233 protein-coding genes, 9 tRNA genes, 1 rRNA gene and 1 pseudogene (1 of these 244 only partly in view) are annotated in these 215,934 nt (G+C 67.7%); 126 read left to right on the forward strand and 118 right to left on the reverse strand.

Annotated elements, in window-relative coordinates; genetic code table 11:
- Window positions 1-175 precede the first annotated feature (175 nt).
- Together rrf and FY251_RS07995 are read left to right on the forward strand one after the other, a co-directional pair.
- A 5S ribosomal RNA gene (gene rrf / locus FY251_RS07990) occupies window positions 176-297 on the forward strand.
- A 345-nt stretch (window positions 298-642) separates the two neighbouring features.
- The gene (locus FY251_RS07995) at window positions 643-2,226 is read left to right on the forward strand and encodes a hypothetical protein (RefSeq protein WP_148414255.1); all 1,584 of its coding nucleotides are present in this window, start codon (window positions 643-645) and stop codon (window positions 2,224-2,226) included.
- A gap of 139 nt (window positions 2,227-2,365) precedes the next feature.
- Here the strand turns inward: FY251_RS07995 and FY251_RS08000 are convergent, their stop codons facing one another.
- Together FY251_RS08000 and FY251_RS08005 are read right to left on the reverse strand one after the other, a co-directional pair.
- Window positions 2,366-2,776, reverse strand: coding sequence for a hypothetical protein (locus FY251_RS08000; RefSeq protein WP_004969223.1), 411 nt, complete (start codon window positions 2,774-2,776; stop codon window positions 2,366-2,368).
- A gap of 16 nt (window positions 2,777-2,792) precedes the next feature.
- Entirely contained in the window at window positions 2,793-3,170 is a 378-nt protein-coding gene (locus FY251_RS08005; protein WP_148414256.1) for a hypothetical protein, read from the reverse strand.
- A gap of 267 nt (window positions 3,171-3,437) precedes the next feature.
- Between FY251_RS08005 and FY251_RS08010 the strand changes: the two genes are divergently transcribed.
- Window positions 3,438-4,628, forward strand: a complete 1,191-nt coding sequence (locus FY251_RS08010; protein ID WP_148414257.1) for a redox-regulated ATPase YchF — start codon at window positions 3,438-3,440, stop codon at window positions 4,626-4,628.
- A gap of 54 nt (window positions 4,629-4,682) precedes the next feature.
- A complete protein-coding gene (locus FY251_RS08015; RefSeq protein ID WP_148414258.1) occupies window positions 4,683-5,093 on the forward strand; it encodes a hypothetical protein in 411 nt (136 codons plus the stop codon).
- Window positions 5,094-5,145: 52 nt separating this feature from the next.
- Here FY251_RS08015 and FY251_RS08020 read toward each other — a convergent pair whose 3' ends face one another.
- Together FY251_RS08020 and FY251_RS08025 are read right to left on the reverse strand one after the other, a co-directional pair.
- On the reverse strand, window positions 5,146-5,751 hold the full coding sequence (locus FY251_RS08020; protein WP_148414259.1) for a GNAT family N-acetyltransferase: 606 nt from the start codon (window positions 5,749-5,751) through the stop codon (window positions 5,146-5,148).
- A gap of 102 nt (window positions 5,752-5,853) precedes the next feature.
- A complete protein-coding gene (locus FY251_RS08025; protein ID WP_148414260.1) occupies window positions 5,854-7,167 on the reverse strand; it encodes a 5'-deoxyadenosine deaminase in 1,314 nt (437 codons plus the stop codon).
- A 365-nt stretch (window positions 7,168-7,532) separates the two neighbouring features.
- Between FY251_RS08025 and FY251_RS08030 the strand changes: the two genes are divergently transcribed.
- Window positions 7,533-8,252, forward strand: coding sequence for a helix-turn-helix domain-containing protein (locus FY251_RS08030; protein ID WP_148414261.1), 720 nt, complete (start codon window positions 7,533-7,535; stop codon window positions 8,250-8,252).
- A 168-nt stretch (window positions 8,253-8,420) separates the two neighbouring features.
- On the opposite strand, the gene FY251_RS08035 is transcribed toward FY251_RS08030, so the two are convergent.
- The 9 genes from FY251_RS08035 to thyA form a co-directional block, all read right to left on the reverse strand.
- Window positions 8,421-8,495, reverse strand: a tRNA-Glu gene (locus FY251_RS08035).
- A gap of 84 nt (window positions 8,496-8,579) precedes the next feature.
- Window positions 8,580-9,737, reverse strand: coding sequence for an amidohydrolase family protein (locus FY251_RS08040; RefSeq protein WP_148414262.1), 1,158 nt, complete (start codon window positions 9,735-9,737; stop codon window positions 8,580-8,582).
- Between the two features lie 99 nt (window positions 9,738-9,836).
- Window positions 9,837-10,694 (reverse strand): MOSC domain-containing protein, encoded by an 858-nt coding sequence (locus FY251_RS08045; protein WP_148414263.1) that lies wholly within the window; start codon window positions 10,692-10,694, stop codon window positions 9,837-9,839.
- On the reverse strand, window positions 10,695-11,453 hold the full coding sequence (gene psmA2, locus FY251_RS08050; RefSeq protein ID WP_148414264.1) for a proteasome subunit alpha: 759 nt from the start codon (window positions 11,451-11,453) through the stop codon (window positions 10,695-10,697).
- A gap of 160 nt (window positions 11,454-11,613) precedes the next feature.
- Entirely contained in the window at window positions 11,614-11,796 is a 183-nt protein-coding gene (locus tag FY251_RS08055; RefSeq protein ID WP_089777603.1) for an HVO_2922 family protein, read from the reverse strand.
- A 71-nt stretch (window positions 11,797-11,867) separates the two neighbouring features.
- Window positions 11,868-12,779 carry a hypothetical protein gene (locus FY251_RS08060; RefSeq protein ID WP_148414265.1) on the reverse strand — a complete coding sequence of 304 codons (912 nt, stop codon included), beginning with the start codon at window positions 12,777-12,779 and terminating at the stop codon, window positions 11,868-11,870.
- Window positions 12,780-12,901: 122 nt separating this feature from the next.
- Window positions 12,902-13,117, reverse strand: coding sequence for a DUF4177 domain-containing protein (locus FY251_RS08065; RefSeq protein ID WP_089777601.1), 216 nt, complete (start codon window positions 13,115-13,117; stop codon window positions 12,902-12,904).
- Window positions 13,110-13,742, reverse strand: coding sequence for a dihydrofolate reductase (locus FY251_RS08070; protein ID WP_148414266.1), 633 nt, complete (start codon window positions 13,740-13,742; stop codon window positions 13,110-13,112). The genes FY251_RS08065 and FY251_RS08070 overlap by 8 nt, the downstream gene beginning before the upstream one ends.
- On the reverse strand, window positions 13,739-14,737 hold the full coding sequence (gene thyA / locus FY251_RS08075) for a thymidylate synthase (RefSeq protein ID WP_148414267.1): 999 nt from the start codon (window positions 14,735-14,737) through the stop codon (window positions 13,739-13,741). Before thyA ends, FY251_RS08070 begins: the two co-directional genes overlap by 4 nt.
- A gap of 116 nt (window positions 14,738-14,853) precedes the next feature.
- Here thyA and FY251_RS08080 point away from each other — a divergent pair, with 116 nt between their 5' ends.
- Entirely contained in the window at window positions 14,854-15,432 is a 579-nt protein-coding gene (locus FY251_RS08080) for an MBL fold metallo-hydrolase (protein WP_148414268.1), read from the forward strand.
- A gap of 39 nt (window positions 15,433-15,471) precedes the next feature.
- Here the strand turns inward: FY251_RS08080 and FY251_RS08085 are convergent, their stop codons facing one another.
- Together FY251_RS08085 and FY251_RS08090 are read right to left on the reverse strand one after the other, a co-directional pair.
- On the reverse strand, window positions 15,472-16,230 hold the full coding sequence (locus FY251_RS08085; protein WP_148414269.1) for an SDR family oxidoreductase: 759 nt from the start codon (window positions 16,228-16,230) through the stop codon (window positions 15,472-15,474).
- 102 nt (window positions 16,231-16,332) lie between these two features.
- Entirely contained in the window at window positions 16,333-16,623 is a 291-nt protein-coding gene (locus tag FY251_RS08090) for a DUF5827 family protein (protein ID WP_058826157.1), read from the reverse strand.
- A gap of 157 nt (window positions 16,624-16,780) precedes the next feature.
- Here FY251_RS08090 and FY251_RS08095 point away from each other — a divergent pair, with 157 nt between their 5' ends.
- On the forward strand, window positions 16,781-17,206 hold the full coding sequence (locus FY251_RS08095) for a hypothetical protein (RefSeq protein ID WP_148414270.1): 426 nt from the start codon (window positions 16,781-16,783) through the stop codon (window positions 17,204-17,206).
- Window positions 17,207-17,322: 116 nt separating this feature from the next.
- On the opposite strand, the gene sod is transcribed toward FY251_RS08095, so the two are convergent.
- The 3 genes from sod to FY251_RS08110 form a co-directional block, all read right to left on the reverse strand.
- The gene (gene sod / locus FY251_RS08100) at window positions 17,323-17,922 is read right to left on the reverse strand and encodes a superoxide dismutase (RefSeq protein ID WP_148414271.1); all 600 of its coding nucleotides are present in this window, start codon (window positions 17,920-17,922) and stop codon (window positions 17,323-17,325) included.
- A gap of 136 nt (window positions 17,923-18,058) precedes the next feature.
- Window positions 18,059-18,664 (reverse strand): DJ-1/PfpI family protein, encoded by a 606-nt coding sequence (locus tag FY251_RS08105; protein ID WP_148414272.1) that lies wholly within the window; start codon window positions 18,662-18,664, stop codon window positions 18,059-18,061.
- Window positions 18,665-18,748: 84 nt separating this feature from the next.
- Entirely contained in the window at window positions 18,749-20,203 is a 1,455-nt protein-coding gene (locus FY251_RS08110) for a deoxyribodipyrimidine photo-lyase (protein WP_148414273.1), read from the reverse strand.
- 387 nt (window positions 20,204-20,590) lie between these two features.
- On the opposite strand from FY251_RS08110, the gene FY251_RS08115 reads away from it, so the two are divergent.
- Window positions 20,591-21,358 (forward strand): hypothetical protein, encoded by a 768-nt coding sequence (locus FY251_RS08115; protein WP_148414515.1) that lies wholly within the window; start codon window positions 20,591-20,593, stop codon window positions 21,356-21,358.
- A gap of 48 nt (window positions 21,359-21,406) precedes the next feature.
- Here FY251_RS08115 and FY251_RS08120 read toward each other — a convergent pair whose 3' ends face one another.
- Both FY251_RS08120 and FY251_RS08125 read right to left on the reverse strand, forming a co-directional pair.
- Window positions 21,407-22,090 (reverse strand): 6-hydroxymethylpterin diphosphokinase MptE-like protein, encoded by a 684-nt coding sequence (locus tag FY251_RS08120; protein ID WP_148414274.1) that lies wholly within the window; start codon window positions 22,088-22,090, stop codon window positions 21,407-21,409.
- Window positions 22,091-22,278: 188 nt separating this feature from the next.
- Window positions 22,279-23,418: a dihydropteroate synthase gene (locus FY251_RS08125; protein ID WP_148414275.1), complete on the reverse strand. Its 1,140-nt coding sequence runs from the start codon at window positions 23,416-23,418 to the stop codon at window positions 22,279-22,281.
- 142 nt (window positions 23,419-23,560) lie between these two features.
- Here FY251_RS08125 and FY251_RS08130 point away from each other — a divergent pair, with 142 nt between their 5' ends.
- Window positions 23,561-24,154 carry a hypothetical protein gene (locus tag FY251_RS08130; RefSeq protein WP_148414276.1) on the forward strand — a complete coding sequence of 198 codons (594 nt, stop codon included), beginning with the start codon at window positions 23,561-23,563 and terminating at the stop codon, window positions 24,152-24,154.
- Window positions 24,151-24,963, forward strand: coding sequence for an RNA methyltransferase (locus FY251_RS08135; protein WP_148414277.1), 813 nt, complete (start codon window positions 24,151-24,153; stop codon window positions 24,961-24,963). Before FY251_RS08130 ends, FY251_RS08135 begins: the two co-directional genes overlap by 4 nt.
- Here FY251_RS08135 and FY251_RS08140 read toward each other — a convergent pair whose 3' ends face one another.
- A complete protein-coding gene (locus FY251_RS08140; protein ID WP_148414278.1) occupies window positions 24,964-25,446 on the reverse strand; it encodes a MaoC/PaaZ C-terminal domain-containing protein in 483 nt (160 codons plus the stop codon). It lies immediately after the preceding gene.
- A gap of 171 nt (window positions 25,447-25,617) precedes the next feature.
- Here FY251_RS08140 and FY251_RS08145 point away from each other — a divergent pair, with 171 nt between their 5' ends.
- Complete coding sequence (locus FY251_RS08145) at window positions 25,618-26,544, forward strand: M48 family metallopeptidase (RefSeq protein ID WP_148414516.1); 927 nt, start codon at window positions 25,618-25,620, stop codon at window positions 26,542-26,544.
- 1 nt (window position 26,545) lies between these two features.
- A complete protein-coding gene (locus tag FY251_RS08150; protein WP_148414279.1) occupies window positions 26,546-27,073 on the forward strand; it encodes a hypothetical protein in 528 nt (175 codons plus the stop codon).
- A gap of 43 nt (window positions 27,074-27,116) precedes the next feature.
- On the opposite strand, the gene gatE is transcribed toward FY251_RS08150, so the two are convergent.
- The 6 genes from gatE to FY251_RS08175 all read right to left on the reverse strand — a co-directional run bounded on the left by gatE (window position 27,117) and on the right by FY251_RS08175 (window position 33,417).
- Window positions 27,117-28,991, reverse strand: a complete 1,875-nt coding sequence (gene gatE, locus FY251_RS08155) for a Glu-tRNA(Gln) amidotransferase subunit GatE (RefSeq protein ID WP_148414280.1) — start codon at window positions 28,989-28,991, stop codon at window positions 27,117-27,119.
- A gap of 47 nt (window positions 28,992-29,038) precedes the next feature.
- Window positions 29,039-29,203, reverse strand: coding sequence for an HVO_2901 family zinc finger protein (locus FY251_RS23300; RefSeq protein ID WP_305037580.1), 165 nt, complete (start codon window positions 29,201-29,203; stop codon window positions 29,039-29,041).
- A gap of 235 nt (window positions 29,204-29,438) precedes the next feature.
- Window positions 29,439-30,848 carry a class II fumarate hydratase gene (locus FY251_RS08160; protein ID WP_148414281.1) on the reverse strand — a complete coding sequence of 470 codons (1,410 nt, stop codon included), beginning with the start codon at window positions 30,846-30,848 and terminating at the stop codon, window positions 29,439-29,441.
- A gap of 134 nt (window positions 30,849-30,982) precedes the next feature.
- A complete protein-coding gene (locus tag FY251_RS08165; protein WP_089777582.1) occupies window positions 30,983-31,246 on the reverse strand; it encodes a BolA family protein in 264 nt (87 codons plus the stop codon).
- Between the two features lie 78 nt (window positions 31,247-31,324).
- Entirely contained in the window at window positions 31,325-32,380 is a 1,056-nt protein-coding gene (locus tag FY251_RS08170) for a dipeptide epimerase (protein WP_148414282.1), read from the reverse strand.
- On the reverse strand, window positions 32,377-33,417 hold the full coding sequence (locus FY251_RS08175; protein WP_148414283.1) for a DUF1611 domain-containing protein: 1,041 nt from the start codon (window positions 33,415-33,417) through the stop codon (window positions 32,377-32,379). The genes FY251_RS08170 and FY251_RS08175 overlap by 4 nt, the downstream gene beginning before the upstream one ends.
- Before the next feature lie 106 nt (window positions 33,418-33,523).
- Here FY251_RS08175 and FY251_RS22520 point away from each other — a divergent pair, with 106 nt between their 5' ends.
- The 4 genes from FY251_RS22520 (at window position 33,524) to FY251_RS08190 (ending at window position 36,626) form a co-directional block, all read left to right on the forward strand.
- The gene (locus tag FY251_RS22520; protein WP_187367371.1) at window positions 33,524-33,688 is read left to right on the forward strand and encodes a hypothetical protein; all 165 of its coding nucleotides are present in this window, start codon (window positions 33,524-33,526) and stop codon (window positions 33,686-33,688) included.
- Window positions 33,685-34,488, forward strand: a complete 804-nt coding sequence (locus FY251_RS08180; RefSeq protein WP_148414284.1) for an IclR family transcriptional regulator — start codon at window positions 33,685-33,687, stop codon at window positions 34,486-34,488. The genes FY251_RS22520 and FY251_RS08180 overlap by 4 nt, the downstream gene beginning before the upstream one ends.
- Before the next feature lie 274 nt (window positions 34,489-34,762).
- Entirely contained in the window at window positions 34,763-36,082 is a 1,320-nt protein-coding gene (locus FY251_RS08185; RefSeq protein WP_148414285.1) for an aspartate aminotransferase family protein, read from the forward strand.
- A gap of 76 nt (window positions 36,083-36,158) precedes the next feature.
- A complete protein-coding gene (locus FY251_RS08190) occupies window positions 36,159-36,626 on the forward strand; it encodes a hypothetical protein (RefSeq protein ID WP_148414286.1) in 468 nt (155 codons plus the stop codon).
- A 22-nt stretch (window positions 36,627-36,648) separates the two neighbouring features.
- Here the strand turns inward: FY251_RS08190 and FY251_RS08195 are convergent, their stop codons facing one another.
- Window positions 36,649-36,972, reverse strand: a complete 324-nt coding sequence (locus FY251_RS08195; RefSeq protein WP_148414287.1) for a hypothetical protein — start codon at window positions 36,970-36,972, stop codon at window positions 36,649-36,651.
- A 104-nt stretch (window positions 36,973-37,076) separates the two neighbouring features.
- On the opposite strand from FY251_RS08195, the gene FY251_RS08200 reads away from it, so the two are divergent.
- Window positions 37,077-38,000 (forward strand): A/G-specific adenine glycosylase, encoded by a 924-nt coding sequence (locus FY251_RS08200; protein WP_148414288.1) that lies wholly within the window; start codon window positions 37,077-37,079, stop codon window positions 37,998-38,000.
- Window positions 38,001-38,360: 360 nt separating this feature from the next.
- Complete coding sequence (locus FY251_RS08205; protein ID WP_148414289.1) at window positions 38,361-39,419, forward strand: restriction endonuclease; 1,059 nt, start codon at window positions 38,361-38,363, stop codon at window positions 39,417-39,419.
- Between the two features lie 75 nt (window positions 39,420-39,494).
- On the opposite strand, the gene FY251_RS08210 is transcribed toward FY251_RS08205, so the two are convergent.
- Complete coding sequence (locus FY251_RS08210) at window positions 39,495-39,836, reverse strand: DsrE family protein (RefSeq protein WP_148414290.1); 342 nt, start codon at window positions 39,834-39,836, stop codon at window positions 39,495-39,497.
- Between the two features lie 98 nt (window positions 39,837-39,934).
- On the opposite strand from FY251_RS08210, the gene FY251_RS08215 reads away from it, so the two are divergent.
- From FY251_RS08215 to FY251_RS08240, 6 genes are all read left to right on the forward strand, one after another.
- Window positions 39,935-40,513, forward strand: coding sequence for an NADPH-dependent FMN reductase (locus FY251_RS08215; RefSeq protein WP_148414291.1), 579 nt, complete (start codon window positions 39,935-39,937; stop codon window positions 40,511-40,513).
- 129 nt (window positions 40,514-40,642) lie between these two features.
- A complete protein-coding gene (locus FY251_RS08220) occupies window positions 40,643-41,230 on the forward strand; it encodes a thymidine kinase (RefSeq protein ID WP_148414292.1) in 588 nt (195 codons plus the stop codon).
- A gap of 83 nt (window positions 41,231-41,313) precedes the next feature.
- A complete protein-coding gene (locus FY251_RS08225; protein ID WP_148414517.1) occupies window positions 41,314-41,841 on the forward strand; it encodes a YIP1 family protein in 528 nt (175 codons plus the stop codon).
- Between the two features lie 126 nt (window positions 41,842-41,967).
- Window positions 41,968-44,175, forward strand: a complete 2,208-nt coding sequence (locus FY251_RS08230; protein ID WP_148414293.1) for a DHH family phosphoesterase — start codon at window positions 41,968-41,970, stop codon at window positions 44,173-44,175.
- 129 nt (window positions 44,176-44,304) lie between these two features.
- Window positions 44,305-45,963 (forward strand): tRNA uridine(34) 5-carboxymethylaminomethyl modification radical SAM/GNAT enzyme Elp3, encoded by a 1,659-nt coding sequence (locus FY251_RS08235; protein WP_148414294.1) that lies wholly within the window; start codon window positions 44,305-44,307, stop codon window positions 45,961-45,963.
- A 313-nt stretch (window positions 45,964-46,276) separates the two neighbouring features.
- A complete protein-coding gene (locus FY251_RS08240) occupies window positions 46,277-47,500 on the forward strand; it encodes a mechanosensitive ion channel family protein (RefSeq protein WP_148414295.1) in 1,224 nt (407 codons plus the stop codon).
- Between the two features lie 13 nt (window positions 47,501-47,513).
- Here FY251_RS08240 and FY251_RS08245 read toward each other — a convergent pair whose 3' ends face one another.
- Entirely contained in the window at window positions 47,514-47,957 is a 444-nt protein-coding gene (locus FY251_RS08245) for a GNAT family N-acetyltransferase (RefSeq protein WP_148414296.1), read from the reverse strand.
- Between the two features lie 96 nt (window positions 47,958-48,053).
- Complete coding sequence (locus FY251_RS08250) at window positions 48,054-49,403, reverse strand: hypothetical protein (protein ID WP_148414297.1); 1,350 nt, start codon at window positions 49,401-49,403, stop codon at window positions 48,054-48,056.
- Window positions 49,404-49,511: 108 nt separating this feature from the next.
- Here FY251_RS08250 and rqcH point away from each other — a divergent pair, with 108 nt between their 5' ends.
- From rqcH to FY251_RS08280, 6 genes are all read left to right on the forward strand, one after another.
- A complete protein-coding gene (rqcH, locus tag FY251_RS08255; RefSeq protein WP_148414298.1) occupies window positions 49,512-51,620 on the forward strand; it encodes a ribosome rescue protein RqcH in 2,109 nt (702 codons plus the stop codon).
- A gap of 180 nt (window positions 51,621-51,800) precedes the next feature.
- A complete protein-coding gene (locus FY251_RS08260; RefSeq protein ID WP_148414299.1) occupies window positions 51,801-52,508 on the forward strand; it encodes a DUF4013 domain-containing protein in 708 nt (235 codons plus the stop codon).
- 63 nt (window positions 52,509-52,571) lie between these two features.
- Window positions 52,572-53,267, forward strand: a complete 696-nt coding sequence (locus FY251_RS08265) for a DUF4013 domain-containing protein (protein ID WP_148414300.1) — start codon at window positions 52,572-52,574, stop codon at window positions 53,265-53,267.
- Between the two features lie 66 nt (window positions 53,268-53,333).
- Window positions 53,334-54,404, forward strand: coding sequence for an mRNA surveillance protein pelota (locus FY251_RS08270; protein ID WP_148414301.1), 1,071 nt, complete (start codon window positions 53,334-53,336; stop codon window positions 54,402-54,404).
- Between the two features lie 89 nt (window positions 54,405-54,493).
- Entirely contained in the window at window positions 54,494-54,928 is a 435-nt protein-coding gene (locus FY251_RS08275) for a hypothetical protein (RefSeq protein ID WP_148414302.1), read from the forward strand.
- 181 nt (window positions 54,929-55,109) lie between these two features.
- Window positions 55,110-55,661, forward strand: a complete 552-nt coding sequence (locus FY251_RS08280; protein WP_148414303.1) for a hypothetical protein — start codon at window positions 55,110-55,112, stop codon at window positions 55,659-55,661.
- A 102-nt stretch (window positions 55,662-55,763) separates the two neighbouring features.
- Here FY251_RS08280 and FY251_RS08285 read toward each other — a convergent pair whose 3' ends face one another.
- Both FY251_RS08285 and FY251_RS08290 read right to left on the reverse strand, forming a co-directional pair.
- Complete coding sequence (locus FY251_RS08285; RefSeq protein WP_148414304.1) at window positions 55,764-56,762, reverse strand: ornithine cyclodeaminase family protein; 999 nt, start codon at window positions 56,760-56,762, stop codon at window positions 55,764-55,766.
- Between the two features lie 72 nt (window positions 56,763-56,834).
- Window positions 56,835-57,083 (reverse strand): hypothetical protein, encoded by a 249-nt coding sequence (locus tag FY251_RS08290; protein ID WP_007273297.1) that lies wholly within the window; start codon window positions 57,081-57,083, stop codon window positions 56,835-56,837.
- A gap of 225 nt (window positions 57,084-57,308) precedes the next feature.
- Here FY251_RS08290 and FY251_RS08295 point away from each other — a divergent pair, with 225 nt between their 5' ends.
- Window positions 57,309-58,688, forward strand: a complete 1,380-nt coding sequence (locus FY251_RS08295; RefSeq protein ID WP_148414305.1) for an MFS transporter — start codon at window positions 57,309-57,311, stop codon at window positions 58,686-58,688.
- 89 nt (window positions 58,689-58,777) lie between these two features.
- Here the strand turns inward: FY251_RS08295 and FY251_RS08300 are convergent, their stop codons facing one another.
- A complete protein-coding gene (locus FY251_RS08300; RefSeq protein WP_089777557.1) occupies window positions 58,778-59,194 on the reverse strand; it encodes a DUF3054 domain-containing protein in 417 nt (138 codons plus the stop codon).
- Between the two features lie 21 nt (window positions 59,195-59,215).
- Window positions 59,216-59,797 carry a class I SAM-dependent methyltransferase gene (locus FY251_RS08305; protein ID WP_148414306.1) on the reverse strand — a complete coding sequence of 194 codons (582 nt, stop codon included), beginning with the start codon at window positions 59,795-59,797 and terminating at the stop codon, window positions 59,216-59,218.
- A 60-nt stretch (window positions 59,798-59,857) separates the two neighbouring features.
- Between FY251_RS08305 and FY251_RS08310 the strand changes: the two genes are divergently transcribed.
- The 3 genes from FY251_RS08310 (at window position 59,858) to FY251_RS08320 (ending at window position 62,980) form a co-directional block, all read left to right on the forward strand.
- Window positions 59,858-60,481 (forward strand): GNAT family N-acetyltransferase, encoded by a 624-nt coding sequence (locus tag FY251_RS08310; RefSeq protein WP_148414307.1) that lies wholly within the window; start codon window positions 59,858-59,860, stop codon window positions 60,479-60,481.
- Between the two features lie 27 nt (window positions 60,482-60,508).
- Window positions 60,509-61,489, forward strand: a complete 981-nt coding sequence (gene fen / locus FY251_RS08315) for a flap endonuclease-1 (RefSeq protein WP_148414308.1) — start codon at window positions 60,509-60,511, stop codon at window positions 61,487-61,489.
- A 66-nt stretch (window positions 61,490-61,555) separates the two neighbouring features.
- Entirely contained in the window at window positions 61,556-62,980 is a 1,425-nt protein-coding gene (locus FY251_RS08320; RefSeq protein ID WP_148414309.1) for a transcriptional initiation protein Tat, read from the forward strand.
- Between the two features lie 9 nt (window positions 62,981-62,989).
- Here FY251_RS08320 and FY251_RS08325 read toward each other — a convergent pair whose 3' ends face one another.
- Window positions 62,990-64,342 (reverse strand): aspartate aminotransferase family protein, encoded by a 1,353-nt coding sequence (locus FY251_RS08325; RefSeq protein WP_148414310.1) that lies wholly within the window; start codon window positions 64,340-64,342, stop codon window positions 62,990-62,992.
- A 219-nt stretch (window positions 64,343-64,561) separates the two neighbouring features.
- On the opposite strand from FY251_RS08325, the gene FY251_RS08330 reads away from it, so the two are divergent.
- Window positions 64,562-65,830, forward strand: a complete 1,269-nt coding sequence (locus tag FY251_RS08330; RefSeq protein ID WP_148414518.1) for an AI-2E family transporter — start codon at window positions 64,562-64,564, stop codon at window positions 65,828-65,830.
- Window positions 65,831-65,845: 15 nt separating this feature from the next.
- Here FY251_RS08330 and FY251_RS08335 read toward each other — a convergent pair whose 3' ends face one another.
- Window positions 65,846-66,133 carry a PadR family transcriptional regulator gene (locus tag FY251_RS08335; protein WP_004044685.1) on the reverse strand — a complete coding sequence of 96 codons (288 nt, stop codon included), beginning with the start codon at window positions 66,131-66,133 and terminating at the stop codon, window positions 65,846-65,848.
- 630 nt (window positions 66,134-66,763) lie between these two features.
- Entirely contained in the window at window positions 66,764-66,910 is a 147-nt protein-coding gene (locus FY251_RS22525) for a hypothetical protein (RefSeq protein WP_004061251.1), read from the reverse strand.
- 123 nt (window positions 66,911-67,033) lie between these two features.
- Between FY251_RS22525 and FY251_RS08340 the strand changes: the two genes are divergently transcribed.
- A complete protein-coding gene (locus FY251_RS08340; protein WP_148414311.1) occupies window positions 67,034-67,744 on the forward strand; it encodes a hypothetical protein in 711 nt (236 codons plus the stop codon).
- Between the two features lie 59 nt (window positions 67,745-67,803).
- On the forward strand, window positions 67,804-68,037 hold the full coding sequence (locus FY251_RS08345) for a flagella cluster protein (protein WP_148414312.1): 234 nt from the start codon (window positions 67,804-67,806) through the stop codon (window positions 68,035-68,037).
- 38 nt (window positions 68,038-68,075) lie between these two features.
- On the opposite strand, the gene FY251_RS08350 is transcribed toward FY251_RS08345, so the two are convergent.
- The 5 genes from FY251_RS08350 to glyA all read right to left on the reverse strand — a co-directional run bounded on the left by FY251_RS08350 (window position 68,076) and on the right by glyA (window position 71,800).
- Window positions 68,076-68,582, reverse strand: a complete 507-nt coding sequence (locus FY251_RS08350) for an NUDIX domain-containing protein (RefSeq protein WP_148414313.1) — start codon at window positions 68,580-68,582, stop codon at window positions 68,076-68,078.
- Window positions 68,583-68,591: 9 nt separating this feature from the next.
- Entirely contained in the window at window positions 68,592-69,485 is an 894-nt protein-coding gene (gene folD, locus FY251_RS08355; protein ID WP_148414314.1) for a bifunctional methylenetetrahydrofolate dehydrogenase/methenyltetrahydrofolate cyclohydrolase FolD, read from the reverse strand.
- Between the two features lie 99 nt (window positions 69,486-69,584).
- Window positions 69,585-70,154 carry a VIT1/CCC1 transporter family protein gene (locus FY251_RS08360; protein ID WP_148414315.1) on the reverse strand — a complete coding sequence of 190 codons (570 nt, stop codon included), beginning with the start codon at window positions 70,152-70,154 and terminating at the stop codon, window positions 69,585-69,587.
- Window positions 70,154-70,453 (reverse strand): DUF211 domain-containing protein, encoded by a 300-nt coding sequence (locus tag FY251_RS08365; RefSeq protein WP_148414316.1) that lies wholly within the window; start codon window positions 70,451-70,453, stop codon window positions 70,154-70,156. Before FY251_RS08365 ends, FY251_RS08360 begins: the two co-directional genes overlap by 1 nt.
- Window positions 70,454-70,552: 99 nt before the next feature.
- Window positions 70,553-71,800 carry a serine hydroxymethyltransferase gene (gene glyA / locus FY251_RS08370; protein ID WP_148414317.1) on the reverse strand — a complete coding sequence of 416 codons (1,248 nt, stop codon included), beginning with the start codon at window positions 71,798-71,800 and terminating at the stop codon, window positions 70,553-70,555.
- 367 nt (window positions 71,801-72,167) lie between these two features.
- Here glyA and tbsP point away from each other — a divergent pair, with 367 nt between their 5' ends.
- Both tbsP and FY251_RS08380 read left to right on the forward strand, forming a co-directional pair.
- Window positions 72,168-72,995 (forward strand): transcriptional regulator TbsP, encoded by an 828-nt coding sequence (gene tbsP, locus FY251_RS08375; RefSeq protein ID WP_148414318.1) that lies wholly within the window; start codon window positions 72,168-72,170, stop codon window positions 72,993-72,995.
- A 49-nt stretch (window positions 72,996-73,044) separates the two neighbouring features.
- The gene (locus tag FY251_RS08380) at window positions 73,045-74,733 is read left to right on the forward strand and encodes a YcaO-like family protein (protein WP_148414319.1); all 1,689 of its coding nucleotides are present in this window, start codon (window positions 73,045-73,047) and stop codon (window positions 74,731-74,733) included.
- A 207-nt stretch (window positions 74,734-74,940) separates the two neighbouring features.
- Here FY251_RS08380 and FY251_RS08385 read toward each other — a convergent pair whose 3' ends face one another.
- From FY251_RS08385 to FY251_RS08395, 3 genes are all read right to left on the reverse strand, one after another.
- Window positions 74,941-76,059 (reverse strand): DUF63 family protein, encoded by a 1,119-nt coding sequence (locus FY251_RS08385; RefSeq protein ID WP_187367375.1) that lies wholly within the window; start codon window positions 76,057-76,059, stop codon window positions 74,941-74,943.
- A 118-nt stretch (window positions 76,060-76,177) separates the two neighbouring features.
- A complete protein-coding gene (locus tag FY251_RS08390; RefSeq protein WP_148414321.1) occupies window positions 76,178-76,648 on the reverse strand; it encodes an Lrp/AsnC family transcriptional regulator in 471 nt (156 codons plus the stop codon).
- Between the two features lie 87 nt (window positions 76,649-76,735).
- Window positions 76,736-77,533 (reverse strand): inositol monophosphatase, encoded by a 798-nt coding sequence (locus tag FY251_RS08395; protein ID WP_148414322.1) that lies wholly within the window; start codon window positions 77,531-77,533, stop codon window positions 76,736-76,738.
- Between the two features lie 91 nt (window positions 77,534-77,624).
- Here FY251_RS08395 and FY251_RS08400 point away from each other — a divergent pair, with 91 nt between their 5' ends.
- Window positions 77,625-77,894: a hypothetical protein gene (locus FY251_RS08400; protein WP_148414323.1), complete on the forward strand. Its 270-nt coding sequence runs from the start codon at window positions 77,625-77,627 to the stop codon at window positions 77,892-77,894.
- Between the two features lie 807 nt (window positions 77,895-78,701).
- Here the strand turns inward: FY251_RS08400 and FY251_RS08405 are convergent.
- The 3 genes from FY251_RS08405 to FY251_RS08415 form a co-directional block, all read right to left on the reverse strand.
- Window positions 78,702-78,785 (reverse strand) — tRNA-Leu (locus FY251_RS08405).
- Between the two features lie 45 nt (window positions 78,786-78,830).
- Window positions 78,831-79,490, reverse strand: coding sequence for a high-affinity nickel-transporter protein (locus tag FY251_RS08410; protein ID WP_148414324.1), 660 nt, complete (start codon window positions 79,488-79,490; stop codon window positions 78,831-78,833).
- A 94-nt stretch (window positions 79,491-79,584) separates the two neighbouring features.
- Window positions 79,585-79,773, reverse strand: coding sequence for a hypothetical protein (locus FY251_RS08415; RefSeq protein WP_148414325.1), 189 nt, complete (start codon window positions 79,771-79,773; stop codon window positions 79,585-79,587).
- Window positions 79,774-79,861: 88 nt separating this feature from the next.
- Here FY251_RS08415 and FY251_RS08420 point away from each other — a divergent pair, with 88 nt between their 5' ends.
- Window positions 79,862-80,347, forward strand: a complete 486-nt coding sequence (locus FY251_RS08420; RefSeq protein ID WP_148414326.1) for a DUF309 domain-containing protein — start codon at window positions 79,862-79,864, stop codon at window positions 80,345-80,347.
- Window positions 80,348-80,466: 119 nt separating this feature from the next.
- A complete protein-coding gene (locus FY251_RS08425) occupies window positions 80,467-81,336 on the forward strand; it encodes a succinylglutamate desuccinylase/aspartoacylase family protein (RefSeq protein WP_148414327.1) in 870 nt (289 codons plus the stop codon).
- A 23-nt stretch (window positions 81,337-81,359) separates the two neighbouring features.
- Here the strand turns inward: FY251_RS08425 and FY251_RS08430 are convergent, their stop codons facing one another.
- From FY251_RS08430 to FY251_RS08440, 3 genes are read right to left on the reverse strand one after another with little or no spacing between them, the layout of a single operon-like run.
- On the reverse strand, window positions 81,360-82,007 hold the full coding sequence (locus FY251_RS08430) for an HAD family hydrolase (protein WP_148414328.1): 648 nt from the start codon (window positions 82,005-82,007) through the stop codon (window positions 81,360-81,362).
- Window positions 82,008-82,040: 33 nt separating this feature from the next.
- Window positions 82,041-82,490, reverse strand: a complete 450-nt coding sequence (locus tag FY251_RS08435; RefSeq protein WP_089777537.1) for a UPF0179 family protein — start codon at window positions 82,488-82,490, stop codon at window positions 82,041-82,043.
- A 24-nt stretch (window positions 82,491-82,514) separates the two neighbouring features.
- Window positions 82,515-82,895 carry a DUF5820 family protein gene (locus tag FY251_RS08440; RefSeq protein WP_148414329.1) on the reverse strand — a complete coding sequence of 127 codons (381 nt, stop codon included), beginning with the start codon at window positions 82,893-82,895 and terminating at the stop codon, window positions 82,515-82,517.
- 539 nt (window positions 82,896-83,434) lie between these two features.
- On the opposite strand from FY251_RS08440, the gene FY251_RS08445 reads away from it, so the two are divergent.
- The 6 genes and pseudogenes from FY251_RS08445 to FY251_RS24225 all read left to right on the forward strand — a co-directional run.
- Window positions 83,435-85,507 carry a PrkA family serine protein kinase gene (locus tag FY251_RS08445; protein ID WP_148414330.1) on the forward strand — a complete coding sequence of 691 codons (2,073 nt, stop codon included), beginning with the start codon at window positions 83,435-83,437 and terminating at the stop codon, window positions 85,505-85,507.
- A gap of 2 nt (window positions 85,508-85,509) precedes the next feature.
- Window positions 85,510-87,783, forward strand: a complete 2,274-nt coding sequence (locus tag FY251_RS08450; RefSeq protein ID WP_148414331.1) for a PrkA family serine protein kinase — start codon at window positions 85,510-85,512, stop codon at window positions 87,781-87,783.
- Entirely contained in the window at window positions 87,774-89,093 is a 1,320-nt protein-coding gene (locus FY251_RS08455; RefSeq protein WP_148414332.1) for a YeaH/YhbH family protein, read from the forward strand. The genes FY251_RS08450 and FY251_RS08455 overlap by 10 nt, the downstream gene beginning before the upstream one ends.
- Entirely contained in the window at window positions 89,090-91,099 is a 2,010-nt protein-coding gene (locus FY251_RS08460; RefSeq protein ID WP_148414333.1) for a SpoVR family protein, read from the forward strand. Before FY251_RS08455 ends, FY251_RS08460 begins: the two co-directional genes overlap by 4 nt.
- Window positions 91,100-91,107: 8 nt before the next feature.
- Window positions 91,108-91,647: a hypothetical protein gene (locus FY251_RS08465; RefSeq protein WP_148414334.1), complete on the forward strand. Its 540-nt coding sequence runs from the start codon at window positions 91,108-91,110 to the stop codon at window positions 91,645-91,647.
- Window positions 91,648-91,752: 105 nt separating this feature from the next.
- Window positions 91,753-91,908: pseudogene (locus tag FY251_RS24225) on the forward strand (deoxyribodipyrimidine photo-lyase); the annotation flags it as partial.
- Here the strand turns inward: FY251_RS24225 and FY251_RS08475 are convergent.
- From FY251_RS08475 to FY251_RS08500, 6 genes are all read right to left on the reverse strand, one after another.
- Complete coding sequence (locus FY251_RS08475) at window positions 91,850-92,278, reverse strand: disulfide bond formation protein B (protein ID WP_148414335.1); 429 nt, start codon at window positions 92,276-92,278, stop codon at window positions 91,850-91,852. The pseudogene FY251_RS24225 and the gene FY251_RS08475 sit on opposite strands and share 59 nt — an antisense overlap.
- Window positions 92,279-92,538: 260 nt before the next feature.
- The gene (locus tag FY251_RS08480; protein WP_148414336.1) at window positions 92,539-93,915 is read right to left on the reverse strand and encodes an MgtC/SapB family protein; all 1,377 of its coding nucleotides are present in this window, start codon (window positions 93,913-93,915) and stop codon (window positions 92,539-92,541) included.
- A gap of 129 nt (window positions 93,916-94,044) precedes the next feature.
- Window positions 94,045-94,119: transfer RNA gene (locus FY251_RS08485), tRNA-Glu, on the reverse strand.
- A gap of 86 nt (window positions 94,120-94,205) precedes the next feature.
- Complete coding sequence (locus tag FY251_RS08490) at window positions 94,206-96,182, reverse strand: 3-hydroxyacyl-CoA dehydrogenase/enoyl-CoA hydratase family protein (RefSeq protein WP_148414337.1); 1,977 nt, start codon at window positions 96,180-96,182, stop codon at window positions 94,206-94,208.
- 141 nt (window positions 96,183-96,323) lie between these two features.
- Window positions 96,324-96,905 (reverse strand): DNA-3-methyladenine glycosylase, encoded by a 582-nt coding sequence (locus FY251_RS08495; protein ID WP_148414338.1) that lies wholly within the window; start codon window positions 96,903-96,905, stop codon window positions 96,324-96,326.
- Window positions 96,906-97,021: 116 nt separating this feature from the next.
- Window positions 97,022-98,383: a RimK/LysX family protein gene (locus tag FY251_RS08500; RefSeq protein WP_148414339.1), complete on the reverse strand. Its 1,362-nt coding sequence runs from the start codon at window positions 98,381-98,383 to the stop codon at window positions 97,022-97,024.
- Between the two features lie 131 nt (window positions 98,384-98,514).
- On the opposite strand from FY251_RS08500, the gene FY251_RS08505 reads away from it, so the two are divergent.
- The 8 genes from FY251_RS08505 (at window position 98,515) to FY251_RS08540 (ending at window position 104,766) form a co-directional block, all read left to right on the forward strand.
- Window positions 98,515-99,540, forward strand: a complete 1,026-nt coding sequence (locus FY251_RS08505; protein ID WP_148414340.1) for a succinylglutamate desuccinylase/aspartoacylase family protein — start codon at window positions 98,515-98,517, stop codon at window positions 99,538-99,540.
- A gap of 110 nt (window positions 99,541-99,650) precedes the next feature.
- Window positions 99,651-100,046: a succinate dehydrogenase, cytochrome b556 subunit gene (gene sdhC / locus FY251_RS08510; RefSeq protein ID WP_089777489.1), complete on the forward strand. Its 396-nt coding sequence runs from the start codon at window positions 99,651-99,653 to the stop codon at window positions 100,044-100,046.
- A complete protein-coding gene (locus FY251_RS08515) occupies window positions 100,046-100,417 on the forward strand; it encodes a succinate dehydrogenase hydrophobic membrane anchor subunit (protein ID WP_004969334.1) in 372 nt (123 codons plus the stop codon). Before sdhC ends, FY251_RS08515 begins: the two co-directional genes overlap by 1 nt.
- A complete protein-coding gene (locus FY251_RS08520; protein ID WP_148414341.1) occupies window positions 100,417-101,298 on the forward strand; it encodes a succinate dehydrogenase/fumarate reductase iron-sulfur subunit in 882 nt (293 codons plus the stop codon). Before FY251_RS08515 ends, FY251_RS08520 begins: the two co-directional genes overlap by 1 nt.
- Window positions 101,299-101,353: 55 nt before the next feature.
- Window positions 101,354-103,201, forward strand: coding sequence for an FAD-binding protein (locus tag FY251_RS08525; protein ID WP_148414342.1), 1,848 nt, complete (start codon window positions 101,354-101,356; stop codon window positions 103,199-103,201).
- 149 nt (window positions 103,202-103,350) lie between these two features.
- A tRNA-OTHER gene (locus tag FY251_RS08530) sits at window positions 103,351-103,448 on the forward strand.
- Between the two features lie 233 nt (window positions 103,449-103,681).
- On the forward strand, window positions 103,682-103,900 hold the full coding sequence (locus FY251_RS08535) for a helix-turn-helix domain-containing protein (protein ID WP_008094913.1): 219 nt from the start codon (window positions 103,682-103,684) through the stop codon (window positions 103,898-103,900).
- A 446-nt stretch (window positions 103,901-104,346) separates the two neighbouring features.
- Window positions 104,347-104,766: a hypothetical protein gene (locus FY251_RS08540; protein ID WP_089777485.1), complete on the forward strand. Its 420-nt coding sequence runs from the start codon at window positions 104,347-104,349 to the stop codon at window positions 104,764-104,766.
- 83 nt (window positions 104,767-104,849) lie between these two features.
- Here FY251_RS08540 and FY251_RS08545 read toward each other — a convergent pair.
- Window positions 104,850-104,923, reverse strand: a tRNA-Thr gene (locus FY251_RS08545).
- 11 nt (window positions 104,924-104,934) lie between these two features.
- Window positions 104,935-105,462 carry a GNAT family N-acetyltransferase gene (locus tag FY251_RS08550; protein WP_148414343.1) on the reverse strand — a complete coding sequence of 176 codons (528 nt, stop codon included), beginning with the start codon at window positions 105,460-105,462 and terminating at the stop codon, window positions 104,935-104,937.
- 328 nt (window positions 105,463-105,790) lie between these two features.
- Between FY251_RS08550 and FY251_RS08555 the strand changes: the two genes are divergently transcribed.
- Genes FY251_RS08555 through FY251_RS08570 form a run of 4 tightly spaced genes read left to right on the forward strand, consistent with a single transcriptional unit; the run spans window position 105,791 to window position 109,737 of the window.
- Complete coding sequence (locus tag FY251_RS08555) at window positions 105,791-106,729, forward strand: branched-chain amino acid ABC transporter permease (RefSeq protein ID WP_187367376.1); 939 nt, start codon at window positions 105,791-105,793, stop codon at window positions 106,727-106,729.
- Window positions 106,726-108,123, forward strand: a complete 1,398-nt coding sequence (locus tag FY251_RS08560) for a branched-chain amino acid ABC transporter permease (protein WP_148414345.1) — start codon at window positions 106,726-106,728, stop codon at window positions 108,121-108,123. The genes FY251_RS08555 and FY251_RS08560 overlap by 4 nt, the downstream gene beginning before the upstream one ends.
- Window positions 108,116-108,979 (forward strand): ABC transporter ATP-binding protein, encoded by an 864-nt coding sequence (locus FY251_RS08565; RefSeq protein ID WP_148414346.1) that lies wholly within the window; start codon window positions 108,116-108,118, stop codon window positions 108,977-108,979. Before FY251_RS08560 ends, FY251_RS08565 begins: the two co-directional genes overlap by 8 nt.
- Window positions 108,976-109,737 (forward strand): ABC transporter ATP-binding protein, encoded by a 762-nt coding sequence (locus tag FY251_RS08570; protein WP_148414347.1) that lies wholly within the window; start codon window positions 108,976-108,978, stop codon window positions 109,735-109,737. Before FY251_RS08565 ends, FY251_RS08570 begins: the two co-directional genes overlap by 4 nt.
- A 41-nt stretch (window positions 109,738-109,778) precedes the next feature.
- Here the strand turns inward: FY251_RS08570 and FY251_RS08575 are convergent, their stop codons facing one another.
- Together FY251_RS08575 and FY251_RS08580 are read right to left on the reverse strand one after the other, a co-directional pair.
- A complete protein-coding gene (locus tag FY251_RS08575; RefSeq protein WP_148414348.1) occupies window positions 109,779-110,957 on the reverse strand; it encodes a hypothetical protein in 1,179 nt (392 codons plus the stop codon).
- Window positions 110,958-111,125: 168 nt separating this feature from the next.
- The gene (locus FY251_RS08580; protein ID WP_148414349.1) at window positions 111,126-112,439 is read right to left on the reverse strand and encodes an ABC transporter substrate-binding protein; all 1,314 of its coding nucleotides are present in this window, start codon (window positions 112,437-112,439) and stop codon (window positions 111,126-111,128) included.
- Between the two features lie 186 nt (window positions 112,440-112,625).
- Between FY251_RS08580 and udk the strand changes: the two genes are divergently transcribed.
- The gene (gene udk, locus FY251_RS08585) at window positions 112,626-113,321 is read left to right on the forward strand and encodes a uridine kinase (protein WP_089777477.1); all 696 of its coding nucleotides are present in this window, start codon (window positions 112,626-112,628) and stop codon (window positions 113,319-113,321) included.
- A 36-nt stretch (window positions 113,322-113,357) separates the two neighbouring features.
- Here udk and FY251_RS08590 read toward each other — a convergent pair whose 3' ends face one another.
- On the reverse strand, window positions 113,358-113,678 hold the full coding sequence (locus tag FY251_RS08590) for a DUF5785 family protein (RefSeq protein WP_089777476.1): 321 nt from the start codon (window positions 113,676-113,678) through the stop codon (window positions 113,358-113,360).
- A gap of 147 nt (window positions 113,679-113,825) precedes the next feature.
- On the opposite strand from FY251_RS08590, the gene FY251_RS08595 reads away from it, so the two are divergent.
- Entirely contained in the window at window positions 113,826-114,557 is a 732-nt protein-coding gene (locus FY251_RS08595) for a GNAT family N-acetyltransferase (protein WP_148414350.1), read from the forward strand.
- Between the two features lie 348 nt (window positions 114,558-114,905).
- On the opposite strand, the gene FY251_RS08600 is transcribed toward FY251_RS08595, so the two are convergent.
- From FY251_RS08600 to FY251_RS08620, 5 genes are all read right to left on the reverse strand, one after another.
- Window positions 114,906-114,989 (reverse strand) — tRNA-Ser (locus FY251_RS08600).
- Window positions 114,990-115,035: 46 nt separating this feature from the next.
- A complete protein-coding gene (locus FY251_RS08605) occupies window positions 115,036-115,791 on the reverse strand; it encodes a hypothetical protein (protein WP_148414351.1) in 756 nt (251 codons plus the stop codon).
- A gap of 81 nt (window positions 115,792-115,872) precedes the next feature.
- Window positions 115,873-116,508 (reverse strand): uracil-DNA glycosylase family protein, encoded by a 636-nt coding sequence (locus FY251_RS08610; RefSeq protein WP_148414352.1) that lies wholly within the window; start codon window positions 116,506-116,508, stop codon window positions 115,873-115,875.
- 217 nt (window positions 116,509-116,725) lie between these two features.
- Window positions 116,726-117,007 (reverse strand): hypothetical protein, encoded by a 282-nt coding sequence (locus FY251_RS08615; RefSeq protein WP_148414353.1) that lies wholly within the window; start codon window positions 117,005-117,007, stop codon window positions 116,726-116,728.
- On the reverse strand, window positions 117,004-118,044 hold the full coding sequence (locus tag FY251_RS08620; RefSeq protein WP_148414354.1) for an Mrp/NBP35 family ATP-binding protein: 1,041 nt from the start codon (window positions 118,042-118,044) through the stop codon (window positions 117,004-117,006). The genes FY251_RS08615 and FY251_RS08620 overlap by 4 nt, the downstream gene beginning before the upstream one ends.
- A gap of 234 nt (window positions 118,045-118,278) precedes the next feature.
- Between FY251_RS08620 and moaA the strand changes: the two genes are divergently transcribed.
- The 3 genes from moaA to FY251_RS08635 all read left to right on the forward strand — a co-directional run bounded on the left by moaA (window position 118,279) and on the right by FY251_RS08635 (window position 120,866).
- Window positions 118,279-119,241, forward strand: coding sequence for a GTP 3',8-cyclase MoaA (moaA, locus tag FY251_RS08625; RefSeq protein WP_148414355.1), 963 nt, complete (start codon window positions 118,279-118,281; stop codon window positions 119,239-119,241).
- A 54-nt stretch (window positions 119,242-119,295) separates the two neighbouring features.
- Window positions 119,296-120,207, forward strand: a complete 912-nt coding sequence (locus tag FY251_RS08630; protein ID WP_148414356.1) for a universal stress protein — start codon at window positions 119,296-119,298, stop codon at window positions 120,205-120,207.
- 185 nt (window positions 120,208-120,392) lie between these two features.
- Window positions 120,393-120,866 carry a zinc ribbon domain-containing protein gene (locus tag FY251_RS08635; protein ID WP_148414357.1) on the forward strand — a complete coding sequence of 158 codons (474 nt, stop codon included), beginning with the start codon at window positions 120,393-120,395 and terminating at the stop codon, window positions 120,864-120,866.
- A gap of 65 nt (window positions 120,867-120,931) precedes the next feature.
- Here FY251_RS08635 and FY251_RS08640 read toward each other — a convergent pair whose 3' ends face one another.
- Complete coding sequence (locus tag FY251_RS08640; RefSeq protein ID WP_148414358.1) at window positions 120,932-121,279, reverse strand: co-chaperone YbbN; 348 nt, start codon at window positions 121,277-121,279, stop codon at window positions 120,932-120,934.
- Between the two features lie 206 nt (window positions 121,280-121,485).
- On the opposite strand from FY251_RS08640, the gene FY251_RS08645 reads away from it, so the two are divergent.
- The 14 genes from FY251_RS08645 (at window position 121,486) to FY251_RS08710 (ending at window position 128,932) form a co-directional block, all read left to right on the forward strand.
- Window positions 121,486-121,570, forward strand: a tRNA-Ser gene (locus tag FY251_RS08645).
- A gap of 23 nt (window positions 121,571-121,593) precedes the next feature.
- Window positions 121,594-122,097 (forward strand): 30S ribosomal protein S13, encoded by a 504-nt coding sequence (locus FY251_RS08650; RefSeq protein WP_148414359.1) that lies wholly within the window; start codon window positions 121,594-121,596, stop codon window positions 122,095-122,097.
- Entirely contained in the window at window positions 122,094-122,621 is a 528-nt protein-coding gene (locus FY251_RS08655; protein WP_004043028.1) for a 30S ribosomal protein S4, read from the forward strand. Before FY251_RS08650 ends, FY251_RS08655 begins: the two co-directional genes overlap by 4 nt.
- The gene (locus FY251_RS08660) at window positions 122,618-123,010 is read left to right on the forward strand and encodes a 30S ribosomal protein S11 (RefSeq protein WP_004043027.1); all 393 of its coding nucleotides are present in this window, start codon (window positions 122,618-122,620) and stop codon (window positions 123,008-123,010) included. Before FY251_RS08655 ends, FY251_RS08660 begins: the two co-directional genes overlap by 4 nt.
- A 6-nt stretch (window positions 123,011-123,016) precedes the next feature.
- Entirely contained in the window at window positions 123,017-123,796 is a 780-nt protein-coding gene (locus tag FY251_RS08665; RefSeq protein WP_089777465.1) for a DNA-directed RNA polymerase subunit D, read from the forward strand.
- Between the two features lie 144 nt (window positions 123,797-123,940).
- A tRNA-Leu gene (locus FY251_RS08670) sits at window positions 123,941-124,025 on the forward strand.
- Window positions 124,026-124,051: 26 nt separating this feature from the next.
- Window positions 124,052-124,402 carry a 50S ribosomal protein L18e gene (locus tag FY251_RS08675; protein WP_004043025.1) on the forward strand — a complete coding sequence of 117 codons (351 nt, stop codon included), beginning with the start codon at window positions 124,052-124,054 and terminating at the stop codon, window positions 124,400-124,402.
- Complete coding sequence (locus tag FY251_RS08680; RefSeq protein ID WP_004974520.1) at window positions 124,399-124,836, forward strand: 50S ribosomal protein L13; 438 nt, start codon at window positions 124,399-124,401, stop codon at window positions 124,834-124,836. The genes FY251_RS08675 and FY251_RS08680 overlap by 4 nt, the downstream gene beginning before the upstream one ends.
- Window positions 124,830-125,228: a 30S ribosomal protein S9 gene (locus FY251_RS08685; RefSeq protein WP_004969360.1), complete on the forward strand. Its 399-nt coding sequence runs from the start codon at window positions 124,830-124,832 to the stop codon at window positions 125,226-125,228. Before FY251_RS08680 ends, FY251_RS08685 begins: the two co-directional genes overlap by 7 nt.
- Before the next feature lie 12 nt (window positions 125,229-125,240).
- Window positions 125,241-125,435 carry a DNA-directed RNA polymerase subunit N gene (locus FY251_RS08690; RefSeq protein ID WP_004061330.1) on the forward strand — a complete coding sequence of 65 codons (195 nt, stop codon included), beginning with the start codon at window positions 125,241-125,243 and terminating at the stop codon, window positions 125,433-125,435.
- Window positions 125,432-125,608: a DNA-directed RNA polymerase subunit K gene (locus FY251_RS08695; RefSeq protein WP_004043021.1), complete on the forward strand. Its 177-nt coding sequence runs from the start codon at window positions 125,432-125,434 to the stop codon at window positions 125,606-125,608. Before FY251_RS08690 ends, FY251_RS08695 begins: the two co-directional genes overlap by 4 nt.
- 4 nt (window positions 125,609-125,612) lie before the next feature.
- Window positions 125,613-126,812 (forward strand): phosphopyruvate hydratase, encoded by a 1,200-nt coding sequence (gene eno / locus FY251_RS08700; protein WP_148414360.1) that lies wholly within the window; start codon window positions 125,613-125,615, stop codon window positions 126,810-126,812.
- The gene (rpsB, locus tag FY251_RS08705; protein ID WP_089777462.1) at window positions 126,809-127,594 is read left to right on the forward strand and encodes a 30S ribosomal protein S2; all 786 of its coding nucleotides are present in this window, start codon (window positions 126,809-126,811) and stop codon (window positions 127,592-127,594) included. The genes eno and rpsB overlap by 4 nt, the downstream gene beginning before the upstream one ends.
- A 177-nt stretch (window positions 127,595-127,771) precedes the next feature.
- Complete coding sequence (locus tag FY251_RS08710; RefSeq protein WP_148414361.1) at window positions 127,772-128,932, forward strand: rhodanese-like domain-containing protein; 1,161 nt, start codon at window positions 127,772-127,774, stop codon at window positions 128,930-128,932.
- A gap of 27 nt (window positions 128,933-128,959) precedes the next feature.
- Here FY251_RS08710 and FY251_RS08715 read toward each other — a convergent pair whose 3' ends face one another.
- A complete protein-coding gene (locus FY251_RS08715) occupies window positions 128,960-129,778 on the reverse strand; it encodes a VOC family protein (RefSeq protein ID WP_148414362.1) in 819 nt (272 codons plus the stop codon).
- 110 nt (window positions 129,779-129,888) lie between these two features.
- On the opposite strand from FY251_RS08715, the gene FY251_RS08720 reads away from it, so the two are divergent.
- Window positions 129,889-130,851 (forward strand): zinc-dependent metalloprotease, encoded by a 963-nt coding sequence (locus FY251_RS08720; protein ID WP_148414363.1) that lies wholly within the window; start codon window positions 129,889-129,891, stop codon window positions 130,849-130,851.
- A 10-nt stretch (window positions 130,852-130,861) separates the two neighbouring features.
- Here FY251_RS08720 and FY251_RS08725 read toward each other — a convergent pair whose 3' ends face one another.
- The gene (locus tag FY251_RS08725; protein ID WP_148414364.1) at window positions 130,862-131,089 is read right to left on the reverse strand and encodes a hypothetical protein; all 228 of its coding nucleotides are present in this window, start codon (window positions 131,087-131,089) and stop codon (window positions 130,862-130,864) included.
- 118 nt (window positions 131,090-131,207) lie between these two features.
- Window positions 131,208-131,780, reverse strand: coding sequence for a hypothetical protein (locus FY251_RS08730; RefSeq protein WP_148414365.1), 573 nt, complete (start codon window positions 131,778-131,780; stop codon window positions 131,208-131,210).
- Between the two features lie 121 nt (window positions 131,781-131,901).
- On the opposite strand from FY251_RS08730, the gene FY251_RS08735 reads away from it, so the two are divergent.
- The gene (locus tag FY251_RS08735) at window positions 131,902-134,556 is read left to right on the forward strand and encodes an AAA domain-containing protein (protein ID WP_148414366.1); all 2,655 of its coding nucleotides are present in this window, start codon (window positions 131,902-131,904) and stop codon (window positions 134,554-134,556) included.
- A gap of 40 nt (window positions 134,557-134,596) precedes the next feature.
- Here FY251_RS08735 and FY251_RS08740 read toward each other — a convergent pair whose 3' ends face one another.
- On the reverse strand, window positions 134,597-137,353 hold the full coding sequence (locus tag FY251_RS08740; RefSeq protein ID WP_148414367.1) for an ATP-dependent helicase: 2,757 nt from the start codon (window positions 137,351-137,353) through the stop codon (window positions 134,597-134,599).
- Between the two features lie 104 nt (window positions 137,354-137,457).
- Here FY251_RS08740 and FY251_RS08745 point away from each other — a divergent pair, with 104 nt between their 5' ends.
- Complete coding sequence (locus FY251_RS08745; protein WP_148414368.1) at window positions 137,458-138,204, forward strand: MBL fold metallo-hydrolase; 747 nt, start codon at window positions 137,458-137,460, stop codon at window positions 138,202-138,204.
- Window positions 138,205-138,319: 115 nt separating this feature from the next.
- Here FY251_RS08745 and FY251_RS08750 read toward each other — a convergent pair whose 3' ends face one another.
- From FY251_RS08750 to FY251_RS08760, 3 genes are all read right to left on the reverse strand, one after another.
- Window positions 138,320-139,066: an isopentenyl phosphate kinase gene (locus tag FY251_RS08750; protein ID WP_148414369.1), complete on the reverse strand. Its 747-nt coding sequence runs from the start codon at window positions 139,064-139,066 to the stop codon at window positions 138,320-138,322.
- On the reverse strand, window positions 139,063-140,160 hold the full coding sequence (gene mvk, locus FY251_RS08755; protein WP_148414370.1) for a mevalonate kinase: 1,098 nt from the start codon (window positions 140,158-140,160) through the stop codon (window positions 139,063-139,065). Before mvk ends, FY251_RS08750 begins: the two co-directional genes overlap by 4 nt.
- A 118-nt stretch (window positions 140,161-140,278) precedes the next feature.
- Window positions 140,279-140,623 (reverse strand): hypothetical protein, encoded by a 345-nt coding sequence (locus FY251_RS08760; protein WP_148414371.1) that lies wholly within the window; start codon window positions 140,621-140,623, stop codon window positions 140,279-140,281.
- 150 nt (window positions 140,624-140,773) lie between these two features.
- On the opposite strand from FY251_RS08760, the gene FY251_RS08765 reads away from it, so the two are divergent.
- The 8 genes from FY251_RS08765 (at window position 140,774) to FY251_RS08800 (ending at window position 146,779) form a co-directional block, all read left to right on the forward strand.
- Complete coding sequence (locus FY251_RS08765; RefSeq protein ID WP_148414372.1) at window positions 140,774-141,838, forward strand: M42 family metallopeptidase; 1,065 nt, start codon at window positions 140,774-140,776, stop codon at window positions 141,836-141,838.
- A 99-nt stretch (window positions 141,839-141,937) separates the two neighbouring features.
- Entirely contained in the window at window positions 141,938-142,417 is a 480-nt protein-coding gene (locus tag FY251_RS08770; RefSeq protein ID WP_089777449.1) for a 50S ribosomal protein L11, read from the forward strand.
- 305 nt (window positions 142,418-142,722) lie between these two features.
- On the forward strand, window positions 142,723-143,361 hold the full coding sequence (locus tag FY251_RS08775) for a 50S ribosomal protein L1 (protein ID WP_089777448.1): 639 nt from the start codon (window positions 142,723-142,725) through the stop codon (window positions 143,359-143,361).
- Complete coding sequence (locus FY251_RS08780; RefSeq protein WP_148414373.1) at window positions 143,358-144,407, forward strand: 50S ribosomal protein L10; 1,050 nt, start codon at window positions 143,358-143,360, stop codon at window positions 144,405-144,407. The genes FY251_RS08775 and FY251_RS08780 overlap by 4 nt, the downstream gene beginning before the upstream one ends.
- A gap of 21 nt (window positions 144,408-144,428) precedes the next feature.
- Window positions 144,429-144,767 (forward strand): 50S ribosomal protein P1, encoded by a 339-nt coding sequence (gene rpl12p, locus FY251_RS08785; protein WP_004974573.1) that lies wholly within the window; start codon window positions 144,429-144,431, stop codon window positions 144,765-144,767.
- Window positions 144,768-144,963: 196 nt separating this feature from the next.
- Window positions 144,964-146,247, forward strand: a complete 1,284-nt coding sequence (locus FY251_RS08790) for a tripartite tricarboxylate transporter permease (protein ID WP_148414374.1) — start codon at window positions 144,964-144,966, stop codon at window positions 146,245-146,247.
- A gap of 83 nt (window positions 146,248-146,330) precedes the next feature.
- The gene (locus FY251_RS08795; RefSeq protein WP_004042997.1) at window positions 146,331-146,510 is read left to right on the forward strand and encodes an HVO_2753 family zinc finger protein; all 180 of its coding nucleotides are present in this window, start codon (window positions 146,331-146,333) and stop codon (window positions 146,508-146,510) included.
- Window positions 146,511-146,512: 2 nt separating this feature from the next.
- On the forward strand, window positions 146,513-146,779 hold the full coding sequence (locus FY251_RS08800; protein WP_089777446.1) for an elongation factor 1-beta: 267 nt from the start codon (window positions 146,513-146,515) through the stop codon (window positions 146,777-146,779).
- A gap of 60 nt (window positions 146,780-146,839) precedes the next feature.
- Here FY251_RS08800 and FY251_RS08805 read toward each other — a convergent pair whose 3' ends face one another.
- Together FY251_RS08805 and FY251_RS08810 are read right to left on the reverse strand one after the other, a co-directional pair.
- Entirely contained in the window at window positions 146,840-147,097 is a 258-nt protein-coding gene (locus tag FY251_RS08805; protein ID WP_148414375.1) for a DUF4337 domain-containing protein, read from the reverse strand.
- A gap of 115 nt (window positions 147,098-147,212) precedes the next feature.
- Window positions 147,213-148,373 (reverse strand): cystathionine gamma-synthase, encoded by a 1,161-nt coding sequence (locus FY251_RS08810; protein WP_148414376.1) that lies wholly within the window; start codon window positions 148,371-148,373, stop codon window positions 147,213-147,215.
- Window positions 148,374-148,496: 123 nt separating this feature from the next.
- On the opposite strand from FY251_RS08810, the gene FY251_RS08815 reads away from it, so the two are divergent.
- From FY251_RS08815 to FY251_RS08850, 8 genes are read left to right on the forward strand one after another with little or no spacing between them, the layout of a single operon-like run.
- The gene (locus FY251_RS08815) at window positions 148,497-148,787 is read left to right on the forward strand and encodes a 50S ribosomal protein L21e (protein ID WP_004061361.1); all 291 of its coding nucleotides are present in this window, start codon (window positions 148,497-148,499) and stop codon (window positions 148,785-148,787) included.
- A gap of 3 nt (window positions 148,788-148,790) precedes the next feature.
- The gene (locus tag FY251_RS08820) at window positions 148,791-149,147 is read left to right on the forward strand and encodes an RNA polymerase Rpb4 family protein (RefSeq protein WP_004042989.1); all 357 of its coding nucleotides are present in this window, start codon (window positions 148,791-148,793) and stop codon (window positions 149,145-149,147) included.
- A 53-nt stretch (window positions 149,148-149,200) separates the two neighbouring features.
- Entirely contained in the window at window positions 149,201-149,794 is a 594-nt protein-coding gene (locus FY251_RS08825) for a DUF655 domain-containing protein (RefSeq protein ID WP_148414377.1), read from the forward strand.
- 42 nt (window positions 149,795-149,836) lie between these two features.
- Entirely contained in the window at window positions 149,837-150,700 is an 864-nt protein-coding gene (locus tag FY251_RS08830; protein WP_148414378.1) for a 16S ribosomal RNA methyltransferase A, read from the forward strand.
- 3 nt (window positions 150,701-150,703) lie between these two features.
- Window positions 150,704-151,930 (forward strand): mechanosensitive ion channel family protein, encoded by a 1,227-nt coding sequence (locus tag FY251_RS08835; protein WP_148414379.1) that lies wholly within the window; start codon window positions 150,704-150,706, stop codon window positions 151,928-151,930.
- Complete coding sequence (locus tag FY251_RS08840; RefSeq protein WP_148414380.1) at window positions 151,927-152,523, forward strand: HemK2/MTQ2 family protein methyltransferase; 597 nt, start codon at window positions 151,927-151,929, stop codon at window positions 152,521-152,523. Before FY251_RS08835 ends, FY251_RS08840 begins: the two co-directional genes overlap by 4 nt.
- Before the next feature lie 59 nt (window positions 152,524-152,582).
- Window positions 152,583-153,590: a 5-methyltetrahydropteroyltriglutamate--homocysteine methyltransferase gene (locus FY251_RS08845; RefSeq protein ID WP_148414381.1), complete on the forward strand. Its 1,008-nt coding sequence runs from the start codon at window positions 152,583-152,585 to the stop codon at window positions 153,588-153,590.
- Window positions 153,587-154,660 (forward strand): methionine synthase, encoded by a 1,074-nt coding sequence (locus tag FY251_RS08850; RefSeq protein ID WP_148414382.1) that lies wholly within the window; start codon window positions 153,587-153,589, stop codon window positions 154,658-154,660. The genes FY251_RS08845 and FY251_RS08850 overlap by 4 nt, the downstream gene beginning before the upstream one ends.
- A 70-nt stretch (window positions 154,661-154,730) precedes the next feature.
- Here FY251_RS08850 and FY251_RS08855 read toward each other — a convergent pair whose 3' ends face one another.
- The 5 genes from FY251_RS08855 to rpl7ae form a co-directional block, all read right to left on the reverse strand.
- A complete protein-coding gene (locus tag FY251_RS08855; RefSeq protein WP_255516644.1) occupies window positions 154,731-155,303 on the reverse strand; it encodes a hypothetical protein in 573 nt (190 codons plus the stop codon).
- A 215-nt stretch (window positions 155,304-155,518) separates the two neighbouring features.
- Window positions 155,519-155,983, reverse strand: a complete 465-nt coding sequence (gene ndk / locus FY251_RS08860) for a nucleoside-diphosphate kinase (RefSeq protein ID WP_148414383.1) — start codon at window positions 155,981-155,983, stop codon at window positions 155,519-155,521.
- On the reverse strand, window positions 155,983-156,183 hold the full coding sequence (locus tag FY251_RS08865) for a 50S ribosomal protein L24e (protein WP_004974594.1): 201 nt from the start codon (window positions 156,181-156,183) through the stop codon (window positions 155,983-155,985). The genes ndk and FY251_RS08865 overlap by 1 nt, the downstream gene beginning before the upstream one ends.
- A gap of 2 nt (window positions 156,184-156,185) precedes the next feature.
- Window positions 156,186-156,410 carry a 30S ribosomal protein S28e gene (locus FY251_RS08870; RefSeq protein WP_004042966.1) on the reverse strand — a complete coding sequence of 75 codons (225 nt, stop codon included), beginning with the start codon at window positions 156,408-156,410 and terminating at the stop codon, window positions 156,186-156,188.
- 6 nt (window positions 156,411-156,416) lie between these two features.
- The gene (gene rpl7ae, locus FY251_RS08875) at window positions 156,417-156,779 is read right to left on the reverse strand and encodes a 50S ribosomal protein L7Ae (RefSeq protein ID WP_004042964.1); all 363 of its coding nucleotides are present in this window, start codon (window positions 156,777-156,779) and stop codon (window positions 156,417-156,419) included.
- 368 nt (window positions 156,780-157,147) lie between these two features.
- On the opposite strand from rpl7ae, the gene tmcA reads away from it, so the two are divergent.
- Both tmcA and FY251_RS22530 read left to right on the forward strand, forming a co-directional pair.
- Entirely contained in the window at window positions 157,148-159,448 is a 2,301-nt protein-coding gene (tmcA, locus tag FY251_RS08880; RefSeq protein WP_148414384.1) for a tRNA(Met) cytidine acetyltransferase TmcA, read from the forward strand.
- Window positions 159,449-159,525: 77 nt separating this feature from the next.
- Window positions 159,526-159,690: a hypothetical protein gene (locus tag FY251_RS22530; protein WP_187367372.1), complete on the forward strand. Its 165-nt coding sequence runs from the start codon at window positions 159,526-159,528 to the stop codon at window positions 159,688-159,690.
- A gap of 103 nt (window positions 159,691-159,793) precedes the next feature.
- Here FY251_RS22530 and FY251_RS08885 read toward each other — a convergent pair whose 3' ends face one another.
- The 6 genes from FY251_RS08885 to FY251_RS08910 all read right to left on the reverse strand — a co-directional run bounded on the left by FY251_RS08885 (window position 159,794) and on the right by FY251_RS08910 (window position 165,807).
- Window positions 159,794-160,528, reverse strand: a complete 735-nt coding sequence (locus FY251_RS08885; protein ID WP_148414385.1) for a GNAT family N-acetyltransferase — start codon at window positions 160,526-160,528, stop codon at window positions 159,794-159,796.
- A gap of 95 nt (window positions 160,529-160,623) precedes the next feature.
- Window positions 160,624-161,064, reverse strand: coding sequence for a hypothetical protein (locus FY251_RS08890; RefSeq protein ID WP_148414386.1), 441 nt, complete (start codon window positions 161,062-161,064; stop codon window positions 160,624-160,626).
- Window positions 161,065-161,077: 13 nt separating this feature from the next.
- Window positions 161,078-162,742 (reverse strand): FAD-dependent monooxygenase, encoded by a 1,665-nt coding sequence (locus tag FY251_RS08895; RefSeq protein WP_148414387.1) that lies wholly within the window; start codon window positions 162,740-162,742, stop codon window positions 161,078-161,080.
- Entirely contained in the window at window positions 162,739-164,466 is a 1,728-nt protein-coding gene (locus FY251_RS08900) for an electron transfer flavoprotein subunit alpha/FixB family protein (RefSeq protein ID WP_148414388.1), read from the reverse strand. The genes FY251_RS08895 and FY251_RS08900 overlap by 4 nt, the downstream gene beginning before the upstream one ends.
- 2 nt (window positions 164,467-164,468) lie before the next feature.
- The gene (locus FY251_RS08905; RefSeq protein ID WP_148414389.1) at window positions 164,469-165,347 is read right to left on the reverse strand and encodes an electron transfer flavoprotein subunit beta/FixA family protein; all 879 of its coding nucleotides are present in this window, start codon (window positions 165,345-165,347) and stop codon (window positions 164,469-164,471) included.
- A gap of 130 nt (window positions 165,348-165,477) precedes the next feature.
- Window positions 165,478-165,807, reverse strand: a complete 330-nt coding sequence (locus tag FY251_RS08910; protein WP_004974610.1) for a ferredoxin family protein — start codon at window positions 165,805-165,807, stop codon at window positions 165,478-165,480.
- Between the two features lie 161 nt (window positions 165,808-165,968).
- Here FY251_RS08910 and FY251_RS08915 point away from each other — a divergent pair, with 161 nt between their 5' ends.
- Window positions 165,969-166,448 carry a DUF456 domain-containing protein gene (locus tag FY251_RS08915; RefSeq protein WP_148414390.1) on the forward strand — a complete coding sequence of 160 codons (480 nt, stop codon included), beginning with the start codon at window positions 165,969-165,971 and terminating at the stop codon, window positions 166,446-166,448.
- Window positions 166,449-166,477: 29 nt separating this feature from the next.
- Here the strand turns inward: FY251_RS08915 and FY251_RS08920 are convergent, their stop codons facing one another.
- The 4 genes from FY251_RS08920 to FY251_RS08935 form a co-directional block, all read right to left on the reverse strand.
- Window positions 166,478-167,137, reverse strand: coding sequence for a cyclase family protein (locus FY251_RS08920; protein WP_148414391.1), 660 nt, complete (start codon window positions 167,135-167,137; stop codon window positions 166,478-166,480).
- An 84-nt stretch (window positions 167,138-167,221) separates the two neighbouring features.
- Window positions 167,222-168,934 (reverse strand): glutamate--tRNA ligase, encoded by a 1,713-nt coding sequence (locus tag FY251_RS08925; RefSeq protein WP_148414392.1) that lies wholly within the window; start codon window positions 168,932-168,934, stop codon window positions 167,222-167,224.
- A 190-nt stretch (window positions 168,935-169,124) separates the two neighbouring features.
- A complete protein-coding gene (gene idsA3, locus FY251_RS08930; protein ID WP_148414393.1) occupies window positions 169,125-170,171 on the reverse strand; it encodes a geranylfarnesyl diphosphate synthase in 1,047 nt (348 codons plus the stop codon).
- On the reverse strand, window positions 170,171-171,523 hold the full coding sequence (locus tag FY251_RS08935; protein WP_148414394.1) for a ribonuclease J: 1,353 nt from the start codon (window positions 171,521-171,523) through the stop codon (window positions 170,171-170,173). The genes idsA3 and FY251_RS08935 overlap by 1 nt, the downstream gene beginning before the upstream one ends.
- Window positions 171,524-171,903: 380 nt before the next feature.
- Here FY251_RS08935 and FY251_RS08940 point away from each other — a divergent pair, with 380 nt between their 5' ends.
- The 3 genes from FY251_RS08940 to purF all read left to right on the forward strand — a co-directional run bounded on the left by FY251_RS08940 (window position 171,904) and on the right by purF (window position 174,185).
- On the forward strand, window positions 171,904-172,134 hold the full coding sequence (locus FY251_RS08940) for an LSM domain-containing protein (protein ID WP_004042938.1): 231 nt from the start codon (window positions 171,904-171,906) through the stop codon (window positions 172,132-172,134).
- Window positions 172,131-172,307, forward strand: a complete 177-nt coding sequence (locus FY251_RS08945) for a 50S ribosomal protein L37e (protein WP_004042936.1) — start codon at window positions 172,131-172,133, stop codon at window positions 172,305-172,307. Before FY251_RS08940 ends, FY251_RS08945 begins: the two co-directional genes overlap by 4 nt.
- 396 nt (window positions 172,308-172,703) lie before the next feature.
- On the forward strand, window positions 172,704-174,185 hold the full coding sequence (gene purF, locus FY251_RS08950; RefSeq protein ID WP_148414395.1) for an amidophosphoribosyltransferase: 1,482 nt from the start codon (window positions 172,704-172,706) through the stop codon (window positions 174,183-174,185).
- 335 nt (window positions 174,186-174,520) lie between these two features.
- On the opposite strand, the gene FY251_RS08955 is transcribed toward purF, so the two are convergent.
- Window positions 174,521-175,081 carry a DUF420 domain-containing protein gene (locus FY251_RS08955; protein ID WP_089777430.1) on the reverse strand — a complete coding sequence of 187 codons (561 nt, stop codon included), beginning with the start codon at window positions 175,079-175,081 and terminating at the stop codon, window positions 174,521-174,523.
- 142 nt (window positions 175,082-175,223) lie between these two features.
- On the opposite strand from FY251_RS08955, the gene FY251_RS08960 reads away from it, so the two are divergent.
- The 4 genes from FY251_RS08960 (at window position 175,224) to FY251_RS08975 (ending at window position 178,763) form a co-directional block, all read left to right on the forward strand.
- Window positions 175,224-175,308: transfer RNA gene (locus FY251_RS08960), tRNA-Leu, on the forward strand.
- A 459-nt stretch (window positions 175,309-175,767) separates the two neighbouring features.
- Window positions 175,768-176,289, forward strand: coding sequence for a multiprotein-bridging factor 1 family protein (locus tag FY251_RS08965; protein WP_089777429.1), 522 nt, complete (start codon window positions 175,768-175,770; stop codon window positions 176,287-176,289).
- A 35-nt stretch (window positions 176,290-176,324) separates the two neighbouring features.
- Window positions 176,325-177,521, forward strand: coding sequence for a DHHA1 domain-containing protein (locus FY251_RS08970; protein ID WP_148414396.1), 1,197 nt, complete (start codon window positions 176,325-176,327; stop codon window positions 177,519-177,521).
- A 96-nt stretch (window positions 177,522-177,617) separates the two neighbouring features.
- A complete protein-coding gene (locus tag FY251_RS08975) occupies window positions 177,618-178,763 on the forward strand; it encodes an acyl-CoA dehydrogenase family protein (protein WP_148414397.1) in 1,146 nt (381 codons plus the stop codon).
- A gap of 45 nt (window positions 178,764-178,808) precedes the next feature.
- On the opposite strand, the gene FY251_RS08980 is transcribed toward FY251_RS08975, so the two are convergent.
- Window positions 178,809-179,222: a hypothetical protein gene (locus FY251_RS08980; RefSeq protein WP_148414398.1), complete on the reverse strand. Its 414-nt coding sequence runs from the start codon at window positions 179,220-179,222 to the stop codon at window positions 178,809-178,811.
- Window positions 179,223-179,297: 75 nt separating this feature from the next.
- Here FY251_RS08980 and FY251_RS08985 point away from each other — a divergent pair, with 75 nt between their 5' ends.
- The 3 genes from FY251_RS08985 to FY251_RS08995 all read left to right on the forward strand — a co-directional run bounded on the left by FY251_RS08985 (window position 179,298) and on the right by FY251_RS08995 (window position 180,934).
- Window positions 179,298-179,852: an HAD family hydrolase gene (locus FY251_RS08985; RefSeq protein WP_148414399.1), complete on the forward strand. Its 555-nt coding sequence runs from the start codon at window positions 179,298-179,300 to the stop codon at window positions 179,850-179,852.
- A 194-nt stretch (window positions 179,853-180,046) separates the two neighbouring features.
- The gene (locus tag FY251_RS08990; RefSeq protein ID WP_148414400.1) at window positions 180,047-180,460 is read left to right on the forward strand and encodes a hypothetical protein; all 414 of its coding nucleotides are present in this window, start codon (window positions 180,047-180,049) and stop codon (window positions 180,458-180,460) included.
- 126 nt (window positions 180,461-180,586) lie between these two features.
- Window positions 180,587-180,934: a hypothetical protein gene (locus FY251_RS08995; RefSeq protein ID WP_148414401.1), complete on the forward strand. Its 348-nt coding sequence runs from the start codon at window positions 180,587-180,589 to the stop codon at window positions 180,932-180,934.
- 38 nt (window positions 180,935-180,972) lie between these two features.
- Here FY251_RS08995 and FY251_RS09000 read toward each other — a convergent pair whose 3' ends face one another.
- On the reverse strand, window positions 180,973-182,433 hold the full coding sequence (locus FY251_RS09000; RefSeq protein ID WP_148414402.1) for an RtcB family protein: 1,461 nt from the start codon (window positions 182,431-182,433) through the stop codon (window positions 180,973-180,975).
- Window positions 182,434-182,535: 102 nt separating this feature from the next.
- Window positions 182,536-182,946 (reverse strand): archease, encoded by a 411-nt coding sequence (locus FY251_RS09005; RefSeq protein WP_148414403.1) that lies wholly within the window; start codon window positions 182,944-182,946, stop codon window positions 182,536-182,538.
- A 173-nt stretch (window positions 182,947-183,119) separates the two neighbouring features.
- Here FY251_RS09005 and FY251_RS09010 point away from each other — a divergent pair, with 173 nt between their 5' ends.
- The 3 genes from FY251_RS09010 (at window position 183,120) to FY251_RS09020 (ending at window position 185,965) form a co-directional block, all read left to right on the forward strand.
- Window positions 183,120-183,596: an N-acetyltransferase gene (locus FY251_RS09010; RefSeq protein WP_148414404.1), complete on the forward strand. Its 477-nt coding sequence runs from the start codon at window positions 183,120-183,122 to the stop codon at window positions 183,594-183,596.
- A gap of 108 nt (window positions 183,597-183,704) precedes the next feature.
- A complete protein-coding gene (locus FY251_RS09015; RefSeq protein ID WP_148414405.1) occupies window positions 183,705-184,673 on the forward strand; it encodes a sugar phosphate isomerase/epimerase in 969 nt (322 codons plus the stop codon).
- 173 nt (window positions 184,674-184,846) lie between these two features.
- Window positions 184,847-185,965, forward strand: a complete 1,119-nt coding sequence (locus FY251_RS09020) for a Gfo/Idh/MocA family protein (RefSeq protein WP_148414406.1) — start codon at window positions 184,847-184,849, stop codon at window positions 185,963-185,965.
- Window positions 185,966-186,016: 51 nt separating this feature from the next.
- Here FY251_RS09020 and FY251_RS09025 read toward each other — a convergent pair whose 3' ends face one another.
- The 3 genes from FY251_RS09025 to FY251_RS09035 form a co-directional block, all read right to left on the reverse strand.
- Window positions 186,017-186,865 (reverse strand): translation initiation factor eIF-2B, encoded by an 849-nt coding sequence (locus FY251_RS09025; protein ID WP_148414407.1) that lies wholly within the window; start codon window positions 186,863-186,865, stop codon window positions 186,017-186,019.
- 104 nt (window positions 186,866-186,969) lie between these two features.
- Window positions 186,970-187,206, reverse strand: a complete 237-nt coding sequence (locus FY251_RS09030; protein WP_148414519.1) for a DUF5822 domain-containing protein — start codon at window positions 187,204-187,206, stop codon at window positions 186,970-186,972.
- 132 nt (window positions 187,207-187,338) lie between these two features.
- On the reverse strand, window positions 187,339-187,962 hold the full coding sequence (locus tag FY251_RS09035) for a type IV pilin (RefSeq protein ID WP_305037583.1): 624 nt from the start codon (window positions 187,960-187,962) through the stop codon (window positions 187,339-187,341).
- On the opposite strand from FY251_RS09035, the gene panB reads away from it, so the two are divergent.
- Window positions 187,961-188,770 carry a 3-methyl-2-oxobutanoate hydroxymethyltransferase gene (gene panB / locus FY251_RS09040; protein ID WP_148414408.1) on the forward strand — a complete coding sequence of 270 codons (810 nt, stop codon included), beginning with the start codon at window positions 187,961-187,963 and terminating at the stop codon, window positions 188,768-188,770. The two genes, FY251_RS09035 and panB, sit on opposite strands and share 2 nt — an antisense overlap.
- A 45-nt stretch (window positions 188,771-188,815) precedes the next feature.
- Here panB and FY251_RS09045 read toward each other — a convergent pair whose 3' ends face one another.
- Entirely contained in the window at window positions 188,816-189,598 is a 783-nt protein-coding gene (locus FY251_RS09045) for an alpha/beta fold hydrolase (protein ID WP_148414409.1), read from the reverse strand.
- 251 nt (window positions 189,599-189,849) lie between these two features.
- Here FY251_RS09045 and FY251_RS09050 point away from each other — a divergent pair, with 251 nt between their 5' ends.
- Entirely contained in the window at window positions 189,850-190,101 is a 252-nt protein-coding gene (locus FY251_RS09050) for an Hsp20/alpha crystallin family protein (protein WP_042662709.1), read from the forward strand.
- Complete coding sequence (locus FY251_RS09055) at window positions 190,102-192,366, forward strand: CDC48 family AAA ATPase (RefSeq protein ID WP_148414410.1); 2,265 nt, start codon at window positions 190,102-190,104, stop codon at window positions 192,364-192,366.
- Between the two features lie 315 nt (window positions 192,367-192,681).
- Here FY251_RS09055 and bcp read toward each other — a convergent pair whose 3' ends face one another.
- Genes bcp through priS form a run of 3 tightly spaced genes read right to left on the reverse strand, consistent with a single transcriptional unit; the run spans window position 192,682 to window position 195,296 of the window.
- Complete coding sequence (gene bcp, locus FY251_RS09060) at window positions 192,682-193,149, reverse strand: thioredoxin-dependent thiol peroxidase (protein ID WP_148414411.1); 468 nt, start codon at window positions 193,147-193,149, stop codon at window positions 192,682-192,684.
- Between the two features lie 36 nt (window positions 193,150-193,185).
- Window positions 193,186-194,142: a DNA replication protein gene (locus FY251_RS09065; RefSeq protein WP_148414412.1), complete on the reverse strand. Its 957-nt coding sequence runs from the start codon at window positions 194,140-194,142 to the stop codon at window positions 193,186-193,188.
- Complete coding sequence (priS, locus tag FY251_RS09070; protein ID WP_148414413.1) at window positions 194,139-195,296, reverse strand: DNA primase small subunit PriS; 1,158 nt, start codon at window positions 195,294-195,296, stop codon at window positions 194,139-194,141. Before priS ends, FY251_RS09065 begins: the two co-directional genes overlap by 4 nt.
- 125 nt (window positions 195,297-195,421) lie before the next feature.
- Here priS and FY251_RS09075 point away from each other — a divergent pair, with 125 nt between their 5' ends.
- From FY251_RS09075 to FY251_RS09110, 8 genes are all read left to right on the forward strand, one after another.
- The gene (locus FY251_RS09075; protein WP_148414520.1) at window positions 195,422-196,399 is read left to right on the forward strand and encodes an aldo/keto reductase; all 978 of its coding nucleotides are present in this window, start codon (window positions 195,422-195,424) and stop codon (window positions 196,397-196,399) included.
- A gap of 154 nt (window positions 196,400-196,553) precedes the next feature.
- A complete protein-coding gene (locus FY251_RS09080; RefSeq protein ID WP_148414414.1) occupies window positions 196,554-198,104 on the forward strand; it encodes a substrate-binding domain-containing protein in 1,551 nt (516 codons plus the stop codon).
- Window positions 198,105-198,230: 126 nt separating this feature from the next.
- Entirely contained in the window at window positions 198,231-199,178 is a 948-nt protein-coding gene (locus FY251_RS09085; RefSeq protein ID WP_148414521.1) for a carbohydrate ABC transporter permease, read from the forward strand.
- Between the two features lies 1 nt (window position 199,179).
- Entirely contained in the window at window positions 199,180-200,136 is a 957-nt protein-coding gene (locus FY251_RS09090) for a carbohydrate ABC transporter permease (RefSeq protein ID WP_148414415.1), read from the forward strand.
- A gap of 2 nt (window positions 200,137-200,138) precedes the next feature.
- Window positions 200,139-201,326, forward strand: coding sequence for an ABC transporter ATP-binding protein (locus tag FY251_RS09095; RefSeq protein ID WP_148414416.1), 1,188 nt, complete (start codon window positions 200,139-200,141; stop codon window positions 201,324-201,326).
- Window positions 201,327-201,395: 69 nt separating this feature from the next.
- A complete protein-coding gene (locus FY251_RS09100) occupies window positions 201,396-201,599 on the forward strand; it encodes a hypothetical protein (RefSeq protein ID WP_148414417.1) in 204 nt (67 codons plus the stop codon).
- Between the two features lie 170 nt (window positions 201,600-201,769).
- Window positions 201,770-202,870, forward strand: coding sequence for a Gfo/Idh/MocA family protein (locus FY251_RS09105; RefSeq protein WP_148414418.1), 1,101 nt, complete (start codon window positions 201,770-201,772; stop codon window positions 202,868-202,870).
- A gap of 42 nt (window positions 202,871-202,912) precedes the next feature.
- The gene (locus FY251_RS09110; RefSeq protein WP_148414419.1) at window positions 202,913-203,713 is read left to right on the forward strand and encodes a hypothetical protein; all 801 of its coding nucleotides are present in this window, start codon (window positions 202,913-202,915) and stop codon (window positions 203,711-203,713) included.
- A gap of 62 nt (window positions 203,714-203,775) precedes the next feature.
- Here FY251_RS09110 and trmB read toward each other — a convergent pair whose 3' ends face one another.
- Window positions 203,776-204,837, reverse strand: coding sequence for an HTH-type sugar sensing transcriptional regulator TrmB (gene trmB, locus FY251_RS09115; protein ID WP_042662698.1), 1,062 nt, complete (start codon window positions 204,835-204,837; stop codon window positions 203,776-203,778).
- A gap of 154 nt (window positions 204,838-204,991) precedes the next feature.
- Window positions 204,992-205,732 (reverse strand): proteasome assembly chaperone family protein, encoded by a 741-nt coding sequence (locus FY251_RS09120; RefSeq protein WP_148414420.1) that lies wholly within the window; start codon window positions 205,730-205,732, stop codon window positions 204,992-204,994.
- 93 nt (window positions 205,733-205,825) lie between these two features.
- On the opposite strand from FY251_RS09120, the gene FY251_RS09125 reads away from it, so the two are divergent.
- A complete protein-coding gene (locus tag FY251_RS09125) occupies window positions 205,826-206,980 on the forward strand; it encodes a mechanosensitive ion channel family protein (protein ID WP_148414421.1) in 1,155 nt (384 codons plus the stop codon).
- Window positions 206,981-207,062: 82 nt separating this feature from the next.
- Here FY251_RS09125 and FY251_RS09130 read toward each other — a convergent pair whose 3' ends face one another.
- From FY251_RS09130 to FY251_RS09185, 12 genes are all read right to left on the reverse strand, one after another.
- Entirely contained in the window at window positions 207,063-207,470 is a 408-nt protein-coding gene (locus FY251_RS09130; RefSeq protein ID WP_004974696.1) for a universal stress protein, read from the reverse strand.
- A 90-nt stretch (window positions 207,471-207,560) separates the two neighbouring features.
- Entirely contained in the window at window positions 207,561-208,940 is a 1,380-nt protein-coding gene (locus FY251_RS09135) for a bifunctional UDP-sugar hydrolase/5'-nucleotidase (protein WP_148414422.1), read from the reverse strand.
- 106 nt (window positions 208,941-209,046) lie between these two features.
- Window positions 209,047-209,259 carry a dodecin gene (locus FY251_RS09140; RefSeq protein WP_004042852.1) on the reverse strand — a complete coding sequence of 71 codons (213 nt, stop codon included), beginning with the start codon at window positions 209,257-209,259 and terminating at the stop codon, window positions 209,047-209,049.
- Window positions 209,260-209,359: 100 nt separating this feature from the next.
- Complete coding sequence (locus FY251_RS09145; RefSeq protein WP_148414423.1) at window positions 209,360-210,169, reverse strand: winged helix-turn-helix domain-containing protein; 810 nt, start codon at window positions 210,167-210,169, stop codon at window positions 209,360-209,362.
- A gap of 100 nt (window positions 210,170-210,269) precedes the next feature.
- The gene (locus FY251_RS09150; protein WP_148414424.1) at window positions 210,270-210,929 is read right to left on the reverse strand and encodes a hypothetical protein; all 660 of its coding nucleotides are present in this window, start codon (window positions 210,927-210,929) and stop codon (window positions 210,270-210,272) included.
- Entirely contained in the window at window positions 210,926-211,648 is a 723-nt protein-coding gene (locus FY251_RS09155) for a hypothetical protein (protein WP_148414425.1), read from the reverse strand. Before FY251_RS09155 ends, FY251_RS09150 begins: the two co-directional genes overlap by 4 nt.
- A 56-nt stretch (window positions 211,649-211,704) precedes the next feature.
- Entirely contained in the window at window positions 211,705-212,049 is a 345-nt protein-coding gene (locus FY251_RS09160) for a hypothetical protein (protein WP_148414426.1), read from the reverse strand.
- 87 nt (window positions 212,050-212,136) lie between these two features.
- Window positions 212,137-212,385, reverse strand: a complete 249-nt coding sequence (locus FY251_RS09165; protein WP_004042840.1) for a DUF5816 domain-containing protein — start codon at window positions 212,383-212,385, stop codon at window positions 212,137-212,139.
- Window positions 212,386-212,424: 39 nt separating this feature from the next.
- Window positions 212,425-212,790, reverse strand: a complete 366-nt coding sequence (locus tag FY251_RS09170) for an iron-sulfur cluster assembly accessory protein (RefSeq protein WP_008095106.1) — start codon at window positions 212,788-212,790, stop codon at window positions 212,425-212,427.
- A gap of 126 nt (window positions 212,791-212,916) precedes the next feature.
- Window positions 212,917-214,197 (reverse strand): histidinol dehydrogenase, encoded by a 1,281-nt coding sequence (gene hisD / locus FY251_RS09175; RefSeq protein WP_187367377.1) that lies wholly within the window; start codon window positions 214,195-214,197, stop codon window positions 212,917-212,919.
- 137 nt (window positions 214,198-214,334) lie between these two features.
- Entirely contained in the window at window positions 214,335-215,567 is a 1,233-nt protein-coding gene (locus FY251_RS09180; protein ID WP_148414428.1) for an Nramp family divalent metal transporter, read from the reverse strand.
- Window positions 215,568-215,755: 188 nt separating this feature from the next.
- Window positions 215,756-215,934: the 3' end of a hypothetical protein gene (locus tag FY251_RS09185; protein WP_148414429.1), read on the reverse strand. Its footprint extends 409 nt past the window's final position; the window shows 179 of its 588 coding nt (coding positions 410-588); its start codon lies off the right edge, out of view; its stop codon occupies window positions 215,756-215,758.

Below are 215,934 nucleotides of genomic sequence, written 5' to 3' on the forward strand. Positions count from 1 at the left end.
GTGTACGCAACGAGGCAACGAGTTGTTAAGCCCGCGAGCACTAACAGTCCAAGCCACATTCATACGCACTGAGACCCGAGAACGGGTCCAGGCGCAAACTGGATTGCACGTATACATTGGTACGACGGCCCGACCGATATTGGTATGGCAACGGTTCGATTCCGTTGATCGGTATTAAGGCGGCCAGAGCGGTGAGGTTCCACCCGTACCCATCCCGAACACGGAAGTTAAGCTCACCTGCGTTCTGGTCAGTACTGGAGTGAGCGATCCTCTGGGAAATCCAGTTCGCCGCCCCCACTCATAGAGCCCACTGGACTTCGGTCCAGTGGGCTTTTTTCATTTATAGCGAGCGGAGCGCCGCTCGCACGCACACACTCAGAGCGACCGCATTCCGGTCGCGTCTCCCTCGTCGTTCGAGAGTGACAACGCTCTACGCTCTCGCAGCGCGGGGTGCCTCCGCTGGCACCCCGAATACGACGTGAGGGGGGTTCCGATGCGGCCCGGTCAGTCGTTCGGTGTGAAACTCGGCGAAATCGACAGACGAAGGCCCGATTTCGAACGCGTTGATTGGGGTGAAATTCAGCGAAAACCGGGGTTACGATTGTCCCCTTTTACCGTATCGGGGCCAGAAGGGAGGCTTGCATGCGCGGCAGCAAACACCTTACCGTAGTCATGGTCGTTGCGATGCTCGCCGTCGCGATGGTCCCCGGGACCGTCGGTGCAGCGAGTACCGATGCCCTCCATGTCGGCGTCACGCAGGACGCCGACACGGGCGACGCGACAGTGACCGTGACACGGAACGAGACGGCCGTCGAGAACGCGACGGTCGTCGTCGAATCGAGCGGTAACTACGCCGGGAACGGAACGTACGCGACGGGCGCGAACGGCACCGTCGACCTCCCCAACCCGCAGGAACGCGTGAACGCGACGTTCACCGTCACCGAGGGGAACAACACGACTAGCACGTCCGTCGTCCTCGTCCCGCTCGACGACTCGCTCGACGTGTCCGTCGAGACCGACGACGCCAACGACACGCTCACTGCAACTGTCACCCAGTACGGTGACGCCGTCGAAGGTGCGTCCGTCATGGTCAACGGGACCGACTACGCCGACAACGGGACGTACGAGACGGATGCGGACGGCACCGTCGAGGTCACCGAGCCGACGACCACGACGAACCTGACGTTCGTCGCGATGGAGGGTGACCTCACCGCCGAGACGACGGTCGCAGTCGAGGGCGACGACCTCTCGGTCTCCGCCGAGGTTGACGACGCCAACGACACGGTCGTCGCGACCGTCACGCAGGACGGCGAACCCGTCGAGAACGCGTCGGTTCAGGTCAACGGGACCGACTACGCCGATAACGGAACGTACGAGACGGACGCGAACGGCACCGTCGAAGTCGCAGAGCCGACGACCACGACGAACCTGACGTTCGTCGCGACCGCCGACGGCCTCACCGCCGAGACGACGGTCGCCGTCGAGGCTGACGACCTCAACGTCTCCGTCTCGCAGGACGGAAACGAGTCGGTCACCATCACCGTGACCGAGGACGGCGAACCCGTCGAGAACGCGTCGGTCGCGGTCGACGGGAACTACACGGACGCGGGCGAGTACGAGACGGACGCGAACGGTACCGTCGACCTCATCTCGCCGCTGCAGACCGTCACGGTCGACGTGACCGCCGAGTACGACGGTCTCTCCGCCGAGACGACCGCCACCCTGCAGGGTGAGGTCGCCGCGGAAGACCCGTTCGGACAGCTCGTCAGCAGTTTCGTCGAGCGTCTCAAGGACACGGGTAGTGACGGTCCGCTCGGACAGGCCGTCTCTGACTTCGTGACCGAGAACAACCCGGGTAACGCGGACGACAAGCGCCCGGATCACGCCGGTCCGAAGAACAGCGACGACGCTGACGACGACGAGGACGCCCCCGGGAACTCCGCCAACGCCAAGAACGGAAACGGTGGCGGCCCGCCGGACCACGCCAACAACGACAAGGTGAGCGACGAGGAAGACCAGGAGAGCGACGACGATGAGACCGAGACCGCGGACGACTCCTCGGACGACTCTTCGGACGACGACGAATCGAACGACGACGAATCGAACGACGACGAATCGAACGACGACGAATCGAACGACGACGAATCGAACGACGACGAATCGAACGACGACGAATCGAACGGCAACGGCAACGGCGGTGGCCCGCCGGACCACGCCAACAACTAACTAATCGGACACGGATTCCCCACGCATCGAGCGTGGGCTTGGGTTTCAGCCGTCCGCGTCCGGGCGGGTACTGTGGGTCAGAGGCACCCCATCCCACTACGCCCCCGACCGTTCTGTCAGAGCCTGACGGTCGGGTTACTCACTCGCCCGACGCGATTTTTTCTATCGAAACGTCACCGAGCGCGCCGACGAGCGCCGGGTCGACGTCGAACCGTCGAACCGCGAGCCGTGCGCCCGCGACCACGAGGTCGTCGTCGACGCGGGCGGGCGCGCCGCTCGGATACCACGCCGAATCGTCGGACGCGCGGACGCTCGACCGGAGCGACTCGCGGAGGCGACGGTGTGCGAACAGCGTGGAGACGAACGCGAGCGACGCCGCGAGCGTCACGCCGCCGTCGTCGAACGCCGCGTCGGTCGCTTCCGTTCTGGCCGTTTCGAGCGCGCCGGCGACGGCCAGCGACTGCCGCGCGTGGTCGTCGTCGGTGAGCGCGCGGCTGAGTGCGGCGTCCTGAATCTCTCGAATCGCGGTCTCAGTCGTGGGTTCGGTCATCTGACGCTGAGTCGGGTCACGCCCCGTCGAGCGGCGGCACGCGGAGGGAGTGGTCGACGACGGTCTCGTCTGGGCGGAGCGTCACCGTGCCGAGGAATACCGTCTCGCCCTCGTCGGCGTTGGTCGCGACGGTCTGGAGCGTCGCCCGCTGGTCGAGTTGTTCCCACGTGACGCGTTCGACGAGGCGCTGGAACGCGTCGGGGTCGGTCCATCCGGAGTCGATGTCGGACGGGACGTTGACCACGAATCGGAGTTCGGTCTCGGTGACGTGGATGCCGACGCGGAACGTGTCCGCGTCGGTCGTGTCGCCCGGCGAGGGGTCGGTGGCCGCCGCGTCGGAGTCCGTGTTCGACGCGGGCGCGGGTTCGCTCGCCGTCTCGTCGGGGTCGGTCATGCCCGGCAGTCGGGGACCTGAAGACAAAGATGCACCGGACGTGAGCCGAAGGGACCGAACCCGGACGCGGAACGGCCGTCGGTTCGCGGGTGCAACTCTGCTCTCACCCGCCGCGAACTCGCCGACGGAGTCGCGTCCCCGGCGCTCGAACCCGGGAGTCGAGTGTGGGGAACCGCCCAGCTCGGCCCCGCTAGCGTGTGAATTTCACGCACAGCGAGACGAACGTCGAACGGTTATTAGCGTTCGAGACACCAGTCCGACCAACGAATGAGTTACAAGATCGGTCTCGTCGGGAAACCGTCCGTCGGGAAGTCGAGTTTCTTCAACGCGGCGACGATGAACGACGTGCCCGAGGGCGCGTATCCGTTCACGACCATCGACCCCTCAATCGGCGAGGCGTACGTCCGCGTCGAGTGTGCGGCCCCGGAGTTCGACGAGTCGTGTACGCCCTCGGTCGGCTACTGCGACCACGGGATGCGGTTCGTTCCGGTCAAACTCGTCGACGTGGCGGGGCTCATCCCCGGCGCGCACGAGGGGAAGGGCCTCGGAAACCAGTTCCTCACCGACCTCAACGAGGCGGACGTGCTCGTCCACGTCGTCGACTTCTCCGGCGAGACGGACATCGAGGGCGAGGCGACGGAGGGCCACGACCCACGCGAGGACATCGACTTCCTCGAAAACGAACTCGACATGTGGTACCTCGGCGTCTTAGAGAAGGGTATCGACCGCTACCGCTCGGGCTACCACGGCGAGGACAAGGACATCGAGGTCGACCTCGCGGAGCAGATGTCGGCGTTCAAGACGAACAAAGACGAGATCAAGCAGATCATCCTCTCGCTCGGCCTAGAGCTCGACCCCGACGAGTGGGACGACGCGGACAAGGAGTCGCTCGCCCGCGAGATTCGGAAGCGGACGAAGCCCATCATCATCGCGGCGAACAAGATGGACAAGCCCGTCTCCCAGGAGAACTACGAGGAAATCACGGCGGACCCCGACTACGAGCACCTGACGTTCGTTCCGACCTCGGCGCACGCGGAGAAGGCGCTGAAGAAGGCCGCCGAGGGCGGCGTCGTCGACTACCGCCCCGGCGACGACGATTTCGATATCGTCGGCGACGTGAGCGACGAGCAGGAGGTGGGTCTCGAACAGATTCGCGGGTTCGTCACCGAGTTCGGCGGCACGGGCGTCCAGCAGTCGCTCGAAAACGCGCTGTTCGACGTGATGGGTGCCATCGCCATCTTCCCCGGGAGCGCGAACGGAAAGAGCGACTCGCAGGGCGTCTTTCGGGATTGCTTTATCCTCCCCGAGGGCTCGACGACCGAGGACTTCGCGTACCACCTCCACTCGGACATCGGCGACGGCCTCCTCCACGGCATCGACTGCCACTCGAAGCGGCAAATCGGGTCGGACCACGAACTCACACACCGCGACGTGGTCGAAATCGTCTCGACGAACTGACTCTCTCGGACGCCAACCGCAACACCGTTATATCCGTGGCTGTAGCACCCGGGTATGGGTGAGGCCGAAACGACGGCCGCGACACTCGACGTCGAGATTGGTGGACTCGGCGGCGAGGTGACGCTGGCCGACTTGTTCCCGTCGTCGTGGGTCGAGTCGCATTGTCAGGCTGCATCGATCAGTGAATTTCTCGAAGAGAGCGGGTTCGCGGTCGAAGATCAGGACTCCTTCGAGTCGATACCGCCCCACGAGTGGGACCGGTACGTCGAGTCGAACACCGAGTTCGACGACTGGCAGGGGATGCTCTCCGCCGGCGTCGAGCGCTACGTGCTCGAACAGGCGAGGACCGGCGGACGGGCGGCCGATACGGCCGACGAGGTCGAAACGGTCGACGAAGTCGATACGACCGACGGAAGCGATTCGGCGGACACCGAGGTGGAAGACTCCCTCGAAGCCGGCGTCTGAACGCGCGGGCTGCACCGGGAGACGGGGGCTCCGGTTCGGGAGGGACTGCTTGCTACGCGCTGTCTTCGACGAGCGCCGCACCGCGTGCGAGCGCATCGTCCCACCAGTCACGTTCGCGAGCGTCGGCGGCGGACAGCGGCGCGTCGGGGTCGTCGGGTCGGTCGCCGAGGTCGAGACTCCACCACTCCACGTCGTGCCATGCGCCGTCTTTGTAGCCGACGCGCTCGAAGTTGCCGACGCGCTCGAACCCGAACGACTCGTGGAAGGCGATGCTCGCGGGGTTCGGCGTCGTGATGACGGCGACCGCGGAGACGTAGCCCTGTCGTTCGAGCAGGTCCAAAAGCGCCGTGTAGAGACCGCGAGCGACGCCGCGGCGCTGGAAGTCCGGGCGGACGTAAATCGATGTCTCGACGGTCCACTGGTAGGCGATGCGCTCTCGTAACGCGCCGGCGTAGGCGTAGCCGGCAACCTCGCCGTCGAGTTCGCAGACGAGCCACGGGTAGTCGGTCTTCTGCTCCAGTTTCGCTTCGAGGTCCGCGACGCTCGGCGGGTCGTATGCGAACGAAATCGCGGTGTCTTGGACGAACGGCGCGTAAATCTCCCGAATCGCGGGGAGGTCGGACGGCGTCGCCGCGCGGAGACGGACAGTGACAGTCATGACACAGGTGGGGTCGCGCGGAGAGAAAGAGGCGACGATGGCGGCGGGCCTCGCGGGTGCGGCCGGTCCTGCGTGCGAGGCGGTCTCGTGAGCGGGGGGCGCTCAGTCGCTCGTGGGTGCCGCGTCGAGGCCGTCGGCGACCGCCTGCGCCCGCTCGCGGATGTCGTTGGCGTCCGCGCGGACGTGTTCGCCCCCGTCGTAGAGCACGTCGCCGTCGACCATGGTGAACACCACGTCGTCGCCGTGGGCGGCGAACACGAGATGCGACAGCACGTCGTGTATCGGCGTCGCTCGCGTGCGGTCGGTATCGATGCCGACGATATCGGCGTTCCACCCCTCGCGGAGTGCGCCGACGCGGTCGAAGCCGGCGGCTTTCGCGCCGTTTCGCGTCGCCATCTCGAAGACGGTCGCGGCGGGCGTGCTCGTCGGGTCCAAGGCGTTGACCTTCTGGAGGAGGCTGGCCTGCCGCATCTCGGTGAAGGGGTCGAGCGTGTTGTTACACGGCGGGCCGTCGTTGCCGAGCGCGACGTTGATGCCGCGGTCGAGGTAGTCCGGAACCGGCGCGATACCCGACGCGAGCTTCATGTTCGACGACGGGCAGTAGGTGACGTGCGTGCCGGTCTCGGCGAGCACCTCGCGCTCGGACTCGTCGGTGTGGACGCAGTGGGCCAGCACCACGTCGTCGCCGGTGATGCCGACCTCGTCGAGCCAGTGGATGTTGCGCATGCCCGTCTCCGCCTCGACGGTGGCGATTTCGTCGCGGTTCTCGCTCGCGTGGGTGTGGATGCGGACGCCGTCGTAGCGGTCAGCGAGTTCGCGGACGCCACGCAGACACGCCTCGGAGCAGGTGACGGCGAACCGCGGCGTGACGGCGTACCGGATGCGGCCGTCGAAGCCGTCGTGATAGCGCTCGATGAGGCGCTCGGACTCGTCGAGGCCGGCGTCGGTGTCTTCCTGTAACCCCTCGGGCGCGTTCGTGTCCATGAGCACCTTCCCGATGCGCCCGCGGATGCCCATCTCGCCCGCGGCTTCGAACGCCTCTTCGGCGTGTCGGACAGAGAGATGGTCGACGACCGTCGTCGTCCCGGACTCGATGCATTCGAGGTAGCCGAGTTCGGCGGCGACGCGCATCCCCTCGGCGTCGAGGCCGGCCTCCATCGGGAGCACGTGGTCGAACAGCCAATCCAAGAGTTCGGTGTCGTCGGCGATACCGCGGCCGAGCGACTGCACGGAGTGAACGTGCCCGCCGACGAGTCCGGGCGCGACGATACCGAACTCGCGTCGCTCGTGGTCGGGGTACGCGTCAACGAGGTCCGCGTGCGCTCCGACCGCGACGATGCGGTCGCCGTCGACGACGACGGCACCCTCTTCGATGATGGTGGCCGCGTCGGCGACCACCGTTCCCGCGAGTAACATCCTCGTGCGGGTAGACGACCGGTCGTGAAATAGGTGGTGACCCGGTCGCCGTCCGAGGTTGGTTGGAGTGAGCGGGTGCGGTCGGTGGTGGAGCGGGGACGGTCGGAACCGGTCCCCGCGAGCGAGCGGCCCGCGCGACCGTACGTTCTCGAATCGCGGGTGGGCCCCGCGTCTGCCGTGTCGCACCGGCGTCCGCTCGCCGCGTCTTCCAGTCCGTGCCAAACACCCCTCACGATTTCGTTAGCACCTGCTAACTCCGGTCGGGGAGGTGGTGACGAAGACGAACATAGCCCGGAAAAAGCCTGGAAAACGACAGATGTCGGATTAGTACATGCTAAGTCACTCCGCGACAGAACGAAGACCCAATGCGCGAGTTCGAATTCGTCGTTCGCTTTTCGGAGGGGACCGACGAACTGATGGACCTGTTTTACGAGTACCCGAGTCTGCGCTCCCGGTCGTCGGTCTGTTCGTCCACCGAGGACGTGATGTGGCGAGTCGACCACGTCGTCGGCACGCCGGAGGCGCTGTCGGCGTTCGAGGGGGTGTTCACCGACGAGACGCGGTGCAACGAGTGCCTCGACGCCCCCGACTGTCACACCCACCGCGACTACCACGTCCTCGACCGCTCGGACAACTCGATGACCGTCTACACCTACCGCGAGGAGGTGAGCGACTGCCACTCGATTCCCCGGTACGTCCTCGAACACGTCGGTCCGGGCGTCATCTTCGAGTCGTCCCGCCGCGCGGGCGCGTACCGCTGGCGCATCCTCTACCCCGGCGACCACCCGCTCGGCGAACTGTACGAGACCATCGAGGCGCAACTCAGGGAGGGACTGCAACTGGACGTCGAACACCTCACGAACGCCGGCAACTGGGACGCCGAGGCGCGCATCGCGGCGGACCTCTCGGCGGCCCACTGGGAGGCGCTCGAAACCGCCGTCGAACACGGCTACTACGAGCGCCCGCGAAAGGTGACGGTCGAAGACCTCAGCGACGTGCTCGACGTGCCGCGCTCGACGGTTCAGTACCGACTGCGAACCGCCGAAGACCTCGTGATGTCGCAACTCGGCGACCCGGACGCGTAGCCGGCGGAGAGTACGCTCGCTGTCGCTCGAAGTTCGGGATTGAGAGAAGTGCTCCGTCAGGGATTCGAACTCACTCGCAACGCTCCGCGTTGCTCGTTGCTCGAACCCTTCGTCGCATTTCGGAACCGAACACGCTCGCTGTCGCTCGAAGTTCGGGATTGAGAGAAGTGCTCCGTCAGGGATTCGAACCCTGGTCATCACCGTGAGAGGGTGATATGATTGGCCGGACTACACCAACAGAGCACGTTGGTACATCCTTTCGTATTGCTCGTGATTGTAAAAGGTTGTCGCTTCAAATCGGGTGTGATACCGACTGCCGTGTTGCGATTAGACGACTCGCTCGCCCTCGCGGTACACCTGCCGGACCGTCCGCCACGCCCCCGCGTCCTCGGTCGGGTCGGCGTCGAGTACCACGAGGTCCGCGACGTAGCCCTCGGCGACGTTCCCCACGTCGTCCAGTCCGAGGAGGTCCGCGCCGCCGACGGTCGCGGCTTCGAGGGCCTCGGCGGGCGACAGTCCGTACTCGACGAGCAGTTCCATCTCGCGGAGCGCGTTCTCGCCGTGGTCGTTGAACGGCGTGCCCGCGTCGGTTCCCATGGCGATTTTGACGCCGGCGTCGAGCGCGTGGTCCCACGCGCCTTCGAAGCGCTCGGCGGCGTCTTCGGCCTTCGCGACCGCCTCGGGCGGGATGCCGGCCTCGACGCCCGCCTCGACGATTTCGCGGACGGCCGAGGCCGTCGGCACCCAGTACGTGCCGTGTTCGACCATGAGCGCCGCGGCCTCCTCGTCCATGAACATCCCGTGTTCGACGCTCGAAATCCCCGCGCGGGCGGCGTTCTTGATACCCGCCTCGCCGTGGGCGTGGGCGGCGGTCGGGACGCCCTTCGCGCTCGCGGCGTCGACGAGGGCTCGAATCTCCGCTTCCGTGAACTCGGGCGCGCCCGTGACCGCGCCGGTGGTGAGGACGCCGCCGGTCGCCATGCACTTCACCACGTCTGCGCCGCGTTTCAGCTGCTCTCTGGCGGCCTTGCGAACCTCGTTCGGGCCGTCGGCCTCCCGGCCGAACCAGTGGCCGTGGCCGCCGGTCATGGTGACGTTCTCCCCGGCGGCGAGCACCCGCGGCCCGTCGAGTTCGCCGTCGGCGACGGCGGCCTTCGCGCTCGTCGCGAGGTCGCCGGGCGAACCGAGGTCGCGGACGGTCGTGACGCCCGCCGCCAGCGTCTTCCGGAGGTTGGCCGCGGCCCGATAGCAGGCGCGTTCGACCGGTTCGGACTGGTAGGCGGCCACGTCGGGACGGCCGTCCATCATGAGGTGAACGTGGGCGTCGACGAGCCCCGGCGCGACGACCGAACCCGAGAGGTCCCGCGTCTCGCCTTCCGTCTCGTCGCCGACGGACGCGATGCGCCCGGTCGACTCGTCTATCACCACGTTCGCCTCGCGGGCCCCGTCGGCGTCGACGACCCGCACGCCGGTCAGCGTGAACATGCCTCTCTCAACCGAGGCAGACGACGTAAAGCCGCGGGTGTCGGCGAGGTGGAACCGCCCGACTGCGGGGCGTTCGAACGCGACGGAAAACTGACCGATTCACTCGGGGACGACGTCGCCGACGGTGACGACGTCGCCGACGGACAGCGTCTCGCCCCACGACGACTCCGGGACGGCGGTGTTGACCATGAGTCGGAAGTCGTGGTCGAACCAGTCGCCGCCGGACCACTCGGGGAGCGTCTCCCGGCGCTTCGTCATGAACGTCGTCCGGAAGTCGGGCGTCTCCTCGCCCGTGTCGGGGTCGCGGCTCGGGACGACACAGCGCTGGCAGGGGTTGACGCCCTCGAAGGCGACCCCTCCGACGCTGAACTCGACGACCCTCCCGCGCCGGTCGAACAGGTGGTCCTCCCAGAACGGTTCGGTCGCGTCGAGGACGAGGTTCGGCCGGAGGCGACGGCGCATCTCGCCGTCGTCGACGCCGTCGAACCACGAGGCGACCGCGTCGAGCGTCCCGGTCGAGATGACCGTCGGGCCGCTGGCCTCGGTGTCGTCGGGGAACCCCCCGGCGGGGTCGCGGCGGAGTTCGACCGGGTAGCCGAAGTACGCCGAGAGCCAGCCGTCGGCCTCGTCTATCGGGCCGTCGTAGTCGTCCATCTCGGGGGCCGAGAGTTCGACCGTGCCGTCGGCGAGCGAGACGGCGCTTCGGATGCGGTGGACCGCCCGCTCGCGCTTCCCGTTGACGTACTCGCCGTCCTCGTCGAACATCGCGTACTCGCGGTCGCCGCGGAGCCCGCCGTTCTCGACGATGTCGGCGGCGTCGACGAACTCGGCGTCGAGCGACTTCACCGGATACACCGCGATGCGGTCGAGCGTCACGGCCGCCGCGCCGGCGGTCGTCGTCGCCCCCGTCTCGGCCGTCGCCGACGGGCCGTCGTCAACCGGGCTCCCGTCTGTCATCTACTCCTCGCTTTCGCCCGTCTCGTCCGCGTCGTCGGCCTCGTCGTCCGCGGTCGCGTCGGCGAACAGCTCGGCGATGGTCTCCTCGTCGACGATTTCGTAGCCCGCCTCGGAGACGGTGACGAGGTTCAGCTCGTCGCTTTCGATTTCGTCGTCGGCCGCGACGAGCGCCTCGACGGCGAGCGCGAGGCCGTCTTCGAGCGACAGGTCCTCGGCGTACCCGTCTTCGAGGGCGGCCTGTACGTCCTCGCGGTGGCCGCCGATGGCGACCGCCTTCCACTCCTGGGGCGTCCCGGACGGGTCGGTCGCAAAGAGGCGACCCGAGCCGTTCTCGACGCCGCCGATGAGGAGCGACGCGCCGTAGGGGCGGGTGCCGCCGGACTGCGTGCTCTCTTGGATGTTGTCGGTGATAGTCTTCGTGAGCGTCTCGACGCCGATGGGCTCGCCGTAGCGCAGGTGCTCGCGCTGGGCGGTCGTCCGCGCGAAGTCGACGAGCTTCCGCGCGTCGGCGACGTGGCCGGCCGTGGCCGCGCCGAGCGCGTCGTCGAGCTTGTGCAGTTTCTCGATGCTTTCGGCTTCCATGAGGTCCGACGGGGTCGACCGGAGCGCCGCCAGCACGACGCCGTCGGCGGTGCGGACGCCGAGCACCGGCGCGCCGCGCTTGACGGCTTCGCGGGCGTACTCGACCTGATAGATGCGACCGTCGGGAGAGAAAAGCGACGTCCCGCGGTCGTAGGCCTGCTTGTCGTTTCGGTTCATCGTGCGACCTCCTCGCTCGCGTCGGCGGCGTTCGTCATTACTCTCTGGTCAGTCCCGGAGGCGGAAAAAGCCTCCACACCCGGCAGCGGTGTGGGGTTCACTCTCGAATCGGCGGCCGTCCCGCGAACGCACGGCGATTCGGAGGCGTAGCTCCTCGGGGCTACTCCTCTATCACGGCCGCGTCGGGTGCGTTCCGCTTGACGCTCTCGATGCCCTGTTTCGCCTTCTGCTTCGACGCGTAGCCCTCGCCCGAGTCGGCGAGGATGTTCCCGTTGTCGTGGACGAGCCGCCATCGGTACTTGTCCGCCGCGTCGACGAACACCTCGAAGTGCGCCTTGCTCATACCGTGAAATTGCTGTCAACGAACAAAAGTGTACTTGCGAGCGTCGCGGCGGATGCGTCGGCCCGATCGCCTCAGGCGGCTTCGGGTTCGAGCGACTCGGCGTCGACTTCCAGCAGTCGCGCCTCGCAGTCGTCACAGCGGACGGCGAGCACTTCCCACGACCGGCAGCACGACTCGGCGGTCTCCGAGCCGAACCGGACGTCGCCGCCGCAGGTCGGACATCGGTCGAGGTAGATGCGGACCCCCCTCGCCAGCGCGCTCCGCTGCTCGGCCGTCAGGCGGTCCCAGTCGTCGAGGCGACCGTCGAGGGCGGCGTCGGCGGCCACGTCCGCGACGAGCGCGCCGTCCGACTCCCATGTGCCGAGTGTTGTGCCGTCGGCCATCGCCACGACCCATCGGCTCCGAGCCCGGGATTCGAGCGTGACGTCGGCCTCGTCGACGCCGGTCATGCGGGCGAGCCACCGTCGCGCGACGTCCTCGTCGGTGCGCGAAATCTCGTCGTTCCACGCCGATTCGAACGCCGGTGCGAGGCGGAGTTCGTCGCCGCTGTCGTCCAACTCCAACGCGCCGGCGTCCATCAGGGCCGCCTCCACGTCGAACGCCGCGGCCGACGCGCCATCGCCGTCTAACTGCCCCGCTTCGACCTCGTCGCCCGTCGGTTCGGCGGCGTCGTCACCGGCGGCCGGCGCGGGTGCGGCGGCCCCGACGCGGGCCGGCGTCGGCTCCTTGTCGAACCACCGGAGGACCCGGTCGGGGAAGTACGTCTTCGTGAGCGTCGGCGTGCCGGGAATCAGGTAGCCGCGGAAGTAAATCGCCCCCGCGAAGAGGGCGAACGAGACGAGCGCGAGCGGCGGCCACGCGACGCCGAGCAACAGGCTCAACGCGGCGGCGATGACGACGTTCACGACGGTACACGGGGTACACCGGTTCTCGCCGGTGTACTCGGGTTGGCGGAGTCGGTCTGCGAGTGTCGAGGTTGTCATGGCGGGCGGGAAAGCTTCGTTCCCTCCTATGAGGTCGTTCGCGTCAATAAAGCTACTCGTGACACGTCGCGGGGAACGCGGGTCGTTCACGAGTGGCGCCGCGAGACGCGACGCCCGGCGTCTCAGCGCGTCGGCCGCTTGAACACGAGCGCCGTCTGCCCGCTGTTCGCGCCGGCACCGCGCGAGTCGGAAATCGTGTCCACGAGCTCCCACCCCTCGCCGCCGAGGGAGTTGAGGGCGTCTTCCATCGGCGCGGTATCGCCGCTGAACAGGCCGCCGTCGGCCGTGCGGACGATTTTGTACTCCCACTCGCCGCCGGGGGCGGTGGGGTCAGTCATCGGACTCCTCCGGGTCGCACTCGGCTCCACCGGCCGCGGCGGGGTCCCCGCGTTCCCGGCGCTCGTACGTGACGAACGAGAAGCCGTCGCGGTCGTCGCGGGCGGTCTCGACCCACTCCTCGCGGTCCCGTTCGGGGAACCGCGTGTCGCCCTCGTGAGCCGCGTCGAGTTCGGTGAGAATCAGCCCCGCCGCGCGGTCGAGGAACTGCTCGTAGACGGTCGCGCCGCCGACGACGTACACCGTTTCGACGCCCATCTCGGCGGCCGCGTCCTCGGCGGCGGCGACCGCGGACCCGACCGAATCGACCGCTTCGGCACCCTCGGGGAGGTCGAGGTCGCGGGTCGTCAGGACGACGCTGTGGCGGTCCGGAAGCGGGCCGTCGAGCTGGCGGGCGATGCTCTCGTAGGTCTTGCGACCCATCACGACCGGGTGACCGGTCGTCGTCCGCTTGAAGTGTTTGAGGTCCTCGGGGAGGTGCCACGGCATGTCGCCGTCGCGGCCGATGACGCGGTTGTCGGCGACGGCGGCGACGAGGACGAACCGGACCGCGGCGTCGGCGTCGGTGGCGACGTCGGCCGCGGGGTCGACGGCGGCCTCGGACTCGCCGGACTCCTCGCCGCTCATTCGGCCACCGCGAAGCGAATCCCGTCGGCCGGGTCGTAGTCGCGGAGGACGATGTCCTCGAACGAGAGTGCTTCGAGCGGCACGTCGGCCACGTCGAGCGTGGGGCGCTCGCGGGGTTCGCGCGAGGCCTGCAGGAGCAGTCCGGGAACGTGGTCGTAGTCCTCCTCGCCGTCGGCTTCCTCGGGGGCCGCGTCGAGGAGCCACTCGCGCACGTCGAGGTACCCTTCGGGGGACTCCACGTCGGCGAGGCGGGACTGGAGTTCGTCGAGGTGGTCGCCGTACCACGCGCCGCGTTCGCCCGTGCCGCAGTAGACGTGGGCGTCGACGATGGTGTGGGCGAACGACCCGAGTTCGAAGCCGGCGCGCTGGGCGACGACCTGCGCGAGGATGGCGTACGCCGCGAGGTTGAACGGGACGCCGAGCGCGATGTCGCCGGAGCGCTGGGTCAGGTGGAGGTTGAGTTCGTCGCCCTGCACGTTGAAGACGAACGTGTAGTGACACGGCGGAAGCGTCGAGACGGCCGCGTTCGCGGGGTGCCACGCGTTGATGACAAGCCGTCGGGAGTTCGGGTTCTCGTCGAGCGTGTCGAGGACGTACGCGAGCTGGTCGAACGTCCCCTCGTCGTTCATCCAGCGGTGGTCGTCGTCGGGCCACGCCTCGCCCGGTAGCCCCTCCTCTGGGACCGGGTAGCGCCGCCAGAACCGACCGTAGGCCGTGTCGAGGTGGCCCTCCTCGTCGGCCCACGCGTCCCAGATGCCCGTCTCCTCGCGGAGGGTGCGGATGTGCTCTTCGCCCGAGAGGTACCACAGCAGTTCGTGGATGAGCGAGTTCCAGCGGAAGCCCGAGAGGTCCTTGGTCGTGAGAAGCGGAAAGCCCTCCTGTAGGTCGACGGTGTAGTGCTTCGAGAAGCCCGAGATGGTGTCTACTCCGGTCCGATTGGGTTTGTGTCGCCCGGTGCCGAGAACGTCCGTCACGAGGTCGAGATATTGGCGCATGAGAGGTGCCCTGATTGGCTGTTGGTCGTGGTCGGACCATACTAAACTTCCCCGTATCAGCGCGGATTTCCGCGACGCCCACAACACCGAATACCCCGCTTTTCGTACCTGTGCCCATGATTCGCAACCTCGCAGGGGATATCCGGGCCTTCACGAGCAACGTCTTTCTCGTCGACGGCGAGACCACCGCGCTCGTGGACGCCGGCGCGAACTTCGACGTGGTGCCGAAGGTCCGGGAGGTCACCGACTCGCTCGACGCGGTGTACCTCACCCACACGCACCCCGACCACATCGGTAACGTGGACGCCGTCCGCGAGGCGTTCGACGTACAGACGTGGGGCTACGACACCGGCAACCTCGCCGTCGATAAGCGTATCGACGACGGCGAGCGCGTCCAAATCGGCGACGACGTGTTCGAGGCGGTCCACACACCGGGGCACAAGGACGACCACCTGTGCTTTTTCTCCCGCGGGTCGGGCGTCTGCTTCGCGGGCGACCTCGTCTTCGCCGACGGCGGGTTCGGCCGGACCGACCTCCCCGAGGGCGACCGCGGCGCGCTGGTCGAGAGCATCGACCGCCTGCGCGAGGTCGTCGGCGACGACCTGACCGAACTCCACACCGGCCACGGCCCGAGGGTCACGACTCGCCCGAGCGAGGACCTCGAACTCGCGGCGCGCGCGGCGCGGACGAGGTGAGTCGCCGCATCGACGTTACCGACGCCCCGAGGTACCGGTTTAGCGACTCGTGTAGCCGCCGTCGACGGTGAGCGCCTCGCCGGTCGTGAACGACGCGCCGTCGGAACAGAGCCAGACGACCGCGGAGGCGATTTCGTCCACGTCGCCGAGGCGGTTCATCGGGTGGAGCGACTCGATTCCCTTCCGGGCTTCGGGGTCGTCGAGGCCGCCCTCGCCGAGCAGTGGCGTGTCGATAAAGCCCGGACACACCGCGTTGACGCGGACGCCCTGTTCTGCGTACTCGATGGCCGCGCTCTTCGTCAGTCCGAGGACGCCGTGTTTCGCGGCGACGTAGTGGCTCGCGTTCGCGAAGCCGACCTTTCCGAGAATCGACGCCATGTTGACGACGACGCCCCCGTCGTCGTCGAGCATCGCGGGAATCTCGTGTCGCATCGACCGCCAGACGCCGTTGAGGTTCACGTCGATGACTTGTTGCCACTCGTCGGACGAGAGGTCGGCGGCCGGTTTCTGCGCGCCGCCGACGCCCGCGTTGTTGCAGGCGAAGTCGAGTCGGCCGTACTCCGAGACCGCCGTCTCGACCATCGCGGCGACGGCGTCGCCGTCCGTCACGTCCGTCTCGACGAACGTCGCCGTCCCGCCGGCCTCCTCGATGCGCGCGACGGTCTCCTCGCCGCCCTCGACGTTCACGTCGGAGACGACGACGCGCGCGCCCTCCGCGGCGAACGCCTCCGCCGTCGCGCGACCGATTCCAGAGCCAGCGCCTGTTACGACCGCGACTTCGGTGTCGAACTGAGCCATAGTACGATAGAGGGAACAACTACCTGACAGATAACCGTTTGTGCGAGTCTCACGCCGGGAGAACTCGCGGTCACCGAACCGCGCGACGAGGGGTGACGGTCGTTATTCCTCGTCTTCTTCGGGGACGGCGTCGGGGTGGAGGCCGAAGTAGCCCGGTTCGTCGCTCCGGGGGTCGTTGATGACGAAGTCCTCCTGATTGGCGACGATCCACGGAATCGTCCACTGGACGATGCGGTCTTCGGTCTCCTCGCTGAGGTCGTCCTGCGGCGACAACCCCTGCATCAGGCGGGCGATTTCGCCGACGGTGTACATGTAGTCGGGGTCGAGGATGTCGGCGGGTTCGTACAGCAGATACCCGTAGAGGGTGTCGAACTCGTCTTTCGGCTTGGGCATACCGCACGCTTCTCGGCCGACGGTCAAAACCCCGACGACAGCGGGCGACGCGCGGGGGAGACGACGGCACTGCGGCGGTGAGCGGCCCCGTGACGCCCGCACGAGCCTCCACGGACCCATGAGTAGGCTTATCATCCGTGCCGCGAGACCCGAAACGATGAGCGACGCCGCCGCACGACTCGTCGAGGCCTTCCGAAGCTTCGGCGGGGACGACCTCCGAGACCTCTGGGTCTTCGACCACCACGGGTACGAACACCTCTATCTCAGGGCGGACGTGTCCGATGCGCTCGAATGCCTCGACGTCTCCCGATTTATCGACAACGAGCGGTTCGGCTACGTCACGAGAGACACCTACGAGACGCTGTACTACGCGGACTACGGCTACACCGTCCGCGGATTCGACTCGTTCGAGCAGTTCCGGACGTTCGTCGGCGACCGCCCCATCGGCGTCCTCGCCAGCTTCGACCGCGGAACTGACGGCCGCGACTTCGCCGCGCTGTACGACCGGGTCTGCGCGCTGAACGAGGAGTTCGGCGGCACAGAGCTGTTCTCCGACCCGACCGCCCGCGACGGACAGTTCTGAGCGGCGGACCGCAATCCGAGAGAGCCGGCTCTGACGGCTCTCAACACTCTATTCGACGCGAATAGCGCCGTCGCTGGCGACGTCGCGTCCGAAAGAAAAGTCGGGATGTATCGGGTTTACTCGAAGAGTTCGACGGCCTGGTCGTAGCGGGCCGACGGTTCGTCCCAGTCGACGACCTCGAAGAACGCGCTCACGAAGTCGCCGCGGGCCGGGCCGTAGTCGTGGTAGTACGAGTGCTCCCAGACGTCCAGTGCGAGGATGGGGTGGCTACCCCAGAGCGCGCCCTGGTCGTGCTTGTCGACGACGACGTTCCGAAGCTGGTTCGAGAACGAGTCGTAGACGAGAAGCGCCCAGCCGCCGGCCGCGCCGGCCGCCGCTTCGAATTCGCCCTTCCACGCCTCGTAGGAGCCGAAGTCCTCCGCGATGCGCTCTGCGAGCGCGCCCGAAGGCTCGTCGCCGCCTTCCGGCGACATGTTCTGCCAGAACAGGTCGTGCAGAATGTGTCCCGAGCCGTTGTGGGTGACGTTGCGAAGCGCGCCGGCGGACGAGCCGAACTCGCCTGCTTCGCGGTTCTCGGCGAGGGTCTCCTCGGCCGCGTTCCAGCCGTTGACGTAGCCCTGGTGGTGGGTGTCGTGATGCCACGTCAGCACCTGCTCGGAGATGTGCGGTTCGAGGGCGTCGTACTCGTACGGAAGCGGGTCGAGTTCGTAGCTCATAATGTGTAACCTCCGTATCACGGGTGGGGCGGAATCCTGTTAAAACTTGAGGAGAGGTATGCTAGCACAGACCACGGTATGGAGGCCGCTGTCGGTCGATTTCTCCCTTCGAGAAACTCCGGTTCGCGCGAGCGTGTCAGCCGTCGAACGGGTCCGTTCGGCGCTCGTACTCGATTTCGGTCGAGACGGCGTCGGCGATGTCCGACCCGAACTCGCGCTCGACGACGTGTAACGAGAGGTCGAGGCCGGAGGTGACGCCGCCCGCGGTGAGCACGTCGCCGTCGTCGACGACGCGCGCTTCGACGACTTCCGCGGCCGTCTCTCGGAGGTCGGAGAGCGCGCCGCCGTGGGTGACCGCGGGGCGACCGTCGAGGACGCCGGCGCGGGCGAGGAGCATCCCGCCGGTACAGACGCCCGCAACGGTGGTTCCGGCCTCGTGGAGCGCGGCGACCGCGTCGGGAATCTCGCCCTTCTCGGCTTCGGCCCACGCGCTCTGTGCGGCGCGGGAGTTCCAGCCGCCGCCGGGGACGACGAGGAGGTCCGGGCGGTCGGTCTCGGGGTCGAGGACGCCGTCGACGCCGACGCGCATCCCGTGGCTCGCGGTCACGGACTCGCGGTCGTCGAGCGCGACGAGTTCGGCCGCGCAGTCGGCCCCGGCCGCGCCGGCGTTCTGGAACACCTCGAACGGCGCGACGGCGTCGAGTTCGTCGAAGCCGTCGTAGAGGATGATAGCGACGTGCACGCTTCCGGAGTCGGTGCCCGAGGAGAAAGCCGTTCGTGCCGCGGCGACCGGAGGCGGAGAAACGCGGACTGATTCGGCCGACGCTCAGTCGTCGCCGCGGGCGGCCTCGAACATCGAAATCGCCCGTTTGCGGCGCTCGGAGTGGTCCACGACCGGGGCCGGGTAGTCGGGCGCGAGGCGCTCGCGTTCGAGGTCGGTCAGGTCGTGCCACTCGTGGATGGTGTTGGCCGTCACGTCCGAGAGTTCGGGGACGTACCGCTTGATGTACTCTCCGTCGGGGTCGTAGCGCTCGCCCTGCGTCATCGGGTTGAAGATGCGGAAGTACGGCTGGGCGTCGGTCCCCGTCGAGGCGGCCCACTGCCAGCCGCCGTTGTCGTTTGCGGTGTCGTGGTCCGCGAGGTGCTCGCGGAAGTGCGCGTAGCCGTGTCGCCAGTCGCACAGCAGGTCCTTCGTGAGGAACGACGCGACGATCATCCGGACGCGGTTGTGCATGTACGCCTCCTCGCGGAGCTGTCGCATCCCGGCGTCGACGATGGGATAGCCGGTTTCGCCCGCCTTCCACGCCGCGAGCTCTTCGGCGTCGTCGCGCCACGCGATGTCTTCCTCGTACTCCTTGTAGTTCTCCGTGACGACGTTCGGGTGCTCTCGGAGGACGTGCGCGTAGAACTCCCGCCACGCCAACTGCGACTGGAACTCCTCGACCGACTCGTCTCGCTCGCCGCCGACGCCCTCGCGGGCCGCCGCGGTCGCCGCGTACACCTCGCGGATGCCGATGGTCCCGAACTTGAGGTCCGCCGAGAGCCGCGACGTGGCGTCCCGCGTCGGGTAGTCGCGGTCGTCGGCGTAGCGGTAGATGGCGTCCGCGCAGAACGACGACAGGCGTTCGCGGGCCGCCTCGGTCCCCGCCGACTGGACCGCCGCCGTCGGCTCCTCGAAGCCGAGGTCCGAGACGGTCGGGAGGTCGCCGACGGCGATGTCGAACTCGGCGTCTCCGTCGGCGAGGCGTTCGGCTGCGGATTCGAGCGTTCCGACGTCGGCGAGGTCTCCGGCCTCCGGTTCCGGGTACGGCTCGGGCTTGTCGCGGTCGCGCCACTTCTTCCAGAAGTAGGTGTAGACGGCGTACGTGTCGCCCGCGTTCGTCGTGATGCTCCCCGGCGGGTGGAAGATGGCGTCGTGGACCGGCTCGCGGGCGACGCCGGCGTCGTCGAGGGCGAGTCGCACGTCGGCGTCGCGCTCGCGGGCCAACCCGGAGTAGTCGATGCCCCACACGGTCCGTTCCGCGTCGAGCGCCGCCGCGACCGCCGGCACGACCGTCCGCGGGTCGCCGCGGGCGACGAGCAGGTCGCTCCCGCGCTCTCGGTACGCCTCGCGGAGTTCGGCGAGCGCGTCGAGCAGGTAGCTGACGCGGGGCGCGCCGGCGTGGTCGAGCACGTCCCGGTCGAAGACGAAAAGCGGGGCGACGGGGCCCGCCTCCGCGGCCGTGGCGAGGCCGCGGTTGTCCGCGACGCGCAGGTCCCGGCGGTGCCAGTGCAGTTGCATAGCCGCGCCTCAGGACGGCGTCCATGTCAATGTAGCGGCAGTCGGCCGCCGACAGGCGGGAAAATCGCTCGCCCGGCTCGTTCGACTGAGCTTAATCGCCCGGAGACGCTGGAAACGGCTTCCTACCGCGTCTCGCGGCGGCAGTCGCTCGTTTTCGGACGCCCGTTGGCATGAATGTGGTACGATAGCCGACACTCCCGGCGGCGCGACTGTCGCGGGTAATGTGATGTTATCGACCGAATTCCCGGACCGGAGCACGTTTACGTTCTTGCTATCTGGTGTACCCGGTTCATACCTATACGGCGTCGTACCCACGGTTCTGGTATGTCCGGGCATCGCTTCCTTCCCGACTCCGGGGTCCGACAGCCGCGTCTCCGCTCCCCGCTCGTGTTTCCGCTTTTCCTCTTGACGCTCGTCTGCGGCACGCTCGGGTGGCTTGTCTGGGTCCCCTACGGCGTGTTCCTCGGCGTCTTGCCGCCGGTCGTCGTCTTCGGCTTCGCGCTCGCCGAACTCTCGTCGCCGCCGCCGTCGCCCCCGCGACTCCCGTCGGCGCGACCGTCGCCGCCGCTCTCGCTCGACGGCCGGGTCGACCTCGCGGCCGCCCTACACGGCGCGGGCGTCTTTTCGGCCGACGCGGACGGCGCGCTCTCTTTGTCGCCGCAGTTCGCCGACGAGTGGCGCGCCCGCGTGCTCGACACCGAGGGGCGGGACCACGACCGCGAGGCGCTCGCGGGACTCCTCGGCGTCGATCCGGACAGAATCGAACTGGGCTGGGACGAGCGGGGGCTGTTCGCGCGCCTCGACCGCGGGACCGTGGGGCGGTGGGCCTCTCGCGCCGCGTTCGTCGCCGACCTCACGGCGGTCGCGACGTTCCGGCGGTACTACCCCGAGTGGTGGCGGCTCTCGACGGCGGACCGGAACCGCGTCCTCGGAGCGCTTCGGCTGTGTCTCCGGACTTGCCCGACCTGCGACGGCGCGGTTTCGGTCGAGACGAAGCGAGTTGCGGGCGCCGAACGCGGTGGGACGAAACGGCGCGTCTCGGCGACCTGCCGCGGCTGTGACGCGTCCCTGTTCGACGGCGTGGTCGAGCAGTCGGCGGGCGAGCAGTCCGGGTCCGAGGAGGGGGCCGGCGTGCATCCGCAGAACACGAGGTAGCCGGGCGACCGCTCACCGCTCGCCGGGGACGCGTCGGTGCGGGCGCTCTCAGGGGAGCGGGTCGATGCCGTCGCGTCGCCCGTCGAGCACCGAAAACCGCTCCCCGCGGCGTCGTTCGAGCCACCGGAGCAGGCGCTCTGCCCACCGGAGTTTCCGCGCTTTCACGGCGTCCACGGTCGGGTCGTCGAAGTCCCAACCGACGAAGACGAGCCGGCCCGCCCCGAGTTCGTCGGCGATGAAGGCCGCCCGGTCGCCGTCGGTGAAGCCGCCCCAGTTGACGACGGGACCGACCGGGGCCGCCTGCGTCGTCCCGAGGACGTGGTCGGTATCGAACCGCGGCACCCACTCGCGGACCGCGGGGAGGTTGTCACCGTGGGCGTGGGCCGCGACGGGCACGCCCGATTCGGTCAGTTCGACCGCAGTCCCGGGGTTTTTGTCGAGGTCGGTCACCATCAAATCGAGGTCGAACCCGGCGTCTCGAACCGCGTCGGCGGCGGTGGACGCGGCGACGACGACGTCCACGTCCGGGGTGTCGAGCCGGCCGAGTTCGGCGTCGAGCGTCGGGGCCGCCCCGCAGACGGCGACGGTCGCGCCCGCCCAGTCCAGTCGGTCGCGGTCGAACGGTTCCACGAGGTCCGCGAGCGCGTCTCTGGCGCGCTCGTCGCCGGTTCGGTCGAAGCCGAAGTCGTCGAGAATCCGCCCGTAGACGGGTTCCCACGTGGTGAAATCCATGGTGTAGCTGTCGCTCAGAATGTAACTGTATGGGCCGGAACGGCACTCGTGTACCCCTACCCGCGTGCCCTTCCGGCGTCCACAGGACCGTTTTAGAGTCGGATGGTATAAGTTTTCTCTTAGTAGAACGGTCAACGTCTGCCGAACGTCAGACGGGCAGACGGGTCTGTGAAGGGTTCTCGAACCGGTTAACGCGTCGCCCGCTCGACCGTTTCGAGGGCGGATTCGAGGGCGTCGGAGGCGTCCGTGACGAGGGTCGAAAGCCGGGCGAGCGCGGCGGGCGTCCCGACCAGCAGTGCGCCGGTGTCGCCGGCGGCCAAGACGGCTCCCGCGTCGCTGGCGGCGGCTTCGAGGGCCTCTCGATCGCCGGCTCCGAGCCCCTCCAGTTCGAAGACGCGCGTCACGCTCTCGGCGGCGACCTCGCGGGTCGCGCCGACGCGGTCGAGGTGCCTCGCGGCCTCGCCGGGCGTCGTCACGTCGAGCTCCTCGACGGACACGTCGCCGGGTTCGCGGACGCGACGGCGCGCGAACTCGTGGCCGATGAGCGCGGCGTCGCGGGTCTCTCTCACGTCGTGGGTGCGGACGACGTGGGCACCGCGCTCGGCCGCCATCGACGTGGCGGCGAGGCTGACGGGCAGCGCCTCCTCGGTCGAGCGGCCGGCCACGTCGCGGAGGAAGTTCTTGCGGTTGATGGAGACGAGGATGGGGTAGCCGTAGCCGCGGAACTCCCGCAGGCGGTCGAACGTCTCGCGGTCGTGTTCGAGCGTCTTCGCCTCCGACCAGCCGCCGAAGGCGGGGTCGACGATGGTCTTGTCGGTGAAGCCGTTCAGTTCGAGGGCGTCGTAGATGTCGTCGACCTTCTCTATCGCGCCGGGGCGAGTGAGGTCCGGCGGGCTGGCCATCTTGGCGACGGCGGCGTCGTACTCCTCGCAGACGCGGGGCATCTCCGGGTCGGCGAAGCCGCAGATGTCGTTGACCATGTCGAAGCCGCCGTCGAGCGCCGCCTCGGCGACCTCGTGGTAGCGCGTCTCGATTGAGAAGACGGCGTCGCCGGAGACGCTGTCGAGGACCGAAAGCGCCGTGTCGAGGCGGTCGAGTTCGTCTTCGGCCGACAGCACGTCGAGGCGCTTGTTCGCCGATTCGAGGCCGACGTCGACGATGTCGGCCCCCTCGTCGATGAGTTCGCGGTCGACGTACTCGGCGGCCTCGCCCGGGTCGTTGAACACGCTCGGCTTGTACGGGGACTCCTTGGAGACGTTCAGCACACCCATGATTCGGGGTGGGTGGTCGTCGCCGATTTCGAGCCCTGCCGCATCGACGGTTCGCATACCCGTCGGTTGGACCACACGAACATATGCCGACCGGTCTCGGAAGGTGCCCGAGTCGCCCCCGCGGTGGCGGTTCGCCGTCTCTCGCGGACGGCTGACCGGCATCACGCCATTTTTATCCGCCGCTCGGCTACCTCGGACCATGGCGAAGGTCAGCGTCGGACTCCGCGGATGGCGGTTCGAGGAGTCCGAGATATTCACCGACGAGGGCGAGTTCAAACCGCTCGACGAGATTCCCGAGGACCCCCGGGAGCGACTCATGCGCCTCGTCTCGCTCGTCGAGGAGCCGTGCGACGCCTGCTATCTAGTCCACGGCGACGAGGAGATTCAGCAGTGCCGACAGGCCGCTATCGTCTACGGCGAACCCCGCGAGGAGGTGCTTCTCTGCGAGCACCACGAACCGGACTTCCTCTACTGGTTCCGCGAGGCGGACGGCCGCGACCTCGTCGGCGACGCGGTGTTCGCCGACGCCTTCCACGAGTGGTTCGCCGACGGCGGCCGCGCCCCCGACGGCTACGGCGGACTGGAGTACGTCGACACCGAACCCGACGAACTGCCGTCGCCCCCGGACGCGAACGAGATACAGCGCCGGCTGGAGGAGAACTTCGTCGAGGGCGAGCGCATCGACCTCCGCGACTACGGTCCCGACGCGGACGACGACGACGAGGACGCGACGCCCCTGACCGAAGACGACCTCGACGGCGTCGACCTCGACACGGACTACCCGACGAGATGAGCGGCGACCGAGACGCCGACGCCGACCGGGGCCGCGAGTTCGCCGTCGTCGTCGTCGAACCCGAGACGCCCGGCAACGTCGGGACCATCGCGCGGGCGATGAAGAACTTCGGCATCTACGACCTCCGCCTCGTCGACCCGCCGGAGTTGGACCCCGACGGCGAGGCCTACGGCTTCGCCGGCCACGCCCGCGAGGACGTGCTCCCGAACGCCACCGAGACGACCTTGGAGGAGGTCACAGAGGAGTTCCACACTATCGGGACGACCGCGGTCTCCCACGAGGACTCCACCCGGCACATCCGCTACCCGTTCAAGACGCCGGTCGAAATCGCCGACTCGCTCGAATCGGTGGAGACGAAGACCGCGCTCGTGTTCGGCCGCGAGGGCACCGGTCTCGACAACGACGAACTGTCGATGCTCGACGAGGTCTGTTGCATCCCCGCCGACGACCGCTACCCCGTGTTAAACCTCGGACAGGCGGCGACGGTGCTCATGTACGAGCTTCGCCGCTTCACGGTCGAGGAGACGCAACTCCCGGACGTGGAGCGCGAGCGCGCCTCCGAGGCCGAAATCGAGGTCGTCTACCGCTTTTTCGACGAACTGCTCGACGCCGTCGACTACCGCGAGCACAAGCGGACCAAGACCTCGCGGATGATGCGCCGACTGCTCGGCCGCGCCCACCCGACCGAGCGCGAGGCCGCGACGCTGACGGGCGTGTTCCGCCGGGCCGCCGAGGCCGTCCGCGACCCCGACCGCTTCCGCGACGACGAAAGCGGCGGTGACGACGCGGACGCCGACCCCCGCGACTGACTACTCCGCCGTCCGGCTCCCGACTCCCCACTCGCCGTGCCGCCGGGCGACCATCACGTCGCTCACGAACGAACAGACCAGCTCGACCTCGCCCGACTCGCGCTCCGCGAAGGTCGTCGTTCGAATCTCCACGAGTCCGCGGTCGTCGGTCTCGACGGTCGTCTCCAACACCTCGCTTTCCACGACGAGCGTGTCGCCCGGATACACCGGCTTCCACCAGCGAAGCTCCTCGACGCCCTTCGCGCCGAGCGAGGCCGCGTCGCTGAGGACGCCGTCGACGAACAGCCGCATCGTCATCGCCGTGGTGTGCCAGCCGCTGGCGATGACGCCGCCGTACATCGACTCGGCTTCCGCCCGCTCCGGGTCGGTGTGGAACCACTGGGGGTCGTACCGCTCGGCGAATTCGAGAACCTCCGACAGCGTCACGTCGTACTCGCCGAACTCGTCGGTGTCGCCGACCGCGAAATCCTCGAAGAACTGCATGGCCGCCCTTTGCCCGGCCCCGTGGAGAATGTAGCGATATCGGCGGTCCGGGCGGCGCGGCCGAGTGAGCGCGACTCGCCGACCCCCGCCGGACGCGCCAGACAGCTTTTGCGGTCCGACGCCCTATCGGCACGCGAGATGGCAACGTCCCCGCGCCGCTCTCGGCTCCCGATGGTCGCCGTCGGCGTCGTCGTCCTCGCGTTCTACCTCTCGCTCAGCGCGCTCAGCGCGTTCGCGGTGGTGACGCTCTGGCGGCTCCGCCCCGACCCCCTGACCGCCGCCGTCGTCGGCGTCGTCGCCGCCGTCGTCCTCGGCTATCTGAGCTTCCGCTTCGGCACGGTGCGCCTGCTCAGCCAGCTCGACGCGCGGGACATGTCGCCCGCCGAGTCGCCGGCGGTCCACCGCCTGCGGGACCGCCTCGCCGAGCGGATGGACCTCGACCCGCCGACGCTGAAGCTCGCGCGCTTTTCAGCGCCGAACGCGCTGGCGCTCGACCCGATGGGCCGCGACGTGGTCGTCCTCGACGGCGCGCTGTTCCGCCTCCTCGACGCCGACGAGTTCGAGGCCCTGCTGGCGCACGAACTCGCACACCTCGAACGGAAAGACGGGCTGGTCCAGTCGCTCGTGGCGAGCGTCCTCCAGACGGTCGTCGGCGTCGGCTACCTGTTCGTCTCGCCCGTGACGTTCCTGACGACGGGGCTCGCCCTCGGCTCGGCGTGGATGCGCGGCCGACCGCGGTCGTGGCCCGAGACGCTCGCCGGGCGGGTTCGCCTCCGACTGGACGAGTTCGTCGGGCTGTTCGGCTTCGGCCTCACGGTGTTCGTCCGGTCGCAGTCGCGAAAGCGGGAGTTCGCGGCCGACGCGCGGGCCGCCGAGGTGACGGGCAAGCCGATGGCGCTCGCGTCGGCCCTGCGGAAGTTAGAGCGGGCCGCCCGGCCGCAACTCGGGCTGTCGCCGCTGTGGGTGTACGGCGAGGTCGAGGTCGAGGTCGAAGACTCGGTGTCGGACCTGCTTTCGACCCACCCCTCGACCGACGAGCGCGTCGAGCGGCTGGCCGCGATGGCCGACGAGTCGATGACGCGAATCGAGGTGCGGTGAGATGCCCGGCTCGCCCGACCCGGTGCTCGGCGACTGGCTTCTCACCCACGTCGTCGCCGTCGCCGCCGCGCTCACGACCGTCGGCGTCGTCTACGCGACCCGCGCCCGGAGCGCCCGCGGTTTTCTGACGCCCGCGCTCCTCGGCGGCGGCTACGCCCTCGCCACGCTCGCCGTCTGGACCGCGGCGCGACTCGTCACCGACGCCTTTCCCTCGGGCTTCGTCGAGGACCCGCTGACTTCGGCGGGTTTCCTCGGGTTCTCGTTCCTCCTGCTCGCGGGGTTCGTCGTCGCCGCGGCCCTGCTTTTCGCCCGCCGGGGGCTGGTCGCGCCGCTCGTCGCCCTGTTCGGCGTCACGGAACTCGTCTGGTGGGCGTTCCTCCACGTCCGCGGCGAGACGGACGCGCTCGGGATGTTCCTCATCTTCGGACCTGCGCTGTTGGTCCTCCTCGTCGCCGCGGCCGGCGTCGAGTACGCGGGTCGGTGGGTCCGGCGGCGGTTCGTCCGCGACGGCGGGCGCTCGGCGTCGTGAGAACGGGGAGAAAAGACGGTCGGCGAGAACAGTCGGGGCCGATTCAGGCGCGCTTTTGGATCTCCTCGCGGAGCACGTCGCTGACGACCTCGCCGTCGGCCTTGCCGCGGAGCGCGCCCATCGCCTCGCCCATGAGGGCCGAGAACGCGCCCATGCCCTGCTGTTCGACCTGGTCGGCGTTGCGCTCGACGACCTCGGCGATGGCCTCGCGGACCTCGTCCTCGGAGACGCCGGAGAGGCCGGCTTCCTCGACGGCTTCCTCGGCGGTGAGACTCGGGTCCGCGGCGATAGTGGCGAGCACGTCGTTGACGCCCTCCTTGGCGAGGTCGCCGTCCTCGACGAGGTGCATGACCGCGAGCAGGTGGTCGTCGGTGAGTTCGGAGACGGCCACGTCGTCGCGGCGGAGTTCGGTCAGCGTCGATTCGAGCAGGCCCGCCGCGAACGTCGCGTCGATACCCGCGTCCACGGCCTCCTCGAACAGCGGCATCTTCCGTCCGTAGGCGACCTGTTCCGCGAGGCCGGCGTCGAGGCCGAACTCGGCCTGATAGCGGTCGACCTTCTCGGTCAGGAGTTCGGGCGTCTCCACGTCGCTCGTGTCGAGGTCGACGGGGAGCACGTCCGTCTCGGGGTACATCCGGGCCGCGCCGGGGAGCGGGCGGAGGTAGCGCGTCGTGCCGTCGTCGTTGGCCCCGCGGGTCTCCTCGGGGACCTCCTCGATGGCGACCGCGGCGCGTTCTGCGACCGCGTCGATGGCGAGGTCGGCCGTCTCGGGGTCGTCGGCGACGATGGCCACCGCGTCCTCGGGGCCGGCGTCGACCGCGTCGCGGAGCGCCTCTACTTCGGCCTCGGTGACGCCGTAGGCCGGGAGTTCGTCGGTGTGGAAGATGCCGCCCGCGCCGTGGCGCTTGGCGTGGTCCGAGAGTTCGGTGCCGAGGCGGCGGTCGGGCTGAAGCTCGCGGCCGACGAGGCCGTCGAAGCCGTACAGGGGGACGGCCGTGACCTTCCCGCCGGCGTCCAGCGCGCCGCGGATGACGCCGGAGTCCGAGCCCTCGAACACGTCGGTCACGTCGGCCACGTCGCCGACCGAGGCGTCGCGCGACCGGAGTTCGTCGCGAATCTCGACCAGTTCCGCCTGTCGGCCGACCTCGAAGCGGACGATTTCGTCGATCTGGTCGAGCGCCTGCACACCCTTGATTTCGACGCGCGCGCCGTCGGCGATGGAGACGTTCACGTCCTGCCGGATGGTGCCGAGGCCGCGTTTGACCTTCCCGGTCGAGCGCAGGAGCATCCCGATGGTCTGGGCCGCTTCCCGGGCCTGCTCGGGGGAGGAGATGTCCGGGCCGGTGCCGATTTCGACGAGCGGGATGCCGAGGCGGTCGATGCTGTAGAGGACGCCGTCGTCGCGCTCTTCGACGCGCTGGGCGGACTCCTCTTCGAGCATGAGGTCCACGACGGAGACGGGGCCGTCGCTGGTCTGAATCTCGCCCTCCTGCGCGATGAGCGACGAGCGCTGGAAACCGGAGGTGTTCGAGCCGTCGATGACGAGTTTGCGCATGACGTGCGCCTCGTCGACGACGTTCATGTCGAGCAGTTCGGCGATCTGCATGGCGACCGTGCGCGCCTCGTGGTCGAGTTCGTGCGGCGGCTCGTCGTCCTCTTCGACCAGACAGGTCGAGTCGTACGCGAGGTACTCGAACTCGCGTTCGACGCGGCTCTCTTCGAGGGCGGCGTCGTCGAGTTCGCCCAGTTCGCTCTTCGTCGGATGGAGGAACCGCGAGAACGTGCGCGCGGCCTCGTCCGGCTCGCGGAGGTCGGTCGGACACCCGCAGAACAGCTTCGTCTCGGTGTCGAGTTGCTGGTGAATCTCCAGCCCAGCCACGAGGCCGAGGTCCTCGTAGTCGTAGTCGTAGTCGGTCATTGGTACTCCCTGCGTTCGGGGGGAGTAAAAAAGGATTCAGTCTGCCGTCAGAGACGGCGCAGACCGTCGCCGATACCTTCCACCTGTTCACACTCGGGACAGACGTACGTCCACCCGTCGTTCGTCGCTCGTCCCTCCGGGAATACGGCCCCACAACCTCGACACTCCAACATGTCTCGCCCGCGGGCCCGCTGCTCTTGCAGTCCGGCCATACTGGTATAATCGTCAAAATCAAGCTTCAAAATACCGGTTTTCGAGATTTCGTGACAGTTCTTCACTCGGGAGTGACTGTCACGGCGTCGCGGGGGTGCGATTGCTACCGCGAGTCGAGTAAATATAACCGTCTCCGCGGCTGAACTGACCGAAACCGACGCGAACGCGACCCGAACCGAGCGGTTCACCCGCTCGCACCGACGTATCAAAAAGTGGACCGTTTTTCCGGCCTGCTCAGTCGTCGCCGAGGATGCCGCGATGGGTCATCTTCTCGGGGTCGAGCACCTCGTCGGCTTCCGCCTCGGTGAGGTAGCCCTCGTCGACGGCGACCTGCCGGACGCTCTTGTCCTCAGCGAGCGCCTTTTTGGCGACCTTCGAGGCCTTGTCGTAGCCGATTGCGGGGTTGAGCGCCGTCGCCAGCGCCATCGACTGTTCGACCCGCGTCTCGCAGTGTTCCTCGTTGGCTTCGAGTTTGGCGACGAACCGCTCGGCGAACACCTCGGAGGAGTTCGCCAAGAGCTTCGTCGATTCGAGGAAGTTGTGCGCGAGGACGGGCTTGTAGAGGTTGAGGTCGATTTGCCCCTCGGCGGCCCCGGCGGAGACGGCGGCGTCGTTGCCGACGACCTGCTTGTGGACCTGATTGACCGCCTCGGCGACGACCGGGTTGATTTTCCCGGGCATGATGGACGAGCCGGGCTGGTTCTCGGGCTGTTCGAGTTCGCCCAGTCCGTTGCGCGGGCCGGACGCGAGCAGGCGGAGGTCGTTGGCGATTTTGTTGAGGGAGCCGGCGACCGTGCGGAGCGCGCCGTGGGCCTCGCTCATCGCGTCGTGGGCCGCCTGCGCCTCGAAGTGGTTGTCGGCCTCGCGGAACTCGACGCCGGTCTCCTCGGTCATGTACTCGGCGGCCTTCGCGGGGAACTCGGGGTGGGTGTTCAGTCCCGTGCCGACCGCGGTGCCGCCGAGCGCGAGTTCGCCGAGGTGCTCGCGGACGTTCTCGACGCGGCGGATGCCCTTTTCGACCTGCGTGCGGTAGCCGCCGAACTCCTGTCCGAGGCGGACGGGCGTGGCGTCCTGCAGGTGGGTGCGGCCGGTCTTGACGACGCCGTCGAACTCGGCTTCCTTGTCGCCGAGCGCCTCGGCGAGCGTCTCCAGCGCGGGAAGCAGGTCCTTCTCGACGGCTTCGAGGGAGGCGACGTGCATGGCCGTCGGAATCACGTCGTTGGAGGACTGGCCGAAGTTGACGTGGTCGTTCGGGTGGACGACGCGGTCGCCGATGCCCTCGCCCATGAGCTCCGCGGCGCGGTTGGCGATGACCTCGTTAGCGTTCATGTTCGAGGAGGTGCCCGAGCCGGTCTGGAACACGTCGACGGGGAACTGGTCGTCGAGTTCGCCGGCGATGACCTCGTCGGCGGCCTCGACGATGGCGGCCGCGACGTCCTCGTCTATCATGCCGAGGTCGCGGTTGGCCTGCGCGGCGGCCTTCTTCACCACGCCGAGCGCGCGGACGAACCGCCGCCCGAAGGTGATACCGGAGATGGGGAAGTTCTCGACCGCCCGCTGGGTCTGTGCGCCCCAGTAGGCGTCGACAGGCACTTCCATCTCGCCGAGGCTGTCCCGCTCGATTCGATAATCATCGTCGCCCATGATTCGGGGGTCGTTTTGGCAGGAGGTAAAATCCATTGGTCCGTGCGCCCCGCTGACAGCCGCGACCGCCGGCGCTCGTCGGCGTCTGTCGGCGTCCGTCGGCGTCCGTCAGTGCGTCGACCGCGACGGCGCAGTTACTCCTCTCGCGCCGCGTACTCCTCGGGCGTGTACGTCTTCAGCTCCATCGCGTGGATGTCGGTCGTCATGTGGTCGCCGAGGGCGTCGTAGACGAGCTGGTGCTGTTGGACGAGCGACTTCCCCTCGAAGGCGGGCGAGACGACGACGGCGGCGTAGTGGTCGTCCTCGTGGTCCTGGTCGACCGTCCGCGGCCGCGAGACCGTCGCGTCGGCGTCCTCGATGTGCGATTCGATGAGGTCCTCGATGGCGGAGAGTTCCATGTCCCAACTGGCGGCCCGCGCCGGCAAAAAGCGTCCGGGAAGCGGTCGGTGCATCGGTCGCGGGCGAACGAGCGGTGCTCAGACGTTCGGCGTGATGCCGTGGCCGGGACCGTCGAGCGCGTGGACGGGGCCGGTCTCCTTCGGGACCACGTCCTCGGCAAGGAGCCGCGTCGCGTCCAAATCGACGTGGGAGAAGCCGCCGATACCGGAGACGAGGTGGGCGCTCGTGTGGATGCCGATGGAACTCTCCAGCATACAGCCGACCATCAGGTCGCGGCCCGCCGCGCGGGCGATGGCGGCGATGTCGGCCGCGCCGAGGAGTCCCGACTTCCCGAGTTTGACGTTGATGACGTCGGCGGCGTCCTCGCGGACCACGCGCACGGCGTCTTCGGGCGTGAACACGGTCTCGTCGGCCGCGACGGGCGTCTTCGTTCGGTCTCTGACGCTCGCGAGCCCGGCCACGTCCGTCTTGGTGACGGGCTGTTCGAGCAGGGAAAGCGGGATGCCGGCGTCGTGAACGGCGTCGTCGAACCGGACGGCCTCCGAGACGGACCAGCCCTGATTCGCGTCGACGGTGAGCGTCGCGTCCGGCGCGGCCTCGGCGACGGCGCGGAGCCGTTCGAGGTCGGTCTCGACGCGCTGTCCGACTTTCACTTTGATGGTCTCGAAGCCGGCTTCGGCGGCGGCCGCCGCGCGGTCGGCCGCGACTTCCGGCGGGTGAATCGGTATCGACATGTCGGTCCGCACCGGGTCGGGCGTCCCGCCGAAGAACTCCGACATCGGTAGCTCGCGCTCCCGACAGTAGGCGTCGATAATCGCGGTTTCGAGGGCGAACAGCGCCGACACCGCGCCGGGGTACGTCGCGTGCAACGACTCGATGACGGCGCGGTAGTCCGCCACGTCGCGGCCGACGAGGAGGTCGCGGGCGTGCCTCGCCGTGTCCAGCGTCGCGCCCTGCGTCTCGCCGGTGACGTAGTGGTCGGGCGACCCCTCGCCGTAGCCGACGACGCCGGCCTCGGTCTCGACGGTCACGAGGACGTTCGGCGCTTCGTACTGCGTTCCGAGGGCGATTTCGAACGGTTCGACGAGCGGCAGGTCGAGCGCCTCGACGCCGACCGAGACGATGTCGCTCACAGCGCCTCCAACACGGCCCCGAGGAGCGCCTCGGACCCGCCGTCTGCGTACACGTTCCCGGCGGGGAGGCCGATTTCGGCGGCGACCGCGTCGGCGTCGCCCCACGTCGACACGGCGGCCACCGTCGCCGGCGAGAGGCGTTCGATGAGCGAGATTTCGTCCGCGAGCGCTTCGACCTCGAAGCGGTCGAAGTCGTCGCGCGAGTCCCGGCCTGGTTCGTCGGCGACGACGACCGCGTCGGGGTTCGCCCCGTGGAGGAGTCCGAGCGTCACCGCCGAGTAGGCGCGGTGCGAGAGCGCGGCCTGCCCCTCGACGAAGACGAGGTCCCGGTCCTCGGCCACGTCGCAGACGAGGTCTTCGACCACGCCCGCGACGAAGTCGGCCGGGACGCGGTCGATGACGACCCCGGCGTCGGCACCGATCATCACGCCGGTCTGCCCGGTGGCGACCCAGCCGGCGTCGAGGCCCGCCTCGCGCGCGGCGCGGTACAGTTCGAACGTGGTCGTCCGCTTGCCGACGGCGCAGTCGGTTCCCATGGTCAACACCACGTCGGCGTCGCAGTCGTCGACGCGCCCGTCGGCCACGCGGAGGTCGTCTTCGGGCGGCTTTCGGACGTCGACGAGGGAGACGCCGGCGGCGGCGGCCCGCTCGCGCCACTCGGGGTCGTCGCTGAGGAACTCGTGGAGGCCGGAGACCACGTCGCACCCGGCGTCCATCGCGGCCTCGATGTCCGGAACCCAGTCTCGCGGGAGGCTCCCGCCGACGGGTGCGACGCCGAGCACGAGCGCCTCGGCGTCTGGTGCCACCTCCAACGCGGCCGCGACGGACGGGACGACCGCGGGCGGCTCAGCGAGGTCGGTTCCGAGCACGTCGGCGGCGTCGCGGCCGGCTTTCTCGGAGTCGACGACGGCCCGAACGTCGAACAGGGTGCCGTGGGCGACGACGCCGTTGGCGGTCTTTCCCGCCGTCTCACCGAAGGCCCCCTCCGCGAAGACGATGGTCTCGACGGGGGCCTCGTAGCGTTCGGTCAGATGCATACTGTAGCTGGGTCATCTTTCGGGCAAAAGTCAGCCCCCTCGTATGAGAGGGTCCGTCGCCGGGGTTCGGATAGCTATAACTCGGCGCGCCCCGACGGGTCGTCTCATGAGTCCGGACGACACAGCGAGTCGAGGCGGGGCGGCCGCGGGGGAACCCGAGGCCGAGGACCTCGTCGCGCCGTACCTCTCCGGTGCGAACGCCCGACTGGTCGCCGACGCGGAATCGAAGGGACTCGTCGACAGCGTGACCGTCCACGTCGAGGAACGATGACCGAGGGAGACGCCGGAGACGAGCCGCGGCGAATCAAGTCGGTCCAGACCGCGAGCCGAATCGTCTCCGTGGTCCAGCGGCTTTCGAACCCGACGCTCGGCGAGGTCTGCGCGGAACTCGACGCGTCGAAGGGGACGATACACACCTACCTCGCCACGCTCGAAGACGAGGGGTTCCTCACGCGGACGGGCCAGACGTATCGGCTCGGTCTCCGCTTTGTCACCCTGAGCGAGAGCGTCAGAAACGAGACGCCGCTGTACCGCGCGGGCAAAGAGGAGGTCGACGCGCTCGCCGCCACCACCCACGAGTACGCCCACCTCACGGTCGAACACCGGGGCCGCGAGGTGACGATTTACGAGAGCCGCGGCGACGACGCCGTCGCGACCGACTACCACCTCAGGATGCGGGAGACGCCCCAGCACCTCCACTACAGCGCCAGCGGGAAGGCGCTCCTCTCGCAGTTCGACGACGACCGGGTCGAGTCGATACTCGACAGCGAGGGCCTCGTCGGCCAGACCGAGAACACGATTACCGACCGCGACGAGCTGTTCGCAGTGCTCGAACGGGTCCGCGAGCGGGGCTACGCCGTCAACGACGAGGAGGAAATCCGCGGGATGCGCTCGGTCGGCGCGCCGGTTCGCGGCGTCGACGGGGCGGTCTGCGGCGCGGTCAGCGTGACCGCGCCGACCAGCCGACTCACCGGCGAGCGGTTCGAGACCGAGGTTCCAGAACTCGTGACGGAGACGGCGAACCTCATCGAGTTGAACCTCGAAACCGCGGTTTTCGAGCGAAATCGGTGACCCCGGCGTTCGAGTTCGCCGCGTCTGGATATCTCAAACGGGAGAGCGACCGCGCGTCCCGTGTCGTGTGATACCACTCCCCGCAACTCGGCGCTGTTCGACCGGAATCGCGGCGGAACGTCGAGCGAACGCGCCAGACCCCGCTCGACAATCCGTCTGCATATATCAAACCATGATCCGGAATTTAGAAACAAAACTGCCATATTTCATCTATTCAATGACTACTCTACTCTTCTTAGCAAAAATTTATGTATATATGTCCAATCAATAGCGTATGAACCGAGACACGGTCGAGCCGAGCGTCGGTGAGTTTCCCGGCCCGAAGGCGGAGCAGTGGGTCTCGTACCACCAGCGGTCCGCCGCGCCGAGCACGTACGTCTACGACTTCGTCTGGGACGTGACCAGAGACGCGGTCGGCCCGTTCTGTACCGACCCCGACGGCAACGTCCTCCTCGATTTCACGAGCCACGTCGCGGCCGCGCCGCTCGGCTACAACAACCCGGACCTCATCGACCGACTGCGGGAGTTCGACCTCGTCGACCCGATGAAAATCGCCGGCCAGGACTTCTACGTCAGCACGGGCGGCACGCCCGACGACACGTCGCTTCCGGGGCCAGCGCACCTGATGGACCTCCTGACCGAGGTCACGGGCCAGTACGACATGGACACGGTGTTCCTGTCGAACTCCGGCGCGGAGGCCGTCGAGAACGCCATCAAAATCGCCTACGACAACTGCGAGACGCCGAAGTACGGCATCACCTTCGAGGGCGCGTTCCACGGCCGCACCCTCGGCGCGCTCTCGATCAACCGCTCGAAGTCGGTCCATCGCCGGAAGTTCCCGGAGGTGTCGGGCATCGTCGACGTGCCGTACTCCATGGAGGGCGTCGAGCGACTCCGCGCCAAACTCGACGGGGCGAACGGGCATCTTCCCGCCGACCAAGTTGCGTTTCTCATCCTCGAACCCGTGCAGGGCGAAGGCGGCTACCGCGTTCCGAGCGACGAGTTCATGCGCGAGGTGAACGCGCTCTGCGACGCCCACGACATCACGATAATCGCCGACGAGATTCAGTCGGGCGTCGCGCGAACCGGCGAGATGTGGGCCTCGGACCACTACGCGCTCGAACCCGACGTCATCACCAGCGCCAAGGCGCTCCGGGTCGGCGCGACCATCTCGCGGCGCGACGTCTTCCCCGAGGAGGAGGCTCGGCTCTCGTCGACGTGGGGCGCGGGCGACGTCCTCGCGGCGATGCAGGGCGCGCTCACGCTGGAACTCATCGAGGAACAGAACCTCGCGGCCAACGCCGCCGAGAAGGGCGCGTCTCTCCGGTCGCGCCTCGAATCGACGACCGAATCGCTCGCGGAAGTCGTCGACGTGCGCGGCCTCGGACTGATGGTGGCCGTCGAGTTCGACACCAAAGCGCGCCGGGACGCGGTCGTCGACGCCGCGTTCGAACGCGGCCTGCTGACGCTCGGCTGTGGCGCGCGGTCGCTCCGCCTCCTGCCCCCGCTCGACGTGACCGAGCGCGAACTCGACCTCGCGGTCGACCTGCTGGACGCGGCGCTGTCGGACGTGGTCGGCGTGGCCGCGCCCTAGCGCCGCCGTCGCCGCTCGGCCCGACGGGCCGACGACTCGACGGAGGTTTTTATCCGATGCCGACGCACCTCGGTTCGTGACTGACGCGACACCCACCACCGAGTCGGCCGAGGCGGCCGTCCGCGTGCTCCGCGACGACCACGAGCGACTGCTGACCGTCGTCGGCCAGTGCGCCATCGCCGTCGCCGCCGAGTGGGACGGCGACTCGGTGGCCGACCGCGACCGCGTCGTGCCCCCGTTCAGGCGCGCCCTCGACGGCTCCGGCGCGCTGTCTCGCCTGCCGCGGGCGCTCGCCGACGCGGTGACGGCCACCGGTCGACCGATGGCCGCGCCGCCCGTCGCGGGCCCGCCGTACGTGGTCGTCACCGGCGAGGGCGTCGTCCTCCGCGCCACCCTCGGCGAGGAGCGACTGGTGGTGCTCCTCCGGGCGTTCGAGGTCGTCCGCGGCGACGACGGCGACGGCGACAACAGCGGCGGCGACGGCGACGAACCCCACCGCTACCGCCGCATCGACGGCGTCGAAATCGAGGCCGAACTCGTCTGAGTCGAGTCGTTCGCCCCTGCAGTTACATCTGGTAGCGGCGCACGTCGTCCCGCGGCGGAGCCTGCGACTGCCCGGTCATCTCCTCGTAGGTCAGCCCCGCGAGGTACTCGTCGTAGGTCACGTCGTAGCCCTGCCGGAGGTGGAAGTCGAGCTGGCCGCGGTCGAGTTCCGACTGGAACAGCGCGTGGACCGCCCGGCGGACGAGTTCGTCCGCGTCGTCGGGGTCGAACAGGGCGGCGAGCATGGCGAGTTCGTGTCGCGTCTCGCGGTCGAGCGACACGTCGAGGCTGTCGCCGAGGTCTCCGTAGGCCGCGTCAACGTCGTCTGTGAGTTCGTCGAGCGTCATCGCCCGGCGATGGGGCCGTCACGGGGATACGCGTTTCGACCGCGAGGGAGGGAGGACGCTCCGGCATCGCCACGGCTAAACGCGGGCCGTCCCAAGCCGGGGCGATGAGCGACGCGCCGTCCGAACTCCCCGCCGACCTCGACCGCGAAGCAGTCCAGTCCGCGCTCACCGAGTGGTACGAGGCCGACCACCGGGACTTCCCGTGGCGGCGCACCGACGACCCCTACGAGATTCTCGTCTCCGAGGTGATGAGCCAGCAGACCCAACTCGGCCGCGTGGTCGAGGCGTGGGACGAATTTCTCGACGAGTGGCCGACGACAGCCGACCTCGCGGCGGCCGACCGCGCCGACGTGGTCGGCTTCTGGACGGACCACCGACTGGGCTACAACAACCGCGCGAAGTACCTCCACGAGGCCGCCCGGCAGGTCGAAGAAGACCACGGCGGCGAGTTTCCCCGGGCGCCCGACGGCCTCTCGGAGCTGATGGGCGTCGGTCCCTACACCGCCAACGCGGTCGCCTCCTTCGCGTTCAACAACGGCGACGCGGTGGTCGATACCAACGTCAAGCGGGTGCTCCACCGCGCCTTCGCGGTCCCCGACGACGACGCGGCGTTCGAGGCCGCCGCCTCGGAACTCATGCCCGACGGCGAGTCCCGCGTCTGGAACAACGCCATCATGGAACTCGGCGGGGTCGCCTGCGGGAAGACGCCGACCTGCGACGAGTCCGGCTGTCCGTGGCGGCGGTTCTGCCACGCCTACGAGACGGGCGATTTCACTGCTCCGGACGTACCGACGCAACCGAGTTTCGAAGGGAGTCGGCGGCAGTTCCGCGGGCGGGTCGTCCGGGTGCTCGGCGAGTACGACGAATTAGCACTAGACGAGTTGGGACCGAAAATTCGTGTTGACTACACTCCCGACGGAAGTCACGGACAGGAATGGCTCCGCGGATTACTCTCTGATTTGGCCGACGATGGGCTCGTTGAGATCGACGAACGCAGTAGTGATACTACCGTCCGGCTTCAAAACTGAACCCGACTGTCTTTCTGCATCTCTCGGAGACCCTCCGGATTCTTCGGGATAGTGATGGATGTCCCAGCGACGAAAAAGAGTAGCGAGCATACTGAGTATATTTTAAAACTAGTTCTGAAATATGATTTTCAACAACCCCCGGACACACATATGACGTTCACAAGAGTCGTGAATTCGATAGGTCACAGAAACACCTTGAACGCCATTTGATGCGGATTCATCCGCACAGATCTTATAATTGAATATAGATCGCTCTCCTTTCTGACTTACTGAGTCGAGGTAGCTACCGCGAGATTTCAATTAAGTTGGTAAATCTCCGTTGTGATAAGATACAATACATTCTAACGTAACAGAACTTCTATGGCAACGGTTGAGGACACGAAAACACGCCTTCAGAACATCGATCCGTACGAGTTCGAGCAGTTCGTTGCGGACCTCTGGGAGGCACAGGGGTGGGAGACGGAAGTATCGCAGGCGTCGAACGACATGGGGGTCGACGTCATCGCAAAGAAAGCAGACGGAATGGTCGAACAGAAGTTGACGATTCAAGCCAAGCGATACTCTTCCGGCAACAAAATCGGTCGGCAAGACGTCCAACAGTACTACTCGATGAAAGTACAGGACGCACAGGCCGACGCGGCGGTCATCGTTACAACGAGTTCATTCACGAAACCCGCTGAAGATTGGGCTTCGGAACATAACGTGAAGCTCGTCGACGGAGACGATATCATCCAGTTGCTAAACGAACAAGGTACAGAACACATTCTCGACGAGTACGCACCGACGCTACGTGAGACCGAACTCGATCCAGCCCATTCCCCGAAGCAACCGAAGAAGACCGATGAGCTTGGAGTTGAGGTAGAAGGGGAAAATGCAGTCAAACTTCCTGAACCGCTCGAAGACGACGATACGCGAACGAAGATTAGTGCAGGAGCCGGTCTCGTCGGTATCTACCTTATCCTCAACCCATCTGGGATCTCGCTCCCGGTAGAAGCATTAGGGATGCTTGTGCTTCTCGCCGGAATCGCAGTCTATCAGTTCCCAGAACAAGTCTGGGATGCGGTCACCCCTACGCGGGAGGTCTACCGTGAACTGAGCCACGGTGGAGTCGTCGCCCTCGATGGGGACTCTATCCAATACGAGCCACCAGGTGAGGACGAGCCGATAGTCTTCGATAACTCCGACAAGCAACGTGCTCGCCAACGTGCGGTCGTCTACGGTGCCTTGGATAAGTACGTCGGCGGTGGCCTCCCCGAAACGCAGAAAGGGACTCTTCCGACCATGATCGCCAACGAAGGTGCACAGACCATCGCAGCCTATCGATTCGCAGTCCACAACGAAGCACCGTCGAAGATCGCTAGCGAGATGGGGATGACTCAACAGGATGTCGTCAATCATCTAACTGCGATCGTGAACTGAACACCGCTTCATAACCGCGCCTTCGCAGTCCGCGTCTCGCTGGCGAAGTAGCGCCGGCTCTCAGCGATTCCCCTCCTACGGCACTTTCAGATACGCGTCGCCCGCCGCCTGTCGCGTCACGAGCTCGCCGACGCCCGAGGGGACGACCTCGACGCCGTCGGCCAGTCGGTCGGCGTCGACGCCGCGGCCGTCGAGTGAGTTCTGACAGACGCAACAGCGGACGCCGGCCTCGAAAAGCGGGTCGAGGCGGTCGCGGACGGGCGAGTCGTCGAGAAAGAGGAGCGCCGCATCGCCGTTGGCGAGGAGCGTGATATCGCCCGTCTCGACCGTCTCGTCGTCGAGCAGGTTTCGGACGTTCCGGATGGCGTGTCGCCAGTCGCCGAGGTCGGCGCTGGAGACGTGGAAGACGACGTTCACGGTCGGTGTTCGCGGCCCGACTCCCTGTGTGTTGTGCCCGTCCGACACACCCGAACGCGGCCGACGGGGTTTTCCGGGCGCTCACGGAGACTCACGATATGGCGCAGCCACACGTGGTCGCCGTCTGCGGCAGCCTCCGCGACCACAGCTACACCCGATTGGCGCTCGAACACGTCCTCGCAGGCGCGTCCGCCGCCGGCGGCACGACGGAGCTGGTGGACCTCCGCGAGTACGACCTCCCGCCGCTGAACGCCGATTACGACGAGCAGGGCGACTCGGCCGAACTCGTCCGCGTCGTCGACGGCGCGGATGCGGTCATCCTCGGCACGCCGGTCTACCACGGCTCGTACTCCGGCGTCCTCAAGAACGCCCTCGACTACTGCGGCTTCGACGAGTTCGGCGAGAAGACCGTCGGCCTGCTCGCCGTCGCCGGCGGGTCGTTCCCCGTGACCGCCCTCGAACATCTCCGGTCAGTCTGCCGGTCGCTGAACTCGTGGGTGCTCCCGCATCAGGTCGCGATTCCCCGCGTCTCCTCGTCGTTCGACGGCGACGACATCGCGAGCGATGACCTGCGCGAGCGGGTCGAACGACTCGGCCGCGACGCGGTCGTCTACGCCAACATCGAGCCGGAGCCGCCGACGTTCGAAAGCGGCGAAAACGTCGGCGCGGACGACTGAGTCTCCGTCGCGACTCTCCCGCGACGCAGTCACGACCGCGGCGTCGACCCGCGTGGCGACCCGTCGCGACGCCCGACGGTCGCGGCAGATGAACAATCGTTTTCACCCTCCTCGTCCCCCAGTCAGGATATGCACGCCATCACGCAGAGCGGGTGGGTCGAGGTCATCTCCGGGTCGATGTTCTCGGGGAAGACCGAGGAACTCCTCCGACGGCTCCGCCGAGCCGAAATCGCCGGCCAGGAGATTTCGGTGTTCAAGCCCCAACTCGACGACCGCTACGGGGAAACGACGGTCGGCTCGCACGCCGGGCGCTCGTGGGAGGCGAGCGTCGTCCCCTCCGAGGGCGAGGGGGTCTGGCAGATCGCCGAGGAACTCAACGGCGAGGACGTGGTCGCCATCGACGAGGCGAACTTCTTTTCGGCCGAGTTGGTCGACGTCTGCGAGGCGCTGGCCGCCGACGGCAAGCGCGTCGTCGTCTCCGGGACCGACCAGACGTTCCGCGCCGAGCCGTTCGATCCGCTTCCCCAACTGATGGCGCTCGCCGAGTACGTCGACAAGCTACAGGCCATCTGCACCGTCTGCGGCGAGCCGGCGACACGGAACCAGCGACTCATCGACGGCGAGCCCGCCCACGTGGACGACCCCACCATCCTCGTCGGCGCGGAGGAGTCCTACGAGGCGCGGTGTCGGAACTGTCATACCCTCCGGCGGGACTAGAGGCTAGCGTGACTACCTGGGTCGAAACCCCACGGGAGGGCCGCGACCGCGGGCTGGCCGGCCTCCTCCGCGCGTGGGTCGCCGTGGTCGTTCGCCCCCGCCAGTTCTTCCGCGACGGCGTCGCCCCCGGCGACCAAGCGCCCGGCCTCGTGTTCGCCATCGCGGTCGCGCTCGTCTACCAGGGCCTCGGGTTCGCCCTCGCGCCGGCGACGATTCCGGCCATCGAGGGCGGCCCGGTCGTCTCGGCGCTCGTCGCGCTGCTCGTCGTCGCGCTGTTCGTCGCGCCGGCGCTGCTCCACCTGACGGCGGCCATCCAGACGGCGCTTCTCATCCCGCTTCTGTCCCGCCGCGCTGGGGTGAGCGAGACGGTGCAGGTCATCGCCTACGCCGCCGCGCCCTGCGCCTTCGCCGGCCTCCCGATTCCCGGCGTCCGCGCGCTCTGTGCGGTTTACGGGGCGGTACTCCTCGTCGTCGGCATCAGCGAGGTCCACCGGACGACGGTGCCGAAGGCCGCGGTCGCGGCCGCCGTCCCCGCCGGGCTGGTCTTCGGGTACGCCTTCGGCGGCTTCCGCGCCCTCTCGGAACTCGCCGCCGCGCTCGCGCTCGTCTGAACCAATCTCCCCCCGTATTTCGCCCGTTTCGACCGACCGAACGCCGTTTTTCCGCCCGCGAACGCGCGAATTTCGCCTGAGCGTTTTTCGACAATCGTTTTAGTTAGGGGTTGTTTGCTCAACGCAATGGATTGGATTACGCACGAGGAGGACGTCTGGTTCGAATTCCGGGGCAATAGCCCCCACCAGCTCGTCCCCGGCCGATTTTACAAAGGCACCGTCGACGGCTACGCCGACTTCGGTGTCTTCGTCGACCTCGCTTCGAACGTGACCGGCTTACTGCACCGCAGCGAACTCGACCGCCGCCTCGAATCCCTCGACTGGGAGCCGGGCGACGAGGTGTTCGTCCAGGTGAAGAACGTCCGCGACAACGGCAACATCGACCTCGGCTGGTCGATTCGCCAGTCCGACTCGGAGTTCCGCGGCGCTCGCATCCACGACCCCGACGGCGACGCCGACGGCCAGCCCGTCGAGAAGCAGTCCGAAAGTGGCGGGTCGGTGACGGTCAAAACGCGCCCGAAGACCGGTAAGACGACGAAGCCCGCCGGCGCGAGCACGTCGTCCGAGACGGTCGAATCCGAGTCTGAGCCCGAATCGGAACCCGAACAGGAAGCTGAACCCGAACCCGAACCCGAGCAGGACGCCGCGTCCGAGTCCGACGCCGGAGACGAGGACCGCGCGCCGACCGCCGGCGACGTCGTCGACGACATCGCCGCCAACGGCGAGTCCGAAGAAGTCGAAGCGGAACCCGAGGAATCGGAGCCCGAGCAGGACGACACCGACGCCGAGCAGGAAGTCGAGTCCGACGCCGAGTCCGCCGACGCCGACGCCGAGGCAGCGCGCGTGACGCTCGACAGCATCGACGACCGCGTCGGCGACGTGATTCGCGTCGAGGGCGAAATCGCCAGCGTCCGACAGACGGGCGGCCCGACGGTGTTCGAACTCCGCGACGAGACGGCCATCGCCGACTGCGCGGCCTTCGTCGAAGCCGGCGTCCGCGCGTACCCCGACGTCGAGGTGGGCGACTACGTCCGCATCGACGGCGAGGTCGAGCGCCGCCGCGGCGAACTCCAGATCGAGACCGAGGAGCTGACGATTCTCGGCGGCGACGAGGCCGACACCGTGGCCCAGCGCCTCGCGGACGCCCTCTCGGACGAGGCCCGCCCGGACGCCGTCGCGCCCCTCGCGGCCCACGAGCCGGTCGCCGCCGTCGGCAAGTCGCTGCTCGACGCCGCGGAGGCCATCCGCCGCGCCGTCCTCGAATCGCGCCCCATCGTCGTCCGCCACACGGCCACCGCCGACGGCTACGTCGCCGGCGCGGCCGTCGAGCGCGCCGTGCTCCCGCTCATCCGCGAGGAGCACCCCCGGGACGACGCCGAGTACCACTACTTCACCCGTCGCCCGCTCGAAGAGGCCGTCTACGGCATGGACGCCGCCACGAACGACGTGACGCGGATGCTCGAAGACCGCGACCGCCACGACGAGAAGCTCCCGCTCGTGCTGCTCCTCGGTGCCGGGTCGACCGCCGAGTCCCTCGACGGTCTCGGCCTGCTCGGCGTCTACGGCTCCGAGCGCGTCGTGGTCGACGCCGCGCCCGCCGACGACGAGGTCGCCGAGGAAGTCGACGTGCTCGTCAACCCCGCCCGCGAGGGAGCCGACGCCCGAGACCTCTCGGTCGGCGCGCTCGCCTCGACGCTTTCCGTCGCCGTCAACGACGACGTGCGCGACGACGTGTCGCACCTCCCCGCCGTCAGCTACTGGGAGAACTGCCCGCAGCAGTACCTCGACCTCGCCGAGTCGCACGGCTTCGACGCCGACCGCGTCAGCGAACTCCGCGAGGCCGTCGCGCTGGAGGCCTACTACCAGTCGTATCAGGACAAGCGCGAGCTCATCGCCGACCTGCTGTTCGACGCCGACGAGGGCCTCGCCGGCCACGTCTCCGAGCAGTTCCGCATCAAGCTCGAAGCCGAAATCGAGACGGCGCAGGCGAACCTCGAACGCCGCGAGGTCGGTGCCATCTCCGCGGCCGTCCTCGACTCCGACGCCTACAGTCACCGCTTCGACTTCCCGCCGACGGGCCTGCTCGTGGACGAACTCCACCGCCGCACCCGCGAGGGCGACGCCTTCGTGACCGTCGCGCTCGGCATGGACGAACTCTACCTGCGCGCCACGGGCGACCTCGACCTCCGCGCGGTCGTCGAGTCGGCCGCCGAGAAAGCGCCCGCCGCCGGCCTCGCCGCCGCGGGCATCCGCGAGGGTCGCATCGAGTTCCTGACCGGCGCGCGCGACGAGGCGCTCGAAGCCGTCCTCGACGCCGCCGCCGAGCAGTTCTAAGCCGCAATCCAGACTCCTCCTCGCGCGGTTCGACGGAGGGCTGTATTCCAGCCTCCCGAGCGACACGCTTATCCACGAAACGACCCGATTCGCGCCCATGAACCGTCACCGCGTCGCCGAACGGGAGGTGTGTCCGTGAGCGCCGAGACCGAGACGGAGTCCGAGGCGTTCGAGCGGACCTGCGAGGCGCTCGTCGAGCGCATCCTCGCGGGCGACGTCGACCGCGACGACCTCGAATCGGCAAAGCTCGACGCCTGTTCGGAACACTCCTCGCCGAAGGTCCCGAAGAACGCCGAGATTCTGCAGTACGCCCCGGAAGACCGCCGCGAGGAGGTCAAAGAGGTCGTCCAGCGCAAGCCCGTCCGCACCGCCTCCGGCGTCTCGCCGGTCGCCATCATGACCTCGCCGCACATGTGCCCCCACGGGAAGTGCCTCTACTGTCCCGGCGGCCCCGCGAGCGAGTTCTCCTCGTCGCAGTCGTACACGGGCCACGAGCCCGCGGCCGCCCGCGGCGTCCAGAACGACTACGACCCCTACGGGCAGGTCACGCTCCGGCTCGAACAGCTTCGGCACATCGGCCACCCCGTGGACAAGGTCGAACTCATCCTGATGGGCGGGACGATGACCGCCCGGAGCCACGACTACCAGGAGTGGTTCGTCAAGCGCGCGCTCGAAGCCATGAACGACTACGACCTCGACAAGGAGCCCGAGCCGGCGGAAGACAGGTCGTTCAAGCCCGACCCCGAAGATGTCGAGTTCAAGTACATCGAGGACGTCATCGCGGAAAACGAGACGAACGACATCCGGAACATCGGGACGACGTTCGAGACGAAGCCCGACTGGTGCGACCCCGAGCAAATCGACCGGATGCTCGATTTGGGCGCGACGAAGGTCGAAGTCGGCGTCCAGACGACCTACGAGCGCATCAACCGCGAGATGCACCGCGGCCACGGCGTGCAGGCCTCCATCGACGCCAACCGCCGGCTCCGCGACTCGGCGTTCAAGGTCGGCTTCCACATGATGCCCGGCCAGCCGGGCATGACCAAGGAGATGTGTCTGGAGGACTTCCGCCAGCTGTTCGAAAACAGCGACTGGCGGCCCGACTACCTCAAAATCTACCCGACGCTCATCGTCCGCGACACCGTCACCTACGACATGTGGCGGCGCGACGAGTACGACCCGCTGAACAACGAGGAGGCCGCCGACATCGTCGCGGAGGTCATGGGCATGATTCCGAAGTACACCCGCCTCCAGCGCGTCCAGCGGGACATCCCCGCGGACTTCATCGACGCCGGCGTCTGGAAGTCGAACCTCCGGCAACTGGCCGCCCAGCGCGCCGAGGAGCGCGGCATCGTCCAGCGGGACATCCGCGCCCGCGAGGTCGGCATGAACGAGACCGACCCGGACCCCGAGCGCATCGAACTCGACGTGATGACCTACGAGGTCGCCGGCGGGACCGAGCACTTCATCTCGTTCGAGGACCCCGTCGCGGACCTGCTCGTCGGCTTCTGTCGGCTCCGGTTCCCCGGCAACCCGGTCCGCCGCGAACTGCAGGACGCGGCGCTCGTCCGCGAACTCCACGTGTACGGCTCCGAGGCGGGAATCGGTGCCGACGGCGACTGGCAACACAAGGGCTACGGGAAGAAGCTCCTCGCGCACGCCGAGGAACTGTCCCGCGACGCCGGCTACGACAAGATTTCGGTCATCTCGGGCATCGGCGTCCGGCAGTACTACAAGGAGAAACTCGGCTACCACCAAGACGGCCCGTACGTGTCGAAGCGGCTGTAGGCTAGTTCGGCTGTTTTTTGGTCCAGATTTTTGCGAGGCGAGCGAAGCGAGCCTCGGAAAAAGGTGGGCGTTACGTGTCGAAGCGGCTGTAGGGAATAGTTGGATTTTTGGTCCGCCGTGAGGCTGAGCCTCACGAGCCTTCGGTCGCAGTCGCTCCCGAAGACAGATTTTTGCGAGACGAGCGAAGCGAGCCTCGGAAAAAGGTGGGCGTTACGTGTCGAAGCGGCTGTAGCCGACGAAACTCCCGTCCGATTCTCACCGCTGATTGTCGCTCCGTCACGCTTTTACTGTCTGACCCATCGCACACGGTAGGATGGCACCTCAGGGGGGTGCGGCGGGTTCGGGGCAGGCGGCGACGTGGCTTCAGGACCTCCGCTCGACGCTCGCACAGTTCGTTTCGACGGAAGAACGAATCGGTATCTCGGCGGCGCTCGTGGCGCTCGCGCTCGGCATCGCGGTCTTTCTCGCGCCGCGGCTCGTCTCGCGGGCGACCGCCGAACTCCGAACGCGGGTGTTGGAACACCCGCGGGTCCCGGACGCCGTCACCGACGCGGCGTGGCTGTTTCCCGCGACGGTCGTCGTCCGGACGCTCCAACTCGCGGTCTTCGTCGGCGCGGCGCTGTCGCTGTTGCTCCTCTGGGGCTACACCGGCGTCGCCGCGGACCTCGCCGAGGTGCTCGCCGTCGCGGTGCCGAACGCCGCCAAACTCGGGGCCACGGTCGCCCTGTTCGCCGGAGCGCTCGTGGGGACGAACGTCCTCGAAGAGAAACTGGACTCGTACGCGAGGGCCTCGGACAACATCAACGCCCACCAGCAGGGCATCGTCTTCCGCGTCCTCCAACTGGTCGTCCTCCTCGCGGTCGGGATGGCGGCGCTCACGGTCTGGCAGGTCAGAATCGGCGGCCTGCTCGTCGGTGCGGGCTTCCTCGGCATCGTGGTCGGCATGGCCGCGAGACAGACCCTCGGGTCGCTCATCGCCGGCTTCGTGCTCATGTTCTCCCGGCCGTTCGAACTCGGCGACTGGGTGGAGATAGACGACGCCGAGGGCATCGTCACCGACATCACCATCATCAACACCCGCCTGAGCAACGCCGACGGCGAGACGGTCGTCTTCCCCAACGACCGCGTGACCAACGCGAAGATAACCAACCGGACGAAGCGCAACCGCCTCCGACTCCGCCTCGACGTGGGCATCGACTACGAGGCCGACATCGAACACGCCGAGTCGGTGGCCGAGGAGGCGCTTTCGGACCTCAAGTTCGTCGAGGGGGTGCCGAAACCGCAGGTGATGCCGACGACGTTCGGGGATTCGTCAATCGGCCTCCAACTCCGCTTTTGGATTACGAACCCCTCGGCCCCGCGCCGGGCGCAGGCGAAGGCCGAGGTGCTTCGGAGCGTGAAACTCGCGTTCGACCGCGAGGGAATCAAGATTCCGTACCCCCAGCGCGAACTGCTCGCCCGCGAGGAGGCCGACGGCTTCCAGCTACGGGCGGACCGCCGGAGTCGGCCGGTCGAGACGTCGGTCTCGGAGGATTAGGCGTCCGCGTCGGCTACAGCGACTTCCGCATCTCGACGTGCGGAATCCCCGCCTCGTCGAACTCGTCGCTCGTCGTCTCGTAGCCGAGACCGCGGTAGAACCCCTCCGCGGTCGTCTGGCCGTGGAGGACGAGCGAGTCGAAGCCGCGCTCGCGCGCCTCCGCTTCGAGCGCGTCCATGAGCCGTCGCCCCCAGCCCTCGCCGCGGGCCGATTCGAGGACGGCGACGCGTTCGACCTTGCCGACGCCGGGTTCGTACTCGCGCAGGCGGGCCGCGCCGACCGGGTCGCCGCCGCGGGAGGCGACGAAGTGGACGGCCTCGGCGTCGGGGTCGTCGTGTTCGTCCCACTCCAGTTCCTCGTCGACGCCCTGTTCGTCCACGAAGACGGCTTTGCGGACGGCGAAGGCGTCGTCGCGCTCGCCCTCGGTGACCGCGACGCGGACATCGGGTTCGCTCATAAGGGCAGTTCCGCGGGGGTCTACCTGACGGTTGCGGAGCGAGTTTCTCACGTCGGACCCGCGAGCCTTCGGGTTCGCGCTCGGCTTCGGCGGGCGCTACGCCGTCGCTCGCGTGCCGTCGTCGACCTGCCCCCGCGTCGAGTCACCGCCGAGCGCCCAGCCGAGTCGGTAGACGAGCGACCCGGTCGCGAGCGTCACCAGCGCCCAGACGACGAGCAGAAGGCCGACGAACAGGACGCCGTAGCCGCCGACGGGGACCAGCGGAAGCGCGAAGACCGCGGGCGCGGCGACGATGGCGAGCGACAGCGGGCGCGTGTTCCCGTCGCGCCGGGCCGCGTAGCCGAGGGGGAGAAACAGCACGACGGCGGCCTCTAAGGCAAGCGCGCTGAGCGAGAACCACGGGTTCGGCCCCGGCATCGCAACCGCGGTGGCGACCGCGAGCGCGACCTGCGGCCCGACGGTCGCGGCGACGAGGCGACGGAACCCGAGCGCCCCGGGGCGGACGGCCGAGGCGACGCCGAGCGCGACCAGTTGGAGGGCGAGGAGCCACGCCATCGCGGCGACGCTCCCGGAGAACGCCCGGACGACGAGGAGACAGAGACCCCACAGGACGCCGAGTCCCGCGACGACGGGGCCGAAGCGCCGCGCGCCCCGGTCGTCGTCGAACCGGCGGTCGAACTGTCGGACGAGGAGCACGCCGACGGTGAGCACGAGCGTCGGGACGAACGCGACCCACGCGAGGTTCGCGAGGACGCCGGGCCCCGCGTCGGCGGCGACGCTCGCGTAGGCCGCGGCCGTGGTCGCCAGTCCCGCGTCGGGGCCGAACGTGAGGTACGTCTGACTCCCGACGCTCGGCGCGTCCCCGTCGTCGGCGCTCCAGACGGCGGCCGTCTCGTTGGCCCGAGTCCCGGGGGGTGCGGTGAGGAGCGACGACCCTTCGGGGCCGGTCACGGCGAATCGGTCGGCGTCGACGTAGACCGTGCCCCTGACCCCGTCGACGTGGAAGTAGTCCACGACCAGCACGTCGCCGTAGCCGCGAGACGCCATCCCGGGAACCTCGAAGGTCACGACCGCGGTGTCGCCGTCCATCCGGGTGTCGAGGCGTCGGCGGTCGTCGGTGACCACGCGGTGGTCTTCGAACGTCCGGCGGACGACGCGGTCGAGCTGTTCGGGGTTCTCGCGGAACGTCGCGGCCGACCCGTCGTCGAGTTCGACGCGGGCGGTCCACGCGCCGACGCCGTCGTCGCCGACGCGGACTCGGAGCGCGCTCGATTCGACGGTGAGCGGGACGCCCGCGGCGGCGGCCGACTCCTCGAACGCCTCGCCGCAGACGCCGCAGACGGCTTCGGGAGGGGGTCGCCCCTCGGCGGGGACGCTCCCGACGGGGAGCGCGGCCAGCGCGACGAGGAGGGCGAGCGTGCCGAGCGCGAGGGTGCGAGGACGCATTCACCGGACACATTCGGACTGATTGACAAGAATCTTCTCCCCGATTCGGACGGGCGTCGCATCCGCGGAAACGACACCCCTTTTCGTTCGCCGCCAAAAAGCGAGTCCATGGACCCGAAGCGGGAACTCACGAGCGTCGACCTCGCGGCCCTCGTCACCGAGTTGAACCGGTACGAGGGCGCGAAGGTCGACAAGGCGTACCTCTACGGCGACGACCTGCTTCGCCTCAAGATGCGGGACTTCGACCGCGGTCGGCTCGAACTCCTCCTCGAAGTGGGCGAGATAAAGCGCGCGCACCTCGCCGCACAGGAGCACGTGCCGGACGCCCCCGGTCGGCCGCCGAACTTCGCGATGATGCTCAGAAACCGGCTCAGCGGGGCCGACTTCGCGGGCGTCGAGCAGTACGAGTTCGACCGCATCCTCACGTTCACGTTCGAGCGCGGCGACGAGAACACGAAAATCGTCGTCGAGCTGTTCGGCCAGGGCAACATCGCGGTGCTCGACGAGACGGGCGAAGTCGTCCGCAGTCTGGAGACGGTGCGGCTCAAGTCGCGGACGGTCGCGCCGGGGTCGCAGTACGAGTACCCCGCCTCGCGGCTCGACCCCCTCACCGTCAGCCGCGACGCCCTCGGCCGGAACATGGAGCAGTCCGACACCGACGTGGTGCGGACGCTCGCCACCCAGTTGAACCTCGGCGGCCTCTACGCCGAGGAGCTGTGTACCCGCGCCGGCGTGGAGAAGACCCTCGACATCGCCGACGCCACCGACGACGACTACGACGACATCTACGACGCCATCGTCGACCTCCGCGAGCAGGTTCGCGCCGGGGAGTTCGACCCGCGGCTCTACCTCGACGACGACGGCGAGGTCGTGGACGTGACGCCCTTCCCGCTGCGCGAACACCAGAACGCCGGGCTCGACGAGGAGGCCTACGACACGTTCAACGACGCGCTCGACGAGTACTTCTTCCGTCTCGATTTGACCGCCGACGAGCAGGAGGCGACCTCGGACCGCCCGGACTTCGAGGAGCAAATCGCCAAACAAGAGCGCATCATCGACCAGCAGGAGGGCGCAATCGAGGGCTTCGAGAAGCAGGCCCAAGAGGAGCGCGAGCGCGCCGAACTGCTGTACGCCAACTACGACCTCGTCGACGACGTGCTGTCGACCGTCCGAAACGCGCGCGAGGAGGGCGTCCCGTGGGACGACATCGGCGAGACGCTCGCGGAGGGTGCCGAACAGGGCATCCCCGAGGCCGAGGCCGTCACGAACGTCGACGGCGCGAACGGGACGGTCACCGTCGACCTCGACGACGCGACCGTCACCCTCGACGTGTCGATGGGCGTCGAGAAGAACGCCGACCGCCTCTACACCGAGGCAAAGCGCATCGAGGAGAAAAAGGAGGGCGCGCTGGCCGCCATCGAGGACACCCGCGAGGAGTTGGAGGCCGCAAAGCGCCGCCGCGACGAGTGGGAGGCCGACGACGGCGAGGACGACGAGGACGACGGGGACGAAGAACCCGAGGAGACCGACTGGCTGGCGCTCGATTCGGTCCCCGTCAAGTCCACGGAACACTGGTTCGAGCGGTTCCGGTGGTTCCACACCTCAAGCGGCTACCTCGTCGTCGGCGGCCGCAACGCCGACCAGAACGAGGAGTTGGTGAAGAAGTACATGAGCAAACACGACCGATTTTTCCACACGCAGGCCCACGGGGGACCGGTCACGCTCCTGAAGGCGACGGGGCCGAGCGAGCCCGCCCAAGCGGTCGACTTCTCCGACGAGACGCTCCGCGAGGCCGCGCAGTTCGCCGTCTCGTACTCCTCCATCTGGAAGGAGGGCCGCTTCGCCGACGACGCCTACATGGTCGAGCCGTCGCAGGTGTCGAAGACGCCCGAGTCGGGCGAGTACATCGAAAAGGGGAGCTTCGTCATCCGCGGCGACCGCGAGTACTTCGAGGACGTGGCCGCGAAGGTCGCGGTCGGCATCCAGTGCGAGGGCGAGACGCGCGTCATCGGCGGCCCGCCGTCGGCAATCGAGGCGCGCGCGGAGACGACGCTGACGCTCACGCCGGGGCAGTACGCCCAGAACGACGCCGCGAAACTGTGCTACCGCCGGCTCCGCGAGCGCTTCGCCGACAAGTCGTTCGTCAGAAAAATCGCATCACCCGACCAGATTCAGGAGTTCCTCCCGCCGGGCGGAAGCGATATCGTCGACGAGTAAACGTCGCCGCCGTCTTCCGGTAACCGAACGCTAGATGGCTTAATATTCAATTATTCGGTCGTATCGGGTACAAGATTATATACTTTCTCGTCGTAATGTAGTTTCGAGCGCGTGTGTCTACCCGCGGTTCTCATCCGGTCGAACGGCCGGTGGGTGGGTGGTGGCGCTCGGTGAAACATCATGATTTCAGAATCCCTCAATTACCTTCGAAACGACGAGGACTGGGTAAAGACGGTCCTCATCGGCGGCGTCCTCGGCTTGTTGAGCGTCCTCATCGTCCCGACGTTCCTCGTCATCGGCTATCTCCTTCGGGTCGTTCGCGCGACGATGAAGGGCGACGAGGAGCCTCCGGTGTTCGACGACTGGGGCGACATGGCGATAGACGGCGTGAAAGGCTTCGCCATCGCGTTCGTCTACAGTATCGTCCCGCTCATCATCGCGGGCGTGTTCGGCTTCGCCGGCATCGTCGGCGCAATGGCCGGCGGCTCCGACGCCGCGGGCGCGGTCGGCGGCATCGTGGCGCTCGTGGGGCTCCTGCTCGCGTTCGTCCTCGGTCTGCTCGCCGCGTACCTCATCCCCGCGGCGCTGTCGAACTACGCCGAGACCGACCGCATGGGCGCGGCGTTCGACGTCGGTACGCTCCGGCCCATCCTGACCTCGGGCAAGTATGCCACCGCGTGGCTCACGGCGTTCGCGGTGCTGTTCGCGTCGTCAATCGTGGTCGGCGTCCTGAACGTCATCCCGATTCTCGGCTTCGTCGTCGGGGCGTTCGTGACGTTCTACGCGGCCGTCGCCGCCTACTGCATCATCGGCAGGACGTGGGGCGAACTCCACGACGTCGAGATGATGGACGAGGGCGAGACCCCGGGCGAACAGCCCGCCGTCTGAACTATCAGCGAGAATTCGACTTTTCGACGGAATATCTAAGCCGATAGCGCCGCGAGACCACGTATGCTCTCCGACGCGCTGTGGTTTCTCAAGCGAAGCGACGACTGGTTCGCAACGACGATTATCGGCGGGGTTCTCTGGCTGCTCTCTGTGCTGATACTCCCGGGGATTATCCTACAGGGCTACTTCGTCAGAGCGATGCAGGCGGCCGCGAACGGCGAGCAGTCCGCCCCCTCGTTCACGGACTGGGGCGGGCTGTTCGTCGACGGCCTGAAGCTGTTCGTGGTGACGTTCGTCTGGGCGCTCTTGGCCGTCGTCCCGGCGATGCTCCTCACGGTCATCGTCGGCGTCAGTACCTTCACCGTCTCCGAGGCGGCGACGGGGAGCGCGGCGGCGGCTTCCGCGGGCGGCGTCGGGCTCGGTATCGTCTCGGTCGTCCTCGGCCTCCTCGTGTTCGCGCTCGGCCTCCTCGCGGCCTACCTCGCGCCGGCCGCCGGGGCGAACTTCGCCATCGAAGGGAACCTCGGAGCCGGCTTCGACGTGCGGACCATCGTCTCGGGCGCGTTCACCGGCGAGTACGCCGTCGCGTGGTTGCTCGCGCTCGTCGTCGCGGCCGTGCTCGGCCTCATCGGCAGTATCCTCTCGGTCATCGTCGTCGGGTTCTTCATCCTGTTCTACGTGCAGGTGATGACGTACTACCTGTGGGCGCGCGGGTTCGCCGACGCCACCGGCAAGGGCCGGCAATCGGCCGGGTGGTAAGTCGGCGGCGATTGCGGGTGACCGCGATAGCAGGACTCTTTTCCGTTCCCCGACGACCGGACGTGTATGCGCATTTCGAGCCGCGGTCGCGGCGAGGAGGGGCGCGAGCGAATCACGCTCGTCCCCGAGAACGTCGACGACCTCTGGCACCTCTCGTACGTCCTCGAACCGGGTGACCTCGTCTCCGGCGACACCACCCGCCGCATCCAGCGCGACGACGAGCAAATGCGGGACACCGGCGGCGAGCGCGAGCACCTCAACGTCACCATCGAGGTCGACGACGTGGAGTTCGCGCGGTTCGCCAACCGCCTGCGCGTCGGCGGCGTCATCGTCTCCTGTTCCCGCGAGGACCAACTCGGCCACCACCACACGCTCAACGTCGAGGAACGCGCCGAGATAACCATCGAGAAGCACTTCAAGGCCGACCAGATAGACCGCATCGAGACGGCCGAACAGGCCGCCGAGAACCCCGACGTGGCCATCGCCACCGTCGAGGAGGGCGCGGCCTACATCCACACCGTCGCCCAGTACGGCACCGACGAGTACGCCTCGCTCACGAAGCCGACGGGGAAAGGCGAGTACGCTCGCCCGCGCTCGGAACTGTTCGACGAACTCGGCTCCGCGCTGTCGCATCTCGACGTGGACGCCATCATCCTCGCCGGCCCGGGCTTCACGAAGAACGACGCGATGGACTACTTCGAGAACAACTTCCCCGCGGTCGCCGAAACCATCGTCACGACCGTCGACACCGCCGGCGTCGGCGACCGCGGCGTCCACGAGGTGCTGAAGCGCGGCGCGGTCGACGACGTGCAGAAACAGACCCGCATCGCCGAGGAGGCCAACCTCATCGACGAGCTGATGGAGAACATCTCGACGGGCGCGAAGGCGGCCTACGGCGTCGAACAGGTCGCCGAAGCCGCCGACTTCGGCGCGGTCGAACACCTGCTGCTTCTCGACTCGCGGCTCCGCGCGGAGCGACAGGGCGACGGCGACTGGGACGTGGACGTCAACGACATCATCGACTCGGTCGAACAGAAGGGCGGCGAGGTCACCGTGTTCTCCGCGGAGTTCCAACCCGGCGAGCAGTTGAAGAACCTCGGCGGCATCGCGGCGGTCCTCCGGTACCGACTGCAGTAGACCGCGTTCGCCGCCACCGCCGTCATCGCCGCCACCGCCTCCATCGCCGGAGAAACCGTTTAGCCGCCCGAAACCCACGTCTAGTCGTGATGCGGAGTGGGCTTTCGGAGGCGACGAGGCGGGTCGACCGCTGGCTCGACCAGGTGTTTTTCGCCGCGTGGGAGGTGTCGGTACTGGCGATTCCGACGCTCTGGTTCCTGCTCGCCGCGACTCCGAGAGCCGCGGTGTCTTTGTCCGGCCTCACCGCGCTCGCGGCGAGCGCCGTCGCCGTCGGCACCTTCCGCGGCGGCTACGTCCGAACCGGGTCGTGGCCGCGGCCGGGTCACCTGCCGTCGCTCCCGATTCGGTCGGCCTATTACAGCCTCGTCGTCGGCGGGGCGGCGCTCCTCGGCGCGTTCGCACAGACCGAACTGGGGGCGTTCTGGCCGGGCGTCGTCGTCCCGGCGGTCGTCGGTGTCGGCGCGCTGGCTTTCGTCCCGGTCGTCCTCGTCGGCACCGAGCGGGTCGCACGAGTGACGCTGTGACCCGGTATCGACACGCGACCCGGTGTCGACAGTGAGGCGACATTCACACCGGATTTGGAAGAGACCCGGCACAGAGTGGGTCGAGATATCGAAAAACCGCTATCTGTTCTCTCGTCCCTCGTTCACTCGAATCGTCGAGTCGAATGGGACCGACCCCGACTCTCGATTTCGAAGGTGAACCATGACGAACACAGAACATCGCGACGGCCCGACCCGTCGCCGGTTCCTCCGAACCACCGGACTGCTCGTGGGTGGACTCGCCCTCGGCGTCCGTGGGGCTGGAACCGCCGCGGCGGGGGTCTCGGTCGCGAACGGGTGGTACGAAGAAGCAGAGATATACTACGTCGCTCACGGGGTGGAGGAGGGTGTGACGGAACGCGGAGAAAACGACATCTACCTCATCGGCGGCGACCGGACGTTGCAGGCACAGGTCGTCGAATTCGTCCCCGGAGAGGCCGGGTACTCGCCCCACTGGAACGTCAACCTCGTCAACACGGCGGCGGGGACGACGGTGGCCGACATCGTCGCCTCGCCGTACGTCTCGGAGCACTATCCCGAGGCGCTGTTCGACGACGTCGAAGACGTTCGGGCGGCGGCGGACGACGGACTGGTCACGGTGTCGAAACCCGGTGTTGTCGTCCTGTGCCCGATCGTTCCGGAACGCGTCGCGGACGCGCCCGGAAACACCGAACTGCCGGAAGCGTTCCCCCGTCCGTGGCCGGCGACGTTCTGAGAGCGAACGAACGCCGGCCACCGGCAGTTTTTCCGCGGCCGCGAAGCCGTGACGACTGCGTCGGCGAGCCGTCGCTCGCCAATCGAGATTCCTCTGTCCGTTTTACTCCCCCGTGAGCGACTCGCTCGCCGGCGAGAAGTCGATGGTCGTGCCGAGGCCCTCCTCGCGCGCCTTCTCGTAGAGCATGTGCGCCGCGGCGACCGTCTCGATGCCCGTGCCGCCGCTGTCGAAGACGGTTATCTCCTCGTCGTCCTCGCGGCCGGCGGCGACGCCCGCGACGACCTCGCCGAGTTCGGCGTGGATGTGGTCTTCGTCCACGACGCCGGCCTCGACGGCGGCGAGGAACGACCCGGCGTCCATCGTAGCGCGCTCGCGGAGGTCGGGGACGTACGTCGCGCGCTCGATGGTCGTCTCGTCGAGTTCGCGCTTTTCGGGGTGGTACTGCCCCATCGCGGTGACGTGCGTGCCGGGTTCGAGCAGGTCGCCGTCGAACACCGGGTCCGTGGCGGTCGTGGCCGTGACGACGATGTCCGCGCCCTCGACGGCCGCGGCGCTGGAGGCGACGGCCGCGACGCTGGCGTCGAGCGTGCGGTCCATCTCGCCCGCGAACGACTCGCGGCTCTCCTTCGTCGGCGAGTAGACCCAGACGGTGTCGAGGTCGCGGACGGTCGCGGCGGCCCGGAGCTGTCCGCGGGCCTGCGCGCCGCTCCCGATGAGCGCGAGCGTCGAGGCGTCGTCGCGGGCGAGCGCGTCGATGGCGACGCCGCCCGCCGCCCCGGTCTTGAACGGGTTCATGCTCGCGCCGTCGAGGAGCGCCAGCGGCTCGCCGCTGTCGGCGTCGAAAAGCGGCGTCATGAACCACGCGTCCTCCGCGCCGAAGCCGGCGGAGTACATGTAGCCGCCCATCGCGCCCGTCTCGGGCAACACGGCCGCGTAGGAGGTGAGCATGCCCGGCGGCTCGCGGTTGAACAGCTTCGTCCGCGGTTCGGCCGGCGCGCCCTCGCCGCGCTGTCTGTAGCCCTCGCGGACGGCCTCGACGTACTCGGCCGGGGTCGCCAGTCCACTAACCTCGTCGCTCGTGAGGAACAACGTCGCTGTCATGGTCGGAAAAACGAGACCTGCGGTCAAAACCCTGCGGGCCGGCGAACCGGCCGGGCGGGCGTGCGATGGGGATTAGTCGGCGTCGAGGACCGACGGAGAAGGCGCGTCAGCGGCGTTGGGACCGGCGTGTTCGTCGAATCGGGACGGAGACGGCGACGAGGGCCCGTTCACGAACAGCGCGTGGCCGGTGAGGAGCGCGGCCACGCCCGCGGCCATCGGCACTGCCGTGGTTAACTGCAACCCGGCGACGGTAAGCGTGCCGGTGATGCCGAGGAGTGCGAGCGGGATGAGCCCAAGAATGTAGTCGTAATATCCGGTCATAATATATACCATACTACGGACGTAAGTGGTATAATTCTTTCCCATAGATGACTGATATTCTCTTCGTGGCCTCTCGATAACGTTCCTATAACTTATGAGTTGAAAATCGCAGGACTGCGTCGGGGTTGCTCGCCGAGAGAACATCACAAATGCGATACTGTGGGTTGTGCCGCTCGCACGAACAGTCGTCGGGACTCGCGTCGCCTGCCGGAACTCCACACGGTTATGGGAGTCGGTACCGTGGCCGGAGACGTGAACCGCAACGACCGCTCCATCGTCGCGCTGGTGATGCTCGCCCACGGGATGGTCCACACCTACGAACTGTCCATCCCCATCTTCGTGGCCATCTGGCTCGGCGAGTTCGCGAGCATCGACCTCGGTCTCGCGTCGGTTCCCGTCACGACCGCCTCGCTGGGCGTGATGACCGGCCTCGGCTTCGCGCTGTTCGGCCTCGGGGCGCTCCCCGGCGGCATCCTCGTCGACCGCGTCGGCTCGAAGCGCCTCATCGTGTCCTGTCTCCTCGGGATGGCCGGGTCGTTCCTCCTGCTCGCGCTGTCGCCGAACCTCGTCGTCGTCGCCCTCGCGCTCGTCGTCTGGGGCGCGGCGGCCAGCGTCTACCACCCCGCCGGACTCCGCCTCATCAGCACCGGCGTCGAGGAACGCGGGACCGGATTCGCGTACCACGGCATCGCCGGGAACCTCGGCATCGGCTTCGGACCCTTCCTCACCGCGCTCCTCCTGTTGTTCTTCGACTGGCACCTCGTCGCCGGCGTGCTCGCGCTCCCGGCGCTCGCGGCCGCCGCGCTCGCCACCCGCGCCAACTTCGAAGAGCAGGCCGCGGTCACCGCCGCCGACGGCGGTGAGGGCGGTAACACTGGCGACGACGGCACCGACACCGACCCCGGCGGCGACAGCAAGGCCGGCGCGGGCGTCTCCTCGTTCGCCGAGTTCGTCTCGCAGTCGAAGCACCTCTTCGCCGGCGGGTTCGCGCTCGTCTTCGCGCTCGTGATGTTCTCGGGGCTCTACTACCGCGGCGTCACGACGTTCCTGCCGGACCTCCTCGGCTCCGTCATCGGCATCGAGCCGATTCCGGTCTCCGAGCTCCTCCCCGTCGACCTCGCGTCCGGGTCGGCCGGGGGCGCGCCGACGCTCGACGTGGAGCTGTTCGTCTACGCCGGCCTCCTGACCGTCGGCGTCTTCGGGCAGTACGTCGGCGGCAAGCTCACCGACCGCATCAGGACCGAACGCGGCATCGTCGCCGGCTTCGGCGCGCTCGCGGTCATCGCCGTCGCCTTCCTCCCGGTGGCGAGCCTCGGCGTCGTCCCGCTTCTCGCCATCTGCGCGCTGCTCGGCTTCTTCCTGTTCATGGTCCAGCCGTTCTATCAGGCGACCGTCGCGGAGTACACGCCCGCCGGTCTGCGGGGCCTCTCGTACGGCTTTACCTACCTCGGCGTGTTCGGCGTCGGCGCGCTCGGCGGTGCTATCGCCGGCTACATCCTCACCGTCGCCGACTCGACGGCGCTGTTCTTGGTTCTCGCCGGGTTCGCGACGGTCGCGACGCTCCTCGGCGTGACGCTGTTGCGACGGCGGCCGACGCCCGCCTGACTCCGGGGCGGGCGGGGACGGTCGAACGGAAATCCGTGTTCGGTTCGGTCAGTTCTTCGGTTCGGTTCGCGGCGCTCGGCGGTCGACGCTCAGACGAGTTTGAAGTACAGCGTCCGCCAGACGCCGAGCGCGACGGAGCCGAGCACCAGCATGACCGCGACGAACGTGAGTTCGACGCCGCCTTCGAAAAGCGGCGTCCAGCGAATCGCCATGCCGACGACGGTCGCCGCGAGCCACGCGCGGACGCCGAGCGGGACGGCCGACTTCGCCGACTCGGCCGCGCCGGGCGAGTACGCGCCTAAGAGCGGGGCGGTGACGAGCCATCCGATGAGGAACGGAACCGCGGTGAGCACCCAGCCGACCGGGTCGGCCGAGAGGTACGACACTCCGTTGTGCTGAATCACGCCGACGGTGACGAGGAGGAAGATGGCGAGCACGTCGCCCACGGCGATGGGTAACGCCCCGGCATCGAGTCGCTCCTCTAAGAACGACGTCGAGGTTGCCATAGGCGTGGATTCGTCGCCCCCCTAATGGCTTTCCCGCTTTTTTCCGACCACCGTGTATTCGAAGCCGCGTTCGACCACCTCGGCCTCGAACCCGACGCGTTCGAGAAAGCGCACGAGTTCGTCGGGCGCGGCGAACGCCGACCCGAAGCCGACGACGCGCTCTGCGGCGACCAGTCCCCGCCCGAGGAGCGTCTCGGGGTCGAACTCGTTGACGGCGAACACCCCGCCGGGCGCGAGCACGCGAAAGACCTCCTCGGCGACGCCCCGTTGGTTCGGCATGTGGTGGAAGGCGTCCACGACGGTCACGGCGTCGAGGGAGTCGTCGGCGAAGGGGAGCCCGCGGGCGTCGCCGCGGACGCAGTCGAGGCCCCGCTCGCGCGCCCGACGGAGCATCCCGGCCGAGCGGTCGAGGACGATGCGCTCGGGAACGTCGAGCGCGAGGGTCGCCCGCCCGGAGCCGCCGCCGATATCGACGACGCGCTCGACGGGGCGGTCGGCGCGGTCGAGCGCGGTGCCGAGCGCGCCGGGGTCCGCGGGCGGCATCACGAGGTCGTAGACGGGTGCGAAGCGGTCGAAGAACCGAACGTCGCCTGCGCCGTGCATGGCCGACGCCACGACCCCGACGGGGAAGATTCTTGCGCGCGGCGACCCCAGTTCGGCCGTATGGAGTTCGACCTGCTCGGGTGGCCCGAAGACGGGCCGCGACTCCGCCTCGACTACCGGCGGTTCGCCTACGCGGGGAAGTTCGTCACCGCGGCGACGGGCAAGACGGTGCTCCGCGACCCCGGCGCGTCCCTCCCGCCGCTCGACGACGACGACCGACCCGCGCCGACCGGCGGCCCCGACTCCCTGCCGCCGTTGGCCGAGGACGTGGTGGCCGCCGTGGCGTTCAACGAGGACCGGACCGACCCGACGACGCTCTGGCTCCGGTACGTCACGGTCCGGCGGGACCGCCGGGGCGACGGACTCGGCCCCGACCTCCTCCGCCGGACCTGCGCGGCCGCCGCCGACCGCGGCTACGAGACGGTTCGCATCGCCGCGAACAACCCCTTCGCCTACGAGGCGTGCCACAAGGCCGGGTTCGGCTTCACGGGTCGCGAGACGGGCGTCGCCGAGCTGGTGCTGGAGCGCCCCGCCGACGCGCCCGCCGCGGTCTCCCGCGAGGCGTACCAGTCGGGACTCGACCGCTACCGCGCCCGCGACCTCGGCGACCCGGAGCGGGCGTTTCTCGCGGCGCGCGAGGGAGAGAGTCCCCCCGAAATCGACGGCCTTCACTCGGACGATTGAAACCCTCGGCCCCCGAAGGCCGAGCAAATGGGAAACGCAGACCTGCGGACGCTCGCCGCGCTCTCCGAGGTGTCGTTCGACGAGGTGGCCGGGAGCGTCGTCGCCGTCGACGCCCACAACTGGCTGTACCGCTATCTCACGACGACGGTCAAGTGGACGAGTTCGGAGAAGTACACGACCGACGCGGGAGAAGAGGTCGCCAACCTCGTCGGCATCGTCCAGGGACTCCCCAAGTTCTTCGAACACGACCTGACGCCCGTGTTCGTCTTCGACGGCGGCGTCACCGAGATGAAAGACGACGAGGTGGCCAAGCGCCGCGAACAGCGCGAGAAGGCCGAAGAACGCCTCGAAGAGGCCCGCGAGGCCGGTGACGCGGTCGAGGCCGCCCGGATGGAAGCCCGGACCCAGCGGCTCACCGAGACGATTCAGGACACCAGCCGCGAACTCCTCTCGCTGCTCGACGTGCCGGTGGTCGAAGCGCCCGCGGAGGGTGAGGCGCAGGCGTCCTACATGGCCCGCAAGGGCGACGCCGACTACGTGGGAAGCGAGGACTACGACACGCTCCTGTTCGGCGCGCCCTACACGCTCCGACAGCTCACGAGCAAGGGGAATCCCGAGCTGATGGACCTCGACGCGACGCTGGCGAAACACGACATCACCTACGAGCAACTCGTGGACATCGCCATGCTCTGCGGGACCGACTTCAACGAGGGCATCACGGGCATCGGCCCGAAGACGGCCGTGAAAGTCGTCACGGAACACGGCGACCTCTGGTCGGTCCTCGAAGCCCGCGGCGACACCATCCCCAACGCCGACCGGGTGCGCGAGTTCTTCTTGGACCCGCCGGTCACCGACGACTACGACTACGACACGGACATCGACCCCGACGTGGCCGCCGCCCGCGAGTTCGTCACCGAGACGTGGGAGGTCGACCCCGAGGAGGTCCGCCGCGGCTTCGAGCGCATCGAGGAGTCGGTCACGCAGACCGGCCTCGACCGCTGGACGTAGGCCGCGGTCGCCCCGAGTGGATAGCCCGCCGACACGTTTACACGGGCCGGTTCGGAACTCCGGCGTGTGTCCCCCGACGACGTTCCGCCCGCGGACGACGACTCCGAGGCCGCCCGCGCCCGCGACGACGCCGACACCGATTCCGACTCTTCCTCCGACGCGTCTCGCCCCGACGACCGCTCTTCGCTCTCGCGTCGCCAACTGCTCGGCCTCGTCGGCGGCGCGGGCGCGGTCGGCGGTATCGGTTGGTTCAGGCCGACGTGGCTCCCAGACCCGATTACGGACTGGCTGACGAGGGTGTATCCCGACCCGCCGAGTAACTACGTCTGGCGGCCGCCGGTGAGCGACGAGCACGCCGACGCGGCGGTGCGACGACTCGAAGAGACCGTCGAGCAGGCGAAGCAACTCCGCTCGCGCATCGACCTCGATTCGGTGGACGAGGAGATGCGGTTTCACCTTCGCGGGTCGCCGGCGGGCGGTCACCTCGAATCCGCCAAAGAGGAACGAGACGCCCGTGACCGTCTCTTCTCGGCAACCTACGGAATGCTGTTCGCCGGCGAAGCCGTCGGCTACGCGAAGATTGCACTCGGAGAGGAGGACCCAGACGCCCGTCTCGAACGCGGCCGTGAACTGCGGGAGGCGAGTGACGCGGTTGCGGACTCCATCTCCGAGTACCGTGTCTCCGCCCCCGGCCGTGACCTCGGGTATCTCTACGCCATCGAACGCGAACTGGCCTTTGTGCGAATCAGTTCGCACTGGAATGGGACGTCCGTCGGCGGCGACCCCGACTCGGTAGACGAGTACTCGCCCCACGGACTCGCGAACACGTGGGGGTCGCAGTTGCAGGCGGAACAACGACTCGAAAACGCACGACACTACCGAGAGCAGTATCGCTCGGGTCTCGGAGACGACCCACAGCCGCATCGCGAGCGACTGGACGACGCGCTTCTCGGCCTCCTCGCCGAAACCGACCGGTTTCCGAGACGTGACCAGATGCGGACGAAACTCGAAGACGAACTCGAACTCGACCGGTCGTCGCCCTACGGTGCTGCCCGCTGGGAGTTGTACACGCTCTGTTTCGACAACGACTTCAGATTCTACGGCGACGACCTCCGACGAGACCTGACGGTCTTTCGCGTCGTGAAGACCGATCAGGCCCTCCTCGCGCGACGGGCCCACGACTTCGCGCTCGACGCCCTCGGCGTGGACCCCGGCGATACCGACTACGACTCCGGCCGGTCGTTCCGGGCGAAACGCCGTGCGATGCGCGACTTTCGGGCGACGCGCGACGAATACGACTCGAACTTCGCGGGCGTCGTCGCCAGCGAGGCGGCGAGTCGAATCCGCGCCGGCGACGTGAGTCTCGAAATGGGCGACGGTCCCGCGTGGAAAGAGCGCGTCGAATCGGCGGTGTACTACCTCGTCGGTGCCGGGATGATGCGCGAACTCGGGAACGTGGTCGACCCCGTCGTCAACCGCGACGCGACCTGACCGGCCGCGTTACGACACGTCTTCGATAGCGTCTACCAGCATCGTCGCGCCGAGGTCGATTTCGCGGGCGGTCACGTCGAGCGGCGGGAGGATTCGGAGCACCTTGTAGCCGCACGAGAGGGTGAGGAGGCCGCGCTTGAGGGCGGCTTCCTGCACGGCGTCGCGGCGTTCTTTGGTGTCGAACTCGACGCCGAGGAGCAGGCCCTTGCCGCGCACGTCGACGACGGTGTCCGACGCGTCGTCGCGCAGGCGCTCGATGAACTGCCGGCCGCGGGCGACGGCGTTGTCGAGCAGGTCGTACTCCTCGATGGCGTCGAGCGTGAACACGCCCTGCATCGAGGCGACGATGTCGCCCGCGCCCCACGTCGAGGAGAGCCGCGAGGTCTCGTCGGGGAATAGCTCGTCGTTCGAGATAGTCGCGCCGACGCGGAGGCCCTTCGCGCCGGTGATGATGTCGGGTTCGATTGGATAGTGGTCGGAGCCCCACAGTTCGCCGGTGCGGCCGACGCCGGTCTGAATCTCGTCGGCGATGAGCGTCAGGTCGTAGTCGTCGACGACGGCGGCGAGCTCTTCTGCGAAGGCGTCGGAGGGAAAGCGGTAGCCGCCCTCGCCCTGAATCGGTTCGACGATGACGTAGGCGACCTCGTCGGCGTCGATGTGGCCTTTCTTCGGGTGAAGCTTCTGCCGGAGTTTGGAGACAGAAGAATCGGCGTCGGGGAAGAAGCCGCAGGAACACGTCGCGGGCGAGCAGGACCGGTCGTCGCAGAACGGCACGTCGAGGACGCCGGAAATCTCGGGAAACTTGCGGCGGTAGACGGACTTCGAGCGGTTGAGCGAGAGCGCGCCGAGGGTGCGGCCGTGGAACGCGCCTTCGAAGGTGACGCCGTACTTCGCGCCGTCGGCGTGGTCGTAGGCGATTTTGATGGCGTTCTCGACGGCCTCGGCCCCGGAGTTCGACAGGAACACCGTGTCCATCCCGTAGTGGCTCGTGAGGTCGGTCAGTCTGTCCATGAGCGCGGCGGGGCCGGGGAGTCGCTCCTCGCCGGGCGCGGAGCCGTCGCTGACGTAGAAGTCCTGGCCGGCGATTTTCGTCGGGTCGACGAGGTCGAACTCGGCCATGCGGTCCATGAGCTTCGGGTTGTTGTAGCCGAGCGGCGCGGCCGCGACGTGGCTCGTGAAATCGAGGAGGACGTTGCCGTCGACGTCGGTGCAGAAGGGACCTTCCGACTCCGCGGTGATGTCCCAGACGAAGTCGTAGACGTACGTGCTCGGCGCGGCGTGCTCGTGGTGGTACGCGACCCACTCGCGGGCTTTCTCGCCGGGCATCGAATCGACGCGTGGCACCGCCGTCTCTCGGTCCATGCGGTTCGGTACGGCGACGCGCGAGTTAAGATGTTCGTTATTATTGATGTAATATCTCTCGCGCCGCGGCCGAGTCGGTCGGTTTCGACGCGGGGACCGACGGCGTCTCCGGCCGGCCGCGACGAGGGTTCGTCGGGACCTGTCTCCCGCGGTAGGCTTTTGACGCCTCCGCGTGCGTGATTGGGTATGGCTCTCCCTGACATTCAGCGCTCCCGGGCGATGTGGTGGTCGCTCGCGTTGGTCCTCGCGGGCGCGCTCACCTACGTCGTCTACTCTTTTATCGGGACGTTCGTCTTCGGTCTCTTCATCTACTACGCCACGCGGCCCATCTACCGGCGGATTCGTCGCCGGGTGAAGCCCCCGAGCCTCGCGGCCGCCGTGGCGCTTTTCGCCCTCGCGCTTCCAGTGCTCGGACTCGTCACCTACGCCGCGACCATCGCGCTCCGCGAGTTCCTGCGGTACGCCGACCGGCTCTCGACCGACGAAGTGCCTATCGACCTCGAAGCCTACGGCATCGACCCCGCGCTGGTGGAGGGTATCGCCAGTCCGCAGGCGCTGTTGGAGTACGACTTCCGGTCGGTGTTGACGCCCGAGGCCCTCGGCTCCGTGTTCGACTCGCTGAGCGTCGCCGCCAACACCTTCGCCTTTCTCGGGGTCGGCGCGATTCACCTGTTCGTCATGATCGCGTTCGCGTTCTACCTCCTCCGCGACGGCCACCGCCTGCGACGGTGGGGCCAGTCGATGTTCGCCGACGACCACGGCATCCTCGAAGCCTACATGCGCGGCGTGGACCGCGACTTCAACAGCATCTTCTTCGGCAACATCCTGAACGCCATCCTCACGGGCACCATCGGCGTCATCGCGTACTCGCTTTTGAACGTCATCGCGCCGACGGGCGTCCGCATCCCGGCCCCGGCGCTCATCGGTCTGCTCGCGGGCGTCGCGAGCCTCATCCCCGTCGTCGGCATGAAACTCGTCTACGTCCCCGTCGCGGGCTACATGGGCATCGAAGCGGCGATTGCGAACCCGCCCGGACTCTGGTTCGTCCTGCTTTTCGCCGCCGTCTCGTTCGTCATCGTGGACACGATTCCGGACCTCGTGCTCCGGCCGTACGTCTCCGGTCGGAGCCTCCACGTCGGGGCCGTGATGCTCGCGTACACGTTCGGCCCGCTGCTTTTCGGCTGGTACGGCATCTTCCTGATGCCGATGATACTCGTGTTGTTCGTGAACTTCGTCCGACTCGTCCTGCCGGAGCTACTGGCCGGAAAGCCGATTCGACCGTACATGGTCGACCCGGGACACCTGATCGACGGGCCACCGGTGGAGGAGCTGACCGCTGACGAGGGCGACGACGCGCCGCGAGAAACAGCCGAAACCGACCGGTCGGTGGAAGGCGAGTCCGGCGCTTCGGAGACGTTTACCGACCGAGACGAGACGAGAACGGGTCGGGACTCACGGTCGCCGTCCGACGCCGGCGCGGACGGGTAGCCCGAGTCGTCCCGCTCACGCCTCGAAGTCTTCGGGGACGTACTCCGCTTCCCACTCGTCGCGGGCCTTGATTTCGCGGCGACCGCGGCGAGTGAGCGTGTAGTAGTTGGTCCGGCGGTCGCGCTGGCCCTTGTCGACCAGCCCCTTCTCGACGAGCGTGTCGAGGTTGGGGTAGAGCCGCCCGTGGTGAATCTCCTTTTCGTAGTAGGCTTCGAGTTCTTCTTTGATAGCGAGTCCGTGCGGCTCTTCGAGACCGGCGATGACGTACAGCAGGTCTCGCTGGAATCCTGTCAGGTCGTACATCGGTAAATTCGACTCGTATGTTACTGTCTAATTCAGATAAACATATCGGCCTCGGCCGACGATTTACCCTCGAAAACGCGCCAGTCCCCGAAATCTTCCGGCCGCAATTATGTTGACCAAGTTACTAATCTGTCGAACTGTCCGTTTCGAGGACTGGATATGTCCACGGATGGACGACTCGAACGAATTACGGCAACTATGTTGTTAATTGTTATCTATGAACATGGTTCGGCTGTCAGAACCGCAACTCCGTGGGCGTCGAAGTGACTCGCGGCTCTCCTGTGTGTTTCTCGACAGATTCGGAACGACGGGACACCGTACACGGGCGGCGGGACAGACGGACCTCTCGGTCTCGGGTCGTAGTTTCGCACAGAAGGAAAGCAAGCCGTGCCGGAAATCTCCGGCACGGCATGCCGCCCTGAATTGGTCCCCGCTGACGCTTCGGCCCTCCAAAGCGAAGCGTCACTTACGGCTACTGTTCGATTTCACTTAAAGATAACGACGCGTGCCAAACGTTGACAACGCGGCTAACTGTCTATCTGAGTGGTACGTACGCGCCGAATTCCCAAATTCGCGAACTCCGTGGAAGGCGTGAGCGAAGCGACCGGACCGGTGGTTCCGTTTGGGAAGTCACATGTGTTCCTCCTCCAGCACCCAGCCGAGCGCCCGCTTGTAGTGCGTCATGAGCTTTCTGACGCCCTCGTGTCGCATCTCCTCGGAGTCGAGTTCGTCCTTCAGGAACTCGTACTGCTCTCGGACCTCGGATTCGCTTCGCATGCGTCGATGGTGGGTCCCCGGACGTATGTAGCCCGGCGGTCGCTTCGGGGGCACCGCTCGTTTCGGTGTGGGGCTGCTCTCCGGGTCGCCGTGCTTTTGCGCCGTCGGGACGAACCGCACCGCATGGAGATACGCGGCGAGCGCGAGTGCAAGGAGTGCGACCACCGATGGTCGTACTACGAGACGGGAAGCGTGTCGTGCCCGCAGTGCGGGAGCCTCCGGAGCGTCGGCGTCGGCGACAGGGAGCGCCACACCGCCATGCAGGCCGAACTGGACCTCTCGGCGCACCGCGCCGCCGTCGGCGACGGGTCGATTCGAGACGCCGCGCCGGCGCTGAAGTCCGACCTCCGCGACTACGTCCGGCAGACGGGCTACATCCGCGGGGGCGAACTGCTCCCCCTCGGCGACACCCCGCTTGCGGCCCACGAACTCCTCCACGCGGTCGACGTGGTCGCCCGGTCGAACCGACCCACCGACGACGAACAGTTGTACGTCCTCACGCTCCTCCGACGCGCCGACGAGGGGGAACGTCCCGCGACCGACGCCGTCCCCGACTCGATGGCCGACGCCCGCGGCCTCGCCTACGCCGAGGCCATCGACGCCTACTGCCGCGACCTCTCGACGTGGCTCGACGACAACCCGAACCCCGAGGGAAGAACCGCGCTCGAAACCCTCTCGAACCACCGCAAGCGCGTCGAAGCGCTCGACGGAGCCGTCTCGCTGTCGGAGTCCGAGGCGCTCGTCGAGGCCGCCCGCGAGCTTCACGCCGCGCTCGTCGACGACGACCCCGACGCGCTCGCGTCGGCCCGCGACACGCTCGCGTCGCTGTTCTGAGGCCGCCCGACCGCCACGCTCACCGAACGTTTTTGCCCCGCGGCGACCCTTCGCCGACGATGACTGCCGGCTTCGACGTCCACGAGGTGCGCCACCGGGTGAAACTGCTCCGCGACGACGGCGACACGATGCTCGTCGAGAACCGCGACGGCGTGGCCTGTCCGGCCTGCGGCGACGACTTCTCGCAATTGCTCGTCTCCGACCGCGAGGCGCACAGCTTCGACGTGGACGCCGACACCCGTTTCTGCGTCCGGCGAGACGGCGACCGACTGCTCGTGGCGACCCACGAGTGAAGAGAGTAAGAGAAAAGCGCAGTCGGACGTGCGGCCGGTCAGCGCCCGAGCAGGAACCGAATCAGCCCGCGGTCGAGCGTGTCGTCGGGAAGCGTCTCGAACCACGACACGTCGGCGATGGCCTCGTCTTCGAGGCCGGGGTCGTCGGTGATGTCGCCCGCGACGGTCGCCTCGTAAATCGCGAACCGAAAGCTCGCGGCGGCGTCGCCGTGGTGGTACGACTGTTCCGTGACGACTCGAAGCGCGCCCACGTCGGCGGCGAGGCCGGTCTCCTCGGCGACCTCGCGGACCAGCGCCTCGCGTCTCGACTCACCGACTTCGACCTCGCCGCCGGGGAGGACCCACCGGCCGTCCTGTCGGACGAGAAGCACCGCGCCGTCGCGCTCGCAGAGCGCGCCGACGCCCCAGTCGAGGCCGCCCTCGATGCGCTCGACGGCGCGGGCGAACGCCTCGGCGTCGAGGTCGTGGCGGTTCCGACGCCGGATGACGCCGTCCACGTCGTACGACCACTCGCCGTCGATGTCGGGTTCTGACGAGTCGTTCACGACCCGAACTCAGGGGAGGTCGACGTCGACGCCCTCGGTCTCCGCGGCGGCCTTCACGGTGTTCCAGAGGAGCATCGCGCGGGTCATCGGGCCGACGCCGCCGGGGACGGGCGTGATGGCGCTGGCCTTCTCCTTCGCCGACTCGAACTCGACGTCCCCGACGAGTTCGTAGCCCTTCTCGTTGTCCGCGTCGACGCGGTTGACGCCCACGTCGATGACGACGACGCCCTCCGAGAGCATGTCGCCGGTGACGAGTTCTGGGACGCCCGCGGCGGCGACGACGATGTCGGCCTCGCGGGTCTTCGCGGCGAGGTCGTCCGTGCGCGAGTGGCAGACCGTGACCGTGGCGTTGCCGCCCTCGGCCTTCTGGATGAGCAGGTTCGCCATCGGCTTGCCGACGATGTCGGAGCGGCCGACGACGACCACGTCAGCGCCCTCGGTCTCCACGTCGGCGGCGGCGAGGAGTTTCTGGACGCCGTGGGGCGTACAGGGCTTGAAGCGGGCGTCACCGGCGACGAGGCGGCCCACGTTCTCGGGGTGGAAGCCGTCGACGTCCTTGGCGGGGTCGATGCGGCGGAGGACCGTCCGGTCGTCGACGTGGTCGGGGACGGGCATCTGGACGAGGATGCCGTGGACCTCGTCGTCGTCGTTGAGGTCGTCGACGAGCGAGTAGAGTTCGTCGGCGGGCGTCTCGGGGTCGAGTTCGTAGTCGAACGCCTCGATGCCGACCTCCTCGCAGTCGCGCTGTTTCATCGAGACGTACGTCTCGCTGGCGGGGTCGTCGCTCATCAGGACGGTCGCGAGACCCGGCTTCACGCCGGCCTCGTCGAGGGCGTCGATGGCGTCGGCCAGCCCGTCTCGAATCTCCTCGGCGACGGCGTTGCCGTCGATGATGGTCGTCATTGTCTCAGACAGCGCGCCCAGCCCATTTCAAAGATTCGGATTCGTGCGTATTCTCTGTCTTGAGTTCACAGAAATATACACGTATGTGGCCATCACCTCTCAGCCGAACAGCAGGTTCACGGCGGCCACCGCGACGCCCGCGAGCGCCATCCGCAGGCCGGCGACGTACCACCGCTGGTCAGATATCGACCCCATGTACGCGCCGAACGAAAAGAGGATTCCCGTCCCGAGGCCGACCGAGGCGAGCGTCGCCCACGTCATCGACAGCAGCGTGCCGACCGCGAGAAACGGGAGCAGGGGGACGACGATACCGACGAGCGGGCCGAGCCCGCTGGCGACCGCGTTGATTCCCCGCGCCGCGACCTTGTCGCGTTCGACCGCCGTCCCGCCGAGGTCGGTCAGCATGGCGTCCTCGATGCGGCCCAGTTCGGCCCGCTTCTCGGCGCGCTCTATCTCCCAGACGCTCCAGACGCCGGAGGTGGTCAGCCCCACCGCCGCGCCGACGCCGATTTCGACGACCGTCACCCCGTCGGTGACGCCGGTGAGGTACGCGCCGATGACGAGGCCGATGCAGGTCAGCGCCCCGTCGAAGCCGTTCGAGACGAAGTATCGTCGGGAGATGGCGCGGACGCGGTCGTCGCGCAGGAGCGAGGCGAGCCGAGCCGACATCACGACGGCGACGGGTCCTGCGGCTGGTCCCGGTACGCCACGAGTTCCTCGCCGGCAACGACTTCGTCGACCGAGTGGACCGTCCCGCCGAGGTCGCGGACGCGGCGCTCGACCTCGTCGGCGTCGACCGCCTCGCCCTCCACGACGAGCCTGAGGTTCTGCACCTCGCGGTCGGTTTCGAGGAGCGTCGCGTTCACGCCGGCGACGCCGGCCGCGTCGGCGACCTCGCGGGCGAACTCCACCGTCGAGGGACTGTGCGGTTTCAACACGTCGAGAACGAGCCGACGAATCGGAGCCATATCGACCGGCGATACGGCGGCGCGGCTAATAGTGTTACCCGGGAGAGGGATTTGAAAAACCGAACGCGCCGGACCGCGGCGGTCGCCCGCGAGCGTCGCTTACTCGTACAGCGGGTTCGCGTCGCAGAGTTCCTGCACGCGCTCGGAGACTTCAGCGAGCACGTCGCCGTCCTCGGGGGCGTCGACGACCTTCACGATGAGTTCGCCGACCTCGCGGATCTCGTCTTCGCCGAAGCCGCGGGTGGTGAGCGCGGGCGTGCCGGCGCGGATGCCGCTGGGGTTGAACGCCGACCGCGTCTCGCCGGGGACGGTGTTCGCGTTGAGGACGATGCCCGTCGATTCGAGCGCCTCCTCGGCGGTACCGCCGGTGAGGTCGGGATGGGAGTCGCGGAGGTCGACGAGCACGAGGTGCGTGTCGGTGCCGCCGGAGACGACGCTGAGGCCGTGGTCTTCGAACGTCTCGGAGAGGGCCTTCGCGTTGTCGACGACCTGCTGGGCGTACTCCTCGAAGTCGGGTTCGAGCGCCTCTTTGAAGCCGACCGCCTTGCCGGCGATGTTGTGCATGAGGGGGCCGCCCTGCCCGCCGGGGAAGACGGCACTGTCGATGTCGGAGGCGTACTCCTCGTCGCACATGATGATGCCGCCGCGGCCGGCGCGGATGGTCTTGTGGGTCGAGCCGGTGACGAAGTCGGCGACGCCGACCGGCGAGGGGTGGACGCCGGCGGCGACGAGGCCCGTGATGTGGGCGATGTCGGCGAGGTGGAGCGCGTCCACGTCGTCGGCGACCTCCTGAATCGTCTCCCACTCGACGGCCCGCGGGTACGCGGAGTAGCCGGAGACGATGATGTCCGGCTCGAACTCCGCGGCCTTCTCCGCGAGCTGGTCGTAGTCGATGTAGCCCGTCTCGGCGTCGACCTCGTACTGCTCGACGTCGTAGAGCTTGCCCGTGAAGTTCGCCGGGTGGCCGTGGCTCAGGTGGCCGCCGTGGGTCAGGTCCAGCGAGAGAATCTTGTCGCCGGGTTCGAGCATGGCGAGGTAGACGCCCATGTTGGCCTGCGTACCGGAGTGCGGCTGGACGTTGACGTGCTCTGCGCCCCACAGCTCCTTCGCGCGCTCGATGGCGAGGTTCTCCACGTCGTCGGCGTACTCACAGCCAGCGTAGTAGCGCTTGCCGGGGTAGCCCTCGGCGTACTTGTTCGTCAGCGCGCTCCCCTGCGCTTCGAGGACCGCTTCGCTGACGTGGTTCTCCGAGGCGATCATCGCGAGCGTGTCGCGCTGGCGTTCGACCTCGCCGTCGAGGGCGTCTGCCACGGCGGGGTCGACGTCGCGGACGTGGCTGTAGTCCATACGTAGTATCCGGGGCAATTACGGCATAAATGTGTCCCATTTGGCTACGCCTGCCGGTGTTGTGTTACACACCTGTGTATATTCTGTGGCGTGCTACCGTGAACAGATACACGAACGCGCGATGCCCGATTCGCTCCGTCGTGTCTCCGAGCCGAGTGGACCGCTCGGAACGGCCCTCGCGGGAGACGACCTTCTCCCGGCTGAGTCGTCCGGTTCGAATCAGATTTTCCCAGTTACGCGCTGGAGTAAAATTTCTGAAACGTGCTGCTCAATTCGCTCGATACAGCGTTGGTACAACTTGATTTCGAATACGTTCTGCCGGTCGTCTTGCGTTAATATTAAATATATTACTGGCGATATTCAACCTATGGCTATTGGTTCTAATCTACTCGCTGAGGGGGTAGAAGACATCATCCAGTCCGTCCTCTCCTCGTCGGAAGACGAGGTGTTAGTTGCGAACCCGACCGCCGAGGTCATCGAGGGGCTCGTCGCCGTGGCGACCGACGTCGACGACGACCTGCCGGAAATCCGTCTCGTCGCCGACGAGGGCATCCTGAAAGACGTGCTCGACGACTTCATCGTCGCCTCGAACGCCGCGAACCTCGTCGCCGACGGCGCGCTCTCGCTGCGGACCGCCGCGGACGAAGTCGAGAACACGCTGTTCGTCACGCCGAACTCGGTCGTCGCGCTCGTCGCCGCCGGGGGCAAGGTCGCCGGTCTCGTCACCGACGACGAGGCGTTCGTCGAGACGGCGTTCGAGGCCCACCAGACCCACTGGGAGAACGCCCCCGAGTTCAAACTCCGGACGCCGCCGCTCGCTCGCGTCCGCGAGACGCTCGGCGAGGACATCGGCGAGGAAACCCTCGCGGACTTCGACGCCGTGCTCGCCTCGCTCCCGTCGGCCCGCGGCGACGGCGACGGCCTCGACGAGGTGACCATCTCGCTTCTCGTCGCCGCCCGCAACGAGGTCCTCCTCTACGACATCTCGAAGTGGGGCGAGGACGTGGGCATCGCCAGCAAGGCGACGTTCTCCCGGACGAAGACGAAGCTCGAAGAACTCGGTCTCATCGACACCGAGAAGGTCCCAATCGACGTCGGCCGCCCGCGGCTCCGCCTGAAGCTCGGCGCGGACGAACTCGTCGCCGCCAGCGCGGACGAACTGGCCGACGAAGCCCAGAAACTGCTCGACGCGTAACCGACCGCGACCCCCTCGCTTTTTCCCTCCACCTCTCCTCGTCGCGCGCATGGACATCGGACTCGTCGGGAGCGGCCCCGCCGCCGAGTCGATTCGCGCGGCGTGCGCCGACATCGACGCGACGGTCGCGGAGACGGCCCCCGACTCGCTCGACTCGTTCGACCTCGGCTTCGTCGTCGCTCCGGCCGGCAGCGACGCCTTCGACGCGGCCGACGCCGCCGCTTCGCGCTGGCTCGCGGTCGAAATTGGCGGCGTCGGGGGGCACGCCGTGGCCGACCTCGACGCGGCCGTCTCGGCGTTCGACCCCGAGAGCGCCGACTTCGCTGACCTCCGGGCGCGCGTCGCGTCCACCACGGAGTCGGACGGCCGCCCCGGCGGCGACCGCGCGGCCGTTCGACTCGCCGGCGCTATCGCCGGACGGCGGGGTATCGCGCTCCTCTCGGGCGACGCCGTGGCCGGGACCGTCGTCGAAGTCCCCGGTCCCGAGCGGCCGTTTCTGCCCGCGCCGTCGCCGACGGAACGGGACCGCACCCTCGACCGCGACTTCCGCGCCGTCGAGTTAGACGACGCGCTCGCGCGGGCCGAATCGGCCGTGGACGACCGCGTCGGCATCGTCACGCAGGTCGGCGAGCGCGAGTCGTTCCCGCTTCCGTACTACGTCGCGCAGACGGCGGACACGACGGTGTACGCCGACGCTCGGGCGGCCGAACTCGCCGGCGGCGCGGCCGCCGGCTGGGACGAGGCCTACATGAAGGCGCTCGGCGAGGCGCTCGAACGCTACGCGGCGGGCGTCTACCGCACCAGCGAGTTCGCCGTCGCTCCCGCGGCGTCTCGGCCGGCCGCGGTACCGCCGAGTCGCTTCGTCAGACCCGACTCGTTCCGCGACCCCGACCCCGAAGAGCCGATTCAGTGGGTCGAAGGCGAGGACCTCGCTACCGGGGCGACCGTTTCGCTCCCGGCGGAGTTCGTCCACTACCCGCCGCCGTCCGAGCGACACAAGCCGTCGATTACGACCGGCCTCGGCCTTGGCAACTCCGGGACCGAGGCGATTCTCTCGGGGCTGTACGAGGTCGTCGAGCGCGACGCGACGATGCTCGCGTGGTACTCGACGTTCGACCCGCTCGGGCTGGACGTGACAGACGAGACGTTCGAGACGCTGGCGGCCCGCGCCCGCTCGGAGTCCTTGGGGGTAACCGCGCTCCTCGTGACGCAGGACGTGGACGTGCCGGTCGTGGCGGTGGCCGTCCACCGCGAGGGCGAGTGGCCGAAGTTCGCGATGGGCTCCGGCGCGGACCTCGACGCGAACCGCGCCGCTCGCTCCGCGCTGGCGGAGGCGCTCCAGAACTGGACCGAACTTCGCGGGATGGGGCCGGAGCAGGCCGCGACGCAGGGCGGCGCGATTGCGACCTACGCCGACTTCCCGAAACCGGCGCGGACGTTCGTCTCGCCGGACGCGACCATCTCCGCGGACTCGGTCGGCCCCGATGAGATTCCCGAGGGCGCGGCCGAACTCGACGCGGTCGTCTCGGCGGTCGCCGACGCCGGCCTCGACGCCTACGCGGCGCGGACCACGCCGCGCGACGTGGAGCGCCTCGGCTTCGAGGCGGTCCGCGTGCTCGTGCCGGCGGCGCAACCGCTGTTTATCGGCGAACCGTACTTCGCCGACCGCGCCGAGTCGGTGCCGCGGGACCTCGGCTTCGAGCCGCGGCTGGACCGCGAGTTCCACCCGTTCCCGTAGCTGTCGGGTTACGGGCTTCGTGGCTGGCAGCCGGCACGTCGGTCACGCGGTGGGCGGGACGAATCGCATCCGCGCGGCGGTGTGCCGGACACCCGCGAGCCATCGCGCGGCCTGCGTCACAGAATAGCGGTGTTGGCCGCGGCTCCGTACTTGAAGCTTCGTCGGGAGAGAAAACGAGGGTGCAGAAAGCGGGAGACCGCGGGCCGATTAGACGCCGAACGTCGCGCGGAGCATGTCGCGGCTTCCCGGTCCGAGCCCGACCGCGAGGACGGCGATGAGAAGCAGAATCGCGTAGCGCGGACTGTCCTCGAATATCTGCTCGTCGAACACCCAGACGACGGCCGTCGCGGCCACGAGTTTGACGAGCAGGAACGGCCACGCGTCGCCCGTGACGGCCAGCACCGACTCGGGGAGCGTGGCGGCCGTGAAGTCGACGACCGCCTGGTTCACCGGGTGCTTCGGGACGAGGTTGTTGCCCGCGCCGAGCGCGACCATCCAGTTGAGGCCGACGACGTTCGCCACGCCGTCGATGGCGTGGCCCCAGATGACGACGAGGCCGATGTACCCCGTTCCCGCGTTGACCTCGGGGGCGAATCGCTCGACGAGCCACCACGTCGCGGCGGCGGCGAGCGTCGCGCCGACGAGGATGACGACGAGCACCTGCGGGTAGAACGTCGCGCCCTGCGCGCCGGTGAGGCCGGCCCACAGGAGGTAGCCGAGCGTGACCGCGAGCACGGCGAGACCGGCCCCGAACAGGGGTTTCACGTAGTCGTCGACGAGGCCCCGCCGCTCGGCGAGGACGCTCCCGACGACGGCGACGAGGGTGATTGCGAAGACGGTCACGTAGATGACCGGACTGATGACGAGCGTGTTCAGCGGGTAGGTGATGAGGGCGTCGGCGACGCCGGGGGCGTCGTTGGCGTCCTCGACCACGCGGAACGCGCCGCCGAACAGCATGAACGGGAAGAGGGCGTAGAAGAACCGCGGGCTCTCGCCGATGTCGAGGCGGCGGAGGAGGAACACCACGCCCGAGAGGGCGATGACGAGCGTGACCATGTAGCCGACCTCTGAGACGAGGGTGTAGCCGGGGTACGCGACGGGTTCGGCCGCGGCGGCGCAGGCCGACGCCGTGTCGAGGTACTGCGTGACGCCGCTCGCCCGAACCGCGCAGACGGCCGAGTTCGCGTCGGCCTGGACGGGGCCCCAGAAGTAGTGCCAGATGAAGCCGTCGTAGACGACGCGAGGGAACGCGAGCGACCCGCCGACGAGCGCGACGAGGATGGCCGCGACGCCGAGCCCCCAGAGGCGCTCGGAGTCGAGACCCATTCGCTCTGCTACCGTTGCCATAGCCGATACCCCGACGGCGGGCCTGTTGAGGGTTCCGGTCTCTCGCACGCTCGGCGCACGCCTCGCGGTGGCGAGTTAGTTCCGCGGTCGGTGGGGTTCAGTCCTCGTCGTCCGGGTCGCGAATCGGCAACACCGGGTCGTCGTACTCGGTGCCGAGGATGACCATCGTCTGCGACCGCGAGAAGCCGTCGAGTTCGGCGATGTGGTCGAACATGAGTTCGCGCAGGGCGTCGGTGTCCTCGGCGTACACCCGGAGCATCACGTCCCACTCGCCGGTGGTGAGGTTGATCTCTTGGACGCCCTCGATGTCGCGGAGCTGCTGGAGCGCCTCCTTCTCGCGGCCCTGTTTGACCCGGAAGCCGACCAGCGCGGAGGTGCCCAGTCCGACCTCCCGCGGGTCGACGTGGGCGTGGTAGCCCTCGATGACGCCGGCGTCTTCCATCCGACCGACCCGGTCGTGAACCGTCGCGCTCGACATGTCGATTCTGCGGGCGATTTCGCTGAACGGGGTCCGCGCGTCTTCCATCAGAATCCGGAGAATCGCCCGGTCCGTCGCGTCGAGGTCCATGCTATCCCTTCTGATGGGGGGTGACTTCGCACTTGCGGATGGGGACTCGCTCGCGTCGGCGACGAGCGCCGTCTGGCTTTCGTCCGTCTACCGCCCGTCGATTTCGCGGGCCGCCTCCAGCACGACGTCGTGGACGCGCCCGTTCGAGGCGACGAGGCCCTCCGAATCGTGCCGCCACTCGTTGCCGTCGAGGTCTGTGACCGTCCCCCCGGCCATCCGGATGAGGTGTGCGCCGGCGACCGAGTCCCACGGGTTCGCCCGCTTGTTCGTGATGACGCCGTCGAGCGAGCCGTCGGCGACGTACGAGAGCACGACCTGCATGCTCCCGTAGCGCCGCATGTCGCCGAAGCGCGTCACGATAGCGCGGGCCGCCGCGGCGTACTCGTCGCGGACGTCGTAGTCCCACCAGAACGTCGGACAGACCGTACACGTCTCGGGGTCGTCGCGCTGGCTCACCGAAATCTCCTCGCCGTTTCGGTAGGCCGTCTCGTCGTCGGCCGCGTAGCAGTCGTCGAGCGCGGGCAGGTAGTTAGCCGCCGCGACGGGGTCGCCGTCGCGGACGGCGGCGACCGCGGTCGCCCAGACCGGCACGTTGCGCACGAAGTTGTTCGTCCCGTCGATGGGGTCGACGACCCACGCCGGTCCCGACTCGGGAACCGATTTGAGTTCGTCCGCTTCCTCGCCGACGATGGGGTCGTCGGGGAACGCCCCGCGGATTCGGTCGACGACGCGGCGCTGGGCGTCCCTGTCGGCCTGCGTGACCACGTCCGTCTTCCCGCTTTTCGTCTCGACGGCGACGCCGGTTCTGAAGGCGCGCCGCGCGACCGCGCCGCCGTCGCGGGCCGCGCGCTGTGCCCGGTCCGCCCGGGCGTCGAGTTCGTTCATGAACGTGGCAGGACCGGCAGGTGCCTATATCCACCGACCCGGCGGCGGCGCGGCCCGGTGGCTTATGTCGATGGACGGTTTACTTCGTGGCGTGTCAGACGCTATCGACCTCCCGGCTCGGGTCCGCGAATCGCTCGCGGCGTCGTTCGACGACGCCAGAGCGGCGGTCAGAGCCGGTGACGCCGAGGTCGCGCTGGAACACGTCGAGGCGGCGTCGCGCGTGCTCGGTCACAAAGTACCGCCGAGTCCGCTCAAGGAGACACTGCGACACGGCGTGGCGGCCGTCGAGCGAACCGCGGCCGACGAACCGCTCGTCGCCTCGGAGTATCTCCGACTGATGAGTCAGTTGGTTCGGCCGTGACGTGGCCGCCGACGCGCCGCTGACGGCCGCAGCTCGACAAGCCGTGAACTCCGCCCCGCGAGGCGGACCGTCCGCTCGGCGGGCGGATATCGGAAAAGCCAGAATCCGCAATTAGAACCCGGACGGAAGACGTTTTCCACAACCCTCACGACCGTTTCGGCTCGCGCCGAGTTCCCGAACTCCGATTCCTCGTGGTCCGGTACTTGGTCTTCCTGCCACTCGCTCGCAGAGCGGTTACGGGGCCGTTTCGGTTCCTCTTCGGCACTTTGACCTCGTCTTCCTGTTACGAAAGACTCGGTGTTCGTGTCGATTCCATTCCTCCGCACCTTGCGATGCGTACCGTCGTCGACGCCTTTCACGTCGCCCGACAGATTCGGTTTGGTCATCCGGTGCGTCCTTGCGCTTCCGGCAACACTACAGTAGGTCCGAAAACATAATGAACGTTTCTGATATTTTTTGGAGGGTCTGGGGACCCTGACTGTCTGTCCGGCGGAACGGTCAGACGCGCTCGTCGGTTAATGTCGTCCTCGTGTGGACCGCGTCCGGTGGTTTTCACCGGAAACCCGGTCTGTACATGATGAATTGTTCGGGATGCGGGCAGCGGCGCTTCGCTGGCTGCGTGACCGGAAAACCGCCGAGGCCCGATGGAGACGCGTCGCCGGTCGAGCGACCGAGTTTATACGTTGACGGCCGACTGCGTCGGCGTCCGCGTTCCCGCCCGAGAACGGGTCGAACTGCGTCGCGTACGCGCTCTGGCTCGGCTCCCTCGGGACGCGCGCCGCTCGTCGCGTCGTTTCTCGGGACAAGTGCGAGGGGAGGGATTTGAACCCACGGACCCCTACGGGAGCGGATCTTGAGTCCGCCGCTTTTTCCTGACTTAGCTACCCTCGCGCGTACTCAAGTACGATAGGCGGACCGCTAAAACGTTGCGAAACGTCAGACGAGACCGCCGAACTGCTCTGCGACGAGGAGACCGCCGACTGCGACGCCGACGACGCCGGCCGCGGCGCGGAGGACGCGCGTCCCGCCGACCGCCATCGAGCGGCCCCAGAGGAACGAGACGGTCGCCATCGTGGCGATGGTGAGGAGGCTGAACGCCGCGAGGAACGCGAGCGCCTGGCCCACCGCGGGCGCGGTCGAGACCATCGCGATGACCAGCGCGCCGCTGCCGGCGAAGCCGTGGAGGACGCCGACCCCGAACGACTCGTCGTGGACGTGGGTGTGGCTCGTCCCGAACGCGACGTTCCCGAGCGAGAGATGCCGGTGGACGCCGCTGTCGTGGTCGTGGTCGCGGAGCGTCGGCACCGAGACGCCGGCGGCTCGGAGGAGCATCCGCGCGCCGAGGACGACGAGAACCGCGCCGACGACGACTTCGAAGAAGTGCGTCACCGATTCGGGCAGGCGGACGCCGAGCGCGACGAAGGCGAGACCGACGACGGCGATCGGAATCGAGTGGCCGACGCCCCACGACGCGCCGACGATGCTCGGTCGGTCGTCGTCTTCGACCATCGTCGCGACGGCGGCGAGATGGTCGGCTTCCAGCGCGTGCCGAACGCCGACGACCCCGCCGGCCACGAGAGCTGATGCGAGTGCCATACGCTCGAAAGGACGAATCGGGATAAATAGGTCAGGGGTCGCTGCGACGACTACGGCTCTCGGTCCGGTCGTCCGGAGCGAGCGAGTCCGGTTCCTACTCCGGCCGCCACTCGCAGGACGCGCCGGTCGTGAGTTCCGCCGCGTCGATGTGCGACGAGAGGCACGCGTAATTGCAGAACGCGCCCGCCGGCACGCGCTCGCCGGCTTCGAACTCCTCCACGAAGACGGGGTCGTGACGCCGAACGTCGCTCCCGCAGTAGGTGCATTCTATCGCGTCCGTCACGTCCGACCGTTGCCGCGCCAGCACGAAAAACAGCACGACCGATTACCCCACCGATGGAGTTACCGGGCTCCCGGTCGCCCTGACTCACATGGACGAACACACCCGCGACCCGAGCGTCGCCCCGCCGCTCGGCAACCCGTCGGGGTGGAACGACGAACTGCGGGCGTGGGAGCACGCGACGCTCCGGCGGGCGGTCGAACACGGCGTCCGCCTGTTCAACGCCGGCGACTTCCACGAGAGCCACGACTGCTTCGAAGACGAGTGGTACAACTACGGCGCGGGGACCGCGGAAAGCGCCTTCCTCCACGGGATGGTGCAGGTCGCCGCCGGCGCGTACAAGCACTTCGACTTCGAGAACGACGCGGGGATGCGGTCGCTGTTCGAGACGGCGCTGGAGTACATCCGCGGCGTCCCGAGCGACTTCTACGGCGTGGACGTGGACGACGTGCGCGAGACGCTCCGGGCGGCGCTTGACGACCCGACGGCGCTCCACGGCTGGCAAATTGAACTCGACGGACACCGCGCGACCGCGTACCCCGCCGACTACGAGTACGTCGAGGGACTCGACCACTGACCGCGTCAGGGCGCTCTCGCGGCGGTCCCGCCCCGCCCGCCTCGGCGAGCGCGTCCGGGAAAGCGGCTCGAACCGGGAGAATCTAAAGGTCCATTAGCGTCCGGTTCTAGGAACCGGCAATGCGAATCTACGAACTCGGTGACGGCACGCCCGAAGTGTCTGTCGTCGGGTCCATCCACGGCGACGAGCCCTGTGGTGCTCGCGCCATCGAGCGGTTCGTCGCGGAGGACCCCGACGTCGAGCGGCCGGTGAAGCTCATCGTCGCAAACGAGGAGGCGCTGGCGGCGGACGCGCGCTATCTCGACGAGGACCTCAACCGGGCGTTCCCCGGCGACCCCAACGCCGAGAGCCACGAGCGACGCCTCGCCCACGACCTCGGCCGCGAGGTCCGCGGCACCACGGCCTTCTCGCTTCACTCCACCCAGTCGTACGCCGAACCCTTCGCCATCGTGGACGCCGTCGACGCCATCTCCCGGTCGATTCTCCCCCGGCTCCCGGTCGACGTGGCCGTCGAGACGAACCACTTCGCGGAGGGTCGCCTCATCGAACACGCCCACACCATCGAGGTCGAAGCCGGCCTCCAGAAATCCGCCGAGGCCGCCGACAACGCCTACTGGCTCATCCGGGCGTTCCTCACCGCGACGAACGTCCTCCCCGCGCCGGCCGTCGCGAGCGACGGTGGGAGCGAGGGCGGCGGGCCCGACGAGGAGTCGGAGTCGCAGACCGAAGACGACCGCCTGAAACTCGGCATCCCCGAGGAGGGCAGCCTCGACGTGTTCCGCCTGCTCGAACGGCTTCCCAAGCCGCCGGCGGACCAGTACGAGGTCCACGCGACCAACTTCGAACCCGTCGCCGCCGGCGAGACGTTCGCCCGCGCCGACGCCGAGCAGTTCGTCGCCGACCGCGACTTCTACCCCATTCTCCTTTCGGCGTACGGCTACGCGGACATCTTCGGCTACGCCGGCGAGAAGGTCGGCACGCTCCCGTAGTCGGTTCTCTCGCTTCTCCCGCGCTACGCGTCGTCTTCACCGAGGATTCGAGCGGCCGCGTCGGCGACCGATTCGACCGCTGCGGGGTCGTCGTCGGGGCCGTCGCCGCCGACGTGGTACGCCTCCCACCCGGCGTCTCGCGCCCCGACCACGTCCTCGTCGTAGGTGTCGCCGACGTAGACGTAGCCGTCGGCCGGCAGGGCGGTCTCCGCGGCCTCGAAGATGCCCGAGTCGGGCTTCCGCGAGGCGACCGCGGGGTCGTTCGAGACGACGACGGCGTCGACGACGCCCGCGAAGTCGTGGCGTTCGAGTTTCGCCCGCTGGACCGCCGGCGCGCCGTTCGTGAGAATCCCGGTCGGCCGACGGTCGGCGACGCGGGCGAGCGCCTCGCGGGCCGACTCGGGGACGGTCGTGGCGGCGAGTTCGGCCTCCGCGTAGCGCGCCACGAGCGCCTCCGGGTCGTCGCCGATGTCGAACTCGTCGGTGATTGCCTCGAAGCCGACCGCGTAGGGGTCCACGGCGAGGTCCTCGAACGCGTCGAAGAAGACCGAGAGATACCGGTCGTAGGCACCGTCCGGAGCGTCCGGGACCGCGCGGTGGAAGATGGTCTCGAAGTCGGCGGTGTAGCGGAGGAGCGTCAGGTCGAGGTCGAAGAAGACGGCGGTCGTCATATCGGGGCCAGCGGCCGGGAACCACAAAAACCCCTACTCGTCGGCGGGTTCGAACTCGACGAGCGTCAGGTTCCGGTCGAGGTGGCAGTGGTCGTGCGGGGGGTCGCCGACCACGTCGCGGATGCGGTACTCCTGGTCGAACTCCGCGCCCTCGGGGACGCAGTACTCGTGGCTCGGGCACTCGGTGTGCGGGCAGGGGCCCTGCAGGCTGGCCTTGCTCCCGGCGTACGCGCCCTTCGAGGGGACGTTCGCCGTGACCGGGGCCGGTTCGACCTCGACGGCGCGGACGCCCTCGTCGTGGACGGCGCAGTCGAGGACCTGCGTGTTCTCGCGCACGCCGAGGACGCGGTAGCGGACGCCCTCGGTGAGGTTGAGACACTGGCGGCGATACGGACACCCCTCGCAGGCGCTCGATTCACCGTGGTAGACGAACTCGGTGCCGGGGTCGGTCAGGCGGGCACCGACGAGAGTGACGGAGGTCATAGCGGGGATTCTCCTGCGAGGCGGTTAAGGCTCCCGCCCGGTCAGCTCGTCGAGCTTCTCGAAGTACTCCTCGCGGGGGACTTGGTAGGCGCTCCGGTAGTCTATCTCGCCGGCGGAAAAGCGCCCGGCGATGTCGGTCGCGCCCTCGACGGCCGCCTCGCGGGAGTCGAACTCCTCGACGACGGCCTCGATTTCGGGTTCGAGGTAGAGCACCGCGTGCCACGTCTCGGTGCGTATCCGCGTCGCGCCCGGACGGTTCGCGCGCGACCCGTTCCACACGAAGACGGTCGGCATGCACTCGGCGGGGAAGGCGCTCTCGTTGAACACGTCCGGGCGATACGCGAGGATGCGCCGCCCCTCGGGTTCGTCGTTCCAGAGGGTCCACCCGTCGGGCAGGTCGGTCATGGGCGTGCTAGTCCGCCGCGCGTCCTAAGCCTTCCCGCTTCCGCCGCGCCCGCTGGTCGCGCTCGCCTCGACGCCGCCGCGACCGGAGTGGTTTCCCCCTCGAAAGCGACCCGTCGCAGGCGACATGAATCCCAACCGACCCGATTAACGGGACCGCCAACCGACTGAATCGCCGATTAAATCGACATACGTTGGCCAGTTGGAGGGTCACTCGATGTGGTACGTATCTGGATTGGTCGGCGTTCGAGACAATCAGTTGACTACTTTCACAGAAAGCGTTATATGTTAACGTCTCTCATTGATTGGTAGTCTCGGTCCCCGGGCCGAGCGAGCCGTCACGCATCGTCCGCAAATCGCCGATTCTGTCGCCCGTCGCCGACCCGTCGTGAGCGTGTAGCGGCGGCGGCGCACTTCGATTCACCGCCCGCGGTCTGTCGCCGCGGGTCCGTGGCTCGCGGTGTGTCGTCTGCGACCCGCGAACGCGGGCGCGTCGCCCTCGGTCGTCTCCGGACGGCTGGTCCGACGAGGCTTCACGAACAATGACCGGCGAAATTGAAACACTCGCAGACCTGAGCAAGCACTACAAAGACTCCGTGCCCGCGGACCTCCGCGAGGCCAAGAGCTTCGCGTGGTACTTGGAAGAGGTCTACGCTCACCCGAAAATCGCTCGCAACGCCCACCAGCGCGTGGCGGACATGTTCGACTTCTACGGCACCCGTTACGACGAGGACGCGGGCGTCGTGGAGTACCTCATGGCCTCGGAAGACCCCCTTCACGACGGAGAGAACGTCTTCTACGGCCGCGAAGTCCACGAGTCGATTCACGAGTTCGTCAACAAGGTGAAATCGGGGGCCCGCGGCCTCGGCCCCGAAAAGCGCATCAAACTCCTCTTGGGTCCCGTCGGCTCCGGGAAGTCGCACTTCGACTGGATTTCCCGCCGCTACTTCGAGGACTACACCATGTCCGACGAGGGGCGGATGTACACCTTCCGGTGGACGAACCTCGGCGACGTCATCCGCGACCAGGACCCGTCCGACGACGTGGTCCAGTCGCCGATGAATCAGGACCCGCTCGTGTTGCTCCCGCAGGAACAGCGCGACGTGGTCATCGAGCAGTTGAACGAGAACCTCGACGCGCCCTACACCATCCGGAACGACCAGGCGTTAGACCCCGCCTCGGAGTTCTACATGGACCGACTGCTCGCCCACTACGACGACGACCTAGAGGAGGTCGTCGAGAACCACATCGAAATCATCCGGCTCGTCGCCTCCGAGAACAAACGCCAGTGCATCGAGACGTTCGAGCCGAAGGACAAGAAGAACCAAGACGAGACCGAACTCACCGGCGACGTCAACTACTCGAAGCTCGCGGTGTACGGCGAGTCCGACCCGCGGGCGTTCGACTACGCCGGCGCGTTCTGTAACGCGAACCGCGGCATCTTCTCCGGCGAGGAACTGCTGAAGCTCCAGCGGGAGTTCCTCTACGACTTCCTGCACGCCTCGCAGGAACAGACCATCAAGCCGAAGAACAACCCCCGAATCGACATCGACCAGGTCATCGTCGGGCGGACGAACATGCCCGAATACCGCGAGAAGAAGGGCGACGAGAAGATGGAGGCGTTCAACGACCGGACCAAGCGCATCGACTTCCCGTACGTCCTGGAGTACGAACAGGAGGCCGAAATCTACCGGAAGATGCTCCGGAACGCCGACGTGCCAGACATCCACGTCGAGCCGCACACGCTGGAGATGTCCGGCCTCTTCGGCGTCCTGACGCGCATCGTCGAACCCGACTCCGACACCATCTCGCTCGTTCAGAAGGCGAAAGCCTACAACGGCGAGTTGGACGACGGCGACGACGTGGACGTGCGCAAACTCCGCGAGGAAGGCGAGACGAAAGCCGACATCGCCGAGGGGATGGACGGCGTTTCCGCCCGGTTCATCGGCGACGAAATCGCCGAGGCCATCATGGACGCGACCCACCGCGGCCGGGGCTACCTCTCGCCGCTGTCCTCGTTCACCCACCTCGAAGAGAACCTCGAAAACCACGGGTCGATTCCCGAGGAGAACCTCGAACGCTACCACCGCTACCTCGAAATGGTCCGCGAGGAGTACAAAGAGCGCGCCATCGAGGACGTGCGCCACGCCCTCGCCTACGACATCGACGAGATTCGGCGGCAGGGCGAGAAGTACATGGACCACGTCATGGCGTACATCGACGACGCGACGGTCGAAGACGAACTGACGGGCCGCGACCAAGAGCCCGACGAGAAGTTCCTCCGCGCGGTCGAAGAGAAGCTCAACATCCCCGAGGACCGCAAGGACGACTTCCGACAGGAGGTCTCCAACTGGGTCTCCCGGCGCGCCCGCGAGGGAACGTCGTTCAACCCGCAGGACAACGACCGCCTCCGCCGCGCCCTCGAACGCAAGCTCTGGGAGGACAAGAAGCACAACATCAACTTCTCGGCGCTCGTGAGCGCGAACGAACTGGACGACGACGAGCGCAACGCGTGGATCGACGCGCTCGTCGACCAGGGCTACTCGCGCGACGGCGCACGGGAGGTGCTTGAGTTCGCCGGTGCGGAGGTGGCGAAGACCGAGCTCGAAGGGTGACCATGCGAGACTACATCCGCGAGGCGGACGAGGCGCTCCGCGGCACCTACGAGGAGCCGATGAGCCTCGGCGAGTACGTCGACGCCGCGTTCGAGTCGCCGTCTATCGCCTCCCACGCGTCGAAGTACCTCTTGGAAGCCATCGAGTCGATGGGGACCAGACAGGTGGTCGAACAGGGCGAAGAGAAAGAGCGGTACCGCTTTTTCGACGACCCCGCCAACGACGGCGAGCACGCGGTCCTCGGCAACACGGAGGTGCTCAACGCCTTCGTCGACGACCTGCGGACCATCGCCGCCGACCGCGGCAAAGCCGAGAAGATAATCTGGTTCGACGGCCCGACGGCCACGGGCAAATCCGAGTTGAAACGCTGTCTCATCAACGGCCTCCGGGAGTACTCGAAGACCGACGCGGGGCGGCGCTACACCGTCGAGTGGAACGTCGCCAACGCCGACGACACCCGTGGGCTGTCCTACGGCGGCGAAGTCGAGGCCGCCGACGAGGACTGGTACGAGAGCCCGGTCCAGTCGCATCCGCTTTCGGTGTTCCCCGCCGACGTGCGCAAGCGACTGCTGTCCGACCTCAACAGCAGGAACGGCGACCACATCCCCGTCGACGTGGACGAGGACCTCGACCCGTTCTGTTTGGAGGCGTACACCTATCTCGAAGAGGAGTTCCGCCGGGCGGGGAGAACGGACCTGTTCAGCGCCGTCACCGACCCGAAACACCTCCGAGTGAAAAACTACGTCGTCGACGTCGGCCGCGGCGTCGGCGTCCTCCACTCGGAGGACGACGGCTCCCCCAAGGAGCGACTGGTCGGGTCGTGGATGCCGAGCATGCTCCGCGAGCTGAACTCCCGGGGCCGGAAGAACCCGCAGGCGTTCAGCTACGACGGGGTGCTCTCGCAGGGCAACGGCCTCCTCACCATCGTCGAGGACGCCACCCAGCACGCCGACCTGCTCCAGAAGCTCCTGAACGTCCCCGACGAGGGCCACGTCAAACTGGACAAGGGCATCGGGATGGACATCGACACCCAGCTCGTCATCATCTCGAACCCGGACCTCGACGCCGAACTCGACAAGTACGCCGACCGGAACGGCCGCGACCCGCTGAAGGCGCTCAAGCGCCGGCTCAACAAACACGAGTTCCGCTACCTGACGAACCTCTCGCTGGAGGCCGAGCTCATCCGCCGCGAGCTGACGAACGAGACGAGCGTCTGGACCGACGACCCCGAGGCGATGGCCGACCGCGTCGCCGAGGCCGTCGCATTGGACGTGCGCGAGGGGCCGGGCGAGGTCCGCACCCGCGAACTCGCCCCGCACACGGTCGAGGCCGCGGCGCTCTACAGCGTCGTAACCCGTCTCGACGGCGACGACGTGCCGCGCGACCCGGACATGGAGTTCGACCTCGTGGACAAGGCGCTGCTGTTCGACCGCGGCTACCTCCAGGTCGGCGACCAGCGCCGCGAGGTGTCGGCGTTCGAGTTCGTCGGCGACGCGGAGGGAACCCACGGGATTCCCGTGACGTTCACCCGCGACGTCATCGCCGACCTGCTGCACGACCGCGTCGATCGCCGACACCCCGACCTCGACGTGTCGTCGGTGGTGATGCCGACCGACGTGCTCGACGAGATGGTCGCCGAACTCTCCGACGCGCCGGTGTTCTCGCGGGCGGAGTCCTCGGAGTACGAGGGTCGCATCGCGATGGTCAAAGAGTACATCTTCGACCGACAGGAGGCGGACGTGCTCGACGCGCTTCTCGCCGACAAGGGCGTCGAGCGCGAGACGGTCGAGGAGTACGTCGAACACGTCTACGCGTGGGCGTCCGACGGACGGATAGAGACCGAGCGCGGGCCGGTCGACCCCGACCCGCTTCTCATGAAGCTGTTCGAGACCGAGCACCTCGGGCGCTTCTCGCCGGACGACTACGAGGGCAACGAGCCCTCCGAGTCGGTCGAGGAGTTCCGCAACGAGAAGGTCATCACCGCACTCAACCGCTACGCGTGGGAGAACCGCGACGAGGGATTCACCGTCGCCGACGTGGACCTCACCGAGATTCCGGTCATCCGGACGGTGCTCGAAACCCACGACTGGGAGGACGTGCGCCGGCTGTTCTCCGACCTCGACCCCCGCCAGTGGGACGACCCGCCGGCGAACACCGAGACGGCGCGGGTGAAAGCGCGCACCGTCGACGAACTGGTCGACCGCGGCTACACCGCCGCGTCGGCCGAACTGACCAGCCGTGCCGTGATGAAGGAGGTGAGCCACACATGGGACTGAGAGACGACCTCGAACGATTCCGCGAAGTGGGCGAAGAGCGCCGCGAAGACCTCAAGGAGTTCATCTCCTACGGCGACCTCGGCGCGTCCGGCTCGAAAGACATCAAGATACCCATCAAGGTCGTGGACCTGCCGGAGTTCAAGTACGACCGCCTCGACATGGGCGGCGTCGGACAGGGAAAGGGCGGCACGCCCGACGTGGGCCAGCCGCTCGGCCAGCCCCAACCCGGTGACGGCGACGGGGAAGACGGCGAGCCCGGCGAGGAGGGGGCCGAACACGAGTACTACGAGATGGACCCCGAGCAGTTCGCCGAGGCGTTGGACGAGGAACTCGGCCTCGAACTCGAACCGAAGGGCAAGGAGGTGGTCGAGGAGGTCGAAGGCGACTTCACCGACATCACCCGGAGCGGCCCCCACAGCACCCTCGACTTCGAGCGCCTGTTCAAGGAGGGCCTGAAGCGCAAGCTCGCGATGGACTTCGACGAGGAGTTCGTCCGCGAGGCGATAAAGGTCGACGGCACCACCGCCCGCGAGGTGTTCGAGTGGTGTCGCGAGCAGAACATCCTCGTCTCGATGGCGTGGATCGAAGACGAGTGGGGTCGCATCCCGGACGACGAACGCGGGGCGTGGGCCTCCTTCGAAGAGATGGAGGAGAACGTCGACCGGACGACGGCCACCCAGCGCATCCGCCGCGAGGGGCTCCGCGAGATTCCGTTCCGCCGCGAGGACGAGCGCTACCGCCACCCCGAGGTCATCGAGAAGAAGCAGTCGAACGTCGTGGTCGTCAACATCCGCGACGTGTCGGGGTCGATGCGGGAGACGAAGCGCGAGCTCGTCGAGCGCACCTTCACCCCGCTCGACTGGTATCTCACGGGCAAGTACGACCACGCCGAGTTCGTCTACATCGCCCACGACGCCGAGGCGTGGGAGGTCGAACGCGACGAGTTCTTCGGCATCCGCTCGGGCGGCGGGACGCGCATCTCGTCGGCCTACGAACTGGCGAAGGAGGTCTTGGACGAGCGCTACCCGTGGCGCGAGTGGAACCGCTACGTCTTCGCCGCGGGCGACTCCGAGAACTCCTCGAACGACACGAAAGAGCGTGTCGTCCCGCTCATGCAGGAGATAGACGCGAACCTCCACGCCTACGTGGAGACCCAGCCCGGCGGGACCGCCATCAACGCCACGCACGCAGAAGAGGTCGAACGGAGCCTCGGCGAGCAGGGCAACGTCGTGGTCGCGTACGTCTCGGAGCCCGACGACGTCATCGACGCCATCTACACCATCCTCAGCACGGAGGCGACAGCAGAATGAGTTTCAGACGACACCGCAGAGACGCACAGCGCGAGGCCGCCAGACTCGACGAGCCCGTCCGGGAGGCCGGCGCGCTCGCGAAGAAGCTCGGACTCGACCCCTACCCGGTGAACTACTGGGTGGTCAACTACGACGAGATGAACCAGCTCATCGCCTACGGCGGCTTCCAAGAGCGGTATCCGCACTGGCGGTGGGGGATGACCTACGACCGCCAGCGGAAGACCGACCAGTTCGGGATGGGCAAGGCGTTCGAAATCGTCAACAACGACGACCCGGCGAACGCCTTCCTGCAGGAGTCGAACTCGCTGGCCGACCAGAAGGCCGTCATCACCCACGTCGAGGCGCACTCGGACTTCTTCAAGAACAACCAGTGGTTCGGGCTGTTCTCCGACGAAGGGCAGTTCGCCGCCGCCGCGATGCTCGAACGCCACGCCCAGACCATCGAGCGGTACGTGGAAAACCCCGAAATCAGTCGGGACGACGTGGAGAAGTTCATCGACGCCGTCCTCTGTCTGGAAGACACCATCGACCAGCACCGGACCATCCGCGAGGCCGCCGCCGACGAGGACGGCCGCATCCCCGGAGACATCCGCGCCCAACTGGACAGCCTCGACATCTCCGACGACGTGCGCCGCGAGGTCTTCGACGACGCGTGGCTCGAAGAAGTCGAGGAGGCCGAACGCGAGGCCGCGAAGCTCACCGACCCCCGGAAGGACGTGCTCGCGTACGTCCGCGAACACGGCATGCGGTACGACGAGGAGACGGGCAAGGCAGAGGAGATGGAGCCGTGGCAGAAGGACGTTCTCGACATGCTCCGCGAGGAGGCGTACTACTTCGCCGCCCAGAAGATGACGAAGGTGATGAACGAGGGCTGGGCGGCCTACTGGGAGTCGCTCATGATGGGCGACGAGCGCTTCGCGGGCACGGACGAGTTCATCACCTACGCCGACCACCAGTCGCGCGTCCTCGGGTCGCCCGGGCTCAACCCCTACAAGCTCGGCAAGGAGCTGTGGGAGTACATCGAGAACTCGACGAACCGCGCGGCGGTCGCCGACAAGCTCCTGCGCGTGAGGGGGGTGACGTGGCGCAACTTCCGCGAGACGGTCGACTTCGACGAGGTGCAGGAGCTCCTCAGGGCGCACCCCGCCATCGACGGCGTCAGCGCCGACTCCCTCGACGAACTGTCCGAACTCGGCCCCGACGACCCGAGAGTCGACCACGAGACGCTCGACAGGGCGCTGTCGGGCGACGAGTCGCTGGACCTCGACGCGTACCCGTGGAAGCTGCTCACCTACGAGGGACTCGCGGAGCGACACTACTCGCTGGTCAAAGCGCAGAACCGCGGGTTCATCAGCCGCATTCGGCGCTCCGAGCTCGAACAGCTCTCGCGGTACATGTTCGACGACGAGGTGTACGACACGGTCGAGGAGGCCATCGCAGACGTGGACAAGACCGCCGGCTGGGACCGCATGCGCGAGATTCGCGAGAGCCACAACGACGTGACGTTCCTCGACGCGTTCCTCTCCGAGGAGTTCGTCCGCGCGAACCACTACTTCGCCTACGAGTACTCCCAGTCGTCCCAGCAGTTCCGCGTCTCGTCGTCGGAGTACCGCGACGTGAAAAAGAAGCTCCTGTTCCAGTTCACCAACTTCGGGAAACCGACCATCGCGGTGTACGACGGCAACTTCGACAACCGCGGGGAACTCCTGTTGGGCCACCAGTACAACGGCGTCATCCTCGACATGAAGCAGGCGAAGGGGGTCTTAGAGCGCGTCTACCACCTCTGGGGTCGCCCGGTGAACCTGATGACCATCACGAAGGAGTTCGACGAACACGAGGTCGAAGTCGCCCGGCGGCGGGGCCGCGAGCCGACGCCCGAAGAGCGGGCCATCCGGATTCGGTACGACGGCGAGTCGTTCGAGGAACACGACCTCGACGCCGAACTGGAAGCCCGCATCGCCGCCGGCGAGGTCGACTACGACACGAAGCCCGATGACTGGCTCTGAGCGGGGCGATGGGCGACGCTGAGCCGCCGGCGGTGGACGAGCCGGCGGACGACTCGCTCGACGAGGCCGACATCCACGACGTGCTCAGAAACGAGCGGCGACGGCTCGCGCTCGACCGACTGCGAGACGCGGCGGGGCCGGAGTCGGTCGGCGACCTCGCGGAGCACATCGCCGAGGTAGAGTCCGGCGAGTCGCCGCCCCCCAAGAACGTCCGGCAGAGCGTCTACATCTCGCTGCACCAGACGCACCTCCCCAAACTCGACTCGCTCCGAATCGTCGCGTACGACTCGCGGGCGAAGACCGTCTCGCTGGGCTCGGCCGCGGCGGAACTCGACCACTTCTTGGCCGACCCGGAGCCGACACAGCCGCCGCTGGCGCTCCTGTCGCTGGCGACGTGTCTCGCCGGCCTCGCGCTCCTCGTCGCCGGGTGGATGGGCGTCCCCGTCATCGACGGCGTGGACCCGCGACTGGTCGCCGGCGTCGCGCTCACCGCGGTCGCCGCCGTCGCCGGCGCGGAACTCGGCTTACAGACGCGAAGCCGGACGTAGCTCGGAGACACGGCCGCGGTCCGTCCTTATTCCACCCGCCCCGATTCCACCAGCTTCGAATCCGCCGTTCGACTCAAGTCACCCCCATCCTAAGCGCCGCCGACGATGTCCGAGTCAATTTCGCTCGCGTGGTTCCGCCGCGACCTCCGCCTGCACGACAACGCGGCGCTCGCGGCCGCCTGTGCGGCCGACCGCGGTCACGTCACATCCCCCACGCGTCGTCGGCCCCGCCGAGGCGGGCGACGGCGACCGCGAGGACCGTCACGAGCGCGAACCCGATGAACGCGAGTCGCGGGATGGTCAGGAGACCGCCGAGCATGGGGTACTGGATAGACGTACACGGGCCGCTGACGGTACAGGTCGCGCCCGGCGCGACCTGCAGATAGGAGTGATACCCCGAGAGCGCGAGGCCCCCGAGCGAGAGCGGCAGTACCGTCTTCCAGACGCCGGGTCGGTCCTCGATCGCGGCGACACCGAGCACCACGACCAGCGGGTACATCAGGATGCGCTGGTACCAACAGAGGTCGCAGGGCGTCAGTCCGAGTCCGAGGCTGAAGTAGAGACTCCCGCTCGTCGCGGCGAGGGCGACGAGGGTTCCCGCGGCGAGCGCGGCGCGCGTCGCGTCCGACACGGTCAGGCGCTCCCGAAGTCGCGCCCTCGCCCTCGAACCGTTCCGCTCGGCTTCGAGGCCGACTGCTGTCGCTCGGTGCGCGGTTCACCACGGTCTCGTCGGGTCGGGTCGCGTATCATCGCTCGTTGGGCGTGGAGCCACGATAGACGCCGGCGTACCTCAAGCCATCGGCTCGGCGGAGCGAGCTGTCGGCGCGGCGACCGCACGCTCGTGGCGGTTCCGGCCGCTCGCGTTCGGGACCGTCCTGTCTGCACCATCGCTCACGGCTGAACGGCGACGGTGGTGACGATGACGACGCCGACGACGCCGGCGGCCACGAGGAGCGCGCTCCGGCGGGCCACCGGCCCGAGGAGCTCCCGGTCGACGCTCGCCGCGAGCGCGACCTTGACCGCGATACTCGCGGCGGTGCCGGCGAGGACGCCGACGACGGCGGTCGTCTCGCCGATGGTGCCGCCGCCGTAGAGCGTGACGGCGGTCGTGACGACCGACCCGCTCGACACGAGTCCGCCGAGGAAACTCGTCACGACGAACCCGGTCGCGCCGAAGTACTCCTGTGCCGCCGCCGAGGCGAGCAACACGAGGAGGAAGAAGACGCCGAACCGGAGGGCGCTTTCGAGGCTGAACGGCGACTCGAACGACACGTCGAGGTCGACGCCCCACTCGCGGGAGTGCAGCGCGTAGCTCACCCCGACGAGCGCGATGAGTCCGAGTGGGACGCCCACCTCGACCGCGAGTTCAGGAACGAACACGGCGACGAGCGAGAGGTTCCGGAGCGCCATCGCCGCGTCGGCCATGAGAATCGCGCCGGCCGCGAGCGGCCGAATCGACGGGTTTCGACTGGTCCGCCCGGCTATCTCGCCGATGACGGCCGTCGAGTTCACCAGCCCGCCGAAAAACCCCGTGATGGCGATGCCGCGCTCGCCGTACCGCCGGATGATGACGTAGTTGACGAAGCCGATGGCGCTCACCGCGACGACGAGTAGCCAGACGGTTCGGGGACTGACGGCATCCCACGGGCCGACCTGCCCCTCGGGGAGCAACGGGTAGACGACGAACGCGATGATGGCGAACTCGACGGCGCTTCGGACCTCGTCCGTCGTCAGTCGCCGGGCGAACCCGTGGAGTTCGCGCCGCAGGACCAACAGGAGCGACGAGGTGAGCGCGACGACGACCCCCTCGATGACGAAGCCGCTCACGACTGCCGCGCCGACCGCGTAGGCGACCAGAAGCGACGTGGACGTGGTGAGCGAGAGGCTCACGCCGAGGTCGTCTAACCGGGCGACTTCGGCGTCTTCGCGGCGGTTCCCATCGCGGTGTGAGTCGGACGCACCGGCGGCGTCGCGGTCGTCCCGCGAGTCTGCTCCGTCGGCGTCGCTTTCGCGGGACCTGCGGTCGAACAGCCCGCGACTCCCGAGCAACACCGCCTGCACGACCACCAACAACCCGCCGACCGCGAGGAGTACGTCGCTCCCGACCGCGACGGCGATGCCGCCGAGGAGACTCGTCAGGGTGAACGTCCGAACGCCGGCGCTCTTCTTCGACCGCTCGCGCTCCAAGCCGAGGAACATCCCCAACGCCGCCGCGACGAACAGGCGGATGACGACGGGGTCGACCTGCGAGACGAACTCTTCGAGCATCACCGACCCCTCGTCTCGGGACGTTCGTGTTCCATGCTATCGTTCGTATTTTAATTGCTATCGTTAAAAACGTGTAAGCTAATTGGGTGTGGAGATGGCGGTCGCTTGAAAGGAAGTTCAGCAGAGAAGTGCTCGGTCAGGGATTTGAACCCTGGTCCTCGGCTCGAAAGGCCAAGATGATTGGCCGGACTACACCAACCGAGCGTCTGCATTCACGAGTGGTCGTTGGACTATTTTAAGCGTTGCGTTCCATCGCGGGCAAGTGAGAGGAACCCACCCACGACGGCGGCTTACTCGCCCGTGAATTCGGGGTCGCGGTCGCTCGTGAAGGCGGCGACTCCCTCCATCAGGTCGGTGGTCGTGAACACCAGTCCGAACGCCTGTGATTCGACTTCGAGGCCGGCGTCGCTGTCTTCCCACGCGCTGTGCATGGCGCGTTTGGTGAGTCGCTGGGCGACGGGTGGTCCCTGTGCGAACTGTTTGGCGTACTCGAACGCCTCGGCCTCGAAGTTCTCGCTCTCGAAGAGTTCGTTGACGAAGCCGTAGTCGGCCATCGTCTCGGCGTCGTACCGGTCGGCGGTGAAGATGATTTCCTTCGCTCGACCCGTGCCGACGATGCGCTGGAGTCGGACGGTGCCGCCCCACCCGGGGACGAGACCGAGATTGTGTTCCGGTTGGCCGAACTCGGAGCGTTTCGTAGCGATTCGCAGGTCGGCGCACATGGTGAGTTCCATGCCGCCGCCCAGACAGAAGCCGTCGATGGCGGCGACGACGGGCATATCGCTCGCTTCGAGTTTGCCGAACGTCTGTTTGCCCGTCCGGGAGAGTTCGGTGCCGGTCAGGGCGTCGGGACCGCTCCCGGCGATGCTCGTCACGTCCGCACCGGCGGAGAACGCGCGCTCGCCGGCTCCCGTGAGGAGCACGGCGCGAACGTCGCCGTCGTCGTCGAACAGGTCGATGGCCGTCGACAGCTCCTCGATGAGCTCCGTGCTGATGGTGTTGAGACGGTGCGGGCGGTTGAGCGTGATGTGGCCGACGCCCTCGCGCACGTCAACCGAGATGGTGTCGAACGCGGGGACGTCGTCGGACGACTCCTCGCCGCCGTAGAAGCCCTCGCCGGACTGCGCGAGGTCGCGGAGGTACGCGACGGCCTCGTAACGCTCTTCGCCGGTCTCGTCGTGCAGGTCGTCGAGCGCGTCGACGAGGGTGTCGATACCGGCGCTGTCGGCCATCTTCGCCGGGCCGTCGGGGAAGCGCCCGCCGAGTTTGACCGCGCGGTCGATGGCGGCCGGGTCGGCCACGTCGTTTTCGACGAGGTCGGCGACCTCGTTCGCCATGACGCCCAGCAGGCGGTTCTTGACGGCCTCGCTCCCCTCGTCGTGGGGGACCTCAGCGCCCTCGCCGTCTTCGTGGTCGTAGAACCCCTTGCCGGTCTTCTGTCCGAGGTCGCCCGCTTCGACCTTCTCCGAGAGGAGCGGACAGGGTTCGTAGGCGTCGCCGAGCACCTCGTGCATGTATTCGAGGACGTGGTAGCCCACGTCGATGCCGACGTAGTCGGCGAGTTCGAAGCTCCCCATCGGGAGGCCCATGTCGTACTTCGTCGTGGCGTCGACTTCGACCATCGTCGCGTCGCCGGCGTGGACGATCCACGCGGCCTCGTTCATCAGCGGGACGAGGATGCGGTTCACGATGAAGCCGGGGCTGTCCTTGCGGACGCGGACGGGCGTCTTGCCCATCGACTCGGCGAGGTCTTCGACGAGGTCGAGCGTCTCGTCGGCGGTGTGCGCGCCGGAGATGACTTCGACGAGGTCCATGCGGACCGGCGGGTTGAAAAAGTGCATCCCGCAGAAGCGCTCGGGTCGCGCCGTCACCTCGGAGAGTTCGGTGATGGAGAGACTGGAGGTGTTGGTGGCGAACACCGTGTGGTCGGGGGCGTGTTCCTCCAACTCGGTGTACACCTCCTTTTTAATCGACATCTTCTCGGGGACGGCCTCGATGACGACGTCGGCGTCGGCGACGGCCTCGGCGAGGTCCACCGCGGTCGACACGCGGGCGAGCGCGGCGTCGGCGTCGTCCTGCGACAGTCGGTCCTTCTCGGCGAGCTTGTTCAGCGACCACTCGATTTGGTCGTAGCCCTTTCGGACGAACTCGTCTTCGATGTCGCGAAGCACGACGTCGTAGCCGGCGAGGGCCGCGACCTCCGCGATGCCGTGGCCCATGTTGCCCGCTCCGAGAACGGTGATGCTGTCGACGTCATCTACGTTCATGGAAGAACGTTATACTGCGTCGCGGTTTCAACGTTTCCCTCGCAGGAAAAATAAACAAAACTCGCGTTTATTTTCTCGATGATCGGCCCCGACGCAGTCTGTCGATTACTCGGGTCGAGTCGGCTTTCCACCGACTGCCGGTTAGTCGACGCACCGCCAGAGATACCGGCTGGCGTAGCTCCGATAGGGGGCCCATCGCTCGGCGCGCTCGCGCATCTCGCCGCGGGAGACGGCGTCGCGTTCGAACCCGAAGACGTGTTCCATGCCGCGGCGAATCCCGAGGTCCTCGACCGGGAACACGTCCTCGCGGGCGAGCACGAAGATGAGAAACATCTTCGCGGTCCAGTCGCCGACGCCGCGAATCTCGGTGAGCGCCGCGACGACTTCGCCGTCGTCCATCGCCCGGAGCGATTCGGCCGACAGTCCGTCTCGGAACGCGTCGGCGACGTTGCGGACGTAGCCCACTTTCTGGTTCGAGAGGCCGCAGTCGCGCAGAACGGCCTCGTCGGCGGCCAGTATCCCCTCGGGGGTGACCTCGACGCGGTCGAACAGGCGGTCTCGAATCGTCGCCGCCGCGGTCGTCGAGAGCTGTTGGTTGACAATCGAGACGACCAGTCGCTCGAAGGGGTCGTCGGCCGGGTCGAGCGAGAGCGGGCCGTGTTCGTCGACCACGTCGCCGAGGTGGGGGTCCGCCCGGAGTTCGCGGTAGGCGTCGTCGCTCATCGACTCGTGGTTGGGCCGTCGGGGAGAAAAGTGCGCGTGTCTCGGTTGCTCGGATGCGGTCGCCGGTCGGTTCGACGGCGGTGACCGCGCCGGTGGCCGCGGCGTGGCGGACCGACTTACTCTTCGAGGAGTTCCTCTTCTTCGTCGTCGCTGTCGTTGCGGTCGGCGTTGGCGCGGCGGCGCACGTCCACGCGGTAGTGTTCGAGGATGTCGCGGCCGAGCAGCAGCGGGTAGTCCATGTGCGAGCGGTCCTCGACGCTGGCGGTCACGGTGTGCTGGGTGCCGCCGATACCGATGACGAGGTCGACCACGGGGCGGGCCTTCCCGCTCTTGAGGCTCCCGGACTTCACGCGCGTCATGCTCTTAATCGGCCCCGCGCCGATTTCGGCGGCGAGGCTCGTGTCGATGCTCGTTCGGGTCGCGCCGGTGTCGGACTTCGCGAGGGTCTGCTGGGAGCCGCTGGTCCCGTTGACGACGACCTCCTCGATGTAGCCGATGAGGGGCGCTTCGCCGTCGATGATTGGCGACTCGTTGGGGGCACACGAGGGGACGGAGTCGTCGAGCGTCGCCGACAGCTCCTCGACGCGCGTGTCGTCGACCTCGCCGCCCGCGCGCTCGATTGCGAGCTTGGCGATGTGCGGCGCGGGGCTCTTGCCCGTCGCCTGATAGAGGCCCTTGAAACCGGCGGTCGGGTTGGCTTCGAGGACGAACCAGCCGTCGTCGCCCTCGACGAGGTCGACGCCGACGTAGTCCATCTCCATCACTTCGGCGGCGTAGAGCGCCGTCTCCTTTGCCTCCTCGGGCATCTCGTCGGTCGCGTCGAGCACGTCGCCGCCGAGGGCGACGTTGGTCCGCCAGTCGCCCTCCGGGGCGTAGCGGTACATCGCGCCGACGATTTCGCCGTCGACGATGTAGACGCGCAGGTCGCGGTGGCGGTCGCCGTCGCGGTCGATGAGCTTCTGGAGGAACGCCTGCCGGTTGCCGACCTTCGGGTTGACGGGCTCGGTCAGGTCGACCTTCCACGTCCCGCCGCCGTGGGTGCCGATGGCGGACTTGTAGACGCCGACGTCGCCGAAGCGCTCGCGGCCCTTGTTCAGCCGGTCGTTCGAGAGCGCGAGCAGCGCGTCGGGCACCTTGATGTTCCAGTTGGCGAGCGTCGCGGCCGTGGCGAACTTGTGGATGGCGGCGAGGACCGCGTCCGGCTCGTTGAGCATCGGGCGGATGCGGTTGAACGTCGTCGCCAGCCCGAGCAGTTCCGCGGGTTCCTCGGTGTTGGACAGGAGCAGTCGATTCGCGATGATGTCCACCTCAGGCTCGACTGTCACCTCGCCGTCTTCGATGCTGACCGCCGCGTTCTCCCGACGGAGCCACACCGGCTCGTGACCGAGGTCTTCGACCGCGTTGAGGATTGCCTTCGTCTCCTTGCTGTTGTGTAGAGAAAGCACGCCGACACGCACGGCGTCGTCTGTGGTGGACATACTCTGTTGATATCCTCCGGGTTTCAAAGATATGACGGTCGAGACCCGCGCCTCCGTGGTTCGAGCCCGCGAGGACGGCGTCGGGCGGTCCGTCGCGACCGTTTATAACCCCGGCCCTCCCATCGCATCACATGGCCGACAACGAGGCCTTCACCTACAACGGCGGGAAGGTCGAGCCGGGCGAGACACAGGACATCCGGTACGGCATCTCCGAGACGTATCTCGGCGACCCGGTTCGCATCCCCGTCACCATCATCAACGGGGAGCGGGCGGGGCCGACCGTGTTCCTCTCCGCCGCCGCCCACGGCGACGAACTGAACGGTATCGAGGTCGTCCGCGAGGTGGCCTACGAGTGGGACCTCGCGGACCTCGCGGGCACGCTCGTCTGCATGCCGGTGATGAACGTCCCCGCCTTTCTCGCCCAACAGCGATACCTCCCCATCTACGACCGCGACCTGAACCGGTCGTTTCCGGGCTCCGAGACCTCGACGGGGGCAAAGCGGATGGCCCACCGCATCTACCAGAACTTCATCGCGCCCTGCGACCTCGGCATCGACTTCCACACCTCGACGCGGGGGCGAACCAACATGCTCCACGTCCGCGCCGACATGTCCGACCCCGCGGTCGCGCGCCTCGCCAACGCCTTCGGCTCGCACGTCATCATCGACAGTTCGGGGTCCGGCGGGATGCTCCGAACCGAGTCGTCGGCGAACGGGACGCCGGCGATAACCGTCGAGATGGGCGAGGCCCACCGCTTCCAGCGCGAACTCATCGACGAGGCGCTCGCGGGCGTCGAGAGCGTCTTCGCCGAGTACGGCCTCCGGGGAACCTCGACGGTCAACTGGCCGGGCTGGCGGACCGTCATCTCGGACGAAAACGAAAAGACGTGGCTCCGCGCCGACGCGGGCGGCATCGTCGACATGCACCACGACCGCGGCGCGCTCGTCCACGAGGGCGACCGCATCTGCACGATTACGAACCCGTTCAAGGACGACAACGTGACCGTCGTCGCCCCCTTCACGGGCCTGCTCGTCGGCGTCCTCGAAAACCCGGTCGTCTACCCCGGCAACCCGCTTTGCCACCTCGTCGAACTGAAGGACAAGGTGCGGCGCGTCGTCGAGCGCGAGCAGTCCGGCTCCCCGGAGACGACGCGCTGAGACCGTTCGACCCGAACCGAGACACTCGGAGTCCGGCGATTTTTGCCGACCCTCACGAAACTCCATACACGTAAGTTCTATACCCTCCCCTTCCCGACACTCACAAGAGCATGAGTCAGTCTTACAATCGGGGCCTCATCGAGGACTTCAGCAGATGGCGGGAGTTCTCGGCCGGCATGTGGGCCTGGATATTCCACAAGTTCACCGGCTGGGTGCTTGTGGGCTATCTCTTCACCCACATCGCCGTGTTGTCGACGGCCCTCTCGGGCGCGACGGCGTACACGAACACGATTCAGGCGCTGGAGAGCCTCCTTGTCGTGCGTATTCTCGAAGTCGGACTGCTCGCTGTGGCGGTGTTTCACATCCTCAACGGACTGCGGCTGCTGTTCGTCGACTTGGGCGTCGGGCTGGAAGCACAGGACAGGAGCTTCTACGCGTCGCTCATCCTCACGGGTGTCATCGTCGTCGCGAGCGTCCCCACGTTCCTCTCGGGGGTGAGCCTCTGATGGCGGAGCGATACACGTCCTTCGAACCCGGCGGCCGTCGGTGGCTCTGGCAGCGGCTGACCGCCGCCTTCCTCGTCGTGGTGCTGGCGTTCCACTTCTTCCTGCTCCACTTCCTCAACCACGCAGACGAGGTGACGTTCGCGCTCTCGCAGGCGCGCATGGAGCAACTGACGTACTTCTCGCTGATGATCCTGTTCCTCGTCACCGCGACGTTCCACGGGGTCAACGGCGTCTACAACGCCCTCGTCAACCAGGGCCTCTCGGGCACCCGGAAGACGGCGGTCAAGGCGATTCTCGGTCTCGCGAGCGTCCTCCTCATCGTGCAGGGCGTCCGCACGGCCCTCGCGTGGGCCGGAGGTGTTCCCATCTAATGAGCACGCAAGTTCCCGAATCAGTCGAAGAGGAATCGGCCACCGAAACCGCGTCCGCCGGCAAGCAGAAGCGCGACGCGAAAAAGCGCGAGCGCGCCGAGCGCGTCCAAGAACAGCGCGAGGCCGAGGCGGCCGAGAAGGCGCGCTCCGCGGACGACACCTACCACCTCAAGGTCTTCCGTTACGACCCCGAGGTGCCGGAGAAACAGGAGCCCCGCTTCGACGACTTCCACGTCCCGTACAAACAGGGGATGACGATTCTCGACGCGCTCATATGGGCGCGGGACCACTACGACTCCTCGCTGACCTTCCGGCACTCCTGCCGGCAGGCCATCTGCGGGTCCGACGCGCTGTTCGTCAACGGCTCGCAGCGACTCGGCTGTAAGACCCAGCTGTCGGACCTCTCGGAGCCGGTTCGGGTCGAACCGCTCCCGCACGCCGACGTGGTCAAGGACCTCGTGGTCGACATGGAGCACTTCTACGACCAGATGGAGGCCGTCGAGCCGTACTTCCAGACGAACTCCCTTCCGGACGGCGAACTCGACGAGCAGCGGCAGACGCGCGAGAACCGCGAGAAGGTCAAGATGTCCACCCGCTGCATCTGGTGTAGCGCGTGTATGTCCTCGTGTAACATCGCCGCCGGCGACAACGAGTACCTCGGTCCCGCGGCCATCAACAAGGCCTACCGCTTCGCCATGGACGAACGCGAGGGCGAGGACATGAAACAGCGCCGTCTCGAAATCCTCGAACAGGAACACGGCGTCTGGCGCTGTCAGACCCAGTTCTCCTGTACCGAGGTGTGCCCGAAGGACATCCCCCTCACGGAGCACATCCAGGAGCTCAAGCGCGAGGCGATCAAGAACAACCTGAAGTTCTGGTGAACTTCCCGGTGAAACCCTGAAGTTCGACCAACCCTACGACACACCCAAACACACCATGTACGAACACGACGTTATCGTAGTCGGCGCGGGCGGGGCGGGCCTGCGCGCGGCGATTGCGGCACACGAAGAAGGAGCCGACGTGGCCATCGTGTCGAAGCTCCACCCGGTCCGAAGTCACACGGGCGCGGCGGAGGGCGGCATCAACGCCGCGCTCCGCGAAGGCGACTCGTGGGAGGACCACGCCTACGACACGATGAAGGGCTCGGACTATCTCGCCGACGCGCCGGCGGCCGAGACCCTCTGTAAGGACAGCCCGAAAGAGACCATCCAGCTCGAACACTGGGGAATGGCGTTCTCCCGGGACGACGACGGTCGCGTGAGTCAGCGACCGTTCGGCGGACTCTCGTTCCCGCGGACCACCTACGCGGGCGCGGAGACGGGCCACCAACTGCTCCACACGATGTACGAGCAGCTCGTCAAGCGCGGCATCAAGGTGTACGACGAGTGGCACGTCACCCGGCTGGCCGTCACCGACGAGGAGAAGCCCGAGGACCGGAACTGTCACGGCATCGTCGCCTACGACGTCCAGACCGGGCAGGTCGAGGGCTTCCGCGCCCGCAACGGCGTCATCCTCGCCACCGGCGGTCTCGGACAGGTCTACGACCACACGACGAACGCGGTCGCCAACACCGGCGACGGCGTCGCGATGGCCTACCGCGCGGGCGCGCCGATGGAGGACATGGAGTTCATCCAGTTCCACCCGACGACGCTCCCCTCGACGGGCGTCCTCATCACCGAGGGCGTCCGCGGCGAGGGCGGCATCCTCTACAACGAAAACGGCGAGCGCTTCATGTTCGAGTACGGCTACGCGAACAACCTCGGCGAACTCGCGTCCCGCGACGTCGTCTCCCGGGCCGAACTGACCGAGGTCAACGAGGGCCGCGGCATCGAAGACGAGTACGTCCACCTCGACATGCGCCACCTCGGCGAAGAGCGCATCATCGACCGCCTCGAAAACATCGTCCACCTCTCGGAGGACTTCGAGGGCGTCAACCCGCTCGACGCGCCGATGCCGGTCAAGCCCGGCCAGCACTACGCGATGGGCGGCATCGAGACCGACGAGAACGGCGAGACGTGTATCTCCGGCCTGTACGCGGCCGGCGAGTGCGCCTGCGCCTCCGTCCACGGCGGCAACCGCCTCGGCGGCAACGCGCTCCCCGAACTCATCGTCTTCGGCAAGCGCGCCGGCCACCACGCCGCGGGCAAGGACATGGAGGAGGCCAGAATCACGACCGGCAAGGAAGGCGAGTACGAACTCGGCGAGGTCGACTCGCCCGTCGAACTCGGCGAAGCCGGTATCGGCGAGGACGCCGTCGCGGACGGCGGCACGGCCGCCGACGCCGGCGCGTCCGCCTCCGGGACCGACCTCGTCCAGCGCGCCGTCGAAGACGAGCGCGAGACCATCGAGACGCTCCTGGAGCGAGACGACGGCATCCAGCAGGCCGAAATCCGCGAGCGCGTCCAGAAGTCGATGACGCGCAACGTGAACGTCTTCCGCGAGGAGTCGGCCCTCAAGGACGCGCTCCGCGACATCCGCGAGGCGCGCGAACTCTATCAGGACGTGTTCGTGGCCGACAAGTCGCGGACGTTCAACACCGACCTGCTGCAAACGCTGGAGACGCGCAACATCCTCGACATCGCGGAGGCCATCACGCTCGGCGCGCTCGCGCGCAACGAGTTCCGCGGTGCCCACTGGCGCAAGGAGTACCAGGAGCGCCGCGACGAAGAGTGGCTCAAGCACACGATGCTCTCGTGGAACGACGGCCGCCCGGAACTCTGGTTCAAGCCGGTCATCCTCGAAGGCGAGAACAAGACCTACGAGCCGAAGGTCCGGAGCTACTGAGCCGACGACGACCGCTCCGAGTCCGGACGACGTCTCTTTCGACGCCGACCGCTCAGTGGTGCATCGGCGGGCGCTCACCGCCGCCGAACCACGTGACGGCGACCGAGACCACCAACGGCTATTTGCTCGCTCGACCCCTACCCCCGGCCGGAAGGGTGGCTCAGTGGTAGAGCACACCGGCGCAGGCCCTCGCGGTCGGACCGGTGGTTTTCAATGGCTTCGCGTGGTTCGACTCCCGCCCCTTCCGTCTCGGAACCGCGACGCCCGGGCGTTCGCTCCTCAACCGCCCCGGCCCGATTCCTTCGACGACAGTCGAAGTTGAAGCCGTCGAACGGCGGATTTTACCCGATGTACGTTCGTGACGAATTCGACGATTCCCCCGAATTCGAGACGTTCGCCGCCTCACCCCCGACCTCGGTTCTTCGACGATTGTTGTAAGAGAGTTTTATTATCGTCGAAGCAAACAGAACGACAACGACCATGCAACAGACGGTTCCGACCATCGAAGTCCCCGGCGAACTCGAATCGCCCTCGGCCAAGCTCGTGTACCTCTATCTCACCACGCACGACGGCGCGTCCATCACCGACCTGCAAAACGGGCTGGAGATGAAGAAAATCGCCCTCTACAGCATCCTCAGTACGCTCTCGAAGCGCGGGTTCGTCCGACAGGACGCCGAACGCTACCACGTCGCGCAGTGACCGAACGCTGAGTCAGTGATTTCTCGGCGAGCGCGCCGCCCGTACCTGTGCGCCGTCGCGGACCATATCCTCGCAGTTCGGGCAGACGCGCGGGTTCTCCATGCCATCTGGAGCGAACACTCGGGCGTATGCGGGCGTCACGAACGAGCCACAGTTCTGACATTCCGGCATGGTAGCTAGTATCCTCCATGAATATCACATAAGTTTTCTCCCTACGCGACTGCGAGAAGCAGGCCGACGACGAGGAGCGCGAAGATGAGAAGCGTCACGGCGAGCATGAATTGGTCGGTCGCGTTCATACCGAACACGACGTTCCCGATAAAGATAAAATTCCGTCTCGACGCCGCGTCCGCGCCGTTCTCGTGGGGTTCTCTGATTTTCGACCGCGATAACGAGGGGGGTAGAACTAAATTCCTCGCACCCATCGGTCCCGTAACGGTCCTCCAATGGAGTTCGTGTACGCGCTGTCTGGGTTGTTCGCCGGGCTCTTCCTCGGAGCGGTGGCAGTCGTCACCGCGCTCACGTACACGCCCTACGGCGCGTCGCTGTTCGACACCGCGATAACGGCGCTGACCGGCGTCACGCTCCAACTGGGGAATCTCCTTTTCATCTCGGCGCTCACCGCCTTCGCGTTCGAGGGGCTGATGATGCTGGGAATCCGGTATCCGGTCGTCGTCCCCGCGGCGTTCGCGTACGTACTGACTCACGTCACGGTCTACTACTCGTGTATCCGCATCACCGACCTCCAGTCGGAGCCGCTCGACCCCGACGTCATCATCAAGCACAACCCGTTCCGCGCGCTCGTCCTCGGCGTCCCGGGGACGCTTCTCCTCATCCGCGTGCGGTCGCCCGCCCGGCGGAACTGACGGCGCGGCGGTTCGGCCCCGGTCGCGGCGGTGGCTCGCGGTGGGCGACGAGACGCAAGAGAACCGAGCGAACCGCCGAGGGAAGCCAGGAGTGGGATTCGAACCCACGAAGTCTCGATTACAAGTCGAGTGCATGAACCGCCCATGCTCTCCTGGCGCGTCTGCCGGTTACCCGTCCTCCTTTGAGTGTGTATCGCTTCGCATCGATTTCTCCAGTTCGACGCGGTGGGGTCGATAGCCGTGTCGTCGGTAGAACCGGCGGGCGGCCTCGTTGGCCGCCAGCACGTCCAGCGCGACGGTGTCGGCTCCAGCCTCGCCGAGCGCGTCCTCCGCCGCCGCCAGCAGTCGCGTGCCGACGCCGGCGTTCCGGTACGCCGGCCGGACGAACAGGTTCCGGACCATCCCGCGGGTCGCGTCCTGCTCGTACGCCCCCGCCTCGATGTCGAACATGACGAACCCGACGAGGCCGTCCGCGTCCGCGGGTTCCGTCCCGCACCCCGAACCGGCCGCCTCATCGCCCTCCCGGGCGACGAGCACGCCGTCGGCGGCGACGTGCCGAGCCAGCGCCTCCCGAATCGACGTCCGGTTGGCGTCGGCCCGGAGGTGCGACCCGAACGCCCGCTGGTCCGCGGCGAGTTCGACCCACAGGTCGGCGAGGGCGTCGAGGTCCGAAAACGCCGCCGAACTGACGCGCATGGTGTCTGTCGTGGCTCTATCCGCTTTTAAGTGTCGACGATTCGACTCCAAATCGGGGAATCGCATTCCTGCGGGGTGCCGAGTGGGGTCAGTAAAGACGACCGATGAGGAAAGATTTATCTATGTTTATGGTCCGCACATATCATGAGGATAGTTATCAATGGGTATTGCCGAAACCTACACTCGGGGAAGGCAGCTCGCCATCGAGCGTCCGTTCGCGCTCGTCTTGGCGGTCATCGCAGTCGTACTACTCGGTGACTTGCTTCTCGGGTTAGCAACGGGGCAGACGCAGTTTGCCGACATTGGCACGCTCGTCTGGGACGGTCTGATGCGGGGGCTCGTAATCGGCCTCGCGGGCATCGGGTTGTCGATGACGTACAGCATTCTAAACTTCGCTAATTTCTCGCACGGCGACTACATCACGGCCGGAGCGTTCTCGGGGTGGGCGACGACGTATCTCATCGCCGGACTGGGTCGCGCCGACGTCGGCGCGCTCCTGCTCGTCGGGGCCGGGGGGTCGGTCTACGGCGGGACGCTCGGTATCGGGATGCTCTCGACGCCGCTCGCGGTCGTCGCCGGCATCGTCGTCTCCGGCGGCTTCGCTATCGCGCTGTCGCTCGCGGTCGACCGGACCATCTTCAAACCGATTCGAAACGAGGACGGCATCACGCTTCTCATCACGAGCGTCGGCGTCGCGTTCGCGCTCCGCTACCTGATGCAGTTCGTCTTCGGCTCCGACGTTCGCGGCACGACGGCCCAACCGCCCTCGATATCGCTGTACTTCGTCGACGGCACGGTCTTCATCAACGCCCACGACATCACGCTCCTCGTGGTCGCCTCGGCGCTGATGCTCGGCGTTCACGTCCTCTTGCAGCGGACGAAACTCGGGAAGGCGATGCGCGCGATGGCCGACAACAAGGACCTCGCGCTCATCACCGGCATCTCCACCGAGCGCGTCGTCCGCGCGACGTGGATTATCGGCGGCGGGCTGACCGGCGTCGCCGGGTACATGTTCATTCTCTGGAAAGGGACGCTCGGGTTCAACGACGGGTGGCTCCTGTTGCTTCTCATCTTCGCCGCGGTCATCCTCGGCGGCATCGGCTCCATCTACGGGGCCATCGCCGGCGGCCTCGTCATCGGGCTGACGGCCTCGATGTCGGTCCTGTGGATTCCCTCGGCGTTCTCGCGGGCCGCCGCCTTCGTCGTCATGATCGTCATCCTGCTCGTGAAACCGTCCGGGCTGTTCAGCGGGAGGGCGACCGCATGAGCGTCCGCGACGACTTCACCGACCGCATTCCGGGCGGCGACGCGGGCCTCATCGTGTTGGTCCTCCTCGGGACGTACCTCGCGTACGTCCTCGCCGGGTTCGTCCTCGGCTACACGCTCCGCGGACAGCTCAACTCCATCGCGACGCTGACGTTCTACATCGGCGTCTTCGCCATGCTGTCGCTCGCGCTCAACCTCCATTGGGGGTACACCGGGCTGTTCAACATCGGCATCGTCGGCTTCATGGCCGTCGGCGTCTACGTCACGGCGATCGTGACGAAGCCGACGTACGTCGCCGGCGGCGCGGCGCAGGTCGGCGGCCTCGGCCTGCCGCTTTGGGTCGGCATCCTCGCCGGGATGCTCGCGGCCGCGCTCTTGGGGCTCGTGGTCGCGCTCCCGGCGCTCCGGTTGCGGGCCGACTACCTCGCTATCGTCACCATCGCCATGTCGGAAATCGTCCGGTTCAGCTTCCTCTCCGGCGAACTCCAGCAGTTCCAGCTGTTCGGCAACCGCGTCGGCTTCGGCGGCGGGTCGGGGCTCATCCTCGACTTCGCCCCGCCGCTGGAGGCGCTGCTCCGCGGCGTCGGCCTCTGGAACGCGTACCTCGGCTTCGTCGACGCCTTCCAAGTGGTGGTGCCGAGGAACCCCAAGCCGGTCGTCGACGGCCTCATCTACGGGCTGTTGCTCCTCGGCTTCGTCGCGGCGTTCTACTGGCTGCTCAAGCGCACCGGCGAGTCGCCGTTCGGTCGCGTCCTGAAGGCCATCCGCGAGGACGAGGACGTGGCGAACGCCCTCGGCAAGAACACCGACCGGTTCAAAATCAAGTCGTTCATGCTCGGCTGCGCGCTCATGGGGCTCGCCGGCATCCTCTGGCTCGTCCCGCAGGGCGCGGTGACGCCGAACTTCTTCCGACCGCGCGTGACGTTCTTCGTCTGGATTGCCCTCATCATCGGCGGGGCCGGTTCGAATACGGGCAGCGTCCTCGGTGGGGCCGTCTTCGCGGCGGTGCTCTACCAGGGGCCGCGGTACTTCCAGAACCTCGTGACGGCGGTGTTCCCCAACCTCGACTCGCCGTCCGGCTTCGGACAGGCCATCTCGCCGCTCATCTCGCAGTTCGACCCCGTGCCGTTCCTCCTGTACACGGTCGACAGCATCCGGCAGCTCCAACTGGTCGTGATGGGCCTCGTGCTCATCTGGCTGATGCACAACCGACCGGAGGGGATGCTCGGCTACCGCAAGGAGACGGCGTCCGTCATCCCGCTGTCGCGGCCGAAGTCGATGACCGCCGACGGCGGCGACGACGACTCGGTCCGCACCGACGGCGGCGACGACGACTCGGTCCGCACCGACGGCGGCGTCGACGCCGCGGCCGAGGGGGGTGAGACCGATGAGTGACGCCGCCGACCGGCCCGTCGAAGACGTGGTGAACAAGGTCGACGAGGGCGCGCTCGGCGCGTTCGCCTCCGGCGTCGACACGTCGGTCGACTACCCGCTGCAGGTCGAGGGACTGGAGAAGTCCTTCGGCGGCATCACCGCCGTCGACGGCGCGACCTTCGAGGTCGAATCGGGGACGCTCACGGGGCTTATCGGGCCGAACGGCGCCGGTAAGTCGACGACGTTCAACCTCATCACAGGTATGCTCAAGCCCGACGCCGGGACGGTCACGTTCAACGGCGAGGACATCACCGGCGAAGAGCCGCACCAAATCGCCAACCGCGGGATGGTCCGGACGTTCCAAATCGCCCGCGAACTGAGCGAGATGACCGTCCTCGAAAACATGATGCTCGCGCCGAAACACCAGCGCGGCGAGGCGCTGTGGCGCTCGGTCATGCCGGGCGTCCGCGACGACGTCCGCGAACAGGAAGAAGAACTGCTCGAACGCGTCTGGGAGGTGCTCGACTTCTTCGACATCGCTCACATCGCAGAGGAGTACGCGGGCAACCTCTCCGGCGGCCAGCGCAAACTCCTCGAAATGGCGCGGGCGCTGCTGACCGACCCCGACATGCTACTCTTGGACGAGCCGTTCGCCGGGGTCAACCCCACGCTGGAGAAGAAGCTGCTCGAACACGTACACGAACTCCGCGAACAGGGTTACACGTTCCTGCTCGTCGAACACGACATGGACCTCATCATGGACAACTGTGAACACGTCATCGTCCTCCACCAGGGCAAAGTGCTCACCGAGGGGACGCCCGACGAGATTCGGAGCAACGAAGAGGTCATCGAGGCCTACCTCGGGGGCAACGTATGAGCGTCGACGCCAACACCGACGCGACGAGCGGCGCGGGCGTCGAGGACCGAGACGACGTGCTCTTGCGCGTCCGCGACCTCGACGCCGGCTACGGCGACCTCCAGATACTCACCGACGTCGACATGGACGTGTTCGACGGCGAGTACGTCACCATCGTCGGGCCGAACGGGGCCGGCAAGTCGACGACGATGAAATCCGTCTTCGGGTTGACCGCCCACATGGGCGGCAACGTCCGGTTCAAAGACGAGGACATCACCGGCCGTCGCCCCGAGGAAATCATCCACGTCGGCATCGGCTACGTCCCGCAGAACGACAACATCTTCCCGACGCTGACGGTCGAAGAGAATCTCGAAATGGGCGCGTACATCCTCGACGAGGTGCCGCAGGACGCCATGGAGGCGGTCTACGAGCGGTTCCCCATCCTCAGAGAGCGGAAAGACCAGAAGGCGGGCACCATGTCCGGCGGGCAACAGCAGATGCTCGCGATGGGTCGCGCGCTCATGCTCGACCCCGACCTGCTGCTGTTAGACGAGCCGTCGGCGGGGCTCGCGCCCGACCTCGTCGAGGAGATGTTCGACAAAATCGACGAGATCAACGAGGCCGGCACGGCCATCCTGATGGTCGAACAGAACGCCAAGGAGGCGCTCCGGCGCTGTGACCGCGGCTACGTCCTCGCCAACGGGCAGAACCGCTACATGGACACCGGGACGGCGCTCCTCGAAGACGAACAGGTCAGGCAGGACTTCCTCGGCGGATAGTCCGTCTCCCGCCTCCGGGAGGCCGCGTTATGTTTCGGCGGTCACTCGCAGACGTACTGGGACGACTCGACCGACGGGCCGCCGCCATCACCGCCGCTCGAACCGCCTTCGAGCGTCACCGTCACGTTCGTGCTCCAGCAGTAACACGCCGCGTAGTCGACCGTCTCCGAGCCCGCGGGCGTCTCGATACTGAGTTCGTACTCGTCGCCGATGGGAACGTCGAACGCGAGATTCGACTCACCGGGCGAGACAGTCCGGCTCGTCTCCGAGACGACCGTGCCACCAGCGCCGGTCCCGCCGGCATCGTCACCGGCGGCGTCCGCGTCGTCGGGTCGAACGAGCGTCAGCGTCAGGTCGCGTTCCGCCTCGCCCTCGTTTTCGACGTGGACTGAGGCCGTCTTGGGCCATCCAGAGCCGACCCGGAGCGAGCCGTCGTCCGCGACGAGTACCGCGAGCGTCGGCCACGCCCACTTCTCGGGGATGTGCCACTCGTGGGTCGCGGTGCGCCCGTCTTCGGCCTCCACGAACACCTCGTAGGTGCCGTGGGACTCGACGAGCGACGGCGTCGAAATCTCCCTGTCGGTCGCCGCGTCGAACGCGTGCTCGAAAAAGCGGGTCCCGTCGTGTTCGATGGCGACCGTAAGCCGGGCGTCGGCGTCGCTCCGGTTCCGAACCTCCGCGCTCGGCGGCGCGAAGATGTCCGCCGCGCCCGGTACCGAGTACGGCAGGTCGGCGTCGTCGAGTGCCGGCGTCACGCGCTGTCGCGGTTCGAGGTCGGCATCGGGCGTGACGACGAGTTCGAGGCGGCGCGCCTCGTTCGTGACCGTCCACTCGTAGTCGAGCGTCGTCCCCGTTTCGAGTTCCGCGACGACGCGGTAGCTGCCGTCGCCGACGAGGTCGTTCGCGACGTTCCGCCCGTAGCCGGGTCCGGCCCCGACGTCGAGCGAACTGTCGACGCGCGTCCCGCCGCCGTCGGTCACTCGAACCGACAGCGCGTGCGGTTCGTCGTCCTCGTTGACGACCGAGAGGCCGACGTCGGGGTCGGCCTCCGGGTCCGACGTGTCCGTCTCGGTCGGCGAACCGATCGGAGAGCCGGTCGCGGTCGCGGTGGTCTGTGGGTTCGCGGGGGTCTCGGTCGCTTCGTCGGCGTCGGAGAGACAGCCGCCGGCGAGTCCGAGAGCCGACCCGGCGACGGTCGAGAGGAGGGCGCGTCGCTTCATCGACTCGAATCTGTCAACGGGGGTATGTATGTCTTGTGTCCCCCGGGGGCGTGTGGCGAGAGCGGAACAGAATCACGAACAGAGACGCGAACCGGAACGCGGGCGCGACGACCGGGCGCGGCCGCTCGCGTCGGCGGCGACGAAAGAAAATTCGGGGTCGTCGTCGGGTTAGTTCTCCGGGCCGGACAGCGCCGTCTCGATGACCGAGGAGTACGAGGACTCGCCGATGTTGAACGCGACTTGGTTGTACACCTCGCCGTCGAACGAGTCGCTGAACACGTTCGCGAAGCGTTCGGAGAGCTGCTGGCCGTAGTCGTTGTTGACGTACAGCGTCGAGACCGAACTGGCTTCGAGGCGCTCGGCCATGACCTGCGCCATGACGCGGCCCTGCAGGAAGTCCGAGGGCGCGGTCCGGAAGATGAAGTCGTTGTCGTCGAGGTTCGAGACGGACAGCGCCGTCGAAGACGGCGAACAGCCGACGATTTCGTTCGGGATGAACGCCTGCTGTGAGACGGGGACGTTCACGCCGGACGACGCGGACCCACAGACCGAGGGAACGCCCGCGGAGACGAGCGACTGCGCGGCGGAGACACCGGCGTCCGGGGACGTCTGGGTGTCTTCGATCTGCGCGTTGACCGAGAGGCCGGCCGGGTTGGCGTCGTTGACCTGCATGACCGGAATCTGTCCGGCCTGAATCATCGGCGCACCGACGGCCGCGAGGTCGCCGGTCTCGGGCAGGAGGATACCGATCGACATCTCGCGGTCGGAACCGCCGGGGGCGCTGTCGGCCGCCGGTCCGGAGCCGTCCGGGTTCTCGCCCTCGAAGCTCTGGACGTCCTCTTGGCTCGTCGCGTTGTTGTCGGCGTCGAACGTCCAGATGGCGTACGCGGCCTCCGCCGGGTCGCCGTTCTCGTCGAAGTTGACCGACGACGACGCGCCCTGGTAGTCGATGTCTTCGCCGTTCGCGGCGGCCTCGATACCCTCGACGAGGTTGTCTGGGCCGACGGTCATCCCGCCGGGGTTCGCCATCCGGCGCATCTGATCTTTGATGGCCGGCCCGGAGTTCTCCCCGGCGGCGGCGTTCGCGAGCAACTGAATCGCGACCGAGTCGTACGTCTGCGACGTGAAGACGCCCGGTGCCGCATCGTACTCGTCTTCGAACAGCTGATTGAACGTGTCTTGATTCGGGCCGCCCGCCGCGGGCGCCGTCCCGGTCACGTTCGCCATGTCGTTACCGACTTGCCCGGGCATCGACCCGGAGCGCATCCCGTCGGGCACGAGAATCTCCTCGCTCCCGTCGGACGCGCTGTAGTAGTCGCGGAACAGTTGAATACCGCTTTCGGGGTAGCCGATGACGACGAGCCCCTCGGGGCCGCCGCCACCGCCGCCGCCACCGATGCATCCGGATAAGCCAGTCAAGCCTGCCGCGCCCGCGGCTCCCACTCCCTTGAGGAAGTCGCGGCGTACGATATCACGTACCATGTGAAAGGCAATAGCAACTACTACTTATAAGCCTTACTCCCTGCGTTTGAAAAGCCATGATAATTGCGACCGACGGCGGTGCGAGAATCGGTTGCGTGAAACTTCCTCACATCCTCCTTTAAGTACCAAGGCGGTGAAGCCGGCGAACCGCTGCGTTCAAACCCGTTCGCGGGCGTCTTTGGGACAATGACTATCCCGTCGTTCGTCATCGGTATCGCGGGGGGGAGCGGTGCCGGAAAGACCACCGTGGCCCGACTCATCACGGAGAACGTCGGCGAGTCCGTGACGCGGATTCCGATTGACAACTACTACAAAGACCGGAGCCACCTCGAAATGGCGGAACGCGAGCAGTTGAACTACGACCACCCCTCCGCGTTCGAGTGGGACCTGCTGTACGAACAGCTCTCGGAGTTACTGGAGGGAAGAGCGGTCGAGATGCCCCAGTACGACTTCGAGATACACAACCGGAAGCCCGAGCGGGAGACCGTCGAGCCGACCGACGTCATCATCCTCGAAGGGATTCTCGCGCTCTACGACGAGGACGTAAACGAGATGCTCGACCTCCGGCTCTACGTCGAGACCGACGCCGACGTTCGCATCCTCCGGCGCATCCAGCGCGACGCCATCGACCGCGGGCGCGACCTGCAGGGCGTCATCGACCAGTACCTCTCGACGGTCAAGCCGATGCACGAGCAGTTCATCGAGCCGACGAAGAAGCACGCCGACCTCATCATCCCCGAGGGAGCCAACAGCGTCGCGGTCACGCTACTCGAAGAGAAGGTCCAAGCCGAAGTGGAGGGCGACGAGACGCGCACGTGGGAGCGCGACGCTATCGAACGAGAGGTCAAAGAGCGGACCTCGTTCCGCGGGTCCGGCAACTAACTCGCCGTCGCGGGTCGAAAGTCCGGGCCGCGAAGATTACGCCTTCTTGCCGGTGACGAACTGCTCTGCGCCCTCGTAGAACCAAAAGCCGTTCTCGCGCATCGCCTTGCCGACGGCCTTGTGGAGCTCGACGAAGTCGCCGAACTCCTCGCCTTCGACGTGCTCGAAGATGTCCGAAAGCGAGACGACGCGCTCGTAGTCGAGTCGGATGGGGTGGTCGCCGAACTCCTCGACGAACGCCGCTTTGTTCAGCGGGAAGTCCTCGTCCTCGTCGATCTTCTTCGCGATGACCGCCTGGCCGTACTTGCGTCCGCCTTCGCTCCCCTCTTCGCCGTCCGGGTCGTGTGGCCAATCCATACCCGAGTGTTGGCAGGCCGATTCAAAGCCGTTACGCATCTGTTGATATCTGTCATGCGGGACGCCGCGGCCGAGCCGCCGCCGGCTATGCTGTTTGCTATCCATGAACAAGAAATATACGCGTGGCACACTATCGTTCTTGGAGTCATGCGAGCGACCGAGCGCCCGACGTTCGAATCCGAGGCCAGCAAGCTGATTTACGAGTACGTCGAGCGGCACGGCACCGCCAAGCGAAACGTCCTCCTCGACGTCGCTCCCGTGCCCTCCGACGAGTTCCGGAGCGAACTCGACCGGCTGAAGTCCCGCGGCTATCTCGAAGAGGACGGCGGCACGCTCCAGTTGGCGCTCGACGTGGGCGCTATCGAGGAACACGAGACCGACGCCGGCGTCGTCACCATCCGGCCGGGCCGCCAGCGCGACTTCGAGGGCCTCATCGACGCGATTCGCGACGTGACCTCCGAGGAGACGTACGTCGTCGCCGAGACCATCGCCGAACAGCTCCTCTACGACGAGGCGGTCACGCGCCACAACCGCGTCGAGTCCCGCGTGTTCTTCGTCGCCACCATCGGCGAGGAGGTGGTCGGCTGGACGCACCTCGACCTCCCGCAGGTGTCGCGCATCCGCGAGACCGCCCAACAGACCGTCGGCGTCAAGGAGGACTTCCGAGGGTCGGGCATCGGGAGCCTCCTGCTTCGTCGCGGCCTCGACTGGGCCGAGGCCAACGGCTTCCGGAAGGTGTACAACAGCGTTCCGATGACGAACGACCGCGCGCTGGAGTTCCTCGGCGACCACGACTGGGAGACCGAGGCGATTCGCAGAGACCACTACACCATCGGCGACGAACACGTCGACGAGGTGATGATGGCGTATCAGTTCTGAGTTGGTCGGGGGCTGTTAGTCGCTTTTTGTGGGGTCGTTGGTGTCGCGTAGTAAGTGCGGTGGGACTGGGATTTGAACAACGCCGAGACGGTCCCTCGCTCCGCTCGGGCTGCGACTCGTCTCGTTCAAATCCCAGTCCGTCTCCGCGTCACGCGTTCACCGGAGACGCGCAGCTAAACCTGCGCGTCTCGGTTCTCTGAGAATGCGGTGGGACTGGGATTTGAACCCCACTCGCTTCGCTCACGTCGTTCGCTCCGCTCCCTGCTTCAAATCCAAGTTGACCGAATCGACGCTCACGCCGGCGAGCACACGCTACGCGGTGCTCGCCGAGTTGTTCGCGTCAGAATGCGGTGGGACTGGGATTTGAACCCAGGATTCCGTGAGGAAACCTGCTTTCAAGGCAGGCGCGTTAGGCCACTCCGCCATCCCACCTTCACACGGGAATTTTGAGTCGGATACCTAAGTGTTGTCGCTTCGCTCAGTCGCGGACGAGTTCCAACACGCCGTCGGCCGATTCGACCCGAAGCCCCGTCTCGAAGACGAACGTCGTCGTGTGCTCGGGAACGAGCCGCTCGGACTCGACCCGCGAGCGGAGCATCGGGACGACCGTCGCGAGGTCCGCGCCCGTTTCGAGGACGGGCAACATCGGGACGTAGTCGAGGCCGTGGCCCGCGTCGTCGGCGCGCTCGGCGAGCGTCTCGACTTCCGGCTCGGCGTAGGCGTCGGTGAAGTCGATGGGGTCGAGGAAGCCCGAGAAGTGGACCCGACCTTCCGTCGAGGGACCGAGGACGACCGGCGTGCTCCGGAGTTTCATCGCCGCGCTGTCGATGTGGGTGCGGCCGAGAAGCGGCGCGACCGGGCGGACGATAGCGACCGAGTGGACCTCCTCCTCGTTGAGGAGGTGCGAGACGGTGTTGCCCGCGCGGGCGGAGAACGTCGAGCCGACCTGCGGTTCGAACCGCGCGTCGTCGGTGCCGCCGAGGGCGTCGGCGACGACGCTCCGAACCTCGGCCTCCGAGTCGTGGTCCCCGGCGAACTCGTCGGGGATGTCGTCCTCGGCGCGGTAGTTGACGAGGAGGTCGCCGCCCGACCGCTCGACGGCGATACAGACGTCTTTGAGCATCGCGGCGTAGAGCTCCGCGGCTTCGGACTCGGTGAGTGGACTCGTCTCCGCGAGTTCCGAAAGCACCAGTCCCGGCCGCGGCGGTTCGGCGAGTACGGCGATGACCGTCATACCCTCCCCTCGCGCCGGGGAACCCTTGAACCCGCCGCTTGCGGGGCGCAGTCGCGGACGCCTCGAACCCGGCGGGCCGCCTCAGCGACTCTGCCGCCCCTTCGTCTGCCGGTAGTCCCGGCCGAACACGGACTCGCGGACGTGTTCGACGAAGGCGTCGGCGTCGGCGTCGGTCAGGCGCTCCGGCTCCTTCATCGGAACGAGTTCGAAGCCGCGGCCGCGGATGGTCGTCGCGTGCTCCGCGTCGACGTCGAAGCTGTCGGCCGCGCGCGTGGTGTAATCGAACGCGAGCGCCTCCAGCGCGGCCTGTCCGACGGGGACGATGATGTGCGGGTTTATCATCCGAATCTCCGCGTTCAGGTAGGGCTCGCAGGTCGCCACCTCGTCGTCCGTCGGCCCGCGGTCGGGGTGGCGACAGCGCGTGAGGTACGTGAAAAAGACGTTCTGCACGTCCGGCTCGTCGGCGTCCGGGTCGGACCGGACGAACCCGAGGTCGCCGAGGACGCGCTGGACGCGCCGGCCGGCCTCGTCGCCGGTGAAGGGAACGCCCGTCCGCTCCGCGGCCGCGGTCGGAGCCTCGCCGACGAACAGGAACTCCGCGCCCACGTCGCCGTAGCCGTGAACGACCCGCTCGCGCGTCTCGCAGAGCGCCGAGCAGTTCGTGCAGTCGGTGTCCATCGAGAAGGGGTTCCGGAACTGACGTTGGTGTGCGTCCACACTCCCGAATTCGGCTCCGGAACCAAAACCCGCCCGGTCGGCGCAGGTTCTCAGTTCGTCCGACCACCAGTCCGTGGTGAAAGTGAACACGGGGCGACCGGGCGGATGAGTCGCCGGCGGCGACGCTGGCGGTCGAATCACGGACTCGAAGAAAGCGGAAGTGAACGTCCGATGGCGGACGCCCGTCGGGGGCTTGGGAGACGTGGTTTCGAACGCTTCAGCGGTCGATGCCGCCTTGGGCCTTGATGTCCATGATGTGACGGACGTTCAGGTATATCTCCTCGGGCGAGGTGTCGCCGTCGGGGTCGTAGAGGTCGCTGACGCGGTAGAGGATGGCCGACACCTGTCGGCTCTCGGAGGACTCGCCGTAGATGTCGTCGGCGATTTCGCGGAGGAACGCGACGCGCTCGGGGTCCGCGGGGAAGTCGGCGTCCGAGTCCGGGGCCATCTCCCAGTCGACGTCGTCGGCGTCGGCGTCCGGTCGGCCGTCGTCGCTCATCGCTCGCTGACGGTCCGCCGCTGGACGACACCGACCATGTCGGCGATGTTCTCGGTCATCACGCGGAACGCGTCGGCCGTCTCGTCGTCGTCTTCGAGGACGATGGGCTTGCCGCCGTCGCCGCCCTCGCGGACGGCCGGGTCGAGCGGGAGCGCCCCGAGGAACGGCAGGTCGTTCGACGCGGCGAACTCGCGGCCGCCGCCCGCGCCGAAGATGTCGTGGCGGTTCCCGCAGTCGGGACACCGGAACGTGCTCATGTTCTCGACGATGCCGAGGACGTTCGTGTCGTGCTTGCCGAACATCCGAAGGCCCTTGTTGGCGTCGTCGAGGGCGACGTTCTGCGGGGTCGTGACGATGACCGCGCCCGTGAGCGGGAGCGTCTGGAGGATGGACAGTTGGGTGTCGCCCGTGCCCGGCGGCAGGTCGAGCACGAGGTAGTCGAGGCTGCCCCACTCCACGTCCTCGACGAGTTGCGTGAGAAGCTGGTGGACCATCGGACCGCGCCAGATGACCGGGTCGTCGTCGCCGACGAGGAAGGCCATCGACATGAGCTTCATCCCGTACTTCTCTGGCGGGACGATGGTCTGGTCTTGGGTCGCCTGCGGCGCTTCCTCGGCGGCGACCATCCGCGGGACGTTCGGTCCGTAGATGTCGGCGTCGAACAGGCCGACGCGCGCGCCGAGCTTCGAGAGGCCCGCTGCGAGGTTCACGGCGACCGTCGACTTCCCGACGCCGCCCTTCCCGGAGGCGACGGCGACGATGTTCTTCACGCCGGGGAGCACCTCCTCGTCGGGGTCGCGGTCGGTCGGGACTTTGGCGGTGAGGTCGGCCTCCAGTCCGTCCTCGGCGAGCACCTCGCGGATTCGACGGCCGATGTCCGTCTCCGCCGGGGAGTACGGGGCACCGAGCGCGAGCGAGATGCGGGCGGTGTCGCCGTCCACCTCGACGGCGTTCACCAGTCCGAGCGAGACGATATCGTCTCCGAGGTCGGGGTCCTCGACCGACCGCAAGCGGTCGCGTACGTCGGCTTCGTCCATGTCCGTCACTCCGGCGGTGCGGCCGATAAGGGTTTTGTAAGGTCTCGTCGCGCGGTGACGGTCGCCGTTACCGACCCGGCCAGCGTGCGGCCCGCGTCGGCCTCCGACTGCCGTCGGTGCGTCGCCGACCGAATCGACACCGACTTCGAGACGTCGCGGCCGTAACGAAATACGGTTACCACGCCCCGGCTATCGACAGCGAATTTATCAACGTACACTCCCAGGATTCGGTATATGGTGCTGGTGGACGACTTCGGCCGCGAGGTAACTGGCGTTCGAATCTCTCTGACCGACCGGTGTAACTTCGACTGCGTCTACTGCCACAACGAGGGACTGGGCGACACCCGCGGGCCGATGGACGCCTCCGACGAGGAGATGAGCGCCGACGACGTGGTCCGCTTTCTCGAAGTCGTCGAGGAGTACGGCGTCGAGAAGGTGAAGTTCACCGGCGGCGAGCCGATGCTCCGCGCGGACCTCGAAGAGATTATCCGGCGGACGCCGGACTCGATGGAGACCTCGTTGACCACCAACGGGACGTTCCTCGGCGACCGCGCCGAGGACCTCGTCGCGGCCGGCCTCGACCGCGTGAACGTCTCGCAGGACGCCCTCGACCCCGAGGCGTTCGCGCAAATCACCAAGTCCGGCGCGTACGACAAGGTGATGGAGGGCGTCAAGGCCGCGGTCGACGCCGGTCTCACGCCCGTGAAGCTCAACATGGTCGTGTTCACGAAGACCGCCGGCCACGTCGAGGAGATGGTCGAGTACGTCGCCGAAAACGAGGGGCTACAGCTCCAACTCATCCAGTACATGCCCGAGCTGACGGGTCGCCCGGAGTGGAACATCGACATCGAGCGCGTCCACCGGTGGCTGGCCGACCTCGCCGACGAGGTGGAGGTCCGCGACATGCACCACCGCCGCCGCTACTACGTCGGCAAGGGCATGGTCGAAATCGTCGACCCCGTCGAGAACCCCGAGTTCTGCGCCAACTGCCACCGCGTGCGCGTGACGCACGAGGGATACCTGAAGGGCTGTCTCAACCGCAACGACGACCTGCGCTCGATGGGCGAGATGACGCGCGAGGACATCCGCGAGACGTTCGAGGCGGTCGTCGCCAACCGCGTGCCGTACTACGGCGAGTACCTCGTCCGCGACGGCGACGACGGTTGGACCATCAACGAAGAGTACATCGGGGCCTGAGCGTCGGTCGACCCGACGCGCGAGCTTTTCTCCTCCGGCGACCTCTCGGTGCGCATGACTGTCACCGCCGAGCGGGTGGTCCTCGCGACGGACGGAAGCGCCCCCGCGGCGACCGCCGCGGCCCACGCGCTGTTTCTCGCCGGCGTCCTCGACGCGCCGCTCCACGTCGTCTCCGCGACCGGTGTGCCACCGGCACCCGCGACCGAGGCGACCGGAACCGAGACCGCCGCGCCGTCCGCCAGCGCCGCCGTCGAAGCGGAAGAGGCGGTGGGCGCGGTCACCCGTCGGGCGCTCCTCGCCGGCGTTCGTCTGACCTCGGCAGTCGTCGGCGGTCCGGCCGCGACCGCGGTCGACCGCGCCGTCGGCGACGGCGACCTGCTCGTCCTCGGCCGCCACGGCCGGTCCGGCCCCGGTCGGTTCCTCGTCGGGTCGGTCGCCGAGCGCGTCCTCGACGCACCGACGGCTCCGACGCTCGTGGTTCCGGCGGCGTCACCCCAGCCGACGTACCGACGGATTGCGCTCTTCGCCGCCGACGACGTGCCCTCGGCGGAGCCGGCCGCAACGCTCGCTCGCCGCATCGCCGCGGCGACTCGCGGGACGCTCGAACCGCTCGCGGTCGTCGACGAGCGCGCCGTCGAGACGGCGTCGCCCGACACGCGCCGGACGCTCGAAACCGAGGCGAGAGGCCGCGTGAACGCCGTCGCCGCCGCGGCCGCGAGAGACGCCGTCGAGTCCGGCGGGACCGTCCGAACTGGCGTTCCCGCGGCCGAACTGCTGGCGCACGTCGAACGGACGGGAGCCGATGCGGTCGTCATCGGCGTCAACGGGGGCGATGAGGCTCAGGGCGGCGGAGACCCCACCGCGAGAACCGTTGCCGGGCGAATCGTCCGCCACGTCGGGGTTCCGGCGCTCGTCGTTCCGAGCGCGGGCGACGGCGATACCATCGACTCGCCCGGGCGACGATAACTCGCTGAGACTGTTTCGGAAGCGCCGCGCCGGTTCGCGTGGCTCACTTTATGTGTCCGCTCCACGTCGGTTCACGTGTCCATGTGCGTTCGGTCGCTCGGCGTCAGAGGCGGACGCGCGACCGCGTTCGCTCGCCGCGTCTCACGAACGGAACTCTCATGAGCGAGAACCAACCCAATCCACGTATGTCCGCACTCACGAAACACCGCCCCTGGCTCGCCGCGATACTCGGCCTCATACTCACGGGGCTCGGACATCTGTATCTGCGACGCTGGCGGCGGGCCGCGCTCTGGGTGCTTCTCACGTTCGCGGTGTCCGCGGTGTTCGTTCCGCCGGAGGCGTTCGACCCGCTGACCGGCGGTGCGACCATCCCGCCGTCGGAGTTCGCCGCGGTGCTCAGGGAACTGGCGCCCATCCTCGCGGTGAGCTTCGCGAGCGTCCTCGACGCCTTCTTCCTCGGCCTGCGGCAGGCCGCCGAAGCGCAGGCGCAGGCCGACCGCTCCGCCGCCGAAGACGCCGACACCGACGCCTCGACGGCGACCGTCGCCGACCCCGAAGCAGACGCCGTCACGTGCCCCGAGTGCGGCCGCGAGGTCGACGCCGACATCGACTTCTGTCACTGGTGTACGACCCGCCTCGACGAACCGACCGACCGCTGAGACTGCCACCGCGGGGTCGAAAGAGTGCCCCCGCGGAGGCCGCGCCGAACCGACGCGACCCGACCTTACCGCTCTTTCTCGACGAAGTCGACGACCGCCTGCGCCCCTTGGAAGCCGTCGGCGAGGCGGTCGACGAGGTCGCCGTCCTCGAACAGGAGGAGCGTCGGAACGCTCCGAATCGTGTACCGCTCCGCGACCGACATATCCGTCTGCGGGTTCAGCATCGCGACGACCACGTCGGTGGCTTTCGAGACGTTGCCGAGGACGGGTTCGATGCTCTGGCACAGCGTACAGCCCTTGGTGTAGATGTCGAGGAGGACGCGGTCGTGTTCGGCCACGAGGGCGTCGAGCTCCTCGACGGTGTCGATTCGCACGGGCTTCGTCGGCGCGGTCGCGGGCTCTGTCGAACTCATTGGGGAGAATACGTAACCGCAGTTATTATGATTTTGGTGAGATTGTGTAACACGCCACAGTTCGGCGGCGAGCGGCGGTGACTCGGGCTGTCACGCGAGGTCCCTTTCGTGATGTTTAAGTAATGCCCCCGTCTCGTAACGGATGCAATCGATGTAGGGGAATGTCGTCCCCGAGTCCGGAAGGGCGAAACTAACACGACCGAAGTGTTGCGGTAGCCAAGCCTGGCCCAAGGCGCTGGGTTGCTAACTCAGTGGCGTCAAGCCCCCGGGGTTCGAATCCCCGCCGCAACGCTCACAACACGACTTCCAAAGTCATGAGTGCAGAAGAACCACAGGACGGCTCTCCGGAGGAGGAAGAGGACCTCCGTTACTTCATCCGAATTGGTCAGACCGACCTTGACGGAACGAAGACGGTAGAGCGCAGTCTGACGGACATGAAGGGTATCGGCAAGCGCACAGCGCGCATCATCGCCGACGCCGCGGAAGTGAACCGAACGGCGCTGTTCGGTAAGCTCCCCGAAGACGAGATCGACTCCGTTGTCGATGTCGTCGAGAACTTCGAGGACCACGCCCCCGAGTGGATGGCAAACCGACGGAAGGACTTCTTCTCCGGTGACACCGACCACATCACGGGTTCGGACCTCGAAGAGAAGCGGCGGCATGATATCAACCGCATGAAGATGATCAGCTCCTACAAGGGCGTTCGACACCAGCGCGGCCAGAAGGTTCGCGGCCAGCGGACGAAGTCCACTGGACGTACCGAAGGCACCATCGGTGTCAACGTCGAGGAGATCAAGGAGGCGCAGGCTGAAGAATGACGACGGGTAACAACACCAAGTTCTACGAGACCCCGAACCACCCGTTCCAGGGCGAGCGCATCGCGCAGGAATCGGACCTCCTCTCTCGGTACGGTCTCAAGAACAAGGAAGAACTCTGGCGCGCGCAGTCCGAACTGCGCAACCTCCGCCGCGAGGCGCGACGCCTCCTCGGCGAGGCCCAGGGTGACGTCGAAGAAGCCGAGTCGCTCGGTGCCGAGTTCATGGCGCGCATGCGCCGCTACGGCATCCTCTCTGCGGAGGACGATATCTCCCAGACGCTGCGTCTCGACGTGACCGACATCCTCGAACGTCGGTTCCAGACGGTCGCCTACCGCAAGGGGCTCGCACAGACGCCCCAGCAGGCCCGTCAGTTCATCGTCCACGGTCACGTGACCGTCGACGGTGCGCGGACGACCGTCCCCTCCCGCAAGGTCGAGGTCGACGAAGAGGACACCGTGGCGTTCGACGAGACGTCGAAGCTCGCGGACGAACTGCACCCTGAGCGCGCGGAGGCCCAAGAATGAGCGAATCCGAAACCGGTGACAAGTGGGGCATCGCCCACGTTCACGCATCGTTCAACAACACGCTCATCACGGTGACCGACATCACGGGCGCCGAGACGATCGTCAAGTCGTCCGGCGGTTCCGTCGTCAAGCAGAACCGTGACGAGGCATCTCCGTACGCGGCCATGCAGATGGCAGAGAGCGTCGCCGACCAGATCAAGGCGGCGGGCATCGCCGGTCTGCACGTCCGCGTTCGCGGTCCCGGTGGCAACGGTAACAAGAGCCCCGGACCCGGCGCACAGGCAACGATTCGCGCCCTCGCTCGCGCCGGTCTCGAAATCGGTCGCATCGAGGACGTGACGCCGATTCCGCACGACGGAACTCGCGCGCCGAAAAACAGCCGACTCTAACACACCATGGTAAACGACTTCCAGGTCGAGTTCATCGAACGCGAAGACCGACGCGCCCGTTTCGTCGCGCGCGGTCTGACCCCGGCGCTAGCCAACGGCATTCGCCGGGCGATGGTCGCCGACGTGCCGACGTTCTCCATCGACACCGTTCGGTTCGTGGAGAACACCTCGGTCATGTTCGACGAGATGATCGGGCTTCGTCTCGGTCTGGTTCCGTTGACCACGCCCCTCGACGACTTCGAGCCCGGTGACACCGTCACCGTCGCGCTCGAAGTCGACGGGCCGGCAACCGCCTACTCCGGGGACATCGAATCCGCGGACGACATGGTCGTCCCGGCGGACGAGAACATCCCCATTATCGAGCTGAAGGAGGGCCAGCGCCTCGAATTTGAGGCCGACGCCGTCCTCGGTTACGGAAAGGACCACGCCAAGAACCAAGGCGGGGTCGCCGTCGGCTACCGACACCTCCAGCGCGTGGAGGTCGTCGGCGACGCCGGCGAGTTCGATGAACAGGAGCCGAACATCCTCCGCGGCGTCATCGAAGAGGCCGCGGCGGAGCACGCCGAGGGGGACGCCGCGGACGGCGACCTCGTCGCGACGGAGACGTTCGGCAACGACCTGACGGAGCGGTACCCCGGTAAAGAGGTCGAAGTACACGACGTGCCCGGAGCGTTCGTCTTCAGCGTGGAGACGGACGGTTCGTTCGACGTCGACGAGCTCGTGACGCGCGCCGTCGCCTCCTTGGGCGACCGCGCGGCCGAACTCGAAGAGAAGGTCGCACTGTAAGAATGAACGCTGCCCCGTCTCAACACCGACGTTCGCCCGCCCCGCGAGGCGTCACGGCCACCGATAGCGTGGCGTGTGACTCCCTCACGGCGGCGGGTCGGACCGAAGGTGTTTTTACGGGGCATGAAGTACAGCGGAATGCTTGCAGGGATAGCCAAGTCTGGCCAACGGCGCAGCGTTCAGGGCGCTGTCTCATAGGAGTCCGCAGGTTCAAATCCTGCTCCCTGCACTCCGCTTTCTCTCTGGAGGTAGACAATGAGTAAGACGAACCCGAGACTCAACAGTCTCATCGCCGAGCTGAAGGCGGTCTCGCGTGAGTCCGGTGCCAACGTCTGGCAGGATGTCGCGGACCGTCTCGAAAAGCCACGGCGCACCCACGCGGAAGTCAACCTTGGTCGTATCGAACGATACGCTCAGGAAGACGAGACCGTCGTCGTGCCCGGCAAGGTGCTGGGTAGCGGTGTGCTGCAGAAGAACGTCACAGTCGCGGCCGTGGACTTCTCGTCCACCGCTCGAAAGAAGATCGAGCAGGTCGGCGACACCGTGACGCTAGAACAACTCGCTGAACAGAACCCCGACGGGTCCAACGTACGGGTGATCCGATGAGCCTCGCAGAATTCGACGCAGACGTCGTCGTCGACGCTCGAAACTGCATCGTCGGCCGCGTCGCCTCGGAGGTCGCACAGCGCGCCCTCGCGGGCGAGACGGTCGCCGTCGTCAACGCGGAAGACGCCGTCATCACGGGCTCGGAACAGGACGTGATGGCCAAGTACAGAAAGCGCGTCGAAGTCGGTTCGGACCAGGGTCCGTACTACCCGAAGCGTCCCGACCGCATCTTCAAGCGTGCCATTCGCGGCATGCTTCCGTACAAGAAGCCCCGCGGCCGCGAGGCGCTCTCGAACGTCCGCGTCTACGTCGGCAATCCGTACGACGAAGACGGCGAGATGCTCGAAGACACCTCGCTGGACCGCCTTTCGAACATCAAGTTCATCTCGCTCGGAGAGGTCTCCGAGAAGCTGGGTGCTAACGTCACATGGTAACGAACACGTCCGGTAAGAAGAAGACCGCAATCGCCCGCGCCACCGTGCGCGAGGGCGAGGGTCGAGTCCGAATCAACTCCCAGCCGGTCGAGCTGGTCGAGCCGGAGATGGCCCGCCTCAAGATGCTGGAGCCGTTCCGCATCGCAGGCGAGGACCTCCGCTCGCAGGTCGATATCGACGTGCGCGTCAACGGCGGCGGCGTGGCCGGTCAGGCCGACGCAGTCCGCACCGCGCTCGCTCGTGGGCTGGTGCAGCACCTGAACGACGCGGAGCTTCGCGACGCGTACATGGAGTTCGACCGCTCGCTTCTGGTCAACGACGTTCGCCAATCCGAACCCAAGAAGTGGGGCGGACCGGGCGCGCGCGCTCGTTACCAGAAGTCCTACCGCTGAGGTGATCTAACCATGATGATTCCCGTCCGGTGTTTCACCTGCGGCACAGTGATCGGCGAACACTGGGACGAGTTCAAAGCCCGTGCTCGCGAGGGAGACGAGGACCCCGCTGACGTCCTCGACGACCTCGGGGTCACGCGTGCCTGCTGCCGGCGGATGATGGTGTCGCACAAGGACCTCGTGGACGTCGTATCCCCCTACCAATGATGCAACGGTACAACCGATACGAGAAGGCACGCATCCTCGGCGCGCGAGCGCTGCAGGTCTCCTACGGGGCACCGGTTCTCGTCGATTCGGAACAGACAGAACCGATATTAATCGCTGCCGAGGAGTACGACGCAGGTGTACTTCCGTTCACCGTCAAACGAGAGGGTAAGTGACAACATGACTCGAATCACATCCGTAGCTCTGCGCCGCGTGCTCGACTCCCGTGGGAACCCGACGGTCGAAGCCGACGTGCTCACCGAATCCGGTGGGTTCGGTCGCGCTGCGGCCCCCAGCGGGGCGTCCACCGGCGAGTACGAGGCAATCGAACTGCCGCCGACCGAAGCCATCGCCGCCGCGCGGCGACACGCGGTTCCCCGACTCGTGGACGAGGTCCACGCGGGTAACCAGCGCGAGGTCGACGCGACGCTCCGCGCCGCCGACGGTTCCGAGAACTTCTCGGAGATCGGCGCGAACAGCGCGGTGGCCATCTCGATGGCGGCCGCCAAGGCCGGTGCCGACGTGCTCGGTGCGCCCCTGTACCAGCACCTCGGCGGCGCGTTCCGCGGCGACAACTTCCCGACGCCGCTCGGGAACGTCATCGGTGGCGGTGAACACGCCAAGGAAGCGACGAACATCCAGGAGTTCCTCGCCGCGCCGGTCGGCGCGCCGAGCGTCTCCGAAGCCGTCTTCGCCAACGCGAAGGTCCACGCCCGCGCGTCCGAGATTCTCGACGAGCGCGACGTGCCCGCCGCGAAGGGCGACGAGGGCGCGTGGGCGCCGCCGGTTTCCGACGCCGAGGCGTTCGAAATCATGGGCGAAGCGGTCTCCGACGTCGAGGACGAACTCGGCTTCGAGATCGGCTTCGGTCTCGACATCGCGGCCTCGGAGATGTTCGAAGACGGCGTCTACCACTACGGTGACGAGACGAAGACGACCGACGAGCAGATCGACTACGTCGCCGAGATGGTCGACGAGTACGACCTCGTCTACGTCGAAGACCCCCTCGACGAGAACGACTACGAGGGCTTCGCGGAACTCACGGAGCGCGTGGGCGACCGCACGCTCATCTGCGGTGACGACCTGTTCGTCACCAACGTCGACCGTCTGCAGGACGGCATCGACGTGGGCGCCGCGAACTCCATCCTCATCAAGCCGAACCAGATCGGGACGCTGACCGACGCGTTCGACGCCGTCGAACTGGCCTCCCGAAACGGGATGGACGCCGTCATCTCTCACCGCTCCGGTGAGACGGAAGACGCGACCATCGCACACCTCGCCGTCGCAACCGACGCGCCGTTCATCAAGACTGGCACGGTGCAGGGCGAGCGAACCGCCAAACTGAACGAACTCATCCGCATCGCGGACGACGCAGTATGAGCGACAACGAAAACGACGCGGTGGAGGTCGCCGACGAGGAACCCGAGACGGAGACCGAAGCGGTCGCCGAGACGGAACCCGCCGAGGCCGCCACCGAAGACGAGACAGCAGAGACCGCCGAGGCGGCCGACGACGCCGCCGAGGCCGAAGAAGAAGCAGAGCCGGAACCGGCCTTCGACGAGGACGTCATGCCCGACGAAGACGCCGACCTGCTCATCCCGGTCGAGGACTACCTGGCCGCCGGTGTCCACATCGGTACCCAGCAGAAGACCAAGGACATGGTCCGGTTCATCCACCGTGTCCGCGACGACGGGCTCTACGTGCTCGACGTCAGCCAGACGGACTCGCGAATCCGCACCGCCGCGGACTTCCTCGCGAACTACAGTCCGGAGCAGATTCTGGTCACGTCCTCCCGCCAGTACGGTCGCTTCCCGGCCGAGAAGTTCGCCGACGCCGTCGGCGCTCGCGCCCGCACGGGCCGCTTCATCCCGGGGACCCTGACGAACCCGGACTACGCCGGCTACATCGAACCCGACGTGGTCGTCGTCACCGACCCCATCGGTGACGCGCAGGCCGTCAAGGAGGCCATCACGGTCGGCATCCCGGTCATCGCGATGTGCGACTCCAACAACCAGACGTCGAACGTCGACCTCGTCGTCCCGACGAACAACAAGGGTCGGCGCGCGCTGTCGGTCGTCTACTGGCTGCTGGCCAACGAGACGCTCGACCGCCGCGGCTCCGACACCGTCTACGCCCTCGAAGACTTCGAGGCCGAACTGTAGTTCGGGACGACCTTTCGATTCGACTTTTCCGACGCCCGTCCGGTGAGCGGCGGCGCTCTCTTTCGGGTCAGCCGCGGTTGCGAAACGCCGACCGCGCGTCGATTCGCCGCCGCGCGAGAGCCGTGTCAGCCGCGCCCGCCACAAACGGTTTTGTGCGCCGTTCCCATAGCTAATCACATGAGCAAACTCCTCCACCAGCTCACTGTGGGCGAACTCGCCGACCGACTGGACGCGGGCGACTCGTTCACCGTGATCGACACGCGGCCGCCGGAGAGCTTCGAGTCGTGGCACATCGAGGGCGCGGTCAACGTCCCCTTCCACCCCGTCGACGGGCTCGGCGGCGACTGGGACTGGGACCGCGTCGGCGACCTCGCGGCGGACGGGCCGGTCGTCGCCATCTGCGGGAAAGGACTGTCCTCGACGTCGTTCGGGTTCGAACTCGCGGCGCGTGGCTACGACGACGTGGAGGTCGTCAAAGGCGGCATGGAAGACTGGAGCAAGCTGTACGAGGTGGTCGAACTCGACACCGGCGACGACGACCTGTTCGTCGCGCAGGTCCAGCGCCGTGCGAAGGGCTGTCTCGGCTACGTCGTGGGATCGCGGTCAGCCGGCGAGGCGGTCGTCGTGGACGCCACCCGACAGATTCACGAGTTCGAACTCGTCGCCGCCGACGCCGGGATGACGGTCGCTGGTGTGCTCGACACGCACGTCCACGCCGACCACGTCTCGGGCGGTCGGGCGCTCGCCGACCGACTCGGCGTGCCGTACTACCTCGGTTCGGAGGCGGCCGACCGCGACGTCGAGTACGAGTTCACCGGGCTCGCCGACGGCGAGACGCTGGCCGTCGGCGACCACGATATCGAGGCGATTCACGCGCCGGGACACACTTCGGACATGACGAACTACCTCGTCGACGGGCGGTTCCTCTGCACCGGCGACACGCTGTTCGTCGAGTCGGTCGGCCGCACGGAACTCCAGTTCGGTGACGCCGACGCGGCGACGGGCGCGGAACTCCTCTACGAGACGCTCCACGACACGCTGTTGTCGCTTCCCGACGAGACGCGCGTCCTCCCCGGCCACGTCTCCGTCGGGGCGGACGGGCGCTACGGGGTCGCCGCGCCGGGCGAACTCGTGAGCGCGACGCTCGGCGACCTGCGTGCGGAACTCGACCTCCTGTCGATGGACGAGGCGGCGTTCGTCTCTCGCGTCTCCGAGGACACGCCGGAAAAGCCGGCGAACTACGAGCGCGTCATCGACATCAACACCGGCCGCGCCGCGGTCGGCGGCGAGGAGGAGGCGACCGAACTCGAACTCGGCCCGAACAACTGCGCCGCCTGAGCCCGTCGTCCGGATTCAATCGGCGGTTCAGGGGAGTTCCACCGCACCCAACCGACCGTCGAACAGGTCGTGGTCGAACCACGCCATGCGGCGGTCGCTGTAGCGGATCTCGGGGCCGAGCGACAGCGAGTTCCGCGCCCGGTCGAGGTCGGTGACGCCGACGAGGAACGCGCACGGACCCTCGCCGACCTCGTCGATGCGCTCCCCGAGGCTACCGTCGCCGGGTTCGCACAGGGCGAGCGGCGTGCCGGGGAGCGTGGCGAACCCGGAGAACGGGCCGTTGATATCGACCGGCGAGGGGTAGCGGTGTCGCCGGGCGAACAGCGCCGCGGTCGCCGCTCGGTCTGCGGTTGCGACGACGACGGTGCGGAGTCCGCGGACGGCGGGGTTGCGCGCGGCGGTCGGAACGCGGTAGCTCCGCGGGGTGCGGTCGCGGATGAAGAAGGGGAGTCGCTGGTCTGCGCCCTCAAAGCACATATCCCACTCGATGAGGCGGCCGTCCGGTCGGGTGCGGGAGGCCTCGTGGGGGCCGTCGACTGGAAGGCCGGCGTCGATAGCGGTCTTGGCGCTGGCGGCGGCGTCGTCGGTTTCCAGACACCACGCCGCGGGACCGGCGTCGGCCGCGAGGTGGTCGGGCCAGAAGCCGGCGTCTTCGGCGTCGGTTCCGAGCGTCGGCGCGATGAGTTCGAGGTACGACCCGTCGGGGAACGGAACGACGGCCATGTGGGTCGTTCCGGTCCCGTGTTCGCCGCCGTAGGTCGGCGTGAGACCGACCTCGTTCGCGGCCGCACGGAGTTCGTACAGCTCGGTCCCACCGAACGCGACGTGGTCGATGGTTCGGTCCATACGCCCCTCACGTCTGACTCGACATAGTGTCTAGGGTCGTCGTGTCTGCGAATCGGCGGGTTCGAACACCCCGACCGAAGCGTTTTGCGTCCGGCCCGCCACGATACGGTATGAACCTCTTTCGGAGCGTCAGAGCGGTCGCGGACGCTTCGGCGACCGGCTCCGGCACCATCGACTGGGACGCCGTCACCGAGGCCGCGAAGTCAGCGACCGACCCGGGGTCGCTCGACCTCACGGACGCCGAGCGCGCGGGCTACGCGGCCGACGTTCGCGACGCGCGCGACCGACTGTCGGCCGTCGCCGAGGTCGAGTTCGACGTGCCCGAGGTCGTCGAAGTCCAGAACCGACACCACTGGATAGACGCGAACGTGGCGACGTTCCGCCGGGTGATGGCCCCGTTCGAAGAACACGGTCCCGCGGTCCTCCCCGGCGTCACGCGCGCGGTCAACACCGGGTCGTTCGCCTTCGTCCTCTCGTTTCTCGGCAACAACGTCCTCGGGCAGTACGACCCGCTCCTCCTCGCCGAGGGCGACGACGACCACGGCCTGTACTTCGTCCACCCGAACATCCGCCGGGTCGCCGACAGCCTCGACGTGGACTACCCGCGGTTCCGCCGCTGGATCGCCTTCCACGAGGTGGCGCACGCCGCGGAGTTCGGCGCGGCCCCGTGGCTCTCGACGCACCTCGAATCGCGGATGCAACGCGGCGTCGACGCCCTCGTCGACGGCGACATCGACCGCGACGCGTTCCGCGAACTCGACACGGCGATGACCGCCGTCGAGGGCTACGCGGAACTGCTGATGGACCGGGCGTTCGACGACGACTACGAGGACCTCCGCCGGAAACTCGACGAGCGTCGGCAGGGCGGCGGCCCGGTCGCCAAGCTCGCGCGGCGACTCCTCGGCCTCGGGCTCAAGCGCCGGCAGTACGAACGCGGCGCTCGCTTCTTCGAGCACGTCGCCGACGAGCGTGGCGTCGCCGCCGCGTCGCGGGTGTGGGACCATCCGGAGAACTTACCGACCGACGCGGAACTGGACGCCCCCGAGCGATGGCTCGCGCGGGTGTCGCCCTGAGAAAGCGCCCCTACCGGCGGTTCACGGCGGTGAACTCGCGGGCCCACCGGCTCATGTACCACGTGAGGAGGCCGCCGATGACCAGTCCACAGAGGAGCGCGAGCGCGCCCTGAACGAGCGTCGCGCCCGCCTGCGCGGCGACGAGCGCGGCCGACGCGCCGACCAGCAGAGTGAAGCCGATTTTGAGCCGGTTGTTGGCCAGTCGCGTCTCGTCGTCGCTCATGCTCGACCCGACCATCGTCCCTCCGAACAACGTCCCTCCGAAGTCCCGCCGCGGGGCGGTCGTCGCGGCCGCCCGCGGAGCCTATCGTCCATGCGTGGCTAATGGGAGTGAGAGGGTTTGAAACCGATGACTCCTACTGGAACCCGCGGTCGACGTCGTCGGACTCGATGAGGTCGTCGAGGTCCGACGAGAGCAGCTCGTCGGCGTCCGTGAACTCCTCGGAGAGGTCGTCGAGGCGGTCTGGCCGGGCGTCGAACTCGTAGTCCATCGGGCCGAACGCCGGGCTTTCGAGCGCCTCCATCACGTCGGTGAAGAAGTCGTCGGCGGTGGTCGGCGCGTCGGCGTGGACCTTCACGGTCTCTTCGAGTCGCCGCGCCATCGACTCGGCCTGCGACTCGTCTTCGGGCGGTCGCTGGACGGCGAACCGGCCGGCGTCGCCCTCGCCGTCGTCGCGCCGGCGCGGGAACAGCGGGTCGAGGTCGTCGTCGACGCGGCGGGCGACGCGAGCGCCGACGCCGCGGACTTCGTAGGGGTTCTTCGCGTACGTCTTCAGTTGGTAGACGCCGGCGTCGGGGTGGGCGAGAAAGAGGTCTTCGCCGAGGCTCCGGCGGCGACTCCCCGCGACGGCCCGCCACCCGTCGGGGTCGCGGTTTCGGTCGTCGTCGACGACCTCCGAGAGGATGTCCTGCCAATCTCTGACGCGCATGGGAGTGCGTACCGCGCGAGAGAGAAAGAGCGTGACGGTCGGGGGGATTCACACACGCGACCTGCCGAACTGCCCGCGCCCACCGACGGCTATTTGCCCGCGCCTCACCCACGCTTTCGACGTGAACCTTCGCGGTCCGCTCGTCGAGGTCGGCGAGCCGCGCGACGTCGAAACGAAGCACGGCGAGCGCTCGCTGGCGGAGGTGACGCTCCGCCCCGAGCGCGGGACCGGAGAGCCGGTGACCGTCACCCTCTGGGGGAAGTGGACCCACGCCGCCGAGCACGCCGAACCGGGCATGGACCTGCTCGTCACCGACGCCGAGGAGTCCGAGTACCGCGGCGAGACGACGTATTCGACCGGCTCGGAGTCGTTCGTCGTCGTCGAACCCGACTTCCTCGTGGACGTGACCGACATCCGCTCGTGGGTGCAGTGCTCGCGGATGTACTACCTGAACAAGCTCTCGGGCATCCCGCTGAACTACCCGGTGGTGAAAGGGACCATCGTCCACGACGTGTTCGGCGACCTCCTCCGCGGCCGCGACCTCGACTCGTCCATCGACGAGCGCATCGACGAGCGCGGCCTCGAACTCGGCCTGCTCGGCCGCGAGGTCGACGAGGTCGCGGACGAGGTGCGCCGCAACGCCGCCGCCATCGAGGGCTGGCTCTCGCAGGGCGTCCTCACCGACGAGGACGAGTGGCGCTCGGAGTACACGCTCATCTCGCCGACGTTCGGCATCAAGGGCCGCGCCGACGCCCTCCGCCGGGGGTCGCCCGTCGAACTCAAGACCGGTAAGAACCTCAACCGCGACCCGCGGTTTCAGGACAAGATTCAGGCCGCCTCCTACGCGCTCATCCTCGAAGAGCGGGGCGTCCCGGTCGACACGGGGACGCTCCTCTACACGAAGAACACGACGCTCGACCGCACCGAGGAGTCCGGCGACCTCTCGCCGGCGAAGGACTTCTCCATCGGTCGCGGCCTGCTGGAGTTCGTCGTCCGCACCCGCAACGAAATCGCGGCGATGGAACACGACGCGTCGGTGCCGACCGGCTACGAGGTGAACTCGAAGTGCGAGTACTGCTTCGAGAAGGACACCTGCATGGTCGTCTCCGGCAGACTCGACCAGGAGTCGAAGGCCGGCGCAATCGGCAAACCGGTCCCCGAAGACGAGCGCGACTACTTCGACCGCTTCTACCGCGCCGTCGAAGAAGAGCGCCGGGCGGTCCACAACGAGTACCGCAAACTCTGGGACCAGAGCGCCGAGGTGCGCGCCGACGACGACCGGGCGCTCATCGGCCTCGAACCGCTCGGCCGGACCGAACGCCCCGACGGCACGTGGGAACTCCGGGCGAAGCAGACCGACGACGCGGTGTCGAAACTCCGCGCGGGCGACGTGGCGCTCGCCAGCGACGGCCACCCCGTCGAGGGGCACGCCGAACTCGCGCGCATCGTCGAACTCGGCGACGAAATCGTCGTCACGACCGACGAGCCCGTCCCGCTCCGCCGCCTCGACGTCTACCCCTCCGAACTCACCGTCGACCGCCTGCTCACCGCCCTCCACGACGCGGTGCTCAAGGGCTCGCCCGACCGGAAGGACGCCCTGTTCGGCCGCCGCGACCCCGAGTTTGCGGACCGCTCTGCGGGTCGCACGTTCATCGACAACAACGACGCGCAGGACGACGCGGTGCGCCTCGCGGTCGACGCCGACGACCTCGCGCTCATCCACGGGCCGCCGGGGACGGGCAAGACCTACACCATCGCCCGGACCATCCGCGCGCTCGTCGAGGACGGCAACCGCGTCCTCCTGTCTGCCTTCACGAACCGCGCGGTCGACAACGCGCTCGAAGCCCTGCGCGACCAAGGATTCGAGGACATTGTTCGCGTCGGCACCGAATCGGGCGTCCGCGAGGACATGCAGGACGTGCGCCTCTCGCGGAGCGGCGACCCGAACGCGCTCGCCGCCGCCCTTCACGACGCCCCTGTCGTCGCCGCGACCACCGCCTCCTGCGGGTCGCGCGTCATGCGCGAGCAGTCGTTCGACGCGGCGCTCGTCGACGAGGCGTCGCAGATAACCGAACCGGGGACGCTCGCCGCCGTCAACCTCGCCGACCGGTTCGTCCTCGTCGGCGACCACAAACAGCTTCCGCCGGTCGTCCGCGCCGAAAACGACCTCCAGACCTCGCTGTTCCAGCGACTCATCGAGACGTACCCCGACGCCTCGGTCATGCTCGACCGCCAGTACCGCATGTCTCAGCGGATTCAGGCGTTCGCCTCAAAGGAGTTCTACGACGGCGCGCTCCGCCCGGCCACGGGGGCCGTCGCCGCCCAGCACCTCCGGGACCTCGGGGTCGACACCGCGGACCTCCCCGCCGAACTCGCGGACCAAGTCGCCTTCGTCGACCCCGACGGCCGGCGCGTCGGCAACACGAACCCCGCCGAAGCCGACCGCGTCGCGGAGGTCGTCGCCGCCTACGAGGCCGCCGGCGTCGACACCGACGACATCGGCGTCATCGCTCCGTTCCGGGCGCAGGTCGCGGAAATCTCCCGCCGCACCGACGCCACCGTCGACACGGTCGACCGGTTCCAGGGCTCCTCGAAGGAGGTCATCGTCGTCTCCTTCGTCGCCACCGGCGAGTTGGACGGCCCGCTGTTCGAGGACCACCGCCGCATCAACGTCGCCCTCACGCGGGCGAAGAAGGCGCTGTGTCTCGTCGGCGACGCCGACGCGCTCGAATCCGACCCGTTCTACGACCGGATGCTCGCGTGGGCGCGGCGGTAAGGGCGTCTCTGCGGCTCCTCGCCCGCGAACCGTCAGCCGGTCAGTCCACGTCGATGCCGAGGTCCGCCTCGTCGTCGTCGATTTTCGCTTTGACGCGCTCGTGGAACTCCCTGAGCGCCGCGCTCTCGTCTTCGGCGAGGACCACGTCGCTCGCGGTCAGCGTGGCGAGGCCGAACGCCCGCGGCGTCGGCGACGAGACCTGCTGGCCGACCACGTCCACGTCGCCCGCCCGAATCGCCGCAACCGCGTCCTCGATGGCGGCGAGGTTCAGTTTGTCTTCGAGAATCTCGCGGTAGGTCTCTTCCATCACGGCGAACTCGTCGAGGTCCTGGGCGAACGACAGCAGCATCTCCGAGGAGACCTGCTGTTGGGCGGCGGACTTCTCGTAGCCCTTGTAGCGCTTGAGAATCATGAGCGAGCGCGTCGCGTTGATGCGGAAGTAGCGCTTCAGGAGGTCCGTGCCGTCGAGGGCGGCCCGCAGGTCGTCCTCGACTTCCTCGGGGTCGAGGTCGCGGAGGACGCCCGCGAGGTCGACTTTGCGGTTGAGCGGCATCGACAGCGAAAAGCCGTTGTCGGCGACGGCGACCTGCACGTTCGCGTTGGTCCGGCGGGCCGCGTGGTACGCGAGGAGCCGCGAGAGGCCGTCGTTGAACCGCCGGCCGTCGGTGCAGTGGACGTAGAAGTGCCGGCGGTAGGCCTCGCGGTCGAGCTCGGTCTCCACGACGAGTCTGTCAGGGGTCGCCACGCTCTCGGGGCCGGCGTATCTGACCTGCTCGTCGAACATCCGCGTGACGGCGCGGACGCTGTTCTCGTCGAGCGGGAACTCCCGGAGCCACGACCTGACGGCGGGCGCGCCGCCGGCGTCGAGTCGGTCCACGAGGTCGGCCTGAAACGCCGCGAGTTCGCGGCCGAGGTCGTACGAAAGCGGCAGGCGCTCGGAGAACCACGAGGGGACCGTCGGGCGCTGGGCGGTGCGGTCGACGTACACCTTCGACCCGCGGCGGTAGCGGTACGCGAAGTGGTCGCCGCCGAGGACGAACACGTCGCCTTTCTCCAGCGTGTCGAGGTAGCCCTCGTCGAGCGTGCCGACCCACTGGTCGGCCCCGCGGACCAGCACGTCGCAGGTAAAGGAATCGGGAATCGTGCCGATATTGGTCATGTAGATGACGCGGGCCATCCGGCCGCGTTTGCCGATGAGCGGTTCGCCGACGGGGTACTCCTCGTAGTGGTGTTCGCCGTCCGGCGGGTCGTTGGTGTCGCGCCAGATTTTCGCGTAGACGTTCTTGTCTTCGAGGCCGTCGTAGTCGGCCGTGAGATAGCGGAACAGGCGCTCGAAGTCGTCGTCGGAGAAGTTCCGGTACGGGTAGGCCCGCCGGAGCGTCTCGCGGAGTTCAGACTCGGGGCGAATCGCGTTGATGGCCATCCCGTACACCTGCTGGGCGGCCACGTCGACGGCGTTCTCGGGGATGAACACCCGGTCGACGAACCCGGATTCGGCCTTCGAGAGCATCACCGCGCACTCGACGAGTTCGTCCCTGTCGAGGGCGATGACGCGCCCCTCGACCGTCTGGCCGAGCTGGTGGCCCGCGCGGCCGACCCGCTGGAGGAGCGCGGCGACGGACTTGGGCGAGCCGACCTGCACCACGAGGTCGATGTGTGGCATGTCGATGCCGAGTTCGAGGCTCGTGGAGGTGGTGACGACGCGCAACTCGCCGGCTTTCAGCTTCGACTCGATCTCCTGTCTGCGCTCCTTCGAGAGGCTCCCGTGGTGGCAGCCCGAGTTCGACTCGTCGATGTCGTCGAACTCCTCGCGGAGGTTGTGGAGGACGCGCTCCGCGCCCGACCGCGTGTTGGTGAACACGAGCGTGTTCGTGTGCGAGGCGACGAGGTCGTGCAGGCGGTCGTAAAACCGGCTTTGGACCTCGCTTCGGGGCGTCCGAATCAGGTCGTCGGTCGGGCACTCCAGTCGGACGTCGAAGTCGCGGACGAACCGCGTGTCCACGAGTTCGTAGTCGCGGGGTTCGCCGTCTTCGCGGCCGACGAGGAACTCCGCGACCGTGTCGAGCGGTTCGACGGTGGCCGAACAGCCGATGCGCGTCGGCGACGACTCGGCGAGGTCCTCCAGTCGCTCCAGCGACACCGACAGGTGCGTGCCGCGTTTGTTCTCCGCGAGGCTGTGAATCTCGTCGACGACGACGTACTCGACGGTTCGGAGCTTCTCTTTGAACTTCGGCGAGTTGAGCAGAATCGCCAGCGTCTCGGGCGTCGTGTTGAGGATGTGCGGCGTCTCAGACAGCATCTTCTGGCGGTCCGCCGAGGAGGTGTCGCCGTGGCGGATGGCGTGTCTGATGTCCACCGTCTCCCCGCGGCCCTCGGCGATGTCGGCGATGCCCGAAAGCGGCTCGGTCAGGTTCCGGTGGATGTCGTTCGCGAGCGACTTCAGCGGCGAGACGTAGAGACAGTACACCGAGTTGTCGAGGCCGTCCGGCGACTCCCGGTCGCGGCGGAACAGTTCGTTGATGATGGCCGTGAAGGAGGCGAGCGTCTTGCCGGACCCCGTCGGCGCGCAGATGAGGGCGTTGTCGCCCTCGTGGATGTGCGGGATGGCCCCGCGCTGCGGCGGGGTGAAAAAGCCGCCGTTGCCGGGGACGAACTCCCCGAACCGGTCGACCCACCACTCCTGGACGGCGGGCTCCAGCAGGTCGAGGACGTCCTCGTCGGCGACCGTCACCGACTCGGGGTCGAACTCGTAGTCGCCGCCTCTCGACGCGAGAAGCGAGCGGCCGCGCCGGGTCATTACCTCGGGGTTAGCCTGCGCGGGTATGAGGGTTGTGCCTGTCCCCGCGGACGACCGACCCGGCGAGCACAAGGACTAACGCCGCCGCCGTGGTAGCGCTACGCATGCGCGTCACGTTCCTCGGCACCGGCAGCGCGATGCCCGTCACCGGCCGCGCCCAGACCGGACTCCTCCTCGAATCGGACGGCAACGCCCTCCTCGTGGACTGCGGGTCGGGCGTCCTCGCCCGCCTCGCCGAGACGGAAGTCGGCTACGAGGGCGTCTCGTCGGTCCTCCTCACGCACCACCACCTCGACCACGTCTCGGACCTCATGGCGCTCGTGAAAGCCCGGTGGCTCGCCGGCGCTGACAGCCTCGAAATCGTCGGCCCGGAGGGAACTGAGGACCTCGTCGAGGGGCTGTTCGACGTCCACGACTACCTGCGGGGCCGCCTCGACGTGCAGATTCGGGAGGTCGGCCCGACCGAGTTCGGCGTCGCCGGCTTCGACGTGATGGGGTTCGAAGTCCGCCACTCGATGCCGACGCTCGCCTACCGCTTCAGCAACGAGCGGGGCGAGGCCGACTTCGTCTTCTCCGGAGACACCGAGGCGTTCGCCGCCCTCGGCGACTTCGCCGACGGCGCGAGCGTCCTCGCGCACGACTGCTCGTTTCCCGACGACGTGGACGTGTCGAACCACCCGACGCCGTCGCAGGTGGGCGAGGCGCTCGCCGGGCGGGACATCGATTCGGTCTACCTGACGCATCTCTACCCGCACGCCGACCGCGTCACCGACGACCTCCGGGCGAGCGTGAGCGAGCGCTTCGACGGCGAGGTCCGAGTCGCGGAAGACGGCTTGGTCGTCGAACTCTGAGTCTGAGCCTGAGTCTGAGCCTGAGTCTGAACCTGAGTCTGAACCCGAGTCTGAACCTGAGTCTGAACCCGAGTCTGAACCCGAGTCTGAACCCGAGTCCGACGCCGGCTACACGCTACTCCCCGCGGATGACGGTCCCCGGCGACTCGCCGGCGACGAACGCCGACAGCCCCTCGGGGCCGAAGACGTGCGCCGGCGCGCCGAGCGCGAGCAGTTTTCGCACCTTCGCGGCCATGCCGCCCGTCACGTCGGTCGAGTCCGACCCGCCGAGCGCGTCGGCCGCGTCTTCGAACGCCGTAATCTCCGGAATCACGTCGCCGTCGGCGTCGAGGACGCCGGGGACGGTCGAACAGAGCCCGACGCGGTCCGCGCCGAGGCCGGACGCGAGCGACACCACGAGGTCGTCGCCGCTGACGATGGTCGCGCCCTTCCCCGCGTGCGCGATGACGTCCCCGTGGAGGACCGGGACGAAGCCCTCGTCGAGCATCGTTTCGGTCGCCGCGAGAGGAAGCGACAGCGAGCCGTCGGCCTCGCGCGCGCCGACCGAAAGCGGGTGGACCGGCAGGGCCGAGACGCCGCGGTCCGCGAGGGCGTCGAGGACGGCGTCGTTGAGGCGCTTCATCGCGTCGTGGATAGCGCGGACCCCGCGGGCGTCGCGGGTTCCGGATTCCGAGGAGACCTCGTGTTCGGCGGCGTGATGGTGGCCGAAGCTTCCGCCGCCGTGGACGACGACGACGCGGCCCGACTCGGCGAGGGTCGCGACCGCGTCCGCCGCGGCCGCCAGCCCCGCCTCGTCCACGGTCTCCGGTTCGTCCTTGTCGGTGACAACGCTCCCGCCGAGTTTGAGGACGACGAGACTCACGCCGAGTCCGCCCCCGTTTCCTCCCCGTCCCCGTCGCCGGGGTCGCGCTCGGCCTCACCCTTGGCGTCCGCTTCGGGCGGAATCTCGACTCTGACGCCCTCGGTGGCGAGTTCGGCGCGGAAGGCGTCCTCGCAGCCGGGGGTGAATCGGAGCGCGGTCTGGGTCTCGGGCGTCGGGTCCAGCGAGACGATACAGCCGCCGCCGCCCGCGCCGGTCAGTTTCGCGCCGTACGCGCCGGCCTCGCGGGCCGCCCACACCATCGAGTCGAGCGAGCGCGAGGAGACGCCGAGGGCCTCCAGCAGCCCGTGGTTGAAGTTCATGAACCGGCCGAGTTCGGAGAGGAGTTCCTCGGAGGGTTCGTCGGCGTCGGGGTCCGCCTCGGCCAGCAGTTCCTCGCCCCGGCGGACGACGTCGCCGACGGTCGAGACGGTGTCGGCGGCGAAGTCGTACTCCTCGCGGAGCGCGCGGACGCCGGAGACGAGCGCGCCGGTGTCGCCCGCGCCGCCGTCGAAGCCGATGACGAACGGGAGCGGCGGCGCGTCGATGGTCCGGCAGTCGTCGCCCTCGACGCGGACGGCCCCGCCCATCGCCGAACAGAAGGTATCGGCGCGCGAGGCCTGTCCGTCTTGGACCTCGTGTTCGGCGCGGTAGGCGCGTTCCGCGATTTCGCGCGGCGCGAGTTCGACCCCGAGCTCGCGGGTCGCGGCGTCGATGCCGGCGACGACGACCGCCGCCGAGGAGCCGAGGCCGGCCCCGAGCGGGATGTCGCTCTCGACGGTGATGTCGAAGCCGGCGTCGGGCGCGTCGGCGGCGTCGCGGGCCTCGTCGACCGCGGCGTCGATGTAGCCCATCGCGGCCTCCACGAGCGGTGCCGGAACGTCCACGTCGGGTCGGTCGCCGGTCGAGCCGCGGTACTCGACGGTGAAGCCGTTGAGACTCAGGTCCTCGGCGCGGACGCGGACGTGGTCGTCCTCGCGGGCGGCGACGGTGACGGTCGCCCGGCGCTCGACCGCGCAGGGGACCGCCGGTTCGCCGTAGACGACTGCGTGCTCCCCGAACAGGTACACCTTGCCGGGAGCGCTCGAAACGGTCATACCCCGGAGTTGCTACGGGATTCGCTTAAGGGTATCCGACCGCGGTCGAACTCGGCGGTGGTGGTCGGCGGTAACGGTCGGGGGACGGCCGCGGAAAAACGGTGTTCGGGACGCCGGTTCAGGCGTCGACTTCGACTTCATCGCGCTCTGCGTCGTCGAGGTCGGCCAGTTCGTCGAGGTCGTCGCCGTCGCCGCGGATGTAGCGGACCGCCGCCGCGATGCCGACGAGCAGGACCAGCCCGACGAGGAGCCCCAGTCCGGGGCGACCGCCCGACTCGTCCGACTCGGAGTCATCGAACTCGTCGCTTTCGTCGGCGTCGAACTCGGCGTCGTAGTCGTCGTTCGATTCGTCGTCGGCTTCGAGTTCCGCGTCGCCGCGCTTGGAGAGAAGCGGGGCGCTGTTGGTCGGGCTGAACTCGAAGCCGTCGTGCAGGTGGACCTCGAAGAGGGTGAAGTCGGCCATACACCTCAGTACGCTCACAAGATGGATATGCCTTGTGGCGACGGACCGCCGCGGGCCGCCGCGGGACGTGACGGACCCCCTCGGCGGCGACTCCCGGTGGGGTGTGCTGGAGTCGCTGTGTTCTTGGTTCGCCGCTCCCGAACGTCTCGTATGGACGACGACCGACGCGCCTTCCTCGAAGACCTGCTCACCACACCCAGCCCGTCCGGCTACGAGGTCGCCGGCCAGCGCGTGTGGGTGGACTACGTCTCGCAGTTCGCCGACGACGTGACGGTCGACGACTACGGCAACGCCGTCGCGGTCCACGAGGGCACCGGCGGGGGCCCCGAAATCGCCTTCACCGGCCACGCGGACCAGATCGGCTACATCGTCCGCGACATCGACGACGACGGCTTCGTCCGCATCGGCCCCATCGGCGGCGCGGACCGCACCGTCTCGAAGGGCCAGCACGTCACGGTCCACGGCGACGACGGCGACGTGGCGGGCGTCATCGGCCAGACCGCAATCCACCTCCGCGACGTGGGGAGCGAGGAGTACGACGACCTCGAAGAGCAGTTCGTCGACATCGGCGCGACGAGCAAGGGCGACGCCAAAGACCACGTCGAGGTCGGCGACCCCGTGACGGTCGAAGCGCGGGTCCGCGACCTCGCGGGCGACCGCGTCGCCGCAAACGGGATGGACAACCGCGTCGGCACGTGGTCGGCCGCCGAGGGCCTCCGCGCCGCCGTCGAGGCCGACGTGGACGCGACGGTGTACGCCGTCAGCACCGTCCAAGAGGAGGTCGGCGTGCAGGGCGCGAAGATGGTCGGCTACGACCTCGACCCAGATGCGATGGTCGCCGTCGACGTGACCCACGCCACGGACAACCCCGACGTGCCCGGCAAGCGTAAAGGCCCCGTCGAACTCGGCGAGGGACCGGTCGTCTCCCGCGGGAGCGCGAACCACCCGAACGTCGTCTCGCTCGCCCGCGACGCGGCCGCGGACGCCGACATCGACGTGCAGTTGCAGGCCGCCGGCGTCCGCACGGGAACCGACGCGGACGCCTTCTACACGAGTCGCTCCGGCATCCCCTCGCTCAACATCGGCATCCCGAACCGCTACATGCACACGCCCGTCGAAGTCGTCTCCACGAGCGACCTCGACGACGTGGCCGCGCTCCTCGGGTCGATTGCCGCGCTCGCGGGCGACGTGGACTCGTTCGGCGTCGACCTCTAAGCGGGACGACGCCGAGCGGCGTCTCGCCTGTGCGTAGTTGTCGCATACGGCTCCGGCCGAAAGAAAACCGTTAAAAGTCGCCACACGGTGTTTCCACGTATGGCTGGAACTATCGAAGTACTCGTTCCCGGCGGGAAGGCGAACCCCGGTCCGCCGCTCGGCCCGGAACTCGGCCCGACCCCCGTCGACGTGCAGGACGTCGTCAACCAGATCAACGACCAGACGTCCGCGTTCGACGGCATGGAAGTCCCCGTCACCGTCGAATACGACGACGACGGCTCGTTCAGCATCGAGGTCGGCGTCCCGCCGACGGCCGCCCTCATCAAGGACGAAGTCGGATTCGACACCGGCAGCGGCGAACCCCAGGAGAACTTCGTCGCCGACATGTCCATCGAACAGCTGAAGAAGGTCGCAGAGCAGAAGTCCTCTGACCTGCTGTCGTACGACCTCAAGAACGCCTCGAAGGAAGTCGCCGGCACGTGCGCATCCCTCGGCGTCACCGTCGAAGGCGAGGACGCCCGCACGTTCAAAGAGCGCATCGACGGCGGCGAGTTCGACGACTACTACGACGACGAGTAATCGTCTCGGACCCGCCTCGGCGGTTCGAACCGCCCTTTCCGTCGGGCCGAGCCGACTCGGCCCGCTTTCTTCTCTCCACGGACCCGACTCAACCCGGAGCGGCCCGACCGTCGACGGCCTCGCGTCGCTCGCGTGCCCGCCGGTTCGCATGTGTGGCTGTGGCACGCGAAACCCCCGAATTCGGGGGTTTCGGCTCCCGTGGTTCGACGGACTTAAGTTGAGCCTACTCGTCCTGCCGGACGAGGCAGGCAGTAGCCTGTTTCACTGACCCGTAGGAGCAATCCTGCGTACTACGGAGGTGAATAATGGCAGACACAATAGTTGACGCAGTCTCTCGCGCACTCGACGAGGCACCCGGGCGGAACTTCCGCGAAACGGTTGACCTCGCCGTGAACTTGCGAGACTTAGATCTTAACGACCCGTCGAAGCGTGTCGACGAGAGCATCGTGCTCCCGTCTGGCACCGGCCAGGACACCCAGATTGTGGTGTTCGCGACCGGTGAAACCGCGCTCCGCGCAGAGGATGTCGCCGACGAAGTTCTCGGGCCCGACGAGCTCGAAGACTTCGGCGACGACACCGATGCGGCGAAAGACCTTGCCGACGAGACCGACTTCTTCGTTGCCGAGGCTGGACTGATGCAGGACATCGGTCGCTACCTCGGTACCGTGCTCGGTCCCCGTGGGAAGATGCCGACCCCGCTTCAGCCCGACGACGACGTCGTCGAGACGGTGAACCGGATGAAGAACACGGTGCAGCTCCGCTCGCGTGACCGTCGGACGTTCCACACGCGCGTCGGCGCAGACGACATGACGCCCGACGAAATCGCGGAGAACATCGACGTCATCGTCCGTCGTCTCGAAGCGACGCTCGAAAAGGGCCCGCTCAACATCGACTCCGTCTACGTGAAGACGACGATGGGGCCGTCCGTGGAGGTGCCCGAATGAGCGAATCCGAGGTCCGGCAGACCGAGGTCATCCCGCAGTGGAAGCGTGAAGAGGTCGACGAGCTCGTCGACTTCATCGAATCCTACGAATCCGTCGGCGTCGTCGGCGTCGCGGGCATCCCGAGCCGCCAGCTCCAGGCCATGCGCCGCGAGCTTCACGGCTCGGCCGCCGTGCGCATGAGCCGTAACACGCTCGCGAACCGCGCGCTCGACGAGGTCAACGACGGCTTCGAGGAACTCAAGGAGTACATCGCCGGGCAGGTCGCCCTCATCGGCACGAACGACAACCCGTTCGCCCTGTACAAGGAGCTTGAGGCGTCGAAGACGCCCGCGCCCATCAACGCCGGTGAAGTCGCCCCGAACGACATCGTCATCCCCGAGGGTGACACCGGTGTCGACCCGGGTCCGTTCGTCGGCGAACTCCAGCAGGTCGGGGCGTCCGCCCGCATCATGGACGGCTCGATCAAGGTGACGGAAGACTCCAACGTCCTTTCGGCGGGCGAGGAAGTCTCCGAGGAACTCGCGAACGTCCTGGCGGAACTCGGCATCGAGCCCAAGGAGGTCGGTCTCGACCTCCGCGGCGTCTTCTCCGAAGGCGTCCTGTTCGAGCCCGACGAACTCGCCATCGACGTGGACGAGTACCGCGCCGACATCCAGTCGGCCGTCTCCGCCGCGACGAACCTCTCTGTCAACGCGGTCTACCCGACCGCCCAGACCGCGCCGACGCTCATCGCCAAGGCGACGAGCGAGGCCAAGGCCGTCGGTCTGTTCGCCAACATCGAGAGCCCGGACTTCATGCCCGAGCTCATCTCGAAGGCGGACGCCCAGCTTCGGGCGCTCGCGGCGAACATCGACGACGAAGAGGCGCTTCCCGAGGAACTCCGCGGCGTGTCCGCGGCTGACACGGGTGCCGCCGAGGAAGAAGAATCGACTGACGAAGAAGCAGCGGACGCCGACGAGGCAGACGCCGACGCCGACGAAGACGCCGCCGACGACGACGGCGACGACGACGAAGACGCCGGCGACGCCCTCGGCTCCCTGTTCTAACAACACACAAGGTACACAACAATGGAATACGTCTACGCTGCGCTCATCCTGAACGAGTCGGACGAAGAGGTCAACGAAGAGAACATCACCGCGGTCCTCGAAGCCGCCGGTGTCGATGTCGAAGAATCCCGCGTCAAGGCGCTCGTCGCCGCGCTGGAGGACGTCGACATCGAAGAGGCCATCGAGACGGCCGCCGCCGCCCCCGCGCCCGCCGCGGGCGGTTCCGCCGGTGGCGAGGTCGAGGCCGCTGACGACGACGACGAGGAAGACGCCGAAGAAGAGGCCGCTGACGAAGGCGGCGACGACGACGACGACGACGAAGAAGCCGACGGCGAGGGCCTCGGCGCGCTCTTCGGTTAAACTTCCGCGAGACCGCGCCGCATCCGCGGCGACGCTCGCTTCGAAACTCCGCTTTCTTTCGACGCAATCCGCCAGCGGCGGTTCTGCCCGCGCATCTGACGACTCCGGTCGCGCGCCCAGCGACTCGCCGCGGGCCACGGCACAGTCGGCGTCGAGCGCGTAGCTTCATACCGGAAGCCGCGACCACTCCCGCGCGATGCTCCTCATCGTCGGGGCGGCCGTCGCTCTCCTCGACCGAGTGGCGACGCTCGCGCCGCCCGCCGCGGTCGACCCGACGACTGCCACCCTCCTCGGCGTGGCCGTCGGCGTCTTGCTCGGGACCTGTTCGGGTCTCGTCCCCGGCCTCCACGCGAACGCCTTTGCCCTGCTTCTCGCCGGCGTCGCGTCCGACGCGCCGGGGCCGCCCGTCGCCGTCGCGGCCGCCGTCCTCGCCGCGTCGACCGTCCACACGTTCCTCGACGTGGTGCCGGCGCTGACGCTCGGCGTGCCCGACGCCGCGCTCGCGCCGGGGGCGTTGCCGGCACACGAACTCGTCCTCGGCGGGCGGGGCCGCGAGGCGCTTCGGCTGTCGGCGCTCGGGAGCGGCGCGGCGCTCTGTCTGGCCGTGCCGGTCGCGGTGCCGCTCACCGACGTGCTGGTCGAGGCCTACCCCGTCGTCCGCGACCACCTGTGGCTGGTGCTCGCGGGCGTCGTCGTCGCGCTCGTCTGGACCGAACCGAGCCGTCGGGCGACGCTGGCGGCCTGCGTGACCATCGCCGCCGCGACGGGGCTGGGTCTCGCGGTCCTCGACAGGTCGTTCGGGGGGCCGCTCCCCGTCGGCGGCGTGTTGGCCCCGCTGTTGGCCGGCCTGTTCGGCGTGCCGGTCCTGTTGGCGGCGCGACGCGGCGCGGGCGTGCCGCCGCAGGGCGACGCGGCGCTCGCAACGTCGCCGGGGTCGGTCGCGCGGAGCGTCGCCGCGGGGACCGGCGGGGGCGCGTTCGTCGGCTACCTCCCGGGCGTCTCCGCGGGGGTCGCGGGCACGCTCGCGCTGGCCGTTCTCCCCGGCCGCGACCCCGACGAATCGGCGCGGGCCTACGTCACGGCGACGAGCGCCGCCACGACGGCGACGACGGTGTTCGCGCTGTTCGCACTCGCCGGGTTGGGAACGCCCAGAACGGGTGCGCTCGTCGCGCTCACCGAGGCGGAACTCCCGACCGGACTCGGCCTCGCGGTGCCGGTGACGGTCGCCGCGGGGCTCTGCGGGGCGGCGTTGGTGCCGGTCGTCGGCGACCGGGCGCTCGCGGTCGTCGGGCGACTCGACCAGCGACGACTCGTCACAGCCGTCTGCGCCCTCCTCGTCGTTCTCTCGTGGGCGTTCGCGGGGGTCGGCGGCGTCGTCGTCCTCACCGTCGGCGGCGTCGTCGGCCACATCCCCGTCCGGTTCGGCTGTCGGCGCGTCCACCTGATGTGCGTCCTCATGGGGCCGCTGATACTCGGATGAGACGTGTCCACGCGGGACACGGATTTCCCCCGCGGGAACCCGGAAAGACAACGGTTAAAAGTCGCGCGCCGGTTTGTGAGCGTATGAGCGAGTCCGAACAGCGACACGCGCACCAGTGTGTGTCCTGTGGCATCAACATCGCCGGCATGAGCGCGGCGACGTTCAAGTGCCCCGACTGTGGCCAGGAGATTTCGCGTTGTTCCAAGTGCCGCAAGCAGAGTAACCTCTACGAGTGCCCCGATTGCGGGTTCATGGGTCCATAATCATGGGAAAAGTAGCCGCCAAAATCAAGGTCATGCCGAACAGTCCCGAGCTCGACCTCGATAACCTCGAGGACGCGCTCGAAGACTCCCTCCCCGAGGGTGCGAAAATCAAGGGCTTCGAACGCGACGACGTCGCGTTCGGTCTCGTCGCCCTCCTGCCGACCGTCATCGTCCCCGACGACGCCGGTGGCACCGAGGCCGTCGAGGAAGCGTTCATCGAAGTCGACGGCGTCGAGAGCGTCTCCGTCGAGAACGTCGGCCGCATCTGAACTGACGACCGACCTTTTTCGCAGTCCCGTCTCGTCCCCGGAGCGACTGCCGTCGCCCCGTCAGCGGTGCTCCATGAGGTAGACGCCGAGGACGACGCCGAACGTGAGCCCGAGCATCACGCCGATGGGAAGGGAGTTGCCGATGACCCCCGCGACGCCGCCGAGGAGGATACCGATGGCCAGCCCGATACCGAACTGCTCGGCGCTGTGGCTCGACCCCTCGTGGTCGTCGGAATCGACCATCACGTGGTCTGCGGGTTCGGCGTAGCTCTGTCGCTGTGCGGACTCCGCACTCAGGGTGAACGTCTCTTGGGACATACCTCATTATTCATCGTGCTATTCAATAACCCTTACTCGCGTTCCCAACCTGCGGCAATGAGTCGTCTGCGAGGACGGTCCGCCGCGTGAGAACGAGCCGACGCCGAGTCGAGCCTCAGAACGCCGCGTCGAACGCCCGCTGAAGGTCGGCCTTCATGTCGTCGATGTGCTCGATACCGACCGAGACGCGGACGAGGCCGTCGGTGAGACCGGCTTCGAGCCGTTCTTCTCGGGGGATGGCCGCGTGGGTCATCGCCGCGGGCTGTTCGATGAGGCTCTCGACGCCGCCGAGGCTCTCGGCGAGCGTGAACACCTCGGTCTCCTCGACGACGGTCGAGGCCTGTTCGAGCGAGCCGTCGAGTTCGAACGAGAGCATGCCGCCGAAGTCGTCCATCTGCTCGGCCGCGAGGTCGTGTTGCGGGTGGGAGTCGAGGCCGGGATAGAACACCTCGGCGACCGCCTCGTGGTCGTCGAGCCACGCGGCGAGCTCGCGGGCGTTGTCGCAGTGGCGGTCCATCCGAACCGGGAGCGTCTTCGTCCCGCGGAGGACGAGGAAGCAGTCGAACGGCGAGGGCGTCGCGCCGACGGAGTTCTGGTAGAAGCCGATTTCCTCGTCGAGGTCGGCGTCGTCGGTGACGAGCGCGCCGCCGACGACGTCGGAGTGGCCGCCGAGGTACTTCGTCAGCGAGTGCGAGACGATGTCCGCGCCGTGGTCGAGCGGGCGCTGGAGGTACGGCGTGGCGAAGGTGTTGTCGACGGCGCAGAGCGCGTCGACCTCGTGGGCGATGTCGGCGAGCGCGCCGATGTCGTTGACGCGCATGAGGGGGTTCGTCGGCGTCTCGACCCACACGAGTTCGGTCTCCTCGCGGGCGGCGTCGCGGACGGCGTCGTGGTCGGTGGTGTCGACGAAGTCGAAGTGGAGGTCGTACTTCTCGTACACCTGCGTGAAGATGCGGTGGGTGCCGCCGTAGACGTCGTTGCCGGCGACGACGTGGTCGCCCGCTTCGAGGAGGTTAAGCACGGTGTTTATCGAGCCCATCCCCGAGGAGAACGCGCGGCCGTGCGAGCCGTGTTCGAGCGCCGCGAGGTTCGCTTCGAGGTCGGTCCGCGTCGGGTTCCCCGTGCGGGAGTACTCGTAGCCGCGGTGGTCGCCCGGCCCGTCTTGGGCGTACGTCGAGTTCGCGTAGATGGGCGTCATGAGCGCCCCCGTCTCCTCGTCGGGCTCCTGACCCGCGTGGATGGCGCGCGTCTCGATGCGTCGCTCGTCTTCGGACATACAAAGAGCGCCGCGCCGACTCGGGTTAAGTCCGTCCCTCCCGCGCGACCACGCGGGAGACACACACGCGCGGTTCGTAACGTGCAATTTATAATGGCGACGCAAGTATTCGTTCTCACGACTATGCCGAGCTCCAACGGTCCGATGAAGGGGACGCGAGGAAAGCTCTCGAACAAGCCGCGCGAGCGCGGCACTTCGCCGCCGCAGCGCGCGATCGCGGAATTCGAGGAGGGCCAGAAGGTCCACCTCAACATCGACCCGAGCGTTCGCGAGGGTCGCTTCCACCCGCGCTTCAACGGTCTCACCGGTGAAGTCACCGGGAAGCAGGGCCGCGCGTTCAAGGTGCAGATCAACGACGGCGGCAAAGAGAAGACGGTCATCGTCCGTCCCGCTCACCTGCGCGCCCAGCAGTAAGCGATGACCATCTTCAAAGAAAAGCTCGACGAGGAGTATCTGACGACCTCCGAGGTCAAGGAACTGCTCGCCGAGGTTGAGGCGGAACGCGCCGCCGACGAAGAGCGCGAGATGCGCTACGAACTGGCCCGTGCGATAGAACACGTCAACCGGTTCGCCCACCTCGACCCCGAGGAGTCTCGCGAACTCGTCGAGGAGCTCGCCGAGCTGGAGAAGGTCGACGGTCCGACCGCCATCAAAATCGCGGACCTCCTGCCGCAGTCGCGCGACGAGCTTCGCGCGGTGTTCGCCCAGCAGCGCTACGCGCTGTCGGGCGACGAACTCGACGAAATCCTCAACGTCGTCGCGAAGTACGTCTGACCGCGTGACGGCGCGGCCAACTCTTTAAATATCGGCTCGCCGTAACTACTGGTATGACACGTACGGAGAGCGGTGACGCCGACGCCACGACCGAGTACGTCGTCGTACTCGACGTACTCCGCCACGGGCGTCAGGGAGACGACCGACGGCGCTTCGACGCGGCACCCATCGCGTACGCGCTCGGAGAGTCCGATTTCCGTCTCCTGGAGTTGACCCTCGTCGAAGACGCCGACGTGAGCATCGGCGACCGACTCGCCGTCTCGCCGGTCGCCGACCGCGAGCTGATTCAGTCCGTCGAAGAACTCTCGTACGGCGACCTCTCGAACACGGCGACGGCCGAAGTCGACTACGTCGTCGAGGACATCGTCGAGGCCGACGAAAAGCGGTTCGTCGACTTCTACAACGACGCACAGCCCATCACGCTGCGGCTCCACCAGCTCAACTTGCTTCCCGGCATCGGGAAGAAGCTCCGCGACAAGATTCTCGAATCGCGGAAGCGACAGGGACCGTTCGAGTCGTTCGAGGACCTCGAAGAGCGCGTCTCGGGGCTCCACCGTCCGAAGGAGGTCATCGTCGAGCGCATCCTCGACGAACTCCGCGACAACGACGTGAAGTACAAGACGTTCGTCGGACGCGACGGGCGGTAGCGGAACGGGACTTTTACCCGCTCCCGCACGATACCTCTCCCAATGACGAGCGACGGCAGCGAACAGGTCCGCGGGGCCGCCGCGCGCGACCCGGACGCCCTCATCCGGCGGGCGGGCGCTCGCGGGAACCCGGACCACGACCAGCACTTCCTCGTCGACGACCGCGTCGTCGACCGAATCCCGACGTATCTCCCCGAGGAGGCAGACCGCTCGCACGTCCTCGAAATCGGCGGCGGGCCGGGCGTCCTCACGGACCGGCTGCTCGGCGTCGCCGACCGCGTGACCGTCGTCGAACAGGACCGGACGTTCGCCGAGCACCTGCGCCGCGAGTTCGCCGACGAGGTCGAATCGGGGCGGCTCACGGTCGTCGAGGGCGACGCGCTCGACGTCGACCTCCCCGAGTTCACGGCGTGCGTCTCGAACCTCCCCTACGGCATCTCCTCGGAGATTTCGTTCCGCCTGCTCCCCCGCGGGAAGCCGCTCGTGTTGATGTTCCAAAAGGAGTTCGGCGAGCGGATGGCCGCCGAGGCGGGCACCTCGGAGTACGGCCGTCTCTCGGTGAGCACCCAGCACTACGGCGACGTGGCGGTCTGCGAGCACGTCCCCCGCGAGGCGTTCGACCCCAAGCCCGCGGTCCAGAGCGTCGTCGTCCGCATCACGCCGCGCGACCCGGACTACGAGGTCGACGACGAGGCGTTCTTCCTCGACTTCGTGAAGGCGCTGTTTACGCAGCGACGCAAGACCATCCGAAACGGCATTCGCAACACGGCGCACATCTCCGGGCTGTCGGACCCCGAGGCCGTCGTCGAGGCCGCGGACGAGGACGTCCTCCGAAAGCGCGCCGGCAACATGGCCCCCGCGGAGTTCGCCGAACTCGCGCAACTCGCCGCGTCGGTCGGCCTGTAATCCATGACGCTCCCCGCACTCGCCGCGGTGCTTCTCCGCCTCGCCTCGACGGGAACGCCCCTCCAGAGCGACGCCGTCCTCGACATCGCGTCGCTGTTCCCGACGTTCGAACTCCGCGTCGCCGCGAGCGTCCTCGTGACCGTCGCCGTCGTCGCCGTTTGGCGGCTCGGCGCGCGCCTCCACGACAAGGAGGTTGAGGCCGTCTCGATGCCGGTGTGGCACCTCTCGGTGACGGTTCTCCGCCTCGTCGTCGTCGCCGGCGGCGGGGCGTTCGTCTTCGCGGTCTGGTCGCTGTCGGGCGACATCGGCACGTTCTCCGAGCAGTACGACGTCAACCGGCAGACGTTCGTCCGCATCGTGCTGTCTGCGGCGTTCGTCGTCGGCGCGTACGTCCTCACGAGCGTCCTCGGCCGGTTCATCAAGGAAATCGCGAGCACGCGCCCGGAGATTTCGGACCACCAGCGCGAGGTCATCTACCGAATCGCGCAGGTGACGACCTACCTCGCCACGCTCGCGGTCATCCTCGGCATCTGGCGGGCCGACCTCGGCGGCTTCCTCGTCGGGGCTGGCTTCCTCGGCATCGTGGTCGGGATGGCGGCGAGACAAACCCTCGGCGCGCTCATCGCGGGCTTCGTCATCATGTTCTCCCGGCCGTTCGAAATCGGCGACTGGGTCGAGCTCGGCGACCACGAGGGCATCGTCACCGAAATCACGGTCGTGAATACGCGCATCCAGACGTTCGACGGCGAGTTCGTGATGATTCCGAACGACGTGGTGAGTTCGGAGAGCCTCGTCAACCGGAGCCGAAAGGGGCGGCTCCGCCTCGACATCGAGGTCGGCGTCGACTACGACACCGACGTCGACCGCGCCGCCGAGGTGGCGCAGGCGGCCGTCGAAGACCTCGACGAGGTGCTTTCGGTGCCGAAGCCGCAGGTCGTCGCAAAGCGGTTCGGCGACTCCGCCGTCGTCCTCGGGGTGCGCCCGTGGATAGACCGCCCGAGCGCCCGCCGGTGGTGGCGCGCGCGGACCGCGACCATCTCGGCCGTCAGCGAGGCGTTCGACGAGGAGGGAATCACCATCCCGTTCCCGCAGCGCGCGCTGTCCGAGCGCGACCCCTCGGGTCCGGTTCCGCTCACCGACGCGCGGCCCGAAGCGAGTCCCGAGGCCGACGGCGGCAGCGAGGACAGTTCGGATGCTGACGCGGCCGACGCCGAGGGGACCGACGCGTGACCGACCTCGCCGAGCGCCGCGGGATGAACACCTCGGTCTACCAGCCCGCGGAGGACTCCGGCCTGCTCGCACAGGCCGCGGTGGGGCGCGTCTCGGGACGCGTCCTTGAAGTCGGCACCGGGTCGGGCTGGGTCGCAGAACAGCTCGCGACGAAGACCGACGCCGACGTGGTCGCCAGCGACCTCAATCCCCACGCCTGCCGGCAGGCCGCCGACCGCGCCGCCGCGCTCCGGGCCGACGGCCACCGCGGCTTCGGGGTCGTCCGCGGGAGCCTCGTCGAACCGTTCCGCGACGACGCCTTCGACGCGGTGGCGTTCAACCCGCCGTACCTCCCCGAGGACCTCGAAGCCGCCCGCGACGACTGGATGGAGGTCGCGCTCACCGGCGGCGAGGACGGCCGCGAAATCATCGACCCCTTCCTCGACACGGTCGGGCGCGTCCTCAAACCGGGCGGCACTGTCTTCCTGCTCGTGAGTAGCTTCACCGGCTACGACGAGGTGCTCGCCCGCGCCGAGGCGAACGGCTTCGGCCACGAGGTCGTCGTCCGGGAGTCGTACCCCTACGAGACGCTCACGGTGCTCGCGTTGGGATAACCAATGCGCATATGTTGATACAGGAAATATTATACACCGTCATTTCTTAGCCAGGAGTGATGACTGAACTCGTCTCGACGACACCGGGACTGTATCCCCTCCCGGATTGGGCGAAACAGGAGCTGTCGGACCTCAAGGGCCACCAGAAACACGACCTCATCTCCGGTAACGAGGGCGCAGACATCGCGGGCGCGTACGACCGCGCCCGCGAGGAGGTCGTCTCCGAGCAGCGCGACGCCGGCCTCGACCGCGTCGTCGAGGGGCAACTCCGCTGGGACGACATGCTCGCGCACCCGCTGACGGTCCACGAGAACGTCGAGACCGGCGGCATCGTCCGCTACTACGACAACAACAACTTCTACCGCGACCCGCAGGTCCGCGGCGAACTCACCTTCTCCGGCGACGTCGCGGCCGAGCTCGACGCCACCGCCGACCTCCTCGGCGACGAGTCGCTGCAGGCGGTCCTCCCCGGCCCGTACTCGCTTTCCGACCTCGCGACCGACGAGCACTACGGCGACGAGGCCGACTTCCTCGACGCCGTCAGCGGGTTCCTCGCGGGCGAGGTCGACGCCTTCCCCGACCACGAGACGCTGTTCCTCCTCGAACCCTCGCTCGTGTTCTCGCCGCCGGGCGAGGACGTCGACGAGCGCGTCGCCGAGGCAGTCTCGGCCGTCTCCGACGCGACCGACGCCGACGTGGTCGTCCACACCTACTGGGGCGCGCTCGACGAGAAGGTCTACGCGCACCTCATGGACGCCGACGTCGACGCCATCGGCTTCGACTTCGTCGCCGGCGACCGCGACCAGACGCTCTACAACGTCAACGAGTACGGCACGAAAGACGACATCGCGCTGGGCCTCGTCGACGGCCAGAACACGCTGGTCGAAGACCCCGAGACGGTCCGCGAGCGCGTCGAGTGGACCCTCGACAACGTCCAGACCCAGACGTTCGACACCGCCTACGTGACCTCCAACACCGAACTGTTCTACCTGCCGGAGAACCGCGCGACGGAGAAACTGGCCGCGCTCGCGGCCGCCACCGAGGACGAACTGGAGGTGGAAGCATGAGCCGCGACGCCGAGAACCGCGAGCAGTTCCGCCCCGAAGGCCACGACACCGAGCACTTCCTGCTCACGACCGTCGTCGGCTCCTACCCGAAGCCCAAGTGGCTCAACCGCGCCAACGACCTCGCGGAGGACCCCGACTCCAAGTTCACCCAGGAGCACCTCCACGAGGCCCACGACGACGCCTGTCGCGTCATCACCCACGAGCACGAGCGCTCCGGCCTCGACACCGTCGTCGACGGCGAGATGCGCCGCGAGGAGATGGTCGAGTACTTCGCCCACCGCATCCCCGGCTACGAGTTCAACGGCCCGGTGAAGGTGTGGGGTCACAACTACTTCGACAAGCCCTCCGTCGTCGGCGAGGTCGAGTACGACGAGCCGTGGCTGGTCGACGAGTTCGAGTTCACGAGCGACGTGGCCTCCAAGCCCGTCAAGGTGCCCATCACGGGCCCGTACACGCTGGCGAGCTGGTCGTTCAACGAGCACTACGACTCCGAGGCGGACCTCGCGTACGCGCTGGCCGACCTCGTCAACGAGGAGATCGAACAGCTCGTCGAGGCGGGCGCGACCTACATCCAGATCGACGAGCCCGCGCTGGCGACGACGCCGGACGACCACGCCATCGTCGGCGAGTGCCTCGAACGCATCGTCGCGGGCGTCCCCGACGAGGTCCGCATCGGCCTCCACGTCTGTTACGGCGACTACTCCCGCATCTACCCCGAACTCAACGACTACCCCATCGACGAGTTCGACGTGGAACTCTGCAACGGCGGCTACGAGCAGATCGACGTGTTCACCGACCCCGAGTTCGAGCCGGACCTCGCGCTCGGCGTCGTGGACGTCCACACCGCCGAAGTCGAGAGCGTCGAGGAGATAAAGGAGAACATCAAGCAGGGCCTGAAGGTCGTCCCGCCGGAGAAGCTCACCGTCTCGCCCGACTGCGGCGTGAAGCTCCTCCCCCGCGAGGTCGCCTACCAGAAGATGGAGAACATGGTCAAAGCCGCCCGCGAGGTCGAAGCCGAACTCGACGCCGGCGAAATCGACCTCGACGCGCCCGTCCCGCAGGCCGACTGAGCGACCGACGCGACTCGGTTCGGTTTTTCGTTTTCTTTCGATATCATCCGCCGGATAGCCGCCGCCCGACTCAGGCGCGTTCGGTCTCGAACGACCGCGCCGTCATCGAGTCACCGGCGGCGACCGAGCCGTCGCGTCCGCGGCCACTCGCCGGGCTGATTCGCCAGCCGCCGTCGGCTCCGCGGGCCAGCGGAAGCTCCGTCCCGACGGCGTCCGAAATCTCCTCGGGAGCCACGCCGCATGCGGCGGCGATGCGCTCGAAGCGCGACCCGCCGGTCAGCGCCTCCGGGACCGGCACCCAGACGGTCGCGGTCCGGTCGTCGGGCGTCGCGAGCGCGAGGTCGAACCGCACGCCGTCGCTCCGGGAGAGCCGGGCGAGGCCGCTCGCACCCCGCCGCCGCTCGGGGACGACGTTCGTGACGACGCCCGAGTCGACGTGGTCGAGCGCGCGCAGGCCGGCCACCCGGAGTTCCACGTCGCGGATGTCGGTCGGGCCGAGGACGACCGGCCGCACGAGCGTCGAGAGCGTCGCCGCCAGCCGCGCGGTCGTCCACGCCGCAATCGCGGTCGCGCCGAGCATCGCCACCGCACCGCCGACGAACACCACCGCGAGCGCGAGGAGCACGAGTTCCACTTCGACCATGTGACACGTTTCGCCGGGCGACGAGAAAACCGTTGTTCGCCGCGCGGTGGACGGTCAGGCCGCGGTGACGGTCGCCGTCGACCGCGGACGACCCGTGGTAGAATCCCGCACACTAAACCGACGAGAACGCCCTCTCGACGGCTGGAGCGCGGACGAGAGGGGAGGCGTGGCCGCCGCTCCTCTCGGCAGAAAGCGTGAGAACCGCGAGACGAGACTTACTCGTAGAGCCAGGTCTCGTCGATGCGCTCGTAGTCGACGAGTTCGTCCTCGTCGAAGAAGAGCGCGATTTCGCGCTCGTTCGCGCCCTCGTCCTCGTGGTCGGAGCCGTGGATGACGTTCCGGCCGAGGTCGAGACCGTAGTCGCCGCGGATGGTGCCGGGGGCGGACTCTGCGGGGTCCGTCTCGCCCATCATGCCGCGGACCTGTCGCGTCGCGTCCTGTCCTTCCCAGACCATCGCGAAGACGGGACCGGACGTGATGAACTCGACGAGCCCCTCGAAGAAGGGCTTGCCCTCGTGCTCGCCGTAGTGGTCGTGGGCGAGCTCCTCGTCGATCTGCATGAACTTGCCGCCGACCATCTTGAGACCGCGGTCCTCGAAGCGGGAGACGATGTCTCCGATGAGGCCGCGCTGGACGCCGTCGGGCTTGACCATCACGAAGGTGCGCTCGGCGTCGGACATCAGTTGTCCTCCGACTTGCCGCTCGCGCGGCGGCCGGCCTCCGTCCATTCGAGGTCGCGGGCCTCGCGGCCGAGGAAGTAGTTCTTCTCGGCCTTCGAGTCCTTGAAGTGGAGGATGGTGCCGTCGGTCTTGACGTACATCGTGCCCGTGCCGGGCTCGATTTCTTCACCGCTGTAGTCGCACGTGCGCTTCTCGACCATTGTTACTGCCCTCCGATGGAGTCGGCGTCACGCTGGGTCTCGCGGAGCTGGAGGATGTCGCCCTCGCGGACGGGACCCAGCACGTTTCGCGTGATGATACGGCCCTGGTTGGAGCCTTCGCGGATGCGGCACTTGACCTGCATGGCCTCGCCGTGCATCCCAGTCTTTCCAACGACTTCGATGACTTCGGCAGGCGTCGAGTCGCTGGCTTGTTCGTCCGCGCTCATGGTCGGTTATCGAAGGTCCTCGACCTTAGTCGCGATGTCCTCGACATCGTCGGACGCGTCGCCGGCGTCGACGATGGCGGCCGCGGCACTGCCGACTTCGAGGCCGGCGGCGTGGCCGATGTCGTCCTGCGTCTCGACGAAGATGAACGGAATGCCCTTCTCGTCGGCGAGTTCGGGCAGGTGCATGACGATTTCCTCGGGGGAAACGTCTTCCGCGATGAGGACGAGCTGGGCGTTGCCCCGCTCGATGGACTTGGTCGTTTCGTTGGTTCCTTTCTTCACGATACCAGTATCTCGGGCGACCTCAAGCGCCTCGACGGCGCTGTCAGCGAGGTCGGCCGGTACGTCGAAGTCTACGTAGACAGCCATTGTTGTTCACCTATATCCTGCTCGCGGGCTCGACTCCCTCGCCGGTATCACACCGGTCGGTCGGTCGCGACCGGTCAACGATTTCCCTACGGCGAGGAGGTTCATCAACCCCGGACAGGCTGTAACCATCCTTTGCTCCGGCCCCCATAAAAGCGCTTTCAAAATCGTAGCGCCGTGCGACGCGTCCGCACGACCCGCGAATCGCCCGATCTCTCGCCGACCACAGCGCCCGGATTTTCGTGTCGATTGCTCGCACAATCCACTCTCGGCGGAGCGTGACACCGCACCAGAACCACGCTGTGTCGACCGGAACGCGGGGGCCTCGCCCGACCGAAGGAAGTGAATAGCCGCGCCGACGTATCGCCCCTATGACCGAACTCGGCGACGACCCCGACGTCGAGGCGCTCGCCGCCGCCCGCCGGGAGGAGGCGCTGGCGACGAACCAGCGACGCCTCCTCGTCCTCGCCGGCGACCGAGACGCCGGCATCGACGCCGCCTTCGACGCGGTTCGCGGGGCCGACGTGCCCGACGACGAGGTGACGTTCGTCACCGCCCGCGAGGGCTTTCGCTTCCACCGCGTCGAACCGAAGCGCGCCGCGTCGCTCCTCGGAACGACCCGGACGCTCGTCGTCCTCGACGCCCACGAGGACTTCTCGGCGAACGCGCTCGGCCGCGTCGCCGGCGCGGTCGACGGCGGCGGCCTGCTCGTTTTGCTCACCCCCTCTCTCGACGACTGGCCGACCCGCCGCGACGCCTTCGACGAGCGACTGGCCGTCCCGCCGTTTTCCGTCGGCGACGTGACGGGCCGCTTCCGCGGCCGGCTCGTCTCGACGCTCCGGGACCACCCCGGCGTCGCGCTCGTCGACCTCGATTCGGGGACCGTCGAGCGCGACGGCGCGTACCGGCAGGGAATCAGCTTCGACGCCGCCCCGCCGCGGGTGCCGCGCGAGAAAGACCGCCGATTCCCGCGGCGCGCCTACGAGGACTGTCTCACCGCCGACCAGTCGGACGCGCTCGCCGCGCTCGAAGCTCTGACCGAACCGGGAAGCGCCGTCGTCGTGGAGGCCGACCGCGGCCGCGGGAAATCGAGCGCGGCGGGCCTCGCCGCCGGGAGTCTCGCCGCCGAGGGCGCGGACGTGGTCGTGACCGCGCCCGGGAAGCGAAACGCCGCCGAGGTGTTCGCCCGCGCCGAGCGACTCCTCTCCGAACTCGGCGCGCTCCGAGGCGGCGACGCGGACGACTTCGACATCGCGGCCGAACGCGGCGGTCGCGTCCGGTACGCCCCGCCGACGGAAGCCGGCGCGGCGGCGGCCGACGCCGACGCGCTCGTCGTGGACGAGGCCGCCGCCCTGCCCGTCAGGCTCCTCGAATCGTTCCTCGCCGCGCCCGCGGTCGCCTTCTGCACGACCGTCCGCGGCTACGAGGGCGCGGGCCGGGGCTTCGCCGTCCGCTTCCGCGACCGCCTCGACGACGCGGACCGCGAGGTGACAGACGCGCGCCTCGACGACCCGATTCGCTACGCCGCCGGCGACCCCGTCGAGTCGTGGACGTTCCGCGCGCTCCTCCTCGACGCCCGGCCGCCGGTCGACCAACTCGTCGCGGACGCGACGCCCGAGTCCGTCTCCTACCGGGCGCTTTCGCCCGACGACCTGCTGGCTGACGAACACCTGCTCCGCGAGGCGTTCGGCCTGCTCGTCCTCGCGCACTACCGGACCGAACCGGACGACCTCGCTCGCCTCCTCGACGCGCCGAACCTGACGCTCCGGGCGCTCACCCACGAGGGCCGAGTCGTCTCGGTCGCGCTCCTCGCCCGCGAGGGCGGCCTCGACGCCGACACCCGCCGGCACATGTACGACGGCGGCCGCATCCGCGGGAACATGCTCCCCGACGTGTTCACGAGTCAACTCCGCGACGAGGCGGCGGGCGTCCCCGTCGGCTACCGCGTGATGCGCATCGCCACCCACCACGCCGTCCGGTCGTCCGGCCTCGGCTCGCGGCTCCTCTCGGAGGTACGCGACGAGTTCGCGGGCGACGCGGACTACCTCGGCGTCGGCTTCGGCGCGACGCCCGAACTCCTCTCGTTTTGGCGCGACAACGACTACGGCACGGTCCACCTCTCGACCACCAGAAACGACACCAGCGGCGAGTACTCGGCGCTCATGACGCATCCCCTGTCGCCCGCCGGCCGCGACCTTCGGGACCGCCACGCGAGGTGGTTCCTCGGCCGCGTCGGCGACGTGCTCGGCGACGCCCTCTCGGACCTCGACGCCGACGTGGCGCGGGCCGCCCTCGCGGCCGTCGAGGTCGGTGCCGACACCGACGCTGACACCGACACCGAGTCCGCCTTTTCGCCGGACCTCTCCGAGTACGAGTGGCGCGTCGTCGTGGGCGCGTCGTACGGACCGGGACTCTACACCACCGCGCCCGGCGCGTTCCGGCGACTCGGCCTCGCGCACCTCACGAACCCCGAGCGCGCGTCGCTCACGCCGCGGGAGGAGCGACTGCTGGTCCGCAAGGTCCTCCAGACGCGGCCGTGGGACGCCGTCGCCGACGAACTCGACTTCCACTCGACCGCGGGTGCCATGCGCGCGCTCGGCGACGCCTACGAACCGCTCGTGGACGAGTACGGCACCGACGCGGCCCGCGAGGAACGCGAGCGGTTCCGGTGACGGCCGCCCGCGGGGACGGACGCGCCGGTCGCCCCCTCGCCGACACACCGATAGTCGTCGGAGCCGACGCTCCCCGTATGGCCGACTGTAGCGAACCCGACTGCGAAAACGTCGCGGCGGTCAGGCTCCACGTGCCGTGGGACGCCGACAGAGACGTCTGTACGGCCCACGCGAGGGCGCTCGTTCAGCGAGACGGCGTCGTCGCCGAGCCCCTCGACGGGGCCGAAGACGACTGGTCGTGAGTCGAGTCGTCGTCGGTCGGGGGGTGCGGGCCGACGCGTCGCTGGCCGGGGAAGACGCCGCGCAGAAAATCACGTCAGGGTCGGAGCCGGGGCGAGTCAGCGCTCACCGGAGCGAGACGGCCATCATCACTTCGTCGACGTAGTCGCCGTCTATCTTGTAGTGGCCGTCGCGGACGGCCTCGGTCTCCCAGCCGTGGCCTTCGAGGAACGCGATTGCCTCCTCGTTGGTCGCCGGGATGCTGTTGTAGAGCTTCTCGAAGCCGCGCTCGCGCGCCCAGTCGACGCCGCGGTCGAGGAGTCTGCTCCCGATACCGTTGCCGCGGAACTCCGGCCGCGTGCCGACCGTCAGGACGGCGGTGTGGCTCAGTTTCTCGGCCTCGGGCAGGTCGAGGTGGACCCAGCCGGCGAGTTCGTCGCCGACGGTGGCGACGAACACCATCCGGGAGTTGACGTCGTTGTGCCGGAGGACGACCTCTTCGTGGTCGAGCAGGTCCGCGACCGTCTCGGCCTCGATGTACCGGCCCTCGTCAGCGACCTCGTGGATGGCGTCGACGAGGCTCTCCAAGTCGACGTTCTGGGCCATCCGAATCGTCACGTCGAAGTCACCGAGTTCGACCGTCTCCTCCTCGCCGGGCGCGTAAGCCACCTCGACGTGGTTGCCGACCTTTCGGATGTAGCCGTCGCGTCGCAGGACGGTCAGATGCGCCCCCAGCGCCGCCGGCTCGAAGTTGAGCGCCCGCCGCACCTCGTCCTCGCGGACGGTCCCGTTGCGCTCGATGTACTCGTAGATGTCCTTGCGGTCTTTGTGTCCGAAGTTGAGACTGTCAGTTACTTCCATGGTAGCTAATCACACTCATGATTAATAATTGTTGTTCGTGCCGGACTCGGCGACAGTCGGTTCCGCCGACGAGTGACTCGGGGGGCGCGGCCCCCTCAGCGTCGCTCGGGAACGCAGGTCAACAGTTGGGCGGTGTCGACCACGTCGTGGGTCCGCAGCAGGACTTCGGCGGCCTCGCGCACCGTGAAGTCCGCGTCGAGGTCGACGCCGTAGCACCGGGCGTACATGGCGAGCCAGTCGTTCATCGCCCGGTGGAGGAGTTCGAACTCCTCGCCGGTGAAGGAGACCAGCCGGTCGCCCGTCCGCGCGCGGACGTAGAGCGAGACCGCAGGACCGACGCCGTCGCGGGCGCATTCGAGCGCGCGCCGGTCCGCGGCCGACGGCGGCGGCGGGTCGAACGACTCCCGCGCCTCCCGCGCCTCGGCGGCGAGGGCTCTGGCGCGCTCCCCGAACCGCACGTCTTCGGGGTGGCGCTCCTCGGCACCGCGACCGTCGGCGACGGGGCGGGCGTCCGAATGGGTCGCCTCGCGGCTCATCTTCGCACCACCGTCATCCCCACTTGAACTCGACGCCCTTGTCGCCGCGCGGGTGGGTCCACTCGGTGTCGGCGACGACGGCGCAGGTGCCGCACTCGACGCAGGGCTGGGTGTCGAGGCTGACGACGCGCTCCTCGGTGCCGTTGGTCCGGACGACCTCCTCGCGGTAACAGCCGCCGCCGAAGTCGACCGCCGAGACCGGACAGGCCGCCACCGCGGCCCCGCTCGCCTCGTAGGACTCGTCGCGGAGCGTGATGTGCGGGTTGCCGATGTCGGTGTCGTAGGTCAGCCCGCCGATGCGAGCTTCGAGGTCCGGCGGCGTCACGGAGTTGGTCTCGCGCACTCGCGTCCCCAACTCCTCGGCGATGACCGTCGGGAGCGTGACGTAGGGCGTCCGCGTGTCCGGCATCAGCGCCGACAGCGTCGGGACGTTGTAGAGGCGTTCGAGCCGCCCCGAGAGCGCCCTGATGCCGGCGCGTCCGACTGCCGAGGTGAGCACCGAATCGACCACGCCGGTCACGCCGTCGTCCTCGGCGACGCCGCGGAGCAGTTCGTAGCCGCGGGGCCGGAGCTTCTTCATCACGCCCTCGCTCCGGAGCTTGCGGGCGTAGCGCGTCCCCGCTTTTTCGGGCTCGTTGCGCGACTTGGCCTGCGCGTACGACTCCGCGGCGAGCGCGCCGGCGGTGACGGCGTGGTTCATGCCCTTGATGATGGGCCCCTGCGCCTGCATCTGGCCGGCCGCGTCGCCGACGAGGAGCAGGCGACCGAAGTGCGGTTCGCGCAGGGCGACCTTCTTCGAGTCGGGGACGAGTTTCGCGCTGTACTCCAGTTCGGTGTAGTCGTCGCCGAGCCACTGCGCGAGCAACGGATGGGTCAGGAGGCCGTCCAGTAGCTCGTGCGGCTCGGCCTCCTCGGCGACGAGGCTGTCGAGGTGGAACACCGTTCCGAGCGACAGCGTGTCGCGGTTCGTGTAGAGGAAGCCGCCGCCGCGGACGCCCTCGAAGAGGTCGCCCGAGAACAGGTGGGCCGCGCCCTCGTCGTCGGCCACGTCGAACCGGTCGGCGATGGCGTCTTCCGGCATGTCGACGACGGCCTTGACGCCCTGGAACCACTCGTCGGGCTCGTCCCAGTCCATCAGGCCCGCGTCGCGGGCGAGTTCGGAGTTCACCCCGTCGGCCGCGACGATGACGTCCGCGGTTATCGGGTCGAGTTCGTCGAGCGTGACGCCGACGATGCGGCCCTCCTCTCGGAGCAGGCCGTTGACGTGGACGCCCGTCAGGAGGCCGCCGCCGGTCTCGCGGGTCCGCTCGTGGACGCGGTCTTCGAGCCACGAGTCCATCTTCCGCCGGAGGACCGAGTCGGACCACTCGGTGTCGTGTTCGTGGAGGTCCGTGAGGTCGAACGACTCCACCTTGTCGCCGGCGATGTTGTGGATGCGGTACTTCGTGATGGGCCGCTCGGCGGCGGCCTCGCGGAAGCCCGGAAAGAGGTCGTCGATGGTGTAGGGCGCGGACTCCTCGGCGTAGATGAGTCCGCCCGAGACGTTCTTCGACCCGGCCTCGACGCCGCGTTCGAGGACGAGCGTCTCGATGCCGTAGTTCGCGAACGTCGCGGCCGCCGCCGCGCCGCCGGGGCCCGACCCGACGACGAGCGCCTCGTAGTGCTCGTAGTCGCTCATTGCGACTCACCTCGGTCGTCTTCGGCCGCGCCGTGACCGGGCGTTCCGGTCGGCGCGGTCCCCCCGTCGCTGGCGACCGCCGCCTCGAACCGGCCCTCCTTGAGCGCCGTCGTCAGCCTCGGGAGGACTTCGAACAGGTCGCCTTCGACGAAGTAGTCCGAGAAGTCGCGGATGCGGGCGTCGGGGTCGGTGTTGACCGCGACGATGGTGTCCGACTCGTCCATGCCGACCTTGTGCTGGACCGCGCCGGAGATGCCCGCTGCGATGTACAGTTTGGGCGCGACGACCTGTCCCGTCTCGCCTATCTGTCGGTCCTCGTGGGTGTACTGCTCGACGTGGCCGTCGAAGTTGAACGACCCCGTGACGATGCCGCGGGTGACGCCGACCTCGGCGTCCTCGAACCGGTCGGCGAGGTCCAAGGCGAGTTCGATACCCTTCGTCGGGTCGTCGCCGATGCCGCGGCCGACCGCCACGATGACGTCGTGGCCCGTCAGGTCGACGCCCTCGTCGAGTCGGTCGAAGTCGGTGACGGTGACGCGGAACCAGTCGTCGTCGAGCGGGGCGTCGTGTTCGACCACGAGGCCCTCGCGCTCGGCGTCGGGTTCGGGCAGGTCGAAGCTCCCCGGGATGACAGACGCGCCCTGCGGGTGGAACTCCCGCGTCGGGTTGTCGATACAGAGAATCGTCGAGTACTCGAAGCCCGAGAAGTCCGGGCGCTTCATGTGCAGGACGCGCTGGAACTCCTTTTTCTCGCCGGCGACGCCGGTCTTGACCGGGTTCGAGATGACCTCCTCCGTGATGTACAGCCCCGAGCAGTCGCTGGCGAGGCCGGAGTCGAGTTCGGCCTGCACGAGCGCCGAGAGGTCCCGGCCGTTGTTCGTCGCCGGGAACAGCACGTACCGCGGCTTATCGTAGTCGCGCCACGACTCGTCGCGGCCGTCCGTGACCTCGAAGTTCTCGTGGGTGGCTCCCGCGCGGGCCATGTCGCAGAATATCTCGGTGTACGGCTTGTGCTGGAAGCGTTCGAGCCGGGCGTCCTCGCGGACGACGACCACGTCCGCGCCGTGGGCGATGACGTCCTCGACGTGTTTCGACACGTCGGCACCGATGAGCACCGCGACGACCCGCTCGGAGTCATCGTAGTCGTCGTTGTAGCTGTCCATCAGCTCGCGGGCCTTTCCGAGCATCTCCCTCGACACGTCCACGAGTTCGCCCGCCTGCGTCTCGCAGTAGACCCACATGTCGCGGTAGGTTCCCCCGTGGAGCGACCGAACGTGCCGCTTGTCGCGGGTCGGGTGGTCGAGGTCCGGATGGCGCTCCTCGGGCGGCCGGTCGTCCACCTCGACTTCCGTGTCTTCCTCGTCGCTTCCCTTCACCGAGTCGATGCGGTTGCTGATGAGTCGCTTCACCGGGTCGCGGTTCTCGCCGGCCTCCTCGCGTTCGAGGAGCGCTTCGAGCTCCGAGACCTCCTCGACGTTCTGGAGGGTGTTCCCGACTTCCGCGGTGCTCATCGACGCGAGGTCCAGTTCGTCCGCGTCCGCCGGCTCCTCGTCGTCCTCGGAGAACTTCTCGATGCGGCTCTCGATGAGCGCGACGGCGGGCGCGCGGTTCTGCCCGCGGTGTTCCGCCTGCAGAATCTCCTCTAGCTCGCCGAGGTCGTCGATGTCCTTGATGGCCGGGCCGAGCTCCGAAATCTCGTAGTCGCCGGGGTCGAAGTCGGTCACGCTCAGTCACCCCCCGCGGCCGCGGCGTCGCCGCCGTCGCCCACCGCCGACTGCATCGCGGACAGCACGTCCTGCATGGCCCCCGCGTCGTCCGGGTCGACCATCGTTGCCTCCCGCTCCGCCGGTGCCTTCGGAATCGGGTCGACCGACGAGACGATGGTCGGCGAGCCGTCGAGACCGATGTAGTCCGGGTCGACGTTGATGTCGGCGTGGTCCCGCACCGTCAGGTGCTCCTCGTAGTTCTCGGCGCGCGCCGTCGTCTCCTCGCGGAGGTCCTTCAGCGTCAGGCGCTCGCCCGCCGTCCGATACGACGGCTCGAACTCGGGGTCCGCGACGACGAACGCCGGAAGCTCCGTCTCGACGGTCTCTATCTCCTCGATGTCGCCCTCGACAAGCCGCTTGGCGCGCAGGGTCCCCTCCTCCTCGTCGATGTCGAGCGAGATGACGTGCGTGACCAGCGGCATGTCGAGACACCAGTCCGTCTGCGGGCCGGTGTGGCCCGTCTCCCCGTCCGCGGTCTTGAACCCGGCGAACACCACGTCCGGTTCGCCGAGCGTCTCGATGCCCGCGCTGAGGGTGATGGCCGTCGCCCACGTGTCGGCGGCCGCCATCTCGCGGTCCGAGACGAGGTGGAGGTCGTCGGCGTACACCGTCTCCATCGCCTCCTGTAACACCTCCTTGTACCCCGGCGGACCCATGCTCATCACGCTCACGCGCCCGCCGTGTCGAACCCGCGTCTGGAGCGCCGCCTCCAGCGCGAAGCGGTCGTTCGGATTCATCACTGTGGGCGTTTTCCCCCGTTCGAGATGCCCGTCCTCGTCGAACGATACCTGGCCCTCCCGGAAGTCGGGCACGCCTTTGGTAAGTACCACCATGTGCATTGAGAACACTCTCCAGTTAATGCTAGCTCATATTCATAATAATCTTTTGTACTAGGTGAACGGAACGTCCGCGCCGCTCATCGGCGTCGCGGTCGGCGGTGACTCCCGCAAAAAATCGGGGTTTCTTCCCTCAGATGCGTCCCGCTCGCCCGGGGTCGACGTCGATGGCGTCGACCGGGCAGACGTCGACACAGAGCATGCAGTCGATGCACTGGTCTTCGTGGGTCGGTTCGGCCTTGATGTCCGACTCCGGGTGCCCCGGCGTGTCGACCCACGTGAACACGTCCACGGGACAGTCCTCCAGACACGCCCCGTCGGCGAGACAGATGTCGAAGTCCACCGCGACGTGCGTGCCGTGGATACCGTGTTTCTCCGGCGGGTCGACCGGTCCCCAGACGGCCACCCCGTTTTCCTCTCCGACCTTCTCCCTGTTTGTCTCGAACTGCGGGTCGATAGCCATGACTCTTAGTGACATATTTCGGTAGAGGCAATAAACTATCCCCCGAACGGGCGGAGACCCGGCGCGGTTCGCGAACCGGCCCCATCACACGCCGCGGCCTCGTCACGGCCTCGACGCGCCCACTCGGTGGGGTGAATAGCCCCCGGCCCGAACCCCCCGGTATGGACGTGTTCCTCTGGGTCGCGCTCGCCCTCTTGGTCCTCGGCGTCGTCGGGAGTGTGCTTCCGCTGCTGCCCGGCGCGCTCTTGTCGGTGGTCGGCGTGGTCGTCTACTGGGTGTCGACCGGCTTTTCCGACCCCGGTCCCGTCGCGTTCGTCGGGCTCACCCTCGTCGGCCTCGTCGCGCTCGCCACCGACTACGCCGGCGGGATGGTCGCCGCACGGTTCGGCGGCGCGTCGACCCGAACGTCGATTGTCGCCGGCGTCGCCGGCTTCCTACTCATGTTCCTCATCGGCCCGCTCGGCATCTTCGTCGGCGTCGCGGGCACCGTCTTCGCCCTCGAATACCTCGACCATCAGGACGCCGAAGAGAGCGGTCGCCGCGCCCTCGTCGCCACCGTCGGCGTCCTCGCCACCGCGGCGGTGCAGGCGCTGTTGACGTTCTCGATGCTCGTCGGGTTCGTCCTCGTCGTGGTGGTCTGAACCCAGACGGGTTTCGCGCTCCCGCCGACTCACCGCTCGTCTCGACGCCGAATCAGTCCCGTCTCCGCATCGGCGACGACCCGCGCGGGCGCGCCGTCGGCGTCGACGCGAAGCGGCATGACGTACAGGTCGAACGTCCGGTCGGTCGGGAGCGCGTCCAACCCGCGGAGGTTCTCGACGATGAGGAGCCCCGCCCCGAGAATCGCGTGGTGCGCCGGGACGCCGTCGCCGCCGGTCGGGTCCGGGCTGAGCGCGTCGATGCCGACCGAGAGCCCTCGCTCCGCACAGGCGCGTGCCGTCTCGGGCGCGAGCGCCGGGTGGTCGGCCATGCGTTCGGTCCCCCACTCGTCCTCCCAGCCGGTCCGGAACACGAGGAAGTCCACGCGCGGTTCGAGATGTTCGGGTATCGCGTCCGGCCCGATTCGACCGCGGGGGCCGGCGTCCCGGCAGTCGGTGACCCGGGCGGTGAACCGGAGGTCATCGACCGGGAAGTCGTCGAGGGTCGCGCCGTCCGGTTCCGTGTGGGCGGGCGCGTCGACGTGCGTCCCGGCGTGAGTGCCGAGTTCGAGCCGCGAGACGCGGTAGCCGTCGGTCTCGAACTCGGCGTGCGACTCGACTGCGACGGGCGGGTCGCCGGGGTACGTCGGCATCCCGGTTTCGACGCGACGGGTGAGGTCGAGGAGGGTCATACGACTCCTTAGGCGGGCGTCGGTAAAACGAGTATTGCGGGTTCGACCAACTGTGCCGGGTTCGGGGTCGCCCGTCGGGCCCGCCTACTTGTGCGCGAAGTAGACGACCGTCTCGTCGTCGCCGCGGCCGTCGACGCGGACGAAGCCGACGCGCTCGAACTGGACGAGTTCGCCCTCGGGCACGTCGCCGAAGTCGGGCTCGGCGACGCCCGCCACGTCGCCGTCCATCGTTCGCATGCGAACCGGGACGCCGTCGGTCGGGACCCAGTGAATCACGGCCACGTCGCCCTCGCGGACCACGTCGAGGTCGTCGCCGGTGGCGACGAGCGAGTCGCCTTCGCGGCGGACCGCGCCGAAGCCCTTCAGCCAGACGCGCTCGCCCTCGGCGGGCACGTCGCCCGATTCGAGCAGGACGCTGTCGCCGACGGGGATGTCGCGGGTGCCGCGCTCCTCGAAGCTCGGGTGGAGCGGCGGGTGGGCGCTGTCGGGGCCGCCCTCGACAGCGAACTCCGCTCCGTCTCGAACGAGGAAGTACCGGTCCGTGTCGTCGTCGACGAGGTCGCGGTTGTTCGCGTAGATAGTCGACATCGAGAGGTCGACGTTCGAGGTGGAGGTGCCGAGGCCGACCATCGCGTCCACGATGGCCTGCCCGCGGATGCCGCGGCGGCGGAGGCTCTTGATGGTCGGCACGCGCGGGTCGTCCCAGCCGTCGACCTCGCCCGCGTCGATGAGCTCCTTGATGCTCGACGTGGACATCTTCACGTCGTAGGCGTCGACCTGCACGTGGCCCCAGTGGACGACCTCGGGGTAGTCCCAGCCGAAGTAGTCGTAGACGAACTGCTGGCGCTTCGCGGAGTCCTGCAGGTCGATGCCGCGGATGATGTGGGTGACGCCCGTGAGGTGGTCGTCGACGCCGGACTGGAAGTCGAGCATCGGCCACGCGCGGTAGTCAGCCGCCTCCTCGCGGGGGTGCGGCGTGTCTATCATGCGGAAGGCGACCCAGTCGCGCAGCGCGGGGTTCTTGTGTTCGATGTCGGTCTTGACGCGGAGGACCATCTCGCCCGAACTGTACTCGCCTGCGACCATGTCCTCGAACTCCTCGCGGGTCGTTTCGGCGCCCTTGTCGCGGTGCGGACACGGCTTCCCGTCGTTCTTCAGGTTCGAGAACGCCTCGCCCGAACACGAACAGGTGTACGCGCCGCCCATCTCGATGAGTTCGCGGGCGTGGTCGTAGTACGTCTCCACCCGGTCGGAGGCGCGAATCACGTCGTCGGGCTCGAACCCGAGGTAGTCGATGTCGTCGAGGATGGCGTCGTATGCCGTCAGGTCCGGCCGCTTCGTCTCCGGGTCGGTGTCGTCGAACCGGACGAGGAAGGAGCCGTCGTACATCTCCTTGTACGTCCCGATGACCGCGGGCATGCGGGCGTGGCCGAGGTGCCACGGGCCGTTCGGGTTCGGCGCGGCGCGCATGCGGACCTCGTCGTAGTCCTCGGCGTTCGGGAGGTCGGGAAGGAGGGCGTCGTCCGCTTCCTCCTCGGCTTCCATCTCGGCGAGTTCCTCGGGCGCGAGCTCTTCGAGTCGCTCGCGCTTTTCGCCCGCCGACAGCTGGTTGACCTCGGCGACGACGGGGCCGATGAGCCCCGGAATCTCGCCGCCGTGCTGTCGGAAGTCGGGGTTCTCGCCCATCAGTGGACCCATAATCGCGCCCACGTCGGCGTCGCTGTCGTGTTTGACCGCGTTGAGAAGCGCGTGCTTCTCGGCCGCTCGCTCGATGCGCTCTCGAAGCTCGTCGTCCATTACCGTTCGCTTCCGCGGCGCGCCTAAAAACAGGCCCGGATTGCGGGGAAGGGTCCTCGCGCGGGCAGGGGTACGTCATATGTTAGCACTTCAGAGTAAATATGAGTTACGGCGGGACTCGGGGACGGGGCGGTTCGAAGAGAAAAGCGCACGGCCGCGGTTCGCGGGTTGCGGCGAGCGCGCCGCGCGCTCAGTAGCCGCGGGTGATGAGGTAGTCCGCGATGTCGCACAGCAGGTCGCGGGCCTCGTTGTCCGGGAGGACGTCGAGCCGCGACTTGGCCTGTTCGGTGAGGTCTTCGGCCATCTCGCGGGCGTAGTCGATGCTTCCCGCCTCGTTCAGTTCGGCGACGGCGGCTTCGACGGCGTCTTCGGTGAGCTCCTCTGCCGTCTCGGCGTCGACGAGGTCGTCCACGTCGATGCCCTGCTGACGCGCGTGGAGCGAGATGATGGTCTCTTTGTTCTCCACGAGGTCCGAGCCGCGCTGTTTGCCGAGCTGGTCGGACGGTACGGTCAGGTCGAGCACGTCGTCTTGAATCTGGAACGCGCTCCCGGACTCGATGCCGTACTGGTAGAGCGCCTCGACGACCTCGTCGTCAGCGCCCATGATGACCGCCGGAACGGCGGCGGCGGTCCCGTAGAGAACCGCCGTCTTCAGTTCGACCATCTGGAGGTACTCGTCAGGGAGCACCTCGGTGCGGTGCTCGAATTCGATGTCGAGCGCCTGGCCCTCGCAGATCTGCGTGCAGGTGGTCGCGAGTCGGCGGACGGCTTCGAGACCGTCGGCGGGGTCAGCGCCCGTCTTCGTCAGGAGTTCGAACGCCTTGGCGTACAGCGTGTCGCCGGCGAGGATGGCGGTCGAGTTGTCGTACTCCTTGTGGACCGCCGGGACGCCGCGACGGAGGTCGTCGTCGTCCATGATGTCGTCGTGGATGAGCGTGAACGACTGGATGACCTCGATGCTCACGGCCGCGACCATCACGTCGATGGCGTCGCCCGCGAGCGTCGGGAACGCCCGGTAGTCCTCCGACATCGGTTCGACGTCCGCGAGGGACTCCGCGGTCAGGAGGGAGACGGTCGGCCGGAGGCGCTTGCCGCCGGCTTTCAGGAGGTACCGGGAGGCCTCGTAGAGCCGTTCCGGCTCGGCCATCGGCACGTCCTCGTCGAGCGCCTCGTTGACGAGTTCGCGTCGCTCGCGAATCGCCTCAAGCACCCGCTTTTCCGTCGCGTCGGGAGTCATCACTCCACCAGCTGAATCATGTTGCCGTTCCGCGTGACGTGGACGTCGCGACCGAGGGCGTAGCCCTGGTTCTCCGCGAGGTCCACGTACGGAGCGAAGCCTTTCAGGTTCTGGTGGGCCGGGATGACGTGCTGGGGCTGGAGCGCCTGCAGCATCTCGTAGTGGCCCTCCTCGCGGAGGTGGCCCGAGACGTGAATCTCGTCGTAGATGCGCGCGCCCTGCATGCGCAGGAGGCGCTCGGACTGGTAGCGCTGGCCCTCGTTCGTCGGCTCCGGGATGACCCGCGCCGAGAAGATGACCTTGTCGCCGTCGTCGATCTCGTACGGCGTCTCGCCGCGGCCCATGCGGGTGAGCATCGCGCGCGGCTCGCCCTGGTGGCCCGTCACGATGGGCAGGTAGTTCTCCTTGCCCTCCTTCATGATTCGCTTGAAGGTGCGGTCGACGGACTTGCGGTGGCCGTACATCCCGAGGTCGTCGGGGAGGTCGACGAAGCCGAGGCGCTCGGCGGTGCCGGAGTACTTCTCCATCGAGCGGCCGAGGAGGACCGGCTGGCGGCCGATGTCCTTGGCGAACTCGACGAGCGAGGAGACCCGGGAGATGTGCGACGAGAACGTCGTCGCCACGATGCCGCCGTCGTAGTCCTCGACGGAGGTCATCACGTCTTTGAGGTGGCGGCGCGCGACGGACTCGGAGGGCGTGCGGCCCTTCCGGCCGGCGTTGGTACAGTCTTCGATGTACGCGAGCACGCCGTTGCCCTCGCGACCGATCTCGCGGAACCGCTTCATGTCGATGGGGTCTTCGAGGACCGGCGAGTGGTCCATGCGCTTGTCGAGGCCGTAGACGATCGCGCCCTCGGGCGTGTGGATGACCGGGTTGATGGCGTCGATGATGGAGTGGGTGACGTGGACGAATTCGAGGTCCACGTTGCCGGAGTCGCCGATAGACATCGTCTCGCCGGCTTCCATCTTGACGAGGTCGTTGTTGACGTTGAACTTGTTCTCGCCTTCGATCTGCTGTTTCACCAGTTCGATGGTGAAGGGCGTCGCGACGACGGGGGCGTCGTAGCGGTGGGCGAGCTTGGAGATGGCCCCGATGTGGTCGAGGTGGCCGTGCGTGGGGACGATGGCCTGCACGTCTCCTTCGAGGTCGCTCATGACCCGGTCGTCCGGGATAGCGCCCATGTCGATCAGGTCGAGGCTGTGCATCTTTTCGGTCTCGACGTTGTCGTGGATGAGGACCTGCGACAGGTTGAGACCCATGTCGAAGACGACGACGTCGTCTCCGGCACGGACGGCCGTCATCTGACGGCCGACTTCTTCGTATCCGCCTATGGTTGCGATTTCGATTTCCATGGTTTGTGTCTCGATATTCCGAGCATCGAAAGCCACGATGTGGCGAAGGTGCTCACGGAAAGACGGGTGTCTGGGGGCCACCGGCCCCGGCGTCTTGCAGCTCGTCGGTCGAATGACCCCGCGTACGAGACGGTCCGAGTCGTCCGAACGAGGACCGCCCGCACTTACCCGCGGGTTTCTGGTACTGAGTTCTACTCACGGGGGTACTAAAAACTACGTGGGTTCACCGCGTCCGCACGCCCGTACCCGTGGGAATCTCTCGCGCGATTCGCGGTCACCTGTCCGTTCGACGACGATTTCGCCTTCGAACCACCAGGTTTGACGCCATCGCGCACTGTCGGTCCGGCACCTTTAAGACAACTACGAGACGGAATTGAAGCATGAGCGGCCGACCCCTCGACGTCCTCGAAGCGTCACTCGACGAGCCGGTGACGGTTCTCCTCAAGGACGGAAACGCGTACTTCGGCGTCCTCGCTGGTTACGACCAGCACATGAACGTCGTCCTCGAAGAAGCGCTGGACGAAGACACCGTGCCCGGGGATATCGAACTCGAGCAAGTCCAAGACACAACCATTATACGCGGCGATAACGTCGTCACCATCAAAGCATGACGGGTGCAGGAACCCCCAGCCAAGGAAAGAAGAACAAGACGACGCACGTCAAGTGCCGTCGCTGCGGCGAGAAGTCCTACCACGTGAAGAAGAAGGTCTGCTCGTCCTGCGGCTTCGGTAAGTCGAAGAAGCGTCGGAGCTACGCCTGGCAGTCGAAGTCCGGCGACAACTAACGACTCTCGACGGTCTCCGACCGTCTCTGTCTTCTCTCTCGCCGTCTGCGGCGAGAACGAACCCGCGTTCCTGACTCCCGGTTCGTCCTCGCATCCGTGACACTCGCTAGCACCGAGTACGGGCCGTCCTCTGCATTCCCCGACTGCGTGCGCGCTTCCTCGCGTGTCTTCGTCGCCCCCGCGGCCGTCTTCGCCACTACCTCTCCGACGAGCACCGTCGTCATCCCTGCAACAGCCAGCGTCTCCGTGGCTGACGTCACCGCGCTTCGCCGCGTCGTCGTCCGCGTTTCCGTCGCACGCCTAGATATGCACATATGTGTACATTTACTGGTTTCGGACCCCGTCGTTACTGCATAAGGACGGGTTTTTTACCCCCTCGACTCTCTATCGTCTTCCATGGTAACTGGGCGGGACGACTCCCACCACCACATCGGCGGACCGACCGAGAAGTGCGGTGTCGTCGGCGTCGCACTCGGCGGTCGAGACGCCGCACGGCCCCTGTACTACTCGCTGTACGCCCTCCAGCACCGGGGCCAAGAGTCCGCAGGCATCGTCACCCACGACGGGTTCCAACAGCACAGTCACGTCCAGATGGGTCTCGTCGGCGACGCGTTCGGTGCCGACGACCTCGACGATCTGAAGGGCGAGGCGGGCATCGGTCACGTCCGCTACCCCACCGCCGGCGACGTGTCGAAGTCGTGCGCCCAGCCGTTCGCCGTCTCGTTCAAGTCGGGGTCGCTCGGCCTCGCGCACAACGGCAACCTCGTCAACGCCGACGAACTCCGCGACGAACTGGAGAACTTCGGTCACGCCTTCACCTCCACGGGCGACACCGAGGTCATCGCCCACGACCTCGCGCGCAACCTCCTCGAAGAGGACCTCGTCCGCGCCGTCAAGCGGACCATGGAGCGCATCCACGGCTCGTACGCGCTCACCATCATGCACGACGAGACGGTCCTCGGCGTGCGCGACCCCGAGGGGAACCGCCCGCTCTGCATCGGGAAAGTCGACGACGGCTACGTGCTCGCCTCCGAGTCTGCCGCCATCGACACGCTCGACGGCGAACTCGTCCGCGACGTGAAACCGGGCGAACTCGTCGTGCTCGACCCCGACGGCTCCGGCTTCGACTCGTATCAACTGGTCGAACGCGACAACACGGCCCACTGCTTTTTCGAACACATCTACTTCGCCCGCCCGGACTCCGTGATGAACGACACGCTCGTCTACGAGGTCCGCCGCGGGCTCGGCCGGAAGCTCTGGGAGGAAAACGGCGTCGACACCGACGTGGTCATGCCCGTCCCCGACTCGGGTCGCGCGTTCGCCTCCGGCTACGCCGAGGCCGCACAGGAAGACGACGCGACCGTGGAGTTCGCCGAGGGGCTGATGAAGAACCGCTACGTCGGCCGGACGTTCATCATGCCGACCCAAGACGAGCGCGAGCGCGCCGTCCGCCTCAAACTCAACCCCATCAAGAGCACCGTCGAGGGGAAGTCCGTGACGCTCATCGACGACAGCATCGTCCGCGGGACCACGTCGAACCAGCTCGTCCAACTGCTGTACGACGCCGGCGCGACCGAGGTCCACATGCGCATCGGCGCGCCGCCCATCGTCGCGCCCTGCTACATGGGCATCAACATGGCCACCCGCGAGGAACTCATCGCCTCGGACAAGTCCGTCGAGGAGGTCCGCGACACCATCGACGCCGACAGCCTCGGTTACCTCTCCATCGACGCCGTCGCCGAGGTGCTCGAAAAATCCCGCGCCGACCTCTGTCTCGGTTGCGTCACCGGCGAGTACCCCTACGACATCGACGGCGAGGAGACCGACCGCGACGTGAGCCGTCCCGTCATCGGTGCCGAAGCGCCGCTGAGCGACTGAGTTCCACCCGTCTCGTCCCCCCGACCTATCGCTCCGCCTGACAGTCACCGAGAGCCTCGATAGCATAATCAACGCGGCCTTTCTTTTCTTTCGCGCCCGTCGTTCGAACCGTACTCCGACTCGCCGAGGACCGGGTTGCGAGCGGAGTACGGAGTGCGAATCGACGGGGTGGTGTAACACCGCGGGAGGGCCCGCACATCCCGTCTCTGTGACCTGCCGGTCGCACCGCGTACTACCGCCCGTCCGCACCGGCCCTCGGGCCGCGCGCCCCGCCGCGGGCGCCGGACGGGTACTCCCTTTGAACGGCCGAGCGGCGGTGCTCGCCGACTCCCGCCTCAGTAGACGACGTAGAGGAGGGCGTAGACGACGTTTCCGAGGACGAACGAGACGAGCCACAGCGAGGCGGCGACGCGACCGAACCGAGCGTGTTCGGTGCCGAAGACCTCCGTTATCGGCCGCGTCAACGCCAGCAACAGGACGTAGTAGACGACGGGGACGCAGACGATGGCCAAGAGGATGTGAATCGCCAGCGTCGGGAGGTAGACGAACCGGTAGACCGCGTCGGGGCCGGGGAACTCGGCGGTCCCCTGAACGACGACCTTGTAGAGATAGAGGACGAGGAACGTCGCGAAGAGGAGGAACGAGGCGAGCATCATGCGTCGGTGACGCTCGATTTCGCCGCGCCGGACGAACCGGACGCCGGCGAGGATGGTGACGATGGCGACGGTGCTGATAACCGCGTTCACGTGCGGAATCGCGTCGAACGCGGCCGCCGGCGCGACCGGGATCGCGGCGCGGGGAATCGCGCCGAGCGCCGCGCCGAAGACGAGCGCGAGCGACAGCACCGAGAGGAGAGCGGTCAGTCCGCGGACGTGGTCGCGTGCTCGGAACTCCATGGGCGTATCCCGGTGCCGCGGGGCCAAAATCGTTCTGTCGTCCCCCGCGGCACGACGCCTGCAAACGCCCGACATTGCCGAGTCGAAAGGAAAGTCATTTAAATTACCACGGGGTAAACGAGAATGCAGTAAGACACAGCGAGCGTGGGTAGCCAAGCCAGGCCAACGGCGCAGCGTTGAGGGCGCTGTCCTGTAGAGGTCCGCCGGTTCAAATCCGGTCCCACGCATCGCAAGATGCAGGTGACGTCCCTACACGGACATCACCCACGCACAATCCTTCCACGAAACTACACCCCAGAGAGATACGACTCTATGGGTTCTCTGCACTGCTCTCCCGACAGCGTTGCGGGCGCTGTCCTGTAGAGGTCCGCCGGTGAGAATCCGGCTCGCCGGATTCGAACGTCGAGACGAGCGAAGCGAGTCTCGGAAGTTCAAATCCGGTCCCACGCATCGCATGTGCGGACTCATAGTCCGCAATGAGGCGGCGAAGCCGCCGAATGATGCAGGTGACGTCCCTACACGGACATCACCCACGCACAATCCTTCCACGAAACTACACCCCAGAGAGGTGCGTCTCTCCGGGTTTGTTCGTTATGCACCGGTCAGCGGCCGTGCCGGCTCCGGATTCGAGCCCCGCCATCGCCCCGTGCCGCGAGTTTAAAAGGGTCGAACGAGTAACACGCGGCATGGCCAAGTACTCGACGAACCGGGGCGGTGGCGGCGGCGACGGCGACAGTTGCGAACTCTGCGGCCGAAGCACCGCGAAGCTCCGGCGCGCGAACGTGGCCGGCGCGGACCTGTTGGTCTGTCCGGACTGCGCGCCGCACGGCGAGAACCGCCACGCGGACCGAAAAAGCGGGTCGAGTGACACCTCCCGCGACGGTTCGTCGGGGAACCGCAAGAAGCGCGCCGCCCAGCGCACGGCGAAGATGTACGACAGCGCGAAGGGCGACTCCAAGCACTGGGAGGAAAAGGGGACGAACTACGAGAAAGACCGGCTTCCCTACCTCGTTTCCGGCTACGGCGGCGTCGTCGAATCCGCCCGGCAGGACGCCGGCCTCCAACTCGCCGAACTCGCCGACGAACTCGACCTCGACGAGAAGCAACTGCTCGCCATCGAGCAGGGCCGCGCCACGCGGGCGAACGTCGGCGGGTCGGCCATCCGCGCGCTCGAAGAGCGCCTCGACGTGACCCTCGTCGACGAGTAGCACGATTTTTCTCGGTCGGGCGTCTCGACGCGCACATGTCCGACTCACTCGCAGCCGACTCCCCGACGGTCCGGGCGTTCGACGCGACGGTGGCGCGCGTCGACGGTCGGTCGGTCACTCTCGACGAGACGTACTTCTACCCCGAAGGCGGCGGCCAGCCCGCCGACCGCGGTGTTCTCGGCGGCGTCGACGTCGAACACGTCCGCACGGACGCCGACGGAGCGGTCGTCCACGACCTCGCGGCCGACCCCGGTTTCGGCGTCGGCGACGAGGTGACCGGCGTCGTCGACGACGACTTCCGGACGTACTGCATGCGGGCCCACACCGCGAGTCACGTCCTCTACGGCGCGGGTCGCCGCATCTTCGACGACCTCGGCTACGGCGGCTTCGACATCTCCGCGGAGAAGGTGCGCGTCGACTTCGAGACCTCGACCGAGGTGGACGACGACGCGCTCGTCGAACTGGAGCGTCTCGTCAACCGGGCGGTGTGGGACAGCCGCGAGGTGTCGTGGGAGGAGATACCCGTCGCAGAAGCCCGCGAGCGCGAAGAAATCGCGTTCAACGTCAAGACCGAGGAGGGCGTTTTCGCCGACGCTGACGAGGTCAGAGTCGTCTCCATCGACGGCTGGGACTGGGCGGCCTGCGGCGGCACGCACGTCTCGAACACCGTCGAAATAGGACCGGTCGAGGTGCTCGGTCGGTCGAACCCCGGCGAGGGACTCACCCGGGTCGAGTTCGCGGTCGGTCCGTCGGCCATCGACCGGCGCGCCGCAGTCCGAACGTCCGCCTACGAGGCCGCCCGAGCACTCGGGACGAACCTCGATGGACTGGGGGAGTCGGCCGCCGGAACCGCGGCCGCCCGCGAGGAACTGGAGTCCGAACTCGCCGACCTGAAATCCGAGGTGCTTCGCTCCCGACTCGCCGACTTCGAGACGGTCGAGCGCGACGGACTGACGTGGAACGTCGGCGCGGTCTCCGGCTTCGATGCGAACGAGGTCGGCGAGGCCGCCAAGGAGGCCCGCGACGGAGCCGACGTAGACGTGCTCGTCGCCGTCGGCGAGTCCGACGCGCCGTTCGTCGTCGTCGCCAGCGCCGGCGACGCGGCCGCCGGCGACGTCGTCGCCGAGGTGACAGACGAGTTCGGCGGCGGCGGTGGCGGCGGGCCGACCTTCGCGCAGGGCGGCGGTCTCGGCGCGCCGGCCGACGAGGTGCTGGCGTACTTACGCGACTGAGTGACGCCCGGGTCGGCCGAGACTGTGGCGTGCTGACGCCCGGCGGACGCCCGGCAGTTCGATCATCTTTTTCAATGATGGTCCGTACTCATCACCATGGAAACCGTAGGGTCTACCACGGGTCTGACCGACGAGCAACGGGCCATCCGCGACGTGGTCCACGAGTTCGCCGTCGAGGAGATTCGCCCGACCGCGCGCGAGGCCGACGAGACGGAGACGTTCCCCGAGGACGTGTGGGACGGCCTCGCCGAACTCGACCTGACCGGCCTGACCGTCCCCGAGGAGTACGGCGGCTTCGACGCCGACCGCACCACCTACGCCGTCGTCAACGAGGAGGTCGCCTACGGCCAGCTCGCCGTCGCGACCGCGCTCTCCGTGCACTGTCTCGCCACCGAGTGCATCGCCGAGTTCGCCACCGACGAGCAGAAGGAGACGTGGCTCCCCGAGATGGCCCGCGGCCGGCCGGTCGGCATGTTCGGCCTCTCCGAACCCGACGCCGGGTCGAACCCCGCGGAGATGTCGACGGTCGCCCGACGAGCGGGCGACGAGTACGTCATCAACGGGAAAAAGCAGTGGATAACGAACGGCCAGCGCGGCGGCGTCTGTATCCTCTTCGCCAAGACCGACCCGGACGACCCCTCGTCGGTCACGCAGTTCCTCGTCCCGAAGGAAGCCGGCTACGAGGTCGGCAAGAAAGAGGAGAAACTCGGGCTCCGCGCGTCCGACACGACGGCGCTGCTCTTCGACGACGTGCGCATCCCGGCCGAAAACCGGCTCACCGAGGAGGGAAAGGGCCTCTCTGCGGCCTTCCGCATCCTGACCGGCGGGCGAATCGGCATCGCCTCGCAGGCCGTGGGGCTCGCGCAGGCCGCGCTCGACGACGCCATCGACTACGCGAACGAGCGCGAGCAGTTCGACAAACCCATCTCAAAGATTCAGGCGATTCGCCACAAAATCGCCGACATGGGCACGCAGGTCCACGCCTCGCGGATGCTCGTCCGCGAGGCCGCCCGCGTCGCCGACGCCGGCGACGACCCGCGGACCGCGGCGTCTATCGCGAAATACTTCGCCAGCGAGGCCGCGGTCGACGTGACGAACGAGGCCGTGCAGGTCCACGGCGGGTACGGCTACACCACCGATTTCGACGTGGAACGCTACTACCGCGACTCGAAAATCACGACCATCTACGAGGGGACGAGCGAGATTCAAAAGGAGATTATCGCGCGGTCACTCCTCGACTGAACGCGCGAGCCGCCGAGCCAACCGCTGTTTCTGGCAGTCAAGCGCTCACGGACTCCGGGCGAGCGTCGGCAGTCCTCGCTCGCGGACCGCGTCGGCGGCGGCGACGCCCGCGAGGAGGACGCATCCGAGGAGCGTCACCCACGCGCCGGCCGCCGAGACGAACGTCTCGTCCCACAACTGGATGAACCGCAGGACTGCGACGGTCCCGACGACGCCGACGACGAGTTCCGCGCGTCGGGAGCGCCGTCCGGCGAGCGCGGCGAGAGAAAGCACGACGACCGTCGGGAGGAGGACGATGCCGTGAACGAGTTCCAACCCGTTTCCCATGCCGCCGTAGTAGACGTCGATGAGCGGCCCCTCGTGGGCCGGGTCGACCTGTATCCACGGGAGGAAGACGCCGGCCACGACGACGAGCGACGGGAGAACCGGCGCGAGGCGCTCACGGAGCGGGATTGCCATGCCGGACGCGACGCCGGGGTTCCGTATAGGCCTTCTCCCGAAGCGTCTTTTCCCCGCGGTTCCCTACTCCGGGCAATGACGCTTCCCGACCTCTCGGCGTTCGATGCGGTCGTCTACGACCTCGACGGGACCCTCGTCAACCTCCGCGTCGACTGGGACGACGTCGCCAGCGACGCCGCGGTCGTCCTCCGAGACGCCGGTGTCGACGCCGACTCGATGGACCTCTGGAAGATGCTCGACGCGGCCGACGAGGCGGGCGTCCGCGACGAACTGGAGCGGGAAATCGCGGCGCACGAGCGCGAGGGCGCGTGGGGCTCCGACCGCCTCCCGCTCGCGGACCTCCTCGCCGAGGACGGCGTCCCCTCTGGCGTCTGTTCGCTCAACGCGGAGGACGCCTGCCGGGTCGCGCTCGACGTGCACGACCTTTCGGACCACGTCGACGCCGTCGTCGGCCGCGACACCGTGGCGACGCAGAAGCCCGACCCGGAGCCGTTGCTCACGACGCTCGAACGCATGGCGGTCGCCCCCGACTCGGCCGTGTTCGTCGGCGACTCGGCCCGTGACGAGGTGACGGCCGACCGCGCCGGTATCGCCTTCAGATACGTCGATGGCGGTCCCTCCGGCGTCTGAGACGAGAGCCGGGCGGCCGGAAGCCCGTCAGAACAGAAGCGAACAGGCGGCACGGTCGCTCCGCCGGGCGGCGTGCCGCGCTCCCGCGTCTCGCCCGGCGGCGATGCTCAACGCACGGCGGCGCTGGCCGCGGAATACGTGATAAACCTCCGCTCCGGCGCGGGCGTTAAGCCCGCCGAGTCCTACGCTCTCGCATGGGATTTCCGGTCTCGTACTACTGTCCGCACTGTGGCGCGGTCGTCGAACTCGAACGCGACGGCTATCTGGCCGACAAGTCGGTGACGCCGTACCCCCTCGAAGGCTGGTCGTACGCCGACCCGACCGACGACTTCGAAGACGCCGAGGGCGTCCGGCTCTCCTGCGGCGAGAGCGACGCGCCCGGCCTGTCGTGGACCGGCGACGTGGTCGACGCGGACGACGTGGAACAGCCCGGATTGGTGTCGCCGTGCGGCCGCGAGTTCTACCTCTCGTTCGTTAGATACGAAGACGGCCGCGAGGTCGAGGGGGTCCCCGAGAGCGACTACGTCGTCATCGGCGGGCGAGGCCCTTCGGGGCCGGCCGGACCCGGCGGACCGAACGCGGGGCCGCGCGGTCCCGGCGGGCTCTGAGCCTTCGGCGCGACTCGCACGCACACTCGGTCGCCCGGTCACGTAGTCGCTCGACGGCGAGACTGCCCACGTCGTGCGAGCACGCACCAGCTCGTATTCAATAGCTCACGCGTCGATTACTCACGCATGATTCCCATTCAGTCCTCGTTCGGTCTCGGCGACGCGCTGTTCTTCGTCCCGTTCGTCGCCCTCGCCGTCGTCATCTTCGCGTTCGCCGGCGCGGTGGTCTACCTCGAACACAGAAAGGAGATGGCGCTCATCGAGCGCGGCCACTACGACGAGGTCGGCCGCGACTCGCGGGCGTGGATTCTCGGCGGCGGCCTGCTCGTGCTCGCGCTCGGCCTCGGGAGCGTCGTCTCTGCCTTCCTCTCCGGCGGCGCGGTCGGCGACGGCGTGACCGCGGCGTTCGTCGGCCTCGCGGCGCTCGCGTACTACTTCTACAAGCGCCGCGCGGTCGGAACGACGGCCGCCTGAGCCGCGAACGCGGTCGGGGGTGAGCCGAGGTGGGGAACTCAGCCCTTGATGTTGCAGACGGGGAACGTCCGCGCGACCTTGTCGCCGATGCCCAACTCGTCGGAGACGCGGACGACCTCGTCGACGTCCTTGTAGACGCCCGGCGCTTCTTCGGCGACCGTCGCGCCCGACTGGGCCTTCACGTATATCTTGTCCTGCTCGCGGAGTTCGTCCCGCACCGTCTCGCCCCAGTACTCCTGTTTCGCCTTCGTTCGGCTCATGAGCCGGCCCGCGCCGTGGGCCGTCGAGCCGAAGGTGAGGTCGAGCGACCGGTCGCCGCCGCGGAGGACGTAGCTCCCCGCGCCCATGCTGCCGGGGATGATGACCGGCTGACCCACGTCGGCGTAGGCGGGCGGGAGTTCGGGCCGGCCCGCGGGGAACGCTCTGGTCGCGCCCTTCCGGTGGACGTAGAGTTCGCGCTCCTCGCCGTCGACCGTGTGGACCTCCTTCTTGGCGATGTTGTGCGCGACGTCGTACAGCAGGCGCATCTCCATGTCGCGCCAGTCGCGGTCGAACACGTCGGCGAACACCTCGCGCGTGCGGTGCATGATGAGCTGTCGGTTCACCCACGCGAAGTTGATGGCGGCGCACATCGCGCCGTAGTACTCCTCTGCGAGCTCGGAGCCGGCGGGCGCGGCCGCGAGTTCCTTGTCCGGCAGGTCGTCGAGCAGGTCCTTGTGTTCCTTCTCGATGCGCCGGAGGTAGTCGGTGCAGGTCTGGTGGCCGAGGCCGCGGGAGCCGCAGTGGATGAGGACGACGATTTGGTCGGCTTCGAGGCCGAACGACTCGGCCACGTCCTCGCGGTAGACGTCCGTGACGCGCTGGACTTCGAGGAAGTGGTTCCCGGAGCCGAGGCTGCCGATTTGGTTGCGGCCGCGGTCTTTCGCCTTCTGCGAGACGAACTCGGGGCGGGCGTCGTCGCGGAAGCCCTCGTCCTCGCAGTGTGCGAGGTCATCCGCCGTGGCGTAGCCGGCGTCGACCGCCCAGCGCATTCCGCGCGCGAGGATGTCTTCGATGGTCTCGGCGTCGCCCTCGACGACGCCGCCGCCGCCGAGGCCCGAGGGAACCGCCTCGAACAGGGCGTCGACGAGTTCCTCCTCGTGACCCTTGAGGTCCTCGTAGGTGAGGTTGGTCGTCATCATGCGGACGCCGCAGTTGATGTCGTAGCCGACCGCGCCGGGCGAGAGACAGCCGTCGGTGGTATCGGTCGCGCCGACGCCGCCGACGGGGAACCCGTAGCCCTGGTGGCCGTCGGGCATGCAGATGGCGTGGTTGGCGATGCCCGGCAGGTGCGTCGCGTTCCGGAGCTGTTCGAGCGTCTTGTCGTCGCCGATGTGGTCGAGCAGCGCCTCGGAGGCCAACACCCGCGCGGGGGCGTTCATCTCGCCCTCTTGCGGAATCTCCCAGACGTGCTCGCGAACCCGTCGCAGTTCGATGTCGCCGAACTCGCGCGTTTCCATACCCGGACAATCGACGCGGCGACTCAATAGGATTCCGTCACGCCGCGAGCGCCCGCGGCGCGCGGCGCGACAATCGGCGACGACGGAGACGAAGCCGACGGCTCACACGTCGAAGACGACGTACGCCTCCCAGCCGGCGTCGGTCTCCGCCAATCGCATCTCGGAGTAGGTGACGGCCTTCACGTCGCGGGCGTCCACGTCGGCGAAGGGGACGCCCCGCGCGGACGCCGCGACGACCCACTCGTCGCCCTCCCGCCGGACGGCCGCCTCGTGGGCCGCGGGGAGGACCCCGCGCACGTCGCGCTCGTAGATGAGTTGGTCGAGGTAGTCGAACAACAGCGCCTCGCGGTTCTCCGCGCGGACGACGAACGAAAATCGGTCGCCCGTCTCGGCGGGGTCCTCGCACATCGCGGCGGTGAGCCCGTCGGCGACGGCGGCGAAGACGGCACCGAGGCTCTCGCCGTCGGCCTCGACGGCCACGTCGGCGGTGTGGTCGCGGAGCGTAAATCCCATGCCGAGACGAGGGACGCCGTCGACCCTCGTCCTTTCGGTCGGCGGCGAGCGCGCGTCTCGCTCCCCGGGTCCGTTCGCCGGTCGTGTCGCCCCGCTATCCAGTCGGGGGGCGGCGTCGACCGGTCGTCCAAACGGACGGTGGAGTTATATTCTCGCTCCGGTTACGACCGGGTGTGAGCGTCAACGTGGAGATGCGGGTCGACGCCCCCGGCCAGCGCGAGTACGCCGAGGAGGCGTGGGACCTGAAAGAGCGGATTCGGGTCGAGGAAGGCCTCCTGAAACAGCGACGGGGCTTTTTCATGGACGCCTACCGCCGGGCGAACACGTATCTCCTCTACGAGAACGACGCGCTCGTCGCGTTCGCCTCCACGCGGCGCGACGGCTACATCCTCTTTCTCGCGGTCTCGCCCGACGCCCGCGGCGAGGGCTACGGCAAGCGCCTCGTCGCCGAGGTTGCCAAGGAACACCCGGTCGTGACCTGCCACGCCCGGACGACGAACACGAACGCCCTCGACTTCTACGAGAAGATGGGCTTCGAGGTCCGCCGCCGCATCGACAACTACTACGAGGACGGCGGGGCCGCGTTCTACCTTCGACTCGGCGAGGAGGCCGGCCTCAGAGAGAAGCTCTCGGAGTTCCTCCGCCGGTAATCGACCGACTGCGTTCATTCGACGCCGATTCGAGACCGGTCGAGCCGCAGTCGCTCCGCCTTGCGCGTATCCTTAATTTTTATTCACTTCCTAGTATATGTAGTCGATATGTACATCGGAGTGCTCACCGTCCCGCTCGGAGACGAACCCCTCGACGACGCGCTCGACTACCTGTCGGGTATCGGCGTCGACGGCGTCGAACTCGCCGTCGGCGGCTGGCCCGGCGAGGACCACGTCGACCGAAGCGCGGTCCTCGCGGACGAGGGCGCGCAGGCCGACCTCCTCGATTCGGTCGAGAGCCGCGACCTGCAGATCAGCGCGCTCGCCACGCACAACAACCCGCTGCACCCCGTCGAGGAGACGGCCGCCGAGGCCGACACCGAACTCCGCGAGGCCATCGAACTCGCGGACGCCCTCGACGTGAACACCGTCACCTGTTTCTCGGGGCTCCCCGCCGGCGGCCCGAACGACGAGGTTCCGAACTGGATTACCGCGCCGTGGCCGACCGAGCACGCCGACGCCCACGACTACCAGTGGGAGGTCGCTGTCGACTACTGGTCCGACCTCGCCGCGTTCGCCGACGACCACGGCGTCGACATCGCTATCGAGATGCACCCGAACATGCTCGTCTACGAGCCGACGGGCATGCTGAAGCTCCGCGAGGCGACGAACGAGCGCATCGGCGCGAACTTCGACCCCTCGCACCTCTACTGGCAGGACATCTCCATCACCGACGCGATTCGGTTCCTCGGCGAGGCGGACGCCATCCACCACTTCCACGCGAAGGACACGAAGGTGTACGAGTCCGAGTCGCGCATCAAGGGCGTCCTCGACACGACCTCCTACGCGGACACCGCCGACCGCTCGTGGCTGTTCCGCTCTATCGGCTACGGCCACGACGAGGGCCACTGGAAGGACGTGGTCTCGACGCTCCGGATGGTCGGCTACGAGGGCGCGCTCTCCATCGAACACGAGGACGCGCTCACGTCGTCAAAGGAGGGCCTCGAAAAGGCCGTCGACGTGCTCTCGCGCGCCGTCTTCGAGACGCAACCGGGCGACGCCTACTGGGCGGAGTGATCCATGTCTGACAAACTTTCCGTCGGCGTCCTCGGCTACCGCTTCAGGCCCACCTTTTTCCGGTTCGGGGCCGCGTCGCGACCCGCTCACCGAAAAAAGCTGGACCAAAAACTGCCGCGAGACTCGGCCTCCGTCCTCGCTCGCGGTACTGCATCGGGCACGGAGGTGGCACAATGACTGAACCACTCTCAGTCGGCGTCCTCGGCTACCGCTTCATGGGGAAGGCGCACTCCAACGCGCTCGCCCGCCTGCCGATGTTCTTCCCCGACGCGCCCGACGTGGAGCGCTCCGTCATCGTCGGCCGCGACGAGGAGGCGCTTTCCGACGCCGCCGACCGCTTCGGCTTCGAGTCGACGGCGACCGACTGGCGCGACGTGGTCGACGACGTGGACGTGTTCTACAACCTCGGGCCGAACCACCTCCACGCCGAACCCTCCATCGCCGCGCTCGAAGCCGGTGCCAGCGTCTTCTGCGAGAAGCCGCTCGCGCCGACGCTCGACGAGGCCGAGGCGATGCGCGACGCCGCACGCGCGGCCGACGGCGTCGCCGGCTGTGCGTTCAACTACCGCTTCGTGCCCGCCATCCGGTACGCGAAGGGACTCATCGAGGACGGCGAACTCGGCGAGATTCGACACGTCCGCGGGCGCTACTTACAGGACTGGCTCGTCGACGCCGACGCGCCGTGGACGTGGCGCATGGACGAAGACGCCGCCGGCTCCGGCGCGCTCGGCGACCTCGGCGCGCACACCGTCGACCTCGTTCGGTTCCTCGTCGGCGACCGCGCCGGCGACATCGAACGCCTCTCGGGGCATCTCCAGACGTTCGTCGACGAGCGACCCGTGCCCGGCGAAGACGAGTACCGGCCCGTCACCGTCGACGACGCCTACACCGCGCAGGCGGAGTTCGAAAACGGCGCGGTCGGGAGCTTCGAGGCCTCGCGCTTCGCCGACGGCCACAAGAACGACCACACAATCGAGATTCACGGCTCCGAGGGGAGCCTGCAGTTCTCGCTCGAACGCCTCAACGAACTGGAGGTCAAAACCGGCGACGCCCGCGGTTACGAGACGGTGCTCGTCACCGACGAGACGGACCCCTACCTCGACCACTGGTGGCCGCCGGGGCACGTCCTCGGCTGGGAACACACGTTCGTCCACGAGAACTACGAGTTCCTGTCGGCGGTCGCCGAGGGCGGCGAGTTCGCCCCCTCGTTCGAGGACGGCTACGAGGTCCAGAAAATCCTCGACGCCATCGAGCGCTCCGACGAGGCCGGCGAGTGGGTCAGCCTCGGCTGACGGGGCGGACGGAAGGAAATTGAATCGGGCCGCGGGCGAGTCGCCGCCCGCTCAGAACTCGACGACGCCCTCGTCGGTGATGACCTCGTCGATGAGGTCGACCGGCGTGGCGTCGTAGGCGGGGTTCTCCAGTTCGATTCCCTCGACGGGTTCGAGCATGACCTCGCTGGGCGAGCGAATCTCGTTTTCGAAGCGGAAGCCGCCGTCGACGACCTTCGCGCCCGAGCCGACGACCGTGACCGGCACGCCGACCTCGTTGGCGGCGGCGACGAGCGGGAACGTCCCGATGCGGTTGTAGAGCGTCTCCTCGACGATGCAGTCCATGCCGATGATGACGCGGTCGCACTTCGGGAGGAACATCCCCGACGCGCCGTCGACCATCAGGTGCGGTTCGACGTCGTCGATGGCGGCGAGTTCGCGCGCGAACTTCCGGCCGAGGAACCGCGGGCGGGCCTCCGTCACGTAGGCGGTGAGTTCCGCGCCGTCGGCGACGGCGAGTTCGACGGCCTCCATGACCGTCGAGGAGTAGTCGTGCGTGAGGAACGTCTGGCCGTCCTCGATGGTCGCGGCCGCCTGTTGGGCGGCGCGGCGCTTGCCCGTCTCGACGGTCTCGACCACGCGGTCGATGGTCGCCACGGTGAGCTCCCGCGCCTCGTCGAGGTCGTCGGCCTCGCCTTGGACGCTGTGGAGCACGTCCTGCAGGGCGTTGTACAGCGACGCGTGCGAGGGGTTCGCCCGCTTGAGCGCGCCGACGTTCCGTTCGAGGTCGCGTTCGAACTCCTCGACGGTCGCGTAGTCGCGCTCGGTCAGTTCCGCGAGCGCCCGCGTGGCCTTGACGGCGACGACCGAGGAGCTGTGCGTCTGCATCTCGCGAATCTCCTCGATGGTCTCGTCTATCATACGAGAACGTCGCCGTATCGTGTGAAAGAGTTTCCGGGAGCGAGCGACGTCGCGGTCGCCATCGCCGTCGTGGGCGCGTCCCCGCGGTCAGCCCGCGGTCGACCTCAGTCCTCCACGTCGATGTCGGTGTCCAACTCGGCCTCGGGGGGCGTCCCGCCGTCGCCCGCGTTGGTCCGCTTCGCGTAGACGAACAGGGCGACGGCGGTCACGAACCAGATGACCGCGCCGACGCGAACCGCGAACTCGGCGCGCGCGCCCCACGTCTGGAGGCCGGCGTTAATCGAGAGGACCGCGACGATGGGCGAGCCGACGAGAATCGTCGTGACGAACGTCATCTGCATGACCCACCCGTAATCGACGCCGTCCGGATTCGAGCGCTCGACTGGTTGCACGGGTAGCAGTATCACGGCGACGGCTAATGCGTGCCGGTTCCCGCTCGCGGCGTGCGCGCTCGTCGCCCCGACGCTCGTCGCTCAGCACGCGGCGTTCGTCGCGGTCGGCTCGGTCGGTATCTCGTAGTCGACGAGGACGCTCGACGAGCCGCCCTCGCGTTCGATGACGACGCGGTAGTGCTGGCCCGCCTCGCAGATGGGGCGGAGCGCGCTGTCGGAGCCGGAGCCGTCGATGTGGGCGTACTCGCCCGCGGGGCCGACCGTCTCGCCGCCGGTCCACACGTCCTCCCACGCGATGCGGTTGCCGGCGTCGTCGACGACGAACACCTGACTGCCGTCTTCGATGCTGCCGAACTCGTGGGTGATGTTGATGTACGCGCCGTTCGCGCCGTTGCCCGGGCCGTCGGGGTGGTAGTCCACGTCGAACGACACCTGCGGTTGCGGCTCGGTGAGCACGTCTTCGAACCCCATCACCATCGCGCCGACCGTGGCGGCGAGGAGGACGACGATGACGACGAGGAGCGCGACGCCGACGACCGGCGAGAGGCCGCGGCTCGACCGGCGTTCGGTGGGGGGACAAAGCGGGCATGCGTCGTTCGCACAGGCGCATTCCTCTAAGTAAAGTGTTACTTCGGACAGACGTTGGTCCGCGTTCGGCGACGCGCAAGGGTAACCTGATAACGCGGACGCTCGAACGGCACGCATGGTCACGGTACGGTCCATTCGGGCGAAGGCTGGTAGCGAGCCCATCACGATGCTCACGGCGTACGACGCGCCGACCGCGAGCGTCGTCGACGAGGCGGGCATCGACATCGTCCTCGTCGGCGACAGCATGGGCAACACGGCGCTCGGCTACGACTCGACGCTCCCGGTGACCGTCGAGGACGTGGCGAGCCGGACCGCCGCGGTGGCGCGCGCGGCCGACGACGCCCTCGTCGTCGCCGACATGCCCTTCCTTTCTGTCGGCGTGGACGAGGCGTCGAGCGTCGAACACTGCGGCCGGATGCTCAAGGAGGCCGACGCCGACGCGATCAAACTCGAATCCGGCCCGCACACGGTCGAACTGACCGAACACCTCGTCCGGCTCGGCATCCCGGTGATGGCCCACCTCGGGCTGACGCCCCAGCGCGTCAGGGAGGTCGGCTACGGCAGGCAGGGAACCGACCGCGACGACGCGCGGGAGATTCTCGACCTCGCGAAGGCCCACGCCGACGCGGGCGCGTTCTCGCTCGTCCTCGAACACGTCCCGGCGAACCTCGCAAAACAGGTCACGGCGGCCATCGACATCCCGACCATCGGCATCGGCGCGGGCCCCGACTGCGACGGGCAGGTGCTCGTCGTCGACGACGTAGTCGGCATGAGCGACCGGACCCCGCCCTTCGCGGCCCAGTTCGGCGACGTGAAATCGGAGATGGAGCGGGCGGTCGGCGCGTACCGGGACGCCGTCGAAGCCGGGGAGTTCCCGGCCGAGGAACACAGCCACGTCGAAGACGACCTCGACGAACTGTACTGAGGGGCCCCGTTCCAGACACCCGAACTCGCGCCCGGTTGCGACGCCCTACGCGACGCGGCGGTCGAGGAACGACCGCACGGCCTCGTTGAACGCCGCCGGCCGTTCGAGCATCGCGAGGTGCGCGGCGTCTTCGACCGTCCCGAGTTCGCAGTCGGGCATCGTCTCCGCGAGGTACTCGTGGTACGACGGCGGCGTCAGACGGTCGTACTCGCCGACGAGCGCGAGCGTCGGAACCGAAATCCCCTCGACGTCGTCGCGCACGTCGAAGGTGTGACACGACAGGAAGTCCCGTCGAGTGACGGCCTGCCCGGCGTCGTACATCGCTTCTTTGGAGCCCTCGACGAGTCGCTCGTCGTCGGCGTGGAACAGTTTGTCCTCGCCGTGGAGAAACGAGACGGCGCGGTCGAAGTCGTCGTCGAGCCAGCCCAGGAGGTCCGAGAGCACGGCGAGTTTCGCGCCCGTGCCCGCGAGCACCAGCGCGTCGAGGTCGAGGTCGCGTTCGAGCGCGAGCGTCAGGGCGACCGCGCCGCCGAGCGAGTTGCCGACGAGGACGCTCGCGTCCGTCGCCTCGGCCACGGCGACCACGTCGTCGACGTAGGCCGACAGCGTCTCGTAGCCGGCGTCGGCGTCCACGTCGTCGCTGTCGCCGTGGCCGCTCAGGTCGAGCGCGGCGACCGGGTAGTCGTCGGCGAGGCGGAACTGGCCGCGCCAGACGCCGCGTGCGCCGCCGCTCCCGTGGACGCAGAGGAGCGTCGGTCCCTCTCCGCCCGCGTCGCGGTATCGATAGGCTGTCTCCCGTCCGTGGTGGTCAACCGAGGCCGTCTCCATACCTCGAAACTGGTCGCCGCGAGCCAATAAACCCCCACGCCGGCACCGAGTTTCGGCGGCGGAGCGCGCCGACCGACCGGGCGGCCGGCTGCCGAGGCCACTAGTTTGACGTTACTCCGCCGCGAACAGTACGGTGAGGCGTGGCGACTGTGAACCGCAATTCAACCGAAGTTCGGAATATCGGTGTCGTCACCCGATTCGTCGGAGAAAGATTTATATATTCAAAACGCTAACCTTGGGTTAGACTTATCATGAGCATGCAACAGTTCGCCGGCGGGAACGAGCGGTTCATTCGCCGGTACGAATACGAAGACAGCTGGGTCATCGCGGCCGACGTGGGTCTCTCGGAAGACGAGATCGACGTGGACATCGTCGGGTCGACGGCCATCGTCGTGGCCGACACCGGCGACCGCGTGACCGAGACGGAGTTCGAACTTCCCGCCGGCGGCGACGCCGACGTGGCGGTTCGAAACGGCGTGCTCACCATCACCCTCACCAAGTAAATGAAACTCATCGTCAAACCCCTCAAACAGAAGGACGCCGGCCGCGGACTCGCCGCCATCGACCGAGCCGCGGCCGCGGAACTCGACCTCGAAGGCGGGGATTTCATCCGCATCGACGGTCCGAACGACGGGACCGCCATCGCCCGCGTCTGGCCCGGCTACCCCGAAGACCAGGGCACGGGCATCATCCGCATCGACGGCCGCCTCCGCCAGCAGGCCGGCGTCGGCATCGACGAGCGCGTCGACGTGGAGAAAGCCGACGTGAAGCCCGCGAAGCGCGTCACCATCGCGCTCCCGCAGAACCTCCGCATCGGCGGCAACATCGGGACGTACATCCGCGACAAGCTCTCGGGTCAGCCGGTCGCGCAGGGCCAGAGCGTCCAGCTCCCGCTCGGCTTCGGCTTCATGAGCGCGTCGAACCAGTCGGTCCCCATCAAAATCGCGTCGACGGACCCCGACGGGACCGTCGTCGTCACCGACAGCACCGAGTTCCAGGTGAGCCAGAAGCCCGCCGAGCAGATTAAAGACGCCGCGCCGGGCGACGACGGCGGCCCCTCCGTCACCTACGAGGACATCGGCGGCCTCGACAAGGAGCTCGAACAGGTCCGGGAGATGATCGAACTCCCGATGCGCCACCCCGAGCTGTTCAAGCGCCTCGGCATCGAGCCGCCGAAGGGCGTGCTCCTCCACGGCCCGCCGGGGACGGGGAAGACCCTCATCGCGAAGGCCGTCGCCAACGAAATCGACGCCTCGTTCCACACCATCTCCGGCCCGGAGATCATGTCGAAGTACTACGGGGAGTCCGAAGAGCAGCTCCGCGAAATCTTCGAGGAGGCGACGGAGAACTCGCCCGCCATCGTCTTCATCGACGAGATAGACTCCATCGCGCCCAAGCGCAGCGAGGCCGGCGGTGACGTGGAACGCCGCGTCGTCGCCCAACTGCTGTCGCTCATGGACGGCCTCGACGAGCGCGGCGAGGTCGTCGTCATCGGCGCGACCAACCGCGTGGACGCCATCGACAACGCGCTCCGCCGCGGCGGCCGCTTCGACCGCGAAATCGAAATCGGCGTGCCGGACCGCGACGGCCGCAAGGAGATCATGCAGGTCCACACGCGGAACATGCCGCTGACCGATGACGTGGACCTCGATGAATACGCCGACAGCACCCACGGCTTCGTCGGGGCCGACCTCGAATCGCTGGCCAAGGAGTCGGCGATGCACGCCCTGCGGCGCATCCGCCCGCAGCTCGACCTCGACGCCGAGGAGATAGACGCCGAGGTGCTCGAAGGCCTCAAAGTCACGGAAGACGACTTCAAGCAGGCGCTCAAGAGCATCGAACCGTCGGCGCTCCGCGAGGTGTTCGTCGAGGTTCCCGACGTGACGTGGGAGGACGTGGGCGGACTCGAACCCACGAAAGAGCGCCTCCGCGAGACCATCCAGTGGCCGCTCGAATACCCAGAGGTGTTCCAGCAGATGGACATGGACGCCGCCAAGGGCGTCCTGATGTACGGCCCGCCGGGCACGGGGAAGACCCTGCTGGCGAAGGCCGTCGCCAACGAGGCGGAGTCGAACTTCATCTCCATCAAGGGCCCCGAACTCCTGAACAAGTTCGTCGGCGAGTCCGAAAAGGGCGTCCGCGAGGTGTTCAAGAAGGCCCGCGAGAACGCCCCGACGGTGGTGTTCTTCGACGAGATAGACTCCATCGCGACCGAGCGCGGCCGCGACTCGTCGAGTTCGGGCGTCACCGAGCGCGTCGTCTCGCAACTGCTCACCGAACTCGACGGCCTCGAAGCGCTCGAAGACGTGGTCGTCATCGCGACGACCAACCGGCCGGACCTCATCGACTCGGCGCTCCTGCGCCCCGGCCGCCTCGACCGCCACGTCCACGTGCCCGTCCCCGACGAGGACGCCCGCCGCGCCATCCTCGACGTGCACACCCGCAACAAGCCGCTCGCGGACGACGTGAACCTCGACAAAATCGCGTCGAAGACCGACGGCTACGTCGGTGCCGACCTCGAAGCGCTCGCCCGCGAGGCGTCGATGAACGCCTCCCGCGAGTTCATCCGGAGCGTCGAAAAGGAGGACATCGGCGAGAGCGTCGGGAACGTCCGCGTGACGATGGAGCACTTCGAGGACGCGCTCGACGAAATCGGCGCGAGCGTCACCGACGACGTGCGCCGCCGCTACGAGGAAATCGAAGAGCGCTTCCAGAAGAGCGAGGTCGAACGCGACCGCGAAACGGAAGTCGGTCGCACCTTCCAGTAAGCGCCTCGTAACCCCGGCTCAAGCGGTTTTTTCGAAGTGATTGTCCCCGAGCGACGGCGCTGTCGGCCGCGAATCGCCCGGTCAGTTCGCGGCGACTGTTCGACCGACACCCGAGCGACCCGGCACCGCGACCGTCACGTTCATATCACTCCCATCCGCTACGTAGTGGTACGCGGTTCTCGGGATGCGAAATAATAAACGAGTTCTACGTTTGTTTCACCGGAAATGCGGTGTGCCTTCCGGCGTTTGTAAAGAATGTACTCGGTCGGTAGTTGTTAGTTCGGCGCGAGGGGGCGAGAGACCCCGACCGACCGCTCAGCCGTCGAGTTCGTCGAGGTCGGCGAGGATTTCGTCGGCGTGGCCGTCGGGCGAGACGCCCTCGTAGACCCGTTCGATAGTTCCGTCGGGACCGACGAGATAGGAGTTGCGGAAGACGCCGTCGAACGTCTTGCCGAACATGTTCTTTTCGCCGTAGGAGTCGTACGCCGCGGAGACGCTCCCGTCTTCGTCCGACAGGAGCGTGAACGGGAGGTCGTACTTCTCGGCGAACGAGTCGAGGTCCGAGACGGGGTCGTCGCTGATGCCGAGGACCGTCGCGTCGCGGTCCTCGAACTCGTCCCACGAGTCGCGGAAGCCGCAGGCCTCGGTGGTACAGCCCGGCGTGTCGGCGCGCGGGTAGAAGTAGACCACCACGTGCTCGCCGCGGAAGTCGGACAGCGAGACGAGGTCGCCGCGCTGGTCGGGGAGTTCGAAGTCGGGGGCGTCGTCGCCAATTTCGAGCATAGCCACCTGTTCTGGCGGCGGAAAGAAGGGTCTTTCTCAGTCGAGTTTCTCGGCCGCGCCGCGTTCGACCAGCGGGTCGGCGTTGGCCGCCGGGAGCGTCACCACGTCCTCGGTGGCGAGGTCGTACTCGCGCTCGTCGACGCCGAGGATGGTCCCCACGTCGGCGGTGATGCGCACCGTCTCGCGCTCGTCGGCGAGGCCGGAAAGCGGGTCGTCGGCTGACGGCTCGACCGTGTCGGCGTCGCCCGGCGACGGGGCCGACGTCTCCGGGTCTGGCTCGTCCGGCGGAACCGCGGGGCCGGAGTCTGGTTGGGGCGTCGCTTGCGCGTCCGAGGCGTCGTCGCCGGTCCCGCCGCCCATCGCGTCCGCGAGCACGTCGCCCGCGGCCGAGTCGCCGGTGGCGGCTTCGGGGGCGCTGACGTCGGTTCCGGTCCCGGTCGGCGCGGTCTCCGGGTCGGGTTCGTCCGGCGGAATCGCCGGTCCGGAATCGTCAACTGCGTCCGGGGGCGACGTCGCGGGCGTCGATTCGACACCGGGAACGCCGGCGTCCGGTTCCGCGGTCGTCACGTCGGTCGCCGAAACGTCGTCCCGCGGGGAGTCGGCGGCCGACACGTCTTCGAGCGCGGACAGCACCGTCCCGCGGTTCTCCTCGATGCGGGCGACGAGGTCGTCGAACAGCCGCTTTTCCTCGCGGGTCAGCCCGTCCGTCTCGGAGGACATCCCCGCGGCCGCGAAGCTCGCGGCCTTGACGACCTTGCCGACGCGGCGTTCGTAGATGGAGGTGACGACCTCCTCCGCGGTCTCGATTTCGTCCGTGAGCCGCCGAATCTCCGGCGAGTAGTGGGTGCCGAGCTGTTCGGCCTTCTGTTCGCGTGTCGCCTTCTGCTCGGCGATGAACTCCGCGACGTCCTCGTAAAACGACTCGCGGAGGTGCTGTAAGCTGTCTTTCTGTCGCTCCGTCCGAAGCACGCTCCTGAGGTCGTCTACGTTCATTCTGTCACCTTCTCGGCCCGCCCGCGAGTCATGAGAAACACGCCGAGGCTCTCGTCTACTGACTGCACGCCGGAGTCGAGTGTAAAGCTATCGCCGTCGAACTCGACCTCCCCGGGGTCGGTCACTTTCACCGCGATGTCGCGGCCGCGGAAGCGGTCCGGCACCGCGTCCGATAGGGGGTCGAAGTCGTCGATTTCGTCGCGGTCGAGCGGTTCGACGACGAGACCGGACCCGCCGTGGAGGCTCTTTGGGAGGCGAATCAGCCGCTTCGTGTCGGTCGTCACGGGTTCGTCTATCGGCGAGGTCTCGTCCTCGACGGTCTCGTGGGCGAGCGCCTCGACCAGCGTCCGGACGCCGGGGCCGCCGGCCTCGACGTTGCCCTCGCGGACGGCGTCGGGGTTGTTGCGGAACGCGCCGAGAATCGTCTTCGCGCGCCCGTCGCCGATGCCGTCGAGTTCCTTCAGCCGCGAGAGCGCGGCGTCTTCTTCCATCTCTAACAGCGCGTCCACGAACGCGAGGAGTCGCCGGTGGGTCCGCCGACCCCACCCGCCCTCGGTTCGGAGGACGCGCTGGGTCGTCGTCCCGTGCTGTCGCGTCTCGATGAGCGCGTCGAAATCGAGGTCGATGGCGCGGATGTAATCGACTATCTCGCGGCGGGCCTCGCTGTCGAGGCCGCGGACCGACTCGTCGCGCACGTGGACGTGGTAGCCGCGACCGCCGGAGAACACCGCCTGCATCTCCTCGAAGTCGAAGTCGTCTTCGAGGAGGTCGAGGAGGTCCAAGAGCGCGTCCTTCCCCGCGTCGAGCATGTCGGCGTAGCCCGTCGTCTCGGGGTCGACGCCGGGGAGGTGGTCCGCGTCGATGTCGAACACGAGGTCCGCCTCGCGCCAGCCCTTGTCGTCCATCGAGGACGCGCCGGGGTCCGCAAACCGGGCCGACGAGAAGTAGACGTGTCGAGGGGCGCTGCGGGCGAGGTAGTCCGAGAGGTCGCCGAGGTCGAGAAGCGACTGGTGGCGGTGCATCCGCGTGCCGCCGGCCGACCACGGGATGACGCCCCACTCTCGTTCGCCCGGCGCGGGCGGGAGCGGAACGTCGGTGCTCCGGTAGTAATCGCCGAAGCGACCTTCGAGGTACTCGCGAGTGCGCCCGTCCATACACCTCGGGTTCCGGAGGCGCGGGTAAAGCGATTACGTCTCCGCGCGTCCGTAGTCGTTCCTCTCACCACCGTAGTGTGCGCATGCTTATCATTGTCGTTCGTCTATGAACCGGTGTGACCGACATGGAGTACACCTACCTCGGCGACACCGGCCTCGAAGTCTCGCGGCTCTGTCTGGGCTGTATGAACTTCGGCTCCAGCGCGGAGTGGATGATGAACGACAGGCAGGCGAGCCTCGACCTCCTCGACAGCGCGCTCGACGCGGGCATCAACTTCCTCGACACGGCGAACGCCTACTCCCGCGGGGAGTCGGAAGAAATCGTCGGCGAGGCCGTCGCCGAGCGCGACCGGGAGGAACTCGCCATCGCGACGAAGGTCTACTTCCCGATGGGCGACGGGCCGAACAAATCGGGGCTCTCGCGCAAGCACATCATCGACCAAGCGCACGCGAGCCTCGACCGCCTCGGCACCGACTACATCGACCTCTACCAGATTCATCGCTGGGACGACGGCGTCCCCATCGAGGAGACGCTGTCGGCGCTCGACTACCTCGTCGAGGAGGGCCTCGTCAGGTACGTCGGTGCGTCCACGATGTCGTCGTACCAGTTCACGAAGGCGCTGTACACGGCCGACGTTGAGAACCTCGAACGCTTCGCCTGCATGCAACCGGAGTACAACGCGGTCGACCGCCACGAGGAGGCGAACCTGCTTCCGGTCTGCGAGGGCGAGGGCGTCGGCGTCATCCCGTGGTCGCCGCTCGCGGGCGGTTTCCTCACGGGCAAGTACGAGCGCGACGCCGAGGTGCCCGCCGACACGCGCGCGGAGTCCGACGAGTACACGTCGAACCGCTTCACCGACGAGAACTGGGCCGTCCTCGACGCGATTCGGTCGCTCGCCGAGGAGAAGAACGCCACGCCCGCGCAGGTGTCGCTCGCGTGGCTCCTCCACAAGCCCGTCGTGGACGCGCCCATCATCGGGCCGCGCCGACTCGACCACCTCGAAGAGAACGTCGGCGCGCTCGACGTGGAACTGAGCGACGACGATATCGAGCGAATCGAGGCCCCGAAGACGCCGCGGTGGCCCGCGCCGGGGAAAGACTAAACCCCCGGAGCCTAATCTTCACGTACAATTATTACATATTCGGACTTGGTTGATTTTCGAGCCGTCGAGAATATTATCAAGTAATTTACTACAACACCGGTAGTGGCCAGCACCAAAACTATAAATAATCACTAATTGTAGAATACAGACTGTAATGGTTGATGCTGACTCACGCGAGGGCGAGCGTACTGGCGTCTCTCGACGCAGTTTTGTGAAGGCGGCCGGCGCATCGGGCGTCGCCGTCGGGCTGGCCGGATGTATTAGCACCGGCGGTGGAGACGGAAACGGCGGCGGTAACGGCGGCACGGACGCCGACACCGACACGCCGATTAACACCGAAGAGACAACCGACGAGATCACGCTTCAGTGGGCCGCCGACACCCGCGTCGCGGAGGCGGAAGCGGAAGTCGTGCAGGCGCTCCGGGACGCGGGTCTCCCGGAGAACATCGACATCGACATCCTCGCCGGCTCGCAGGTGACCGACAACAGACAGGCGCAGTATCAGCAGTGGCTCTCCGGCGGTCGCTCGGAGCCGACGCTGCTCATGATGGACAGCGGATGGACGATTCCGTTCATCGCCCGCAACCAACTGCAGAACCTCTCGCAGTCGCTCCCCGATGAGTTGACGTCGACCATCGAAGAGGAGTACTTCGGGGCCAGCGTCTCGACGGCGATGGGACCGAACGGCGACCTCTACGGTCAGCCGCTGTTCCCCGACTTCCCGACGATTCAGTACCGGAAGGACCTGCTCCGCAACGCGGGTTACACGGACGAGGACTTCTCGACGTGGGCGACCGAGTCGATGTCGTGGTCGGACTTCTCGCGGATTACGAGAGAGGCGCTCGACGCCAACGAGGACATCGAGAACGGGTTTACGTTCCAGGCGAACGTCTACGAGGGCCTGTCGTGCTGTGACTTCAACGAGTTCATGACCTCGTACGGCGGCGCGTACTTCGGCGGCCGCGAGAACCTGTTCGGCCCCATCGGCGACCGCCCCATCACGGTCGAAGAGGAGCCGGTCATCAACGCGATTCGGATGGTTCGGACGCTCATCCACGGCGAGGACGACGAGTACGCCCTCGACGGCATCACGGGCGGCATCTCGCCCGAAGCGGTCCTCCAGTGGACCGAGGACCCGTCTCGCCAACCCTTCACGACGGGCAACGCGGTCATGCACCGCAACTGGCCGTACTCCATCGTCATCAACGGCGCGGAGCCGTCGGCGGAGAACGAGCAGACCGGCTTCGGCGAGGACCTCGGCGTCATGCCGATTCCGTACGGCGTCACCGCCGACGAGGCCCAGTACGAGGGCACCGGCGGCCCCGTCGCCGCACTCGGCGGCTGGCACATGACGATGAATCCGAACTCCTCGGACGAACAGAAGCAGGCCGCGGTGCAGGTGCTTCGGACGATGCAGACCGAGCAGTTCCAGCTCGATATGTTCCGCATCATCGGCTGGATTCCGCCGCGCCCGTCGCTGCTCGACTCCGACGAGGCCGCCGAGGTGCCCATCATCGGCCGCTACCTCGACGCCCTGAAGGTCGCCGGCGAGAACGCGATTCCGCGGCCGGTCACCGTCGTCTGGCCGCAGCAGTCCGGCCGCATCGCCCAGGAGGTCAACGCCACGTTCGCCCAGGAGAAATCCCCCGAACAGGCGATGTCCGACCTCGCATCACAGCTCGAACAGATCGAGCAGAACGCGTAGAGCAACGTCTTTACCGAGACGTAACCAATACACACGTTATCATTTGACATGGCTACCGAACAACAATCAGGGGAGGCGCTTTCCGACAGCCGGAACAGCGGCCCGTACGCCTCGGCCGTCAACTGGATGGAGTCGCTTTCCGAGACGCAGTTCGCGTACCTGCTTTTGACGCCCGCGCTCGTCCTCTTGGGGGTCATCGCCGTCTACCCGCTGATCTCGACGTTCAGCATGTCGCTGTTCGCCGATCAGCTGACGGGGACCGCGCGGCTCGGCCAGTTCGTCGGACTGAAAAACTACGTGGACCTGTTCAGCGGCGCGCGCAACTACGCGCTGCCGTCGCAGTTCCTCCCGACGTTCACCTCGGAGTTCCCCTTCGTCACGAACATCTACTCCAGCGCGCTCGCGGTGACGCTCATCTTCACCGTCTTCAGCGTGCTGTTCGAAACGCTCATCGGCTTCGGTCAGGCGCTCATCCTCGACCAGGACTTCCGCGGTCGGCGGTGGGTCCGCGTCGCCATCATCATCCCGTGGGCCGTCCCCATCGTCATCCAGGGGATGATCTGGTACCTGATGTTCCAACCGAACATCGGCTTCCTCGTCGGCACGACCGAGAACCCGGCGCTGTTGAACCAACTCGGTCTCATCGGCACGACGCCGCTTCGGAACACCGCCGACGCGCTGTTCCTCATCATCGTGGCCGACGTGTGGAAGACCTCGGCGTTCATGGCGCTTCTCATCCTCGCGGGGATGCAGAGCATCGACCGGTCGCTGTACGACGTGGCGAAGGTCGCCGGCGCGTCGCGCTGGCAGCAGTTCAAGCTCATCACCTTCCCGCTCATCCTGCCGACGGTGCTCGTGGCGATGCTGTTCCGCACCATCGACGCGATGCGCGTCTACGGTATCATCCAGACCATGGCCGGCTGTCAGACGGTCCCGTCGTTGTCGTGTCTCGTCGTCACGACGTTCAACACGCCGCTGTACGGGACCTCGGCGACCGTGGCGTTCGTCACCGCGGGCATCATCGCCGTCGTGGTCTCGGTGTACATCGTGAACTTCGCCAGCGAGGGTCTCTGAGATGTCCAACGAAACTCCGGGAGCCGGCCTCGGCTCCGACGACGACATGGAACGCGGGCCGCTCGGCCGCTGGGTCGACTCGGCTATCAAGAACCCCGACAGGGTCTACCGCGCGATGTTCTACGTGGCGATGCTGTTTTTCCTCGTCACGACGCTGTTCCCGTTCTACTGGCTGCTGGTGCTCGCGCTCACGCCGAACAACCTCATCGCCGACATGGGACTCGTGCCGAACGGGTTCAACCCGCAGGTGTTCATCGCGATGTTCGAGCGGGTGCCGTTCCACCTGTACATGTTCAACAGCTTCGTGCTGGGCATCACGACCACCGTCCTCGTGTTGCTCATCGCCAGCCTCGCGGGGTACGTCTTCGGCCGCCTCCGCTTCCCCGGCAAGGGCGTGCTGATGCTCGGCATCCTCGCCATCAGCTACTTCCCCCCGGCGGCGTTCCTCATCCCGCTTTTCGAGCTGTTCACCGGGAACACCTCGCTCACCGTCGGGATGGTGACGATATCGACGCCGGACCTGTTCAACACGCCGGCACCGATGGTGTTCCCGTTCAGCGCGCTGTTCCTGCCGCTGTCGATATTCATCCTCACGACCTTCTACGGGCAGATTCCCGACGGGTTGGAGGACGCGGCGCGGGTGGAGGGAACGACCCGACTGGGCGCGCTGTTCCGCGTCATCGTGCCGCTTTCGGCACCCGGCGTGGCGACCGCGGGCGTCCTCACGTTCATCAGCGTCTACAACGAGTTCTTCTTCTCGTTCCTGATGAACAACGGCGAGGCCGACTCGTGGGCCCCCATCGTCGCGGGTATCCTGAAGTATCAGGGGCAGTTCGACACCCCGTACAACCTGATGGCCGCCGCCTCCATCGTGGGGGTCTTACCCGTGGCTATCCTTGTCATCATCGCCCAAGAACGCATCGTGAGTGGACTGACCGCAGGAGCGCTGAAGGAGTAATCATGGGAGACGTAACACTCGAACACGTAAGCAAGCACTACGACGACGTAACGGCGGTCGACGACATGAACCTCGACATCGACGACGGAGAATTCATCTGTCTCGTCGGTCCGTCGGGGTGCGGGAAGTCGACGACCATGGAGATGATAGCGGGCCTCACCATCCCCTCGGAGGGGAAGGTGTTCATCGGCGACCGCGAGGTGACGAACCTCCCGCCGAAGGACCGCGGGGTGGCGATGGTGTTCCAGAACATCGCGCTGTTCCCCCACATGGACGTCTACGACAACATCTCCTTCGGGCTCCGCCTCCGCAACTACGACAAGGAGGAAATCGAGCGCCGCGTCGAGCGCGCCGCCGAAATCGTCCAGTTGCAGGGGATGCTCGAACGCATGCCCGACGAGATGTCCGGCGGCCAGCGCCAGCGCGTCGCCATCGCCCGCGCCATCGTCCGCAACCCCGGCGTCTTCCTGATGGACGAGCCGCTTGCGAACCTCGACGCGAAGCTCCGAGTCCACATGCGGACCGAACTCCAGCGCCTGCACAAGGAACTGGATACGACCATCATCTACGTCACCCACGACCAGGCGGAGGCGATGACGATGTCCGACCGCATCGCGGTCATCGACTCCGGCCAACTCCAGCAGATAGACCCGCCGCTCGTCTGTTACAACGAGCCGTCGAACCTGTTCGTCGCGGGCTTCATCGGCTCGCCCTCGATGAACTTCCTCGACGGCGAGGTCACCGAAAACGGCTTCGTCTCGACCAACATCGACGTGGAGTTCGACCCCGCGGACCTCGGCGTCGACCCGGGGACGGACGTCACGATGGGCATCCGCCCGGAAGACGTGTATCTCGTCGAAGAGGAGTCGCTCGTCTCGAACCCCAGCCGCCGCATCGACGCCGTGACGGACGTGCTCGAACCGATGGGCGACGAGATATTCGTCTACCTGAAGCTCTCGGAGTCGGCCGAGACGGACCTCGAAGACACGAGCGGCGTCGCCAACGACCAACTGCTGATGAGCGTCGCCCCCGACACCGACATCGAGGAGGACGAGGACGTGACCGTCGTGCTCGACCGCTCGCGCGTCCACCTCTTCGACACGGCGACGGGCGAGGCCATCAGCCACGGCATCGAGACGGCCGTCCAGACGAGCGGCGCGGCCGGCACGGAAGCCGAAAGCGACGACTGACGCGCCCGCGACTCGCATCGCCCGCACACCGCTTTCCGAACCCACCCACAACACACCCACAGCACACCTATGGTCAACGAACTCGGCCTGCTCTACTTCGGCGGCATGACCGTCCTGTTTTTCTTCTGGGCCTACGGTATCGTCTCGTTCCTCCTCGACCTGAAGAACACGTTCATCCCGAAGGGGAGGCAGTACCTCCGCGGACGGCGTCGGCTCAAGGAGGAACAGCGCCGCGAAGAAGAACGCAAGGAGCGGGAAGAACAGCTCTACTGAACGCCGACTCGACCCGCGTGTCCCGTCTCGTCTCGCCCCGTCTGGTCCGGCTCCACTGCGAGCCACCCGTCGCAGTGAGAACGCTTGCTAACCGGGGTCTCGCGGTCGATTCTGGCAATTCAGCCCAAAGAACGTGAAACTTAACACCACCAGTAGTTAATCATCGAATCATGAGTACGGAATCATCGGTCCGAATCGGTATCGTCGGACTCGGAAACATCGGACACCACCACGCAGACCGCCTCGTCAACCTCGGCGCGACCCTCGTCGGCGGCCTCGACATCATGGCGGACGCCCGTCGGCGCTTCGCGGAGAAGTACGACGTGAACACCTACGAGGAGAAGTCGGAACTGTTCGAGGCGGTCGACGCGGTCATCATCACCACCCCGAACCGCTTCCACGAGGAGTACGCCGTCGCCGCGCTCGACGCGGGCCTCGACGTCCTGCTCGAAAAGCCGCTGGCGCACTCGCTCGAATCAGCCGAGCGAATCGCCGAGGCGGCCGAGGCGGCCGACGGCTTCTGCATGGTCGGCTTCAACAACCGCTTTGCCAACCCCGTCGAGGTCGTCCGCCACCACTACGAGGAGGGCCGCCTCGGCGAGGTCACCCACGTCGAGGCCAACTACGTCCGCCGCCGCGGCATCCCCGGCCGCGGGTCGTGGTTCACCTCGAAGGAGGTCGCGGGCGGCGGGTCGCTCATCGACATCGGCGTCCACGCCATCGACCTCGCGCTCTACTTCCTCGACTTCCCCGAGGTCGTCGAGGTCTCGGGCGTCACCCGCTCGGAGTTCGGCGACCGCGACGACTACACCTTCGTCGAGATGTGGGGCGACGACGTGGGCCCGGAGGCCTTCGACGTGGACGACTCCGCGAGCGCCTTCATCCGCACCGACGAGGGGACGACCATCTCCCTCGAAGTCGCGTGGGCGACGAACCGCCCGACCAACGACGAGTTCTTCCTCCGCGGCACGGAGGGCGGCGTGCGCTTCGACCGCGCGAGCCACGACCTCCAGTTCTACGAGGACGGCGTCGGCGGCGGCAACCACCTCTCGACGACGGACGTGGTGACGCAGGACAACGACACCCACAAGACCGAACAGGAGGCGTTCCTCGCCGCGGTCGCCGAGGGCGAACACCCCGGCCGCAACACGGTCGAACAGGGCCTCGCCGTCCAGCGCGTCATCGACGCGATCTACCGCTCGTCGGAGACGGGGAAGGCGGTCCGCCTCGACGCGGCCGAGACCGAGACCGAGACGCCCCCGGCGAACTGACCACCGCGAACGCGAACATCTCTCAGTCCCACTTTTCACACCATGTCCGTCATCGACTCACTCAAGCGCCCGGAACACACCGGCGAGAACCGCTGTCTCCCGTGTACCGCCGTCAACGTCGCCATCGTCGTCGTCGTCGGTCTCGCGGTCAGCGTGCTCTCGCCGGTCGCCGGCCTCGTCGTCCTCGTCGGCGGCGCGCTCTCTGTGTACCTCCGGGGCTACGTCGTCCCCGGCACGCCCTCGTTCGCGCCGCAGTTGGTCGGCGCAGTCGGCCTCGCCGGCGTCTTCGACCACGGCGACGAGGGGCCGGCCTCGGACCGCCGCTCGGAATCGCTCGACGCAAGCGTCGACCCCGACGTGATGCTCTCGGCGCTCCTGAACGCCGGCGTCCTCGTCGAAGAAGAAGACGGGCTGTTCCTCGACGACGACGCCCGCGAGGAGTGGGAGTCGACGATGGCGACGCTCCGGAAGACCACCGACGAGGAGCTCGCCGAGGCCGTCGCCAACGCGGTCCCGTTCGACGCGACGGTCGACGCCGAGTTCGATGGCATCTCGCTCGACGGCCCCTCGATGTCCGTGTGGATTTCCCGGCCGCAGGCCATCGCGGACGTGGCGACGCTCTACGCGGTCGTCGAGCGCGGGGTCGACCCGATGGTCGCGCTCGCGGCCACGGAGCCGATGCGGATGTTCGCCGAGGTCTGTCCGGACTGCGGCGGCCCGGTCGAGGAGACGACGACGCGCAACTGCTGCGGCGGCACCGCGGGGCTGTACGACTCGCCGGAACACGAGGTGCTCGGCTGTGCGGACTGCGGCGCGGTCGTCTACGAGTTCCCCGACGAGTAGCCGTCGCTGACGGGGTGCGGTCGAGCGGAAAAGACGCGGGCGCGAAACCTGACGACGCGGCTTCAGACGATTTCGTCGCGGTTCGGAACCTCGTCGCGGCCGAGCAGAATCTCCTGTCCTTCCACGTCTTCGAGCGCGGCGACCAGCCCGCCGACTTCGACGACGCTCTCTTCGGTCTCGATGTGGAGCGACGCGACCTCCTCCGTGTCCTCGAAGGCCGTCTCGATGACGCGACCCTCGACCACGACGGGGTCGCCCGTCTCGATGTCGCGGCCGGAGACGGAGGCGTAGAAGTCGCCGTCTATCTCGCGGATGTCCTTGACGGCCCGGCGGATAGAGGCGTAGCGGCGCGGGAACGGCCGGCGCTTGCCGTTGGCGACGATGGTCTCGGCGGTGGTCCAGAGGACGGTCCCGAAGAAGCCGCTGACGAGGAAGCCGAGCGCGGAGCGGTTGAAGATGACGCCGTAGCGGTCGCGGTCGTCGCGGAGGGCGTCCTGCGTCGCGTAGATGGAGTACTCGCCGTCGGCGACCGCGAGGACGGGCGAGGTGATGCCGCGGCGGGCGCGGGCGATGGTCGCCACGTCGAGGTAGTTGAACTCCTCGGGGTCGGGCGCGCGGGAGGCGGGTGTGACGAGCAGGTCGATGCTGACGCCGCTATCGATGGCCGCCGCGAGGTCGTCGCGGAAGCGACGGAGCAGGTCGGGCGTCAAAGAGAGCACGAGTTCGTACTCGGCGGCCTCGATAATCTCCTCGATGTAGCGGAGGATGGTCGACCGCGACTTGACGAGCGAGACGGCCTCGGTGTCGCGGGCCGGGGCGGTGTACCGCGCCTCAAGCTCCTCGATGAGTTCCTCCAGCGAGGTCTTGACGTTCGCGAAGGCGTCGTCGGGGTCGACCGCGACGATTTTCATCGGCCGCGACTCGCGGAGTTCGACGAGGCCGCGGTCGGACAGGCTCCGGACCGTGTCGTACACCCGCGGCTGGGGGATGCTGGTTCGGTCGGCGATTTCGCTCGCCGTCAGCTGTCCGTGTTCGAGGACGGCCAGATACGCGTCTATCTCGTACTCACCGAGGTTGAAGCGCTCACCGACTCGCTCCATGGTGAGCCGCAGTTCGTCGGCCATGCTCGTGACGTGTACGGCATCACCTAAATCATTTACTGAAATCCGAGTAGCACGAAATTCCGAAAACAAGTGGCACATACGATAGCAGGGCGGCCGTCGAGCATCGCGGAACGGCGGGCGAGGTGGAGTGGAGTAGGGTGAGGCGAATCGCCCCTCACATGTACATCCGGTCTTCCGGGAGGTCGGCCTCGCTGTCGTGGAGTCGCTCGGCGAGTTCGGCGTAGTACTGCTGCACCTCGGCCGCGAAGGACTCCAGCGGCGAGGAGTCGACGCCGAGGTCGTACACGTCGTCGGCGGCGTCGACGAGGCGGATGGCCGCCTCCACGTCGGGGACCTGCGCGTGGACGGGCGTGACGTAGACGCCGACGCCGAGGGGCGACCCGATGCCGCGCTCGACGAGCGCCGCGTTGGTGCCGTCGAAGAATCCGCGCCCCATCGGCGGGATGTCGCTGTCGGCGAGTCGCGCCCCGCGGTAGTCGTCGGTGGCGATGTAGAACACGCGGTGTTCGTCCGGGCCGTGGGCCATCGGAATCCCCGACAGGACGGCGAGTTCCTCCACCCGATTCCGTTCGGTCCACTCCAGGATGGCGTTTCCGAACTGCGTGCCGTGGACCGCCGGGACGAACAGTTCGCCGACGAGCACGGTCACGTCGAGGTCGTCGCGGGAGAACAGCCGGGTGTGGTGTCGGGGGCGGCCGTCCTCGAACGGCGTCACCGCCGGGAGGCCCTCGACGGTGAGGTGGCCGGTCTGTTCGAGGTCGAGGTGGTCGACGATGAAATCGACGGCCGTGAGGCCGGCGAGTCCGAACGACGAAAAGCCACAGAGGAGCGCTCGACTGGGCGGCGTCTCGTGCGTTATCCGGAAGTCGGGACGGGAGGTCGTCGCGTTGGCCATACCGGTACTGCGACGGCCCGACACTTAGCCGTTCACCGCGCGCGAACCCCCGCAGTAACAACCCTTTTTTCGCCGCTCCCCGTTGCGGTTTCCATGCACGGAGTCGAGGGGGTTGCCGACGTGTCGGGTGCGTCGGGCGCGGTACCGACTGCGGGGGGCCACGTCGCGGTCGCCCCGCTCCAGTCGACGGCGCTCACGCCGCCGACGTTCGTACCGGACTACTTCCTGTTTCCGGGGTGGCGCATCGCCGTCGCCCTCGTCATCGTCGCCCTGTCGGTCGGGCTCTCGAAGTACATCGTCCGCCTGCTCGGCCGACCGGTCGCCCGGCAGTTCCGCCGTCAGAGCGTCGCCCAGACCGTCCTCCGAATCGTCCGCCTCGCCATCGTCCTCGTCGGCGTCGGCGTCGGGGCGAACGTCCTCGGCCTCGAACTCGGCGACATCGTCCTCTCGGTGACGGTGTTTTCGGCGGTGCTCGGTATCGTCCTCGCGCCCATCGTCGGGAGCATCATCAACGGGGTGTTCGTCCTCTCGGACCAGCCGTTCGAAATCGGCGACATGATCGAACTCGACGACGGCACGAAGGGGTTTATCGACGAGATCACCCTGAGCTACACGAAGATATTCACCCTCGACAACACCTTCCTCGTGATGTCGAACTCGAACATCCGCGACCGCGACGTCATCAACTACTCCGCCGAGGACGAGCGGACCCGCCTGTCGCTCGACGTGCTCGTCACCTACGAGTCGGACATCGACGCCGCCCGCGACCTCGTCGAGCGCGCCGCCCGCGACTGCGACGCGGTGGTCGAAGGCGGCCCGGACATCCGCATCGGGAGCGCCCGCTACCCGGCGAAGCCGACCGCCTACATCGACTCCTACGCCGACAACGGCGTCCTCCTGCGCCTCCGCTACTGGGCGCTGAAACCCTACAAAATCGGCCGCATCCAGTCGGAGGTCCAGACGCGGCTCTGGACGCTCGTCGAGGAGTCAGAGGCGACCGTCGAGTTCGCCTACCCGCACACCCACCTCGTCTTCGACGAGACGAGCGGGAGCCTCCACGTCACCGGCGACGAGGCCGCGAACCGGCGTCACGCCACAGCGTCGCCGGCACCGGGAGCGCCCACGCACCCGGTCTCCGGGGTGGGCGGCGAAGCCCCGGTCGATGCGGCTGACGCGACCGACGCCCCGGAGTCGTCGGGCGCGGAGCCGACGGACGCGGAGTCGACGGACACCGCCGGCGGCGACTGAGCGGGGAGCGCCCGAGACGGTCGGCACTGGGTCGGCGTCGGAAACGGAACCCCGACCGAACCCGACCCCGAGCGTCGCCGGCTCAGTCGTCCGCGCGGACGGTGATGACCGTGCAGTCGAGCTTTTCGCGGAGGAACACGTCGATGTCGGGGTCGTCGAGGAACCGCCGGAGCATCCGCCGCCAGCGGCTGGCCTGCTTCGACCCGATGACGACGATGTCCGCCTCCTCGGCGGCGACCTCTTCGAGAATCGTCTCCTCAACGAGGAAGCCCCGGCGGACCACGTAGCGCGCGCGGACGAGCGGGCCGAACTCGGCTTCGACCGCCCGCTTGAGTTCGGTCCGCGTCACGCCGCGGTTCGACTGGTAGAGGTCGACGTGGAGGACCGTCAGCTCGGCGTCGCGCTCTCTCGCGACGCGGACGGCCTCTTCGAGCGTCGCCCGGGAGTGCTTCGAGAGGGGGTATCGAACCGGGACCACGACCCGTGTCATACTCCGAAGCCACTCGCCGGGCGTGCGTGAACCTTTCCCTCTCGGACGGGTTCGCCGGCGGCCGCGTCTCGGTTTCGCCCCGTTCCGCGCTCAGCCGTCGGCGCGGGTGGCCGACCGGCGCTCGACGCGTCCTTCGACCGCGGCGTCGAACCCGACCTCGCGGGCGTACCGCGCCAGCGCGTCGTGTTGAATCTCGAACTCGCCGACGCGGTGCGCCTGCGTGATGGCCGGGAACTCCTGTGTGCTGTGCAGCAGGTAGTCGCTCGTGGCGACGGTGTAGCGCGCCTCGGGGTCGATCGGCTCGCCGCCGACGAACGCCTCGACCACCTCGTCTCGGTCGTCGTCCCAGACGATGCGCGCGCCGCTGACGTGGGCGTGCCACCAGTCCGGCTCGCCGAAGCCCATCTCGGCCCCGCGGGCGGCTCCGAACGCCGCGAGCAACTCCGTGCCGGTCACCTCGGCGACGACGAGGTGTTCCTCGAAGGGAACGAGGCTCACGAGGTCGGCGTGGGTCACGTCGGGGCCGACGGGCGGGCCGGAGCGGATGCCGCCGCTGTTCTGCAGTCCCACGTCCGCGCCGGTCGCCCAGCGGTAGGCGTCGGCGATGGCGTTGCCGACGCGGCACTCGCCGGCCGCGACGGTCTCTTCGGCGCGGTCCATCGGGCGGTCGATTCGACAGAGCACCTCGTCGAGACCCGCGGCGTCGACTCGGCCCTCCAGCGCCGCCACCAGTTCGGCGTCCGCCCGGTACTCGGCGGTCCGGTGGCGGACCGTCTCGATGCGGTCGGCGGCGACGCGGACCTCCCAGACGACGTGGCCGTTCGCGCCGGGGCGGACGATTGGGACGCCGTCGACCACGTCGTCGCGCTCGGCGTGGACGTGGCCGCCGAGGACGAGGTCCACGTCGCACCGGGCGACGAGTTCGTCGTCGCCGCTCCCGAGGTGCGAGAGCGCCACGACGAGGTCCGCACCGTCGTCTCTGAGGGCGGCGGTCGCGTCGGCGGCGGCCTCGTAGGGGTCGGCGAAGTCGAGGTCGACCGCCTCGGGGTTGATAGAGCCGGTCGCGGGGTCGGTGACGCCGAAGAAGCCGAGCGTCAGCCCGTCTATCTCGCGGGTCGTCCGCGGGACGGTTCCCTCGGCGGCGGCGAACCGGCCGCCGTCCTCGCCGCGGACGTTGCTCGTGACCCACGTCGGCCGGCTCGCGGCGACGAGTTCGCGGGTCCGACCCGCCCCGTAGTCGAAGTCGTGGTTGCCGAACGTTTCGAGGTCGGCGTCCACGGCGTCGTAGAAGTCGAGCGCCTGCCCGCCGCGCTCGACGAGAGAAAGGACGCCCGGCGCGGTGTTGTCGCCCGTGCCGACCACGAGGGTATCGTCGCCGTCGAGGGCGCTGACACAGCCCGCGAGGCGGCCGGCGCGCTCGGTGTCGTCGAAGACGTTCTCGATGTCGGAGTAGTGGAGGAGCCGAGGCATTCGCTTCTCGAATGTGGCGGTGCGGGCGGATAAGAAGCCGTCGGGACGGCCCGCGACGTCGACGCGGACCGAACCGAATCGGACCGGAACGAAGCGGTTGCCGCGGTTACTCGCCGTCTTCTCCTTCGAGTTCGAACGCGACTTCGACCTCGGCTTGGTACTCCCGCGTCTCGACGGACGCGAGTTCGACGCCGAGCTCCTTTACTTCGACCCAGTGGACGCCCGCGAGCGTCTCCTCCGCGCGGTTAATCGCGTCGTCGACGGCGGCGTCGAAACTCTCTGCACTCCGACCGACGAGGGTGATTTTCTTGAACACCATCTCGTCGGACCCTTCGTCTTACTATCACAAATAATCGTCCCCGACTCGGCGGCCGGGTGTCGGGGCGAACGGAGCAACCCCCGGCGCGTCGTCGCGGGACTCAGTCGTCGGCCCGGTACGGGCGCGCGGTCTCGGCCCGCGCCGCGACGAGCGTCCGCCCCCACGCCACGGCCGAGGGGTCGTAGCTCACGACCAGCGCCTCGGGTCCGCCCATGTGGTCGTAGACGACGAGCGTGACCGAGGCCGTCGTCGGCCGGTTCATCACTACGACGCCGAACGCCGGGTCGTCGTCGACCGCGCACACGCGGACGCCGGCGTCGACCATCGCGTCGAGACCGTCGGGGTAGCGATTCGAGAGCCAGTCGAGCGACTCCGCGGAGAGCACGAGCGTGGCGCTGTCGCCGAGCCGCGCGAGCTGTTCGCTCCCCTCGGGCCAGAGGCTGAACAGAAACGGGCCGTTGAAGCCGGTGAGCGTCGTCACCTCGCCGAGGTCGAAGTCGAGCGAGGCCCGCTGTTCCATCGCCGTGAGGTCGCCCGTACAGACGACCGCGTCGCGGAACAGCGAGGGCGGCGGGTTGACCGACTCGGGGAGGCGGTCGAGCACCGGCCCCGCGCCGAGCACGTTCGCCATCGCCCGTATCGCTTCGTCGTGTGTCTCCAGCGCGACGCGGCCCGCCGTCGTAGCGACGAACCCGCCGTCCGACCGTTCGACGAGGCCGAGGTCGACGAGTCGCTCGACGCCGCGGTCGACGGTGGACCGAGAGACTGAGAGCGTGCGGACCAGTTCGGCCTTCGCTAGCGGCTCCGACGAGAGCGCCTGAAGAATCTGACTGCGGCGACCGACCGTCTCGAACGCGGCGGCGGCGTCCTCGCCATCGTCCTCGTCTCCGTCTCCGACCCAGCTCGACATCGGTGTGAACGTCTCAGTCCGTGTACAAATGTATATCGGGACTCGGGAAGTTTCGCCCCCAGTCGGCCGATTCCGACGTACTGGTGTCCGCCCCGTCGTGTCAACGAGTCGTCCCTTCGAGCCGGCTCTGTAACGCGCCGACCACGTCGGAGAGGTGCGCGGTCCCCCAGACGGCGACGATGACGCCGCCGACGGCGTCGAACACGAGATCGAGGAGCGTGTCGTCGGGGCCGTACTGCGTCAGCACCGACCCGGTGCCGGCGAGCGAGGCCACCCCGGAGATGGCGAACTCGATGACCTCCCAGAAGACGCCGAACGCGAGGACGAAAAGCAGGATGAAGACGAACATGAACCGCGGCGGCAGGTAGATGTCCGTCGTGTGCTCGTCGACCGCGCGGACGGTCGCGTAGCCGGCGGCCGCGACGACCGACGACGACAGCGCGTGCGTCAGGTGGTCCCACCACCAGACGCCCGAGTAGAAACTCGTCTCCGACCCTGGAAAGCCGACCGTCCCGAGCGCGTGGAGGAACGCCGCCGAGGATATCCAGAGCGTCAATCCGGCGTCCATCGGGATGCGGTAGTCGCGTTCCAGTAGCGCCGGGAGGTAGGTCACGCCGAGGCCGACGAGCGCGTTGACGACGATGCCGAAGTTCCCGCGGTCGAGGCCGATGAAGACGAGACCGACGAGCACCACCTGCATCGCCCGCGAGAGCTGGCGCTGGCGTCGCGCGTCGATGCGGAGATGGGAGCGAATGTTCACGACGACTCACCGCCCTCCGACGCGGAGGACCCTCCCGCCTCCGCTGCCTCCGTCGTCTCCGACACCTCGGCTATCTCCGCGACCTCCTCCGGGAGCCGCTCGCGCGACCCGGCCCGGCGGCGGAAGTAGTACTCGAACAGCAATCCGGCGGCGAGACCGGCGACGGTGGCGGCGACGAAGTCCCACATCAGCCCCGCCTCGATAACGTCGTCGGGCCGGCCGTTCAACAGCAGGCGCGTCCCGAGGTAGATATCGGAGAGCCACTGGACGACCGCCCAGACGCCCGCGGCGGCCATCGTGGCGATGACGACGAAGAAGACGGCGAAGGAGTGGTTCATCCGGACCGGCGTGAACACGTCGAGTTCGACGGCGACGATGAGCGCGATGGCGGCCACCGCGAGATACGTCGAGACGCGGCCGGTGAACGGCACGCCGCCGATGGTCTGTCCCCGAACGAGGACGCGAGCGACGAGCGGGAACGAGGCGAGCGCGACGACCTCCCACGGAAGCATCGCTCGCGGCTCGCGGAAAGCGACGGCCGGAACGACCGTGACGGCGGCCACGACGGCCGCGAAGCCGCCCCAGACGAGGTCGCCGCCGGTGACGACGCTCCCGACGGCGACGGCGACGAGGAACGCCACGAACAGCCACGCGAGCGCCGCGTTGAGCCGTCTGCTCCGAACGAATCGCGCCAGCTCCGTCGGTGCGGCCTGCGACATGCTCGTCCGTTAGCGACGGGCTGAGAAAACGTTTGGGCGAAGACGCCCCGTTTCGATTACGTGTTCGTGCCGTGAACGACCTCGTAGTCGTTCCCACCACCGTTCGACACGCCGATGATTGCCCACTCGTATGGAAGGTCGATACCGCGAAGCCGCTCTCGAAGCGCGCTGAGGTGGTCGTCCCACGTCACGAAGCAGCGGAACCGATACGGTGTCTCGGTTCCGCCGTCTGCGAGCACCGGACGGCATTCGGTCGCTTCGCGCGAACTCAGTGCGGTCACGTGGACCGTACGCCACTTGCGTTCGGCCAGCATATCGGGTCCGTCCCCCGAGACGGAGTAGCCGAGCCGGCCGAATATCGACCGAGCCTCCTGAACAGGAGGCATCGAAGCCTGGGCCATGCAGATCAACGTACACCCGCACCCCTGATAAAGATTGTCACGCTATACCATACCAATAATCGGCGGGCGGTCGCGCGAGCCGCGCGGCTACTCGTGGGCGGCGTCCCACTCCTCGGGTTTGCGGACGTTCCCGCAGTTGTTGCACTCGATGCGGGCCATCGTGTCCATCGCGGTGTCGAACGAGTCGCAGTTGCCGCAGAGGTAGCCCCATCGGTTCTCGGCGTCCTCGGTCGAGTAGACGACGTAGAAGGGTCCCTTCGAGCCCCGTTCGGGCTCGTCGGTGGCGACGAAGACGGTCTTACCGCTCGATACGGTCTGGGTCTGCAGTTCGGCCATGCCACCGCTTCGCGCGGGGGCGGCTTAAGAAATTGGTCCCTACGTCCGGAACGACTCGCCGCACCCGCAACTGCTCTCGGCGTTCGGGTTGTCGACGTGGAAGCCCGCGCCCTGCAGGCCGCCTTCGAAGTCGAGGGTGGAACCGCCGATGTAGTTCATGCTCGCGGGGTCGACGAACACGCGGAGACCGTGCTGTTCGACGACCGTGTCGTCGTCTTCGGGTTCGTTGTCGAAGCGCATCCCGTAGGACAGCCCGGCGCAACCGCCCTGCTGGACGAACAGCCGGAGACCGGCCACGTCGGTGTCCATCGACTCGCCTTCGAGGAGGGAGACGGCCTCGTCCGCGGCCGCGGGCGTGACCGTGACCGCCACATCGCCGCCGCCACTCGCGGATTCCGTGCTCATACGCCCCATTATACTGTGGGAACGGTTAACTGTGGCGCAGGCGGAACTCCGCGCGCCGACCCGGTAGGGTGCGGCTACCGGTCGAAAACGGGAGAGAACGGCTCGAACCGGTCGTTCCGCCCTATTCTATTCCTCGAACCGCTCGCGGACGCTCTGGGCGTGCGCGTCGAGGCCTTCCGCCTCGGCGAGCGTCGTCACCGTCTCCGAGAGCTCCGACAGCCCGTCGCGGTCGAGGCGCTGGACCGTCGTCGAGCGGACGAAGTGGTCCACGGAGAGGCCGCCCTGCCGCTTCGCGCCGCCGCCGGTCGGGAGGACGTGGTTCGTCCCGGAGGCGTAGTCGCCGGCCGCGACGGGCGTGTACGGGCCGAGGAAGACGCTCCCCGCGGAGTCGATGCGGTCCAACAGCGCCTCGTCGTCGTCGGCCTGAATCGTCAGGTGCTCGGCGGCGTACTCCTCGGCGAACAGCACCGCCTCGGACATCGACCGCGCGAGGAGGACGCCCGACGCGTCGCCTTCGAGCGCCGCCTCGATGGTCTCCGCGCGCTCGCGCTCGCCCGCCTGCCGCTCGACCTCCGCGACGACGTCCGCGGCGAGGTCGGCGTCGTCGGTGACGGCGACGACAGACGCGTTCGGGTCGTGTTCGGCCTGCGCGACGAGGTCGGCGGCGACGAACCGCGCCTCGGCGGTCTCGTCGGCGACGACGAGCACCTCGGAGGGGCCGGCGAGGAAGTCGATGTCCACGTCGCCGCGGACCTCGGCCTTCGCCGCCGTGACCCACTTGTTGCCCGGGCCGACGACCTTCTGGACGGCCTTCACCGTCTCCGTGCCGTAGGCGAGCGCGGCGATGCCCTGCGCCCCGCCGACCGAGTACACCGCGTCCGCGCCAGCGACGTGCATCGCGGCGAGCGTGACGGGGTTCATCGGCTCCGCCGGCGGCGTGGCGACCGCGACGTGTTCGACGCCCGCGACCTTCGCGGGGATGACCCCCATGAGGACGCTCGACGGGTAGGCGGCGGTACCACCGGGGGCGTAGACGCCCACCCGGTCGAGCGGCCGGTAGCGACGCCCGAGTTCGCGGGTGCCCGCGTCGCCGAACTCCCCGCGCCAGTCCTCGGGGACCTGCTTTTCGTGGAACTCGCGGACGTTCGCCGCGGCGGCCTCGATGGCCTCGCGCACGTCGTCGTCGATCTCGTCGTAGGCGCGCTCGGCGGCGTCGGTCACGTCGATGTTGCCGACCTGGACGCCGTCGAACTCATTTGAGAACTCACGGACCGCCGCGTCGCCCTCGCGGCGGACGCGCTCGACGATGTCGCGCACGTCGGAGCGGACCTCCCCGACCCCGGCGTCCCGCTCGAAGAATGCGCGGCGGGCGTCGGTGCCGAGGTCGGCCAGTTCGCGAACCTCGATGTTCATACCCCGGCTTTGCGGCCGGCGCGAAAAGTCGTTGCGGAAGCGGTGGGGCGGTGACGGCGGCCGTCCGACCGCCGCGGGCGGTCGTCGACTCGGCCCCGGCGGCGACTCGGCGGGCGACCGCCGTCGTCCCGTCACCCGAGGAGCGTCGAGTACAGGAGCCAGCCGTTCAGCGCCACGATGACGGCGATAACGACGCCGAGGACGCCGGTCGTGGTCGCCCGGTTTCGGAAGTTCCCCATCAGCGACGCCTCGTGGGTGAACCAGAGGAGCGGAATCAGGACGAACGGCAGTTCGAAGCTCAGCGCGACCTGCGAGGCGACGAGCACCGACGTCGGGTCGAACCCCGCGGCGACGATGAGGAGACTCGGCACGAGCGTGACCGACCGCCGGAGCCAGACGTTGACGTTGAGGTCCAGAAAGCCGTCCATGACGGTCTGACCGGCCATCGTCGCCACGAGCGACGACGAGAGCCCGGCGGCGATGAGCGCGACGCCGAACGCGAGGCTCGCGTTCGCGCCGAAGACGCCGCTGAGGGTGACGTACGCCTCTTCGAGCGTCTCGATGCCCGTCCCCTGAAGCGCGGCGGCGGCGACGATGAGCATCGCGGCGTTCACGAACATCGCGCCGAAGAGCGCGACGACGGTGTCGAGGCGTTCCAGCCGGAAGTGGCGGCGGTGGACGGATTCGGTGTCGCCGTCGGACTCGATGAGGCGGTCGCGGCGGTCCTGGACGATGTACGGGTGGAGGTAGACGCTGTGGGGCATCACGGTCGCGCCGAGGATGCCGATGGCGACGTACAGCGCCGAGGCGTTCGGCACGGTCGGGACGAGCCCGGACGCGACGGTCGAAGCGGTCGGCCTCGCCAGCGCCATCTCGAAGACGAACGAGAGCGCGATGACGCCGACGAGCGACATGACGGTGAGTTCGACCCAGCGGAACCCCCGTTTGTGGGCGGTCCGAACGCCGAGGAGGGCGAACGAACTCACCGCCGCGAGGACGGCCCCCGCCCACAGCGGGAGCGAGAAGACGAGGCTGAAGCCGATTGCGGCCCCGATGATTTCGGCCATGTCGGTGGCGACCATCGCCAGCTCCGCGGCGGCCCACAGAACCACGACGACGGGGCCCGAGAACCGCTCGCGACAGAGCTGTGCCACGCCCTTTCCGGTGGCGATGCCGAGTTTGGCGGCGAGCACCTGAATCCCCATCGCCATGACGCTGGCGAGGACGATGACCCACAGCAGGGCGGGGCCGAACTTCGCGCCGCCCGAGATGTTGGTCGCCCAGTTGCCGGGGTCCATGTACGCGACGCTGATGATAAAACCGGGGCCGAGATACGAGAGGAGTTCGCGGAGCGAGGGACGCATCCCCTACCGCCACCCCGATTGTTCATTGGGACGAAGGTATGAATTTGCCATGTCTAATAATAGTTTAGCTCGACAACTAAAGTTACTGTCGCTCGTCTCAGACGCGAACCAGCGGGGGAGTAAAACGAGTCGGGCGCGGACGCGGGGTCGCCGCCGGGGCGGGCGTCACGCCGCGTCGCTGCGCCGGGTTATGTCACGTCGCGCTGTTCGGTGTACGTCAGCGTCCGGTCGTCGGTCTCGATTGTCGTCTGGACCGTAATCCAGCCGTCGGCCTGCCGGACCGCGAACGCCTCCGAGTACGAGAGTTTGACGCGCTTCGTCGTCGTGTACGACTCGCCCTCCGCGAGGTCGCCGACCGCTTGGGACC

This window comes from Haloferax sp. KTX1, from assembly GCF_902410085.1.
GTDB classification, from domain to species: domain Archaea; phylum Halobacteriota; class Halobacteria; order Halobacteriales; family Haloferacaceae; genus Haloferax; species Haloferax massiliensis.

What these genes read in the sequence shown, in the direction of transcription:
- FY251_RS08745 (WP_148414368.1), top strand. Translation starts at nt 137,458, where the DNA reads ATGCGCGTCACGTTCCTCGGCACCGGCAGCGCGATGCCCGTCACCGGC.
- FY251_RS09090 (WP_148414415.1), top strand. Translation starts at nt 199,180, where the DNA reads ATGTCCAACGAAACTCCGGGAGCCGGCCTCGGCTCCGACGACGACATG.
- eno (WP_148414360.1), top strand. Translation starts at nt 125,613, where the DNA reads ATGACTCGAATCACATCCGTAGCTCTGCGCCGCGTGCTCGACTCCCGT.
- FY251_RS09080 (WP_148414414.1), top strand. Translation starts at nt 196,554, where the DNA reads ATGGTTGATGCTGACTCACGCGAGGGCGAGCGTACTGGCGTCTCTCGA.
- gatE (WP_148414280.1), bottom strand. Translation starts at nt 28,991, where the DNA reads ATGACCGACTACGACTACGACTACGAGGACCTCGGCCTCGTGGCTGGG.
- FY251_RS08150 (WP_148414279.1), top strand. Translation starts at nt 26,546, where the DNA reads ATGCCCGGCTCGCCCGACCCGGTGCTCGGCGACTGGCTTCTCACCCAC.
- FY251_RS08685 (WP_004969360.1), top strand. Translation starts at nt 124,830, where the DNA reads ATGGTAACGAACACGTCCGGTAAGAAGAAGACCGCAATCGCCCGCGCC.
- FY251_RS08465 (WP_148414334.1), top strand. Translation starts at nt 91,108, where the DNA reads ATGGGCGACGCTGAGCCGCCGGCGGTGGACGAGCCGGCGGACGACTCG.
- FY251_RS07995 (WP_148414255.1), top strand. Translation starts at nt 643, where the DNA reads ATGCGCGGCAGCAAACACCTTACCGTAGTCATGGTCGTTGCGATGCTC.
- trmB (WP_042662698.1), bottom strand. Translation starts at nt 204,837, where the DNA reads ATGGCCGACGAACTGCGGCTCACCATGGAGCGAGTCGGTGAGCGCTTC.
- FY251_RS08300 (WP_089777557.1), bottom strand. Translation starts at nt 59,194, where the DNA reads ATGGCAACCTCGACGTCGTTCTTAGAGGAGCGACTCGATGCCGGGGCG.
- FY251_RS08810 (WP_148414376.1), bottom strand. Translation starts at nt 148,373, where the DNA reads ATGTCCGAAGACGAGCGACGCATCGAGACGCGCGCCATCCACGCGGGT.
- mvk (WP_148414370.1), bottom strand. Translation starts at nt 140,160, where the DNA reads ATGACCGTTTCGAGCGCTCCCGGCAAGGTGTACCTGTTCGGGGAGCAC.
- FY251_RS08345 (WP_148414312.1), top strand. Translation starts at nt 67,804, where the DNA reads ATGACTGCCGGCTTCGACGTCCACGAGGTGCGCCACCGGGTGAAACTG.
- FY251_RS08940 (WP_004042938.1), top strand. Translation starts at nt 171,904, where the DNA reads ATGAGCGGCCGACCCCTCGACGTCCTCGAAGCGTCACTCGACGAGCCG.
- FY251_RS08010 (WP_148414257.1), top strand. Translation starts at nt 3,438, where the DNA reads ATGAGTTACAAGATCGGTCTCGTCGGGAAACCGTCCGTCGGGAAGTCG.
- FY251_RS08690 (WP_004061330.1), top strand. Translation starts at nt 125,241, where the DNA reads ATGATGATTCCCGTCCGGTGTTTCACCTGCGGCACAGTGATCGGCGAA.
- FY251_RS08310 (WP_148414307.1), top strand. Translation starts at nt 59,858, where the DNA reads ATGGAGTTCGACCTGCTCGGGTGGCCCGAAGACGGGCCGCGACTCCGC.
- FY251_RS08215 (WP_148414291.1), top strand. Translation starts at nt 39,935, where the DNA reads ATGGCGCAGCCACACGTGGTCGCCGTCTGCGGCAGCCTCCGCGACCAC.
- FY251_RS08765 (WP_148414372.1), top strand. Translation starts at nt 140,774, where the DNA reads ATGGACGACGACCGACGCGCCTTCCTCGAAGACCTGCTCACCACACCC.
- FY251_RS08020 (WP_148414259.1), bottom strand. Translation starts at nt 5,751, where the DNA reads ATGACTGTCACTGTCCGTCTCCGCGCGGCGACGCCGTCCGACCTCCCC.
- FY251_RS09105 (WP_148414418.1), top strand. Translation starts at nt 201,770, where the DNA reads ATGAGTACGGAATCATCGGTCCGAATCGGTATCGTCGGACTCGGAAAC.
- FY251_RS08995 (WP_148414401.1), top strand. Translation starts at nt 180,587, where the DNA reads ATGATTCCCATTCAGTCCTCGTTCGGTCTCGGCGACGCGCTGTTCTTC.
- FY251_RS08525 (WP_148414342.1), top strand. Translation starts at nt 101,354, where the DNA reads ATGTACGAACACGACGTTATCGTAGTCGGCGCGGGCGGGGCGGGCCTG.
- bcp (WP_148414411.1), bottom strand. Translation starts at nt 193,149, where the DNA reads ATGCTCGAAATTGGCGACGACGCCCCCGACTTCGAACTCCCCGACCAG.
- FY251_RS08565 (WP_148414346.1), top strand. Translation starts at nt 108,116, where the DNA reads ATGAGTGACGCCGCCGACCGGCCCGTCGAAGACGTGGTGAACAAGGTC.
- FY251_RS08040 (WP_148414262.1), bottom strand. Translation starts at nt 9,737, where the DNA reads ATGTTCACGCTGACCGGCGTGCGGGTCGTCGACGCCGACGGGGCCCGC.
- FY251_RS08145 (WP_148414516.1), top strand. Translation starts at nt 25,618, where the DNA reads ATGGTCGCCGTCGGCGTCGTCGTCCTCGCGTTCTACCTCTCGCTCAGC.
- FY251_RS08605 (WP_148414351.1), bottom strand. Translation starts at nt 115,791, where the DNA reads ATGACGGTCATCGCCGTACTCGCCGAACCGCCGCGGCCGGGACTGGTG.
- FY251_RS09160 (WP_148414426.1), bottom strand. Translation starts at nt 212,049, where the DNA reads ATGGCCCAGGCTTCGATGCCTCCTGTTCAGGAGGCTCGGTCGATATTC.
- sdhC (WP_089777489.1), top strand. Translation starts at nt 99,651, where the DNA reads ATGAGTCAGTCTTACAATCGGGGCCTCATCGAGGACTTCAGCAGATGG.
- FY251_RS08895 (WP_148414387.1), bottom strand. Translation starts at nt 162,742, where the DNA reads ATGAGCGACTACGAGCACTACGAGGCGCTCGTCGTCGGGTCGGGCCCC.
- FY251_RS08275 (WP_148414302.1), top strand. Translation starts at nt 54,494, where the DNA reads ATGCGGAGTGGGCTTTCGGAGGCGACGAGGCGGGTCGACCGCTGGCTC.
- FY251_RS09165 (WP_004042840.1), bottom strand. Translation starts at nt 212,385, where the DNA reads ATGGCCGAACTGCAGACCCAGACCGTATCGAGCGGTAAGACCGTCTTC.
- sod (WP_148414271.1), bottom strand. Translation starts at nt 17,922, where the DNA reads ATGAGCTACGAACTCGACCCGCTTCCGTACGAGTACGACGCCCTCGAA.
- FY251_RS09050 (WP_042662709.1), top strand. Translation starts at nt 189,850, where the DNA reads ATGAGCATGCAACAGTTCGCCGGCGGGAACGAGCGGTTCATTCGCCGG.
- FY251_RS08855 (WP_255516644.1), bottom strand. Translation starts at nt 155,303, where the DNA reads ATGGTCGAAGTGGAACTCGTGCTCCTCGCGCTCGCGGTGGTGTTCGTC.
- FY251_RS08180 (WP_148414284.1), top strand. Translation starts at nt 33,685, where the DNA reads ATGACCGAGGGAGACGCCGGAGACGAGCCGCGGCGAATCAAGTCGGTC.
- FY251_RS08165 (WP_089777582.1), bottom strand. Translation starts at nt 31,246, where the DNA reads ATGGAACTCTCCGCCATCGAGGACCTCATCGAATCGCACATCGAGGAC.
- FY251_RS08515 (WP_004969334.1), top strand. Translation starts at nt 100,046, where the DNA reads ATGGCGGAGCGATACACGTCCTTCGAACCCGGCGGCCGTCGGTGGCTC.
- FY251_RS08000 (WP_004969223.1), bottom strand. Translation starts at nt 2,776, where the DNA reads ATGACCGAACCCACGACTGAGACCGCGATTCGAGAGATTCAGGACGCC.
- moaA (WP_148414355.1), top strand. Translation starts at nt 118,279, where the DNA reads ATGGTGCTGGTGGACGACTTCGGCCGCGAGGTAACTGGCGTTCGAATC.
- FY251_RS08985 (WP_148414399.1), top strand. Translation starts at nt 179,298, where the DNA reads ATGACGCTTCCCGACCTCTCGGCGTTCGATGCGGTCGTCTACGACCTC.
- FY251_RS09100 (WP_148414417.1), top strand. Translation starts at nt 201,396, where the DNA reads ATGGTCAACGAACTCGGCCTGCTCTACTTCGGCGGCATGACCGTCCTG.
- FY251_RS22525 (WP_004061251.1), bottom strand. Translation starts at nt 66,910, where the DNA reads ATGCGAAGCGAATCCGAGGTCCGAGAGCAGTACGAGTTCCTGAAGGAC.
- FY251_RS08590 (WP_089777476.1), bottom strand. Translation starts at nt 113,678, where the DNA reads ATGGATTGGCCACACGACCCGGACGGCGAAGAGGGGAGCGAAGGCGGA.
- FY251_RS08970 (WP_148414396.1), top strand. Translation starts at nt 176,325, where the DNA reads ATGTCCGACTCACTCGCAGCCGACTCCCCGACGGTCCGGGCGTTCGAC.
- FY251_RS08795 (WP_004042997.1), top strand. Translation starts at nt 146,331, where the DNA reads ATGAGCGAGTCCGAACAGCGACACGCGCACCAGTGTGTGTCCTGTGGC.
- FY251_RS08435 (WP_089777537.1), bottom strand. Translation starts at nt 82,490, where the DNA reads ATGACCTCCGTCACTCTCGTCGGTGCCCGCCTGACCGACCCCGGCACC.
- FY251_RS08265 (WP_148414300.1), top strand. Translation starts at nt 52,572, where the DNA reads ATGCTCTCCGACGCGCTGTGGTTTCTCAAGCGAAGCGACGACTGGTTC.
- FY251_RS08025 (WP_148414260.1), bottom strand. Translation starts at nt 7,167, where the DNA reads ATGTTACTCGCGGGAACGGTGGTCGCCGACGCGGCCACCATCATCGAA.
- FY251_RS08175 (WP_148414283.1), bottom strand. Translation starts at nt 33,417, where the DNA reads ATGCATCTGACCGAACGCTACGAGGCCCCCGTCGAGACCATCGTCTTC.
- FY251_RS09135 (WP_148414422.1), bottom strand. Translation starts at nt 208,940, where the DNA reads ATGCCTCGGCTCCTCCACTACTCCGACATCGAGAACGTCTTCGACGAC.
- FY251_RS08260 (WP_148414299.1), top strand. Translation starts at nt 51,801, where the DNA reads ATGATTTCAGAATCCCTCAATTACCTTCGAAACGACGAGGACTGGGTA.
- FY251_RS08935 (WP_148414394.1), bottom strand. Translation starts at nt 171,523, where the DNA reads ATGGAAATCGAAATCGCAACCATAGGCGGATACGAAGAAGTCGGCCGT.
- FY251_RS08290 (WP_007273297.1), bottom strand. Translation starts at nt 57,083, where the DNA reads ATGACCGGATATTACGACTACATTCTTGGGCTCATCCCGCTCGCACTC.
- FY251_RS08520 (WP_148414341.1), top strand. Translation starts at nt 100,417, where the DNA reads ATGAGCACGCAAGTTCCCGAATCAGTCGAAGAGGAATCGGCCACCGAA.
- idsA3 (WP_148414393.1), bottom strand. Translation starts at nt 170,171, where the DNA reads ATGACTCCCGACGCGACGGAAAAGCGGGTGCTTGAGGCGATTCGCGAG.
- FY251_RS08965 (WP_089777429.1), top strand. Translation starts at nt 175,768, where the DNA reads ATGGCCAAGTACTCGACGAACCGGGGCGGTGGCGGCGGCGACGGCGAC.
- FY251_RS09075 (WP_148414520.1), top strand. Translation starts at nt 195,422, where the DNA reads ATGGAGTACACCTACCTCGGCGACACCGGCCTCGAAGTCTCGCGGCTC.
- FY251_RS08330 (WP_148414518.1), top strand. Translation starts at nt 64,562, where the DNA reads ATGTGGTGGTCGCTCGCGTTGGTCCTCGCGGGCGCGCTCACCTACGTC.
- FY251_RS08990 (WP_148414400.1), top strand. Translation starts at nt 180,047, where the DNA reads ATGGGATTTCCGGTCTCGTACTACTGTCCGCACTGTGGCGCGGTCGTC.
- FY251_RS22520 (WP_187367371.1), top strand. Translation starts at nt 33,524, where the DNA reads ATGAGTCCGGACGACACAGCGAGTCGAGGCGGGGCGGCCGCGGGGGAA.
- FY251_RS08920 (WP_148414391.1), bottom strand. Translation starts at nt 167,137, where the DNA reads ATGACCCTCCTCGACCTCACCCGTCGCGTCGAAACCGGGATGCCGACG.
- FY251_RS08420 (WP_148414326.1), top strand. Translation starts at nt 79,862, where the DNA reads ATGGACGAACACACCCGCGACCCGAGCGTCGCCCCGCCGCTCGGCAAC.
- FY251_RS08870 (WP_004042966.1), bottom strand. Translation starts at nt 156,410, where the DNA reads ATGAGCGCGGACGAACAAGCCAGCGACTCGACGCCTGCCGAAGTCATC.
- FY251_RS08615 (WP_148414353.1), bottom strand. Translation starts at nt 117,007, where the DNA reads ATGAGCGACGACGGCCGACCGGACGCCGACGCCGACGACGTCGACTGG.
- FY251_RS09065 (WP_148414412.1), bottom strand. Translation starts at nt 194,142, where the DNA reads ATGAACGTAGACGACCTCAGGAGCGTGCTTCGGACGGAGCGACAGAAA.
- FY251_RS08825 (WP_148414377.1), top strand. Translation starts at nt 149,201, where the DNA reads ATGACACGTACGGAGAGCGGTGACGCCGACGCCACGACCGAGTACGTC.
- FY251_RS08395 (WP_148414322.1), bottom strand. Translation starts at nt 77,533, where the DNA reads ATGAACGAACTCGACGCCCGGGCGGACCGGGCACAGCGCGCGGCCCGC.
- folD (WP_148414314.1), bottom strand. Translation starts at nt 69,485, where the DNA reads ATGACGACCATCATCGACGGCAACGCCGTCGCCGAGGAGATTCGAGAC.
- FY251_RS08090 (WP_058826157.1), bottom strand. Translation starts at nt 16,623, where the DNA reads ATGCCCAAGCCGAAAGACGAGTTCGACACCCTCTACGGGTATCTGCTG.
- FY251_RS09035 (WP_305037583.1), bottom strand. Translation starts at nt 187,962, where the DNA reads ATGCGTGCCGTTCGAGCGTCCGCGTTATCAGGTTACCCTTGCGCGTCG.
- FY251_RS08655 (WP_004043028.1), top strand. Translation starts at nt 122,094, where the DNA reads ATGACGACGGGTAACAACACCAAGTTCTACGAGACCCCGAACCACCCG.
- FY251_RS08095 (WP_148414270.1), top strand. Translation starts at nt 16,781, where the DNA reads ATGAGCGACGCCGCCGCACGACTCGTCGAGGCCTTCCGAAGCTTCGGC.
- FY251_RS09140 (WP_004042852.1), bottom strand. Translation starts at nt 209,259, where the DNA reads ATGGTGTTCAAGAAAATCACCCTCGTCGGTCGGAGTGCAGAGAGTTTC.
- FY251_RS08945 (WP_004042936.1), top strand. Translation starts at nt 172,131, where the DNA reads ATGACGGGTGCAGGAACCCCCAGCCAAGGAAAGAAGAACAAGACGACG.
- FY251_RS08910 (WP_004974610.1), bottom strand. Translation starts at nt 165,807, where the DNA reads ATGGCTATCGACCCGCAGTTCGAGACAAACAGGGAGAAGGTCGGAGAG.
- FY251_RS08570 (WP_148414347.1), top strand. Translation starts at nt 108,976, where the DNA reads ATGAGCGTCGACGCCAACACCGACGCGACGAGCGGCGCGGGCGTCGAG.
- FY251_RS08650 (WP_148414359.1), top strand. Translation starts at nt 121,594, where the DNA reads ATGAGTGCAGAAGAACCACAGGACGGCTCTCCGGAGGAGGAAGAGGAC.
- FY251_RS09025 (WP_148414407.1), bottom strand. Translation starts at nt 186,865, where the DNA reads ATGATAGACGAGACCATCGAGGAGATTCGCGAGATGCAGACGCACAGC.
- FY251_RS08620 (WP_148414354.1), bottom strand. Translation starts at nt 118,044, where the DNA reads ATGGACGAAGCCGACGTACGCGACCGCTTGCGGTCGGTCGAGGACCCC.
- FY251_RS08280 (WP_148414303.1), top strand. Translation starts at nt 55,110, where the DNA reads ATGACGAACACAGAACATCGCGACGGCCCGACCCGTCGCCGGTTCCTC.
- FY251_RS08740 (WP_148414367.1), bottom strand. Translation starts at nt 137,353, where the DNA reads ATGACCCGGCGCGGCCGCTCGCTTCTCGCGTCGAGAGGCGGCGACTAC.
- FY251_RS08770 (WP_089777449.1), top strand. Translation starts at nt 141,938, where the DNA reads ATGGCTGGAACTATCGAAGTACTCGTTCCCGGCGGGAAGGCGAACCCC.
- fen (WP_148414308.1), top strand. Translation starts at nt 60,509, where the DNA reads ATGGGAAACGCAGACCTGCGGACGCTCGCCGCGCTCTCCGAGGTGTCG.
- FY251_RS08805 (WP_148414375.1), bottom strand. Translation starts at nt 147,097, where the DNA reads ATGTCCCAAGAGACGTTCACCCTGAGTGCGGAGTCCGCACAGCGACAG.
- FY251_RS08540 (WP_089777485.1), top strand. Translation starts at nt 104,347, where the DNA reads ATGGAGTTCGTGTACGCGCTGTCTGGGTTGTTCGCCGGGCTCTTCCTC.
- FY251_RS08160 (WP_148414281.1), bottom strand. Translation starts at nt 30,848, where the DNA reads ATGGGCGACGATGATTATCGAATCGAGCGGGACAGCCTCGGCGAGATG.
- FY251_RS08975 (WP_148414397.1), top strand. Translation starts at nt 177,618, where the DNA reads ATGGAAACCGTAGGGTCTACCACGGGTCTGACCGACGAGCAACGGGCC.
- FY251_RS23300 (WP_305037580.1), bottom strand. Translation starts at nt 29,203, where the DNA reads ATGGCCGGACTGCAAGAGCAGCGGGCCCGCGGGCGAGACATGTTGGAG.
- FY251_RS09145 (WP_148414423.1), bottom strand. Translation starts at nt 210,169, where the DNA reads ATGTCGAGCTGGGTCGGAGACGGAGACGAGGACGATGGCGAGGACGCC.
- FY251_RS08695 (WP_004043021.1), top strand. Translation starts at nt 125,432, where the DNA reads ATGATGCAACGGTACAACCGATACGAGAAGGCACGCATCCTCGGCGCG.
- FY251_RS08270 (WP_148414301.1), top strand. Translation starts at nt 53,334, where the DNA reads ATGCGCATTTCGAGCCGCGGTCGCGGCGAGGAGGGGCGCGAGCGAATC.
- FY251_RS08560 (WP_148414345.1), top strand. Translation starts at nt 106,726, where the DNA reads ATGAGCGTCCGCGACGACTTCACCGACCGCATTCCGGGCGGCGACGCG.
- FY251_RS08065 (WP_089777601.1), bottom strand. Translation starts at nt 13,117, where the DNA reads ATGACTGACCCCACCGCCCCCGGCGGCGAGTGGGAGTACAAAATCGTC.
- rpsB (WP_089777462.1), top strand. Translation starts at nt 126,809, where the DNA reads ATGAGCGACAACGAAAACGACGCGGTGGAGGTCGCCGACGAGGAACCC.
- tbsP (WP_148414318.1), top strand. Translation starts at nt 72,168, where the DNA reads ATGGCTATTGGTTCTAATCTACTCGCTGAGGGGGTAGAAGACATCATC.
- FY251_RS22530 (WP_187367372.1), top strand. Translation starts at nt 159,526, where the DNA reads ATGGCCGACTGTAGCGAACCCGACTGCGAAAACGTCGCGGCGGTCAGG.
- rqcH (WP_148414298.1), top strand. Translation starts at nt 49,512, where the DNA reads ATGGACCCGAAGCGGGAACTCACGAGCGTCGACCTCGCGGCCCTCGTC.
- FY251_RS09020 (WP_148414406.1), top strand. Translation starts at nt 184,847, where the DNA reads ATGACTGAACCACTCTCAGTCGGCGTCCTCGGCTACCGCTTCATGGGG.
- FY251_RS08385 (WP_187367375.1), bottom strand. Translation starts at nt 76,059, where the DNA reads ATGGGTCTCGACTCCGAGCGCCTCTGGGGGCTCGGCGTCGCGGCCATC.
- FY251_RS08925 (WP_148414392.1), bottom strand. Translation starts at nt 168,934, where the DNA reads ATGGACGACGAGCTTCGAGAGCGCATCGAGCGAGCGGCCGAGAAGCAC.
- FY251_RS08890 (WP_148414386.1), bottom strand. Translation starts at nt 161,064, where the DNA reads ATGAGCCGCGAGGCGACCCATTCGGACGCCCGCCCCGTCGCCGACGGT.
- FY251_RS08285 (WP_148414304.1), bottom strand. Translation starts at nt 56,762, where the DNA reads ATGACAGCGACGTTGTTCCTCACGAGCGACGAGGTTAGTGGACTGGCG.
- FY251_RS08760 (WP_148414371.1), bottom strand. Translation starts at nt 140,623, where the DNA reads ATGGCCGACTTCACCCTCTTCGAGGTCCACCTGCACGACGGCTTCGAG.
- FY251_RS08680 (WP_004974520.1), top strand. Translation starts at nt 124,399, where the DNA reads ATGAGCCTCGCAGAATTCGACGCAGACGTCGTCGTCGACGCTCGAAAC.
- FY251_RS08980 (WP_148414398.1), bottom strand. Translation starts at nt 179,222, where the DNA reads ATGGCAATCCCGCTCCGTGAGCGCCTCGCGCCGGTTCTCCCGTCGCTC.
- FY251_RS09095 (WP_148414416.1), top strand. Translation starts at nt 200,139, where the DNA reads ATGGGAGACGTAACACTCGAACACGTAAGCAAGCACTACGACGACGTA.
- FY251_RS09110 (WP_148414419.1), top strand. Translation starts at nt 202,913, where the DNA reads ATGTCCGTCATCGACTCACTCAAGCGCCCGGAACACACCGGCGAGAAC.
- FY251_RS08575 (WP_148414348.1), bottom strand. Translation starts at nt 110,957, where the DNA reads ATGAAGCGACGCGCCCTCCTCTCGACCGTCGCCGGGTCGGCTCTCGGA.
- FY251_RS09130 (WP_004974696.1), bottom strand. Translation starts at nt 207,470, where the DNA reads ATGACACGGGTCGTGGTCCCGGTTCGATACCCCCTCTCGAAGCACTCC.
- FY251_RS08630 (WP_148414356.1), top strand. Translation starts at nt 119,296, where the DNA reads ATGACTGTCACCGCCGAGCGGGTGGTCCTCGCGACGGACGGAAGCGCC.
- FY251_RS08335 (WP_004044685.1), bottom strand. Translation starts at nt 66,133, where the DNA reads ATGTACGACCTGACAGGATTCCAGCGAGACCTGCTGTACGTCATCGCC.
- rpl7ae (WP_004042964.1), bottom strand. Translation starts at nt 156,779, where the DNA reads ATGGCTGTCTACGTAGACTTCGACGTACCGGCCGACCTCGCTGACAGC.
- FY251_RS08080 (WP_148414268.1), top strand. Translation starts at nt 14,854, where the DNA reads ATGATTCGCAACCTCGCAGGGGATATCCGGGCCTTCACGAGCAACGTC.
- FY251_RS09180 (WP_148414428.1), bottom strand. Translation starts at nt 215,567, where the DNA reads ATGCGTCCCTCGCTCCGCGAACTCCTCTCGTATCTCGGCCCCGGTTTT.
- FY251_RS08720 (WP_148414363.1), top strand. Translation starts at nt 129,889, where the DNA reads ATGAACCTCTTTCGGAGCGTCAGAGCGGTCGCGGACGCTTCGGCGACC.
- thyA (WP_148414267.1), bottom strand. Translation starts at nt 14,737, where the DNA reads ATGCGCCAATATCTCGACCTCGTGACGGACGTTCTCGGCACCGGGCGA.
- FY251_RS09055 (WP_148414410.1), top strand. Translation starts at nt 190,102, where the DNA reads ATGAAACTCATCGTCAAACCCCTCAAACAGAAGGACGCCGGCCGCGGA.
- FY251_RS08365 (WP_148414316.1), bottom strand. Translation starts at nt 70,453, where the DNA reads ATGGCTCCGATTCGTCGGCTCGTTCTCGACGTGTTGAAACCGCACAGT.
- FY251_RS09155 (WP_148414425.1), bottom strand. Translation starts at nt 211,648, where the DNA reads ATGTCGCAGGCCGCACCGACGGAGCTGGCGCGATTCGTTCGGAGCAGA.
- FY251_RS09125 (WP_148414421.1), top strand. Translation starts at nt 205,826, where the DNA reads ATGCACGGAGTCGAGGGGGTTGCCGACGTGTCGGGTGCGTCGGGCGCG.
- FY251_RS08495 (WP_148414338.1), bottom strand. Translation starts at nt 96,905, where the DNA reads ATGAGCGACGACGCCTACCGCGAACTCCGGGCGGACCCCCACCTCGGC.
- FY251_RS08205 (WP_148414289.1), top strand. Translation starts at nt 38,361, where the DNA reads ATGGCAACGGTTGAGGACACGAAAACACGCCTTCAGAACATCGATCCG.
- FY251_RS08775 (WP_089777448.1), top strand. Translation starts at nt 142,723, where the DNA reads ATGGCAGACACAATAGTTGACGCAGTCTCTCGCGCACTCGACGAGGCA.
- FY251_RS08660 (WP_004043027.1), top strand. Translation starts at nt 122,618, where the DNA reads ATGAGCGAATCCGAAACCGGTGACAAGTGGGGCATCGCCCACGTTCAC.
- glyA (WP_148414317.1), bottom strand. Translation starts at nt 71,800, where the DNA reads ATGGACTACAGCCACGTCCGCGACGTCGACCCCGCCGTGGCAGACGCC.
- FY251_RS08445 (WP_148414330.1), top strand. Translation starts at nt 83,435, where the DNA reads ATGACCGGCGAAATTGAAACACTCGCAGACCTGAGCAAGCACTACAAA.
- panB (WP_148414408.1), top strand. Translation starts at nt 187,961, where the DNA reads ATGGTCACGGTACGGTCCATTCGGGCGAAGGCTGGTAGCGAGCCCATC.
- FY251_RS08505 (WP_148414340.1), top strand. Translation starts at nt 98,515, where the DNA reads ATGGCCGACAACGAGGCCTTCACCTACAACGGCGGGAAGGTCGAGCCG.
- FY251_RS09000 (WP_148414402.1), bottom strand. Translation starts at nt 182,433, where the DNA reads ATGGAAACGCGCGAGTTCGGCGACATCGAACTGCGACGGGTTCGCGAG.
- FY251_RS08905 (WP_148414389.1), bottom strand. Translation starts at nt 165,347, where the DNA reads ATGCACATGGTGGTACTTACCAAAGGCGTGCCCGACTTCCGGGAGGGC.
- FY251_RS08230 (WP_148414293.1), top strand. Translation starts at nt 41,968, where the DNA reads ATGGATTGGATTACGCACGAGGAGGACGTCTGGTTCGAATTCCGGGGC.
- FY251_RS08250 (WP_148414297.1), bottom strand. Translation starts at nt 49,403, where the DNA reads ATGCGTCCTCGCACCCTCGCGCTCGGCACGCTCGCCCTCCTCGTCGCG.
- FY251_RS08500 (WP_148414339.1), bottom strand. Translation starts at nt 98,383, where the DNA reads ATGTCCACCACAGACGACGCCGTGCGTGTCGGCGTGCTTTCTCTACAC.
- FY251_RS08885 (WP_148414385.1), bottom strand. Translation starts at nt 160,528, where the DNA reads ATGGAAGTAACTGACAGTCTCAACTTCGGACACAAAGACCGCAAGGAC.
- FY251_RS08555 (WP_187367376.1), top strand. Translation starts at nt 105,791, where the DNA reads ATGCGGGGGCTCGTAATCGGCCTCGCGGGCATCGGGTTGTCGATGACG.
- FY251_RS08595 (WP_148414350.1), top strand. Translation starts at nt 113,826, where the DNA reads ATGCGAGCGACCGAGCGCCCGACGTTCGAATCCGAGGCCAGCAAGCTG.
- FY251_RS08220 (WP_148414292.1), top strand. Translation starts at nt 40,643, where the DNA reads ATGCACGCCATCACGCAGAGCGGGTGGGTCGAGGTCATCTCCGGGTCG.
- FY251_RS08490 (WP_148414337.1), bottom strand. Translation starts at nt 96,182, where the DNA reads ATGAACGTAGATGACGTCGACAGCATCACCGTTCTCGGAGCGGGCAAC.
- FY251_RS08185 (WP_148414285.1), top strand. Translation starts at nt 34,763, where the DNA reads ATGAACCGAGACACGGTCGAGCCGAGCGTCGGTGAGTTTCCCGGCCCG.
- purF (WP_148414395.1), top strand. Translation starts at nt 172,704, where the DNA reads ATGGTAACTGGGCGGGACGACTCCCACCACCACATCGGCGGACCGACC.
- FY251_RS08340 (WP_148414311.1), top strand. Translation starts at nt 67,034, where the DNA reads ATGGAGATACGCGGCGAGCGCGAGTGCAAGGAGTGCGACCACCGATGG.
- FY251_RS08730 (WP_148414365.1), bottom strand. Translation starts at nt 131,780, where the DNA reads ATGCGCGTCAGAGATTGGCAGGACATCCTCTCGGAGGTCGTCGACGAC.
- FY251_RS08305 (WP_148414306.1), bottom strand. Translation starts at nt 59,797, where the DNA reads ATGCACGGCGCAGGCGACGTTCGGTTCTTCGACCGCTTCGCACCCGTC.
- tmcA (WP_148414384.1), top strand. Translation starts at nt 157,148, where the DNA reads ATGACCGAACTCGGCGACGACCCCGACGTCGAGGCGCTCGCCGCCGCC.
- FY251_RS08865 (WP_004974594.1), bottom strand. Translation starts at nt 156,183, where the DNA reads ATGGTCGAGAAGCGCACGTGCGACTACAGCGGTGAAGAAATCGAGCCC.
- FY251_RS08245 (WP_148414296.1), bottom strand. Translation starts at nt 47,957, where the DNA reads ATGAGCGAACCCGATGTCCGCGTCGCGGTCACCGAGGGCGAGCGCGAC.
- FY251_RS08045 (WP_148414263.1), bottom strand. Translation starts at nt 10,694, where the DNA reads ATGACAGACGGGAGCCCGGTTGACGACGGCCCGTCGGCGACGGCCGAG.
- ndk (WP_148414383.1), bottom strand. Translation starts at nt 155,983, where the DNA reads ATGTCCGACGCCGAGCGCACCTTCGTGATGGTCAAGCCCGACGGCGTC.
- FY251_RS08360 (WP_148414315.1), bottom strand. Translation starts at nt 70,154, where the DNA reads ATGTCGGCTCGGCTCGCCTCGCTCCTGCGCGACGACCGCGTCCGCGCC.
- FY251_RS08110 (WP_148414273.1), bottom strand. Translation starts at nt 20,203, where the DNA reads ATGCAACTGCACTGGCACCGCCGGGACCTGCGCGTCGCGGACAACCGC.
- FY251_RS08055 (WP_089777603.1), bottom strand. Translation starts at nt 11,796, where the DNA reads ATGAGCAAGGCGCACTTCGAGGTGTTCGTCGACGCGGCGGACAAGTAC.
- FY251_RS08325 (WP_148414310.1), bottom strand. Translation starts at nt 64,342, where the DNA reads ATGGACCGAGAGACGGCGGTGCCACGCGTCGATTCGATGCCCGGCGAG.
- FY251_RS09030 (WP_148414519.1), bottom strand. Translation starts at nt 187,206, where the DNA reads ATGCAGATGACGTTCGTCACGACGATTCTCGTCGGCTCGCCCATCGTC.
- FY251_RS08425 (WP_148414327.1), top strand. Translation starts at nt 80,467, where the DNA reads ATGCGAATCTACGAACTCGGTGACGGCACGCCCGAAGTGTCTGTCGTC.
- FY251_RS08125 (WP_148414275.1), bottom strand. Translation starts at nt 23,418, where the DNA reads ATGCGAACCGTCGATGCGGCAGGGCTCGAAATCGGCGACGACCACCCA.
- FY251_RS08835 (WP_148414379.1), top strand. Translation starts at nt 150,704, where the DNA reads ATGACGCTCCCCGCACTCGCCGCGGTGCTTCTCCGCCTCGCCTCGACG.
- FY251_RS09085 (WP_148414521.1), top strand. Translation starts at nt 198,231, where the DNA reads ATGGAGTCGCTTTCCGAGACGCAGTTCGCGTACCTGCTTTTGACGCCC.
- FY251_RS08240 (WP_148414295.1), top strand. Translation starts at nt 46,277, where the DNA reads ATGGCACCTCAGGGGGGTGCGGCGGGTTCGGGGCAGGCGGCGACGTGG.
- FY251_RS08135 (WP_148414277.1), top strand. Translation starts at nt 24,151, where the DNA reads ATGAGCGGCGACCGAGACGCCGACGCCGACCGGGGCCGCGAGTTCGCC.
- FY251_RS08295 (WP_148414305.1), top strand. Translation starts at nt 57,309, where the DNA reads ATGGGAGTCGGTACCGTGGCCGGAGACGTGAACCGCAACGACCGCTCC.
- FY251_RS08845 (WP_148414381.1), top strand. Translation starts at nt 152,583, where the DNA reads ATGACTGAACTCGTCTCGACGACACCGGGACTGTATCCCCTCCCGGAT.
- FY251_RS09005 (WP_148414403.1), bottom strand. Translation starts at nt 182,946, where the DNA reads ATGGGATTTACGCTCCGCGACCACACCGCCGACGTGGCCGTCGAGGCC.
- FY251_RS08390 (WP_148414321.1), bottom strand. Translation starts at nt 76,648, where the DNA reads ATGGACCTCGACGCGACGGACCGGGCGATTCTCCGGATTCTGATGGAA.
- FY251_RS08535 (WP_008094913.1), top strand. Translation starts at nt 103,682, where the DNA reads ATGCAACAGACGGTTCCGACCATCGAAGTCCCCGGCGAACTCGAATCG.
- FY251_RS08635 (WP_148414357.1), top strand. Translation starts at nt 120,393, where the DNA reads ATGTCCGCACTCACGAAACACCGCCCCTGGCTCGCCGCGATACTCGGC.
- FY251_RS08820 (WP_004042989.1), top strand. Translation starts at nt 148,791, where the DNA reads ATGACCATCTTCAAAGAAAAGCTCGACGAGGAGTATCTGACGACCTCC.
- FY251_RS08815 (WP_004061361.1), top strand. Translation starts at nt 148,497, where the DNA reads ATGCCGAGCTCCAACGGTCCGATGAAGGGGACGCGAGGAAAGCTCTCG.
- FY251_RS08480 (WP_148414336.1), bottom strand. Translation starts at nt 93,915, where the DNA reads ATGCTCGAAGAGTTCGTCTCGCAGGTCGACCCCGTCGTCATCCGCCTG.
- FY251_RS08430 (WP_148414328.1), bottom strand. Translation starts at nt 82,007, where the DNA reads ATGACGACCGCCGTCTTCTTCGACCTCGACCTGACGCTCCTCCGCTAC.
- FY251_RS09170 (WP_008095106.1), bottom strand. Translation starts at nt 212,790, where the DNA reads ATGAGCACGGAATCCGCGAGTGGCGGCGGCGATGTGGCGGTCACGGTC.
- FY251_RS08030 (WP_148414261.1), top strand. Translation starts at nt 7,533, where the DNA reads ATGCGCGAGTTCGAATTCGTCGTTCGCTTTTCGGAGGGGACCGACGAA.
- FY251_RS09015 (WP_148414405.1), top strand. Translation starts at nt 183,705, where the DNA reads ATGTACATCGGAGTGCTCACCGTCCCGCTCGGAGACGAACCCCTCGAC.
- FY251_RS08440 (WP_148414329.1), bottom strand. Translation starts at nt 82,895, where the DNA reads ATGACCGACCTGCCCGACGGGTGGACCCTCTGGAACGACGAACCCGAG.
- FY251_RS08780 (WP_148414373.1), top strand. Translation starts at nt 143,358, where the DNA reads ATGAGCGAATCCGAGGTCCGGCAGACCGAGGTCATCCCGCAGTGGAAG.
- FY251_RS09045 (WP_148414409.1), bottom strand. Translation starts at nt 189,598, where the DNA reads ATGGAGACGGCCTCGGTTGACCACCACGGACGGGAGACAGCCTATCGA.
- FY251_RS08460 (WP_148414333.1), top strand. Translation starts at nt 89,090, where the DNA reads ATGAGTTTCAGACGACACCGCAGAGACGCACAGCGCGAGGCCGCCAGA.
- FY251_RS08380 (WP_148414319.1), top strand. Translation starts at nt 73,045, where the DNA reads ATGGACATCGGACTCGTCGGGAGCGGCCCCGCCGCCGAGTCGATTCGC.
- FY251_RS08830 (WP_148414378.1), top strand. Translation starts at nt 149,837, where the DNA reads ATGACGAGCGACGGCAGCGAACAGGTCCGCGGGGCCGCCGCGCGCGAC.
- FY251_RS08915 (WP_148414390.1), top strand. Translation starts at nt 165,969, where the DNA reads ATGGACGTGTTCCTCTGGGTCGCGCTCGCCCTCTTGGTCCTCGGCGTC.
- FY251_RS08455 (WP_148414332.1), top strand. Translation starts at nt 87,774, where the DNA reads ATGGGACTGAGAGACGACCTCGAACGATTCCGCGAAGTGGGCGAAGAG.
- FY251_RS08070 (WP_148414266.1), bottom strand. Translation starts at nt 13,742, where the DNA reads ATGAGCGGCGAGGAGTCCGGCGAGTCCGAGGCCGCCGTCGACCCCGCG.
- priS (WP_148414413.1), bottom strand. Translation starts at nt 195,296, where the DNA reads ATGGACGGGCGCACTCGCGAGTACCTCGAAGGTCGCTTCGGCGATTAC.
- FY251_RS08410 (WP_148414324.1), bottom strand. Translation starts at nt 79,490, where the DNA reads ATGGCACTCGCATCAGCTCTCGTGGCCGGCGGGGTCGTCGGCGTTCGG.
- FY251_RS08710 (WP_148414361.1), top strand. Translation starts at nt 127,772, where the DNA reads ATGAGCAAACTCCTCCACCAGCTCACTGTGGGCGAACTCGCCGACCGA.
- FY251_RS08715 (WP_148414362.1), bottom strand. Translation starts at nt 129,778, where the DNA reads ATGGACCGAACCATCGACCACGTCGCGTTCGGTGGGACCGAGCTGTAC.
- FY251_RS08195 (WP_148414287.1), bottom strand. Translation starts at nt 36,972, where the DNA reads ATGACGCTCGACGAACTCACAGACGACGTTGACGCGGCCTACGGAGAC.
- FY251_RS08060 (WP_148414265.1), bottom strand. Translation starts at nt 12,779, where the DNA reads ATGACAACCTCGACACTCGCAGACCGACTCCGCCAACCCGAGTACACC.
- FY251_RS08015 (WP_148414258.1), top strand. Translation starts at nt 4,683, where the DNA reads ATGGGTGAGGCCGAAACGACGGCCGCGACACTCGACGTCGAGATTGGT.
- rpl12p (WP_004974573.1), top strand. Translation starts at nt 144,429, where the DNA reads ATGGAATACGTCTACGCTGCGCTCATCCTGAACGAGTCGGACGAAGAG.
- FY251_RS08550 (WP_148414343.1), bottom strand. Translation starts at nt 105,462, where the DNA reads ATGCGCGTCAGTTCGGCGGCGTTTTCGGACCTCGACGCCCTCGCCGAC.
- FY251_RS08580 (WP_148414349.1), bottom strand. Translation starts at nt 112,439, where the DNA reads ATGGTACGTGATATCGTACGCCGCGACTTCCTCAAGGGAGTGGGAGCC.
- FY251_RS08200 (WP_148414288.1), top strand. Translation starts at nt 37,077, where the DNA reads ATGAGCGACGCGCCGTCCGAACTCCCCGCCGACCTCGACCGCGAAGCA.
- psmA2 (WP_148414264.1), bottom strand. Translation starts at nt 11,453, where the DNA reads ATGAACCGAAACGACAAGCAGGCCTACGACCGCGGGACGTCGCTTTTC.
- FY251_RS08450 (WP_148414331.1), top strand. Translation starts at nt 85,510, where the DNA reads ATGCGAGACTACATCCGCGAGGCGGACGAGGCGCTCCGCGGCACCTAC.
- FY251_RS09120 (WP_148414420.1), bottom strand. Translation starts at nt 205,732, where the DNA reads ATGGCCAACGCGACGACCTCCCGTCCCGACTTCCGGATAACGCACGAG.
- FY251_RS08085 (WP_148414269.1), bottom strand. Translation starts at nt 16,230, where the DNA reads ATGGCTCAGTTCGACACCGAAGTCGCGGTCGTAACAGGCGCTGGCTCT.
- FY251_RS08955 (WP_089777430.1), bottom strand. Translation starts at nt 175,081, where the DNA reads ATGGAGTTCCGAGCACGCGACCACGTCCGCGGACTGACCGCTCTCCTC.
- FY251_RS08725 (WP_148414364.1), bottom strand. Translation starts at nt 131,089, where the DNA reads ATGGTCGGGTCGAGCATGAGCGACGACGAGACGCGACTGGCCAACAAC.
- udk (WP_089777477.1), top strand. Translation starts at nt 112,626, where the DNA reads ATGACTATCCCGTCGTTCGTCATCGGTATCGCGGGGGGGAGCGGTGCC.
- FY251_RS08850 (WP_148414382.1), top strand. Translation starts at nt 153,587, where the DNA reads ATGAGCCGCGACGCCGAGAACCGCGAGCAGTTCCGCCCCGAAGGCCAC.
- FY251_RS08790 (WP_148414374.1), top strand. Translation starts at nt 144,964, where the DNA reads ATGCTCCTCATCGTCGGGGCGGCCGTCGCTCTCCTCGACCGAGTGGCG.
- FY251_RS08675 (WP_004043025.1), top strand. Translation starts at nt 124,052, where the DNA reads ATGAGTAAGACGAACCCGAGACTCAACAGTCTCATCGCCGAGCTGAAG.
- FY251_RS08665 (WP_089777465.1), top strand. Translation starts at nt 123,017, where the DNA reads ATGGTAAACGACTTCCAGGTCGAGTTCATCGAACGCGAAGACCGACGC.
- FY251_RS08800 (WP_089777446.1), top strand. Translation starts at nt 146,513, where the DNA reads ATGGGAAAAGTAGCCGCCAAAATCAAGGTCATGCCGAACAGTCCCGAG.
- FY251_RS08130 (WP_148414276.1), top strand. Translation starts at nt 23,561, where the DNA reads ATGGCGAAGGTCAGCGTCGGACTCCGCGGATGGCGGTTCGAGGAGTCC.
- FY251_RS08120 (WP_148414274.1), bottom strand. Translation starts at nt 22,090, where the DNA reads ATGGATTTCACCACGTGGGAACCCGTCTACGGGCGGATTCTCGACGAC.
- FY251_RS08640 (WP_148414358.1), bottom strand. Translation starts at nt 121,279, where the DNA reads ATGAGTTCGACAGAGCCCGCGACCGCGCCGACGAAGCCCGTGCGAATC.
- FY251_RS08005 (WP_148414256.1), bottom strand. Translation starts at nt 3,170, where the DNA reads ATGACCGACCCCGACGAGACGGCGAGCGAACCCGCGCCCGCGTCGAAC.
- FY251_RS08140 (WP_148414278.1), bottom strand. Translation starts at nt 25,446, where the DNA reads ATGCAGTTCTTCGAGGATTTCGCGGTCGGCGACACCGACGAGTTCGGC.